Consider the following 229,922-nt stretch of genomic DNA (forward strand, 5'->3'; position numbering starts at 1 on the left):
AGCCGGTCGCCGCGCGTGCGCAGCTGGCGCGGCAGGTAGCCGTCCGTGGCCAGGTGGCTGGCCAGCGACGGGAAGGAGTTGAAGGCCTGGTTGCCTGCCAGCAGCAGCACCAGGATGGTCAGCACCGAGACGACCACGGTGCCCAGCATGAAGTTGCCGAACACCGCCTGCGCCAACTGGCCGAGCACCGGCACCTGGACGTAGTCTGCGGAAACCGGCTGCCCGTCCAGCAGCAGGGACTTCTGCGGGTCGGCGACAATCTTCAGGCCGCTGGCCCGTGCCAGCATCAGCGTGCCCAGGGTCAGCACGCCCGAAAGCAAGCCGACCACCAGCAGGATGCGTCCGGCGTTGCGGGCGCGCGGCTTGGTCAGGTACTGGACGTTGGAGATCGGCACCTCGATGCCGGTCAGCACCGCGGAGCCGGTGGAGAAGGCGCGCAGGATCAGCAGCGCGCCCACCACGCCGTGCAACCCGTTGGAGAACTGCTCCTCGGGCACGATGGTGAACTCGGCGCTGGGCGCCAGTCCCAGGTTGCCGGTGGCCGCAAGCAGCCCGCCGATCGCGATCAGCGCCAGCATGCCGAAGACGAACAGGTACACCGGCACGGCCAGCGTCCAGCGGCTCTGCCCGCGCCCTCGCAGGTTCGCCACCACTAGGAAGACCACGATGCCCGCCGCCACCAGGCCGCGGTGCTCCCCCAGCGCAGGGACGATGCCGCTGAGGTACTGGGCGGCCGAGGAACTGGAGACCGCGACGGTGAGCACGAAGTCCACCAGCAGGGCCGCGGCCACCGCGGTGCCCGGCCGGGCGCCGAGGTTCTTGCGGACGATCTCGTAGTCGCCGCCGCCGGAAGGGTAGGCCTTGATGGACTGCCGGTAGGACAGCACCAGCACCACGAGCACCACCAGCACTGCCACGCCCACCGCCGGGGAGAGCATGGTCGCCGCCACACCGGCCATGGCCAGGGTCAGCAGGATTTCGTCCGGGGCGTAGGCCAGCGAGGACAGGGCGCTGGAGGAGAAAATCGGCAGCGCAATTTTCGGTGGGAGCGGCTTCTTTTTCAGCTGTTCGGTGCTGAAGGGCCGGCCCACGAGGATCCGTTTCAGACCATCAAATAAAGCAGGCACGAGACAACGTTATCGCAGGCTCCGCGCGGCATGCCGCCTTCGTTGGACCCAACGCGGGCCCGATCAGCGCTATTGTTGCATTCGTGGCACCAGCAGCGGTGCCGCGGCGAAGTTCATCCGGACGCTGGACCCCGAGGAGTTTTTGGTGGCGCACTTTGTGATCATGGGCTGCGGTCGAGTGGGGGTGGCGCTGGCCCATACGCTGGATTCCGCCGGGCATTCGGTGGCGGTCATCGACCAGAACCCGGAGGCCTTCCGCCGGCTCAGCGCCGACTTCTCCGGCAGCACCGTCACCGGCCTGGGTTTCGACAAGGACACCTTGGAGCAGGCGGAGATCGATCAGGCCTACGCCTTCGCGGCCGTCTCCAGCGGTGATAATTCCAACATTCTGGCCACCCGCGTCGCCCGCGAAACCTACAACGTGCCGCATGTGGTCGCCCGCATCTACGACCCGGGCCGCGCCGAGATCTACCAGCGGCTGGGCATCCCCACGGTCGCTGCGGTGCGCTGGAGCACCGACCAGGTGCTGCGCCGCATCCTGCCGGACTACTCGATGCGCGGGGACTTCCGCGAGCCCTCGGGACGCCTGGTGCTGACCGAGGTGGCGCTGCACCGCGAATGGTACGGCCGCCTGGTCAAGGACCTGGAGGCCGCCGCCGGGGTGCGCGTGGCCTACCTGACCCGCTTTGGCGAGGGAACCATTCCGGAAAACCGCACCAGGCTGCAGGGCGGGGACCTGATCCACGTCATGATGCACCTGGACCGCAGCCAGGAAGTGGAAAAGATCCTGGCCAGCGCCCCCAAGCCAGCCCCCGCAGACTAAGCGAAAGGCCTGTTAATGAAGGTAATGATCGCCGGAGCCGGCTCGGTCGGGTCCTCCATCGCCCGCGAGCTGGTGGCCAACCACCACGAGGTGCTGCTCGTGGACCTCAAGGCCGAAATGGAGCAGCGCGCCGACCTTGAAGGCGTCAAGTGGCTGATCGGCGACGCCTGCGAGCTCGCCGTGCTGCAGCGCGTGCAGCTGGAGGACTACGACGTGGTCGTCTCCGCCACGGGTGACGACAAGGTCAACCTGGTGGTCTCGCTGCTGGCCAAGAGCGAGTTCGGGGTGCGCCGCACCGTAGGCCGAGTGAACAACCCGAAAAACGAGTGGATGTTCGACGACGCCTGGGGCGTGGACGTCGCGGTGAGCACCCCGCGCCTGATGACCGCGCTGGTCGAGGAGGCCGTGGAGGTCGGCGACCTGGTGCGCCTGCTGACGCTGAAGGCCGGCGAGGTCTACATGGTGGAGTTCACCGTGCCGCATGATTCGGGCATGATCGGGCGCACCATCGGGCGCGTGCCGTGGCCGGAGGAAACCACGCTCATGGCCGTGGTGCGCGACAAGACCCCGTTCCCGCCCAGCGACGACGACGTCATCGAGGGCGGCGACGAGATCTTCTTCATCACCACCCCGCGGGCCGAACCGCTGCTGCGCCGGGTGCTGCAGGCAGCCACCCGGTAGCCGGCAGCCCCGCCCCGGGCAACGAAAACCCTGGCATCGCGCAATTGGGATGCCAGGGTTTTTTCGCGTACGGGGCCGCTGCGCGCGGCTAGGAGGCCAGGTCCTCGGGCGTCGGGGCGTGCCCGGCGGTGGCGGGGCGGGAGACCAGCCAGGCGAACCACAGGCCGGCCGCGTATAGCGGCACACCCATCAGCGCGCGGGCGATGCCCAGCGAGACCACCTGGTCGGTGAAGTACATCGGCAGCTGCACCGCCAGGCGCAATGCGAACACCGCGCAGATGATCCAGGTCGCGATGCCGTAGCGGCGCAACCGGTCCGGCTGCTGGCGCCAGGCCACGCCCTCGTTGCGGATGAAGCCGAAGAGCAGGCCGATCAGCGGCCATTTCACGAAGATCGAAATCATCAATCCCAGCAGGTAGCCGCCGCTGATCAGGAAGCCGGGCACGTAGTAGTCGCGGGCGTTGCCCGAGGTGCGGGCCACCAGCGCGCAGATCAGGATGCCGACCAGGCCGCTGGCCGACTGCACCAGCGTTGACTTGTTCAGCAGCCGCAGCACCATGAAAACCACACCCAGCCCGATCGAGGACAGCAGCGCCCAGGACAGCTCGTTGGTCAGCGCGTAGACCAGCACGAACACGAAGCCCGGGACCACGGTTTCCAGGATGCCGCGCACCCCGCCCACGGTGGAGAGCACGTCGATGCCGCCGTCGGCGTTCTGCGCGACCTTGGCGCTGGCGCCGATCGCCTCGGCCAGGCTCGGCTTCTTCTCCGGCCTAGGCTGCTCGCCGGCTGGTGGATTCTCGTTCACGGTATTCTCGCTTCTGCCCAGTGCGGGCTCATCCGGCAGGCGCTGCGGCCGGCGGCGTTCGGCGTTCACCCGCGGGGAACGGGAACGATGACGTAACGCGGATTATAGATGGTGGGGATCTGGTCGACAGGCGCGACCATTCCCGCGTATTGGATCTTCACCCCGGGCTTGATGCCCGGGACGTTCTTCTGGCCCATGAACCGCAGCCGCACGTGCGGCACGGTGCCCCGGCGCGGAGCCCCGGTTCCCAGCCGGTCGACCACCACCGCGGTCAGCAGCGGCGCCTGGTGGGGCGCCGAATAGCTGACCGACTGGATGTAGCCGGTGTGCTCCACCCTGCCCTTGGCCGGCAGCTGCGCCAGCGACTTCAGCCGGGTGAAGCTGCGCGCCGCTTGCGTGCCCTCGATTTTCGGGGTGACCGGCTTGGATTCGAGGGGCATCCGGCTAGCCGATCTGGGTGATTTCCGGTCCGCGTTCCGGACGCTGCGGCGCCTGGCCGGCGGCCTCGGTCTCGCCCTGCGCCTCGGCGTCCGGGCGCGTCTGGGCGTTGCGCGGGACGTTCAGCGGCAGCAATTCCTGCGGAGGCAGCGGCTTGTCGCCGCGGTTCACCACGACGCCTCGCACCAGGTCGTCGATGGCCTTGGAGGCCTCCTCGTCGCCGATGGCGGCGCCCCCGATGACGGCGCGCAGGAACCAGCGCGGACCGTCGATGCCCACGAAGCGCAGCGCAACATGCCCGGCGCGGCCGTCGGGCAGCTGCTGCGGAACCTGGGCCAGCAGCTCCTGGCCGTATTCGCCGTCGCGCTGGTAGATCTCGCCGTTCTGGCTGGCGATGTCCTCGCGGATCTTGTCGCTGATGCCCGGCCACAGCGAGGTGGACTTGGAGGCGGAGAATGCCATCAGCTGGACGCGGGACTCGGCCAGTTCCAGGGAGACGGCGATGACGCGCTGGTTGGACTGTTCGACGTCCATGCGCACCTTCAGTCCGGCGACCGGCTTGACCAGGATGGAGCCGAAGTCGAGGTATTCGTCGGTGTTCTCGATGTCCGCGTAGTCGAACGGGCCGTTGAGCACCGGCTTCTTGGCTGGTTGCTGCTCGGCGGAAGTCCCGGTCGCCTGCTCGGTGGGGGTTTCGGCCACCGGTTCGGTGGCGCCGGCAGCCTGCTCGGCTGCTGGCTCGGCGTTCGCCTTCTTGCGCTTGAAAATCATGATGTCCTTAGAGAGTTTCGCTTGGCGCCAAGCGTGCTTAGTTGGCGCTGAATCCACCGGTCGAGCCGAAGCCGCCGGTTCCGCGGGCCGAGTCCTCCAGGGAGTCAACCTGAACGAATGCCGCCTGTTCGACCTTCTGGATCACCAGCTGCGCGATGCGGTCGCCTCGGGTGATTTCGAATGTCTGGTCCCTGTCGGTATTCAGCAGGGTGACCATGATCTCACCACGATATCCGGCATCGACGGTTCCCGGGGCATTAACGATGGTGATGCCGTGCTTGGTGGCCAAGCCGCTGCGCGGGTGCACCAGCCCGACATAGCCGTGCGGCAACGCCAGGGCGATGCCGGTCGGCACCAGGGCGCGCTGGCCCGGTTCGAGCACCAGCGAGGTGCGTGCATGCAGGTCAGCACCCGCATCCGAAGGATGGGCATAGCTTGGAACGGGCAGTTCGCTATCGAGCATCTTGATGGAGATTGAGATCGTAGGCTCGCTCATCGTGGTTTGGTCATCCCCCGGAACTCTAGGAAGTTGCAGCTGGTCTGCATTTACCTGCACAACTCTATCGCGCCCGGCCCGTCTGCGGACCCACAGCCGACCCACAGCCGGCCGTTCGGCGCCTACCGAAAGATTGCCTAGACTAGGACTCATGAGTAATACCAGCCCAGAGGCTTCCAACGTCCTGTTCCGCGAAAAGATCTGGCCATCGTTCGGATCATGGATGTGGCCGCTGCTGATTGCCATCACCGCTGGTATCGCCGTGGCTCCGATCAACATCGCTGCGGGCTACGCCACCGGCATCATCGTGCTGCTGGCTCTGGCAGTCATCATGCTCCTGCGTGTGCCGGTCATCGAAGTCACCGACAAGACCCTCACCGTCGGCCGCGCCACCATCGAGCGCCGCTACATCGGGCAGGTTGTCGGCTACCGCGGTGAGGAAGCGTTCAAGCAGCGCGGGCAGAAGCTGCACGGGATGGCCTTCATGCTGCTGCGCGGCTACCTCGACGCAGTGGTCCGCATGGAGGTCACCGACGAGCGCGACGCCACCCCGTACTGGTTGGCTTCGACCCGACGCCCCGAGGAACTGACCGCCGCGCTGGGCGGCATCATGTACGAGTTCACCGAGGAAGGCCGCCAGGCGACTGCCGAGGCGGACGAGGAGCACCCCCAGGAGCCCTAGTCTCCTCCGGAACGAATCAAACCCCGGAACCTGCCGCACGGCGGGTTCCGGGGTTCTTTCATGCGCTGCAGGTTGCGGCGCGCAGGGGGCAGAGCCCGGCCGGTCAGCCTTCGCACTCGGCGCAGAACTTCTGCCCGCCCGCTTCGCGCACTAGCTGGGTGCGGTGGCGCACCATGAAGCAGGAGGCGCAGGTGAATTCGTCGGCCTGCTCCGGCACGAAGTCTACGCTGGCCTCTTCGGCCTGGGCTTCTCCCCCGGGCAGGATGAACAGCTCGGCCAGCTCGGATTCCGACTCATCGATCAGGTTCGCCATTGCCGCGGTTTTCCCGGCTTTGAGCGCGGCGATTTCCCGGGCTCGGGCCTTCTCGGCTTCGCTCGGGTGGACGGCGGCAGACTGTGTGGCCATGGTGGTTGTCAGCTCTTTTCTGCAGGCGATGAAGTGGGTGGAAATCCGCGCAGGGGATTTTCATTCCGGCATAGAAGTATAACGTCCGGCGGACCCGGATTCTGCCCGAGCCCGGCGCGCTATGCCCACGGCGGAAGCCCGAAGGCAACTTTCTGGGTGAGCTTGACGACTAATCTTGCGCCACGCCCCGCCCGGTGGTAGGAAAATCGGGCGACAAGTGGCAAAGTTTTATTCAGTAAATGAACCGTGTGGAGGGTAGTAATGCGTCAGCTGAGACTGGTAGGAATTCATGAAAATGGTTCCAGTCTGCAGGTCAGCAGCGACGACGGGATGAGCTTCGAGCTGCCCGTTGACGATGCCCTGCGCAGTGCCATGGCCGAAATCGCGCGCTCCCGCGCGCCGCGCAACCGCGACGAGTCCTCGGTTCACACCCCCCGAGAGATCCAGGCCCGCGTGCGCGCCGGTGCTTCAGCCTACGATTTGGCGCTGGAGTGGGACGTCCCGGTCGAGTCGATCGTCAAGTACGAGGGGCCAGTGCTGGCCGAGCGCGAGCACATCGCCGAGCTCGCCCGCCGCGTAGAGGTCTCCGGACCGCAGACCGACGCCGAGTACCGCGAAGTCTTCGGCGAGGAACCCGCAGACCTGGGCTCGATGGTCGCCCACCGCCTGCACCAGCTGAACATCGATCCGCTCACGGCCCGCTGGAACTCGTGGAAGGATCCCGAGGGCCAGTGGATCGTCACCGTCGAATTCGATTCGCCACTGCCGGCCGAGAACGTGGAAAAGCTGGACAGCTCCCTGCCGCAGCCGGATAACGTGGCCCGTTGGTCCTTCTCCCCGGCCCGCAAGACCCTGAGCAACCTGAACCGCTGGGCGCAGACGCTCAGCGAGCAGGTCGCGCCCGAATACTTCCGACCCGTCTCGGCCATCTCGCAGGTTGAGGAACCTGCGGCCCCGGCCGCCCCGGAACCCGATGAGACCGAAGAACTGGTCTCCCTGCTGAACGCACGCCGCGGCCAGCGTCCCCAGGACCAGGATCCGGATCGCGAGGCCCGCTACAACGACATCATCGAGCGCGGCATGAGCAAGTACGACGCCGAAGAGGACGAGTCGCTGCCGCATCTGCCGCAGGGCATCTCGCCGCGCACCTCGCAGCTGGTGGTCGTCACCGATGCCGAGAAGTCCTCCGGCACCTCCGCGAAGCCTGCCGACGAGCCCGCCGAGGACGGCTCCGGCCGCAAGGCCAAGCGCTCCTCCGTGCCGAGCTGGGACGACATCATGTTCGGCAAGCGCAAAAAGGACACCGACTCCTAATCCAGCCTCCGAGCGGAACTGGATCAAAAAATCCGGGGGCAGCCAGCTGGCTGCCCCCGGATTTTCTGCTTGCGGCTGCGCGCTAGGCGGTGCGGTGCACGAACAGCGGCACGAAACGCTCCGCCGCGGTGAGCGAGCCGTGCTGCCCTACCATCTCGAAGGCCATGGGCTTGACCCGGCGGCCGTCGTAGAACGCGATGGCCTCGGCGGCCAGGATCATCAGATCGCCAAGCCGCGGCAGGAATTCGGGACGGACCGCACCGAAGTAGCCGAGCTCCACGGCTTCCTCGCGGCTCAGGATCCACGCCTTGGACCCGTAGGCGCGCTGCCAGGCTTCGCGGACCTTGGCCCGCTGGGCCGCATCGGTGCCCTCGGCGAAAGTCAGCTGCACACCGCGCGGCTCGCCGCTGGTCAGTTCAACCCCCTCGATGAGTTCGGGCTGCAGGCTGTAGTCGATGCGCTGCGAGGCGGGCACGTCCACCATGCCGTGATCACCGGTGATCAGGACCGTGGTCTGCTCCGGAAGGCGCGAGACCAGGGTCTTGATGACGTAGTCAAGCTCTTCGAGCGTGTCCCGCCACTGCGGGGAATCGACGCCGAACTTGTGCCCGGCCTTGTCCAGCTCGTTGAAGTAGGTGTAGACCAGCGCGTTGCGCTGCGCGGCGAACACCTCGGCGGTGGCGCGGGCGCGGGCCGCCGGCTGGCGCGCGGCGACGAACTTCGGTCCGCGCAGCGCCGCGCGGGTCAGCGAGGAGTCGGAGAACTGGGCGATGGACACCGTCGCGGTGTGGATGCCGTGCTCCGCGGCCTTCTCGAAGACCGTGGGCAGCGGCTGCCACGAGAGCGGGTCCAGGTCGCCGGGCCATCCGCCCAGCTGGTTGACCACGCGCCGGCGGGCGGGGTCGATGACGTCGTAGCCGAGCATCCCGTGCTCGCCAGGCGCCGCGCCAATGGCGAGGCTGGACAGCGAGGTCGCGGTGGTGGACGGGAAGCCGGTGCCCAGCTTCTGCGCGCGCTCGAACAGCGGGCGCAGGAACGGCGCGTGCCCGAGGTGGGATTTGAGCTGGTTCCAGCCCAGGCCGTCGACCATGATCACGGCGACGCGCTTGGTTGGCGCCAGGCCCAGCGGGTTCGCGTAGCCGGGGATCCCCAGCGCGTGGGCCGCCGAGGGCAGGATCTCGGACAGGGTGGCCGCTCCGTAGGCCGGCGCGGCGGGGATTTTCTGGCTGGGGACGGGCAGCGAAGAGTCAGTCACGTTGGCTTGGCGTCCCTAGGCGATCGTCGCCAGGCGCAGGCGCACCGCGAATTCGCGGGCCTTGTCCACCGCTCGCTGGCCGTCGGCCTCGGAGCTGACGCGCAGCACCAGGTCCTCGGGCTGCGAGGTGCCGTTCAGGCCGTGGTCGGCGTCGCACTGCGGGTCGGCACATTCGGCCGGGGCCAGGTCGATGCGCTTGGTGCCGTCCCAGGACATGCCGAAGGTCAGCTCGCGCACCAGATCGGTGCCGCTGTAGTGCTGCGGCTGGTGGTAGACGTAGCTGGTGGCCACCGACTCGATCCGCGCCAGGCTGACCATTTCCACCGAAACCTGGGCCATCACGTCGTGGCCGTGGTCGTCCAGCTGCTGGTCGTCGACGTGCACGATGAACAGCACCTTCTCGCTGCGGACCATGACGGTGATGTGGCGGTGGACCTCGGTGTGGTCGAAATGGGTCTCCAGATGCAGGAAGTGGTCAACTACCGGCAGATCCAGCATCGCTTCGGCCAGCACGTCCTGGACCATTTGCGGGTAGAATCCCGCGCGGACCAGGTCATGCTGGAGGTCGGCACCGGCAGTCGTCGAATACGTTGCAGAGCTCATGATCCAATTCTACCCAGTGCGCCGCCGTCTTTCAGGTTTCGTGTCCTTGGGCTCAGCCGCGCAGCGCCCGGCGGATGCTGTCGGTGCGCCGTTCGGCATTGCCGATGCTCAGCTTGACCCCGAGCACGCTGAGCGAATGGGTGGACACCGACACCGGGGCGAACTGCGCAATGGTGACTTCCGGGTGGTTGTCCTTGAACAGCGAGACCCGGGTGATGAAGTCCCGCAACGCGTCCAGGTCCACCGCCGGCAGTCCCTGGTAGCCGAAGAGCCGGGCGCTGCTGCGCGGCCGGTGCATCAGCCGGGCCAGGTCCGTGGCGGAGAACGGGGCGACCCCGTGCGCCCAGTCGTCGAGCAGGTTCACCGCGTCCCCGCTGAGCCCGAAGGAGACCACCGGGCCCAGCAGCGGGTCCTCCATGGCCTTCACCACGCAGGCCTGCCCGGCCGAAGCCATGGACTGCACCTCCAGCGAGTTGACGCCGTACTGCCGCATCAGCGCGCTCATGTGGGTGAAGTCGGCGCGCAGGGATTCGGCATCGGGGATGTTCAGGCGCACCCCGCCCAGGTCCAGGCGTTGGCGCAGGTCCGGGTCGTTGGCCTTGAGCACCACCGGCCAGCCCAGCTCGTCGGCGGCGTCGACCGCCTCCTGCGCGGTATGCACCACCTGGGAGGGGAAGATGTTGATGCCGTAGAAGCCCAGCAGCTTCGTGGTCTGCTCGGTGCTCAGCTGACGCAGCTCCGTGCCGGGGATCCCGGCGGAGAGCTCGTGCAGGTAGTCCGCGGCGGCCTCGACCTGCAGACCCTCGGGCTCGACCAGCGGCTCGAAGGGGATGTCGAGCCATTGGCGATAGCCGTGGGCCTTGCCCAGCGCCCCGGCGGCGGAGGTCGGCGAGGTGTAGACCGGCACCCCGTGGTGCACTCCCCCGGCGATCTTCCGGTCGATCTGCCCAGGCAGCACGGTGATGACCGGCTTGGGCTGGGTGGAGAATTCCCTGAGCACCTCAAGCACCGCGTCCGTGGAGATGCCCGAGTAGGACAGGTGGGCGAGGATCACCGAGTGCACGTCGGGATTCGCGACCAATTCGGCCACCCGTTCGCGCAGCTTCGGCAGCACCCGCGACTGGCCCAGCGTGTAGTCCAGTTCCCGGGGTTCGGCGGTGGCATTCAAATTGCAGGCCTCCGCGACGTCGCAGACCACCTCGGCCAAGGTCAGCGAGTTGGAGAGCACCGCGACATTCGGCCCGGCCGGTGCCTTGTAGACCGAGAGCAGGCCGGCCACGTCCATGAGCTCTTCCACGGACTGCACGCGAATCACCCCGGATTGGCGCAGCATCGCGTTCAGGGCGCCGGGCGGAGCCTGGCCCACGCGCACCGAGTGCCCCGGCGGCAGGCGGCGGCCCAGCAGGTCCGACTTGGCCACGATGACCGGCTTGCTGCGGGCCAGGCGACGGGCGATGCGGGCGAACTTGCGCGGGTTGCCGAAGGATTCAAGGTGCATGGCGACCAGGTCGGTGCGCGGGTCGTCCTCGAAGTACTGCATGGCGTCGTTGCCGGAGACGTCGGCGCGCAGCCCGGCTGAGATGGAGCTGCTCACGCCCACTCCGTGCTGCACGCTGACCCCCTGGAGGATCGCGCCCATGGAGGCGGACTGGCTGAACAGGCCCACGTTGCCGGCGGTGGGCTGCACCGTGGTGCCGGTGATGGCCATGCGGACCTCGGGGGCCGTATTGATCAGGCCCAGCGAGGCCGGGCCCACCACACGCATGCCGTTGGCGCGCGCCAGCGAGACCAGCTCGCGCTGGGCGGCCAGCCCGTCGGCGTTCTCGTAGCCTGCGGTCATCAGCACCAGGCCCTTGACCCCGTGGGCGCCGCAGTCCTCGATGACGCCGGTGACCTGGTCGCGCGGCACGCAGATGACGGCCAGGTCCACCGGGCCGGGGATCTCGCTGACCTTGCCGTAGGCCATGTGGCCGCCGACTTCCAGCGCGGCGTCGTTCACCGCGTAGGTGGCCCCGGTGTAGCCGCCCTCGACCAGGCGGTCCAGCACGCTGTGCCCCAGCTTGCCCCAGGTCCGGCTGGCGCCGACCACCGCGATGGACTTCGGAGCCAGCAGGCCTGCCACCGAGCTGGCCTCGGCGCGGTGCTCGCGGGCCTCGGTCACCTCGCGGGAGCGTTCGGTCGGGTTGATCGGGAATTCGAGCATGACCACGCCGTCTTCGAAGTGGCGGGCCACCGCGTAGCCGGCCTCGGAGAAGACCGTAAGCATCTTGCGGTTCTCCGGGAGCACCTCGGCGGTGAAGCGGGTGATGTCGTTCTCGCGGGCCGCCGCGGCCAGGTGCTCAAGCAGGATCGATCCGATGCCGGTGCCTTGGTAGGCGTCGGACACGTTGAACGCGACTTCGGCTTCGGTGGGGTCGTCGAGCCGGTCGTAGCGGCCCACGCCAATGATGTTGCTGCCGCGGAAAACCGTGAAGGCGACGCGGTTCACATGGTCGACATTCGTGAACCGCTCAAGCTCTTTCGCGGTGAGCGCTGACTTGTACGTAAAATAGCGTAGGTAAACCGAGGTTTCGGACTGCTTTTGATGCATGTCCTGCAAGGCCTGCGCATCAGCCGGGGTTATGGGCCGAAGATGTGCCGTAGTGCCATCCCGGAGCACCACGTCTGCTTCCCAATGGGCCGGATATGCCACCGAAAGTTTACGATCCACCATAGGCTTAGGATAGTCGCGACTTCGACGTTGTGCCCAGCAGGAACACGAACAGCCGGCGACTTAAGCAAAAAGTTATGCAGATGAAGGAATTACAGGTTCATGGCTCGAAAGAAGTCTGAAGATCTCCCCGCGGATTTCGTGGAGAACATTGTCGACATCGATGTCACCAGCGAAATGGAATCCTCGTTCCTGGAGTACGCCTACTCCGTCATCTATTCGCGCGCGCTGCCCGATGCCCGCGACGGCCTGAAGCCGGTGCAGCGGCGCATCCTGTTCCAGATGGCGCAGATGGGCCTGCGCCCGGAAAAGGGCCACGTGAAGTCGGCCCGCGTGGTCGGCGAGGTGATGGGCAAGCTGCACCCGCACGGCGACACCGCCATCTACGACGCGATGGTGCGCCTGTCCCAGGACTTCGCCCTGCGTCTGCCGCTGATCGACGGCCACGGCAACTTCGGTTCGCTGGATGACGGTCCGGCCGCGGCCCGCTACACCGAGGCCCGGCTGGCTGCCTCCGCCGTGGCCATGACGGCGAACCTCGACGAGGACGTGGTCAACTTCGTCCCGAACTACGACAACCAGTTCATGCAGCCCGAGGTGCTCCCCGCGGCCTTCCCGAACCTGCTGGTCAACGGCACCACCGGCATCGCCGTGGGCATGGCCACCAACATGGCCCCGCACAACCTGGGCGAGGTCGTCGCCGCGGCGCAGCACCTGCTGGTGCAGCCGGACGCCACCGTCGAGGACCTGATGAAGTTCGTGCCCGGCCCGGATTTGCCCTCCGGCGGCACCATCGTGGGCCTGGACGGCATCAAGGACGCCTACCGCACCGGCCGCGGCCTATTCCGCACCCGTGCCACCGTGGCCTTGGAGAAGGTCTCCGCGCGCAAGTCCGCGCTGGTGGTCACCGAGCTTCCCTACGGCGTGGGCCCGGAGAAGATCATCGAGAAGATCAAGGACGGGGTCAACAACAAGAAGATCTCCGGCATCTCCGACGTCGTGGACCTGACCGACCGCCACAACGGCCTGAAGCTGGTCATCGAGCTGAAGAACGGCTTCAACCCGAACGCGGTGCTCGCCAGCCTCTACAAGCACACCCCGCTGGAGGACTCCTTCGGCATCAACAACGTGGCGTTGGTCAACGGGCAGCCGCAGACCCTGGGCCTGCGCGAACTGCTGACGGTCTACGTGGACCACCGCGTGGACGTGGTCCGCCGCCGCACCGCCTTCCGCCTGGCCAAGCGCGAGGACCGCCTGCACCTGGTCGAAGGCCTGCTGATCGCGATCGTGGACATCGACGACGTCATTGCGATCATCCGCTCCTCCGAGCAGACCGCCGAGGCGCGCGAACGGCTGATGACGGTCTTCGACCTCTCCGAGCCCCAAGCCAACCACATCCTGGAGCTGCGCCTGCGCCAGCTGACCAAGTACTCCCGCTTGGAGCTGGAGACCGAGGCCGAGCAGTTGCGCAAGGAGATCGAGGAACTGCGCGCCATCCTGGAATCCGAGACGCTGCTGCGCGAACTGGTGTCCAGCGAGCTGGGCGAGATGGCCGAGACCTTCGGCACTCCGCGCCGCACCAAGCTGTCCAAGAGCGCTCAGCTGCAGCCGCTGAAGGGCACCGCCCTGCCGGAGGCCGTCGGGTCGGGCAAGAAGGCCACCTTGGCCATGGAAGTGGCCGACAGTCCCTGCTGGGTCCTGCTCTCGGCCACCGGGCAGATCGCCCGCACCCACGACCGCACCGCGCTGGACTTCTCCGCGGCCCGCATCAAGCACGACGTGCTGGTCTCACAGGTCGCCTCCAGCGCGCGCGGCGAGATCGGCGCGCTGACCTCCACCGGCCGGATGATCCGCATCTCGTTGATCGACGTGCCGGTGCTGCCCGAGATGCACGGCTTCCCGCAGCTGGCCCAGGGCGTGGCCGTGGCCGACTTCCTGAAGCTGCCCAAGGGCGAGGAGGCGGTGGCGCTGCTGCCGTTGAACAAGGTCATCGCCATCGGCACCGAGCGCGGTGTGGTCAAGCGCGTCACCCCTGACTACCCGCTGAACCGCGACGAATTCGAAGCCATCACCCTGAAGGACGGGGACAAGGTCATTGCCGCGGCCCCGGCCGAGGACGAGGACGAACTGGTGTTCCTCACCCGCCAGGCGCAGCTGCTGCACTTCGGCGCCTCCGCCGTGCGCGCGCAGGGCCGCACCGGCCGAGGCATGGCGGGCATCAAGCTCAGCGCCGAGGACAAGGTCATCTACTTCGGCGTGGTGCGCGCCGGCGCGCAGGACGCGGTGGTGGCAACCATCGCCGCCGGTTCGCAGACGCTGCCGGGCACTTCCGGCCAGTCGGTGAAGCTGACCGAGTTCAGCGAATTCCCGGCCAAGGGCCGTGCCACCGCCGGCGTGCGTGCCCACCGCTTCGTCAAGGGCGAGGACTACCTGGTGCTTGGCTACGCCGGGCATGGTCCGGCCCGCGCCAGCTCGGCGGCCGGCGTGGTGCGCGCCCTGCCGACCGAATTCGGCAAGCGCGACGGCTCCGGCGCCCCGCTGGCGCAGAGCATCAACATCCTCGGCGGCTCGCTGAGCGTCGCTACCGGCACCGGCGAAGCCCCGGCCCGCGCGGCCTCCGCGGCCTCCGCGGCCACGGCAGGCGCGGAGCTTCCCCCGGTGGTTCCGTCCTCCCGCCCGTCGGTGCAGCCAGGCGAGGACACCTTGCCGTTCGACGACGGCGGGGTCGTGCTCTAGCAGTTTCCGCCGGCCAACGGTAGTTGACCCCCGGCAGCAGTCAAGCCCGGGACCGGTTCGCACTGAACCGGTCCCGGGCTTGTCCGCGTTGTGGCTGGCCACTCGGAGCCGCGAGCCGTCAGCTGGCGGGAGCCAGCTTGGCCTGCAGCCGGATCTGTCCTTGGCATTCGCGGGCGAGCTGCTCGTCATGGGTGATCAGCACGACGGTGCGCCCTTCGAGCGCGCCGCGCAGGGTCTGCATCAATTCCACGGATTCGTCTTGGCCCAGGTGCGCGGTGGGCTCGTCCAGCAGGATCACCTGGTGCCCGCCCACCAGAGCGCGGGCCACGGCGAGCTTGCAGCGCTGGCCGCCGGAAAGCCGGTGGCCCCCGGAGCCGATACGCGTGTCCAGTCCCCCGGGCTGCTCGGCAAGCCAGCCGCCCAGGCCCACCTGCTGCAGCACGTCCTGGAGCTGGTCGTCGGAAACCTGCACCTCGTCCGCGGCGCCCAGCAGCAGGTTGCGGCGCAGCGTGGAGTCGAACAGGTGCGCTTCCTGCGGGCACCAGGCCACCGAATCCAGGTTCGCCGCGGCGAACTGGTGTTCCCGGCCGTCCGCATCCAGCGCGGCCAGGCGCCCGCTCTCCAGCGGCAGCGCCCCGAGTAGCGCGGTGAGCACCGTGGACTTGCCCGAGCCGGACGGCCCGGTCAGCGCGGTCCACTGGCCCGGTTCGATGCGGGCGGTCAGCTGCTCGATCACCGGGGCCTGCGGCCCGTAACCGAGCGACACGTCCTCCAGCACGAAGCCGCGGACAGCTGGCGCGCCGGCCGGGGAGGTCTCCCGCAGCCCGGCCTGGCCTTCGGCTGCGCTGCCCCCAACGCCGCGCGAGGCGAGGGTCGTGGTCAGTTCCTTCAGCGCCCTGCCCTGCTGCACGGCGCTCAGCGCGGCGGTGGCGGCTTCGCCCAGGGCCAGGGCCATGAGCACGGCGAGCGCGGTGAAGGAGGCCGAGCTGGTGGATAGCTCCGCGAAGGCGACGGCCAGCGCGCCGGTCAGCAGCGCACCCAGGGCCGGGGCGAGGCCCTGGCCGAGCGCGTGGCGCCGGGCAGCCGAGGTGTTCTCGGATTCGGCGATGGCAAGCTTGTCCAGCACCCGGGCCAGCGACCCGTAGGCGCGCAGCGCGCCCTGGTTGCGCAGGATGCCCAGCACGGCTTGGTTCACATTCAGCCGGTGGGCCAGCTGCCGGGCCAGGTGCAGGCCTTCGACTCGGCGCACGAGCCAGCGGCCCGGGAAGGCCAGCAGCAGTCCGGCGGCCAGCGCGGCCCAGCCGAAGGCGGGCTGGATGTAGAACAGCACAGCGATGCCGGCGGCCCAGACGGCGACGGCCTGGATCGGCGGGAAGAGCACGCGGGCCAGCAGGTCGCGCAGCTCGTCGACCTCAGCCAGCAGGAAGCGCAGCACCACCGAGGAGCGGCTGACCAGTCCCCAGCGGGCGGGGTTGGCGACCATGGAGGTCCAGATCTTCTCACGCAGCGCCCCGGCGTAGCCGAGCACTGCGTCGTGGATGGCCAGCTGTTCCAGGTAGCGGAAGACGGCGCGGCCGATGCCCAGGGTGCGGACCATGACGAAGGCGACGGTCAAGTGCAAGATGGCCGGCTGGTAGCTGGATTCGACGATCAGCCATCCACTCAGTGCGGACAGGGCCACGGCGCACAGGATGCCGAGGGTGCCGTAGACCGCCGCCTTGCGGGCCGGGACGTAGCCGGAGAACAGCTCGCGCAGCGGGTTGAAGCGCGGCGCGGGGCCGGCTGAAGCCGTTGGCACAGCGGACGCCTGGGCTGACGGGGCCGCAGCATGCCGGCTCGCGAAGTCCCGGGCAGGCTGCGAAGCCTGCGGCGCACCCTTCTCGCCGGCCTGCGACGGGTTGGCGGCCAGCAGCGGGTCGTGGCTGGCAACCAGCACGGCGGTGCCGGCCGGAAGCTCGGCCAGCAGCTGGCGTACGGCAGCGGCGTTGGCCATATCCAGATGGGCGGTGGGCTCGTCGGCCAGCAGCAGGCGGCAGTCTGGCACGCTATGCAGGCGCAGCACGGCGCGCAGCACCTCCAGCCGGCGCAGCTCGCCCGGCGAGTATTCGGCGATCTGCCGCGGCAGCATGGTCTCCAGTTCCAGCCGGGCCGCCAGCTCGGCGACCAGCCGCTCCTCGGCGTCCGGGACGTCCTGGGCCAGCTGGGCCTCGCCGGTGGCGGCGTTGAACTGCGGGTGCTGGCTGATGACTGCCAGCTGGCTCCCCACATAGACCTGGCCGCTGACGCGGGCCGCATCGAAGCTGTTGTCGCTAGTGGAGGCCTCAGCGACCAGGCGCAGCACGGTGGTCTTGCCGGTGCCGCTGGCGGTGGACAGCAGCTTGCGCTCCCCCGGCATCAGGGTGAGGTCCAGGTGCTCGTGCACCGGTTCTCCCGCGCGGTAGCCGATGGACACGTCGCGCAGTTCCAGCAGGCTGCCCGGGGTCGCGGGGACCAGCGAGAGGATCTGGTGGTTTTCCTGTTCGGCGGTGATGGCCTGGTAGCGCTGGTAGGAGGCCAGCCCGTCGTCGGCGGCGTGGTAGGCGGAGCCGACCTCGCGCAGCGCGGAAAACAGCTCCGGGGCGAGGATCAGGATGATCAGGCCCGGAGCCAGGTCCATGTTGCCGCCGACCAGGCGCACGCCGATCATCACTGCCAGCACCGCCACTGACAGGGTGGAGATCAGTTCCAGCCAGAAGCTGGAGAGGAACACGGTTTTGAGATTGGCCATGGTGGCCTGGCGGTACTTTTCGCTGACCGCGGCGATGGCGTTGCCGTGGCGGCGGGCGCGGCCCAGGCCCAGCAGGGCGGGCAGGCCCTGGGCCAGCTCGTACATCTGGTGGGCCAGCGCGTCGAGCTTGGACTGCGAGGCGGCCAGGGTGTCCTGGGTGTGCAGGCCGATCAGGGCCATGAACACCGGGACCAGCGGGATGGTCAGCAGCAGCACCACCGCGCTGATCCAGTCCAGGGACAGGATGTAGATGCCCAGCAGCGCCGGGAGCACCATGGCTCCGATGAGCGCCGGGATGAATTTGGTGAAGTAGTCGTCGAGCTTGTCGATGCCGTGGCTTGCCAGGGTTGCGGTGACCGGCACCGAGTGGTCGGCGGAGTCGGCCGGGACGATGCCCGGCCGGCTCGCCGCGGTGCGCACCAAGGTGGCGCGCATCCGCTCCTTGGCACCCAGCCCCATGCGCCGCGCCCCGGTGTTCAGGCCCCATACCCCGGCGGCGCGGCCCAGCACGCCGGCGGCGGCCAGGACCAGCAGCGCCGGGGTATTGCCGGTGCCGGAGGCCATGTTCGCGATCCACTGGCCCAGGCCGTACGCGGCGAGCACCAGTCCGGCGGTCTTGAGCACCGAGAACACGGTGAGGACCACGATCTGGCGTGGAGCGATCAGCTCTCGGGGCAGGAAGCGCGGTGTGCGCATGGGGTGCGTTCCTTTCGGTCGCCGCGGTGGGGTGTGCTACTTGACGATCGGTTCCGGGTGGTGCGCCTCGGGGATGTGCTCCTCCTTGACGCGCTTGCGGAAGACCCAGTAGCTCCAGGACTGGTAGGCCAGCACCAGCGGGACGCCGAAGGCCGCCACGATGCTCATCAGCTTCAGCGTGTAGGCCGAGCTGGAGGCCGTGTAGATCGTCAGGTCGAAGGCCGGGTCCAGGGTGGAGGGCAGCACGACGGGGAACGCCGCAGTGAAGATCGCCGCCACCCCGGCGGCGAGCATCACGCCCAAGGCGATGAACGAGACGCCTTCGCGTCCGGCGCGGGCGGTGACGATGCTGACGACCAGGGCTAGCGCCGCGGCGGCCAGCAGGGCCCAAGCCACTGCCGAGTCATTGTCCAGCAGCACCATCAATACCCAGGCCACCAGCGGCAGCACGGCCAGCGGCAGCCAGCGGGTGAACAGCCTGCCGGCGCGTTCGCGGACCGGGCCGTCGGTCTTCAGCCGGACGAAGGCCAGCGCGTGGATCCAGCAGAAGGCCACGACCGCCACGCCGCCGAGCACTGCGTACCAGGTCAACCACGCGAACGGTCCGCCCACGCGGTCGCCGTTCTCGTTCAGCGGCAGGCCCAGGGTGGTCAGCGCCAGCATGGCGCCCACGCCGAAGGCCGCGACCAGCGAGCCGTAGCCCAGGGCTGCGTCCCACAGCTTGCGCGAGCGTTCGGTCTTCGCCTTGCCGCGGTACTCGATGGACACGGCGCGGAAGATCAGCGCCACGAGCACGAGCGTCAGCGGGATGTACAGCGCCGAGAACAGCGAGGCGTACCAGTGAGGGAAGGCAGCGAAGGTGGCGCCGCCGGCGGTGAGCAGCCAGACTTCGTTGCCGTCCCAGACCGGGCCGATGGTGTTCAGCAGGACGCGCTTGCGCTTCTCGCTGTTCCTGCCCAGGCCGATGAGCATGCCCACGCCCAGGTCGAAGCCTTCCAGGAAGAGGTAGCCGCACCAGAGCACAGCGATGAGGATGAACCAGAGAGCTGGTAGCCAATCCATGGTGTTTCTCCTATGTTCTGCGCGGGTCTAGTAGGCGAAGGCGAGCACGTCGCCGTCGTCGTTCTTGTCGTGTCCCGGGCCGTCGGCGTCATCCTTGTCGGAGGCCGCGTTCAGCTCCGGCATGGCCGAGCCGATGCCGCCCCGGATGTACCGGGTGAGCAGGACCAGTTCAACTACCAGCAGCACGCCGTAGACGAGGGTCAGGGTGATCAGCGAGAAGAGCATCTCCCCGGCGCTGACCGTCGGCGAAACCGAGGCCGCGGTGTACATGAAGACCTGGTCGATGCCGCCCATCTGCGGGTTCGGCGCCACGGTGAAGGGCTGGCGTCCCATTTCGGTGAAGATCCAGCCTGCCGAGTTCGCACCGAACGGGGCCGCGATGCTCAGCAGCGCCAGGCGGGAGAGCCACTTGCTCTGCGGCACGGTGCCCTTGCGGGTCAGCCACAGGGCCAGAGCCGCGGTGAGCGCGGACAGACCGCCCAGGGTGATCATCAGACGGAAGCCCCAGTAGGTGACTTCCATGACCGGCAGGTAGTTGATCTCCTGGCCTGCGTACGGGCCGAAGTTCGGGTCCTCCGGATAGTACTTGCCGTATTTCTCCTGGTATTCGGGGATCAGGGTGTTCACGCCCTTGACCTCAGTGGTGAAGTCGCCGTTGGCCAGGAAGGACAGCAGGCCAGGCAGTTCAAAGGTGGCCACGATGTCTGCACAGTTGGTGGAGCCCGGAGAGGTGATATCTCCCAGGGTGAGCACCGAGAAGCCGGTGCCGTCATGGCAGGCTGCTTCGGCGGAAGCCATCTTCATTGGCTGCTGCTCGAACATGAGCTTGGCCTGTTCGTGGCCGGTCAGTGCCACGCCGAGGAACGAGACCATGGCGACGACGGCGCCGATGCGCAGCGACTTGATCCACACGTGGTAGTCGGTCTTGTCGCGGCTCTTGCCCTTGCTCAGGTCCTGCCCGACGACAACGCGCCCCTGGGAGTCGACGGAATCGATGCCTTCCTTGCGGCGGCGGTAGAGGTGGAACCAGGAGATGCCCAGCAGGAAACCGCCGGCGACGGCGAATGCGCCGAAGAGCGTGTGCGGGAAGGTGATCAGCGCGGTGTTGTTGGTGAAGACCGCCCAGGCGTCGGTCATGACGGCCTTGCCGTCGATGATCTCAGCGCCGACCGGGTGCTGCATCCACGAGTTGGCGACCAGGATGAAGTAGGCCGAGAGCAGCGAAGCCAGCGCCGCGGCCCAGATCGTGGCAAGGTGGGCCAGCTTGGGAAGCTTCTTCCAGCCGAAGATCCATAACCCGAGGAAGGTCGATTCGACGAAGAAAGCCAGCAGGGCTTCCATGGCCAGCGGAGCGCCGAACACGTCGCCGACATAGCGGCTGTATTCGCTCCAGGCCATGCCGAACTGGAATTCCTGGACGATGCCGGTGGCAACGCCCATGATGAAGTTGATCAGGAACAGCTTGCCCCAGAACTTGGTCATGCGCAGCCACTGCTCGTTGCCCGTGCGGTACCAGACGGTTTGAAGCACCGCCACGGTCAAGCCCAGGCCCAGCGTCAAGGGCACCATCAAGAAGTGGTACACGGTTGTAATGCCAAATTGCCACCGGGCAATCTCTAATGCATCCATCGGGTCCTCTGTATATATGTGTCGCGAGTTGGTTGATTGCCAACTTCTACGCCCCGTAGAAATTAGCTCCCGTGATCACCATAGTTCAATTTCGACAACATGTAGAAATCGCGTCGGCCATGTCACTCGCGCGGCCCGGAAATCTGGGAAGCAGCCCTTAAAAATCAGGTTCGGGCGATTCTAAACCCGTAAACCGTTTCACGTCCACGGAAATTAAATTCCCCAAGTCAGCAAAAAGTACCCTTCATAACTTCAGCCGGAACGCCGCAAATAGGAAACGGCGTGCTCACAGAGCTCTTTTACGGTACGTAGAAATATTGGTCAAATGCCGCTACAATGAGATTTCCAAGCACCAGATTTCACGTCGTTACGACGGGAGGCCTGGTGCGCAGCAACTAAAGCAAGTGAGGTACTACCTAGTGGCCAGCCTTGGCGATCTGGAACGCTCCGTCATGGACCTGCTGTGGGATTCCGCAGAACCACTCACCGCAAACGACCTCCGGGACGATCTTGCGGCACTTGGTACCGATGCAAAGGAACTCGCAGTCACCACGGTTCTCACCGTGTTGGCACGACTGGAGAAGAAGGGCCTCGTGATACGCGAACGTACCACCCGCCCTCACCGTTACACCGCGTCCTCCACCCGCGAGGATCACACTGTGGGATTGCTCAACGACGCCCTGGGGACCGCCCAGGACCGCGAAGCAGTTCTCGCCCGCTTTATCGGCGGCATTTCAGCAGATGAAGCAGCATCCCTTCGTGCTATCTTGGACACTGTAAAGTCCGCCTAATTTACACGAACTTCGGGGACTGAGTGCTTCTCACCTCATATTTCCTAGCGGCGTTGGCTATCGCATTGGCGTGGCCAACGCCGCTGGCGTTGTCCAAGGCAAAATGGACCTCCCGTGCTCCCGTGCAAGCTGTCCTGCTCTGGCAGGCCATCGCACTTGGCGGTGGCTTGTCCATGATCGGCTCCATGCTGGTCTGGGGCCTGGCGCCACTGGGGAACGACCTGATCTCAGCGCTGATTGCCGGCTGGGGCTTGATCACCGGCGAACCCGGTGTCGCCTATCCCGGCGTCGTGCACCTTTTCGCCTTGAGCACCGCCCTGCTGTTCGGCTTCCATCTGGTGCTCACCCTGGCCCGCGCCGCATGGCGCACCACCAGACAGCGCGCCAAGCATCGGCAGCTGCTCCGCCTGCTAAGCAACCCTTCCGAGACCCGGCCCAATACCCTGGTGCTGGATCACGACATGCCGGTCGCCTATTGCGTACCGGGGATCGCCCAATCCGTCACCGTGCTCTCCCGCGGGCTGCTCACCAAGCTCTCCCCCGAGGAACAGGCTGCGGTGATCGCCCATGAAAGCTCGCATCTGGACCAGCGGCACGATCTGCTGATCCTGGCGTTCACCGCATGGAACGAGGCGCTGCCCTGGCTTCCGACGTCCCGACTGTCGCTGGACGCGGTGCGCCAGCTGATCGAGATGCTGGCCGATGACAAGGCTCTGGAACAGGTCAGACGCCAAACCCTGCTCAAGGCCATCGTCACCGTCGCGGCGGCCGCCGCCCCCGAGGCTCCGGGCTCCGCCGCCGCAGGTTCATCCAACGCGCAGCAGGTAGGGATGCCCGGCGGCGAAGTCTCCTCCCGTCGCCTGCAACGGCTGCTCACCCCCGAGGAACCGCTGGCTAAACCGCAGCGCGGCCTGGTCCTTGCCTGCACCGTGCTGCTCATGGTGTGCCCGACCGTCCTGCTGATCGCTCCGCGCCTGCTGGCTTGGTAGCCGCCGGCCCCGCCAACAACGAAGTCCGCCACCGCCAGCCCACGATACGTGGGCTGGCGGCGGCGGACTCGGTTTTCGCTGGTTTTACACGTCGATGCGTTCGCGCTCCAGGTCTTCGGCTCCGGCGATGATGAAGCTTTTGCGCGGCGCGACGTCCGAACCCATCAGCAGGTCGAAGATCTCCTCTGCCTGCTGGGCGTGCTCGATGTTCACGCGGCGCAGCATGCGGTGGCGCGGATCCATGGTGGTTTCGGCCAACTGGTCCGCATCCATCTCACCCAGGCCCTTATAGCGCTGGATCGGTTCCTTGTAGCGCCGCCCCTCGGCTTCGATCTTGGCCAGCAGGCGCTGCATCTCGGCTTCGGAATAGGTGTACACCACTTCGTTCTGCTTGGATCCGGGGTTGATGATCTCGATGCGGTGCAGCGGGGGAACCGCCGCGTACACGCGCCCGTGCTCGATCATCGGCCGCATGTAGCGGTAGAACAAGGTCAGCAGCAGGGTTCGGATGTGCGCGCCGTCGACGTCGGCATCGGTCATCAGGATGATCTTGCCGTAGCGGGCCTGCTCGATGTCGAAGCTGCGGCCCGACCCTGCGCCGATCACCTGGATCATCGCCGCGCATTCGGCGTTCGAGAGCATGTCGGAGACCGAGGCCTTCTGCACGTTCAGGATCTTGCCGCGGATCGGCAGCAGCGCCTGGAATTCGCTGGAGCGAGCCAAGCGGGCGGTGCCCAGGGCGCTATCGCCCTCGACGATGAACATTTCGGAACGGCCGACTTCCTTGCTGCGGCAGTCCAGCAGCTTGGTTGGCAGCGACGAGGATTCCAGCGCGGTCTTGCGCCGTTGGGTTTCCTTGTGCATGCGGGCCGAGACGCGGGATTTCATCTCGTTGACGACCTTCTCCAGCAAGGAGGAGGCCTCGGCCTTCTCACTGCGCTTGCTGGAGCCGAGGCGTTCGTTCATGGCCTTTTCCAGAACCTTGGAAACCACCTGGCGCACCTGGGGCGTGCCCAGGATTTCCTTGGTCTGGCCCTCGAACTGCGGCTCGGCCAGGCGCACGGTGAGCACTGCGGTCATGCCGGCCAGGACGTCATCCTTCTCCAGCTTGTCCTTCTGGCCGAACTTCAGCTTGCGGGCGTTGGCCTCGACGTTCTTGCGGAACGACTTCAGCAGGGCCTGCTCGAAACCGGTCGTATGGGTTCCGCCCTTGGGGGTGGCGATGATGTTGACGAAGCTGCGCAGCGTGGTGTCGTAGCCAATCCCCCAGCGCAGCGCGACGTCGACTTCGCACACGCGCTGCACGTCCTCGATGTGGCTGCGGCCGTTCTCGTCGATCACCGGGACCTTCTCGTGGAAGGAGCCGCTGCCGTGGAAACGCCAGATATCAGTCACCGGCGAATCGCTGCTCAAGAAGTCGACGAACTCGCTGATGCCGCCGTCATGCTGGAAGACCTCTTCGTGAGGCCCTTCGGCCCCGGGGGTGCCGGGCAGGCCGCGCTCGTCGCGCAGGGTGATGCGCAGTCCTGGAACCAGGAACGACGTCTGGCGCGCCCGGTCCTGGAGGTCGGTATAGGAAAATTTCGCGTCCGGAGTGAAAATGTAGTTATCCGCCCAGTAGCGAATGCGCGTTCCGGTGACTCCGCGTTTAGCCTTGCCGATGACCTCCGGCGGGGTGGCCTTTTCGTGCGGGATGAATTCCGCATCGAACTTCTTGCGGCCCTTGTCCACGAAGGCTCCAGGCTCGCCACGGCGGAACTGCATGGCGTAGGTCTTGCCGCCGCGGTCCACTTCGACATCGAGCCGGGAGGATAGCGCGTTGACCACCGAGGCGCCCACGCCGTGCAGGCCGCCGGAGGCGCTGTAGGAACCGCCGCCGAACTTGCCACCGGCGTGCAGCTTGGTGAAAACGACCTCTAGGCCGCTCAATCCGGTTTTTGGTTCAACGTCTACCGGAATGCCTCGGCCGTCATCCTGGACCTCGACCGATCCGTCGCTATGCAGGATCACGTTGATCGATTGGCCGAAGCCGCCCAGGGCTTCGTCAACCGAGTTGTCGATGATTTCCCACAGGCAATGCATCAGGCCGCGGGAATCGGTGGAACCGATGTACATACCCGGCCGCTTGCGCACGGCCTCCAGGCCTTCAAGAACCGAGAGGTGGCGGGCGTTGTAATTTTCGGATGAGGCCACTGGGCTGCTGTCTCCTACTGACGCGAGAAAAGAACTACTTTGCATTCCATTCTAATCGTTACTTTGTTCGAATTGGCGGCATTTGGCGGTAATGCGGTTGCCGGTCCGGCCGTGAGAGCTTATCCACACTCGCTACGCGGTGAGCGAAAGCGCGGCCCTTTCGGGATAAAGTCAGGGGCAAAGCTGGTTGTATAGAGTAACCATCTATTTAGGGAGGCTGGCGATGACTACTACAACACCTAGTCGTGAACTCAACGCCCTCGACCGGTGCGACCGCTGCGGTGCACAGGCCTACGTACGGGCTGTGCTAGCTTCTACCGGCGGCGAGCTGCTCTTCTGCGCTCACCATGCACGGGACGTGGAACCAAAACTGCGCCCACAGACTTCCGTGTGGCATGACGAGTCCTCGCGGCTCCACGAAAAGCCGAAGGTCGACATCAACGACTGATCGTAACTTGTCCCGCGAGGGATGCACCGCAGGCGGTCCCATCACTGGATGGGACCGCCTGTGGTTTTTTTGTGCCGCCAAGCTGCCGGCCGAGCCAGTCGCGCTGGCCGCGCTTGGGTGGTTAAGCAGCTGTGGCCGGGACGATCCTTGCGGATCGGCCCGGCCACAGCTCACTAACGACTTAGTCGAGGTAGTCCCGAAGCACCTGTGAACGCGACGGGTGGCGCAGCTTCGACATGGTCTTCGACTCGATCTGGCGGATACGCTCACGGGTCACGCCGTAGACCTTGCCGATTTCGTCCAGGGTCTTGGGCTGTCCGTCGGTCAGGCCGAAGCGCATGGCGACAACGCCGGCCTCGCGCTCAGATAGGGTGTCGAGCACCGAGTGCAGCTGCTCCTGCAGCAGGGTGAAGGAAACCGCATCGGCTGGCACGACGGCCTCGGAGTCTTCGATCAGGTCGCCGAACTCGGAATCGCCGTCCTCGCCCAACGGGGTGTGCAGCGAAATCGGTTCGCGGCCGTACTTCTGGACCTCGACCACCTTTTCCGGGGTCATGTCCAGTTCCTTGGCCAGCTCTTCCGGGGTTGGTTCGCGGCCCAGGTCCTGCAGCATCTGGCGCTGGACGCGTGCCAGCTTGTTGATCACTTCAACCATGTGGACCGGGATGCGAATGGTACGCGCCTGGTCAGCCATGGCACGGGTAATCGCCTGGCGGATCCACCAGGTCGCGTAGGTGGAGAACTTGAAGCCCTTGGTGTAGTCGAACTTCTCCACGGCGCGGATCAGGCCCAAGTTGCCTTCCTGGATCAGGTCCAGGAAAAGCATGCCGCGGCCGGTGTAGCGCTTGGCCAGCGAGACCACAAGGCGGAGGTTGGCCTCCAAAAGGTGGTTCTTGGCGATCTTGCCGTCGTGGATGATCTGCTCGTAGTCCCAGCGCAGTCGCTGGTCGATGCCTTCGCTGTGGTGATCCAGCTTGTCCTGCGCGAACAGGCCGGCTTCGATACGCAGCGCGAGATCGACTTCCTGTTCCGCGTTCAGCAGGGCAACCTTGCCAATCTGCTTCAGGTAGTCCTTAACCGGGTCCGCGGTAGCGCCGGCAACCATGACCTGTTGCTGCGGGGCGTCGTCGTCGGTGGTCGAGAGGGTGAAGCCCTTGGACTCTTCCTCTGGCTTCTCGCCGGCCTTTGCTTCGGCGTTTGCCTCGGCATCGTCGTCGAGTTCCTCGGGCTCGGTGGCCTCTTCGGTCTGATCTACGGAGTCGGCTGCTGCCTTCTTGGTACGGGCCTTGGTAGCGCGCTTCTTCGCTACAGGCTTGGATACCGATTCCTCGGCGACGTCGACCTCAGCCTCGGTTGCCTTGCGATTAGCGTTCGTCTCAGAAGATGACACGAATAACCTTTCTAACGATGCGTTCCGGATGCACCTGCCGGTAACACCACTATGACCCTGTCAAGTCCGATAGCAATTCGTACACGACGAATCACCGTAAGTTGGCACATCCTGTACAACGCACCAGCTCCGCCAAATGTTCCCAAAATCAGTGACTTTGAGGCATAGGCGCTTTCGAACCTAACCGGGTCTGTGGAACCATTATCCATGAATTGATGCCCGGACACCACTTGGAGGGCGCAAAGGCGCATCGTGTCATGCGAAATGGGCCCTCCAAGCCCTCAGCTGGTCGGTGGCCCAATGCGGCATGATGCCCTGATTGAGCATTTCCTTCAGCAGCTTCGCCAGATTGTAGTCCGGGCATTCGCGCAACACCTGGTCCAACAGCGTCATGGCCAGGGATCCCCTTCCCTTGGCCCATTCAATCCAGCCGAGCACACACATCAGCGCGTAGCGCTGGTGGTTCTGCGCAATGCCCAGCAAATCGCGGGCCAGGTACCACAACCTCTCGGTGCGCTCCCAATCGGGACTGCGCCACCCTTGGCCCAGCAGGAACTGGCCCAGTTCCGGCACTTCCTCACCCGGTTCGCGTTCGGACAACTTGACCAGAACATCAACCGTTTCCCCATGGCTGGTACCGGCAAGATAGGGAAGGATGTCGCGCACGACTTTCCAACGCAACGAGTCGATCAGTTCGGCCGCGCAGGTTGGGTCCTCATGGATTTCCCGGGCAGCAAGTTCCGGCGGCAACTCCAGTAGCTTCGCCCAGTGGGCGATTCCTTCGACAGAATTCCCTCTGAGCGCGTCCGCCAGCTCCCTGACGTTCTCCGCGTTGGGCCATGGCTCCATGCCGCACCCGTCCCAAGGCTTGTCCAGCGGCGCCGATCCTGCCAGCACCATCGACAGGTGCGTCTCGTTTCCGTCGGTCTGCGGCCTTGGCAGCCAGGCCTCGACGCTTTCCGCATGGTAGTCCCAGATGCACCGGGGCCCCAGGCACCAGGCATGGCGCAGCTCGATGCCCCGCAGCTGCAGCCGGTCGCGGAGTTTCTCGTGCATCGCCCGGTAGGGAATTTCGCGGCAACTTCCGAGCCCTGACGGCGCGTAGACCACGGCGACAACACTGCGCACTTCGGGCATCCGGCGCAGGAGGTTTATCACCTGCAACACCCAGGCATTCAGCCCTTCCTCCGGTTGCATGGCGGGCAGGTCGACGCGCAGCGTTGCTTCCAGCCGTTGTTCCTGGACCAGCAGGAGCACCACCGAATCGACGGGGTGGAATCCCAAAGCGTGCGGGATGTAGGCGAGGATGTCTTCAACATCCGCGAGGGACAGCGGGTGGCGTTCAGGTGTAGTAGTCATGAACCCACGGTGAAGCACCGGGCCCGTGTCCTTTCCCGATGCCTGGCGAACTGTGGAGAACCAAAGGGGCAGGCCGGCGAAGGACGCGGAGCTAGCCGTTTTCGGCCAGGAATCGCCTGGCCTTACCCCGTTCAATCAGCATGAAGGACACCCCGATGACCATCATGACGAACTGGAAGGACAGCGCGACGCGGAATGCCGGGAGGTTGTAGAGCTCCCCGGTCGAGCCGCCGGCTTTGTAGGCCCAGTCCATGATGAATCCGATGACGTAGATCGTGATGAAGGCGCCGATGAAGCCGCCGGTGTTCACCACGCCGGTTGCGGTTCCCTGCAGGTGGGGCGGATTGAACGTGCGGGCGAAGTCGAAGCCGATCACCGACGCCGGGCCACCGGCGGCGACTGCAACCATGAGGATGATCAGCACCCACATCGGCGCCTGTCCCGGCCACAGCAGCACGATAGCCCACATCACGACCATCCCGGCGATGATTCCCAGCGCGAAGAAGGAGCGCTTGCCCGGATGCCGAGATGTCAAGGCGCCAAGCAGCGGACCGACCAGCACTGCGACCACGACGAACACCGACATCAGGCTCGAAGCCAGTGCGCTGTCGATCCCTTGGCCTTGGACCAGGAACGGGTAGCCCCAGGTCATCATGAACGTATTGATCATGAATGCGGTGGAGAAGTGGGTCCAGAATCCGAGCCTGGTGCCGGGCTGCCGCAAGGCCGCCAGTAGGCGCGATCCCTGGTGCGTTCCGGCGCCCTGCCTGGCGTGCGCCCAGCTGTCGCCGTTGCGGACAAAGGCGATGGTGGTAATCAGCGTCGCGAAGGCAAAGGCCGAGAGGACCGAGAAGGCGGGAGTCCATCCGCGGGCCACGAGGATCATGTGGAACGGGAAGATGCTGATCAGCTGCCCCAACTGGCCGAACGTTCCCGTCAGCTGGGTCAGGATGGGGATCCGCGATCCGGAGAACCACAGCGGCAGCAGCTTCAGCACCGAGACGAAAACCATGGCATCACCCATGCCGACCATGACACGGCCGACAAGTCCCATGGGGACGTTGGTTGAAATGGCGAGGAACGCTTGGCCGGCGGTCATCAGCATCGCGCCGGTGGTAATCAGGATGCGCGGGCCGAAACGGTCCAAGAGCAACCCGACCGGGACTTGCGCCCCGGCATAGACCACCAGCTGGACCACCGAGAAGGTGGCCATGATCTGCGCGTTGGCGTCGAAGCGCTCGGTGGCTTCAAGTCCGGCCACGCCGAAGCTGGTGCGCTGCGCAATGGCCGAAATGTAGGTAAGTATTGCGAAACCGTAGACGAGCCACGATTTTTTCGAGTTCAGGTGGGAAGTGCTCACTGTTCCGTTTCACCCGGGAACGGGTCATTCTCGGAATTGTTCAGCCAGTCCTGCGTGTCTTCGATCGTCGCCAGGAAGTCTTCAACGCGGGTGCCCAGTTCCTCGGCATCCGGCATGTCTTCCCCCTCGTCGAGCAGCAGCGAACGGCGCTCGTGCTCCTGGGCGTGCGCGTCGAATCGCTGTTCGAAGCCGTCGACCATCTGGCGCACGTCGGTGCTGCTTTCGAGCTGCTCGGCCAGTTGCGTGTCGACCAGCCGGCCCGCTTCGCGCAGGTTGTCCGTCGGCAGGGCGAGCTTCAGCGCGGCGCCGACATGCTCCAAGGCGGCCACCGCCACCGCCGGGTACTCAGATTCGGCGAGGTAGTGCGGGGTGTGCAGCGAATAGCCGACCACGTCGCGCCCTGCGTCGTTGAGGCGGATCTCCATCAGCGAGGTCAGTCCCGCCGGGGATTCCACGGTGGGGCTCCAGGTCGAGATGTTTTCGATCAGGTCCTTGCGGTTGCCGTGGGCGGTGACCCCGACCGGGCGGGTGTGCGGCACCGGCATCGGCAGGGACGCGGTGCTGACCACGAGGCAGATGTTGAACGCCTCGATGAAGCCGAGCAGCTCGGCAACCAGCCGCTCCCATTTCAGGTCCGGTTCCACGCCGGTCAGCAGCCAGAACTTGCGTTCAAGCTCGTCGGTCATGAGATACATCTCCAAGCGCGGGGCCTGGTAGCCGGCGAAATGGTCGCCCAGGAAGGTCACCCGCGGCCGCTGGGAGGTGTAGGCCACCAACTCGTCGGCGTCGAAGGTCGCGAACAACTCGGAGTCCAGGCGGCCGAACAGCTCGTTGGCCACCTGCGAGTGGGCATGGCCTGCATCTGACATTCCGCGCAGCGCCACGTACATGCCCAGGCCCTGAAGTCGGGCGTCGTCCACCTCGGACGCGACCAACGTCATCAACGGTTCCCTGGACATGTCCACCTCTCTACTGACCACACTGGAAAGAATTCCTGCCCCGCCACGATGCTCCTGGCACACGGCATCCGGACACAGCTCAATCATCAATCCTAGCGCGTGCGGGCTTTCGCTCGCTGTGAAGTATCGCACGCCGACGCCGGACCTCGGATAACATCGTCTATGGGAGATACGCAGCCCACCGGCATCACCGTTTCCGGCATTGAACTCTGGGCTGTCTCGTCCTTAGACCCTACAAAGGCATAGAAGGAATGATTTTGTGATCAACTCCAGTGATCTCACACTGACTGCCATCGGCACCGACATCAAGCGCAAGAGCGCCGATACCCTGGTGCTGGGCGTACTGAAGAACGGCGACAAGGTGTCAATTGCCGCGTCCCCGTTCTCCGCGGACGTCACCACCGAACTTGAGAAGTCGCTGACCCTGATCGGCGTCGGCGGCAAGGCCGACGAGGTGGCGCTGCTGCCAGCCGTCGAGGAGACCAAGGCCAAGGTCCTGATGTTCATCGGCCTAGGCGTCAAAGAACTGTCGGAGCTGGATGCAGAGACCCTGCGCCGCGCCGCCGGTTCGGCCGCCCGCCAGATGTCCAACGCCAAGAGCGCGATCTACGCGCTGCCTGCCGACACCACCGAACGCGTCGCGGCGATCGCCGAGGGCATCGCCCTGGGCTCCTACCGCTACGAGAACCTGCGCACCGCCGCCAACGACAAGCCGGTGCTCGCCGAAGCCATGGTCGCCACCGACGCAGCGACCTCCAAGGACTTGCCGGACGCCCTCAAGCGCGCCGCGATCCTCGGCCGCGCCGTGCGCGCTACCCGCGATTTGATCAACACCCCGGCGAACCTGCTTTACCCGGAGTCCTTCGCCCAGGCGGTCAAGGACTACACCAAGCCGCTGCCGCTGAAGGTCACCGTCATGGACGAGAAGCGCCTGGCCAAGGACGGCTTCGGCGGCCTGATCGGCGTGGGCGGCGGCTCAGCCCGCCAGCCGCGCATGGTCAAGGTGGAGTACTCGCCGGCCAAGGCCCAGAAGCACCTGGCGCTGATCGGCAAGGGCATCACCTTCGACACCGGCGGCATCTCGCTGAAGCCGCCTGCAGGCATGCACGCCATGAAGTCGGACATGTCCGGCGCCGCCGCGATGTTCCAGACCATCTGCGCCGTGGCCGAGCTGGGCCTGGACCTGAAGGTCACCGCATGGCTGTGCCTGGCCGAGAACATGCCAGGCGGGGCCTCGACCCGTCCGGGCGACGTCATCACCATGTTCGGCGGCAAGACCGTCGAGGTGCTGAACACCGACGCCGAGGGCCGCCTGGTGATGGCCGACGGCCTGGCCGCAGCCAGCGAGGAAAAGCCTGACGTGATGATCGACATGGCCACCCTGACCGGCGCGCAGATGCTGGCACTTGGCCTGCGCACCGCCGGCATCATGGGCAACGAGCAGGTCCGCGACGACCTGGTCGCCGCGTCCGACGAAGCCGGCGAGCTGGCCTGGGCCATGCCGCTGCCCGAGGAGCTGCGCCCGAGCATCGACTCGCAGGTGGCAGACCTGGCGAACATCGGCGAACGCATGGGCGGCATGATGACCGCCGCCGTCTTCCTGGAGGAGTTCGTCGGAGAGGTCGACGGCGCCAAGATCCCTTGGGCCCACATCGACTTCGCCGGTCCCGCCTTCAACGAGGGCCAGGCCTGGGGCTACACCCCGAAGAACGGCACCGGCTCGCAGGTCCGCACGCTGGTTGCCTACGCTGAAAAGCTGGCCGGCACCCGCTAGGACTATCCGTGGCGCATGGAATTTATCAATTTCATGCGCCACGGCCGGTTCAGGGCAACGAGACATACCCTACTTTTGGGCGCGCGAAGGTGACTGCACCGCGCCGACGGTACTAAGGTAAGTTTTGAAACATCACTGCGGATTGCTGGCGCGCGCCTACCAGCACAAACCATCGATCCGCGACCCGATCCCCTGGCCGACCAAAGTCGGCCTCACTAAGCTAATAACGAGGGAGCGTTCACGTGGCCGATTCGGCAGCAACGCAAGAATTTGATGTCCTCATCCTCGGCGGTGGATCCGCTGGATACTCGGCAGCATTGCGCGCCATCCAGCTGGGCTACACCGTCGGTCTGATCGAGAAGGAGAAGCTGGGCGGCACCTGCCTGCACACCGGCTGCATCCCGACCAAGGCTTACCTGCATGCCGCAGAACTTGCCGAGAACGCACGTGAGGGTGCCAAGTACGGTATCAACTCCTCGCTGCAGTCGATCGACCTGGCTGGCGTCCGCACCTACAAGGACGGCATCGTCGCCGGCAAGCATAAGGGCCTGCAGGGCCTGCTGAAGATGAAGAAGGTCAACGTTATCACCGGTAACGGCCGCCTCGTCTCGCAGGATTCCATCGATGTTGATGGCACCGTTTACAAGGGCAAGTACATCGTGCTCGCCACCGGTTCCGAGTCCAAGACCTTCGGCCTGGAAATCGGCGGCCGCGTCCTGACCAGCACCGAAGCCCTGAACATGGAAGACCTGCCGAAGAGCGCCATCGTCCTTGGCGGCGGCGTCATCGGCGTCGAGTTCGCCTCGGTCTGGAAGTCCTTCGGCGTGGACGTCACCATCGTCGAGGGCCTGCCGTCGCTGGTTCCGAACGAGGATCCTGCCATCATCAAGAACCTGGAGCGCGCATTCAAGAAGCGCGGCATCAAGTTCAACACCGGTGTCTTCTTCGAAAAGGTCGAGCAGGATGCCAACGGCGTTAAGGTCTCCCTGGCCGACGGCAAGACCCTGGAAGCAGAAATCGTCCTGGTTGCAGTAGGCCGCGGTCCGGTCACCGCGAACCTGGGCTACGAGGAGCAGGGCATCACCATCGATCGCGGCTTCGTGATCACCGATGAGCGCCTGCACACCGGCGTTGGAAACATCTACGCCATCGGCGATATCGTGCCAGGCCTCCAGCTGGCGCACCGCGGCTACCAGCATGGCCGCTTCGTCGCCGAGGAAATCGCCGGCAAGAAGCCGACCATCATCGAGGACATCAACATCCCGAAGGTGACCTACTGCGAGCCAGAGATCGCCTCCGTCGGCTACACGGAGCCCAAGGCCAAGGAGAAGTTCGGCGCCGATTCGATCGAGACCACCGAGTACAACCTGGCCGGCAACGGCAAGTCCTCGATCCTGGGCACCAGCGGCATCATCAAGATGGTACGTGTCAAGAACGGCCCTATCGTCGGCGTGCACGGCATCGGTGGCCGCATTGGCGAGCAGATCGGCGAAGCACAGCTCATCGTGAACTGGGAAGCCTACCCAGAGGACGTTGCACAGCTGATCCACGCGCACCCGACCCAGAACGAAGCCCTGGGCGAAGCCGCAATGGCTCTGGCCGGCGCTCCTCTGCACGGCTAACAGCGCATCAAGTCATGCGGGCGGCGCAGGTTTCGGCCGCGCCGCCCGCATGGTCTAGGCTCGGAGGCAACGCCTCCTACAAAATTCAAGTTTTATAAACGAGGAGATACGGGAAGATGTCTGAAACCGTAAACCTGCCCGCACTGGGTGAAAGTGTTACCGAAGGTACGGTAACCCGCTGGCTGAAGCAGGTCGGCGACCGCGTAGAGGTCGACGAGCCGTTGGTGGAAGTTTCCACCGACAAGGTTGATACCGAGGTTCCTTCGCCTGTTGCCGGAGTCATCGAGGAAATTTTTGTCGCCGAGGACGAGGAAGCCGAAGTCGGCGCTCCCCTGGTCCGCATTGGCGACGGTTCGGGTGCCGGCGAGTCCGCTGCCCCTGCTGCTCCTGCCGCCGAAGAGGCATCCGCAGAGGCGCCTGCCGCTGAAGAAGCACCAGCACCTGCCGAGTCTGCTCCTGCGGCTCCTGCCGCCGGCTCCGCTTCCGGCACCGAGGTCACCCTGCCTGCCCTGGGCGAGTCGGTCACCGAGGGTACCGTCACCCGCTGGCTGAAGGAAGTCGGCGAGGAAGTCGCCGTCGACGAGCCGCTGCTGGAAGTTTCCACCGACAAGGTCGACACCGAGGTTCCGTCCCCAGTGGCCGGCACCCTGCTGGAAATCCGCGTTCCGGAAGACGAGACCGCTGAGGTCGGCGCAGTCCTGGCCGTCATCGGTTCGGCAGATGCAGCCCCGGCAGCTCCTGCTGCTCCAGCCGAGCCAGCTCCGGAAGCCAAGGAAGAAGCTCCGGCCACCAAGGAGGAAGCACCGGCTGCCAAGGAAGAAGCTCCGGCCCCCGCTCCTGCAGCCCCGGCCGCTCCGGCACCTGCTGCCGCTCCGGCTCCGGCCGCACCAGCTGCTCCAGCCGCTGAGTCGAACGATTCGGGTTATGTCACCCCACTGGTTCGCCGCCTGGCCAACCAGCACGGCATCGACATCGCCTCGGTCAAGGGCACCGGTGTTGGCGGACGCATCCGCAAGCAGGACGTGCTTGACGCAGTTGCCGCCAAGGAAGCAGCTGCTCCAGCCGCTGCCGCCGCTCCTGCTGCCGCCAAGCCAGCCGCCCCGGCAGTCGAGGCTTCGAGCCTGCGCGGCACCACCGAGAAGGCTCCGCGCATCCGCCAGGTCATCGCCCGCCGCATGCGCGAATCGCTGGACGTTTCGACTCAGCTGACCCAGGTCCACGAGATCGACATGACCCGCATCGTGAAGCTGCGCGGCTCGGCCAAGAGCAACTTCAAGGCAGTCAACGGTGTGAACCTGACCTACCTGCCGTTCATCGCCAAGGCTGTTGCCGAGGCTCTGAAGGCCCACCCGAAGCTGAACGCCGAGTACAACGAAGAGACTCAGCAGATCACCTACCACAATGCCGAGCACCTGGCATTCGCGGTGGATACCGACAAGGGACTGCTGGTTCCTGTGGTTTCCAACGCTGGCGATCTGAACCTTGCTGGTCTGGCCAACAAGATCGCTGATGTCGCTGCCCGTACCCGCAGCAACAAGATCGGTCCGGACGAGCTGTCCGGTGGCACCTTCTCGATCACTAACATCGGTTCGGTTGGCGCCCTGTTCGACACCCCGATCATCAACCAGCCACAGGTTGCCATCCTCGGCACCGGTGCAATCGTCAAGCGCCCAATGGTCGTCACCGACGCCGAGGGTAATGACTCGATTGCCATCCGCCACATGATGTACCTGTGCCTGACCTACGATCACCGTCTGGTAGACGGTGCCGATGCCGGTCGCTTCCTGCAGACCGTCAAGGCACGTCTTGAAGGCGGCGCATTCGAGGGCGATCTGGGCCTGTAAGGCCGGGACGCTTCAGCGCTTCTAGCAAGGGGAAGCTTTCACGTTGGTTCGCCGGCGGTAGAAGCTTCCCCTTGTCGTTTCTACAATGCGTCGAACCTCGACTACTCTGGAGATATGACTTTTGCAATCTCTTTCCTCGTATTCCTGCACATCCTGGGTGCGGCAGCGATCTTCGGCGGCTGGCTGGCCAACTTCAAGACCCCTACTGTCAACGTGTGGCAGTGGTACGGCGCGCTGCTGCAGGTGATCACCGGCCTGGCTCTGGTAGGCATCTACGAAGCGCAGGACGCTGACGTCAACCACATCAAGATCGGCGTGAAGGTCGTCATCGCCCTGGGCATCGCCGTGGCCGCCTTCATCGGCCGCAAAAAGGTCAAGGCAGGCCAAGAAGTCTCCACCGGCATCGCCCACGCAGTCGGTGGGCTGGCACTGGTCAACATTGCCGTCGCAGTGCTCTGGAGCTAATCGCCCAACACGCTGTTGCGTCCGCTCACCGGCCGTTCTCCCTGATTCCTGGGAGAACGGCCGTTTGCAGTTTAACGGGCGCTGATTCTCAGTCGCTGCGACTGAGCACCGTCCCGAGGAACCACTGGCCGTCAACAAGCTCGACCTCGACCTGGATCCGTTCGGGGTCGCCCGCGCCCACCTGGTGCCGCAACGTGCCGGCTGCATCAACGTAGGTATAGGAACTGTGCGTCGAAAGGGCCTGAAGGATCACGGTGTCTGCGGAGCCGCGAGCCTGGATCGAGACATCCTCCAATTTCGTTTCGAGGCCATTGAACCGCAATTTCAGCTTGCGCATCGAGTCCAGGGTTTCACGGTCCCTCTGCAGTTGCTCCGAGTCCTCGACGTAGATTTTTCGCAGCGCCGAGGAATCGCCTGAGTTCATGGCCCGGTCACGCGCGGCGGACAGTGCCAGGAAGCTTGCAATGACTGTATCGGCTTCGAAGGAGCAGGCTGGGACCTCCCCGACGTCCAGGATCCGGCAGCCTGGCGTCTCGCCCGGTACTGCGCCCTGTGCCGCCGGGTCCGGCGGTTGGCCGGGCAACAGGTATTTCACCCCTAGGAAGCTGGCCGCAATCGCGATGCCTCCGATCGCGAGCGCGGCAACGACCTTCGCGCCTCCGGGGGTGCGGCGTAGACGGTGCCCGTGCCAGCTGCCGCTATCTCCCGGAATGACGGTGCTGGTCTTTCCTGCTTTCCGACGTGACCCGGCTCGACGGTGTTTCGTCCGTGCCGCCACGTCAGGGTGGATCGTATCCATCAGCTGGTTGCTGTCAGTGTCGATGAACCCTTCCCAGTGGATCGGCGCGGCCGGAATGCTGGAGAACAGCGTCCGGGCGAATTGGTCCGCGGTGGGGCGCTGCAGTGGATCTTCGTCCAACGAGTCGGCCAGGAGCTCCTGGATGATCTCGGGAACGCCGGGAAACTGGACCCTGACCGGCGGGCGGTAATGCGGCTCGTCCGGTGGTTCGCCGTCCAGAAGGTACCAGAGGCAGCTTCCCAGCGCGAAGACGTCCCGGGCGCCGAGCTCCTCCTCCCCTGCGCCTGTGAACGTCTCGAGTGCGATGAATCCGGGCGTCCCGGCGACTTCAGCCGCATCCTGGCTCAAAGAGGCTTCCTGGAAGTCGATGATCTTCGGCATGCCCTGTGCCGTGAGCATGATGTTGGACGGCGAAATGTCCCCGTGCCGCATCCCTGCTGCATGAAGTCCCGCAATGGCCTGGGCGATGGGGGCCAGAGCTGTCACGCATTCGGCGAGCGTGAAGTTCGAGCGCCGAGCCATGAGCGCAGCGAGGCTGCCACCCGGGCAGTACTCCATCAGCAGCCCGTCGCCTAGCTGGGTGCTGAGCATGCCGTAAGAATCGACGACATATTTCCTCGCGGCATTGACATTGTGAAGCCTCTGCGATGCCACATTTTCCATAGTCAGACTAAGTTTCAGCACCATATATTGCTGGTCCGACTCTCGTCGAATGAGCCAAACTTTACATGGTGACTTGGTACTTAAGGGTTTCACTGTCATGTAACCGGGGCACGTTGGCCAGGCCAGCACATTCGTTGATTCATCCATGGTTTCGTTCTACCGAATAATCCCGAATTGCAAATTCGTTATCCACATGTACAGCGGGTGGTGGCGAATTAGCGACCGCCGGTTCAACGGCGTAGGGTAACCCCCATGGCGATCGAATTCGAAAGAGTCGGACTCGGCACAGAATACATTCCGTACATGCAGGCTTGGGACTACCAGATCCAGCTGCATGATGCGGTGGCCGCGGACGAACAAACCCCAAAAGTCCTCTTCCTCGAACATGCAGCCGTTTACACGGCTGGCAAACGAACTGAACCCGAAGATCTTCCCCTCGACGGCACCCCCGTTGTTGACGTTGACCGCGGAGGCAAACTCACCTGGCACGGCCCAGGACAACTCATTGGCTATCCCATCGTCAAGCTGCGCAAGATCAGCGCAATCAGGCTATACGTGGAAACCCTCGAACAAGCGCTGATCAACGTGGTCGACGAGTACGGCATCCCCACCGCGCAGGTGAAAGGACGCTCCGGGGTGTGGGTTCCAGGTGCGGAGGGCGAGCAGGACCGCAAGATCGCCGCCATCGGAATTCGAATCAACCACGGCGTGACCATGCACGGTTTCGCCTTGAATTGCTCGAATGATCTCAACGCCTATGACCAGATCATCCCGTGCGGCATCACGGATGCCGGCGTCACCACGATTTCCAAGGAACTGGGCCGCGAAATCTCCCCCAGCGACGTGGTCGATCGCGTCCAGCAGGAGCTTGAGCGTCTCCTCACCCCTCAAGTCGTCTAGACAACCACTCCCTTCCTTTAGAAAGAGCAGTCAATGAGCATCGAGCCAGAAGGCCGTCGACTACTGCGCGTTGAAAAGCGCAACGCCGCCGTACCCGTGGAGCGCAAGCCCGAGTGGATCAAGGCGAAACTCAACATCGGTCCTGAATACGTGGGGCTGAAAAACCTGGTGCAGTCCGAGGGACTGCACACCGTCTGCGAAGAAGCCGGCTGCCCGAACATCTTCGAGTGCTGGGAAGACCGCGAGGCCTCATTCCTCATCGGCGGTTCCGAGTGCACCCGCCGCTGCGACTTCTGCCAGATCGACACAGGCAAGCCGGCGGCGCTGGACCGCTCCGAGCCGTTCAAGGTCGCCATGAGCGTGAAGAAGATGGACCTGCGCTACGCCACCGTGACTGGAGTCGCCCGCGACGATCTCGAAGACGAGGGTGTCTGGCTGTACGCGGAAACCGTGCGCCGCATCCACCAATTCAACGAGAACACCGGCGTGGAACTGCTGATCCCGGACTTCTCCGGCAAGCCGGAGAACCTGGACGCGATCTGCGACTCCGCTCCGGAGGTCTTCGCGCACAACGTGGAAACCGTGCCGCGCATCTTCAAGCGCATCCGCCCGGCGTTCCGCTACGAGCGCTCTCTGGGCGTCATCACCCATGGCCACCAGCGCGGCATGATCACCAAGTCGAACCTGATCCTGGGCATGGGCGAGACCCGCGAGGAAATCTCGGAGGCCATGCGCGACCTGCACGAGGCTGGCTGCGACCTGCTGACCATTACCCAGTATCTGCGCCCGACCGAACGTCACCTGCCTGTTGACCGCTGGGTGAAGCCGCAGGAATTCCTGGAGTTGCAGCAGGAAGCCGAAGAGCTCGGCTTCGCCGGGGTCATGTCCGGGCCGCTGGTGCGCTCGTCGTACCGGGCCGGGCGACTGTGGGCAGGAGCCATGCGCAAGAAGGGCCGCGAGATCCCCGAGGCGCTCGCGCACATCGAATCCTCCGGCGACACCCGTCAGGAAGCTGCCTCGCTGATCGGAAGCTAGGCAACGCCGCCGGAAATGTCCCGGCCCGAATGGTACACTCCGGACCATTTGGGCCGGGACATCGTGCGTTGGCCCTCCCCCGCAGCCGTACGGGACTGGCAATTTCCCGCACTGGATTAGATCTCATAGATTCATCGCGTAGAATTGAGGCACTATGGCCAAAAACTCCGACAACGACGCTGCCTCGCAATCAAAGCGTGGGCTTTTTTCGCGTAAACCAAAAGCTGAGAAGCAGAACAAAGAGCCCGGTCGCCTAAAGCAGATCGGCCAGGTCTTCCAGATGACCCGCCGCCACGACCCGATGGTCGTCTGGTGGATGGCTCTGGCTGCCTTGGGAATCATCGCCGTGGGCCTGGTCATCGGCTTGCTGATCCGCAACTGGGTCACCATGCTGATCATCTCGATCCCGCTGGCCCTGCTCGCTGCTATGTACATCATGTCCCGCCGCGCCGAGAAGGCCGCCTTCTCGCAGCTGGTCGGACGACCGGGTGCTGTCGGCGCAGCGATGAGCGTACTGCGTCGCGGTTGGATCCTGAAAGAGGAACCGGTTGCCTACAACCGGCACCAGGACCTCGTGTTCATGGCCATTGGCCGCGCCGGCGTGGTGCTGGTCTCCGAAGGCCCCAAGTCCCGCGTGCGCGATCTGGTGATCTCCGAGCGCAAACGAGTCGGCCGCGTACTGCCGAACGTTCCGATCCACGTGATCAACGCCGGCCAGGACGAAGACCAGGTGGCCTTGGAAGACGTCGCCAAGAAGATGAAGAAGCTTCCGAAGTCGATCACCAAGCTTGAGGTCAGCGCAGTCGAGAAGCGTCTGAGCACCCTGACCGCGAATCGCCTGCCGATCCCCAAGGGCATCGACCCGAACCGCGTTCGCCCGAACCGCCGCGCCATGCGAGGCTAGGACCGGATAAAAAGAAACCGCATCGTTCGATGCGGTTTCTTTTTTGTCTTGATTCTGTGCAGCGCCACGGGCCTCGTGCCCGGGCCAAGGGAGCCTGCTCTTGCTAGCGGATGTTGACTAGGATGCTCTTGGCCAGTCGGTCGTGCAGTCCGCGCTGGTCCTTGTCGGCAATCAGTACCGGGATGAAAAGGCAGAGCAGCACCGAGCGAATCAGTCCCTGCAACGGCGTGACCGCAGTGCCGTCCATCGACTGGACCTGCATCCTAAAGACCCGATGGCCGATGGTATGCCCGGTGATGCCTACTCCGATGATCTGGCCCAGGCCGAACAGCGCCAACGTTGCCCAGTCGTTCAGGTCGAAAAGCCACCAGCTGAGCAGCATCGACAGCCCCCAGTCGATGCTGATTGCCCCGAGCCGGCGCGGCAGGCGCCCAATCGAGCCGGGGCCCTTCTCCGGACGGCCCATGTGCTCCCCCGGCCAATGCTGGGAATTAAGCTGGGGCGGGCCTTCAAGCCACGAACTAAAGTCTTTGCGTTCCACCCCTCTAGTCTATCCGCGCACCCTGTGTAAACATTTTTCACTGATTTTCCGCACGGATTTGTTTGTTACACCCGTGCTTTCACACTGATCAGAGACGTACGACACGCCCGAACATGTTGTTTGTAACGCGGACGAAACAATAGAGACACCAATAAGAAACGGATCCTAGGTAAGCTTGATGGGTAAGCAAGAGAACAGCTCAGATCATTTCGTGTGATCGTTCCGTTTACCAAACCTAAATCTCACCAGGGAGTAACCTGCACATGTTTAAGAGTCCAGAAGAAGCTTTGGCCTACATTGCCGAAGAGGACGTCAAGTTCGTCGACATTCGATTCACTGACCTTCCAGGTGTCCAGCAGCACTTCAATGTTCCAGCCAAGTCGGTCGACGCGGACTTCTTCGTCAACGGCCAGCTCTTCGATGGTTCCTCCATTCGCGGATTCGCAGGTGTTTCTGATTCCGACATGCAGCTTATCCCGGATGTCAGCACCGCGTTCATCGATCCATTCCGTATCGAGAAGACCCTGGCCATGAACTTCTCGATCATCAACCCTCGCACCGGCGAGCCGTACCACCGCGATCCGCGTGGCGTGGCCGAGCGTGCCGAGGCCTACCTGGAATCGACCGGCATCGCCGACACCGCATTCTTCGCTCCGGAAGCAGAATTCTTCATCTTCGAAGACGTCCGCTACGAGTCCAAGCCGCAGGGTGCGTTCTACAAGATCGACTCTGACGAAGCGCCATGGAACACCGGTCGCAAGGAAGAGGGCGGCAACCAGGGTTACAAGACCCCGTTCAAGGGCGGCTATTTCCCTGTCTCCCCAACCGACAAGCAGGCTGACCTGCGCGATGCCATCTGCGTCGAGCTGGATGCAGCAGGCTTAGAAGTCGAGCGCAGCCACCACGAGGTTGGCGCTGCCGGCCAGGCTGAAATCAACTACAAGTTCAACACCATGGTGCATGCCGCCGATGAACTGATGCTGTTCAAGTACATCGTGAAGAACGTGGCCGACGCCTGGGGCAAGTCCGCAACCTTCATGCCGAAGCCGGTCTTCGGCGACAATGGCTCGGGCATGCACGTGCACCAGTCGCTGTGGAGCAACGGCGATCCGCTGTTCTACGACGAGAAGGGCTACGCCGGCCTGTCCGACACCGCCCGCTGGTACATCGGCGGCCTGCTGAAGCACGCAGATGCGGTGCTTGCCTTCACCAACCCGACCGTGAACTCCTACCGCCGCCTGGTCAAGGGCTTCGAGGCACCGGTCAACATGGTGTACTCGCAGGGCAACCGCTCGGCCGGTATCCGCATCCCGATCACCGGTTCGAACCCGAAGGCAAAGCGCATCGAGTTCCGCGCTCCAGATGCTTCCTCGAACCCGTACCTGGCCTTCGCAGCCCAGCTGATGGCTGGCCTGGATGGCATCAAGAACCGCATCGAGCCTGCAGACCCGATCGACAAGGACCTCTACGAGCTTCCTGCCGAAGAGGCCAAGGACATCCAGCGTGCTCCTGAAACCCTTGAGGAGGCGCTCAAGGCCTTGGAAGCCGACCATGAGTTCCTGCTCGAGGGCGGCGTGTTCACCGAGGACCTGATCCAGACCTGGATCGAGTACAAGCGCGAATACGAAATCAAGCCACTGAGCCTGCGCCCGAACCCATACGAGTTCGAGCTGTACTACGGCTGCTAATCCCCGCCCTGCGGGGTGACAGCACTACGCCGGGTTCCACCAACAGGTGGAACCCGGCGTTATTTCGTTCCGGGGTACGCTGGCGTCATGGACTTTTCCACCCGGGTCGGCGTGCAGCGCGAAGACGGCGAAACCGTGGGTCATCTCGACCCTGCGGATCCCGACTACAAACTGGTGACCCCGCGCAACGTCCTGAGCCACGCACTGGCGGATGCCTGCGGATACGTGGACGGCGAGCAGCTGCTGGTGGATCGCGGCATCAGCGAGGTGATGACCACCTGGGTGCTGGATGCCGGCTCCCGCGATGCCGCCGAGGTGCTGAACATACTGGAAATCTCACCCCACGGCATCGTCCTGGCCAATGCGCTGCGCACCAAGGCCCTGCAGCCCACCGAACGCTTCCGCGTGGCTTGGCCGGACGTGGAACACCGCTAATCGCCAAGCCAACCCTGAATCAGCGGCGGCTAGTATTCCTGCTTGTCTACCTTGGCGGTCCACGCTTCGAAGGCCCCCAGAGCCGAGGCCAGCTCGACCTTGGTGAACGGGATGCGCCGTTCGCTCATGGGAAGCTCCAGTTCGGTGTAGATGAAGTTGTCGTCGAAGCCGATGTTCGCCGCGTCCTGCCGGTCGTTCGCGTAGTAGACGTGCTTGAATCGCGCCCAGTAGATGGCGCCGAGGCACATGGGGCACGGCTCGCAGCTGGTGTAGAGCTCGCACTGTGACAGGTCGAAGGTTCCCAGAGCCTGTCCGGCCTTGCGGATCACGTTGACCTCCGCGTGGGCCGTCGGATCCGAATCATGCACCACGGTGTTGTATCCGGTGGCAATGACCTTGCCGTCCAGTACCACGACCGCCCCGAACGGGCCGCTGTCGTTGCTTTCCAGCGCCAGTACCGACTGGTCGACCGCTGCCTGCATTAACTGCGGATCCATGTCCTTTTCCCCCTCAAACCATCGGCGCTGCCGGGCAATCCGGGGGGCGCCGAACCGAAATTTGGAACTGCCTGCCCAGCCTATCCCCTGATGAGGCGCGGGTGCGAGGGTCGAAATGAAATTCATGGTCTTGCCGCCGTCCCGCCGATGCAGATGCAGGTCAGGACGTGCGCTGGCGCATCACCCGCAGATAGCGCCACCGGATGAACCGCTGCGCTCCCAGCAGCAGCCAGAAGACCGAACGCCAGGTCCAGCGGTCCGAAGCGGCGGTGAGCGAGCGGATCTTCAGGAACACCGCTGGCCCCATCCGGCGCAGGATGAAGGCTTCTTCGCCGCAGACCGGGTGTCCCGGCAGGGTTCGATAGGCGAATCCGGCCAGGTTGCCGCATTCAACGACATCCACCACCTCGACAGGTTCGTGGATCGACGCCGGTCCCACGGGGACGATGATCTGCGGCTTGGCTCCGCTGCGGACTTTGTCCTGCGTGCTGATGCGGAATCCGCTGCGGGTTTTCACTTCCCCGTGCAGCAGCGCTGCCGCCGACTGCTCCCAGAACGCGTGGCCCGAGCCGAGGTAGACTTGGCGCCTCCACACACGCCAGCCTCCGGGCTCCGGGCTCCAGCGCTCCTCGCGGATCTGCGTCCGGGACATCAAGGCTAGTCTTCGAAGCCGTAGAACAGCTGCTCGAACAACGCCCGGGAGTGCCGGGTGGCGCGCAGGTAGTCTTCTTCCAGTTCCATGCCGGTGTTCGCCTCGTAGCCGCACCAGCGGGCCACGGCTTCCATGTCCCTCGCGGAGCTGGGCAGCACGTCGCTGGAACGACCCGAGGTGATGATCTCGGCGGAACGGATGCGGGTGGCCAGGCGCCAGGCGATGTGCAGCACCTCGGCCTGCTCTTCCGTGATGATTTCCAAGGCCGCCAGCTGGTCCAGCGCGACGAGCGTGGACGGCGTGCGCAGCTCATGGTGTTTCCAGGCGTAGCGCAGCTGGTAGAACTGCACCAGCCATTCGACGTCGGACAGCGATCCCCGGCCGAGTTTCAGATGCCGGTTCGGATCCGCTCCGCGCGGCAGCCGTTCTGCCTCTACGCGCGCCTTGATCTTGCGGATCTCCTTGATCTCCGCCTCGTCCAGGCCGCGGCCGTAGCGGATCGGCTCGATCAGCTCCATGAAGTCCTGGCCCAGCTGCTCGTCGCCGGCGAACGGCCGGGCGCGCTGCAGCGCCTGCCGTTCCCAGACTTCCACCCAGCGCTCATAATAGGCGGCATAGGAATCGAAGGAGCGCACCAGAGCACCCTGGCGCCCCTCGGGGCGCAGGTCCGAGTCGATCTTCAACTTCACCTCGGCCGGGATGGCCGGCTTCAACGGCTTGGAGCTCCACGACATCAGCTCGGTGACCACACGCGAGGCCTGCTCCTGGGCCTGCTGGTCGGTCGCGCCTGCAACCGGGCGCTGGACATAGAGCACGTCCGCGTCGGAGCCGTAGCCGATCTCCTGCCCGCCCTGGCGGCCCATGGCGATCACCGCGATGCGCGCCTGCTCCCCGTGAACTGCCTGGTCGGCGGCCAGCAGCACGGTGAGGATCCCGTCGATCATGACCCCGTCGATGTCCGACAGGGCCCGGCCCACCTGGTCCACCCGCAGCAGGCCCGCGCCGTCGGCGAGCGCGACGCGCAGGATCTCGCGGCGGCGCACGAGCCTGATCTGCCGGATGGCGGCTTCGGGTGCCTTGGTGCGCTGGATGATGGAGGTGTTCTGCTGCGCCAGGCTTTCTCGGCTCAGCGGCATCAACGAGCTGTCGGTGCCCAGCCAGGCGGCGGCGGCCGGCTCATTGGCCAGCAGGTCGGTGAGGAAGCGCGTATTGGACAGCAGGTGGCTCAGGCGCTCGGCGGCGGCGTTGGTGTCGCGCAGCATGCCCAGGAACCAGTGGGTCTTGCCCAGGGACTCGCTGAGGCGGCGGAAGCCGAGCAGCCCGGCGTCCGGGTCGACGCCGCGGGCGAACCAGTCAAGCAGCACCGGCAGCAGCTGGCGTTGCAGGGCCGCGCGGCGGGAGACTCCCCCGGTGAGCGCCTCGATGTGGCGCATCGCGGCCTTGGGGTCCAGATAGCCCAGGGCTCGCAGCCGGGCCTGCGCGGATTCCGCGGTGAGCCGGACGTCGTCCGCCGAGAGATTGGAACTGCTGACGAGCAGCGGGCGGTAGAAGATGCGTTCGTGCAGCGAGCGGACCAGGCGCTTGGTTTCGTTCCAGCGGCGCAGCAGCTTTTCCGGGCTCGTGGCTTGCAGGTCCCCGGCGCCGCGGATGGCGCGGGCCAGCACGCGCTGGGCGTTTTCGTTGCGCGGCATCAGGTGCGTGCGGCGCAGCTGGCTGAGCTGGATGCGGTGCTCCAGCAGGCGCAGGAAACGGTAGGAGCCATCGAAGTTGGTGGCGTCCTCGCGGCCGATGTAGCCGGTCTCGCTCATCGCGTGGATGGCCAGGGTGGTGGTGGGCACCTGGATGGAAGGCTCCACCCGTCCGTGGACCAGCTGCAGCAGCTGCACGGTGAACTCCACGTCGCGCAGCCCGCCCGGGCCCAGCTTGATCTGCCAGGGCACGTCGTCCTTGGAGATGTTGTCGCTCACCCGCCGGCGCATGGCCTGCACGGATTCCACGAATCCGTCGCGTTCGGAGCTGGACCAGACCATGGGCGAGACCATGCGCTCGTAGGCTGCGCCCAGGTCCTTGTCGCCGGCGATGGCGCGCGCCTTGAGCAGCGCCTGGAACTCCCAGGAGTGCGCCCAGCGCCGGTAATAGGCCTCATGCGAGGACAGGGTGCGGGTCAGCGCGCCGTCCTTGCCTTCGGGGCGAAGGTTGGCGTCCACTTCCCAGAGCATCGGCTCGGGGCCGGGAACCATCAGCGCGCGGGCGGCGTTGCCGCACAGCACCGTGGCGACGGCGCCGGCCAGATCTTCCTCGATGCCCGGCAGCGAACCATGCACGTAGATCACGTCCACGTCGGAGATGTAGTTCAGCTCGCGGGCGCCGCACTTGCCCATACCGATCACGGCCAGCTTCACCTGGTCGACCTGTTCGGGGGTGTACTGTTCGCCGGCTTCGGCGCGGGCCACGGCCAGGGCGCCTTCCAGGGCTGCCGCGGCCATGTCAGCCAGTTCGGCGGCGACCTGCGGCATGACCCATTGCGGCTGGGCCGATCCCAGATCGCGGTAGGCCAGCGAGAGCAACGCCAGCCGGTAGCTGACGCGCAGCTTCTGACGCGCCTCGGCCCCCGTGCACGAGGCGACCCAGTGGCCGTTCGGAGTCTGCACCGCGCCGACCGCTGCAAGCATGTCGTTGCGCAGCTGGTCTGCGGGCACATTGGTGAAGCTGGTGGACGGTGCCTGCGCAACGACCTGCAGCGCGTCCTCGCATCGGATCAGGAATTCGCCCAGTGCCGCGGAACTGCCCAGCAGCCGGATCAGCGCCTGGCAGCTCTCGGCCTGCAGGAAGATCTCCGCCGCCTGCGGGTGGCGGTCCACCAAGCGCAGGGCAAGCAGCAGGGCTTGGTCGGGGTCCGGCGCGTGCGCCATCATCTTCACGATCAGTTCCGGGTCCAAGGTGGACAGTTCCGTGGAATCGAGGAACTTCTTGGCCCGTTCAACGTCGGAGAACCCGGCGTTGATCAGGGATCGCGAGGAAATTTCTGTCATGGCGTGAACGTCGGCTCCTGACTGTGTGACGCGCGTCGGCGCGCCGGGGTCCTCCTAGAGGATCCCCAGGTATTTATCCAGCTCGTACGGGGTGATGATCTGTCGGTACTCTTCCCATTCGGCACGCTTGTTGGCCAGGAACGAGTTGAACACCTGCTCACCGAGGATCTCGGCCATGAGCTCGGACTCCTCCATGGCGCGCAGGGCGTCGTGCAGGCTGCCCGGCAACGGCACGTGGCCCGAAGCCCGGCGCTCGGCGGTGGACAGGCTCCAGACGTCGTCCTCGGTCGGGTCTTCCAGCTCATAGCCTTCGCGAATGCCCTTCAGGCCGGCGCCCAGCAGGCAGGCGTAGGCGAGGTACGGGTTGGCGGCTGAATCGATGCCGCGGTACTCCACACGCGCGCTTTGGCCCTTGCCCGGCTTGTACAGCGGCACGCGCACCAGGGCGGAGCGGTTGTTGTGCCCCCATGACCGGTGGCTCGGGGCTTCTCCCCCGCCCCACAGGCGCTTGTAGGAGTTCACGAACTGGTTGGTGATCGCGGTCATTTCCTGCGCATGGTGCAGGATGCCGGCAATGAACGACCTGGCGACGTCGGAGAGCTGGTACTCGCGGCCGGCCTCGAAGAATGCGTTGACATCGCCTTCGAACAAGGAGAAGTGGGTGTGCATGCCGCTGCCCGGATGCTCGGCGAAGGGCTTGGGCATGAAGGTGGCGTGGATGCCCTTCTGCATGGCCATTTCCTTGATGACGGTGCGGAAGGTCATGATGTTGTCCGCAGTCTGCAGGGCATCGGCGTAGCGCAGGTCGATTTCGTTCTGGCCCGGTCCGGTCTCGTGGTGGGAGAACTCCACCGAGATGCCCAGGGCTTCGAGCGTGGTGACCGAGGCGCGGCGGAAGTCCTGGCCGACGCCGTCCGGCACATGGTCGAAGTACCCGCCGTTGTCAATCGGCTGCGGACGCCCTTCGGCATCCAGCTCGGAGTTCTTCAACAGGTAGAACTCGATCTCCGGGTGGGTGTAGCAGGTGAAGCCCATATTGGCCGCTTCGGTGAGCTGGCGCTTGAGCACCTGGCGCGGGTCGGCGTTCGAGGGCTGGCCTTCGGGGGTGAGGATGTCGCAGAACATGCGGGAGGTCGGCTCGACCTCACCGCGCCACGGAAGCAGCTGGAAGGTGGCCGGATCGGGTTGCAGGAGCATGTCTGATTCGGAGATCCGGGACAGGCCGTCGATCGAGGAACCGTCGAAGCCAAGACCTTCTTCAAAGGCGTCCTCGACTTCTGCGGGTGCCAGCGCCACAGATTTCAGTGAACCAACCACATCGGTAAACCACATGCGCACAAATCGAACGTCACGTTCTTCAATGGTGCGCAGCACGAATTCCTGCTGACGATCCATATTCCACCGCCTTATAAATGCTAGAGTCCGGCGCCCATCAGGCCCGTAGTTATGTTGACCTGTTGCAAGACTATAACGTTTCGACCTCTTTAGCCGTGCAAGCACCGCCTGCGCCAAGTGCGATAAAGTCGTTTCATGCCTCAACCATACGTAGCGAACCCTGAAAAAGGCCCGTCCCGCATCCGGGTTCACCATCTACAGCAAGCCAAAGAACAAGGCGAAAAATTCGCCATGTTAACCGCATATGACGTCATGATGGCCGAAATTTTCGATGAAGCGGGAATCGAGATCCTGCTCGTGGGCGATTCAGCCGCCAACACCGTCATCGGTTACGAATCCACGCTTCCCATCAGCATCGATGAAATGATCATCTTCACCAAGGCCGTTGCCAACGGAAGCAAGCGCGCCATGGTTGTCGCCGACCTCCCGTTCGGCAGCTACGAGCAGTCCCCTGCCCAGGCCGTGGACACCGCTGTCCGTCTGATGAAGGAGGGACATGCGCACGCCGTGAAGATGGAAGGCACCGCCGCCTACGCCGACCACGTGCGCGCCATGGTCCTGGCCGGGGTTCCGGTCATCGGGCACATCGGCTTCACCCCGCAGTCCGAGCACGCCCTGGGCGGCTACCGCATCCAGGGCCGCGGCGACGCCGTGGAGGGCATGAAAGCCGATGCGTTGGCCCTGCAGGACGCCGGCGCGTTCTGCATCCTGATGGAAATGGTTCCGAGCCCTGCCGCCAAGCTGATCGACGAGGCACTGGTGGTGCCGACCATCGGCATCGGCGCCGGGGCCTCGACCACCGGCCAGGTGCTGGTCTGGCAGGATATGCTGGGACTGGGGGGACGCCGCACCCCGAAGTTCGTCAAGAAGTACGCCGATTTGCGCACGATGGTCTCCGAGGCGGTCAGCGCCTACCACCAGGACGTCTTGGCCGGCACCTTCCCGTCGGCCGAGTACGAGTTCGACAAGTAGCGTTTCGTCGGCCCACGCCGCGGCAAAGAGGAAACCGGTGCAAGCGGCCCCGTGCAGGGGCTGCTCGCACCGGTTTTCTTGTGCGCGGACGCAGGAGAACTAGTCGTCTTCTTCGTCTTCCGCATCCCAGGCGTCGTTGCGCGCCTGCACTTTTTCCAGCGCGGTGCGGGCTTCAGCCTCGGTGTCGTACGGGCCCAGCAGCTGGGACCAGTCCGACTGCGCGCCCTTCTCGATGCTCTTCGTGTTCACGTTGTACCAGTACTTCCCCTCACCGGGGGTTCCTTCTGAGCTCATCGCCTGCTCCTTCAGATGGTTCTATGGCTGCCTAGCTCAACGCTAGCGCACCGGGATAGTTTTCGGTGTGAAATGCGTTCGGCTCTCAGCTCATCCACAAATCCGGGGGCCAGCCGGGCGATAGAATATCTTCATGGCTACTGTTGCAACTGCACCAATCGGAAATCTCACCGCGGGCGTGGTCTCCCCCCAGCTCCCGGTGCCCAAGAACATTGAACGTCCGGAGTACGTGGGCAAGCGCGAACCGGCCAAGAACACCGCATCCGAGGTCAAGAGCCCCGAGGTCATCGAACGCATCCGCATTGCCTCACGCATCGCGGCGCAGGCGCTGGCCGAAGTCGGCAAGGCCTGCCAGCCAGGGATCACCACCGACGAGCTGGACCGCATCGGCCACGAGTTCCTCCTGGACCACAACGCCTACCCGTCCACCCTGGGCTACCGAGGCTTCCCGAAGTCGTTGTGCACCTCGCTGAACGAAGTGATCTGCCACGGCATCCCCGACTCCACGGTCCTGCAGGACGGGGACATCATCAACATCGACATCACCGCCTTCATCGGAGGGGTGCACGGCGACAACAACGCCACCTTCCTGGTGGGCGACGTGGACGAGGAATCCCGCCTGCTGGTCGAGCGCACCGAGAACTCGCTCAAGCGCGCTATCAAGGCGGTCATGCCGGGCCGCGAGATCAACGTCATCGGCCGCACCATCGAAAGCTACGCCAAGCGCTTCGGCTACGGCGTGGTCCGCGACTTCACCGGCCACGGCGTGGGCGAGGCCTTCCACTCGGGCTTGATCATCCCCCACTACGATGCGGCGCCGGGCTACAACACGCTGATCGAGACGGGCATGGTCTTCACCATCGAGCCGATGCTCACCCTGGGCACCGTTGAATGGGACATGTGGGCCGACGACTGGACCGTCACCACGCGGGACAAGAAGCGCACCGCGCAGTTCGAGCACACCTTGCTGGTCACCGACTCGGGCGCCGAGATCCTCACCCTGCCATAGGGCGCGGCGCCGACGCCGCGCGCAAAAACCAGAGGCGTTGGCCTGGTCCCTGAAAAGGGCCGGGCCAACGCCTCTGGTGTATCCCGAAGGGTCAGTCTGCGGTCAGTGGTCGTTGGGTCCCCTGCGGAGCCTTGCCGCGCTGTTCGCGCAGCTTCTCCATCGCCGCCTCGAAATCCTGCAGCGACTGGAAATTGTGGTAGACACTGGCAAAACGCAAGTATGCCACCTCGTCCAGGCGCGAGAGCGGGTCGAGGATTGCCAGTCCCACCTGGTGCGCCGGGATCTCCGCGGCGCCCGAGGTGCGCACGGCTTCCTCGACTTCCTGCGCCAGAATCGCCAGGTCGTGGTCTGTGACCGGCCGTCCCTGGCAGGCCTTGCGCACGCCGTTGATCACCTTGTTGCGGGAGAACGGTTCAACCGCACCGGACTGCTTCAAGACGCTCAGGCTTGCGGTTTCGATCGTCGTGAAACGACGGGAGCACGCGGTGCACTGCCGGCGCCGGCGGATGGAGACGCCATCATCAGCAACTCGGCTATCGACCACACGCGAATCGGGGTTGCGGCAATAAGGGCAGTTCATGACACCTCCAACTCAGTGCTAAAACTGGATTCCACAAAGCGTACCTTCCGAAATCCACACATGTCATGTATTAGTTTAGCGCTTTGTGCGCCTTTCGCACGGCGACCGCGTCGCCGTGGGCCGGAAGGTCCTCGGCAGTCGCCAGATTAATCACGTGCGCCGCGACATCGCCCAACGCCGACTTGTCGTAGCTGATGACCTGCACGGCCTTCAGGAACGTGTTCACGTTCAGCCCCGAGGCGTGCAACGCGGTGCCGCTGGTCGGCAGCACGTGGTTGGACCCGGCGCAGTAGTCGCCAAGCGACACCGGGGCATAGTCGCCCACGAAAATCGCGCCGGCGGCGGTGATGCGGGCGGCGTCCTGCGCGGCGTTGCCGGTCATGATTTCCAGGTGCTCCGCCGCATAGGCGTTGCAGACATCCACGCCCTGGTCCAGGTCCTTGACCAGGATGATCGCGGACTGGCTGCCGCTCAGCGCCTCGCGGACGCGTTCGCTGTGCTTGGTGGCCGCGACCTGGACGTCCAGCTGCTCGCGCACCGCCTGAGCCAGTGCCGGCGAGTCGGTGACCAGCACCGCGGCGGCGTTGGCATCATGCTCGGCCTGCGAGATCATGTCGGCGGCCACGAAGTCCGCCTTTGCCGTGCTGTCGGCCAGGATCGCGATCTCGGTGGGCCCTGCCTCGGCGTCGATGCCCACGACGCCCTTGACCAGCCGCTTGGCGGTAGCGACGAAGACGTTGCCCGGACCGGAGATCACGTCCACCGGCTCGATGCCGCCGCGCGAGTCCCCCGGCACGTCCACGCCATAGGCGAAGGCCGCCACGGCCTGGGCGCCGCCCATGGCGTGCACCTCCTCGATGCCCAGCAGCTTCGCGGCAGCCAGGATGGTGGGGTGCGGCAGTCCGCCGAACTCCTTCTGCGGCGGGCTGGCCAAGGCCAGGGACTTCACGCCCGCGGCCTGGGCCGGGACGGTGTTCATGATGACCGAGGACGGGTAGACGGCCAGTCCACCAGGCACGTAGAGGCCCACGCGGCGCACCGGCACCCAGCGCTGGGTGACGGATCCGCCGTTGCTGTAGTCGACCACGGCGTCGGCCGGCACCTGGGCGGCGGCGAAGAGCCGAGCACGGGAGATCGATTCCTCCAGCGCCAAGCGGACCGCGGGATCAAGTTCGGCCAGCGCCTTGTCCAGTTCCGCCTGCGCAACCCTTGTATGATCCAGCTCCACCTGGTCGAATCGCCGGGCCAGGTCCTTGAGCGTGCCCATGCCGTGGGCACGCACATCATCGATAATCTGCTGCACGGTTTCAGCGGCGGTCTGCGAGTTCATGGCAGGGCGCGGCAGGTTGGCCTTGAGCTGGGCGTAGCTGAAGTCCTCGGCGCGCCAGTCGAGGGTTGCGAGTTCGGAAAAGACGGTTACTGGATTGGAAGTCACGTACCCATTTTAACGCCGAAGACCGGGTGCGGCACCCATTGGTTACCTCACCCGGTCATCTGCGGCTGCGCCGCAATGCTCCGGAGCGCTACACGTCCAGGCAATTGGGGCCGAGCAGGACCTTCAGGTCGCCGAACAAGGCGGGGTTAGGGTTCACCCGGAAGTTCATGCCCAGGCGTAGCAGCGAGGTGCCGCGGCTGCCGGTGAGCTTCACCCGGACCTCGGTGTTGCCGCTGTGGGTGCGCAGCACGTCGCCGAGTTTCTGCACCAGGGATTCGGTGGCCTTGTGAGTCGGGATGCCGATGACCACCGGGCCGCCGTTGGCGTCCTCGGACAATTCGGGGATCATCATTTCCTGGGCGTTCAGGGTGATGGACCCGTCGTCGCGGCGCTGTACGCGCCCCTTGATGACCACGATCAGGTCGTCGGCCAGCACCTCGGCGATCGGCTGGTAGGCCTGTCCGAAGAACATGACCTCCATGGAACCGGAGAGGTCCTCCACCTCGCAGCGCGCGTACGGGTTGCCGCTCTTCTTGGCGATGCGCCGCTGCAACCCGGAGATCATGCCTGCGATGGAGATGATATGCCCGTCCTGCGGCCCGTCGTCGGACAGCACATGGGTCACGGACATGTCGGCATACTGCTCCAGCGCGGAACCCAGGCCCTGCAGCGGGTGGTCGGAAACGTACAGCCCGAGCATGTCCCGCTCGTAGGCCAGCTTTTCCTTCTTGTCCCAGTCCGGGAGGTCCGGGATGGCCACGGTCATGGCATCCGAGGCCTCGGAGGGATCCAGGGCGCTGAACAGGTCGAACTGGTTGGCCGCCTCGTTGCGCTTGAGCTGGATGACCGAGTCCACGGCTTCTTCGTGGATCGCGACCAGCGCGCGGCGGGGGTGGCCCATGGAGTCGAAGGCTCCGGCCTTGATCAGCGATTCGATGGTGCGCTTGTTGCAGACCACCGCGGGGACCTTGTTCAGGAAGTCGCTGAAGTCGGTGTAGGCGCCCTTTTCCTGGCGCGCCTGCACCATGCCGTCCACGACGTTGGAGCCGACGTTGCGGATGGCGCCCATGCCGAAGCGGATATCGTTGCCCACAGGGGTGAAGGTCAGGGCCGATTCGTTGACGTCCGGAGGCAGCACGGTGATGCCCAGGTGGCGGCACTCGTTGAGGTACAGCGCGAGCTTGTCCTTGTCGTCGCCCACCGAGGTGAGCAGCGCGGCCATGTACTCGGCCGTGTAGTGCTCCTTGAGGTAGGCGGTCCAGTAGGACACCACGCCGTAGGCCGCCGAGTGGGCCTTGTTGAACGCGTAGTCGGAGAAGGGCAGCAGGATGTCCCAGAGGGCCTGCACGGCTTCCATCGTGAAGCCGTTGTCCATCATGCCCTTGGAGAAGCCGGCGAACTGCTTGTCCAGCTCGGACTTCTTCTTCTTGCCCATGGCGCGGCGCAGGATGTCCGCCTGGCCCAGCGAGAAGCCTGCAAGCTTCTGCGCGATGGACATGACCTGTTCCTGGTACACGATCAGGCCGAAGGTCCCCCCGAGGATCTCCCGCAGCGGCTCTTCCAGTGTCGGGTGGATCGGGGTTTCTTCCTGCAGCTTATTCTTACGCAACGCGTAGTTGGTGTGCGAGTTCGCGCCCATGGGGCCCGGGCGGTAGAGCGCGAGCACCGCGGAAATGTCTTCGAAGTTATCCGGGCGCATCATCTTCAGCAGCGAGCGCATCGGACCGCCATCGAGCTGGAATACGCCCAGCGTGTCGCCGCGGGCCAGCAGCTGGTAGGTTGCCGCGTCGTCCAGCGGCAGGGTCTCCAGGTCCAGCTCCACGCCCTTGTTGGCCTTCACATTGGCCAGGGCGTCGGAGATGATGGTGAGGTTTCGCAGACCGAGGAAGTCCATCTTGATCAGCCCCAGGCCTTCACAGGTCGGGTAGTCGAACTGGGTGATGACCTGCCCGTCCTGGATGCGCCGCATGATCGGCACGACATCGATGATCGGGTCCGAGCTCATGATCACGCCGGCGGCGTGCACGCCCCACTGGCGCTTCAAGCCTTCGAGCCCCTTGGCGGTTTCGAAGACACGCTTGGCCTCGGGGTCGTTAGCCACGAGGTTGCGGAAGTCCCCGGCCTCCGAGTAGCGCTTGGACTCCTGGTTCTCGATGTCGTTGAGCGGGATGTCCTTGGCCATGACTGCCGGCGGCAGCGCCTTGGTGAGGGACTCGCCCATGGAGAAGGGGTAGCCCAGCACGCGTGAGGAGTCCTTCAGCGCCTGCTTCGTCTTGATCGATCCATAGGTCACGATCATTGCCACACGCTCATCGCCGTACTTCTCGGTGACGTAGTGGATCACTTCGGAGCGGCGGCGATCATCGAAGTCGACGTCGAAGTCGGGCATGGAAACACGTTCCGGGTTCAGGAAGCGCTCGAAGATCAGGCCATGAACCAGCGGGTCCAGGTCGGTAATGCGCATGGCGTAGGCAACCATGGAGCCTGCGCCGGAACCGCGGCCCGGGCCGACGCGGATGCCGTGGTCCTTGGACCAGTTGATGAAGTCCGCCACGACTAGGAAGTAGCCGGGGAAACCCATCTTGATGATGACGTCCAGCTCGAAGTCCGCCTGCTTGCGCGAAGCCTCCGGGATGCCGTTCGGGTAGCGGTAGTGCAGACCCTTGTCGACTTCCTTGATCAGCCAGCTCGTCTCGTCCTCGCCGGGAGGGCAGGGGAACTTCGGCATGTAGTTGGCGCTGGTGTCGAAGGTGAGGTCCACGCGGTCCGCAATATGCAGCGTGTTGTCGCAGGCCTCGGGGAGTTCCTTGAACAACTCGCGCATTTCGCGCGAGCTCTTCAGGTAGTAGCCGGTGCCGCTGAAGGCGAAGCGGCTGCCGCCCTGGTCGTAGGTCGGCTCATCCAGCGTGGAGCCCGAGTTGATGGCCAGCAGCGCTTCGTGGGCCTTGGCATCGGCCTCGTGGGTGTAGTGCAGGTCATTGGTGGCGACCAGCGGAATGGCAAGTTCCTTGGCCAGCCGCAGCAGGTCCTTGGTGATTCGGCGTTCGATTTCCAGGCCGTGGTCCATGATTTCGCAGAAGTAGTTCTCCTTGCCGAACAGGTCCTGGAATTCGGCGGCTGCGGCCTTCGCGGCATCGTACTGCCCCAAGCGCAGCTTCGTCTGCACCTCGCCCGAGGGGCAGCCGGTGGTGGCGATCAGGCCCTCGTGGTGGTCGTTGAGCAGCTCGCGGTCCCAGCGCGGGTACTTGCCGAACACGGAGTCCAGTGAGGCGCGCGAGGAGCCCTTGAAGAGGTTGTCCATGCCCTTGTTGTTGTAGGACAACAGAGTCATGTGGTTGTAGAGGCCGCCGCCCGAGACGTCGTCGCCCTTTTGGCGTTCCTCGGTGCGCCACTTGACGCGGGTCTTGTCGGTGCGGTGGGTACCCGGGGTGACATAGGCTTCCACCCCGATGATCGGCTTGATGCCGGCACCGGTGGCTTGGCGCCAGAAGTCGAAGGCGCCGAAGAGGTAGCCATGGTCGGTGATCGCCATGGCTTCCATGCCCTGCCGGTTGGCCTCGGCGAACAGTTCGCCTAGCCGGGCCGCCCCGTCCAGCATGGAGTATTCGGTGTGTGTATGAAGATGGACAAATCCGTCACGTGTCGCGCTCACCAAACCAGTCTAGCGACAGCCGGCACGGAAGTCCTCGAGCCTGAACCAGGTGTGGGAAGAGATACAGCCGCCCGGAAAATTTCCGGGCCGCGCCGGCCCTTACAGGTGCACCCCGTTCCATGGAGTTCCTAGAAGGTTCCCTCGCGCAGCAGCTCCAGCGCGCCGGACAGGTCCGAGGGGTATTCGCTCTCGTATTCCATCCACTGCCCGGTGACCGGGTGTTCGAAGCCCAGGCGCTTGGCGTGCAGCCACTGCCTAGTCAGCCCGAGCGCGGCCCCCAGCTTCGGGTCGGCGCCGTAGGTCTGGTCGCCGGCGCAGGGATGGCCGAATGCGGAGAAGTGCACGCGGATCTGGTGGGTGCGCCCGGTTTCCAGGTGCACCTCCACCAAGCTGGCGCGGCCGAAGGCCTCGATGACCTTGTAGTGGGTGACCGAATTTCGTCCGCCGTCCAGCACGGCGAATTTCCAGTCGTGCCCTGGATGCCTGCCGATGGGTGCGTCGATGGTGCCTTCCAGCGGATCGGGCAGGCCTTGGACGACTGCGTGGTAGATCTTCTTCGGAGTGCGTTCCTTGAAGGCGCGCTTCAGGGCGGTGTAGGCGCGTTCGGACTTCGCCACCACCATCAGTCCGCTGGTGCCCACGTCGAGCCGGTGCACGATGCCCTGGCGCTCGGACGCTCCGGAGGTGGAGATCGTGTAGCCTTCGGCCATCAGCGCCCCGACCACGGTCGGACCGACCCAGCCCGGCGACGGGTGGGCGGCGACGCCCACGGGCTTGTCGATGACAACGTAGTCGTCATCGTCGGCGATGATCTTCAGGTCTTCCACGGCTTCCACCCTGATTTCCAGCGGGTCGGCTTGGGCCGGTATGGTCACCGACAGCCTGTCCCCCGCTTTGAGCTTTAGTGACTTGGCAATAGTTTTCCCGTTGACCTGCACCTGTGAGTCCTTGCACAGGCTGGAGGCCAGGGTGCGGGGAATCTGCAGTACGCGCGCCAGGTAAGCATCCAGCCGGGATCCGGCGTCGGCCTCGTCGACCGAGAGGGCATGGTGCGATGCGTCCATCAGGGGGCTCATGAAGCAGGCTTCTGCGGGTCGTCGCCCTGGGCTGCGGAGCCGCTGTCCTTCGGCTTGTCCCCGATGGTGCCGTCCAGATTGATGCCGCGGATGAGCATGTAGGCGACCACGATCATGGAGCACACGATGAACGAATCGGCGACGTTGAAGATCGCGAAGTTCGTCACCGAGAACATGTCGACCACGTGGCCGAAACCGAAGGCAGGTTCGCGGAACAATCGGTCGCCCAGGTTGCCGAGCACGCCGCCCAGCAGGCAGCCGAGGACAATGGACCAACTGCGGATCTTGACCCGGCGGAACAACAGGTAGGTGACGACCACGGCCACCGTGGCCTGCAGGATGGTGAACACAACGGTGAAGTTCTCGCCCATGGAGAACGCGGCTCCCGGGTTCAGGATGTAGTGGATGTCGAAGAACCCCGGGATCACCTCGAAGGACTCTCCCAGCTCCATGCTGTTTTCGACCCAGAGCTTCACGCCCTGGTCAAGGACCAGGGCAATCAGGGCGATGATCAGGCCGAGTCCGGTGTAGCGTTTGGCCTTCGCGGCGGCGCTGCCCGCTTGTGGTTCACTCACGGTGTTACCCATTAATTCCTTTTAAACGTCATCGGTGGTGCCGGAAAGAATCCGTGCACCACCGATGATCTTACTTTATGACCAGTTCAAGCGTTGAACCGCAGGCAGCTAGTTGGCCTTGCCTGCTGCGCCATCGATCGAACCCTGCGACTCGAGGTCGCGCAGCTGTCCTTCGATGTAGGTCTTCAGGCGAGCACGGTAGTCGCGCTCGAAGCCGCGCAGCTGCTCGAGCTTGCGTTCGAGGACGGACTTCTGCTGCTCCAGGGCAGACAGGGTCTTGCGGCTCTTCTCTTCTGCCGAGGTGACCAAGGAGTTTGCCTCGGTCTTGGCATCGGAGATGATCTTGTCGCGCTGCTCAACACCGGATGCGACGTATTCGTCGTGCAGGCGCTGTGCCATGGCAAGAACGTTGGCAGCCGATTCGGCGGAAGGAGCGACGGCCGGTGCTGCTGCAGGAGCTGCTTCGACCTTCTTCTCGGCAGGCTTGGCAGCCGGAGCTGGCTCGGCCTTCTTCTCTTCTGCCGGCTTGGCAGCTGGAGCCGGAGCAGCCTTGGCTTCTTCGGCAGGCTTGGTTTCAGCCTTCTTATCCTCGGCTGGCTTGGCAGCCGGAGCAGCGGATACTGGAGCCGGAACAGCCTGTTCCTTGGCTACAACGTTTGCGTCTTCGCCAAGTTCGCTCAGACGGCGGCGGAGAGTCTCGTTTTCACCGGTTAGGCGACGCAGCTCCACCACGATCTCGTCGAGGAAGTCATCTACCTCGTCCTGGTCGTAGCCTTCACGGAACTTGGTCGGCTGAAAGCGCTTATTGACTACGTCTTCTGGCGTCAAAGCCATTGGGTCACCTCAATGCTGGGATCATTTCCGCAAGGCCTTTGGTTGCCCTGCGAAACACTTACCGTTCTTCAGTGTCGCGACCGGTGAAGTCGGAGCACTATTTCCTAAAGGATATAACGATTTGGACACTAAATACGAAATCGGGTCTTCACCCGAGTCTCTTTTTCTTTGAATCTACCTTGTAGGCGCTATGCCTACAATCCCCTAGCTGGAGGAGAAACTCCTACTCAGATACCTGTGCTCGCCCCCAGATTGCCGACGATGACCTTCGCGATCATGACGACGATGAAGAAAATCAAAAAGGACAGGTCAAGGCGGATTCCGCCGAGATCCAGGGGTTTGATTTTCCCGCGGAGCCACCGCAGCGGCGGATCGGTGATCGACACGACAAACGACGCGACGACCAGCGCGATGCCCTTGGGACGCCAGTGGCGGGCAAAGTTTTCAGTTATATCCAGCACAATTCGCATCAGAAGCAGAATTTGCAGGATCGCTAAGGCGAGATAAATAATCCCGAACACCATTTTTGTGCGCTCGCTCCTGGCGTCTTAGCTCTGGTTGAAGAAGGTTGCCTGGGCTTCGGACTGCTTGCGGTCCTCGCCCAGCACCTCGACGGTGGACGGCGAGAGCAGGAACACCTTGTTGGTGACTCGCTCAATCGATCCGTGCAGCGCGAAGACGAGGCCAGCGGAGAAGTCCACCAAACGCTTGGCGTCGGTTTCACCCATGTCGGTGACGTTCATAATCACCGGAATGCCGTCACGGAAGTTCTCACCGATGATTTTGGCATCGTTGTAAGAACGAGGGTGCACGGTTGTAATCTGACGCAATTCGGAATCCTCATCCCTCACTGAAGGGGCACGCTTGATGGGGGTTACCGGTGCACGGTATTCGGCATCCGGTTCTGTGGCTGTTGGTTGCGGAGCGGCCGCGCGAACGACTGGCTGCGGGCGCGGGGATTCGGCGGGACGCTTCGGAGCAGGGTCTTCGATGACTCGAACCGGAGGCTTCGGTTCTGCCTTATCTACCACAGCCTCTTCGTGCTCGACGGCGTCCGCCAAGCCGAGATAGACCATTGCCTTGCGCAGTCCGTCAGCCACGATAATTCTCCTAGTTTGTCCCGTTCATGCACCCCATGCATGATTCCGCTACTTCGACGCTACCGCACAGAATTCAGGTAGCAATGTTCATTCGAGATTTTCTCACCGGTGTGTCGCACACGGGTGTTAATCGCGCCAAATAAGTCCTGCAAGTCGGCCCGAGTCAGTAGATCTGCGGTATGAAAAAAATCGTTCATCTTCCAAGGTGCAGACCCCGCTGAGCTGGACTTGGACGTCCAGTTCCGCCAGCTCCCGGGCCGCGGAGGCCGGAAGATCCAGCGCCTCGGTTCCCCAGGAAGTCCGGGTGCGGATTCCCGGACGAAGCTGCTCGGATTCCTCGGCCATCTGCTGCGGCACTTCGTAGCAGTTGCCGCAGATCGAAGGGCCGATGACGGCCTCGATCTGCACCGCGCCGTGGGAACGCAGCTGGTGTACGGTCTTGGACAGTATTCCGTCCAGCAGTCCGCGGCGTCCGGCGTGGGCAGCGGCCGTGAGGCTGCCGCCGGATTCCGGATTGCGCCCCACGAAAAGCACCGGCAGGCAGTCCGCGACCATGACCGCCAGCGGTTCAAGCCCTGAGGGGTCGACCAGCGCATCGCAGGTCGGAGCCTCCGGGTCGCTCCACGAGGTGCGTTGCGCACCGTCGACCGCATGGATCAGCGTGGAGTGGATCTGGTTCATGAAATTCAGGGAAAAACGTCGAACCCCGATCGAGTCCTCCAGCCTGGCACGATTCTCCGCCACAAGGCGGGGATCGTCATTCACATGCAGGGCGAGGTTTCCCTCGGCCTGCGTCGTGAAGGCCAGCTGGATGCTCGGATCGAGGTTCGACGCGAAATGTAGCACTGCTCAGCTTCCTGCTGTTCTTACTTCAGGAAGTCCGGGACGTCGAGGTCGTCGTTGGAGCCGTTCAGGTCCGAATCGACAACGTCTGGCAGGTCCTGGAAAGGGTTCTGCTCTGCGGCAGGCTTCTCTGCAGGTGCCGGGGCGGCCGGCGGTACAACGGCGGGAGCAGCAGGCGCGGCAGGTGCAGCTGGCTCTGCTGCACGGCTGACGGCTGGCTTGGACACGGCCGGCGCGGACATCGGCTTGCTGGTCACGTCCGGCTCGTCGAAGCCGGCGGCGATCACGGTCACGCGGGCTTCATCACCCAGTGCGTCGTCGATGACGGCGCCGAAGATGATATTTGCTTCCGGGTGGGCGACTTCCTGGACCAGGCGGGCGGCTTCGTTGATCTCGAACAGGCCGAGATCCGAACCACCCTGGATGGACAGCAGCACACCGTGCGCGCCGTCGATGGAGGCTTCCAGCAGCGGCGAGGCGATGGCCAGTTCGGCCGCCTTCACCGCGCGGTCCTCGCCGCGGGCCGAGCCGATGCCCATCAGTGCGGAGCCAGCGCCCTGCATGACGGACTTCACGTCGGCGAAGTCGAGGTTGATCAAGCCCGAGGTGGTGATCAGGTCGGTGATGCCCTGGACACCGGAGAGCAGGACCTGGTCGGCCTGGCGGAATGCGTCCAGAACGGACACGTTGCGGTCCGAAATGGACAGCAGACGATCGTTAGGGATGACGATCAGGGTGTCGACCTCGTCGCGCAGCGCCTCGATGCCGGACTCTGCCGAGTTGGCACGGCGGCGGCCTTCGAAGGTGAACGGGCGGGTGACCACACCAATGGTCAGCGCGCCCAGGGAGCGTGCGATGCGGGCAACGACAGGGGCGCCACCGGTACCGGTGCCGCCGCCTTCGCCTGCGGTGACGAAGACCATGTCGGCGCCGCGCAGGACGTCCTCGATCTCCTCGACGTGGTCCTCGGCTGCCTGGCGTCCAACTTCAGGGTTGGCGCCTGCACCCAGACCGCGAGTCAGCTCACGTCCAACATCCAACTTGACGTCGGCGTCGCTCATGAGCAGTGCCTGAGCGTCGGTGTTGATGGCGATAAATTCAACGCCCTTCAAACCGACTTCGATCATACGATTGACTGCGTTTACACCGCCACCGCCGATACCGACGACTTTAATGACCGCGAGGTAGTTCTGTGGAGCTGCCACGTCCCGCTTCCCTTGTTAGATGTGCTACATGAATCCGACCCATGCCGAAACCTTCACCCTTAGCCTGAAGGTCAGGTTTCTGTCAAGCGATCGTTATTAAGAACGCTATGAGTCGTATGGTCTTTGTGCAACGACCGCCTAGGCGTGTCGCTACTTCAAACCTATCTTTCCAGAATTTTGGCTCAGAATGTTCATCCCGCGCCCAAGTCTGACGTACTTAATAGGTCACCGGATTTTCCGGATTGGAGACGTCGATGGTCTTCTTCGCCTCCGCGCTGTCCTTTGAATTATTCAGGAAAATCTGTGTCACCTGATTTTTCAACGCCGCCTTCTCCCCGTTGCCCCAAATCAGTGTACGCTTCTGCGGCAAAGCAAGTTCCATGAATCCCGCTTCGGTCAACGAAGCGGTGGAAACCTGCTCCAGCACCTTGGCGTCGACCCCGCTGAGAATCGAGGTCAGCAACTTGAACTGCTCTGGATCCTTGGTGGCATCCGAGGCCTTGATCTTCGGCAACTTGGTTTTGTCCTTGGCGCCGAGCTTCTTCAGCTTGGCGCCGGTGTCGGACACCAGGAAGTTGGATTTGCCGTCCACCAGGATCGCCACCGGAACCTCCTCATGGATCTCCACCACCAGGGTGTTGGGCATCTGGGCCCGAACCACGACGCTGTCGATCGCCGGCTGCTCACCGAGCAGCTCTTCGACCTTGGCTTCGGAAATCCGCGGAAGCGGCGTGCCTTCCAAGGGCGCCAGCGACTCGAGCAGCTGCTTTTCGCTCAGCAGCTTGGTCCCGGTCACCTCGATCTTCTTGGCTGCCAGCACCGGGGAAAAACTCAGCACCAAGACCACGACCAGGCTGAGCACCACGATGGCGGCTGCGCCGATGAGCATGATCTTGCGCCGCCTCTTCTCCGGGCTGGGCGGAAGTTCAACGACCTTGGCTTTTTCGTCCATTGGTTCCTAGGGTTGCGTTCGTCGAGCGGGTCTCAGGACAAAGCGTCGAGCAGCCGGCCGCCGAGGTAGGTGACGTCTCCTGCTCCCACGGTCATGATCACGTCGCCGGGCTCGGCGTTTTCCACCACATGGGCCACCGCGGCCTCCGGCGCGAACACATGGGCCGGCACTTCGACGCGTTCGGCGATCAGCTCGCTGGCGACACCCTCGATGGGCTCCTCGCGGGCGGGATAGATCTCCAGCAGGGTCACCGTGTCCGCGAGCGAGAGCGCGCTGGCGAACTGGCGGTAGAACTCCTTGGTGCGGGAGAACAGGTGCGGCTGGAAGAGCACGTGCAGCTTGCCCTCCCCCGCCATCACGCGGCCGGCCTTCAGCGCGGCGGTGACTTCGGTGGGATGGTGGGCGTAGTCGTCGTACACCCGCACACCGTCGGCTTCGCCCTTGAACTCGAAGCGGCGGGCCGCGCCGGTGAAGCCGGCCAGGGCTTCGAGCGCGTCGTCCACGTCCACGCCGGCGTCGATGCCCACCGAGAGCGCCGCGGCGGCGTTGAGCAGGTTGTGCTGGCCGGGCACCGCGAGGTTCAGGATGTGCTCCTGTCCGCTGCCCCATTCGATGGTGGCGGCAAACCGGCCGTTGTCCAGAGCGCGGGCATCGCTCAGCCGGCGGTCTGCATGATCGGAGAAACCGTAGGTCTGCACCCGCAGGTCGCTGCGGCTCTGGCGCATCTTGTGCGCGAGCTCGTTGGCGCCGGGATCGTCGGCGCAGCAGATCAGCAGCCCGTCCTCGGGCAGCAGCTGGGCGAAGTCGACGAAGGCCTGGTGCACTGCTTCGGCGGTGCCGTAGTGATCAAGGTGGTCCGCCTCGACGTTGGTCACGATGATGACGTCCGGGCGGTAGTTCAGGAACGATGCGTCGGATTCGTCGGCCTCGGCCACGAAGTAGCCTCCGTTGCCCAGTTCCGCGTTGGTGCCCAGGCTCGGGATGTTGGCGCCCACCGCGAAGCTCGGCACGGCCCCGACGGACTTGAGCATGTGGGCGGTCAGCGAGGTGGTGGTGGTCTTGCCGTGGGTTCCGGCGATCGCCACGACGCGGTCATGGCCGCGCATGGTCGCTTCAAGCCCCTGGGAGCGGTGCAGGATGCGCAGTCCGCGGCGCACTGCCTCGTCGTATTCGGGATTGCCCGGCTTGATGATCGAGGAGATCACCACGGTGTCCGCGTCGCCCAGGTTCTCCGGCGCATAGCCGACATGAATGCGGGCCCCGCGTTCGCGCAACCCGTCCATCACCGGCAGGTCCTTGGCGTCGGATCCCGAAACGCTCAGCCCGTAGTCCAGCATGAGCCGGGCCACGGCCGAGACTCCGACACCGCCAACACCCATGAGGTGTACCTTGCCCAATTCGGCATTGAGCTCGTCGGCTCGCTTCGACATGTTCTAGCCTTCCTGTCCCGGCAGTGCCCGGGATGAAACTTCGGTGATGATCTTCCGTGCCATGATCTGCGCGGCGTCGCGCCGTCCCAGTGAGGAGGCGGCCTGCGACATCCCTTCCAGTTTATGCCGATCGCCCAGCAATGGGATGACATGCTCGGCGATGTAGCCGGCGGAGAAGTCCTTGTCCTCGACCAGCAGCGCGCCGCCGGCCTGGACCAGTTCGCGGGCGTTGAGCTTCTGCTCGCCGTTGCCGATCGGCAGCGGGACCAGCACCGAGGGGGTGCCTGCCACTTCGAGTTCGCAGACGGTTCCGGCGCCCGAGCGGCAGACCATCAGGTCCGCCGCGGCGTAGGCGTAGTCCATGCGGTCAACGTATTCGACCTGGGTATAGCCCTCGTGGGCCAGCAGCGCGCCGGAGTCGTCGGTGAGCTGCTTGCCGCGGCCGGTGATATGCACGGTGCGGATGCCGGCGGCGTTCAGCTGCTGGAGGGACTGGGCGACGGCGTTGTTCAGGCTCAGCGCGCCCGAGGAGCCGCCGGTGACCAGCAGCACCGGGCGGTCGTCGGTCAGCCCGAAGTGGGCCCGGGCCTCGTCGCGCAGCGCGGCGCGGTCCATGGTGGCCACGTTGGAGCGCATGGGCATGCCGACCTGTTCCTCGCCGGGCAGCCCGGTGCCGGCGAAGGTGGTGCCCACGGCGGCAGCGTGCTTGGCGCCGAGCTTGTTGGCCATGCCGGCCTTCGAGTTCGCTTCGTGCACGAAGATCGGGACACCGAGCTTCCTGGCGGCCAGGTAGGCCGGGGTGCAGACGTAGCCGCCAACTCCCAGCAGCGCCTGCGCGTTGCTCCGGCGCAGCACCGCCTTGGCCTGGTTCACTGCCTTGGCGAAGCGGAAGGGGAACTTCAGCACGTCGAGATTGATGCTGCGCGGCATCGGGGCCTTGGGAATCAGTTCCAGCGGGTAGCCGGCTTCGGGCACCAGCCGGGTTTCCAGTCCCCCGGGCGAGCCCAGCGCGGTGATCTGCGCGGCCGGGTTTTCGTCCTTGACCGCGTCGGCGATCGCCAGCATGGGCGAGATGTGCCCGGCCGTGCCGCCGCCGGCGACTACCAGTCGAATCGGTTCGCTCATGGTGCTGGTGTACTCCTTGGGTTGGTCGGCAGCGGGTGCCGTTGGTAATTCTGTGGTGCGCTCGGTGAGAACCGTCCGCGGGGGTGCCGGGCCCGGTCCGTGGGCTCAGCGCTTGGGCTTGGGTTTGGCCGCCGGCTTGGTGGAAGGAACGACGGAGACCACTTGGTCTTGCTTCTGCTGGCGGGCCGAGGAGAGCACGAAGCCCATGGCAAGCATGACCGCGAGCATCGCGGAACCGCCGGAGGAGATGAAAGGCAGCGGCACGCCGATGACCGGCAGCACGCCGGAAACGGTGCCCAGGTTCACGAAGGTCTGGCCGATGATCCAGGACATCAGGCAGCCCATGAGGACGCGGGTGTACAGGTCGGTGGCGCGCATGGCGATGCGGTACATGGCCAGGGCGAGGATGGCGAACAAGGCGAGCACGAAGATCACGCCGATGAAGCCGAACTCTTCACCGAGGATGGAGAAGATGAAGTCGTTCTGCGCTTCGGGTACGTAGGACCATTTCATGCGGGACTGGCCTGGGCCGACGCCGAACCAGCCGCCGGAGGCGAAGGCGTGCATACCCATGTTCGACTGGTAGCACTGGTCTCCGCTGCCGCAGTCGATGCCCAGCCATGCCTTGATGCGTCCGCGGCGGTTGGCCGAGGCCATGACCAGGACGGTCAGCAGCGCGAACCCTGCGGCGCCCAAGCCCAGCAGCCATTTCATGCGCAGGCCGCCCAGGAACATCGCGGTGGCCAGGATCATGATGAGCACCAGGGCGGTGCCCACGTCCTTGCCGAGCACCACAAGCAAAAGAATGATGGCGCCGACCGGTGCCAGGATCGGAATCATCAGGTGCTTCATGTCGCCCAGCAGGTGCTGCTTCTTCTCGAGCATGAAGGCGGAGAACACCGCCAAGGCGAGCTTGGCGAATTCGCTGGGCTGCAGGCCGAATCCACCGATCTTGATCCAGTTGCGGTTGCCGAGGACTTCATGTCCCAGCGGCGTGAACGCCACCAGGAACAGCAGCGCCATCGCGGCACCCACGGCGATCCACGCGAGGCGTTTGAGCTTGGAGGGGTGGATGAACTGCATGATCAGCATGCAGACGATGCCGACCCCTGCGAACATCGCCTGGGACAGGGCCACGGTGAAACCGTTGCGTCCGGCCGCGATTGCTTCGACGGAGGCGGAGGACTGCACCATGATGACGCCGAACACCGACAGGAAGATCGAGGTCACCAGCACCAGCCAGTAGTCGGTCGAGGCCAGGCGTGCGCTGGCCTTCTCGACTCCGCTGAAGATCCCGCCCTGCGGGCGCAGGCCGGGCTTCTTGCCGGAGGCGGCGGTCTTCCCGGTTTCGGCCTTGGCGCCCTGCGGCTGCTTGCGCTCCTTGGTCACCACCAATGCCCCCGTCTGTTGTTGCTTTCCGGCACTGGCCGGGTTCTCTTGCGTGCTGTTAGTCGTCAGAATTCTGATCCGTGGAACCACTATCCATCAGATCACTGACCGCGCTGATAAAGGCGTTGCCACGCTGGGCGTAGGAACTGAACTGGTCCATGGACGCGGCGGCCGGTGCCATCAGCACCGTGTCCCCCGCCTGGGCAAGTTTCCCTGCGGTGTGCACGGCGCGGGCCATGACCTGGGCGCCGCTGGGCAGGGTGCCGGTTTCATCGTGCACCGCGGCGGTGATGTCGATGACCTCGACCTTCGGCGCGTGCTCGGCCAGCGCTTCGCGCAGCCCCTGGATGTCGGTGCCGATCAGCAGCACGGTGCGCAGCCGGGCCGCGTGCTTGGCCACCAGCTCGTGGTAGTCCACGCCCTTGGACAGGCCGCCGGCAATCCAGACGACCTTGGTGAAGGCCGCCAGGGAGGCGTCGGCCGCGTGCGGGTTGGTGGCCTTGGAGTCGTTGATCCACAGGATGTCGTCGCGGCGGGCGACAGCCTGGATTCGGTGGGCGCCGGCGTCGAAGCCGCTCAGGCCGCGGTGCACGGCTTCCGGCTGAACGCCGAAGGCGCGGGTCAGCGCGGCGGCGGCCGCTGCGTTCGCAGCGGTGTGGCGCGGGACGATCTCGCCGATGTCCTTCAACGCGATCAGTTCCACCGCATTGGTGCGGCGGTCCTCGATGAATGCGCGGTCCACCAGCAGGTCCTCGACCACTCCGACCATGGACACCGACGGGGTGTTGGTGGTGAAGCCGATGGCGCGGCAGCCCTCGATGACCTCTGCGTTCTCCACCATGTCGAGGGTGACCTCGTCGGCGACGTTGAAGATCGCGGCAATCTGCGTGCGCTCGTAGATCTTGGCCTTGTCGGCCTTGTAGTTCTCGAACCCATCATGCCAGTCCACGTGGTCCTCGGCGATGTTCAGCACCACGGAAGCGACCGGGGAAATGCTGTGGGTGTAGTGCAGCTGGAAGCTGGACAGCTCCACGGCGAACACGTCGTAGTCCACCGGCTCGCGCACGGCGTCCAGGATCGGGGTGCCGACGTTGCCCACGGCGATGGCCTTCAGGCCAGCGGCCTGCAGGATCGCTTCGGTCATGCCCACGGTGGTGGTCTTGCCGTTGGTGCCGGTGATGGCCAGCCACTTCGGCGCCGTGCGCCCCGCGCGGTTCTGCACGCGCCAAGCCAGCTCGATGTCGCTCCAGACCGGGATGCCTGCCTCGGTGGCTTCGGCGATGACCGGGTGGCGCGGGTTCCAGCCTGGCGAGGCGAGCACCAGCTGCGGCTGCTGGTCCTGCACCTGCGGCAGGTGCGTGACGTGCTCGGCGCCCAGCAGCACCTGGTGCGCGCCGACGATCATCAGGGTTTCCCCGCGCTGCTGGTTCAGCTCGTCGTCGCGGCCGTCCAGGACGGTGACGACGGCTCCGAGCTCGATTAGCGTGTCGGCGGCGGAGAAGCCAGACAGGCCCAGGCCCGCCACGAGAACGCGCAGGCCTTTCCAGTTCGAATCCCAGCTTGTCAGTTCGGCCAGTGCGGCATTGGCGTTTGCGCTCACAGTGCGACAACCCATTCAGAGTAGAAGATGCCCAGACCTGCGGCCACGAACAGGCCTGCCAGGATCCAGAAGCGGATGACGACGTTTTCCTCGGACCAACCCGACAGCTCGAAGTGGTGCTGCAGCGGGGCCATCTTGAACACGCGCTTGCCGCCGGAGATCTTGAAGTAGCCCACCTGGATGATCACGGACAGCGAGATGATGACGAACAGGCCGGCGATGATGACCAGCAGCAACTGGGTGCGGGAGAGGATCGCGAAGGCCGCGACGGCGCCGCCGATGGCCAGCGAGCCGGTGTCGCCCATGAAGATCTTGGCCGGCTTGGCGTTGAACCACAGGAAGCCGATCAGCGCGCCGGAGAGGATGGCGCCGAGCATGGCCAGGTCCTGCGGGTCGCGCACCGAATAGCACACGTCCAGCGCGTTCGCGTTGCTGCAGGCCTGGTTCTGCTGCCAGATGCCCATCAGCGTGTAGGCGCCGAAGACCATGATGGAGGCGCCGGTGGCCAGGCCGTCCAGGCCGTCGGTGAGGTTCACGCCGTTGGTGGTGCCGGTGACGATGAAGTTGGCCCAGAGGACGAACAGGATCAGGCCGACCATCGGTCCGGCGAAGGCCAAGTCGATGTTGGTGTCGCGCAGGAAGGAGATCGCGGTGGAGCCAGGGGTCAGCCCCTGGTCATTGGGGAACTGCAGCGCCAGCACGGCGAAGCTGATGCCCACCACTGCCTGCAGCACGATCTTCTGCCAGGCGCGCAGGCCCAGCGAACGCTTCTTGAAGATCTTGATGAAGTCGTCCAGGAAGCCGACCAGGCCCATGCCGCCGAAGAGCAGCAGCACCAGCAGGCCGCTGGCCGTGATGCCCGCGCTGGCCCGGCCCATCATGCCCAGGATGGCGTGGGTCAGGAAGTAGGCGATGAAGACCGCCAGCACGAAGACCACGCCGCCCATGGTGGGCGTTCCGGACTTCACCGCGTGGGACATCGGCCCGTCGTCGCGGACCACCTGTCCGTACTGCTTCTTCGTGAGCAGCTTGATGTACAGCGGCATGAACACCACGGTCAGCAGCAGGGCGATGCCCGCTCCTACGATTAATGCGATCATGCGTTCTCGCCTTCCTTCACGAATGCTGCGATGTCATCACCCAGATGGCGCAGGCCGGCGCCGTTGGAGGACTTGAACAGGACGATGTCCCCCGGCTCCAGCTGCTCCTGCAGCAGGGTGCGGGCTTCGTCCACGTTCTCCACGAAAAACGCCTCGTCGCCCCAGCTGCCTTCCAGCACCGCGGAGTTGTAGGCCGCCTTCGCGCCGCGGCCGACGACCACGAGCTTCTTGATGTTCATCCGCACCGCCAGGCGGCCCAGCAGGTCGTGCTGGTGGATTGACTCGTCGCCCAGCTCCAGCATTTCACCGAGCACCGCCCAGGTGCGCCGCCCCGGAGTCTCGCCGCTGGGCAGGCCCAGCTCGGCCAGGGTCACCAGTGCGGCGCGCATGGATTCGGGATTCGCGTTGTAGGCGTCGTTGATGATGCTCACGCCGTCGGCGCGCTCGACGCGCTCCATGCGCCAGCGGCTTCCTGCCTTCCGACCGTTGAGCACGCGGGCAATCAGCGCGGGATCGATGTCCAGGGCGTAGGCGGCGTTGGCAGCTGCCAGGATGTTCGCCACGTGGTGGCGGCCGAGCAGGCCGGAGGTGATGCGCTGGGAGTAGCCGTCGGGGAACTGCAGGGTCATTTCGGGCTGGCCCTGGGAGTTGACCTCCACGTCGGCGCCCCAGACCCCGGCGCCCTCCACCGGCTTGCTCCCGGTGCCGAAGAAGCGGACCGCTCCCCCGGAGCGCGAGGCCATGCGCGCCACGCGCGGGTCCTCGGCGTTCAGGATGGCGATGCCGTCGGCGTCCAGCGCCTCGACCAGCTCGCCCTTGGCCTTCTCGATGTTCTCCACGCCGCCGAATTCGCCGGCGTGCGCGGTGCCCACGCAGAGCACCACGCCGATCTTCGGGTGGACCATGTCGGTCAGGTAGGTCAGGTGACCGATACCGGTGGCACCCATCTCGATCACGAAGTACTTGGTGTCCTCGGTGGCATTGAAGACGGTCAGCGGCACGCCGACCTCGCCGTTGTAGGAGCCGATTGGCGAGACGGTCGGCGCGACCTCGGAGAGGATTGCCGCCAGCAGGTCCTTGGTGGTGGTCTTGCCGGCCGAGCCGGTGATGCCCACAACCACCGCATCGTTCTTCTGCTTCAGGTAGGCGACGATGTGGGCCGCGATCTTGCCCATGGCTTCCACGGCATCCGGGACGATGACCGCCGGGTGCTCGCGGCGCTGCTCGTCGAGCGTGACACGCTCGGCCAGCGCCAGTACGGCCCCGGAGGACAGCGCGGCGTCGATGAAGGCGTGGCCGTCGGAGAACTCTCCGGGCTTGGCGACAAAAAGCGAGCCTGGTACGACGTCGCGGGAATCGGTGGTCGCCGAGGTCACCACGGTGCCGGGGGCGACGGTATTCGTCGCTTTCCCTCCGGTGATGCTCAGCAGGTCGGTCAAAGACAGTTCAATCATGGCAATAAGGACTTTACACTCGGGCGATGACGTTGGTGGACTTGGGCGTGCTAGGGAATGGTCACAAAACCATGAAGTTTCAGGGCATTGGCCAGTTCCACTCGATCGTCAAGTTCGACGTCCATTCCCGCGACGTCTTGGCTGACTTCGTGCCCGCGGCCTGCCACGAGGATCGCGTCGTTGGCTCCCGCCAAACTCACAGCAAACTCCACGGCTTTGGCGCGTGGCGCGATGTTGTGCAGCTGCACCTCGGGGCGTTCGGCCTCGATGGCGCGGGCGGCGCCGGCGGCCACCTGCTCGCGGATCGGGGCCGGGTCTTCCCCGTGCGGGTCGTCGTCGGTGACGATCACGATATCCGCGTGGCGTACCGCCACCGCGCCCATGTCCGGGCGCTTGGTGGTGTCGCGGTCGCCGGTAGCACCGAAGACGATGATGCGCCGTCCCCCGGGGCCCGGGCGCACCGAGTCCAGGGCCTTGGCCAGCGCGTCCGAATTGTGCGCGAAGTCAACCACTGCCACCGGCGACTCGCCGACCACCTGCATGCGTCCGGGCACCGCGACCGACAGCGGGTCGCTGGCGTCCAGCGCCTGCTGCAGCGCGTGAAGCGGCACCCCGCTGGCCAGCACCATCAGCGCCGCCAGCGCCGCGTTGGCCACGTTGAACATGCCAGGCAGCCCGGTGCGGGTGCTCAGGGTGCGTCCGTCGCGGTGGGTGATGTTGAAGCTGTGGCCCAGGCCCGAGTGCTGCAGGTTCTCCACACGCCAGTCGGCGCCCGGGTGACCGGCATCCAGGCTCAGCGATTCCGTGGGGACCAGCGCGCGGTCGGCCAGCTGCTGGCCGTACGCGTCGTCGACCATCACCACGGCGCGTTGGCTTCGCTCGGGGGTGAACAGCTGGGCCTTGGTCTCGAAGTACTCCTGCATGGTCCCGTGCAGGTCCAGGTGGTCCTGGGTGAGGTTGGTGTAGCCGGCGACCGCGAAGGACAGGGCGTCCACCCGACCGTAGCTCAGCGAGTGGCTGGAGACCTCCATGGCCACCGCGTCGACCTGCTGCTCGGCCATGCTGGCCAGCACCCCGTGCAGCTGGGTGGATTCCGGGGTGGTGAGCACGCTGGGAATGATCTGCCCACGCGCGGACATCTCGATGGTGCCGACCAGACCGGTCTCCGTGCCCAGGGCCTCCAGGATGGAGCGGATCATGAAGGTGGTGGTGGTCTTGCCGTTGGTGCCGGTTACGCCGAACAGCTGCGGGCAGCGGGTGGCGGTGCCGTAGATGCGCTGGGCCGCGGCGGCGGCGACGGCCCGCACGTTCTCCACGGTCGCCACCGGCAGCTGGAAGTCCGCCGGCAGATGGGCCAGGCCCTGGGCGTCGGTGATCAGTGCAAGTGCCCCGTTGGCCACCGCGGTGGCGGCGAACTCCGCCCCATGGCGGCGCGCGCCGGAGATCGCCAGGAAGACATCCCCGGGCTGCACCACCTGCGGGTTCAGGCTGACCCCGCGAACCAAGGGGTTCGCCGCCGGGTTCAGCGAACCGCGCACGGCGCCGAGCGCCGCGCACAGTTCCTCGAAGCTGGTTTCCGCAACTGACTGCGGACGCAAATGACGTTCCAGCGCGCGCGGCGTGCCGGGTTCCTGGACTACCAAGGTTTCTTTTGTTCCTCACCTACAAAGACGTCGTACGCCTCTGAATCGCTTGTGCTCGGTGGCACGTTGTACGTATTCAACGTATGGCTCATCACTTCGGTGAACGTGTCCGCCACCGTGAAGTTGCGCCAATTGCCCTGCGGCCGGTACATCGTGGCTACGACCACGTACTGCGGGTCGTCCAGCGGGGCGACGCCGGCGAAGGAGTACGTGTAACCGTCATAGCCCTTCGCGCTGGCGGCCTGGCCGGTTCCGGACTTACCGCCAACGCGGTAGCCCGGTATCTTCATTTTAGTACCGGTTCCCGACTCAACGACCGATTCCATGAGTTTGAGCATCTCGGATGATGTTGATTCCTTCACAACCCGGGTTTCCTTGCGCTCGGCCGGTTCGGAGATCGAGCCGTCCTCGTTGCGGTACCCGTCGATCAGGCTGGGCTGGATGCGCACGCCGCCGTTGGCCAACGTCTGGAAGATGGATGCGGTGTGCAGAGCGGTCTGCGAGTAGCCCTGCCCGAACATCGTGGTGTACTGCTGGCGGCGGTCCCAGGTTTCCGGGGCGGCCAGCTGTCCGGCGCTAGCGCCGTTCAGTCCGACGTCGATCGGGGTTCCCAGGCCGAAGGCACGCATGTAGTCGTAGCGGGTCTGCTTGCTGACCTGATTGCCCACCATCACCGTGCCGGTGTTGTAGGAGCGGGCGAAGATGCCAGCCGCCGTCATGTCGTAGGTGGCGTGCGGCAGCGAGTCGTTGATGGTCTCCTTGGTGAACGTCTTCTTGTTCGGGACCTTGAACTCGTCCAGGGGCTTGACCTTGCCCTGGTCGATGGCCGCGGCGAAGATCGCCGCCTTGCCCGTGGAGCCCGGCTCGAAGGCGCGGGTGATGGAGACCGAGCGGCGGAATTCAGGTTCGGTGGCGCCCGGGTTGTTGGGGTCCAGCTCTGCCGAGTCGCCGATGGCCAGCAGCTTGCCGGTCTTGACCTCCTGCACGATGACGGTGGCCCACTCGGCGTTGAACTGCTTCTGCTTGGCTTCCGCCGCGCGCTGGGCCACGTACTGGATGTCGTTGTCGATGCTCAGCAGCACGTCCTGGCCGTTCACTGCGGGGGTCTCTTCCAGTTCGGTGGTCGGGATGCGCACGCCGTCGGCGCTGACCTCGAACTTGCGTTTGCCGGCGGTGCCGGCGAGATGGTCTTCCTGGCTCAGTTCAAGGCCTTCGGCGCCGACGACGCCCTTCTGGTCCTCGGAGTTCCGTACGAAGCCCAGCAGCGGGCCAGCGATGACGCCCTGCGGGTACTGGCGTTCGCTGCGCAGCACCGAGTTCAGTCGCGGAATGCCGATTTCCATGACCTCGTTGCGAACCTCGGGGGTGACGCTCTTGGCGATCATGACGTAGCCCTTGGGCTTTGCGCCGTCCTGCGGGCGGATGGCCTTGGTCAGCTCGTCGACATCCTGGTCGAGCACCTCGGCCAGTTCCTTGATTGCTTGTTCCCAGGAAATCCGCTCGCGGGAGTTGGAGCCGTCGCGCGCCTTGCGCCGGATGGTGTCCTTCTGGTCCCGCTGGTCGACAACCAGGTCGTAGCGGTCCACCGACACGGCGAGGACGTTGCCGTTCTTGTCCAGGATGGATCCGCGGGTGGGGGCGATGGTCTCCACGCGGTTGCGCGTATCGGCCGCTTCCTTGGCCGCCGCCGCGGGGTTGATGCCCTGCACCCAGAAGAGTCGACCGGCGATGATGACCAGCAGCAGGATGGACAGCAGCAAGACGAAGCGCATGCGTTTCTTCGCGGTATCAGCGACAGTCGAACTCACGGTGAACCCAACTTTCCTTCATCGTGGATTGGTGACAGCCAAGTTGCCGCCCTGTGTTCAAGCTTAGGAAGCGAACCTTAGTCCGTCGGGGATTTCATGGTCGGCGCCGGAATCGTGCCGCCGTTGAGCTCGCCTTCGGTGAATACGGGGCGTCCGTCGTCCCCGACCTTGCGTTCGACCGTCTCCGGCTTGGTCTCTGCTGCCGCGGCCTTCTCAGGCTTTTCGGAAGTCTGCTTGCCAACCGTGGTTTCGGGCGTCGTGGACTTCGCTTTCTCTTCAGCGGCCTTGGCCTTCTTGCTGCCGTTGATGATTTCGCCCGGTAGCGGCAGAGTGTCGTAATTCGTCGCGTTCTTGTCGCCCTTGACCGCTTCTTCAGCTGGCTGGGTGATCTTTCCCTCAGAGAGGTCAATCAGTCCGGGCGCACCCGGGGCGACGAGTCCGAGGTCGGAAGCCTTGCGAGCCAGTGCCTGCGGTGCCGAGAGCGACTGGGCATCCTTGAGCAACGCCTGGTTCTCCTGGGAGAGGGCGCGTTCCTGATTGCGCAGGGAAACGATGTCGTACTGGCGCTGGGCCACCGAGGTGTTCATCAGGACCAGGGCCACGATGACCGCGACGAATAACATGACCATGACCACCGAGGTGACGACCATGGATCGCTTGTTCGTCTCGTTGATCCGTGGGACCAACGAAAGAGTCACGCGCTGAGGCGTGTCAGCAAACTTGAGATCGCTAGCGGAAACGGGCTCGGGGCGCACGGCGCGGGCAGCACTGCCGTCAACAACTGGTTGGGCAGTCATGGCTGCGTTCTTTTGCACTCGGCGCTGGGCTCGTTGGCTCATACTAGCTCCTCTTCAGAACTCGTTCCACGGCCCGCAGGCGGGCTGAGGCGGCACGTGAATTTTCTGCAATTTCAGCTTCGCTGGGCTTTTCGGTTCCCTTGGTGAGAACCTTGAACTCAGCTTTGTGTTCCTCAAGCTCAACCGGGAATCCCGGAGGGGCCGAGGAGGTCGATCCCTGGACGAAGTGTCGTTTGGTGATCTTGTCTTCCAGCGAGTGGTAGCTCATGACCACCACTCGGCCTCCGATGTTCAGTGCGCCCATGGCGGCCGGGATGGCTCGCTCCAGGACGTCCAGTTCTTCGTTCACGGCGATGCGCAGTGCCTGGAAGGTTCGCTTGGCCGGATGCCCGTGGTTGCGGGCCGCCGCGGCGGGAACAACGGATCGAATGACGTCCACCAGCTGGGCGGTGGTGGTGATCCGTGCCTTGGCCCGGGCTTCGACAATCGCAGTGGAGATCCTGCCGGCGAATTTCTCTTCGCCCCATTGGCGGATGATCCGCAGCAGTTCCTCGCGTTCAAGGTCGTTGACCAGATCTTCAGCGGTAGGTCCGGCCGAGGTATCCATACGCATGTCCAGCGGAGCATCATAGGAGTAGGCGAACCCCCGTTCACGCTCATCTAGCTGGAGGGAGGAGACGCCGAGGTCGAACAGCACGCCGTCGACGCCGGGGAAACCGAGATCGGCTACAACGTCGGCGATCTCGTCGTAGACCGCGTGGACGAGGTCGATGCGGTCCTCGAAGGGACGCAGACGGGCCCCGGCAAGCTCGTGGGCTTGCTCGTCGCGGTCCAGGCCGATCAGGTGGAGATTCTCGAACCGCTGGAGGATGGCCTCCGAATGGCCGCCCATGCCCAGGGTGCAGTCGACGACGATTGCCCGACGTCCCTCTGCGTTGGCTCGTTCAATACCCGGAGCCAGCAGATTGACGCAACGATCCAGAAGTACCGGAACATGTCGTTCTGATGCTGGTCGCTGGGAATCCTGATTCGTCACTGCGCCCCCTTTCGCGTTCAAATCGGTGCTGAGATCAGATCCCCCTCCAACCGTTGACGGCGAGACATTCTGGCTCCGGGGAAGTGAAGCCAGAAGATTTCGCCTTCAAGGTGGCTGGAGATCTCATCCCAGCTGCTTGGTTGACCTGAGTGGCCGCCCCTGATCGGACGACTAATCCTCGTCGGTCTCGGAAAACACTTCTTCCTGTTCCTGCAGGTACTGCTGCCACGCTGCGGAATCCCAGATCTCGATGCGGTTACCCGCACCAATCACCGTTACCTCGCGGTCGAGACCGCCATAGGTGCGAAGCACCTGCGGGATTGTGACTCGCCCCTGCTTGTCGGGAACTTCATCAGACGCACCGGAAAGGAACACGCGGGCATAGTCCCTGGCCTTGCGGGACGTCAGCGAAGCCTGAGCAAGTTGCTCATGTTGCTTCTCGAACTCTCGTTGGCTGAAGACGTAGATGCAGCGTTCCTGTCCCCGGGTCAAGACCAGCCCATAAGCTAACTCGTCACGGTATTTGGCAGGCAGAATCAGGCGCCCCTTTTCGTCGAGTCGCGGCGTGTAAGTTCCAAGGAACATGCACACCGCCTTTCTCCGCGAAGTGGTCAGAATCCCCGATTCCCTCTACTGCACTCCACTTTACTCCACAACCCTCCACTGTCAACGCACCTACCTGGGTTTGCCGAAGGTTTAGACATAAAAAATAGCGTATTTCCGCGTGTTTAAAGGAGAAAATGCAGTGGAGGCTCCAGGGGCAGCTGTGGACCGAAAGGTGCGGAAGAATCCCTATAAGGCGCGAAAATGCACGTGTTTTCGGGATTTGGGCCCTCAGTGGTGGAAGGTGGAGGGGCTTGGGGAGGGAAGTGGAGTCGGTGGTTCGACAACCGGAAATGTTTCCCTAGGAAATTGCCGAGAATCGCAATCCCGGCCATGTCGGCGGCGAGGCACCGCGCAGGACCTTCCGGCCGCCCAAAGCGCCATCATGCCGCACGGCCTGTGGAATGGCCCAAAAGACAATTTAAAAAACAAAGAGGTGCAACCCTCGGGTTACACCTCTAAATGCGATCAGCTCTAGCCGTCAGACTGGTCCCGCTTGCGCTGGTTCCACTTTTCTTCGAGTCCACTCATGAACTGAGAATTGTTCTTGGCATTGGATCCTGCGCGGGGCTTGGCGCCCTGGCCGATTTTTCCTGCTGCCGACTTCTTCAACGCCAACATGACTCCACCGAACATCACCGCGAATCCGATGACACCAACAACGATGATCTGCTGGGAGATACCGAAAATCAAACCGGCCAGCCCGAGAATGACCAAGAGGATACCCAGCGCGATGTTGCGGGTTGAAAGCCGCCCCGTGCTTGATGGGGCTTTCATGTTGGAGGCAAAGCGACGGTCTTCGTGCAGCTGCTTTTCCAACTGCTCCAACAGACGCTGCTCGTGTTCCGATAGCGGCATCGCCTTCTCCTTCCAATGACTTTCAGACGATCATGCACCGTCTACAGGTTCAACGCCTCATGCTCGGGAAAAGTTCCCAGTCATAATTCGAACCCACTTCTAGGATAGTCTCTTTTGACGTCGCCCTGCTAGTTGATCTTAACCACTGTTAACTTAGGCATTGGTAGGCAAAACATGCTCTTTACTCCTTGGGTCGCAGAAAACGCGCCGGACCGGTGGAGGACGTCGGGAATTTCTGGCTGATCAGGTCGGCGATCCGCTCGGCCTCCCGTGTTTTTTCGTCTCTGGGATCCAGGCTCAGCTGAATCCCCTGTGCCGAGTCTTCAAGCCGTTCGGCTCTGACCCCAAGCAGCCTGATGGGCTGGGCCAGCGGCCACAGGTTGCGGAACAGGCTAATCGCTTCGGAACTGATCATCGAAGATGAATCTGTTGCGGCGGCGAGGGTCTTGGACCTGTTGATCCCACTGAAATCCTGGTACTTCAACTTGATTCCCACGCCGCGAGCCACTTTGTCTTGGGCGCGCAACCGCTGGCCGACCCGGTGCCCGAGCCTCAGCAGTTCGCGCTCCAGTACGTCCTTGTCCCGGATATCCGTGGAAAATGTATGTTCGGCGGAAAGGCTCTTCTCCTCCCGCACGGGTTGCACCGGGCGGTTATCTATGCCCTGGGACAGCAAATACAGAGCCCGGCCATGCTCCCCGAATTTCTGTACGAGCCGAGATTCAGGTTCGGCCGCGAGCTGGGCCACGGTGTCGATGCCCAGCGAGTGGAGCTGGTCTGCCGTTCGTTTGCCCACTCCCCACATCTTGGTGACCGGAAGCTGATGCAGGAATTCCAGGGTGCGTTCCGGCGCGACGACCGTCATCCCGTTCGGCTTGGCATACGTCGAAGCCAACTTGGCCACGAACTTGTTGCGGGCGATGCCAACGCTGGAAGGCAGGCCGAATTCGCTCTGGATGTGCTCTCGAATCCGCCGGCCGATGGCAACCGGCCCTCCGAGCATCCTCATGCTCCCGGTAACGTCGAGGAATGCCTCATCGACGCTGACCTGTTCCACCACCGGGGTCACGGTGTGCAGGTAAGCCATGATCCGTTCGGAAATGGCGTTGTACTTGCCGTGGACCGGCTCGACAATGTTTGCTTCGGGCATCAGCGCAATCGCCTGGCTCATCGGCATGGCCGAATGAACTCCCCTGGCCCGGCAGTCGTAGGAGGCCGACAGGACCACACTGCGCCCACCCGGGAATCCGACGATCACTGGCTCGCCGAGAAGTTCGGGATGGTCGATAAGTTCCACCGAGACGAAAAAGGCATCCATGTCCACGTGCAGGATCGCGCGATGCTCTTTGTCATTCATGACAGCTATATTAGTGCGCGCTTCCGACAGTGCGCTGGCGGCCGAACACCCCGGAACTGCATTTGCACTTGCCCATGGCATCCGGGAAATATCCTCCCGGATTCCCGGTAGAGTTGATCCTAGCCATCTGCCCCTTCACGCGGAGAATTGATTTTGCATGTCGTTGCCTGAAACCGTCTCGGCCTTTGAGCCTGAAGTCCAGGAGCTGAGCCGGAGCTATACGGACGCCGTTGCCGCAAAGCTTGAGGACTTCCTTTCCGACAAGAATGATGAAGTCTCGTCAATTACCACCAGCGCAACTGAAATCGTCAACGCGATTCGGGATCTGACACGGGGCGGCAAGCGGCTCCGTCCGCTATTCGCCTACTGGGGATTCCTGGGCGCAGGCGGCGCCAGGGATTCTGCAGAGGTCATCCAGCTGGGCGCCGCGCTGGAGCTTTTCCAAGCCGCGGCGTTGATCCACGACGACATCATCGACAATTCGGATACCCGCCGCGGGCGTCCGAGTGTGCACAAGCACTTTGAAGCGCAGCACAAGTCGCTGGGCTTGTCCGGCAGCGCCGCGAACTACGGCATGGCCAGCGCCATCCTGACCGGCGATTTGTGCCTTTCGTTGAGTGAAGAGCTTTTCGCGGCGATTCCAAGCGTTGACGCCGCTACGCGCACCATCTTCAATCGCATGCGGACCCAGGTCATGGCCGGGCAGTATCTCGACGTACTCGAAGAGTCGGCCGGCCCCGCCTACGATCCGGCCGAAGCCGTGAAGCGCGCCCGGACCATCGTCCGCTACAAGTCGGCCAAGTACTCCACCGAGAATCCGATTCTGCTCGGCGGTGCGCTCGCCCGCGCGAACGTTGAGCTGCTCGATAGCTACAGCGCGTTCGCACTGCCCTTGGGCGAGGCGTTCCAGCTTCGAGACGACGTGCTGGGAGTCTTCGGCGATCCCGAGATCACCGGCAAGCCGGCCGGGGACGACCTGCGTGAAGGCAAGCGGACCGAACTCATCGCCCACGCACTGCTGCTGACGTCCCCTGAGGAACAGGACTTCATCCAGAACAGGCTCGGCGCCCTGGACTTGTCCGACGCTGAAGTGCAGAAGCTCAGCACTATCCTGCAGGGCAGCGGTGCGTTGCAGGAGACCGAACGCAGCATCAGCGAACTAACTGTCCAGTCCTTGCAGGCTCTGGGAGAAATCCAGACCCACGACCTCGCGCTGGCCGGCATGAAGTTCCTCAGCGATGCAGTCACCAAACGCAGTAGCTAGCCCTGCGGAACATCACCGATAGATAACAATAGGTCTCGACTTTCCTTCCAAATAAAGGAATGTCGAGACCTATTCTTTATACAAAGCTTCGTGTATCTACCAAGCCAATGCTTGCGCGCGACGGCGAATCTCGGTCTTGCGGCCCGAGCGCAGCGCGTTCATCGGGGTGCCCGGAAGCGACTCGTCCTCGGTGAAGAGCCACTTGACGCTCTCTTCATCGGAGTAGCCCGAGTCCTTCAACACCGACAAGGTACCCTTGAGGCTCTCGACAACCGCGCCATCCTGAACGAATTCCGCAGGAACCGAACGAACCTTGCGCTCGCCGATGCGTAGAGCCACGATCGTACGCTCATCAAGCATGCGATGCACGCGGCGAATATCAATGTCTAGTTCTTCGGCCAGATCGGGCAGGGTCAGCCACTGGCCAACAAGTTCTTGAATGTCATTCACCCCTTAAGGTTCCCATAAATTGCGATTCACCGCAGAAACTTTGTTCAAACCAGTCACAGCTGTTTCCATGCGTCACACAAGTAGTGTAAATTTTCATGTATCACTTTGATAACAATTGCAACACAAACAACTCCTGAAGCAGCCGGTTCAGGTGCACTTGTGACTGTTCGCGATTATCGCAACCGTACAAATGAGGAATGACTCTATGCCCCACAAAGCGACCCATGTCTCCACGCATGCGCTAGGTGTTGTCGCAGGTGCAGCGATCCCCGCTGCTGTCATCGGCAGCCTCGCCTTGGCCCCGGCTGCGTACGCAGCGCCAGCAGTATCGGTAAACACCCCAGGCTCGGCCGCGAAGTCGGTAACACCCGAAAACATCAAGATCGCTGAAGATCAGATCAAGGCACACCTGATTGCTTCCCGCGTGCCTTCCCTGGGCCTGCCTGCCAAGGCCAGCACCAAGGAAATCAAGATCCCGGCAGGCGCCAGCTTGTCCAGCTTGGCGGTGGAGTACAAGACCACCGTTTCCAAGCTGAAAGACCTGAACGACCTCAAGAGCGACTTCATCGTCGCTGGCAAGACCTTGAAGGTGCCAGGCCACGGTTCCTCGTCGTCGAAGTCCTCGAAGTCTTCGAACACATCCGCAACCAGCAGCTACACCGTAAAGTCCGGCGACACGCTCAGCGCGATCGCGGCCAAGCACAAGATGAGCCTGTCCGACCTGCTGAAGAAAAACGACATCTCCTCCAGCACGAGGATCTTCCCGGGCGACAAGGTCAAGGTCGATGGCGGATCAGCCGAAAGCTCCAGCAAGCGGTCATCGTCGAGCAAGTCCTCGTCGACCAGTTCCGGCTCGGCCAGCTACACTGTGAAGGCCGGAGACACCCTCGGCGGCATTGCCATCAAGCACAACATGAGCCTCTCGGCTCTGCTGAGCAAGAACGGCATCTCGGCCAGCAAGCCGATCTTCCCGGGCGACAAGCTCACCATCAACGGCTCGGCCAACTCCTCCAGCTCCTCGGGCAAGTCCTCGTCTTCCTCGAAGCCTTCCGGCGGAGCGAGCTACACCGTGAAGTCGGGCGACACCCTCAGCGGCATCGCGTCCAAGAACGGCATGAAGCTGGGCACCCTGTTGAGCCTGAACGGCATTTCGGCTTCCAAGCCGATCTTCCCGGGCGACAAGATCAAGGTCTCGGGCAGCGCTTCGTCGTCCTCTTCGTCCTCCTCGTCGTCCAAGCCTTCGGGCGGATCGTCCAAGGCTTCGAGCTACGCGGTGAAGTCCGGCGACACCCTCGGCGGCATTGCGGCCGAGCACGGAATGAAGCTGTCAGACCTGCTGGACAAGAACCCGCAGCTGAGCACCTCGACCCCGCTGCAGATCGGGACCAAGGTCAAGGTCAGCGGCTCCTCGGTGTCCTCGACCTCCACCGGTGGATCCAAGAAGAAGATTGGCAACACCTTCCTCGGCCGCACCTATGCCGACCACGTGGTCAGCAGCGCGAACGAGAACAAGGACTACCTGGACTCGATCTCGGTGCCGAGCCGCAGCGAGATGCAAAGCATTATCGTGTCCACCGCCAACCGCATGGGCGTTGACCCGGCGCTGGCGCTGGCGCACTCCATGCAGGAGTCGGGATTCAACATGCGTGCGGTCTCCCCCGCCAACGCCCTGGGCGCCATGCAGGTGATCCCGAGCACCGGCGAGTGGATGTCCTCCCGCCTGGGCAAGAAGCTGAACCTGCTCAACCCGCAGGACAACGTGACCGCAGGTGTTGCAGTCATCCGCTACAACCTCGACAACACCGACAACCTGGACGATGCCATCGCCGCGTACTACCAGGGCCTCGGCGGCGTGAAGAAGTACGGCATGTACGACGACACCAAGCGCTACGTGGCCAGCGTAAAGTCGTTGATGAAGCAGTACCGCTAAATACTGCGCAAGGGGCGGCCCGGAGAAGTTTCCACTTCTCCGGGCCGCCCCTTGCATTGCGCCCGGCGTGCGCGCACCAGCTGGCCGTTTCGCGGTCTTGCGACGCTAGGCCCGCCGATCCAGGGTCAGCGGCATTTCGATGACTACCCGCGTTCCCCCCTCGTCACCGGGCAGCCAGCGGATTTCCCCAGACAGCTCGCTGGTCACCAGGGTGCGCACGATCTGCAGGCCGAGACCTTCACGGCGCTCCCCTTCCGGCAGCCCGTGGCCGTCGTCCTCGATGGTCACCCTGAGCCAGTCCTTGGAGTCGGTGCCGAGATAGCGTTCGGCGATCAGTGCCACCTGTCCGTCGCGGTTGGCCAAGCCGTGCTCCACGGCATTGGTCACCAGTTCATTAATCACCAACGACAGCGGGGTGGCCAAGTCGGCGTCGAGCATGCCGAACTCCCCTTCGCGGCACGTGGAGATCTTCTGCCCCGGCGAAGCGATTTCAACGATCAGGCGGAACTGGCGGTCCATCAGGTCGTCAAACTTCACGGTTTCGTTCAGTCCCTTGGACAGGAAGTCGTGGACCGAAGCAATCGTGGATACCCGGCGCATGGCCTGTTCCAGACCCTGCTTGCCTTCGTCCGAGCTCATGCGCCGCGACTGCATGCGCAACAGCGCCGCCACGGTCTGCAGGTTGTTCTTCACCCGGTGGTGGATCTCGCGAATGGTCGCGTCCTTGGTCACCAGCTCCTTTTCACGCCGGCGCAGTTCCGAGACGTCCCGGCACAGGACCAGTGCGCCCCAGCGCTTGGATTCATCGCGCAGCGGGATAGCGCGCAGGGAGAGGGTGACGCCGCGGTACTCGACTTCAGTGCGCCACGGCATCTTGCCCTGGAGGACCAATGGGAGGGTTTCATCGACCACACGGCGGTCGCGAACCAGCGCCATGGTCAGGTCGGCCAGCGGCTGGCCCTGCAGCACGTCGGCGGCGCCGAGGCGGCGGAAAGCCGAGACCGCGTTGGGGCTGGCGAATTCCACCGTCCCTTCCACACTCAAGCGGATGAAGCCGTCGCCCACGCGGGGCGCACCGCGGCGCGAGCCGGTGGGGCTGGCGAAGTCGGGCCACAGCCCCTTGGTGCCCATGGCCAGCAAGTCGTCTGCGCTTTGCCGGTAGACGAGCTCCAAGTTCGAGGGGGTGCGCGACTGGTTGCGGTCGAAGTGCGAGGTGATCACCGCGACGGTCCGGTTCTGGCGAACCAGCGGGACAGCCTGAACGGTGGTCAGTCCAGGAATCAAATCGGCGCCGGGATGCTCGGCCGAACGCTGGATGGTTCGGCTGTCCCAGGCGCGGTCCACCATGATGCGCAGATCCTTGCGGATGCGCTCACCGACGAAGTCGGTGTGGAAGGTCGTGTGCGAGGTGGACGGGCGCACATGCGCCAAGGCGACATAGGATCCATCGCCGGTGGGGAACCAGAGCACCAGGTCTGCGAACGCGAGGTCCGCGACCAGCTGCCAATCCCCCACCAGCAGGTGGAGCCAGTCCTCATCACCGGGGCCGAGGTCGGCTTTTCGACGTAGATCTTCGGTGATGAGGGCCATTAGGGGTGATTACCTCCGGACGATGGAACGCAGCAGGCGAAGGGCCACGGACAGCGATGCCATGTCATCGCGTTCCAGGCTGTTCACTTCAGCGAACATTGCCTTCGCACGATCCAGATTAGCCGCGTTTGCCTCTTCCCACGCCGCAACACGCTCTGCCACGTCGGTGATCTGGCCCGAGGATTCCAGAACGTCGTTGGTCAGGTCGATGATCGTGCTGTACAGGTCGTCTCGCATGGCCGCGCGGGCCAGCGCCTGCCAGCGGTCGGAACGCGGCAGGTTGGTGATGCGGTTCAGCAGCGTGTCGACATTGAACAGGTTGTAGAGCATGAAGTAGGTCTGCGAGACCTTCTCCACGTCCTCCTGGGTGCGGTGCACCAGATCCGCCACGTCCAGCAGCGCGAAGGATTCGAACTGCGAGGCCCACATGCTGGCGCGGCGTTCGCCGATGCCGTTGGCCAACGCATCCGCATGCCACTGCTGGAAACGTTCCTGGTCGTCGCCGCGCAGCAGCTGCGGCAGCTCTTCGCGCAGCTGGGTCACGATCGACTCGTAGCGCTCCACCGCCTGGCCGACCAGCAGTTCCTGGTCGACGCGGTTGATGAACCAGCGGGTGGCCCGGTCCAGCAGGCGGCGCATGTCGTGGTGCTGGCGTCCCCAGTAGTCCACGTCGGTGCCGGCAGGCTGGGAGTTGATCGCGTCGAATTGAGCGTCGAAGCGGTAGACCTCGCGCAGGGCGCAGAAGACCTTGGCAATGTGCACTTCGCTGGCGCTGGTTTCCTCCATCGCGCGGAACACATAGGTGATGCCGCCGATGTTCACCATGTCGTTGGCGATCACCGTGGCGATGATCTCCTTGCGCAGCGGATGGGACTGCAGCTGGTCTCCGAATCGCTCCACCAGGTGCTCCGGGAAGTACCGGCGCATGGTCTGCGCGAAGTATGGGTCATCGGCCAGGTCGGATTCGGACAAGGCGTGGGCCAGCTGGATCTTCGCGTAGGCGGCCAGCACCGACAGCTCCGGTGCGGTCATGACGCCGCCGGCGGCACGGCGCGCTTCCAGCTCCTCGGAGCTGGGCAGGAACTCCAGTTCCCGGTTCAGGTCCGCGTGCACCTCGAGCCACTGCATCAGACGCTCGTAGGCCGGAGCCCAGGTCTGCGCGGCATGCTTTTCGTTCAGCAGCAGCACGTTCTGGTTGAAGTTGGTCTGCAACACCAGGTCGCCCACGTTGTCGGTCATCGACAGCAGGAATTCCTTGCGCTCGGCTGGATCGATGTTGCCGGCCTTGATCTGGCGGTCAACGAAGATCTTGATGTTCACCTCGCGGTCGGAGGTGTCCACGCCGGCCGAGTTGTCAATGGCGTCGGTGTTCAGGATGACCCCGTTCAGCGCCGCCTCGATGCGGCCCAGCTGGGTCATGCCCAAGTTGCCGCCTTCGCCGACGACCTTCACCCGCAGATCCGCACCGTCCACGCGGATCGAGTCGTTGGCGCGGTCGCCGACCTGGCCGTGGCTCTCCGCGGAGGACTTCACGTAGGTGCCGATGCCGCCGTTGTACAGCAGGTCGACCGGGGCCGAAAGGATGGCCTTAAGCAGCTCGTTCGGCGACATGGCCGTGACCGAGGCGTCCAGACCCAGGACCTCGCGGACCTCCGGGCTGACCGGCACCGACTTCAAGCTGCGCGAGTAGACGCCGCCGCCGGCGGAGATCAGCTCGCGGTTGTAGTCCGCCCAGCTGGAACGCGGCAGGTGGTAGAGGCGCTCGCGCTCCTCGAAGGCTGCTTCCGGGTTCGGGGTCGGGTCCAGAAAGATGTCTCGGTGGTCGAATGCGGCGACCAGCTTGATCGTCTTGGTGCGTCGCAGGCCGTTGCCGAACACGTCACCGGACATGTCGCCCACGCCCACCGCGGTGAACTCCTGGGTCTGGGTGTCGATGCCCAGCTCGAAGAAGTGGCGCTTGACCGATTCCCAGGCGCCGCGGGCGGTGATGCCCATGCCCTTGTGGTCGTAGCCTACCGAGCCGCCGGACGCGAAGGCGTCGCCCAGCCAGTGGCCCTTTTCCTCGGAGATCTCGTTCGCGGTGTCGGAGAAGCTCGCGGTTCCCTTGTCGGCGGCGACCACCAGGTAGGTATCGTCCCCGTCTCGGCGCACCACGTTCGGCGGGGCCACGACGTGCTCGCCGTTCTCGTCGGACACCAGGTTGTCGGTCAGCTCCAGCAGGGTGCGGATGAAAACGCGGTACGCGCCCTTGCCTTCCTCCATCCAGGCGCCGCGGTCAACGGCCGGGTTGGGCAGCTGCTTGGCGTAGAAGCCGCCCTTCGCGCCGGTCGGCACGATCACGGAGTTCTTCACCATCTGCGCCTTGACCAGCCCCAGCACCTCGGTGCGGAAATCCTCTCGGCGATCCGACCAGCGCAGGCCGCCGCGGGCGACGGCGCCGAAGCGGAAGTGGGTTCCTTCAACACGCGGCGAGTAGACCCACAGCTCGTGCTTCGGACGCGGGAACGGAGCGAAGTCGATTTCCTCCGGAGCCAGCTTGAAGGCCAGCGCCTGCTGGTTCTCGGCGTAGTAATTGGTGCGCTTGGTGGCCTCGATGACCTTGACGAAACGGCGCAGCAGGGTGTCGGCGTCCAGCGTCGGCACGGCCTCTAGGGCTTCGGTGATCTTCTCATGGGCGGAGGCGCGCAGCGCCTGCGACTGCTCGGCGCTCAGCTTCGGGTCGAAGGTGGCGTGGAACAGTTCCACGATGCCGTGGGTGACTGCGGCGTTGCTGACCAAGGCGTTGGCGATGAAGCCGGTCGAGTTCGGCACACCCAGCTGCAGCAGGTAGTGGGCGTAGCCGCGCAGCATCGCGACTTCCTGCCAGTCCAGGCCTTCGCGCAGCACCAGGGCGTTGAGGCTGTCGGATTCGGCGTCGTTGCGGACCACCGCGGCGTAGGCGGCGGCCAGCTTGTCCTGGATGGCGGAGAAGTCGACGGACTCGTCGACCTTCAGGCCCATGTCGTAGATGAAGCGCTGGCCGATGCCCTCCGGGTTCAGCTCGTACGGGCGCTCGTCAACGACGTCCAGGCCGAGGTCCTGCAGCACCGGCAGGATGCGCGAAAGCAGCAGCGGGCGGTCGACGTAGATCTTCATGCGCTTGGTGACCAGCGCGTCTTCGTCGTCGGTCTTCGGGTCGTAGAAGGAGACGACCGGGCCGGCGGCGGCCGCAGGCTCCTGCAGCTCGGCGAGCAGCTCGATGTCGTTCAGCGCGTCGCCGATTTCGAACTGGACCTTGTAGGAGGCGGGGAAGGCCTCGGCCCAGGTGTTGGACAGCTGGTTGGCCACGCCGGCTTCCAGGCTGTCGCGGGCGGCGTCGACGATGGCGTCGGACCAGGAGCGCACTGCCATGGCGATGCGGTTCTCCAGGGCCTTGCGGTCGACGACCGGGGCCAGGCCGTGGCGCTGCAGGCGCAGGCGGTAGAACAGGCGCACCAGCGCGCCGGAACCCAGCTGGGCCTCGTATTCCACGGAGTCGGCGTTGAAGGAGGTCTGCAGTTCATGCTCCACGCGGTGGCGGACCATGGTGGAAAAGCGGTCGCGCGGAATGTAGACCATGGCGGTGACGAAGCGGCCGTAGTCGTCGGTGCGGATGAATACCGAGGTGCGGCGGCGCTCCTGCAGGCGCAGGATGCCCAGGGCGGTGGAGGTCAGGTCTTCCACGGAGATTTGGAACATCTCATCGCGCGGGTAGGTCTCCAGGATGGTGGTGATGTCCTTGCCCGAATGCGAGTTGCGGGCGAATCCGGTATTCTTCAGCACGGCCTTGACCTTTTCGCGCACGACCGGGACGGACTTCACGCTGGAGGTGTACATGCTGGAGGAGAACAGGCCGATAAAGCGGCGTTCGCCGTTGACCTCGCCGTTGGCGTCGAAGCTCTTGACGCCCACGTAGTCCAGGTAGACGCCGCGGTGCACGGTCGAGCGGGCATTGGCCTTGGTGACGATCAGCGCGCGCTTGTCGCGGGCGGTGATGCGGCCTCGCTTGGTCAGGTGCTGCGGGCCCTGGTTTTCCAGTTCGCGCATCAGGCCCAGGCCGGTGCCGGGGCGGGCCACCAGGACGTCTTCGCCGTTCACGGTGTCCAGGTCGTATTCGCGGTAGCCCAGGAAGGTGAACTTGTCGTCAGCCATCCAGTTCAGCAGCTCCACGGCTTGCTCCAGCTCGGCGATCTGGCCGGCGTTGGTGGTCTGCGGCAGGCTCTCGGCGATGGCCTTGGCCTGGTCCAGCATGGCCGGCCAGTCCTTCACGGCGACGCGCACGTCACCCAGGACGTGGTAGAGGTCGGTGATGATGGCTTCGGCCTGCTCGTCGCTCAGCTCGCGGGCAAGCTCCACCGAGATCCACGATTCGATCTTGGTCAGCGAGTCGGAGGAGACCAATGTGCTCAAATCCGACAGCGCAGCGGTGTCGCCGCTGGCCATGTGCTGGGTGCCGGTGTGGCGTAGGTTCTGGATCTGGCCGTTGGCGCGGTCGCGGGAAACCACGAAGGTCGGGTGGACCACAAGCTGGATGGGTGCTTCTCGTTTGACGAGCGCCGCGGTGACCGAGTCCACCAGGAACGGCATGTCGTCGGTGACGATGTTGACCACCGAGATGCCCGCATTGCGGGTGATGGCGACGTTGGCGTGATCAGCTTCGCGCTGATAGCCGATTTCCAGATGGGCGGCAACACGCGATTCGAGTTCGTTGGGCCTGTAGGCCGCAACATCCTCTTTCGCGATCTGGCCGTAGTACTCGCTCACCAGGGTTGGGGTGAGAGTCTCCTCCATGAATGATTCAGTCATGCTGGAATCCGACGAGTTCAAGTGAACGCCTCCAAGAACGGTTCGATTGGTCCGCGCCTTTGCGGACCCGTAGTTTTACCCACATTACATGTTTCCAGCGCTTCGGGCTCACAGGTTCTTTGCCAATCGACGAGTCTTCCCCTTAGCCGGGGAATCCGAAGATTTAATGCCAGCCAACGACCGGATTTCTGAACGTAATGAACTTTTGGGAGCTATTTCCACTAATGGGCTTCCAGCCAAGATTGCAGCATGGCAAATTGGGTTGTCATTGGGCAGAAACCCAACGACGGGGTGCGTTGGTCCAAAACGCTCCCAGGCCTCCAGAATACGGCGCTTGGGTCCGTGTCCGGAATTACCCGAGGATACTTTGTTGAAGATGATTTTCACCTCGATTCCCGGGACTTTTTCCTCGAGTTCGTCAATGGCCCGCAATGCCCGGGGAATGCCCAGGCTGTCGGCGGCGACCACCATAAAAACTTCATCGGCGCACTGCAGCATTTCCACGGTGACCGCGTTGCGCTGGGGCGCCTGGGTGTCGAAGCTGAGTTGCTCGTCCAGCTCGATGTAGGGCGCCACGTCGAGCACCACCAGATCATGGTGGGCGCGAAGGGTCAGCGCGGCCCTGCGCAGGGCCGCGGCACGGACCTCGGGCCAGCGGCTGGCCCGAGGGATGCCGGTGGCGACCATCAGCGTGGATTCTGCGACCTCGACGGCCAGGCAGGCGGAGCGGAGGCGGGCCGGGTCGCGGGAGCCTGAGTCGACCACACGGCACATCTGGGCGATCGAGGCCGATTCGTCCATCAGGCCGAGCTGGATTGCCAGGGAGGCGGCATAGGTGTCGGCGTCCAGGAGCACCACAGAGAGCCCGGCCACCGCGGCTTCGACCGCGTAGTTCAGCGCGACGGTGCTGCGCCCCGGGGAGCCCGGGGAGCCCCAGAAGCAGACGATGCTGCCCTCGCGTCCCGCTCCGCTGCCCTGAGCTGTCGTGGATCCGGGTTCCCGCTCCGTTGCCTCCTGGCCAAGGCCGACCAGTGCCTGGGTGATGAGCGCTTCAAGCTCGACCATGCCGACGGTGTCCTGGATTTCCACAAGTCCCGGGACGGCGGCGGTGCGCTCGGGTTTCGGATCCAGCAGCGCAACCATGGTGCGCTGTACGGTCAGCTGGTCGACTTGCTCCATCGGCGGCATGAGAGCCCGCTCGGAAACCAGCAAGACATCGACCGCACCGGCGGTGCAGGCAGCGATGGCCTCCGCCGCGTCGTCGCAGACCCTGACCACGATCAGCTCTCCGCGATACCCCTCGATCTGGCGCACCAGATGCTCGTCGCGCCCGAGCACCACTACCGAAATGCTCATTGCTGCCCGCCTGCAGGGTTGTAGATCACGGTGATCCGCGCATCGTTGGCCAGAGCCTGCAGGAAAGCCTCCAGCTTGTCGGATTCAACCAGCAGCTCCAGGTTCGTTCCGTTGTTACCGACCAGCCCGCCGGCGTGGGCGACGCGGGCCGAGACCTCGACCATTACCGCCAGCTGTTCGGGCACGCCGTAGCTGGTGCCGCCTGCTTCGCGCCGGGCGACCCAGACATCCACGAAGCTTCCAGGCGTAATCGCATCGCTCAGGTCTGCCGGCAGCTCCAGGTTCACTGGGCGGCGCGAACCGAGCTCGCTGCTGGTGATCGATGACAGCGGGATGAGCTCGCCGGCGCCGATGAAGGTGTTGGCCCGCGCATTGCCCAGATCCAGGGTGTCTTCTTCCAGGTACTTGGCCAGCGAATCGCCGAGCTGGACTTCCTGCGGCTTGAGGTTGCGGCTGGTGAGCTGCTCGCCCAGGGTGATATTCGCACCGGCCACGTACACGGTGGTCGTTTCGTTCATGCCGCGCACCAGGTAGACCGTGCCGATGACCGATGCGGTCACCAGCACCGCGCCGAGAGCCAACCGGGGATCCTTCCAGCTGGGCCGCTTGATCCTCGCCGCGGCGGCAGGATGGGACTCGTTCGCACGTCGTTCTGCTGGCACGGCACGCACCTCCAACACATGGATATATGTGAGCCGAGCCTACGACAAGTTGGTGGAGCGCGAAAGGCCGAAGTTGAAAACTGTGGATTAGTAACCCCGGGGAATCGAGATCCACCCGATGGCGGCAAGAGGCACGATCGAATGTTCAGTAATGCTGGATTCCCGGGGGAACTCGTCTCGCGGATGGGCGGCGATCACCAAGAAGTCCTGGCCGATTTGGGTGGGTGTGCCTTCGGCCAGCAGCTCGCCATGCCCGTCGTGGATCCGCATCCGACTCCGGTCTCGCAGCAGCCCGCGCAATAGAGCCGGCAGCTTGACGGGCGAGGGCTCGGGTCTTGGCAGGGCTGTGGGCCTTGACGAGCGGGGCACGGTGATCCGCCGGATGGCTCGCAGGGTGACGAGCAGGTTGGAGGCCTCGGCGTCCACGCAGAGGTAGTCCTCCCCCATCGGCCCTACCGTACCCACTGCTTCGACAGAGCCTGGCAGCTGCAGCTGCACGGTGCGACCGGTCAACGCCCTGAGTTTTCCCGCCAGGTTTTCGGTAGCGCGTTCAATGCGGATGTTTTCGGCGACCTCGTCGCGGAATTGCGCCTCAAGCTGCGCTTGAAGCTGTGATTCGAGGTCCTCGAAAAGTGAATCCCAACGCATGTGCCCACTGTACGAGCGAAAACTTGTTGGCGAAACCCTCTTCACAAAATAGATCCAAGCTGTCATCATGTGAGTCAAACTTCATCAAATCGCGTCAAATGAGATGAAAAGAGTTCTAACTATGGATGGCTTGCGACGAATGATTCTCCTGACGCTGCTGGCGTTGGGGAGCGGCATCATCCTGGCAGGACTTGCGTTCTGGATCTGGCAAGAACGCCCGGTCTTCGATTCCGCGAACCCGGGTCCAGGCACCGTCGCCCTCCCCGCGCTCTACGCCGCGGCGCTTTTCCTAGGGCTCTACACCCTGCGCACCGTCACGGCCCGCGCCATCACCTGGGCCGCGGCCCGGCAGCATCAACGCACCCTGCGGCTGTTGCAACGGGTGGCCCCTCGGCTGGCGCGCAGCGTGCTGGGCACGGCCTTGGGCGCGTCGCTGACGTTGTCCTCCACGGCTGTTGCCGCCGCTTGGGCAGCTCCGGATCCCGCCCAACACGCCCTCGCGGCCTCGCAGTCCGCGGCGTCGTCAGGCGCGCGCACCAGCATGACCTCCGAGCCAGGCACCCCCGTTGACCGACTGCCCTCGCCGCGCTGGTCCGCCGAACCCGTCAATGTGCCCATGGCCCGGATCGTCGGCGGGCAGAAGCAATCCTCTGAGCCGCCCCGGGACGCGCGGCAGGAGGTGGTGGTCGCCGAGGGGCAGACGCTGTGGAGCATCGCCGCGCACATGCTCGGTCGGCAGGCGACCATCGCGGAAATCTCCGCCTTGTGGCCCCGCATCTACGAGCTGAACCGCACGGTCATCGGCGCGGACCCGGACCTGCTCCAGGTCGGAGCGGTTCTCGTGCTTCCACCCCTGCAGTGAACCGGGCGGCGCATCCTGCCGCCGCACGTCATCCAGCACACAACGAGGAGTCCCCCATGAGCATCGATACTGGCTTCCAGGACCTGGCGTACACGGTCAGGGAAAGCGAAGCACGCAGAGAAGTCCTGAACCAGCACAAGAGTTCCCGCGGCCGCTGCCAGCTGCCGTTGGCGTCAGCCGAAGGCAGAACCCCTTCAGCCATCGCGGTGCCGATGGACCACATTTTCCACCGCGGTCCCGGCTTTCCTCGCGAACGAATCGACGTGGTCAGGCTCTCGCATGCGGTGTCCCGAGCGGTCTTCGAGATCATTGCCGGCTATCGCACGGTCTCTCAACTGAACTTCGTGATGAACCCGGACTGCATCCGCAAGCTCCGGGACCAGGCGCTCATCGAGACCGACGGCTACAAGACCGCCCCTGAACCGGGCACCAGCCATGGGCAGGTGCAGTCCATGCGGCTGCGCAGCACCCTGGGCGGCGGATGGGAATGTACGGTGATCCTGGGCTTTAAATACCGCGTCCGCGCCGTGGCTCTTCGTGTAGAGCCATGGCACGGACGGTGGCAGGTCACAAGCGTGGAAATGCTTTAGCGCCTGTTCTTGGTCTTCTTCTTGTTGGCCTTCTTCTCCGACTTGCCTTCGGCTTTGGCGGCCTGGGCACGGGTCGTGCTCGCATGGCCTTCCTCATCTGGGCCGGTGAACTGCAGGTTCGTCGGCTGGTTCGCCGGCTCCCCCTGCGCTTGGCTGGATTCCTCGGAACCGCTCGGGATCTCCAGGTTGAACAGGGTGCCGATGCTTTCCTCGCGGATGGATTCCATCATGGTCAGGAACATGGTGTAGCCCTCGCGCTGGTATTCAACCAGCGGATCGCGCTGAGCCATCGCCCGCAGGCCGATGCCTTCCTTGAGGTAGTCCATCTCGTACAGGTGTTCCTGCCACTTGCGGCCGATGGTCGACAGCACCACGCGGCGCTCCAGATCGCGCATGACCCCGGAGCCCACGCGATTCTCGCGCAGCTCGTACTGGTACTGCGCGTCGGAGAGGATCTCGCGTTCAAGGAACTGGGCGGAGAGGCGGCCCAGGCCGCCGGCTTCTTCGATGACCTCGGTCATGGTGATGCCGATCGGGTACAGCTGCTTCAGGTTGGTCCACAGCTGCTTCAGATCCCAGTCGTCCGCGTCGCCGACCTGGGTGGCCTCGGTGACCATGGCCTTCACGACGTCTTCCAGGAAGTGGCCGACCTTCTCTTGGAGGTCGTCTCCTTCCAGGATGGCGCGGCGGTCGGTGTAGATGGCCTCGCGCTGGCGGTTCATGACGTCGTCGTACTTCAGCACGTTCTTGCGCTGCTCGGCGTTGACGCCTTCCACCTGGGCCTGCGCGGATTCGATGGCGCGGGATACGATCTTGGATTCCAGGGCCACATCATCGGGCATCGACGGGTTGTTCATGATGCGCTCGGCCATGCCGGAGTTGAAGCGGCGCATCAGGTCGTCGGTCATCGACAGGTAGAAACGGGATTCGCCCGGGTCGCCCTGGCGACCGGCACGGCCGCGCAGCTGGTTGTCGATGCGGCGCGATTCGTGGCGTTCGGTGCCCAGCACGTACAGGCCGCCGAGCTTGGTGACTTCCTCGGCTTCCGCGGCAACGGTCTTCTTGGCCGCTTCGAAGACGTCGTCCCACTGCTTGTTGTATTCGTCGGCGTGGTTTTCCGGATCCAGGCCGCGGCGTTCCATTTCCGCCACCGCGAGGAATTCGGCGTTGCCGCCGAGCATGATGTCGGTACCGCGGCCGGCCATGTTGGTCGAGACGGTCACGGCGTTCTTGCGGCCGGCCATGGCGACCACGGCGGCTTCACGAGCGTGCTGCTTGGCGTTGAGCACTTCGTGGCGGATGCCCTTCTTGGCCAGCAGCCGGGAGAGGTATTCGCTCTTCTCCACGCTGGTGGTGCCCACGAGGATCGGCTGGCCGGTCTTGTGGCGCTCTTCGATGTCTTCGACAACCGCGTTGAACTTGGAAATCTCGTTCTTGTAGATCAGATCCGGCTGGTCCTGGCGGATCGCCGGCTTGTTGGTCGGGATCTCCACGACGCCAAGCTTGTAGGTTCCGTAGAACTCCGCGGCTTCGGTCTGGGCGGTACCGGTCATGCCCGAGATCTTCTCGTACATGCGGAAGTAGTTCTGCAAGGTGACGGTGGCGAGGGTCTGGTTCTCGGCCTTGATTTCCACGCTTTCCTTGGCCTCGATGGCCTGGTGCATGCCTTCGGAGTAGCGGCGACCCTGCAGCGCACGGCCGGTGTGCTCGTCGACGATCATGACTTCGCCGTTGACCACAACGTAGTCCTTGTCCTTCTTGAACAGCTCCTTGGCCTTGATGGCGTTGTTCAGGAAGCCGATCAGCGGGGTGTTGTTGGACTCGTAGAGGTTGTCGATGCCCAGGTAGTCTTCGACCTTCTCGATGCCGCTCTCAAGCACGCCGATGGTGCGCTTCTTTTCGTCGACCTCGTAGTCGTCCTCGCGGGTCAGTCGGGCCACGATCTTGGAGAACTCGACATACCAGCGGTTCACGTCGCCCGAGGCCTGCCCGGAGATGATCAGCGGGGTACGGGCTTCGTCGATGAGAATCGAGTCGACCTCATCGACGATAACGAAGTGGTGGCCGCGCTGGACGAGCTCGTCCTTGCTCCAGGCCATGTTGTCGCGCAGGTAGTCGAAACCGAATTCGTTGTTGGTTCCGTACGTGATGTCGGCGGCGTACTGCTTGCGGCGGGTGGCCGGATCCATGTTCGCCAGGATGCAGCCGCAACTCAGACCAAGGAAGCGGAATACGCGGCCCATCAGGTCGGACTGGTACTGCGCGAGGAAGTCGTTGGTGGTCACCACGTGCACACCCTTGCCGGTCAGGGCATTGAGGTAGGCCGGTGCGGTCGCGACCAAGGTCTTGCCTTCACCGGTGCGCATTTCGGCGATATTGCCCATATGCAGCGCAGCGCCGCCCATGAGCTGGACGTCGAAGTGGCGCATGCCCAGCACGCGGTCCGCGGCTTCGCGCACGACGGCGAATGCTTCGGGAAGCAGGGCGTCCAGCGATTCACCATCTGCCAGTCGGGCCCGGAACTTTTCGGTCTCCCGCTGGAGTTCTTCATCCGAAAGTTCGCGAATCTCGTCTTCCAACGTATTGATCGTGTCGGCGTACTTACGAAGGACCTTGAGGGTCTTCTTGTCGCCGGTACGCAAAATACGTTCTAGCAATGATGCCACGTGGTAGCTCCCAATATCTCAAGCACAGTAAATCTGGCGTAATTAGTCTACGTGAGGAAAACGTCGTCAAACGCTATTTCGATAGTCTCTGCGGTGTTCTTATGGTGAACGGCAACGCACCAAACAGGCAGTTCACAGTCAACGTTCAACCGCGGCCAACCCGAGCCACCGCGCCATTCGCCCCAGTTCGCGATCCAGCTCGCCCGAAACTTCCGGGCAAACTCCGGGTTCGTAATGCACCGACTTGGCTTGCAGCACCCCGTTTTTCCGGTCGGCTTTCAGATCCACCCTGCCAACGAAGTCCTCGCCGTAGAGCATCGGAAAAACGTAGTACCCGTAGCGCCGCTTGGCCTGCGGAACATAGATTTCCACCCGGTATTCGAAGCCGAAGAAGCGCTCCAGCCTGCGCCTGTTGAAGACCATCGAATCGAAGGGCGAGAGCAGGCGCAGATCGGGTTGGACGCTGCGCGGAATGACGGTTCCGGGCAGCTGGTAACAGTTTTCGGCGAGGCCGGCGACCTCAACTTGCTCAATCAGCCGCTCTGCGGCCAGTTCGCGCAGCAGTCCGGCGACCTGGGTGGCGGGCAGCCGGAAGTATTCGGCGATGCAGTGGGCGGTGCCCACGCCCAGTGCGCGCGTCGCCCGCAGCACCAGCCGGCGAAGGGCGGACCGCTTGTCGCCCGGGACAGCAGCCCGTTGCAGGTCGATCACGTCCTCGGCCAGCGCGAAGCGGCGTTCGAACTGGCTGCTGCGGCCCAGCGCAAGGATCCGGCCCTGGGCAAACAGCGCTTCGGTGACGAACTTCGTATCGTTCCAGTTCCAGCCCCAGTGCTGCTTCTCCCCGACCGGCTGGATGTCCAGCGCGGCGCTGAGCTCGCGGGCGGTGGTGCCCGGATGCGTGGCGAGATAGGACAGCACGTTGTCGGTCAGTTCGCGGTGCTCACTGGTGAACAGGTCCGAACGGTCGATCCAGCCGCGCCGCTGCCAGGTGATCAGGTCCGCGACGAGCTCGCTGCGCACATAGCTGGCTTCGTGCGCCCAGTATTCGGTCATCGGGCCGCGTTTGCGCGCCACCAAACTGTCCAGCGCACCGATGTCGTAGGCACCAAGCCGCGCGAAAAGCGGCATGTAGTGGGCTCGTTGGACAACGTTGATCGAATCGATCTGCAGCTGGGCGATGGACTCCAGCGTCGAGTTCATCCGCCGGAGAGTCACGGGCTTGTCCGGGCGGGCCCGGGACAAGCCTTGGGCGGCCAGCGCAACCCGTCGAGCCTGTGACAGGCTCAGGGTGCGCCGACCGCCCTTGTTTGCTGGATCGCTAATGGCTAACCCTCGGTCGCCATTGCCTTGTCGCGGTAGCCGCGAGTCTCGGTGGTCGACTCGGTTTCGTCACTGAGCGAAGCATCCAGGGTGATGACACCGTACTGGTATTGGGTGCGGCCGTAGACCACGGAGTGCTCGCCGGTGGCTTCATCGACGAAGAGGTAGAACGGGTGCCCCACCAGCTCCATGCGGTCCACTGCGTCGTCAACGCTCATGACTTCGGCAGGGAAGGACTTCCGGCGGATCACGACCGGCGAGTACTCGGCGTTCGCTTCAGCTTCTTCCGCTTCGGCGGCGGCCTGGGCTGCGAGAGTTTCCTCAACGAGGGACTTGTCCGTCGGAACAACCGGCAGCGCGCTGGTGGCCTGATGGACTGCCACCGGGGCATGGTTTCCGCGATGCACCTTGCGCTTGTCGCGGGCCTTGCGCAGACGCTCAAGCAGCTTGGCGAATGCGACATCAAAGGCTGCAAACTTGTCAGCCCCACGGGCTTCTGCACGGATTGCCGGTCCTCGACCGACAACCGTCAGTTCCACGGACAGTGCGGTGCTCTGGTCACGGGCGTGAGTTTCCTTGACGACCTTGACGTCAATGCGCTGGATCTTGGTGGCCAGCTGGTCGACCTTGGTGATTTTCTCATCAACATACTCCCGGAAACGGTCCGAGATGGTGATGTTGCGTCCGCTGTAGTTCAGCTCCATGGTGTCCTCCAAAATTGAGTCGGGTGACACAACAGTTCGGAAGTTTGATCTCTTCGAACTGAAGATGGGCTTCGCTGCATCTGTGTGATGCAACCCATACTTCACCTTAGGCCACGGCGGCCCAGATTCAAGTACCGAACGCGGACATTTCCTATCGCGGTCAGCGTAATTGTCCACCCCGGTCATCGCCCGGCGGTCGAGTGAGTGCCAGCACTACCCCTCCGAGCACGTCGTATCCCGCGTTATTACAGGTAATTGCGGCATTTTGCAGGGTGGAACCGGTGGTCATCACGTCATCGACAAGCAGGATCGGCTGTTGGCGAACACGCGGGATCTCGGCAATCAGCTGCGCGTGCTGCCCGCGCCGGTCCGAGCCGGATTTGCTCTTCTGGGCCCCGCTGAACACCTGGCCCATCCGGTAGTGCAGCACCGGTGACAGTTCCAGCCCTGCGTCGAGCAGTCCGAGGCGCTCGGCCGACTGGAGCATGGCTTCCACCGGCCGGTATCCCCTGCGCGCAATCGCCTTCAGCGAGGTGGGCATGGGAACGACCAGTGTGCGCCGGGCGCGGGACTGCGGAACAAGCGAGGCATTCAGGGCGGCGGCGAGGTAGGGCGAAAACAGCTCTTTCAGGAAATACCGCTGGTGGTCCTTGTAGGACAGGATGGCTCGGGCCAGCTCGTTGCCGTAGACGCCGCAAGCCGCCACGGGGATCTGTCCGGCCAGCGCCGGCAGTTCAAGGTAGCGGCTCTGGCTGTCGGGAAGCGGCGGGAGGCAGAGCTGGCGGCGCACCGCGCCGCGGCAGGTGGGGCACAGCCTGTCATCGGCCCTGCCGCAGACCGCACAGCTGGCAGGCAGCAGGAAGTTGCAAGTTTCGCGCAGTGCAAAGCGCACCCATTGCGGAACCCGCTGGCCATACAGCTGGTCCAGGTCCCGCAGGATTTCCCGGTCGTTGGAGCCCATGCTCCAGGATGGGCGCGGCCGCGGCATGGCCGCCGGCGCTGGACGCCGATTGTGGATGCCGCGGTGCGCTCCGGTCAGCCCGGGTAGGAGATGTCCTTGGCGTAGTCGTCCAGCACATGCCAGGAGTTGCCCACCAGGCTGAACAGCTGGTCCTGGGATTCGGCGTAGACTTCCCGCTGCTTTCCGGTGCCGGCGGCGATGCCCACCATGCCCAGCAGCACCTGCAGGTGCTTGCTGCCACCTTGGAAGGTGATCTGCTCGGCCAGCACCGGCTCGGTAAGGCTCAGCTCGGCGACGATGATCGAACGATCGGATTCCCAGACCGCGGTGTTCACCGGGACGTCGGGGTAGATCTTCATCGGCGTCTTGCTCAGGCCTCGCGGCACCCCGTCGGAATCGCGGATCACTCCGGAGACGTACACGGTGGTTGCCGAGTCCTTGGTGGCGACGATCAGCGCCCGGGCCCCGTCGCGGGAAATGCGCAGCGAGCTGACGCTGGAGCCTTCCAGCCACGGCACGCTGATCGTGCGGGCTTCGCCCTTGCCCGCGATGCTGTCGGGCACCGCGCGCAGCGGGTTCTTGTCGTGGTTGTCCGCCGTCCAGGTCCAGCCGGCCAAGTCCATGGACGGCTGGATCAGTGATTCGCCTTCAAGGCCCAGGTCCAGCGAGCCGTCCTCGCCGATGGTCCACAGCTGCTTGAGCGATCCGTTCAGGAAGGCGTAGCGGTTGCCGATGGGCGACATGGCGGGTTCGCGCGGATTGTAGCGCGAGATATCCGGCAGCCCGCCGACGGGGATGACCGAGAGCCCCTTGACGTAGACCAGCGACTTGTCCGCGATGCCGATCAGCGTATCAGGGGTGCTGGGGTCCACCTGCGCCGGCTCGATGGTGATGCTCTGGTCGGCCAGCGTGATCTCGGTTTCCTCCTGCAGCATCTGCACTTTCGTCACGCTGCTCAAGGGGATCAAGGTGGCTTCCAGCTGCTGGTCCATGAGCAGCAGCATCTGGTCGGTGGCGTCCTGGAAGGTCGCCTTGCTCAGGTCGACGGTCGCGGTGCCGTCGCGCACCGGGACCGCGGAGCGCACCAGGGATCCGGCGGAGCTGAAAGCGGAGACCACGGCATTTTCCAGGTACGGCGCTGGGCCCTCCAGCAGCGCTTCGACCATCGAGGTTGCGGTGCCGCTGCCGGTGGCGAACCAGCGGATGTCAGGCACCAGATAGCGGTAGGTGGCGTTGTAGAAGTACAGGGTCTGGGCGGAGAAGATCTTGTTGAAGGTGGAGGCTTCCAGCATCACGCCGTTGGGCGCGTCGGAGATGCGCCACTGGTCGTCGACCTTGGACACGGCGACGTCCACCGCGCGGGTTGAATGGTCGGGGTACATGGTGCGCACGCCCTGGGCATCCACCGCCCCGATGATCTCCAGCTGGATCGTGTACTGGTTGGTCTCGGCGCCGTTGACCACGTTGACAGCCTCGTAGATCAGCGTGCTGGTGTCCCCGCGCCACTGCCGGCTCAGCTCCGGGGTGAGGAACTCGCGGGCGACTGCGTAGTCCTCCGCCACCGAACGGCCGGCGGCCACGAAACCGTCGACGATCGCTCTAGCATCCGCGCCGTCGGCGGGCCCGTCCGCGGCGTAGCTGTAGGACTCCGACTCGGAGTCCTCCGAATGGGCCTCGATCTGCTTGACCGGGGAGGAGCGCGGGATGGAGGCGCAGCCGGTGGCGGTGAGCGCCACTCCCAGCAGCATGGTCAGCAGCGAAATCAGCGTGCGTCGCATTATTTCTCCTCCGACGAGGCGGGCGGAATCGGCGCGCCCGGATCGGCGATGTCGTCGTCCAGATCGTCGTCCTCGGGCAGCACCAGCGGGGTGTAGCCGATCTTGGGGACTTCGCCGGTCAGCGGGAAGCTGTCACCCTGCGGCTCGTCCAGGGTCTGCACGGCGGCCGGTTCCAGCGGCAGCGGCGAGGAGTCGATGGTGTCCGCGGCGGTGCGCGGCAGGGTGACGCGGAAGACCGAGCCGATGCCCAGTTCGCCCCAGGCCTCCAGCCGGCCCTCGTGCAGCCTGATGTCCTCCATCGCGATGGACAGGCCCAGGCCCGAGCCTCCGGTGGTGCGGGCGCGAGCCGGGTCGGCGCGCCAGAAGCGGTCGAAGACGTGCTTGCAGGATTCCTCGGACATGCCGATGCCGTAGTCGCGCACGGTGACCGCCACGGCTGATTCGTTGGCGCCGATGGTCACGTCGATCGGCTGCGCCTCGCCGTGCTCCACCGCGTTGAGCACCAGGTTGCGGATGACGCGTTCCAGGCGGCGCGGGTCGACTTCCGCCACGCATCCCTCGGGCGGGGAGTTCAGCCGGATGACGGTGCCGTATTCGTCGGCCACCGGGGTGGCGGTGACGATGACCTTCCCGACAATCACGTTCAGGTCGGTGGATTCGCGGTCCAGCACTGCCACGCCGGCGTCGAAGCGGGAGACCTCCAGCAGGTCGTTGAGCAGGTTCTGGAAGCGCTCGATCTGGTTGTACATCAGCTCGGCGGAGCGCGCGGTCAGCGGGTCGAAGTTCTCGCGGGCGTCGTGGATCAGCTCGGCGGCCATGCGCACGGTGGTCAGCGGGGTGCGCAGCTCGTGGGAGACGTCGGAGACGAAACGCTGCTGCATGGCCGAGAGGTTGTTCAGGGCGGTGATCTGCTCCTGCAGGGAGGCGGCCATGTGGTTGAAGGCGGTGCCCAGGCGCGCCACCTCGTCGCGGCCGGAGACCTTCATGCGGCGGTCCAGATCGCCGGCGGCGATGCGCTCGGACACGTAGGCGGCGTCGGCCACCGGGCGCACCACGGTGCGGGCCACGGACCAGGCGACGAAGCCGACCACTGCCAGCAGCACCAGCCCGGTGAAGGTCATGGCGCGGTTGATGAAGGCCAGGGTGTCCTGCACGCTGGACAGGTCGTAGACCAGGTAGAGGCCGTATTCTCGGCCCGGCGGGATCAGCACCTTGGTTCCGATGATCAGCCCGGGATACTGGTCGCCCTCGACGCCCAGCTCGATGGAACGCCAGTAGATGCCCTGTTCCCCCGCCACGGATTCGGCGAGGTCCTCGGGCACCACGCGGGTAGTCAGCGAACCGGAGGCCATGGGGCCGACGTAGAGGTTCTCGTCCCCGGCGATGGGCATCAGCACGAAGTCTCGGATGACGGTGGCGCCGTCGCCCTCCAGGGTGGCCAAGGTGGAGTTCACCAGGGCCTGGGTGGAGGCGCGGTCGGTGGTGGCGGCGGATTCGAGGATGGAGCGCGCCTGCGTCAGGCCGCGCTCGGATTCCTTCTCGATCTGGTTGAAGCGTTCCTGGAACAGCGTGGAGGCGATCTGGTTGGAGAGGAACGCGCCGGCGGCCAGCAGCGCCAGCGAGGTGAACAGCAGCGTGGAGATCACTGTGCGGAACAGCAGATGGCGCTGCCAGCGGTTGCGCACCGCTTCCACGGGACGGCGGATCCAGTGCTTCAGCCGGTAGAACCGCGGGGCCTGGGGAATGCCATGGACACGCACATCGACCGGGACAAGTTCTTTTCCGGTCGGCGCGTGCGTGTTCAACTTGCCGATCCAGCCTTGTATCCGACACCGCGCACGGTCTGGATGATCTGCGGCTTCTCGGGGTCGACCTCGATCTTGGAGCGCAGGCGCTGCACGTGCACGTTCACCAGCCGGGTATCGGCCGCGTGTCGGTAGCCCCAGACCGCTTCGAGCAGCTGCTCGCGGCTGAAGACCTGCCACGGCTTGCGCGCCATGGTCACCAGCAGGTCGAATTCCAGCGGGGTCAGCGACACCACGGTGCCGCCGCGGGTCACCCGGTGGCCGGCCACGTCGATGGCGACCTCGCCGACCTGCAGGGTCTCGGCCGCATGGGTTTCGTTCGGGCGCAGGCGGGCGCGCACGCGGGCCACCAGCTCGGCTGGCTTGAAGGGCTTGGGGACGTAGTCGTCCGCGCCGGACTCCAGGCCGCGGACCACGTCGGCGGTGTCCGACTTGGCGGTGAGCATGACCACCGGGACGTCGGATTCGGCGCGGATCTGCTTGCAGACCTCGATTCCGTCGATGCCCGGAAGCATCAGGTCCAGCAGCACCAGGTCGGGGTTTGACTCGCGGAAGGCTTCCAGCGCCCCGGAACCGTCATAGCAGAAGGAGGCCTCGAAGCCGTCGTTCTGCAGGACGATGCCGATCATTTCCGACAATGCCTCGTCATCGTCGACAACAAGAATTCGTGCCTTCATCCAATTTCCCCCTGAAATGCTAGGACAGCCGCGGGCGGCCTGCCGGCAGGGGCAGGACTGCACGGCCCCGCCCAACCGGCTGGTCACCAGTGCGCAGCTAAGCTACCGCCATTGTTTCTAAGATACATGACCAGCCCCCGATTCAGCCGGTTGACTGGCGCAAAGCCCCGCCATTGGAGGCAGATCCCCCAGCTAGGCGTCGACCCGGGTCTGTTCCAGGGCTTGGGCGTAGCCGGTCAGGTGCCCCAGGCAGTCCACGACCTCGGCCGCGCTGCTGGAGGCGAAGGAACCGGCGGGCATCAGCGTCAGGGCCGAAAGGCTGGACAGCGGCAGGCCCAACTGCCGCCAGGGGCGCAGGATGGTTTTCACGCCCTGCACCACACCCGGGGCGCGGCCGCCGGGCTGCAGCAGCTGCAGGAACAGCTGGGCGCCGGTTTCGACCAGGCCCGCAGCGCGTTCCCAATGCCGGTGGCCCATCGCGGCCGGGTCCAGCAGCCATCCGTCGATGCCCGCCTGGTGCAGCAGGTCGACCCGCTCGATCCACGAGACGTCGGCCGCGGGAAGGTTCACCGTCACGCGCAGCGGCGAGGGGTCCTGCCCGCCGGACAGCACGGCCAGGAAGCCGGAATAGCTGGTGCGCACCTCGCTGCGCGGGATGGAGCGCAAGGTGCGGTAGCCGCTGGCGGTGGGCACGGTGCCGTCCAGTGCGGCGGGAAGCTGCGGCTCGTCGAGCTGCAGGGTGAACCCGGTAATGCCGGTGGCGCGGGTGATCCGATCCAGGTGCTCGCGCACCCCGTGGGCGTAGGCCTCGATGACGTCGCGCCGCGCCCCGTGGTCGGACAGCACCTTTTCGCCGCTGGCCAGGTGCAGGCCGGCGGCAAGGCTCCAGGGCCCGAGCACATCGACCAGCAGCCGGGTCGGGCGCTTCTTCTCGGCACCTGCCACGTCGGCCAGCAGGTTCTCATCGCTGCGCAGCAGGCTGCGGGCGCGCCGGGCATCCATGCCATCGGGCACCCCGATGCGCCAGCCGTGCGGCTGCAGATCGAAACCCAGCTCGGCGGCCATGGTGGCGCTGCGGCCCAGGGCGTCGGCTCCGACGCCGCGGTCAGGCAGCTGCGGCAGCACGGCGAGGTTCGGTTCGCCCAGCTCCCCGCGGATGACCCGGTGGATCTCCAGCGGATCGGTGCCCGGGAACTGGCAGAAGGAGGTGACGTGCACATCCTGGCGGCGTGCCGGAACGGCCGAGAGGTCCTGCGTTTCAGGCATCGGCGGCGGGGCCCCGGTGGTTGTCGGAGATGTGCTGGTGGTGGCGGATGACCTCGGAAATGATGAAATTCATGAATTTCTCGGCGAATTCCGGATCCAGGTGCGCCTCGTGGGCCAGCCGGCGCAAGCGCTCGATCTGGGCCTTTTCCCGGTTGGGGTCGCTGGCGGGCAGCTGATGCGTGGCCTTCAGGTGGCCCACGCGCTGGGTCGCCTTGAAGCGTTCGGCCAGCAGGTAAACCAGCTGGGCGTCGAAGTTGTCGATGCTCCCGCGGATCGCATACAGCTCGTCCAGCACCTCCTGCTGGACTTCGCCCTGCAGGGAACTCGCGTGCGGGTCGAAGGCGTTCTTCTCTTCGGTCAGGTTCGGCTCGCTCATGATTTTCAGTTTACGTGGTCACCGAGCGCTTCACCCAGAAGGTGACGTCGGACACCGGCGAACGCCGAACGCCCGCGCAGCGCACGCTCCCGGGACGGGGAGGCGCGCTGCGCGGGCGTTCAGGCGGGGCCGGAAGCCGGCTCAGCCCTTGGCGTTCAGCTCCTCGATGCGGGCGCGGCGCTGGGCCTGCTCGCGCGGGTCGGGAACCGGCAGCGAGGCGATCAGTCGCTGGGTGTAGTCGTTGCGCGGGTTGGCCAGCACCTGCGAGCCCAGACCTTCCTCCAGCAGCGTGCCGCGGAACAGCACGCCCACCCAGGTCGCCAACTGGTCCACCACCGCGAGGTCGTGGGAGACGAACAGGGCGGCGAAGCCCAGCTCGGCCTGCAGCTCGCGGAACAGCTGAAGCACCTTGGCCTGCACCGAGACGTCCAGCGCGCTGGTCGGTTCGTCGGCGATCAGCAGCTTGGGCTCCAGCGCCAGGGCGCGGGCCAGCGAGGCGCGCTGGCGCTGGCCGCCGGAGAGCTCATGCGGGTAGCGGTTGGCGAAGCCTGAGGGCAGCTGCACCGCTTCAAGCAGCTGGGCCACCTTGGCGCGGGTGGCCGAGGCGCCGAGTTCGCGGTGCACCATCAGCGGTTCGGCGACGCATTCGCCGATGGTCAGGTGCGGGTTGAAGCTGGCGGCCGGGTCCTGGAACACGAAGCCGATCTGCTCGCGCAGCGGCTTGAAGCTGCGTTCCTTGAACTGCGCCATTTCATAGCCCAGCACCTTCAGCGAGCCGGAGGTCATCCGGTTCAGGCCGGCGATGGTTCGCCCGATGGTGGTCTTGCCGGAGCCGGACTCGCCGACCAGGCCGTAGACTTCCCCGGCGTGGATCTTCAAATCGACCTTGTCCACGGCGGTGAAGCCGGGGGTGCCGAGGCGTCCCGGGAAGTGGACGACCAGGTCCTTGGCCTCGACCAGTACCTCGGCGCCGGCGACCGGGCGTTCGGCCATGCCTTCGGAGGCGCTTTCGCGGCCCAGGTGCGGCACGGCGGCAAGCAGCGAGCGGGTGTACTCCTCCTGCGGGGCCTCGAAGAGGGTCAGCGCTTCGGCTTCCTCCACGATTTTGCCCTGGTTCATCACGATGACCCGATCCGCAATGTCGGCGACCACCCCCATGTTGTGGGTGATGATCACGATGGCGGTGCCCAGCTCGCTGCGCAGCTCGCGCAGCAGCGACAGGATTTCCGCCTGCACGGTGACGTCCAGTGCCGTGGTCGGCTCGTCGGCCACGATCAGCCCGGGCTTCAGGGCCAGTGCCGCGGCGATCACCACACGCTGCTTCTGGCCTCCGGAGAACTGGTGCGGGTAGTAGTCCACCCGCTGCTCGGGATCCGGGATCCCGACCTGGCGCATGGCCTCGATGGCGCGCGCCTTGGCTTCCTTCTTGGAAATCTTGTTGTGGGCGCGGATGCCCTCCATGATCTGCCAGCCCACGGTGTAGACCGGATTCAACGCGGTCGAGGGCTCCTGGAAGACCATGGCCACGTCCCGGCCGCGGGCGGCGCGCAGGTCCGCCCCGTGCAGGGTCAGCATGTCCTTGCCGTTGAGGTATACAGCTCCGCTGGCGGCTCCGTTCTCCGCCATGATACCCAGCGCGGTGCGCGCGGTCACTGACTTGCCGGACCCGGATTCGCCCACGATGGCCAGGATCTCCCCGGCCTTGACCGTGAAGTCCACGCCGCGCACGGCGGGAACCGCACCTGCGTCGGTGACGAAGTCGATGTTCAAGCCCTCGACGCGCAGCACGGCGCCGCGGTCCTCGGTGATGGTTGGCGCTGCGTGGCTCATGCTCCGGCTCCTGCTTGGGTGATGCGCTTGGCCTTCTTGCGGCTGAAGCGGCGCAGGCGCGGGTCATTCAAATCGTTCATGGACTCGCCGACCAGGGTCATGCCCAGCACGGTGATCACGATGGCCAGGCCCGGGAACAGGCCGGTCCACCAGATGCCGCTGGTGGCGTCCGACATCGCGCGGTTCAGGTCGTAGCCCCATTCCGATGCGCTGGTCGGCTCGATGCCGAAGCCCAGGAAGCCCAGGCCCGCCAGGGTCAGCAGCGCCTCGGTGGCGTTCAGCGTAAAGATCAGCGGCAGGGTGCGGGTGGCGTTGCGCAGCAGGTGGGTGAACATGACCCGCCACGGGCTGGCGCCGATGACCTGTGCGGATTCCACGAACGGTTCGGCCTTCAGGCGCATCACCTCGGCGCGCACCACGCGGAAGTACTGCGGGATGAACACCACGGTGATGGAAATGGCCGCGGCCATGACGCCGCCGAACACTGTTGACTGGCCTTGGGAGATCACGATGGACATCACGATGGCCAGCAGCAGCGACGGGAAGGCGTAGATGGCGTCGGCGAGGACCACCATGATGCGGTCGAACCAGCCGCCCAGGTAGCCGGAGACCAGGCCCAGCAGCACGCCGAGGAACAGCGACATCACCACGGCGGCGATGATCACGAAGATCGCGGTCTGCGCGCCGAAGACGGTGCGGGAGAACACGTCGTAGCCGCCGGAGGTGGTGCCCCAGATGAATTCCCCGCCCGGCGCGGCCTGGCGCGGGAAGTCGCCGTTGGCGTCGCCCGACTGGGCGAAGCCAAACGGTGCGATCAGCGGCGCGAAGATCGCGGTGATCAGGAACAGGCTCGTGAGAATCAGGCCGCTGACCAGCATGCCGCGCTGGAGCCCGGAGGACATCTTCAGGTGGGAGATGATCGGGAGCTTCTGGACCCACGACTTGTTCGAGGCGGGAAGAGTAGCGGTGCTCATGATTAGTACCTGACTCTCGGGTCGATCAGTGCGGCCAGGACGTCGACGATGAAGTTGGTGAAGGCGACGATGATCGCCAGCAGCACCACGATGCCCTGCACTGCCACGAAGTCGCGCGCGGTGAGGTATTCGGCGAGCTTGAAGCCCAGGCCCTTCCATTCGAAGGTCGTTTCGGTTAGCACCGCGCCGCCGAGCAGCAGCGCAATCTGCATGCCCATTACGGTGATGATCGGGATCAGCGCGGGACGGTAGGCGTGCTTGGTGGTGAGGCGGAATTCGCTGACGCCGCGCGAGCGCCCGGCCTCCACGTATTCACGGCCCAGGGTGCCGATGGCATTGGTGCGCACCAGGCGCAGGAACACCCCGCCGGTGAGCAGGCCCAGCGCAATGGCAGGCAGGATGGCATGCTGGGTGACGTTCACGAACGCCTCCATGTTGCCGCTGCGCAGCGCGTCGAGCCAGTAGATGCCGGTGGGCGCCTGCAGCGTGGTCAGCTGCAGTTCGGTCTGCCAGCCTGCGCGGCCGGCGATCGGCAGCCAGTGCAGCCAGACGCCGAAGATCAGCTTGAGCAGCAGGCCGGCGAAGAAGACCGGGGTGGCGTAGGCCAGGATGGCCAGCACACGCAGGATGGCGTCCGGGTAGCGGTCGCGGAACTTCGCGGCGACCAGACCCAGCGGAATGCCCACGATCAGCGCCACGAGCACGGCATTGATGGCCAGTTCCAGGGTGGCGGCGCCGTAGGTGGTGAGGATGTCGGTAACCGCGGTGTTGTCGGTCAGGGTGCGGCCCAGGTTGCCGGTGAAGATCTGCCCCAGGTACTCGAAGTACTGGATGAACAGCGGCCGGTCGTACCCGGCCTCGTGGATACGGGCGGCGAGCTGGTCCGGGGTCAGTCGCCCGCCCAGCGCGGCGGTGATCGGGTCGCCGGTCACGCGCATCAGGAAGAAGACCACCGTGATGAGGATGAAGACGGTGGGGATGATCAGCAGGAAGCGCGTGATCACGTAACGGAGGAATCCCCCGCCCTTCTGCTTGGCTGGCTTGGGTGCCGCCAGCGGGCTGGGAACTTGTCCCGGTGGAGACGTGATGGTCATCGTCAATCCTTTTGAAATCGCAAAATACGTGCGTTGCGCCGGGAGATCCCCGGGCGCAGATTTAGGGGATCCGCCGCGCGGGATCCCATGGATTCCGCGCGGCGAACCCCCTGGGGTTCAAATCAAGCCGGTGCGCTGATGATTACTTGCTCAGAACGCCCATGCGGAACTTGAACGATGGGTCCAGGGTCTTCTCGACGCCCTGCACGTCCTTGCCCGCCACGGCGACCTGCGCGCCCTGCAGCAGCGGCAGGGTGGAGAGGTCCTCGGCGACCATGGTCTGCAGGTCCTCGATGGCCTTCGTGCGTGCGGCTGCGTCGGCCATGCCGCGCTGCTCGGAGATCAGCTTGTCGACCTCAGGGTTGTCGTAGTTGTTCGACAGGAAGTTGTCCTTGGCGAAGAACGGCGACAGGAAGTTGTCGGCATCCGAGTAATCGGGGAACCAGCCCAGCTGGTAGGCCGGGTAGTCGGTGACGCGCTGTTTCTGGTAGGTGACCCACTCTGTGGACTTCAGGTCCACCTTGAACAGGCCGTCGGCTTCCAGCTGCTTCTTCACCAGGGCGTACTCGTCGCCCGAGCTCGGGCCGTAGTGATCCGGGTTGTACTGCAGCGGCAGGCTGACCGGGATGTCCACTCCGGCGTCCTCCAGCACCTTCTTGGCCTTGGCCGCATCCGGCTTGCCGTCGGTGCCGTACAGGTCCTTCAGCGGCTCGATGGCGCCGGTGAAGCCCTGCGGAACGTAGGAGTAGGCAGGGGTGTAGGTGTCCTTGTAGACCTCGGTGGCGATGGCCTGGCGATCGATCAGGTTCGCGGCGGCCTGGCGCACGGCCAGCGACTTGGCGGCATCGGCGTTCGCGGTCTTGGCGCCGTACGGCATGGTGTCGAAGTTGAACACGATGTAGCGCAGCTCGCCGCCCGGTCCCTTGTGGACGGTCAGGCTTTCTTCCTTGCCCAGGTCCTCGACGTCGGTCGGGGTCAGCGAGCGCCAGGCGACATCGATGTTGCCCTGCTGGATATCCAGCTTCAGGTTGTTCGAATCCGCGTAGTACTTAATGGCCGCCGACTTGTTGGCCGGTGCGCCGAGCACGCCGGCGTAGGCGTCGTTGGCGGACATCGAGATCAGGGAGTTCTTGTTGTACGAGTCGATCACGTACTGGCCGCCGAAGGCCTTGCCTGCGATGATCTCCTCGTCGGCGAGGACCTTGTCGGCTGGGAAGACTTCGTCATCCACGATCGGGCCGACCGGCGAGGTGAGCACCTGCGGGAATGTCTGGTCGTTGGCGACCTTCAGCTTGAAGACCACGGTGGTGGCATCCGGTGCGGTGATGGACTCGACGTTGCCCAGCAGCGAAGACGGGCCGTTCGGATCGGCGATCTTCAGCTGGCGGTCGAAAGTGAACTTCACGTCCTTGGAGTCCAGATCGTTGCCGTTGGCCCACTTCAACCCCGGCTTCAGCTTGACGGTGAACTCGTTGTCCGAGGTGTACTCGGCGGACTCGGCCAGGTCGTTCGACGGCTCTGGGCTGCCGGGCTCGGAGTTGAGCAGGAAGGGGAAGATCTGGTTCATGACCATGAATGAACCGTTGTCGTAGGAACCGGCCGGGTCGAGCGAGGTGACCTTGTCCGTGGTTCCCAGGGTGATCGGCGCGCCTGATGCGTCGCCGCTTGGCGCACCCGATGCGTCGCCGTCATTGGAGGCGGAAGAGGTGCAGCCGGTCAGTGCGAGGGCGGAAATTCCCAAAGCGGCCGCGGCGAGTCGCAGCCCGTTCTTCTTGCGAGTCATGAAGTGATCCTTAATCTGTGAGCATGCTTGCGGTGATTGAAAACACATGCTTCACATAGACTAAGTGATACAGCCCACCTGTGACCAATAGCACGCTGGGTCAAGTCGCAAAAATTTCGCTTCCGGGCCTGATTTCGATGCTTTGGCTCACAGCTTCCGTGCCTGACGTCCCGTTTTCCACCCGGCTTGGATGCGCGGGCGCACCGGTAGATTAGGCTGGTAGGCGATGATGACACGTAGAGACGCCGCCATTGCGTTGGATATCCCCCTAGAAATGGCCAAGAAGCACGGCATCCCCTCGAAGATGAGCGAAGCCGAGTTCCGCGAGCTGAATTCAAATCCGCCGGCATGGCTGGCCCAGTCCCGCGCCAACCGGACCGGCAAGCGCCCGGTCTGGGTGCATCTGGTCTGCGAAGTATGCGGCACCGAGGACTACGAACGACCAAAGAAATGGTGGCCGACCTTTGACTTCGTGCACTGCTCTCATCACTCCCCCGCCCAGCTGCCGAAACTGGAAGCCGGCCGGACACGGGTCGAGTACCCGGATATCTCCGCGCGCATGTACGGCATCGTCGACGAGGACTAGCAACCGCTTGCAGGGCCCGTGACCCTTGCCGGTTAATCCAACGTCGAGAAAACCCTGCGGCGCCTGACGTCCCGAGGGACGGCAGCCACCGCAGGGTTTTTTTCGCTTCGCTCCTGGCTCCATCCGGTCAGCGCGTGCGATCAGGCCTGACGGCTTTCCATGTACTTGAGGATTTCCACCTGGACGTCCAACATGTCCTGGTTCGTGAAGTCCAGGACCACGGCGTCTCCGGCCATGGCCCCAATACCGGTTGCTCCGATGCTCAGGTTCCCCTTGACCAACTGCGGGCCGCTCAGGCTTGGCGGACCGTCAAGGTCCAGGGATTCCTTCTTGTTGAGCAGGAAAGCTCCGACCTCCTCGGTCTGAGGCGTGCTGAACGCCATTCCCATTGACTCGAGGGACTCATATTCGAACGCGTCATCTTTCCATTGGAAGGTAAACCCCACGGTCGCATGCTTCGCCAGGTCTGTCGACTGCTTCGCGGCAGCCTCCGTAATCCAGATGCAGCTCACGTCCGTTTCCCCAGGGTTATCCGAATAGGTGGTCACGGTTTCGTCGGCAAACACCAAACCGTCAAACAGGCCGCCGCTGAGCTCTGCAACTTCTGCACAACTGGGAGAAGGTAACTTGCCGCCGGAGGTGGCGATGGGCGGATCGGCCGGCGGGGCCGCTTCGGCGCCAGCCGCCGCTTCGCCCGACGACGGCGTAGGGTCGGCGCTCTTGCACGCGCTCAGGGATACTCCCAGCAACAGGGCGGCGGAGACGGACAGCAATTTTCGTGCTCGCATAAAACCTTCCAATACATAGTCGGTACATCATGTGGCATCTGCCTGCATCGCCCTGGAAAAATAGATCCCCACCTGAGGCGGCACGGGCAACAAGCTATCATCAAGCGCTTGACGCTGCGAGCATATGCGGCAGATTTCCTCGCCAAGGCATTGGATTTCCATTTCGGCGCCGCCGATGCTATACGCGGCGGAGAAGCAACGCCCGAATCACACAAGCGCCCCTCGACCTTCCTGCAGTCCATGCGCCGTACGTCATGGGGCCGGGGCGCTTCAAACCCCAGCGCGGCGGCTACTTCCAGCCGATGTCCTTGACGACCTTCGTAATGTTGGTCATCACATGCTCGTTGTAGTCGACGCCCAGCTGGTTCGGCAGGGCGAAAAGCAGGTAGTCGGCTTCGGACATGGCCGCATCGCGGGTGAACAGCTCGGCCAGCTCGTCCAGGGAGCCCGCATAGGTCGGGCCGGAGCGCGCCCGCATGCCTTCGATCTGCCCGACCGAGTCGCCGCGCTCGCGGCGCCCGAAGTACAGGTCGTCGGTATCGGTGAGCACCGGGAAGGCACTGCGCGTCACCGCGGTCTGCCCACCTGTCGTGTGCCCGTTTGCATGGTAGGACTCAAGGTAGCGGCGGATCTGGTCGCGCTGCGCGATGTGGAAGGGACGCCCGTCGTCCTCCAGCAGCAGGGTCGAGGACAGCAGGTTCATGCCTTGGCGACCGGCCCACTCAGCAGTCTCGAATCCCGCCGCGCCCCACCAGATGCGGTTTTCCAATCCCGGGGAGACCGGGGTGATCGGAAGCAGCCGACCGCCGTGCTGCTCGGGATGCACCGGGCGGGCGATGGGCGTGCCTGCAATGGCTTCGCGGAAGGTGGCTGCGCGTTCGCGGGTCACGCTGGACCAGCTCTCGCCCTCGTCCAGCGTGTAGCCGAACAGCTCCTGGCCGTTGGCTGCGGGCTCGGGTGAACCGCGGCTGATGCCCAGCTGCATGCGGCCACGGGCGATGGCATCAGTCACCGCGGCTTCTTCGGCCATGTACAGGGGGTTCTCGTAGCGCATGTCGATCACACCGGTGCCGACTTCAAGTGTGGTTGTCGAGGCGGCCATGGCCGCCAGCAGAGGGAACGGTGCGGACAGCGAACGGTCGAAGTGGTGCACCCGCAGCCAGGCTCCGTCGAAGCCGCTGCGTTCGGCGGCCTGCGCTAGATCCACCATCTGCCTCACCGCGGCGGCGCCCGTGGGAACCGCGGAGTTTGCAGTGCCCGACCAGTGGCCGAAGGTCAGGAAACCAATTTTCTTTGGCATGTCATCTCCGTTTGAACAAAGTCGGTGGTCTTTTCACCTACCAGACACAATAGTAATTGACGCGTCAATATTCCTGTTATGAGTACGCTCACAACATGCCCCTGTCCGCAGGCCGATCCCCCTAGGAGGCCCTTGCATTCGCCCGTTGCAGTGCCAATAATTGCGAGCAACTAGCCGAACCGAGGAAAAGCGGCGCAATGAATGCACTTGTCCATGAGACCATCACGCTGAGCAGGCGCATCCCCTTTCCCTGTGCCGAGGTCTGGGATGCCTATGCCGACCCCGCGCGCCGCTGCGTGTGGGGCGTACCGGCAGGGGAAGGCATCGAGTACGCCGCCGAGCACTTCCGCGAAGGCGGACGTGAGAGCTACCGCTGCGGCCCGCTGGGTTCCCTAGATTTCCTCGTCGAGGCGCAGTACCTCCGCGTGGTCGAGCAGCAGCTGATCGTCTATGCGGAAACCGTATGGACCAACGAGACACCGCTGTCCTCCGCACTGGTCTCCTGGATCTTGGAGCCGTTGGGCGGCGCGACGCAGGTGGCTGTCACCAGCCAGGTGACCTCTTTCGTCGGAGCGGGCATGATCGAGGGCAGCCGTTCCGGTCACCGCATCGTGCTGGCGCAGCTCGGCAGGTTCCTTGCCGACGCTGCCGCTGACGCTCCGGACCCGGGCGGCATGGAAGGACCCGGGGGCTACGGCGAGCGCTAGTTAGGATCAGAAACCCTGATCATGCCGTGCGCCCCCTTCTCGCCGTCCGACATGTAGTGCGTGACGAACGGGTAGTTCCCGGCCTCGGGCAGCGCCAGCTCCACGAATCCTCCCTGCGCGGGGGACAAGGCCAGGGATTGGGAACCCCCGCCGGTTCGATCGCGGGCGTCCAGCTGGTAGGCGCCTTCGAAGTACACGGTGTCGAACTGGCCGCCGATCACGTGGAAGCTGCTGGGCCTGTTGGGGCCCGCGGCGAGTACCCAGATGCGGATGCGTTCACCGGTGGCAACCTGCAGCGGGTCGAAGGAGTATTGATTTGCATAGCCGTTGAACACCACCAGGTCGGGGTTCCCTCCTGCAGTCTTGTCCACGTCCACCGGTTGCCCTTCCGCGCCGAGGTAGTACTCGGACTGCACCATCACATACGACTTGTCCACCGCGGGCAGGTCCTCGGGTTCGATGATGACCGCTCCGTACATGCCGTTGGCGATGTGTGAGCTCATGGGTGCGGTGGCGCAGTGGTACATCCAGATCCCCGACTTGGTGGCGGTGAACGTGTAGGTCAGTTCCTCGCCAGGGGCGATGGTTCGCATCGGTTTGTCCGGGGCCAGGGACCCGGCGTGGAAGTCGATGGAGTGGCCCATGGTGCCGTCGTTGTAGAGCGTGATTTCGAATTTGTCGCCGATCCGTCCGTGCAGGACCGGACCCGGGGCGGTGCCGTTGAAGGTCCACAGGTTCTGTGTGAACCCCGGCGACACTTCGGCCTGCAGCTCGCTGACCGTGAAGCGTTGCTTGTGCAGCGCCGGCTTGCCGGTGTCCGCAGGCAGTGGATCCAGTACCGGGTTGCGTGCGGTGAATCCGTCCGCGGGCTGGGCCTGCAGGTCGGGTCCCGCGGCCGCGGGCGGCTGGCCAGCATCCTGCAGGTGTCCGTGGGACGTCTCTGGTGCCGTGTCGCCGGGTGCGGCGGCGGCGCCGGTCACCACGATCCGCATCACCATGCCCATCTGCTTGTGCCCGACGATGGAGCACCAGCCCTCCATGTCTGCGGTGATGACCCCGGCGTCCACGGTGGCGCTCTGGCCCGGTGCCAGGCGCCCGGAGTCGCTCCCGTTGGCCAGCACCAGGTCGTGGACCTGCGTGGCATCGGTGTTGGCCAATTCGATGACCAGCCGTGTTCCTGCTTCCACCTCGATGGTGGAGGGTGTGAACCGCATGTCCTTGGCGGTCATCTGCACGGTCTTGACCGGTGCGTTGGCAGGGTCGACCGGCTGCTGCGCGGTGGAAGCGGCCGGCGGGCGGATCCCGGCGGCCGCGGGATCCAGTGCTACGCCGACGGCGATCACCAGCACAACCGACATAAGACCTGCGGCCGCCTGGCCCAGGCGTTGGCCGGGCGGGCGGGCGCCTTCGGGTTCCACCGGGCCGCGCTCGCGGGCCCTCGGCTGGCCTGCGGATTCCGCGGCTTCTTTCTTGGCCAAGCGATGGGCCTTCAAGGCGGTGAAGAGCAAGGGGATGAAGCTGCCCATGGCGCCGAGGTAAAGCACCGAGCACAGCACACGCACCAGCGAGGAGATCGGCAGGGCGCAGGCCAGCAACGCTGCGTTGGCCATGCTCACCCGCCAGGCGGCTCCACGGTCGAAGGCCGTGGCCGCCGCGCGGACCGGGCGCGGCCCGCCGCCCAGCGCCACGGGCACCAGATAGGACAGCGCGCCCAGCAGGATCTGCGCGGCGAAGCCTGCGGCCAGGTACGGCACGATGGTGTCGAAGTGCCGGCCCATCTGCGTCCAGTCGCCGCTGGCAGCCAGGGCGTAGAGCGTCCACACCAGGGTGCCCGTCCACCAGCAGACCGCGGACAGGACCGACAAGGTGGCGAAGCTGCGCGGCGGCTTGGCCCTGGCGGCATGGATGAAAGGCGAGGCCGTCATTCCCAGCCCTGCCAGATAGCCGAGCACACCCAGGGCTGCCACCAGCAGCAGCCCCGCGGCCGCCCCGCCCGCGGCCACCAGCACCGAGGCTGCGAGTACCGGCAGCGCCCGGCGCAGGCGCACCGCGGCATGGGGGGCGATGCGGGTGCGCAGCATCGTGGGCCACAGCGTGATCAGGGTTCCGGCGACGGTCAGCCCGACCCAGCCCAGCAGGTTCACCAGTGCATGGGCCAAGGTCAGCCGCTCATGCAGCGGAGAAGCGAGCCCGGCGGAAATCCAGGTTCCCAGCCCGGCGCCGATCGGCAGGAAGCAGGCGGCGGCGATGTAGTAGCGCACGCTCGCGGCATAGGGCGAGGGCAGCGCGCCGCGCAGGCTGCGGTACAGCCAGGCTCCGTGCCATGCCGCGGCCACGGCGACCAGCAGCGCACCGGCCAGCGTCAACGGCCACAGTTCGGCAAGCACCCCGGCAACCACCACGGCGGCGCCGCCGTTCATCAGCCCCAGGCGCAGCGACTGCCGGCGGCGTTCCTGGACGGTCACCACGCGTTTGAGCAGCGCGGTGGCGAAGTACTGCGACCAGACCAGAATGGCGTGGGACAGCGCGCCGAGCAGCAGCAGGTGGATCAGCAGCCAGCGGGGCGCCGGCAGCTGGCGGTGGACCAGCGCGACGACAACCACCAGGATCAGCCACAGCGCCGTGGGCAGGTCGCGCAGAGGCCAGAAACCCCGGCCGGGGACCTTCGCTGCGGCGGGCCCGGTGCTCAACGGCAGGTTCATCTAACGGATTCCTTCCCGGAGGTAGGTGCGGACGTGAGCGCCAGCAACGCGCTGGCGAGGGCCACGAACACGAAAAGCAGCAGCGCGACGACGTTGAGAACACCACCGACCTGCCATGCCAGCTGCCCACCCAACCCGTTGCCGAGCCACAGGCGGATCACCAAGCCGGCATGCATGAGGATCACCGGCGGCCACATGGCCTGGCGGTAGGGAAGGTCGATGGCCAGTACGGCCGGCAGGATCGTGGGCGCATGGGCCATGATCATGGACATCACGAAGCCCAGGAAAACCGCGTGCACCGCAGTATCATAGGCGCCGGAGCCGGCCGGGTACCCCAGCATCCAGACGACGCCGGCAACCAGCAGCCAGAAGTAGCCGGCCAGCAGGCAGGCCGCCATGTAGCGCGGCGCGCCCTTCAACTTGACGGTGCGCCGCGCGACGTCGTTGACCGCCAGCCAGAGCACCAGTGCGCACAACACCAGGCCGAAGAGCACGGTCCCGGCTTGGACGAACAGCGTGGACGCCGCGGCGGACATGAGCAGCGCAACGTTGAGGACCACCGCCAGGGCTTGCGAGCGCGAGGTCAACTGGATGCGGGCCAGCTCAACCCGTTCCCCGGCGATGGTCATCACCAGGAACGCAGCCAGCCACGGCAGCAGCAAGGAGATCTCCACTCCGCCGGCGTACAGCACGGTGGCGCCCAGCCCGGCGCAGGCGCCGAGCATCTGGATCAGCACCGCGTCGGCACGCTGCCTGCGCCACAACGGGTAGTAGGTGGCCAGCAGGGCGGCCATGCCCAGGATCAGCAGCGTTCCGGTCAGCGCCCGGGGCGCGGCGAACAGCTGGCTGCCACCGCCTAGCGCCAGCAGGACGGGCGCCGCGTAGCCCGCGGCCCGCCCCCAGGCCACCGCTCGCTCCAAGGCAATCATCGCTCCGACAAACCCGAAGACCATGGCCAGCGAATGCGCCGGCCCCCACGCGGCAATCTGCACCGGGGCGGGTACATCCAGCAGGATCAGCGCCGCATCCAGCCCGGCCAGCAGGCACAGGCCAGCCGGGAGCATCAGGGCCAGGCGCCACCGTCCCCGGCGTTTAGGCCTGGACGGCGCAGCATAGGAGGCCGGGCTCATCGTTGCCCCTCGCGCTGTGGCGATAGTTCAAGGCGGCAGCCGTGCTCCAGCGCGAACGGCAGGATCCGGCTTCCTGCAGGATCCCGTCCGTGGGACTGCAAGATCCCCCGCACGATCCCCAGATGCACGTTGCAGATGACCTGCGGGTTCTCCCGGGCCGCGCTGAGCAGCGGGCAGGAGAGCAGCGACACGCTGTGGTCGGCTTCGAGGCGGGGCGCAAAACCGAGCGCAGCCAGCGAGTCGATAACGGCGCCACGGGCATCGCCTTCCAGGGCGGCTTCTGGCAGCGTTGCGCCCCAGCGCTGGCCAGCCTCGATGCCGGCCCGGGCCGGGTTGTCGCTGAGCAGCGCCACCTGGTCGGCCAGTACGTTGGCCAGCGCGGCGAACGGCGAGGGGGTTGGCGCCGCGGCCCGCCAGATCCAAGCTGGCCGCCCGCGGCCGGTGGCGGGCGCGGACTCCCGCTGCACGTACCCGTCGGCGAGCAGCGCGTCCAGATGGCTCCGGACAGTGTTCTCATGCAGGCCCATGAACTCGGCCACCTGAGGCAGGCTCAGGCCCTCGCTCCGCATTTCGACCAGCGACAGTATCCGCTCGCGGGTCGACGAGTGAACGCGCCCGCCTCCGCTGCGCCGGGGCGCTCCGCCATCCGGTCCTTTGCCCATGATTCCGCGCCTCCTTGGAGCCAGCTCTTTCCCGCCCCGCTATTTTCCACTAAGTTAAGTGTAATAAAATAAATCGAACCGCACCACGCGGACCGGCATGCGCCCCACGCGACGACGCCGGACCAGGGCAAGGGAGCAGATCATGACAGAACGCATCGAGATTTCCGGCAACAGGGAAGAAGCCCTGAAGCAGCAGGCACCGGGCGGCTGCGCCTGCGGCGGGCATGACGAGGACCTCCCCCAGCTCGATGTCCAGGCGATCCCCCATGCGGTCCGCCACGCGGCCATCTTCGGCGCGCTGGATTCATTGCGGCCCGGCGCAGGCCTGGTGCTGTCGGCCACGCATAATCCGCTGCCGCTGCTGGCCCAGCTGCGGCAGCGCGATGCGACGGCCTTCGAGGTCAGCTACCTCGAAGAAGGCCCGCAGCGGTGGAAGCTCAAGTTCGTGCGCAGCTAGCCGGTCGAAACAGCGATGGCCCCGGCCTGCGCGAAACCCGTTGAGGTTTCGCGCAGGCCGGGGCCATCGCTCGTGAAGCGCAATCCTTGGGGCGCGTTATCCGACCTTCGCCGGATCCCAGGCGCTGGAGCGGGCGGAGTCGATGGTCGCCTGGCCCAGCACTCGGCTGCCCTGGTAGACGACCATGGTCTGGCCCGGGGCGACGCCGCGCATTCCTTCGGGCAGGTTGACCACCAGTTCGTCGCGGCCCTCGGCCGAGCGTTCCATGTGGGCCACCGCGGCGACCGGGTCGCCGTGGGCGCGCACCTGCACCATGCAGTCGAATTCGGCGCCGCTGGCCACTTCCCCGATGGGCAGTCCGGCCCAGGAGATGCGGATGCCGCGCAGCTGGTCCACGGCCAGCAGGGCCTCCGGGCCGACGATGACCTTGTTTTCCTTCGGGCGGATCTCCAGCACGAAGCGCGGCTTACCGTCCGCAGCCGGGCGGCCCAGGCGCAGCCCCTTGCGCTGCCCGACGGTGAAGGCCTGGGCTCCGGCGTGCTCGCCGAGCTCGTTGCCCTCGTGGTCGACGATCGCGCCGGGCTTCATCTCGATGCGTTCGGCCAGCCAGCCGCGGGTGTCGCCGTCGGGGATGAAGCAGATGTCGTAGCTGTCCGGCTTGTTCGCCACGGTCAGGCCGCGGGCGGCCGCCTCGGCGCGCACCTCGGCCTTGGACGGGGTTTCGGCCAGCGGGAACATGCAGTGCTCCAGCTGCTCGTGGGTCAGCACACCCAGCACATAGGACTGATCCTTGGCCCAGTCGGCGGCGCGGTGCAGTTCCGGATTGCCCTGCTCGTCGCGCAGCACCTTGGCGTAGTGGCCGGTGCAGACCGCGTCGAAGCCCAGGGCCAGCGCCTTTTCCAGCAGGGCGGCGAACTTGATCTTCTCATTGCAGCGCATGCACGGGTTCGGGGTGCGGCCTGCCTCGTACTCCGAAACGAAGTCGTCCACCACGTCCTCGGCGAAACGGTCGGAGAAATCCCACACGTAGAACGGGATGCCCAGCTTGTCGCAGGCGCGCCAGGCGTCGTTGGAGTCCTCCACCGTGCAGCAGCCGCGCGAGCCGGTGCGCAGGGTTCCGGGCATGCGCGAGAGGGCCAGGTGCACGCCGACCACGTCGTGGCCGGCCTCGACCGCACGGGCCGCGGCGACCGCCGAGTCCACGCCGCCGGACATTGCTGCTAGTACCTTCATCGCGTAAAACCCGTTCCTGCCGTGTGGATGCTGCTTTCATCGGCTGCCATTCCAGCCTTCCTTGCCCGCTCATAGGCCTGCGGCAAGGCTTCCAATAATGCGTCAACGTCTGCCCGGGTGGATCTATGCCCCAGTGTGAAACGTTGCACACTGCGCGCCGACCGGGCATCCCGGCCCATTGCCAGCAGCACATGGGAGGGCTGCGGGACCCCGGCTGTGCACGCCGATCCGGTGGAGGAGGCGATCCCCAGCATGTCCAGCACGAACAGCAGTGAATCCCCCTCGCATTCGGGGAAGGTGAAGTGCAGGTTCCCCGGTAGCCGGGCGCCCCGGTTCTCCGCGTCGCGCGGGCCGTTGAGCACCGCCTCGGGGACCAGCTGCGAAATCCGCTGCACCGCGTATTCGCGCAACCCGCTCAGCCGCGCGGCTTCCTCGGCGAGGTGCTCCGCGACTTCCGTGGCGGCCGCGGCGAAGCCTGCCGCCGCCGCCGCGTTCAGCGTTCCCGAACGCATTTTCCGTTCATGTCCTCCGCCATGCTGGACCGGCATCAGGGTCACGTCGCGGCGCACCAGCAGTCCGCCGATGCCCACCGGGCCGCCGATCTTGTGGGCGCTGATGGACATGGCCGCCAGCTTCGAGGCCGCGAAGTCGGTGGGCACCGCGCCGAAAGCCTGCACCGCGTCGCTGTGCGCGGGGATCCCGTACCCGGCGAGCAGGGCCGCGAATTCAGGGACCGGCTGCACGGTGCCGACCTCGTTGTTGGCCCACATGATGGTGCCCAGCGCGATGCGTTCGTGGTGCTCATCGAGCAGGGCGCGCACGCCGTCCAGGTCCAGCACGCCGTCGGCGTCCACCGGCATCCAGCACAGTTCGGCCTGCTCGTGCTCTGCCAGCCAGGTGACGGTGTCCAGCACCGCATGGTGCTCGATCCCGGATACCAGGATCATCCGCGCCGCGGGGTTGGAGTCCACGCGGTTCCAGAACAGGCCCTTGAGCGCCAGGTTGTCTGATTCGGTGCCGCCGGAGGTGAAGATCAGCTCGCTGGAATGCGCGCCGGCCGCGGCCGCGATCGCGATGCGCGCATCATCGACCACGCGGTTGGCGCGACGGCCAGCCGCATGCAGCGACGAGGGGTTGCCGGTGGCAGCGAACTGGGCGGTGATGGCGGCCAGCGCCGCCGGGGTCATGTCCGTGGTTGCCGCGTGGTCCAGGTATACGGCGGAAGTATTCATATCCCTTCCATGGTACGAGCTTCGCGCACCTAGTTTGAATGGCCGATCCGTGTGAATTGCCCGACCTCGATGGCTTCGAGGCCCGGATCCTTCAAGATCTCCTCGATCAGCGCGGTGGGCCCGCCGACCAACGTGCAGTCATCATAGGGCTCGGTGGACAGCATCCACGAACGGTCCTCGGGGAACACCAGCGCGGGGCGCTGGCGCTGCTCCCCCGCCGCGGTCTTCGCCCACAGCGGGTCGCTCAGGAACGCCGCGTCGGCCTGGAACAGGTGGTAGTTGCGGTAGCCGCCGCCCAGGTCCAGCGGACCGGGGGCCAGGTCCTGAACCGCGAAGGCCGGCTTCTGCGCCTCGGCGAGCGCCGCCGCATGGGCCGCCGCGTTCTGCTCGTCGCTCAGCGCAGGATCCGGTTCCATCTCGATCTGGATGCGTTCCCCGCCCTCGATGAAGGCGTAGCCCGCCCACAGGCCCAGCACGAAGTCCTGCTTCCCGCTGGCCTGGATCAGCTGCAGGGCCAGGTCCTTCCACTGGTTCGCCGGCAGTTCGTCCAGCGGCAGGTCGGTGTCGACCCAGGCGTCCTCGGCAACCGGGTTGCCCTGGGCGTCCAGTCCGGCCACGGTTTCAAACAGGTCCGCAGCGGTCAGCACGTGGTGGCGGCTGGCGGCCACGGTGGACCAGCGCACCTGCCGGTCCTCCTCGTCCAGCGCCGGATGCAGGATGCGGGCATAGCGTTCATAGCCGACCGGCACCTGGGCGGTGACCGTCAGCGGGTCGGCATCGGCGCAGGCGTCGATGATCCATTGGCCGTATTCAGCGGATACATGGGAAAACTGCATGTCCTAAGACTACCGAGCCGAACGCCTGCCACCACGGGTTTTGCCCGGTGCAGTGATATGAATGATGAAGTAGGTCCGAACCCGTCAGCCAGCCACTTCAAGGGAGCCGCCACCGATGTACTTGCCAGATCTGCTGGTCCCGGTTCACCAGTTCGCCCGCCGGAGCATCGATTTCTCGCGCCGGATCGCGGTGATGGCGGTGATTAACCGCACTCCGGATTCCTTCTACGACGCCGGGTCGACGTTCGGGCTGGACGAGGCGGTGGCGGCGGCGCTGCGCGCGGTGGAGGCCGGGGCGGACTGGGTGGACATCGGCGGGGTGCCGTTTTCCCCGGGACCGGAACTGCCCTGGCGGGAGGAGGCGGAGCGCGTGGTCCCGGTCATCCGCGAGGTGCGCCGCCACAGCGACGTGGTGATTTCCGCCGACACCTTCCACCCTCTGGTCGCGCAGGCGGCCATCGACGCCGGCGCCGACGTCATCAACGACACCACCGGCCTGGCCTACCCCGAGCTGGCCAAGGTGGTGGCCGAGAACGACGTGCACCTGGTGCTGACCCATTCGCTGGCCAAGCCCCGCACCACCTACCCCCGCCCGCACTACGACGACGTGCTAGCCGAGGTGCGCCGCTACCTGCAGGACAAGGTTCAGCTGGCCAAGAACGTCGGCATCAAGGATTCGAAGCTCATCGTCGACCCCGGGCACGACCTGAACAAGAACACCCGCCATACTCTCGATCTGACCGCCGGTTTCCAGGCCATCGCGGAACTGGGCTACCCGGCTCTGGCGGCGGTGTCCAACAAGGACTTCATCGGGGAGACCCTGGACCTGCCGAAGTCCGAGCGCATGCTCGGTTCCATGGTCGCGGCCACGATGTGCGCCATGGGCGGGGCGCGGATCCTGCGGATGCACAACATCCCGGAATCCGTGCAGACCGTGCGCCTGATCGAAGCCGCCCAGGGCTGGCGCCAGCCGGTGCGGCAGATCCACAATATGGGAGACGTCAATCCCCCGGCGCATCCCGAACGCAAAGCCAGCGCCTAGAGCATCCGAGGAGATCCATGCGAGCCCTGCTGCCCCAGCCCATTGACCACGTCGACGACGAGTATCTGCTCTCCCGCTACGCCAGCACCCGGCGGCCGTTCGTCCGCTTCAACTTCGTCTCCAGCGTCGACGGCAGCGCGCAGCTCGGCGGGCTGTCGGCAGCGCTCGGCTCCGACGGGGACCAAAGGATCTTCAAGCTCCTGCGCCGGCCGGCGCAGGTGGTGCTGGTCGGCTCCGGCACGGTCCACGCCGAGGGGTACGCCGGCCCGCTGGTCTCCGACGCGGACCAGGCCTGGCGCACCGCCCGCGGGCTGGACGCCCACCCGGTGCTCGCCATCGTGTCCTACCATCTGTCCATCGCCCCGGACGCCGAGGTGCTGACGTCATCGCCCGGGCCCGTGCTGCTCTACACCTGCGAGCAGGTCACCGGGCAGCAGCGCGACAGCTATCCGGAGCATGTCCAGCTGGTCCAGGTCGCGGACAACGGCCAGGGCCCGGACCCGGCGCAGATCGTCGCCGACCTCGATTCGCGGGGCCTGCAGGCCATCCATGCCGAAGGCGGACCACACATCTTCGGGCAATTCGTCGCCGCCGGCCAGGTCGATTCCCTGTGCGTGAGCTACTCCCCGGTCCTGGCCGCCGGCGCGGGGTCGCGCATCGCCCGCTCGCAGAGCGAGCAGCAGCGCAGCCTGACGCTGCATACCCTGCTGGAGGAAGACTCGATGCTGTTCGCGGAGTACCGCGCCGACCGCTAGCGCATCAGGTGCAGTGCGCCGGGAGCAACCCGCACGCTGAATGCTCTGCGGCCCAGCAGTTCACCGTCGGCGTAGCAATCTTCCGAGGTCTCCACGCGGAATGCCTTCGCCCTGACGGCGACCCGGAACGGATGGTTTCTCCCGGCAAGTATCCGCGGTACATGCCTGAGCACCGGGGCGATCCGCTCGCCGCGCACCAGCGACAGGTCCGCCAGCCCGTCGTCGAATTCGGCCGAAGCGAACAGCGTGATGCCGCCGCCCAGCGAACGGATATTGGCGATGCTCGCGGCCAACGCCGGTCCCCGGTACTCCAGCCCGCCGGTGTCGACCTCGGTGCAGAAGGCCTTGAGCTTCGGGATGCATAGCAGCAGCGCGGCGACATAGCGCAGCGACCCCAGCCGGCGCGGCAGCCGGTTGGCGCGGGCGTTGACCTTTGCCTCGAATCCCCAGGAGATCGCTCCGACAGCCAGCCGCACGATCTGCGGGGCCTCGTCGAATTCGACTTCCAACAGGTCGACCGGGTGCGCTGCAGCGCTCCCGGCGATGAATGCGGCGACCCGGTCCATCGACTGCGCCGGATTGGCGTCCCGGAGCATGCGCCAGGTGTCGTTGCCGCTGCCCGCCGGGATGATCCCGAGCGGAATCCCGGTTCGTGCCAGGACCTGCACCACGTGGTGGATCAGCCCGTCACCGCCCACGACCACCACTGCGTCCGCGGACTTCAGCTGCGCGGCGATCCGCGCCGTCGGCTGGAAGGAGACGTCGAGCAGGTGCGCCACGGTGCCCGCATCCGCCAGCCGTCCGGCCAACTGTCTGGCGCGGCGCCATCCCAGTCCCCTGCCCGAGGCGGGGTGGAAAACGATCTGAAGGCGCTCGAAGCGTTGCTGGGTGGCCATGCCTATAGACAATACTCAGCGAACGTACAGTTTCGAAAAGCATTGGCCACAGGTCTTTCGATACCATAGAGAGGGTCGGCGACAATGCGCCGCCTCGAAAGGAACTTGCCTGACTATGAGCTCGCCGAGCCCCCATGAAATCCTTGGCGTATCCCGCACGGCAAGCATGGAAGAAATCAAGGTTGCCTACCGCAGGGCTGCCCGTGCCACGCATCCGGACTTGGGCGGGAGCGAAGACGCCTTCAAGGAAGTCCAGCGCGCGTTCCAGCAACTCAGCGACCAGCAGTCCGATGACTCCTTCGAGCGCAGCTTCCAGGCGCCGGGCCAGGCGCCGCGGGCAGGCTTCAGCGCCCGCCAGTACGACGAGCGGCTGCGCACCACGCCGCAGCAGCCCAAGGCCCAGCTGCCCACCGAGTACGTTCCGCCGCTGGACGATGTCAACTTCACCACCCTGGACTCCAAGCGATCCGCGCAGCGGATGCACGGGGAACCGCGCAAGCGTGGACTGTTCAGTTCCCGTTCGAGGCTGCAACGCGAAGCCACGACCATCAGTCTGCTGAGCAGAAACGTGCTCAACGTGCTCCCGGCGGCACGCCTAGTCAACGGGCTGCGCTCCCCCAACGGCGGCCACTACGACCACGTGCTGACCGCCGGATACCGGATGGCAGTGATCAACACGATGACCCTGCCTGAGGGCTACTACGCCTTCGACGGCTCGGTGCTGCGGCACGGCAACAAGATGACCCAGCCCCCGGAAATCCAGATCTCAGGCATGCAGCGGGCCTTCATGCAGATGAACGTCGCCGCCTACACGCTGGTCCTGGCTTCCAACGGGAACCACCACGAACCGGTGATCGAGTACCACCGCAATGCCCAGCCTTCGCTCGCCAGCTCCGCCAACGTGCTCAATGCGGCGGGTCTGGTGCGCGAGCTCAAGCTGTTCCTCGGCTCCGGGCCCTCTCCGAATGTCGTGGACCGCGAAGTCCTCGCCCGGCTGATCGGCGGCATGTACTAGGCCGATGAATCGATCTGCGCTCGCACCCCTTAAACTGGAAGTGTGTTTCGTATCGTTTTCAATGCCCCAGAAATTCCCGGCAACTCGGGCAATGCCATCCGACTATCTGCCATCACCGGTGCAGAACTGCATCTGGTCAAACCCCTAGGATTCAACTTCGAGGACGCGAACCTGCGTCGCGCCGGCCTGGACTACCACGATCTGGCGTTCGTGACCGTGCACGAAAATCTCGAGGCCGCCTTCGAAGCTCTCGGGGAAGGCAGGGTCTTCGCCTACACCTCCGAAGGCCAGACCATCTACAGCGATATCAGCTACGAGCCGAGCGACATCCTGCTCTTCGGCAAGGAATCGGTGGGCCTGAGCGCCGAGGACAAGAAGCATCCCCGCGTCACCGACCTGGTCAAGCTTCCCATGCTCCCGGGCCGCCGCTCGCTGAATCTGGCTAATGCTGCGTCCATCGTGGCCTTCGAGGCGTGGCGCCAGCACGGCTTTGCCGGAGCATAAAGTACCAGCGAAGTACGGCCACGTATACAGGTTTACCCAATCTTTATAAAGTAGGCTCGATATGTGCCTGCGGATCAGCAGGTATTGAACTTTGACCACAACCCCGGGAGAAACCAAGACAATGAACGGTAGCCATTCCCAGCACCGCGACGAGCCCCAGGACGACGACCTGGGTCTAGACCTGGTTGACCAAGTGGCCAGCAGTTCACGCGCCGAGAGGAGCTCCAAGCCGAAGCGCTGGATCCTCGGTGTTGTCGGCGTCGTGATCGTTGCGGTTCTCGCTCTCGTGGTCTTCTCGCTGCTCAACGGCGGCCCCAAGGCGTCCAAGGCTGCGAAGGCCGACGACGCGGTGACGCAGACCATCCAGCTCAAGAACGGCGGCCAGGCCGTCCTCAGCTCCTCCGAATCGGAAGACGCCATCGGCGTGGAACTGACCAGCCTGCCGGGTCTTGCCGACGGCCAGCAGTATGTCGTGTGGGCCGTCCATGAGGAAACCGGTGTTTCCGTTGTCGCCTCGTCCACCGGAGACGACGTCGATGCGGGATTGACCCCGGCCAGCGATGTCCTGGCCATCCACATCACCGTCGAAGGATCCTCGATTCCTTCGGCTCCGTCGGAGGACACCGAGGCTTCGGTGGACCTGCCGCTGGATCCGGCCGCCTCCGAGGTTCCGGACGCCCAGGACAACGGCGCCGGCGGCGCCAACGCCCCGGGCGCGGACGACTAGACGCCGTCCAAGACCGCAAAACGCGAGGCGCGTTCCCTTTCGGGAACGCGCCTCGCGTTTTGTGCTGTGATATTCTCCGGCGCTAGAAGCCCGAAATCGTGTCGTCCGCGTTCACGGCGACCAGGTGGAAGGATTCGGCCAGCGCTTCGGCTGGCAGCCCCCCGCGTTCGGCATTCGTCCGGCACTGGTGCTCCACGAAGCGTTCCATGGAGGCGACGTCGGGGTGCTGGGTGAAATGAGCCCGCAGCGCATCCATCTTCTGCTCGAAGAACTTCGTGATGTCCACGAAACCGTTTTCCCTCTCGCGCGGAGCCCCGTAGAGCCACAGCCAAGGCACCTTGTACGCGTTCAGGCCCTCGTCGCTCACCAGTTCCGGGTAGGCGAAGGGGTTCTCCACAGCCGGGTAGATCGCCCGGGTGACCGCTTCGCCGCAGGCCAGGTGATCCGGATGCGAGCGCTGGATGCGGTCCCAGTTGCGTTCGGGGTGCATGGCCATCACGATGGTGGGGCGCAACTGGCGGATCAGGCGCACCACCTTGCGGATGACCTCATGGGTGGGCTCCAGAAAGCCGTCGCGCTCACCGAGGAAGTGCACGGTGCTCACGCCGACCTTCGAGGCTGCCACGGTCTGCTCCAGGTGGCGCAGGCGCGCGGTCTCCTGCGGGTCGCGTTCGTCGAATCCGCCGGCGTCCCCGTCGGTCATGATGCAGTACTGCACCTCGACACCGGCCGCAGTGAGCGCGGCGATGGTTCCGGCCGCACCGAAGTCCAGGTCGTCCGGGTGGGCGGCGAAGGCCAGAACCCGTTCGGTTTGGGCAGTGATGAATTGGGTTGTATCGATCATGCTCGGCGGCGCCTGATCTCCGCGGCGGCCTGCGGCAGCACCTTGGCCAGATCCCCGACGATCCCCAGATCCGCGATGTCGAAGACCGGCGCGTCGACGTCCTTGTTCACTGCGATGATGTACTTGCTGGTCTGCATTCCGGCCTTCTGCTGGATCGCCCCGGAGATTCCGGCAGAGATATACAGCTGCGGCGACACGGTGACGCCCGTCTGGCCCACCTGCGCGTCATGGGAAATCCACCCGGCGTCGGTCGCGGCGCGCGAAGCGCCGATGGCGGCGCCCAGCGCGTCGGCAAGGTCTTCCAGGGGACCGAAGTCGCCGTCGACGCCGCGCCCGCCGGCAACCACCACGCGGGCTTCGCTCAGCGACGGACGTTCCGAGGCGACCTTCTCCTCCACGGCCACGATGCTCACCTTCGGCGCTGCCGCGTCGCCGAGGACCAGATCCGTGACCTGCACGGTGCCTGCGGAGCCTGCCGGTGCGTCCTCAATGCTGTTGGGCTTGACGGCGGCGATCAGCACGCCGGTGGTGGACTTCGCGCTGGCGGTGTAGCTTCCGGCGAGCTCATCCTTGGTGGCGATCAGTTCGGCGGATACGTCGATCACGTCGGTGACGATGGCGGCATTGCGGCGTACCGCGATGCGTGCGCCGAGTTCGCGGCTGAAGCTGTCGTTGCCCAGCAGCACCAGGTCCGCATCGGTGTGCTGCAGTGCGGCATCCAGCACTGCCAGCTCATGCTCGCCGAATCCCCGCCCCGGATTGGCGGCCTGCAAGGCGGTGCCGATGCCGTAGCCCGCGATGGCCTCGCGGGCCTCGGCGGAAATCTCGGTGGCGGCGGCCACCACAGCGGTCCCGAAGCGCGAGGCCAAGGTCAGCAGCTCGCGCTGCGCCTTGCCGGGTGCGGCGCTGAGGTCGGTGAAAAATACAAGTGCAGAAGACATGTTCAATAGGTCCTTAGATCAGCTTCTGTGCGGCCAGGAAGTCGACCAGGGCAATGCCTGCGTCGCCGCTGTCATGGATGATGGTGCCGGCTGGCCGGGCAGGGCGCTGCTCGGCGGCCAGCACCGAGGTGGTGGAGCCCTCAGCCCCGACTTCCTGCGCAGCCAGGCCGATACCGGCCAAATCGACTTCCTCGATGCTTTTCTTCTTCGCGGCCATGATGCCCTTGAAGTTCGGGTAGCGCGGGTCGTTGGCCTGATCGGTGACCGACAGTACGGCAGGAAGGCCTGCCTTGAGGGTCACACGCTGATTCAGGTGCTCGCGGTCGACGGTCAGCTCGCGGGCCGAGGCATCGAAGGCCACCGAGGCGGCATGGGTCAGCTGGGCGAAGCCGAGCAGTTCGGCGAGCTGCGCCGGAACCACCGAGGTTTCGGCGTCGGTGGATGCCATGCCGGTGACCACGAGATCCACATTGGGCACGTGGCGCACCAATGCCGCCAGGGCTTTGGAGGTAGCCACGGCGTCCGAACCGGCGAGCGCTGCGTCATTCAGGTGGAGCCCCGAGGAGGCGCCCATCTGCAGCGCCTTCTTGACCGAATTCACCGAGCTGCCTGCTCCCATGGTCGCCGCGATGACCTGGTGACCCGCCGCGAACCCTCCGTTGTCCTCTACGAGGGCCAGCGCCGCCTCGACGGCGTACTCGTCCAGTTCCGAAAGAACCGACTCGGACCGGTCCAGCCGCAGGGATTCCTGGTCGATATGCCGGTCAAACTGGACATCTGGGACATGTTTGACCAAGACCACGATGGTCAGTGGCGTAGTGCTCGCGTCGCTCATTCGCGCCTTCCTCGAAGTATAAGGAATCCGGCCGCGCAGGGCATCTGGCGCCGGAAGTTTTCATCTGCCTCTATCGTATCCACCAACGGTCACCCCGTTGCCGTTTATCGCTCAGAGAACAACACGTGACGCGGTTGGTTAATCACCAGACCGCGTCACGTGTCTCACAATGACAATATGACGACTCTTGGAGTCATATTTAGTTGCTGCTCAACGAACCCACAGTGGCCGTTGCGGTATTCTCCTGCCCGTTGCGCAGGTACGTGATCTTCGCTTCGCCACCGGCCGGCACCTCGCGGACCGCTGCCGTGACGGTCTGCGAGTCGCGGACCGCTCGGCCGTTGACCGAGGTGATCACGTCCCCGGACTTCAGCCCGGCCTTGTCCGCAGCCGAACCCTTGGTGACATCGACGATGGTCGCGCCTACCGAAAAGGAGGTGGTCGCGGCGCCGGATGAATCCTTGGCTCCTGCCGTAGCCTGGACGGTGGCCCCCAGCAAACCGTGGGTGGCGGTGCCGTTAGCGATCAGGTCGTTCGCGATGCGCTTGGCGTAATCGATCGGGATGGCGAAGCCCACGCCGATGGAACCGGAGTCCTCGGTGCCGCCGGCCGAGGCGATGGCGACATTGACGCCGATGATTTCGCCCTTGGAGTTGACCAGCGCACCACCCGAGTTGCCGTGGTTGATGGCCGCGTCGGTCTGGATGACGTTGACGTAGATGGTGCCGGCCGAGCGCTGCTGCTGTTCTTCGCCGGGGAACTGGAAGTTGAATTGGCTTCCGTTGTCGCCGTTGCTTTCAGGCGCGGTGTTCTCAGGCACTGCCGAGGATGCGATGGAAATCGTGCGGTTCAGTGTCGAGATGATGCCGTCGGTCACCGTGCCGCTCAATCCCAGAGGTGCGCCGATGGCCACCGAGGTGTCGCCGACGTTCAGGTCCGCGGAACTACCGAGGGTTGCCGGTACCAGGTTGCTGGCATCGATCTTGATCACGGCCAGATCCGACATCGGGTCGGTGCCGACGACCTTCGCGCTGTAGACCTGTCCGTCATTGGTCTGCACCGAAATGTCGGGGTCAGCCACCTTGCCGCCCAGCGTCACCACGTGGGTGTTCGTGAGGATGTGGCCTTCATTGTCCAGGATGATGCCCGAACCCGATCCGCTGGAACCGCCACCGGAAACTTCGATGGTCACCACGCTGGGGCTGGCCTTGGCGGCTGCCGCAGTGACTTCGGTGACGGAGTTGGGATTGTTGATCACGACCCCCGCCTGCGGGGCTGGGGTGGTGGTGCCGTTGCCGCTTCCCGTGTCCGAGAGGAAGTAGGTCGTTCCCGCAGCGGCCAGGCCGCCGACCAGGGCCGCGGCGACCATGCCGGAAACCAGGGTGGTGCCGGCGAAGGTCTTCTTGCCCGATGGCTTGCGTTCAGGCGGCACCGGGTAGTTCACGTGCTGCGAGTCCGAGGCGGAGTACCCCGAACCATAGGCGGCGCTCGACGTGTTCTCCGAGGCATTCGAGTAGTTGTATGAGCTTCCTGCCCCGGCGTGCTGGTACTCCGAAGTTGCGTCCTCGCTGTGGTTGGAGCGCGGGTAGGCGGCGGTCGGCTGATCGGTGCCCTGGGGGTTCTGGCCGACCCGGGGAAGGTTGACTGTCGGCTCAGACGATGCCGGCACATTGACATCGGGATTGCTTCCCGAGTGTGCAGAGCCACCAGCAGTGTTGTCGCGTGGCTCGTTCGGGTTCTGGCTCATTGTTCCGTCTCTTTCGACTCTAGGATCTCTTGAATTCGATTATTCCGTTGCGTTCTGTGGCATGAAACTGCGCAAACTTAGCACGCCCTGTGAGTAACTATTCTGGAAGCGGAATGTCGTAGACGTGCTTCACTGGGGCAAATAGAATCAAATCGAAGTGTGAATACGGCTTCCTGTATTTACCAAATCGGGGTTTCACCCTTGGTTTTAGTTCGACATAGCAGTTCAGGTGGGGAAAGCATGAGTAGCAAAGCTCGGCGCATAGTGGCCGGAGCACTATTGGCCTCGGTGGCCGCGGTGGGTTTGACATCGCCGGCCATGGCGGAATCTCCGGTCACGATACCTCCCGGCGACTTCGTTGTTGACAATTCAAACGTACTTGGTTCAGATGTGTCGCAGCTGGAAGACCAGATTTCGCAGCTGCGCAAGGACACTGGTTACAGCCTATTCGCTATCTATGTCGATGAGTTCACTAATCCAGAGAATCCCCAAGACTGGGCTAAGGAAGTCTTCAACAAGAAGAACATGGGCACGAACGATGTCATCTTGGTGGTCGGCACCGAGTCACGCCAAGCATTCCTGGGTAGTTCCAACAACAGCCCGGTGAACGAGTACCGTCAAGAGATCTTCTCGAATGACGTTCTGCCTGCCTTGAGCGACGACGATTGGCTGGGTGCTGCAGAGGGCGCCATTGCGGGTATTGAGAATGTCGACAGCGGAGCCATCGCCGGAAGCGGTTCTTCCAATTCTTCCTCCGGCTTCAGCTTCTTCTGGGTCATGATCGTCATCGCCGGTGGCGCTGTCGTCGCCTTCATGGTGTTGAGCCGCCGCGGAAAGTCGAAGTCAGCGCAGCTACCAACAGGACAGCGCCCCGGATCCTCCGGCGTACCGCAACAGCAGCTGGTTCCACTGGATCAGCTGCGCCGGCAAGCTGACCAGCTGCTCGTCGCTGCAGATGACTCAATCCGCTCCTCCGAACAGGAGCTGGGATTCGCCGAAGCCCAATACGGCAAAGAGTCCATCGAGGTGTTCACCCAGGACCTGGCCCAAGCCAAGCAGCACCTGTCCGAATCGTTCCGTCTTCAGCAGCAGCTGGATGACGACATCCCGGACACCGAACAAGACCAGCGTTCATGGCTCGGCGAAATTATCAATCGCTGCGGGCAGGTCAATGAGACGCTGCAGAAGCATGCCGAGGATTTCAAGAAACTGCGCCAGTTGGAGCAGAACGCAGAAACCCGGATCACCGAAGTTGCCGCCGAGCAGGAACCGCTGAATCAGCAGCTCTCTGCCCGGGTTGCGATCCTCGAACAGCTCACCGACAAGTACGACCAGTCCGCGGTTTCGCAAATCCTGGACAATGCCAAGCAGGCCTCTGACCGTTTGAGCTTCGCCGCCTCGGCGCTGAAACAGGCTTCCGAGCAGCTGGGCAGCGACCGCGCGAACGCCGCGCTGCTGATCCAGAACGCCGAGGAAGCTCAGGACCAGGCAGAAGTCCTGCTCGAAGCCATCAACAAGTCGGCGACGGCTCTAAGCCAGGCAGAATCGGATTTGGAATCCGCGGTAGCGCTCGCCTCGCGGGATGTAGCCCAGGCGCAGGCGTTGGTGAACAACGGTTCCCAGCCTGCTTTGGCCGGTCCCGTTGCCGGCGTGCTCAGCGCCTTGAACAACATCAAGCAGTCGATAAATAGCAAGCACAACCCACTGGCCCTCATTGCCCAGCTTGATCAGGCAAGCAAGCCGCTGGCGACGTCGCTGGCCAATCTGCGCAACCAGGCAGAGCAGGAGCAAGCCGCACGCGAGCAGCTGCAGAGCCTGCTGCATACGGCCGAATCGCGGATCAACGGCACCGAGGACTACATTCGTGCCCGCCGCGGCGGCGTCCGCTCCTCGGCGCGCACCCGGCTTTCCGAAGCGCAGCGCGCCTACGACGACGCTCGTTCGCAGGCCAACCGTAATCCGTCCGCGGCAGTTGCGTCAGCACAGCGCGCGATCCAGCTGGCCGACCAGGCCGCAAGCATGGCTGAACAGGACGTCAACGGTTTCGGCGGCGGGGACGTCTTCGGCGGCGGCTACGGAGGCCGTGGCCGCGGACGCGGCGGAATGTTCGACGGCATCGGCGGTGCCGTGCTCGGTGGAATCCTCATTGATTCGATCCTCCACGGCGGCCACGGCGGCGGCAACAACGGCGACGGCGGCATGTTCGGTGGCGGTGGTTTCGGCGGCTTCGGTGGAGGCGGCGGAGGCTTCGGCGGAGGGGACGGCGGCGGCTTCGGCGGAAGCGGCGGCAGCTTCTAGCCCGTCGGCCAAGTGTTTTTCAAAGTGTGCACGACCCGATTTCATAATCATCAATCAGACAGGACGAGGCAACCATGACCAAACAGTCAATCTTCGGACGTATCTCCCAGCTGGCGAAGGCCAACATCAATGCACTGCTTGATTCCGCAGAAGATCCCCAGAAGATGATGGATCAGATGGTTCGGGACTATAACGACAACATCGCCGAAGCCGAACAGGCGATTGCCCAGACCATCGGCAACCTGCGGATGATCGAAGACGATTACAAGGAAGACCAGCAAGCCGCAGCAGACTGGGGCAACAAGGCCTTAGCTGCTTCCAACAAGGCTGATGAGTTCCGCAGCGCAGGAAACGCCGCCGATGCGGCCAAGTTCGACAACTTGGCCAAGGTGGCCATCCAGCGCCAGATGCAGTCTGAATCGGAGATGAAGACTGCTGAGCCGACGATCTCTTCCCAGCGTGAAATCGTCGAGAAGCTGAAGACCGGCCTGAACCAGATGAAGGAAAAGCGTACCGAGCTCTCCAGCAAGCGCGATGAGCTGGTCGCCCGTTCCAAGGCCGCTCACGCCCAGAACCAGGTCAATGAGGCGGTCAAGGCCGTCAACATCATGGATCCGTCCAGCGAGATCGGCCGCTTCGAAGAAAAAGTCCGTCGCGAAGAGGCTCGGGTCCGCGGTGCGGCAGAGCTAGCGTCCTCCAGCCTGGATGCACAGTTTGAGTCCTTGGAGGATCTCGGTGAGCAGACCGAGGTCGAGGCCCGCTTGGCAGCGTTGAAGGCCAAGCAGACGGGCCAGCTGGAAGGCTAGACGCCTGCCGGCGTGATCGCCGGAAAGGGGCTCGAGCCCTGGCAAGACATTTTCATTGTCTTGCCAGGCTCGAGCCCCTTTCCCGTTTTAGCCAACCGGCGCAGTGCGTCCCTGCCGGCACGTGTCCGGTGAACTTTGCCGGGAAAACAAAATGGAGACCCTTTCGGATCTCCATTCGCCTTGGTGGCGGGGAGAGGATTTGAACCTCTGACCTCCGGGTTATGAGCCCGGCGAGCTACCGAACTGCTCCACCCCGCGTCGGTAAATACAACATTACCAATGCGTAACCATTTACGCGAATCCGGGACCCGTGTCGTCCATCACCATGCAACTCGGAGGACACTCCCCTGTGGAATATTCCAGGACATCGACTTCGGCCGGGTTCGATACCGCTAGCCCGGAAATGAAAAAAGACGGAAGCTTTCGCTTCCGTCTTTTGCCTTGGTGGCGGGGAGAGGATTTGAACCTCTGACCTCCGGGTTATGAGCCCGGCGAGCTACCGAACTGCTCCACCCCGCGTCGGTAAATACAACATTACCAACAGGGAAACCGAATCGCGAATCGAGCGACGGTGGCTTTCGTCACCCGACAGCCTTCAGGTGTCCATCGGGCTCACGCCGGCAATATGATGTCGCAGATTCTGGCGGAAAAGTGTGCGGCGATACAACCAGTGACCCGGCCGCCGGCGGCCACTGTCCCTCCCGTCCATCATGGAAAACAACCGGAGCGAGGCCATGAGTCGAGTCAACCGAAACCGTATGGCAAGGGCCGCTGTTGACAGAAGTCCTCGAAAAGGCCTCAGGGCAACTGTGAGCAGGACGTCGGGGCGCATTCCTCTGGTGGGCCTGATCACCCCTACGCCTCCGACCCCCTGACGCTGCTCCTTCGCCCTGCAGAACGGCGCCGGGGAGCCTCACGGCCGCCTCCGCACCCCGTAGCGCGCAGTCGGCCAAAGGCTGCGCTTGTGCGCTGCCAGTAAGTGATACCGCTACTCCCCTGCATTCCGGATGGAATTCATTGCGGAGTTCTTCCAGCTAGCCTCGGCCGCTCAATGGCTCGGCGGATAACAGCGTCTTACGTGGGAAATGAGCAGGGCGCGATTCGCGGTATGGATTGATTTGCTGAACCTTGCGCAGACTACTGAAAGCCGAAGCCGCATTGAACCCGATCCTAACCCGCCCGCCCTGGAGATGCACCGGGCCGGAAGACTGCGCTCCATTGGTATTGAGCTGCGCGAAACGCCCCGAGCACGGCCACCGGCACCTCGGAAAAATCCGCCTCCTTGACGTGGGCATCGCGCGAACCCACCGCTCGGAAATGCAAAAAGACGGAAGCTTACGCTTCCGTCTTTTTGGCTTTCGTGGCGGGGAGAGGATTTGAACCTCTGACCTCCGGGTTATGAGCCCGGCGAGCTACCGAACTGCTCCACCCCGCGATGACTAGTCAATTATTGCATCATCGCGGAGTGAAACGCAAATCGGGCATTCGTGCCAACTGGATTAACCGTTGTTCCCGTCGGTAGGGGCAGGCGATTCAGTTCCCTGTTCGCTGCCCTGTTCCGGGGCCGGGGTCTCGGATTTCTCCGGCGTTCCGTTGATAGCTGCATCGGCCTCGATGGCCTTCTGCAGTGCGGCTTCCAGATCCTTCTGCGACTTGCCGTAGGCGGCGAAGTCGTTCTTGGCCAAGGCTTCTTGTCCGGCCTTGATCGCAGCGTTCGCGGCGTTCAGAGCATCAGAGAGCTTCTGGGCGTCGGTCTGCGTCGGCTTCGATCCATTGTCGCCGTCACTCGGCTTCTCACCAGGCTTGGCGCCGGTTTCACCGGTCACAGCGCCCGAGTCGCCACCGAACACCTGGTCAAGTGCTTCGGCAAGCGTATCGGCGAAGCCGACCTGGTCACCGAAGGCCACCAGCACCTTGCGCAGCGTCGGGTAACTCGTGGCACCCGAGGACTGAACGTAGACCGGCTGCACGTAGAGGATACCGCCGCCAACAGGCAGCGACAGCAGGTTGCCGTTCTTGACTTCCGAGGCACCCTGGCGAAGCAGGTTGAGCTCCTGGGTCACCTTGGTGTTCGTGTCGAAGTTCTGCTGGGCCTGGCCCGGACCCGGCACTGCCGTGTCCGTCGGAAGTTCCAGCAGCCTGAGCTTGCCATAGTCCTCGGCCTTGACGCCCGCCTTGGTTCCAGCATCCGCATTGGCTGCGAGGAAGCCGAACATCACGTTGCGCTGCTGGCCGCTGGCCGAGCTGGCCGGGATGAACGTCGAAGTCAGCGAGAACGATGCCTCGTCCTGCGTTGGCATCTTCAGCGACATGTAGAACGGAGGCTGCTTGACCTTTGTGTTCGCGGTCGTCGGGTCGTCCGGGACGGCCCAGGCATCGTTGGCCTCGTAGAAGGTTCCGGGATCGTCAACGTGGTAGGTCGAAAGGACCTCGCGCTGCACCTTGAACATGTCCTCCGGATAGCGAACATGCTCCATCAGTTCCGCAGACATGTCCGACATCGGGCTGATGGTGTTCGGGAAGACGCTCTGCCAGGACTTCAACAGCGGATCCTCGTCATCCCAGGCGTACAGCTTCACCGAGCCGTCGTAGGCGTCAACCGTGGCCTTGACCGAGTTGCGCAGGTAGTTCACGCGTCCGTTGAGCGCATCGATGTCCTGGGCGTTGGTCAGGGAATCCGTGACCGCGGAGGACAGCTGCTGCTGCTGGGAGTACGGGAAGTTGTTCGACGTGGTGTAGCCGTCGATGATCCACTGCACGCGACCGTCGACGATCGCCGGGTAGGCGTTCGAATCCAAGGTCAGGTACGGTGCGACCTTGCTGACGCGCTCACGCGGATCGCGGTCGTAGAGGATCTGCGAATCGGCGTTAACGTCCTGCGAAAGCAACAGGTCGGTAGAGGCGAACTTCAGCGAGTAGACGATGCGATTGAACATGTTGCCCACGTTCGGTCCGCCGTCGCCGGTGAAGGTGTAGCGGGTGTCTTGGGAGTCGCCGCTGGTGCTCGGGCGGTCCAGCTCGCGGTCGTCCCAGCCCTCGTCCGGGCCGCCGACGATCGAGTACTGCGGCGAGTTCTCGCCGAAGTAGATGCGGGGCTCGTAGTCCTTGTCGCTGGCCAGGGTGCCGCTGGTCGGGATGCCGCCGAGCATGAAGTCCGGGCGGCCGCCGGCCGCGACGCGGTTGCCGTAGGCGGCCACCAGGCCGTAGCCGTGGGTGTAGGAGATGTGCTGGTTGACCCAGGTGTCGGTCGGCGAAACGTTCACTTCGCGGGCCGCAATCACGGTGTCCTCCACTTTGCCGTCGACCTTGTAGCGGTCCACGTTCAGGGTGTCGGCGAAGGTGTAGTAGCCGCGGAACTGCTGCAGCTGCGCGAAGGCGGCGGACACCAGGTTCGGATCCAGCAGGCGGATATTCGCGGTGGTCGCGGTTTCCTCGGCCAGCGCGTTCTTCTCGGTGGTAACGGTCGCGTCGTACTGGGTGACCTCGATGTCGTCCAGGCCGTAGGCCTGTCGGGTCATCTCGATGTTGCGCTCGATGTACGGGCTTTCCAGCGCACGCTGGGAAGGCACGACCTGGAACTGCTGCACCATGTACGGGTAGACGCCGCTGGCGACGATCATGGTGATCACCAGCATGGCGGTGCCGATCAGCGGCAGGCGCCAGCGGCCGGTGATGGCGGCGATCACGAAGGTAATGGCAATCAGCACGGCGACGATCGCCAGGATCATCTGGGCCGGGATCACCGCATGCACGTCGCGGTACAGTGCACCGGCCACGCGGCCGGACTGGTCGGTCAGGGTTTCGTACTGCCCGATCCAGAAGTTCACGGCTTGCAGCAGCAGGAAGACCGCCACCACGATCGCGGTGTGCACACGCGCGGCCTTGCCGATGGTGATGCCGCCGCGTTCCTCAACGCGGATGCCGCCGTACAGGTAGTGGGTCAGCAGACCGGCCACACCGCTGAGCAGGACTACCGAGATCAGGAATCCGTTGAGCAGCGCGATGAACGGCAGCGAGAACATGAAGAAGGACAGATCCATGTTGAACTGTGGATCGGTGCTGCCCCACGGGGTGCGGTTGAGGAACAGCAGGATGGTCTTCCACTGGCCGGCGACAGCCACGGCGGCGAAGATGCCGACCACCAGCGGGATGCCGATCATCAGGAAACGGCGCACCGGCTCCAGCTGGCTCTGGTAGCGCGACATCGAGTCTGCGCGCCCGCCGTCCGGCGCGTACACCGGACGGTGCTTGTAGGCGCTGCGCATGGAGAACCACATCGGGACGGCCATGAGGAGCAGGGCGATCAGGAAGATCACCATCTTGGCGATGCGTTCGGTCCAATAGACCTCGGAGTAGCCCAGCTGATTGAACCACAGGATATCTGCGTAGAAATTGGACAGGAAAACGAACACCGCGACCAGGATGACCACCGCGAAGATGGTCAGAGTCAGCGGCGACACCTTCTTGCCCGAGGGCCTGGACGGTTGCTGCGGTTGGCGGGGCCGCGGTGGGCCCCCGGACGGTGTATCCGATCCGTATGACACTATTTATTCCTTACCTTGTGTCCCAGACGCTGCTTTCACGTCAGAACTCATGTACCTAATCCACGTGCGAGCGATACGCACCAGTCTTGCTGCCTACACCACATTCTTCCCGTGATGCGCAGCTAAATCTATTCGCAGGTCGCCATGCTGGCCGGATCTGCGCCGCCGGCGACCTTTTCAAGGACTTCGCGAGCTTCGTGCAACGTCGATACCTTGACAACATCTAAGCCGTCGGGAACTCGCCCGACGACTTCCGAGCAGTTCTCCGCCGGGGCCAGGAACACCGTCGCCCCTTCTTTCTTGGCGGAGACCATTTTCTGGGCGATGCCGCCGATGGGACCGACGTTGCCGGCCTGGTCGATGCTTCCCGTTCCGGAAATATGGTGGTCCCCGGCCAGGGATCCCTCGGTGAGCCGGTCGATGATCGCCAAGGCGAACATCATGCCGGCACTGGGGCCGCCGATGTTCTCGACTCCGAACTTCACGTCGATCGGGAAATCATGGGTGGTGTTCAGCAGCACGCCCAGCTGCCGGTTGCCCGTGTCCCCCAGCGTCGTGGAAACTTCAACGTCCATCTGCCTGGCATTGTCCTTGCCGCCGGGGCGCTGGATGGTCATCGTCGCCGGCGCCTCGCCGTGCTTGTCCAGGTCAGCCTTCAGCTGCTCAAGCGACGTGATGTCCTTGCCCTCGAACTTCAGCAGCCGGTCCCCTTCCTTGAGGACCGACTGGTTCGTCTCGGTGGCGAAGCCTGCAACATCCAGCCACGTCTTGAAGTCGTAGCCCAGCTCGGTCAGCGCAGCGGCCACCGACTGGTCCTGCGAGGAAACCATCTGCATGTCGTTCTGCTCAGACTGCTCATCGGTAGTCACGCCGCGCGGGATGACGGTTTCCTCGGGGGCGATGTCTTTCGTCGGGTTGAACAGCGCCTCAAGCACCACCGGGATGGTCACCCGGTTGGTGCCGCCGCCCTGGACGAACACCGTGAGCATGTCCAGTGTGCTTTCGGACTCATAGGACTTGGCGCCCTCGATGGTGATCAGTTCGGTGCCGTCGACTTCGCCAAGGGTGTTGAGCACCGGCCCCGGCGAGCGGATCACGAAGTTCGTGGGCAGGAACATCATCACGCCGATGAGCAGCAGGGCTACCATTCCGGCGCTGGTGCGTCGCACTCCCGGGGAACCCTTGCCAGGCGCGCCGGTGGGAGCCGGGTCGCTGGCTGAAATGACTGGTTCCTGTTCGTACACGTACCCTGCTCCTGACCGAAGTTTGATGCAGCAATGCCAAGAATGGCAAGGCTACTGTTAACCCTACTGAAGCGATGCTGTGAAATTCATGAGGAAGCGTGCATAATCTATGTGCCGAAAGCGAACTGGGGCCGTTCCGACTGCGAACTCCCAGCCGCAGGCGGTAGCTTTAAGTACATGGCACAGAACCCCCCGAACAACCGCCCCGACGGTAACGACGACGAAAACAACCCGCAGGATCCGTTCTCTGCGATGTTTGGTCAGCTCTTCGGCAGCGGATTCGACCCAAACAATCTTCCACCTCAGTTGAGGGACGCGCTGGGAGCCCAGGGCGACCCTGCGGCAATGCAGAAAATGATGCAGCAGGCGCAAGCCATGATGTCAGCCATGATGAGCAGCAATGCCTCATCCGGTCCGGTGAACTGGAAACTCGCCTCGGACACTGCCCTGCAGGCCTATGCCAGCGACGACCCCGAGGTGTCGGTCGCACGCCAGAGCGCGATCACCGATGCCTCCTACTTGGCAGACCTCTGGCTGAACAACGCCACCGCCTTCGAGACGGGTTCCGCCCCGATCGAGTCCTGGACCCGCAAGCGCTGGTACGACAAGACGCTGGGCACCTGGAAGAAGATCACCGAGCCGGTGGCGGAATCCGTGGCGCAGGCGATCACCAGCGCCATGAAGGACCAGATCCCCGAGGAGATGAAGGGCATGCTCGGCAACGCCGACGGCATGTTCCGCAACCTCGGCGCCAGCATGTTCGGCATGCAGCTCGGCTCCGCTCTGGGCGAGCTGGCCAAGGACGTGCTCGGCGGCACCGATATCGGCCTGCCGCTGGCCGGCACCACCCCGGGCATCGTGGCAACCAATGTCGCCGCGTTCGGCGACGGCTTGGAAATTCCAGAGCAGGAAGTGCTGCTCTACGCAGTGCTGCGCGAAAGCGCCCACGCCCGGTTGTTCAACCGCGTGCCCTGGCTGAGCTCCAAGCTCATCGGCGCAGTGGAGTCCTACGCCCGCGGCATCCACATCGACATGTCGCGTATCGAAGAAGCCGTTCGCGGCATCGACCCGTCGAACCCCGAGGCCCTGCAGTCCATGCTCGGCGAGGGTCTGTTCACCCCGCAGCGAACCCAGGCCCAGGACAAGGCCCTGGAAAACCTGGAGCTCACCTTGGCCCTGATCGAAGGCTGGGTCGACCATGTAGTCTCCGAAGCGGCCCAGAACCTGCCGTTCGCAGGCCACCTGCGCGAGACCATGCGCCGCCGCCGCGCTTCGGGCGGCCCGGCAGAGTCCACGTTCGCCGCACTGGTCGGCTTGGAGCTGCGCCCGCGCAAGCTGCGCGAGGCAGCCGCCTTGTGGGAGCACCTGTTCGAGGAACGCGGCATCGAAGGACGCGACGCGATCTGGGACCATCCTGACCTGATGCCTACCCAGACGGACCTGAGCGATCCCGCCGGATTCACCAAGCGCCGCGAAGAGGCAGCTGATGAATTCGACGAGTTCGACGTGGCCTTGGGCAAGCTGCTCGACGGCGAATTCGACGGCATCGACCCGCTCGCCGAGGCGCCGAAGGACGAGAAGGACAAGAACGACGAAGATCCGCAGGATCCCAAGGCATAACCGCCTGGCGGACACCAGCTGACAGGTGCGGGCACCGAACTTCCCGGTTCGGTGCCCGCACTCTTTTTAGTGAGCCCCGGATTCGACGGGCGATCGTGCGGGAACGACTATTCGTCCTCGTCGCCGTCGAATCCCCCGGCCTCGGCTGCGCCCTGCCCGTTTTCTGCTGCGTGTGCCCGGAACCCTGCGCTGAATCCTGCCAGGAACTGGTCCGCCTCGGCGCGGCGCTCGAACCTGTCCAGCAGCGCCTGGAACTTGGCCCCGTGCCCGTCCTTGGGCGCCATCAGGTGCGCGAGTTCGTGCACCAGCACGTAGTCCTGCACCCACTGCGGGGTGTGCAGCAGCTTCGAGGACAGCCGAATTGTCTTTTGATACACGCTGGCCGAACCCCAGCGCTTGTTCTGGTTGTTTACCCAGCGCACCGAGACGGGCTGGGCCAAGCCGCCGAAATAGCGCCGATCCAGCTGCTCAGCCCGGGCTTCGAGACTCGCATCGCTGGTGGCTTCGGCCCGCTGCACACGATTCCGGCGATATTTCTTGACCATCTCATCGACCAGCATCTGTTCGGAGCGTTCATCCAGCGCCGCAGGCACCTGGACGACAAGACGGTCCTCCCTCCACTGGGACGAGATCGTCCTCCGTCGTTTGGCCGAACGCACGATGCGCACCGGAATCTCGTCCGGGGCGAGGAAGTCCACGGTTTTTGGCAAGGCTGGCATGGGTGCGTTCCCTTCAGAGCTGGGGCAGGAAACCGGGGCCCGGAATCGGGCCCCGGACTGCGGTTCAGGACAGGCTGCGGGTATCACGGCTGCGCCGTCGCCGGCGCGGGCTGTGCAGAGCCTAGCCGAGGTGGTCGGAGAGCACTTCCAGCACTGCCTGGCCGTAGCGCTCCAGCTTGGTGCGGCCCACGCCGGAGATCTTGCCCAGCGCCTGCTCGGAGGTCGGCCGGTGCTCGGAGATCGCCATCAGCGTCGCATCGGTGAAGATCACGAAGGCGGGAACCGAGTTCGTGCTGGCGACCTGCGAGCGCCACGCCCGAAGCGCTTCGAAGAGGGCTTCGTCGTAGGTGGCCGGGCACGAGGAGCAGCGCTTGAGCTTGCGCTCCTTGGCGCTGGTGAGGAATGAACCGCAGGTGCTGCACACCGCCGGGGTCACTTTCTGCTCGCGGCGCTTGACCGGGGCCTGCTGCCGGCTGCTGGCCTGGCGGACCGACTTGATGCCGTCCAGGAACCTCGACGGGTAGCGGTGGGCCCGGCCGCCGGGGGTCCGGGCCAGCGACCAGGACAGGTACAAGCGGATCCGTGCACGGGTGATGCCGACATACAGCAACCGGCGCTCTTCGTCGTATCCGGCCTGGTCCTTGGCATAGGTGATCGGGACCAGTCCGTCGCTCAGACCGGCCAGGAACACCACGTCCCATTCCAGGCCCTTGGCGGCATGGAAGGACGCAAGCGTCACGCCGTCAAGGGTCGGTGCGTGCTGGATCGCCGCCCGTTCTTCGAGCTCCCGGACCACATCGTGCAAGGTCGCCTTCTCCCCCTGCGCCTTGCGGCCCTCGACGAGTTCATCGGCCAGGCGCACCAGGGCCGACAGGGATTCCCAGCGCTGCCGCACGGCGCCGGTGCCGCCGCTGGGCGCGTTGGCTGAATAACCGTGGGAGGAAAGCACGTCGCGGACCAGCTGTGCCACGTCGTCACCCTGCGAGACGTTCAGCGCGGCGCGCAGGGCGAGCATTCCCTCCTTGACCTCGCGGCGTGAGAAGAAGCGTTCGGCTCCGCGCATGACGTACGGAATCGAGTGGGCGGTCAGCGCCTGCTCGAAGGCCTGCGACTGCCCGTTGGTGCGGTAGAGCACCGCGATCTCTGAGATGTCCTGGCCCTGCTTGACCAGCATCTTGATCCGCTGGGCGACCTCGTCGGCTTCGTTCTCGTCGTCGGTGGCCTCGAAGAACTCGGGGGCTGGCCCGTGGTCGCGCTGGGCAATGAGTTCCAGCGGCTCCGGCCAGGTGACGGTGCGGTCGGGCACCGCGGTCTCGATGCGGCGGGTGGCAAGCACCTTGTTGGCCAGGGACACGATTTCAGGGGTGGAACGGTAGTCGCGCACGAGCTTGACGACCTTGGCTTCCGGGAAGCGGGTGCCGAAGTTCAGCAGGTAGTCCGGGCGCGCTCCGGTGAAGGAGTAGATGGTCTGCGAGGCATCGCCGACCACGCACAGCTCGTCGCGCGCGCCGAGCCACAGGTCAAGCAGCCGTTGCTGCAGCGGCGAGACGTCCTGGTACTCGTCGACCACAAAGTGGCGGTATTGCAGGCGCACGCTCGCCGCGACTTTTTCGTCTTCTTCAAGGATGGCGCTGGTCAGCAGCAGCACGTCTTCGAAGTCGATGACGCTGCGGTCGTCCTTGAGTTCCTCGTAGGTCTGGAAGATCCTGGCCATGCTTACCGGGGCCAGGCCGTTGGGCATTTCGCGGCTTTCAACGATTTTGGCGTAGCTTTCCGGGGAATGCATGGACACCTTGGCCCATTCAACCTCGGCGGCCAGGTCGCGCACCATGGCCCGGTCGCTGGAGATGCGCAACCTGCGCGCGGCCTCGGCGATCAGCGGAGCCTTGTGCTCCACCAGGTTCGGCAGCGTTCCGCCGATGGACTGGGGCCAGAAGTACTGCAGCTGGCGCAGCGCGGCGGCGTGGAAAGTGCGTGCCTGGACCCCGGCGGCCCCGAGCTGGCGCAGCCGGGTGCGCATCTCCGAGGCGGCGCGCGTGGTGAAGGTCAGGGCCAGCACGCTAGTCGGGTTGTAGATGCCCGAATGGACGCCGTGGGCGATGCGGTGCGTGATGGCCCGGGTTTTTCCGGTGCCGGCACCAGCCAGGATGCACAGCGGCCCGCGCAGGGTTTCGGCGGCTTGCCGCTGTTCGGCGTCGAGGCCTGCCAGCAGGTCGTGCAGTGGAGGGTTGTCGTACGAGCTCACTACTTGGATGCCTCCGGAAGGTCCTCGCCGTACCAGGACTTGATCAGTGCATGGGCGATGGACGCACCGCGGGGAATCTGCAAGCTGCCGGCACGTAGCTCGGCGGCAAGCTGTTCACGGGTGAACCAGCGCAGGTCCTGGATTTCAGCGCCGTCCGGGACCAGTTCGGTGCTCAGCGCTTCACCGGTGAAGCCGAGCATGAGCGAACGCGGCAGCGGCCAGGGCTGGGAGCCGCGGTAGGCCACGTCCCCCACCTGGACGCCGGATTCCTCGAAGATTTCACGCCGTACCGCGGATTCCAGCGACTCTCCGGCTTCCACGAAACCTGCCAGCACCGAGTACATGTGCGTTCGAAACGCCGCGTTGGCCCCGAGCAGGATGCGGTCCTCGGCGTCGATGATTGCGGCGATGACCGCCGGATCGGTGCGCGGGAACAGCTCATGGTCGTTCGCCATGCAGCGCTGCCCCCAGCCGAAGGTGGCCGACCGGGTTTCCGACCCGCAGCGGGGGCAGAACTTCTCGGTACGGATCCAGTTCGCGATGGCCTGGGATTCGACGAAAAGCTCGGCCTCGATGTCGTCAAGGACCGTGAATGCCTCGCGCAGGCTAATCCACTGCGCGCGTTCAATCTGCGGGTAGTGCTCCGCCTGGACGATGGCCAGCACGTAGGTGCTCGTTCCGTGGGTTCCGAGGTACACCTGGCGGTCCTGGGCCTGCGGGGTATAGTCGGGGCCGTCGAGGAACAGCAGCCCGTCGCCGGTGACGGCGGCACCGGTTTCGGAAAGCAGCATGACCCGGGTTGATGCTTCGGCAAGCGCGCGGGGCAGCTTCTCCGGATCGTCCTGTTCGGTCAAAGGTCGTTGAATCTGTGACCGGGAAAAGCTCAAACCACTAATCGGTGAACGGTAAATGTCTGCCAGCGCCATACTTCTAACCTAGTGCACTTCGAGCAGCGGGGACCGCGGCAGCAATACGCTGTGGAAATAATTGACAATGATCTTCATCGCAACACCCGAATTTCGCTGGGAAACGGCCTATCTTCCGTGCGTCATTCAACGATGCAGAAAGGAATCTCGCATACGGTGGACATTGTGAAACGCTCTGCCATGGAACTCGCCGCTATTGCCACCGCTGCTGTACCCGGGTTGTCCCCGGTGGGCTTTGCCGCGCTATCCGATGATGCAGAAGATTTCGATTCAGCTCTGCTCATCGACGCACAGAAGCACCGTTGGCGCGTGCGTTCGCCGCGCCATGACGAAGCGAGCATGAGGCTTGAAGCCGAACTGTCGGCATTGCGCGCCTTCTCCGCGAAGGTCCGCGCTACCCTGCCGTTCGCGCTGCCCAGCGTTGCCGGCACGGTGCGCCAGGGTTCGCTGCGCACCTTCGTCTACAAGGATCTCCCGGGCCGTGTCCCGAGCCTGGACGAACTGGTTGACGAGGGAAGCCGCTTGGCGACGGCCCTGGGCCAGTGCATGGCGGCGATCCACCAGATCCCGGACGAGTCTGTAGAGATCGCGGGGCTTCCGACCTACACCGCCGACGAGGTGCGCCAGCGCAAGCTCAACGAGCTGGATACAGCCGCCGCTACCGGCAAGGTCCCCAGCCGGCTGCTGCGCCGCTGGGAACACGCCATGGAAGACGTTGCACTGTGGCGCTTCAACGCGGCGGTAGTGCACGGCGATTTCGATGAAGAGCAGATACAGATTTCCCAGTCGCGCATTTCTGCGGTCAAGGGTTGGACCGACCTGCATGTGGGGGATCCCGCCGATGACTTCGCGTGGCTGTCAGCCATCGAGGACCAGAACTTCAGCGAGCGCGTATTCGCCGCCTATGTGGAGGCCCGTGGCAAGTCCACCGACCCGCACATCATGCGCCGCGCCGCGCTGGCCGCCGAGTTCGCCTTGGCCCAGTGGCTGGTCAAGTCGCTGGACAGCAAGGATGCCGAGCGCATCGCCGAAGCCGAGGAGATGCTCCAGGAGCTGGACCGGAATATCGCCGAATACGGCGGGCAGCCGCTGTCCGTCGTCGAGGCCCCGCGTCCGCTCAGCACCCCGGCACCAACCCCGGCCGCAAGCCCGGCGCAGCCGACCCCTGCAACCGAACGTCCGGTCATGGTGCCGAAGTCTTCGGCGCCGACCATCAATTCGTCGAAGGTCACCGCATTGGGTGGCAATTCTCCTGCAGCCGCTCCTGCCGTAGGGCAGGACAGCTCCGACTCGAACGGCCCGGAGTCGAGCACCCTGGACAATTCCAAGGAGCAGTCCACCGCAGCGCCTGGCCTGAAGGACGAGGGACAGAAGCCCGCCGGTGATTCCAAGACCGGCACCGCCGCGCAGGAAACAGGGAACCAGGCTGGTTCCGCGGCACCCGACGGCGCAGCTCCGGCGAAGGAATCGTCCCCCTCCGACACGGATGGAAACGACTCCGCCAAGTGACGCTTACGGGGTGCCGGCCGGCTCCCCTTCTTCCAGCTGCTCGAACGCAGTGGTGATCATTTCCTCGAGCTCCTGTTCGCCGGACAGGTGCTCCGCATGGATCGTCACGCCCGCGGCAACATAGTAGAACGCGGCCTTGATCTGGTCCAGCGGAATGCCGTGGAGCCTGGACCAGCCCAGCCGGTAAACGGCCAGCTGGACCAGCTTGCTCTTCAAGTCCTTGCCCGAGGGCACCCGTCCGGTCTTCCAGTCGAGCATCAGCCAGGTTCCGTCCTCCAGGCGGAACACCGCGTCGATTCGGCCGCGCACTGCCACCGGGCCCACGCGCGTTTCCAGCGGCACCTCCACATAGGCAGGCTGAAGCTGCGCCCATTCGCTGGCGAGGAAGGCCTCCTTCATGGATGCCAAGTCCAGCGCGTCGTCCAGATAGCTGTCGGCCGGCTCCATGATGTCGCCCAAGTCCAGCATCGAGGTCTTCTCGTAGTACTCCTCGATCCAGGCATGGAACGCGGTGCCGCGGCGGGCCGCCAAGCCCGGGCGGCGAGGCACCGGCCGGCGCAGGTTCTCCAGCACCTCGACAGGGTCTTCGGCCAGTTCGACGAAGAGCGAGGCGCGCACGTGTTCCGGCGCTTCGATGCCGCGTTCCCGGTTGGCCAGGAATTCACGCTGGGCGAGAAGGCGCCGCGCTTCCTCGGCCCAGGCTCGACCCACGTCGGTGCTGATCTCGCGGCCGGTGCCCGGCGACAGGACGTCATCTGCAAGTTCCTGGAGCACCTCACGCCGCGAATACGGGTGCGGGCTCTTGGCCACGCCGCCGCGGATCTCGGGCCCGGCCAGCGGGTCATAGGGCCAATCGGCCTCCAGCGGCGTCATGCGGCTGGGGTTTTGCTCCGGCGCATCCTCGTCCTTCACCCACACGCCGATCTCAGCCCGCGGGTGCTCCCCCTCGGCCAGCGGCATCAGCGCGCTGAAGAACAACGATGGGTCGGTCGGCTTGGTCCGGCTGTTGGTCCAGATGCTGCTGCTGCAGATCAGCAGGGTCTTGGCGCGGGTCACCGCCACGTAGGCCAAGCGCCGTTCCTCGGCGATGTGGTGGTCTTCCACATCGGAGGTGAACACGGATTCGGCTTCAAGCAGCTCCTTGAGCGAGGACTGGTCGGTGTCCCATTGCGGCAGATCCCTGGCATCGCCGCGCAGCGGCCACGGGACCGCCTTGTCGCCGCTGGTCCAGCGGTCTGACTTCGATCCCGGGAACACCCCGTCGTTCATCGACATGACCGCCACGGTGTCCCATTCAAGGCCCTTGGAGGCATGCACGGTGAGCAGCTGCACCGACTTCGGGTCTGCGTCCTCGCCCGGCAGCGGCAGGCCCTTTTCCTTTTCGGCTGCCTGTTCCAGCCACATCAGGAATCCGGCCAGTTCCACTCGTGGGGCGTTGCGGCAGTATTCGCGGACCACGTCAGCGAAGGCATCGAGGTTCGCCCGGGACTTGTCGCGGTCGACCCACGGACGGGCGGCGACCTCGATGTCCAGGTTCATGGATCGTTCGACCTCGCGGATCAGCGTGTCCAGGTCGTCGTTGGCCAGCAGCCGCAGCCCGGCCAGCTCCTCGCGCAGCCGGACCAGCCGGGCCCGGCCCTCGGCGCTGAGCTGGCGTCCGTCGCCGCTGGTCCAGTGCTCCGGCGGCAGGTAGTCCAGGGCTTCCACCAGGCTGGCGCCGTCGTTCAGCTCCGCGCGGACGGCTTCCAGCGCAGGCTCGGATTCCGTCCCCGTCTCGTTCTGGATCTCCTGCGGGTTCAGTCCGCGTGCCCGGCGGCGTTCAAGCTGCCGGGACCAGTCCGCGAAGGCAGTCAGGTCCGCGGGGCCCAGCCGCCAGCGCGCGCCGGCCAGCAGCCGCATGAGCTTGTCCGAGCGCAGCGGATCCACCAGCACGTGCAGGCAAGCGACCAAATCGGTCAGTTCCGGGGTGCTGAGCAGCCCGGAAAGGCCCACGAACTGGTAGGCGATGCCGCGCTCGTCGAGCACCTCGGCCATGGAGGCGAGCTGCCCGCGGTTGCGCGAAAGCACGGCGCTGGTGAGCACGGTGCCATCGGCGGCGACGAAGCCTTCGCCCTGGATCAGGTCGGCAATGGCTTCGGCTTCCTGGCGCACGGTGGCGCAGCGGTTGAGCACCACCCGCCCGGGCAGCGCGAAGGCCGAGGGCTCCAGCGGCTTCACTGCCACCGGCCCGGTGGACTGCTGCGCCCCGCCGCCGGTGATGGCGTTGGCGGCCTCCAGCACGTTGACGGTGTTGCGCCAGGCGATGGTCAGGTGGTTGACGTGGGCCAGTTCGCGGCCGTTGGGACGGTGGATCGGGAACTTCTCCGGGAAGCGGAACAGCTGCCCGGCGCTGGCTCCGCGGAAGCCGTAGATCGACTGGTTGGGGTCGCCCACCGCGGTCACCGGGTGGCCCTGGCCGTAGAGTTCGGAGAACAGCACCATTTGGGCGTGCGAGGTGTCCTGGAACTCGTCCAGCAGCACCACCTTGTGCGTCGTGCGTTCGGCGAGCGCCGCGGCGGGAACCTGCTGGGCGATGGTCGCTGCGTGGGCGACCAGGTCGCCGTAGTCCATGACGCCGAGCTTCTTCTTCTGCGCCGCGTAGTCCTCGGCCAGCTGCGCGATGGTGGCGCGGGAGGCCAGCTTGTCGATGAGCTTGAGGGCGGCCTGCGTGGGCGCCTTGTTCTTCTCCGGGTCCATCGGCAAGGTGCGCAGCCGGGCCACCAGGTCGTCGATCCATCCGTGCGCCTCGGGCGCGGTGAGCAGGTGCTCGGCCGCTTCGGAGCTGAAGGACACGATGGCGTCGATCAGCGTGCTGGTGGCGCTGTTCAGGTGGCGGTAGTCCCCCGTATAGCTTTCAAGCACCGTGTGGGCCAGCTGCCAGGACTGCGCGGCGCCCAGCAGCACGGTGTCCTCCTCCAGTCCGAGGCGCAGCCCGTGGTCCTGGACCAGGGTGTTGGCGTAGGAGTGGTAGGTGGATACCGCGGGGTCCAGGAAGTCCCGGGTGGTTTCCTCGCTGAGCAGTCCGGTGGCCACCAGCTGGGCGATCTTTGCGCGGATGCGCACCGACAGCTCGCCGGCGGCCTTGCGGGTGAAGGTCACTCCGAGGATTTCCTCCGGGCGCACCAGCTGGTTGGCGACCAGCCAGACCACCTTGTCAGCCATGGTCTTGGTCTTGCCGGATCCGGCGCCGGCGATAACCAGCATGGGCTCCAGCGGAGCGCTGATGATCTGCGCCTGCTGCTTGGTGGGCGGGAACTTCTCCCCCAGCGCCTCGGAGAGCTCCTGCGGGGTGTACTTGATCATGCTCATGGTTCGGTGACCTGTCGTCCTTCGTTGCACAGCGGACAGATTTCGGGAAGGGTGCAGCTGCCCAGCAGGCCTGCGGATCCAGCCACATGCCGGGTGGTGAATTCGGTGTGGCCCATCAGCTCGGCGGCTTCCAGGATGAGTTTGCGGGCCCAGTCTTCCTGGCCCAGCGCCGGCTGGTCGCGCAATGCGGGGCTTTTGGCGGAGGTGCCCACGTAGACCAGGGTCGCCCCGGCGGGGTCGTCCGAGAGCCCGGCAGTCTGCTCGTGCTCCTGCAGGGCACCGAGCTGGATGGCGGTCTGGTAGACGCCCAGCTGGGCGTGCTCCAGCACGTCGTTCTTGCTCGGCGCCGAGGCACCGGTCTTCAGGTCCACCACGGTGACCCTGCCGTTGGCATCGGCCTCGACGCGGTCGATGATGCCGCGGATCTGCACCGGATCCCCGCCGGTGGGGACCTCCACGTTGAAGGGCAGCTCGCGGGCCACGAGCCGGCGGCCTTCCTGGCGGGAGGCCACGCAATACTGGGCGAACTTCTTGAGCATCGAGTTGGCCCGGTCGAAGTCCCGCTGGCCTTCCCAGTTCTCCGGCTTCTCCAGCTCCGGCCAGCGCTCCTCTAGGATGCGCTCGTATTCCGAGCTGCTGGCCTCGGGGTGTTCCTCCGCGATGGAGTGGATCAGGGTTCCCAGGGAGGCTGCGAAGTCGTGGGCCGCGGTGCCTCCGGCGCTTTGCACAAACCAGTTCAGCGGCGACTTGACCAGGGTCTCGACCTTGGAGGGCGAGATCCTGCGCGGCTGGCCTTCCGGGATGACCGGCCCATGGCTGCTCAACGGCAGCATGCCCCACCAGGAGGAGGGGTGCGCCCCGCGGACGATGCGCGGCTGCGCCGCCAGCCCGGAGAGCACCTGGGCTGCATCCCGGTACAGGTCGTCGGCGCTGACCTGCGGCGGTGGGGCGATCGCCCCGAGCTGCGCGGCCTTGGCGCGTTCTGCGGTATTGCGCAGCTCCGCCACCAGGGCGGGTAGCGCGCGGATGCGCGGCACCGGGGTCGGGGCGCGGCCCTCATCCCCCGGCGGATCCACCAGGTCCATGAAGGAGGAAGGCTGGGAGTCCTCGTTGTCCACGGCGGTGCAGATCAGCTGGGAGCTGGCGCGGGAGACCGCGTTGCTGAAGCTGCGCAGCTCGTCGCTGCGGATCTGGCGGACCAGATGTGTGGGGGTCCGGGTGGCCAGGAACCCGATGCCGTGCTCCACCACGTCGGCCAGCGCGTTCGAGCCCAGCAGTTCGCCTCGCAGCCGCAGGTTGGGCCAGGATCCTTCCTGCAGCCCCGGGATGAAAACGATGGGCCACTGCTTGCCGGCGGCCGCCGCGGTGGTCAGCACCGTGACGTGCTGGCCTCCGGAGCCGCGACTGGCCAGCGAGTCCATAGGCAGCTCCTGGTGCAGGATGTGCTCGATGAACTGCTCCACGCTTGCTCCGGGCAGCTGGTCGACGAATCGCTCGGCGGCCTGGAACAGGGACAGCACCGCATCCAGGTCATGGTCGGCCCGGCGTGCGGTGGTTCCGGCCCCCAGGGCTTCCTCCCGCCAGGCCTTGGCGCGCCCGGAGGCTTCCCACATGACCCACAGGGCGGTTTCCGGGGTGGCGGTGCCGGAGGCAAGCTCCTCGCGCAGCGCGGTGTACATCTTCAGCAGACGCTGCAGCCCGAAGGCCGGCTTACCCAGGTCCGCGGCGAGCTCCGGCTCCGCGAGGCAGGCTTCGAGCAGCTCCTGGCTGGAGCGCCGACCGCCGCGGGACGACTCCTGCTGGCGCAGCAGCTGGCGCAGCCGGCGGATTTCCAGCGCGGTGCTCATGCCGTAGCGCGAGAGCAGCAGGTTCTGCATCAGCAGCGGATCCTCGCCCGCCCCGTCGGCGAACGCCAGGTCCAGCAGGTCCAGCAGCGGGCGGACCGCGGATTCGTCCTTGAGCGGGATTTCGGCCGGGGGCACCTGCACGGCGATCCCCTGGCCTTCCAGGAAGCGGCTGAGCGAACGCACTTGGGAACCGTTGCGCACCACGATGGCGATGTCCGAGAGGTCCTTGCCTTCGAAGAGGTTCAGCTGCACGATGCGCTGGGCGATGAAGCGCTCTTCCAGGGTGGAGTTCTCGAAGGTGAGCGCCTGCGCGGCCCCGGCGCCGGCGGCCGCCACCGGCTCCACGGCGCGGCCACGGGTTCCGGTGACCACCGGGATGCGGCGCACGATGCGGCGCCAGGCCTCGGTGATTTCAGGGCCCATCCGGTAGCCGGTGCCCAGTTCGAGGATCTGCGCGTCATCGGCGCTGGTGTAGCGGGCGGAGAAGCGGTGCAGCTGGTCGGCGCGGGCGCCGCGGAATCCCTGGACCACGCTGTCCGGCGCAGCGAAGGCCAGCAGCGGGCGGTCGCGGCCCAGCAGCGCCAGCAGCCGGTGCTGGGACAGGGTGGCTTCCTGCAGGTCGTCAACCAGGATCAGCGCCAGCCGGTCCTGCTCGGCGTGCAGGAAGTCGGGGTTCTCCTCCAGCAGCTGCGCGGCGCGGGTGATCAGCCCCGCCGGGTCGAAGGCTTCGGCGTTGCCCAAATCCAGCAGGTCGCGGTACTCCTGGTAGAACCGGGCGGCGGCAAGCCATTCCGGGCGGGCGGCGGCCTGCCCGTAGTCGGCGATGTCCGCCGGGTCCAGGCCCAGTTCCGAGACGCGGTCGAAGAATTCGCGCAGCTCCTTGCGGAAGCCCCGGGTTTCCACCGCCAGCTCCAGGTCGGCAGGCCAGCCTGGGCCCGGGGTCAGGCCCTGGGCGTGGCCTTCGAGCAGGTTGCCGATGAGGGTGTCCTGCTCGGGGCCCGAGAGCAGCCGCGGGGCGCGCTCGACGAAGGGCAGCAGCCCCTCGACCCGGGCACGGCGGATCAGGTCGAACGCGTAGGCGGACCAGGTGCGGACCACCGGTTCGGTGAAGGTGCGCTGGGCGCGGCGGCTGAGCTCGTCGCGGATGGCCGCGGCGCTCAGCCGGGTGGGCGCGATGACCAGCAGCGAGAGCGGGTCCAGACCGTCGTCCAGGCGGGCCACCGCGGTGTCGATGAGCGCGGTGGTCTTGCCGGTGCCGGGGGCACCGGCGACCAGCATGGGGGTTCGTGCGCCGGCCAGGGTTTCCAGCAGCGGGGCCGATTCCTCGGCGGGTACGTCGTGCATACTCATAGTTGATCATCCGCCTCGGACATTTTCGGGTTGCCCAGCGCCGCGCGCAGCGCGTCGATGCGCTCCCACTGGGCGGGGTCGGGTTTCCACCGTTTGCGGTTCATGTCGATCCGCCGGCCGGGAGACGCGAGCTCCTCTGCGGCCCAGTGCCCGGAGGCTTCGGCCATCAGCGCCCCGGTGATCGTTCCGTCGGAGCGCAGGATCCGCCACCACGGCGTGCCCTCCGGGGCGGCCCCCATGGCCTTGCCCGCCTGCCGGGCGGAGCCGCTGCCCAGCAGCTCGGCCACGTCCCCGTAGCTCAGGACCGCACCGCGCGGGACCAGCTGGGCCAGTTCGTGGACGGCATCGGGGTAGGCCAGTGATTCTTCGCGCTCGGCTGGGGTCATGACTCCATTGTGCCAAGCCGTCCGGCGTGCTCCACATCCGGTGCGTCCAAGACCCGACATGTCCGCGCCGGGCTGTAGCGTTGAACCATGACTGAATGGCAGAACGGCCTCGCCGTAGGCTTTGACTTGGAAACTACCGGCGTTGACACCGCCACCGCACGCATCGTCACCGCCTCGGTGGTGCTGCTCGATGCGCAGGAGAATATCGTCAACCAACGCGAGTGGCTGGTTGATCCGGGGATCGAGATCCCCGAGGCGGCCACCGCCGTGCACGGAATCTCTACCGAGAAGGCCCGCGCCGAGGGCATTCCGGCGGCGCAGGCGGTACGCGAGATCCTGGGCCTGCTCGCCTTCGCCTCCGAGCAGGCTCCGCTGATCGCCTTCAATGCCGCCTACGATTTCTCCGTCCTGCATGCCGAGGCGCTGCGCTACAACATGCCGCCGTTCATTCCCGGCAACGTGATCGATCCGTTCATCATCGACAAGCAGGTCGACAAATGGCGCAAAGGCAAGCGGACTCTGGGCGCCGCCTGCGAGCATTACGGCGTGGTGCTGGAAAACGCGCACACCTCATTCGCCGACGCCGTCGCCTGCGTGGCGGTGGCCAGGGCGATCGCGGAGAAATACCCGCAGCTCCAGGTCGACCCGCAGGTGCTCCACGGCTGGCAGATCGGCTGGGCGCGCGAACAGGCCGAAAGCTTCCAAACCTACCTGCGCAAGACCAAGCCCGAGGCGCTTGTCGACGGCGCATGGCCCATCAAGGATGATTAATACGCCCTGCCGCGGCCGAGTCGCGACGGCAAGGTAATGCACTTCACAGAGAGCTCGGGCTCTCTGGGCACGCTGTGAAACAGGGCATTCGTTCATTTATCGCGGCCATCGCGCGAAGTATATTCGACGCTGGGTCGCTGAATGCCGGATATTAAGTACGATGACCCAATGCAGGGGGTTATTCGGGCGATTTTGTTCGATAGTGGTTGAATGGAGGGTACTCTCTACACCCTTTGAGAATCTGAAGGAACACGCCTAGTGATCACAGTTAGTGACCTGCGCAAGGTCTACCGCCAGGGAAGCAACGACGTTGTCGCCCTGGGCGGGGTCAGCCTTGAAGTCCCTACCGGGAAAATTCATGGCATCGTCGGACATTCCGGAGCTGGTAAATCCACCCTCGTCCGCTGCCTGACCTTGCTCGACCAGCCCACTTCCGGAACCGTGTCGGTAAACGGCAAGGAGCTGACCAACGTCAGCGCGGACGAGCTGCGCGATGCGCGCCGCCGGATCGGGATGGTTTTCCAGCACGCTAACCTCTTCGATTCCCGCACCACCGAGCAGAACGTCGGCTACCCGCTGGAGCTGACCGGCACTCCCAAGAAGGAGATCGCCGCCAAGGTCGCCGAGCTGCTGGAACTTGTGGGCCTTGCCAAGTTCGCCAAGGCTTATCCGTCGCAGCTCTCCGGCGGCCAGCGCCAGCGTGTGGGCATCGCCCGCGCCCTGGCCACCGATCCGGATGTCCTGCTGTGCGACGAGCCCACCAGCGCCCTGGATCCGAAGACCACCGACGAGATCCTGGAACTGGTCAAGAAGCTGCGCGACCGCCTGAACATCACGGTGCTGATCATCACCCATGAGATGCACGTCGTGAAGCAGGCCTGCGATTCGGTGTCGCTGCTTGAGGGCGGCTTCATTGTCGAGCACGGCGATATCGCCTCGGTGATCACCAACGCCCAGGGCCGCCTGGCCCACACGCTGCTGCCGCTGCCAGGGGACGCGCCGCGTTCGGCCGGTGCCGGCACGATCCTCGACCTCCTGTACACCGGAGACCAGGCCACCGAGCCGGTCATTTCAGCGGTTTCCCGCACCTTCAACATCGACGTCAACGTCCTGGCCGGTTCGGTTGAACAGCTCAGCAACCAGCAGTACGCGCACCTGCGCATCCAGCTGCCGGTCGATGCGGACGTCGAGGCGATCACCAATTATCTGAAGTCGAACGGCATTGCCGTCACCGTGAAGGGAACCAAGTAAGCCCATGGATTTCCTCACCCCTACCGTCCAGAAAGCCATGCTGACCGCGACCTGGGAAACCATCGAGATGGTGCTCATTTCCGGCGTCGTCACCGTGGTCATCGGCCTGCTGCTCGGCATCCTGCTGCACGTCACCGGCAAGGGCGGGCTGATGCCCGTGCGCTGGCTGAACGTCGTGCTCTCCGGGATCATCGTGAATATCACCCGCTCGATCCCGTTCGCCATCCTGATGGTGGCGCTGATTCCGTTCGCGGTCATTGTCGTGGGAACCTCGCTGGGCCCCATCGCGGCCTCGGTCTCGTTGACCATCGGCACCATCCCGTTCTTCGCCCGCCTGGTCGAGACCGCCCTGCGCGACGTCTCCTCCGGCAAGGTCGACGCCGCCCTGGTCATGGGCTCCACCAAGATGCAGGTCATCCGCAAGGTCATGGTGCCCGAGGCGATGCCCGGCATCGTCGCGGCCGTCACCACGACAGTGGTCACGCTGATCGGCTACTCGGCCATGGCCGGCCTGGTCGGCGGCGGTGGCTTGGGCCGCATGGCCTACACCTACGGCTATACCCGCTACAACCCTGAGATCATGCTCATGACGATCATCATCATCGTGGTCATGGTGCAGGTTGTCCAGATCATCGGCGATGTGATCGCCCGCAAGGTCGACCACCGCTAGAAACGTCCATCGGTCCATCCGACGGACGCCCGGAAGCCAGCGGCTTCTCCGGGCAAAAATCACTCGCACACGCCGTTCCCGGCACGTCAAACTAAGGAAACACGCAATGCGCAAAAAGCTCGCTCTTGCACTGACCGGTGTCGCAGCAATCTTCGCCCTCTCCGCCTGCGGCGGCAGCGATGCACCTGCCGCCGACGCCTCGGCACAGCCGCTGGATCCGGCGAACCCGGTAGTCCTCAAGGTCGGTGCCAGCCCGGTTCCGCAGGCCCAGATCCTGACCTACATCGACGAGAACCTGGCCAAGGACGCAGGCATCGACCTGGATGTCGTGGAAATCGACGACTACGTCACCCCGAACACTTCCCTGGACGATAAGTCGCTGGACGCCAACTACTTCCAGACCGAGAAGTACCTGGCCACCGAGGTTGCCGAGAAGGGCTATAAGTTCGCCCACGGCGCCGGCATCCACGTTGAGCCGATGACCGTCTTCTCGAAGAAGTTCGACAAGCCGGAAGACGTTACCGAGGGCGCCAGCGTGGTGCTGAACAACGACCCGGTCAACCAGCTGCGCGGCATGCGCGTGCTGGAGTCCGCAGGCCTGCTGGCCGGTCTGGAAGACACCGACTCGGTGCTGACCGTGCAGGACGACAAGGCCAAGAATCCCAAGGGCCTGAAGCTCGACGAGGTAAGCGCCGAGCAGGTTCCGCAGTACTACACCAAGGACAACTCGGTCGACATCGCCGTGATCAACGGCAACTTCATCGTCCAGGCCAAGCTGAACAAGGACGAAATTCTGGCCCAGGAATCCGGCGAGAACAACCCGAACGCCAACTTCCTGACCTGGCGTGAAGGCGAAGAGACCCCGGCCATCGCAAAGCTCGAAGAGCTGCTGCACTCGGACGAGGTCCGCACCTACATCAAGGACACCTGGACCGACGGAAGCGTCATCCCGGCCTTCTAGTCTCCACGGCACCGTATGAATTGCACGGCCGCCCATCCTCAGCGACTCTCGTCATTGAACCGGATGGGCGGCCGTTCTTATTTTGCATCCGCTGATTCCCAGCCCGCCAGACCAGCCCCCTCGCAGTCGGTGACGGCACCGCGGCCGCGCTCCCCCGGGCATTTCCGTGACTGGGCCACGAAGCGGACACCAAAAGGCACAGGCGCCCAGAGGATCCTCACGGATGCCAGCGCACCAACACAAAACACCGATGCATTCTTCCTCGCCTGGATCACAGGGACGGCGGAATGCATCGGTGCTTTCACAAGCTCGAGGGGTCGGGCAATACCAGCGGCACGGCCAGCGGGTTACACGGCTACCGGGCTGATGCCGCCGAACTGCCTTCGAGTTCTGGCCCACCCTCGGCGGAGGCAGTGTTCTCGGCGACGTCCTCATCGTTCAGCCGCGAATGGCCTCGGCCGTAGGCGAAGTAGATGACCACGCCAATGACCAGCCACACGACAAAATACATCCAGGTTTCAATGGCCAAGTTGAGCATCAGATAGGTGCACAGCAAAGCCGAAACGATCGGGATCACCGGGCCAAAGGGAACACGGAACGCGGGCTTCAGGTCCGGGCGCTTGCGGCGCAGCACCAGGATACCCAGGCTGACCATCACGAAGGCGGACAGCGTACCGATGTTGATCATCTCTTCAAGCACATCCACGCGCGTGAAGCCAGCGGCCAGGGCCACCAGGGTGCCGCAGACGACCGTGATGCGCACCGGGCTGCCGCGCTTGGCGCTGACCTTGGACAGCGAATGCGGCAGCAGCCCGTCGCGGCTGATGGCGAGCACCACACGCGTCAGGCCCATCAGCAGCACCATCACCACGGTGGTCAACCCGATGAGCGAGCCGACGGCGATGATGGAGGCCGCGCCGTCGTTGCCTACCGCTGCGAAGGCCGTGGCCAAGGTCGGATTCTCGACGGCTGCAAGATCCTTGTAGGAGACCATTCCGGTCAGCGCGAAGGACACGCCGATGTAGAGCAGGGTGGTGAGCGCAAGGCCCGCGAAGATGCCGCGCGGCAGCGTCTTGTTCGGGTTCTTGACCTCTTCGGCGCTGGTGGCGACGACATCGAAGCCGACGAAGGCGAAGAAGACCAAGGCGGCGCCTGCCAGCACTCCCGCCACGCCGTACTGGGCCGGTGCGGCTCCCGTGGCAAAGGAGAAGAGCGACTGCTGGAGCACGTCGGCGGTGCCGTTCCCGGCGGACGGAACTGCTTCGGGGACAAACGGGGTGATGTTGTCCGCGTTGAAGTAGAACAGGCCGGCGGCGATCACGAAGAGCACCACGGCGATCTTGATGACGGTGAACACGTTCCCCACGGTCGCCGACAACTTGGTCCCCAAAACGAGCAGCACCGTGAACAGCGCAACAATCAGCAACGGCCCCCAGCTCATGGTCACGGGACCCAGGTCGATGGTCGCAGAGAGATGGATCCCGGCGAACTGGAACACTTCAGTGAGGTAGATACCCCAATATTTGGCGATGACCGCTGCCGCGGTGAACAGTTCGAGGATCAGGTTCCATCCGATGATCCAGGCAATGAACTCGCCCATGGTGGCGTAGGAAAAGACATACGCGGAACCTGCGACGGGAATCGCCGTCGCGAATTCCGCGTAACACATGATCGCCATGGCACAGGTTAGTGCGGCGATGACAAAAGATACCGTGACGGCGGGGCCGGCAAAGTTGGCTGCCGCCCGCGCGCCCACGGAAAAGATTCCCGCACCTACCGATACTGCGACACCCATGATCATCAGATCCCAGATGTTCAGGGTCCTTTTCAGCTGACGCCCGGGCCCTGCGGCGTCCGCCAGGAAACTCTCAACTGGCTTGGTACGAAATAGGCTCACTTTGATCCCTTGTGAGATGAAATGCGACAAACTTACCGCCCAAGCTTAGCTGTGCAACATGGGAGCCATTTTTCGCATTTTCCCAGATCAGAACGCAACAAGGCATCATCTTCAGCAGCCCGGGAGTTGTGAGGACGCCGAACATTGTTCAACAATAACCGGGCTGACGTGGGTCGATTTCGCGGTCCACGCCGCTCGGAGCACTCAACGCCGGCGGGCAGGTCTGCGTCAAGCTCCGGCGCCTTGGAGCAAAGCCCTGTGACTCAGGACTCGCGGATTGGGAAGACGAAACCCACATTTAACGCAGCAGGCTCCCCGCCCATTGGCACGACACATGGTGTCGGGCAGATGTCCGGGGAGCCTGCGATGCCCGTTGCCGGGACGAATAACCTAGGCCGTGGCGGCCGCCGCGGCCTTGGCAGCTGCCGGCAGGGCCGAGACGATCTTTTCCAGCGCCGCGTCGTCGTGCGCGGCGGAGACGAACCAGGCTTCGAACACGCTTGGCGGCAGGTAGACGCCCGAGTCCAGCATGGAGTGGAAGAACGGCGCGTAGCGGAACGCTTCCTGCTTCTGGGCGTCGGCGTAGTTGTGCACGCCGGTGGCGGAGGTGCCGAAGGCGACCGAGAACAGGGTGCCGGCGCGCTGGATCGAGTGGTCCAGGCCCTCGGCGTTGAAGGCCGAGGTGATGGCGTCCTGCAGGGCGGCGGACTGCTTGGCCAGGAACGCGTAGACCTCGTCGGTGGCGTTCTCCAGCTGGGCGATGCCGGCGGCCATGGCCACCGGGTTGCCTGACAGGGTTCCGGCCTGGTAGACCGGGCCCAGCGGGGCCAGGTAGTCCATGACCTCGGCGCGGCCGCCCAGGGCGGCGGTCGGCAGGCCGCCGCCGATGACCTTGCCGAAGGTGTACAGGTCGGCGTTCCAGCCTTCCACGCGTCCGGTCAGGCCCCAGTAGCCGGCATCCGAGGCGCGGAAGCCGGTGAGCACCTCGTCCAGGATCAGCAGGGCGCCGTGCTGGGCGGTGGTGTCCTTGAGGAACTTGTTGAAGCCCTCCTCCGGGGTCACCACACCCATGTTGCACGGTGCGGATTCGGTGATCACCGCGGCGATGTTGCTTCCGTGCTCGGCGAAGGCGGCTTGAACGGCGGCGCGGTCGTTGTACGGCAGCACCAGGGTTTCGGCGGCGGTGGCGGCGGTGACGCCGGCGGATCCCGGCAGGGCCAGGGTGGCGACGCCCGAACCGGCATCGGCCAGCAGGCCGTCCAGGTGGCCGTGGTAGCAGCCGGAGAACTTGATGATCAGCTCGCGGCCGGTGAAGCCGCGGGCCAGGCGCACCGCGGTCATGGTGGCCTCGGTGCCGGTGGACACCATGCGCAGGCGCTCCACGCCGCCCATGCGGCTCTTGATCAGCTGGCCGAGCTTCGCCTCGTCCGGGGTGGAGGCGCCGAAGGACAGGCCGCGGTCCACCGCTGCGTGTACTGCCGCCTGGATCTGCGGGTGGGCGTGGCCCAGCAGCGCCGGACCCCACGAGCAGACCAGGTCCACGTATTCCTTGCCGTCCGCGTCGGTCAAGTAGGCGCCCTTGGCGCCGACCATGAACGGCGGGACGCCGCCGACCGAGCCGAAGGCGCGCACCGGGGAGTTCACGCCGCCGGGCATGACCTCGCGGGCCTCGGCAAAAAGCTTTTCAGAGTTCGACATGCGTCTTACTTACCTTCCTTGAGCCAGCCGGCAACTTCGGCTGCGTAGTATGTGAGGATCTGTTCGGCGCCCGCACGCTTGATGGACAGCAGGGATTCGAGCACCGAGGCCCTGCGGTCGATCCAGCCGTTGGCGCTGGCGGCCTCGATCATCGAGTACTCGCCGGAAATCTGGTAGGCCGAAACCGGCACCGGGGAAATCTCCGCCACGTCGCGCACGATGTCCAGGTAGCTCATGGCCGGCTTGACCATGATCATGTCCGCGCCCTCGGCGATGTCCAGCTCCGCTTCCAGGATGGCTTCACGGCGGTTGGCGGCGTCCATCTGGTAGGTGCGGCGGTCGCCCTTCAGCTGGGAGTCCACGGCTTCGCGGAAGGGTCCGTAGAAGGCGCTGGCGTACTTGGCGCTGTAGGCAAGGATTGCGGTGTCCAGGTGGCCTTCGGCGTCCAGGGCCTCGCGGATCGCGCCGATCTGGCCGTCCATCATGCCCGACGGGCCGAGCATGTGGGCGCCGGCCTGGGCCTGCGCGACAGCCATCTGGCCGTAGATCTCCAAGGTGGCGTCGTTGTCCACGGCGCCGTCGGCGTCCAGCACGCCGCAGTGGCCGTGCGAGGTGAACTCGTCCAGGCACACGTCGGACATGACCACCAGGTGGTCGCCGACCTCGGCGCGCACTGCGGCGATGCCGCGGTTCAGGATGCCCTGCGGGTCGATGCCCGCCGAGCCGTTCTCATCGCGTTCGGCCGGAATGCCGAAGAGCATGATGCCGCCCAGGCCCAGCTTGACCGCATCCGCCGCGGCGGCCTTGAGGCTGTCGATGGTGTGCTGGTAGACGCCGGGCATCGAGGTGATCTCGTTGGGCTCGCTCAGTCCCTCGCGCACGAACGCCGGCAGGATCAGCTGGCGTGCGGACAGCTCGTTTTCGGCAACCAGCGCGCGGATGGCCGGGTTCTGCCGCAGGCGGCGTGGTCGATGCTGAGGGAAACCCATGGCTTCGTATCTCCAGTTCTACTCTTGCTTCTTGAAAAGTCTTGCGCGGTCGTGCGCCGGCGCGGCCTAGCCAATTCCCAGCACGCTGCGCGCTGCCCTGGCCAGTCCGGCCGGTCCGGGGTCCTGCGCGGTGCCGTGCACCGGCAGCCCTGCGGCTTCCAGCGCGCGGGCGGTGGGCTGGCCGATGGCCAGCGTGTGGACGCGCGCAGGCAACCGGCCTCCGGCCAGCTGCGCGAAGCGCCGCACGATGCTCGGGGCGCTGAACACCACTAAATCCAGTTCTTCCAGTTTCGCACCGATAAGCGCTGGATCAAGGCATGTGACGTGTTCCGGCGCGGGCGGGCCGGGCACCGGGCGGCCCTGGGTGCCGGCATCCACGGTGCGGTAGGCGATGACCTCGTCCACCTGCACCGGCAGTCCGGCCAGGAAATCGCCCAGCGTGCTGCTGGCCAGATCCCCGTGCGGGTAGCAGATGCGCGCCCCGGCCGGCGGGGCCCACTGCGCGGCCATGCCCGCGGCGGACTGCACCTCGGGCTGGAAATCGGTCTCCAGGCCCAGCAGTTCGCTGGCCGATTGGGCCGTTTTCGCTCCGACGACCGCGAGCTTCAGGGATCGCGGCAACGGCCGCCCGTCCAGCAGCTCGCGCAGCACCGCCACGGTGGTGGCGCTGGTGAGCACCAGCCAGTCGTAGGATCCGTCCCGCAGCGCCGCCGCCATGGACGACAGCGCTGCGGTGTCCTGCGGCCAGATGGCGTCGATCAGCCGGGAGCACCAGGAGGTGATGCCCAGCTTCTCGAATTCCCGCACGGTGGCCGCGGCGCGGGCCGCATCGCGCAGGATCAGAGCCTGGTAGACCATGGGCCGGTCAGGCCAGCCCTGCGACGACCGCCGCGCCGTCGGCCAGCATGCCGTTGGCCAGCCTGCGGCCCAGCGCCTGGGCGTCGACGACGTCGGCCAGCGGGGCCTTGGCGCTGCGGCGCATGACCTCGGAGCCGTCGGGGTTGCAGGCCACGGCGTCCAGCACCAGCTCGCCGTCCTGCACGCTGGCCAGCGCGCCGATCGGCGCGGCGCAGCCGGCCTCCAGCTGGTTGAGCAGTGCGCGTTCGGCTTCCACCTGCAAACGGGTGTGCAGGTCATCGAAGCGGGCCAGCGCCTGGTCCAGTTCCGCATGGCCGGTGCCCGCGGTGCGGGTCTCCAGCGCCAGCGCGCCCTGGCCGGGGGCCGGGAGCATGATGGACGGATCCAGGTACTCGGTGATGTGCTGCTCCAGGCCCAGGCGGCGCATGCCGGCAGCGGCAAGGATCACCGCATCCAGGTCGCCCTGGGTGGCCCGGCCCACGCTGCCGTCGTCGTGGGTGTCCCCCACGCCCTTGACCCGGCCGAGCCGGGTGGGCACGTTGCCGCGGATGTCCACGATCACCAGATCCTGGCGGTAGGCGCGCAGCTGCGCGGCGCGTCGCGGGGATCCGGTGCCGATCTTCGCGCCTTCGGGCAGCTGGTCGAGGGTCATTCCGTCGCGGCCGCACAGCGCGTCGCGCACGTCCTCGCGCGGCGGGATGGCGGCGAGCACCAGGCCCTCGGGCTGCACGGTGGGCAGGTCCTTGAGCGAGTGCACCGCCAGGTCGCAGCCGCCGTCCAGCAGGTGCTGGCGCAGCGCGGCGGCGAACACCCCGGTGCCGCCCAGGTTGGCCAGCGAACCGGTCACCACATCGCCCTCGGTCTTCACCAGCACGGTGTCGACTTCAAGGCCGGACAGCTGCGCCAGCTGGTCGGCAGCCCATCCGGTCTGCGTGGTGGCCAGCGCGCTGCCCCGGGTTCCTACGCGGAAGGACTGGGTCATGGCTGCGGCACTCCCACCTCTGAATCCACCGCGCCGATGGTCGGGCGCAGGGTGCCGTCCATGGCAAGCTTTTCGCAGCAGCCAGGGCGGCAGACGTCGAACCAGGGGCCCAGCGCGGTTTCAGACAGGCGTCCTTCGCGCAGCGGCTTGCCGTCGGGGCCGGCCAGCCGCTCCTCGACCAGGTCTACCAGGCCCGAGACGAAGGCGCGGTGCGTGCCCGGGGTGGGCACGCGGGCGAAAGCCAGCCCCAGTTCGGCGCAGGTGTCCTTGGCCTCGGTGTCCAGGTCCCAGAGCACCTCCATGTGGTCGGAGATGAAGCCGATCGGCACCACCACCACGCCCGCCACGCCGGCTGCGGCGTCCTCTTCCAGCGCGTCGTTGATATCCGGTTCAAGCCACGGGGTGTGCGGGGATCCGGAGCGGGACTGGTAGACCAGGGAATGCTCCAGGCCGGCGGCCTCGGGCACGTTGGCCAGGATGTGCTCGGCCACTGCGCGGTGCTGGGCGGTGTACAGGTTCTCGTCCAGCGTGCTCCGGATGGCTTCGGGACCTGCGGCGTTCGCATCGCTCAGGGGGATCGAGTGCGTGACGAACACGATCTTGATCTTCCCCTCCGGTTTCCCGGCGGCGGCCAGCTGCTCGCGCACCGAGGCCAGAGAGCCGGGAAGCTCCTGGATGAATGGCTGCACAAAGGCCGGGGTGTCGAAGAACTGGCGCAGCTTGTCGACTTCCACCACCCCTTCAAGCCCGGTGGCGCGCAGGCCCATGCCCAAATCCTCGCGGTACTGGCGGCAGGCCGAGTAGCCCGAGTAGGCGCCGGTGCCCATGAGCAGCACGGTGCGGTGCCCGTCGGCGGCGATCTGCTCCAACGTGTCGTTCACGAACGGGTGCCAGTTGCGGTTGCCCCAGTAGATCGGCACGGTGATGCCGCGGGCGGCGAACTCGGCTTCGAGCGCGGCCTTCAGCGCGCGGTTCTGCGCGTTGATCGGCGAGACGCCGCCGTTGGTGCGGTAGTGCACCGCGACCTCTTCCAGGCGCTCGTCCGGGATGCCGCGCCCGCCGGTGACGTTGCGCAGGAACGGGATGACGTCGTCCTGTCCCTCTGGCCCGCCGAAGGAGGCGAGCAGCACCGCGTCATAGGACTTCGGGATCATGCGCCCGTTCCGGTCGTAGCCGGTGCGCGGGTCGAAAGACTGGTTCACTGGAGCACCTCGAGGGCTTCGGCGGCCGAGATGCGGCGGCCGGTGTAGAACGGGGTTTCCTCGCGCACGTGGTGGCGGGCCTCGGTGTAGCGCAGGTGGCGCATCATGTCGACCAGGTCGATCATGTCGTCGGCTTCCAGGCAGATCTGCCACTCGTAGTCGCTGAATGCGAAGGCCGCCACGGTGTTGGCCAGCACGTCAGGGAATTCGCGGCCCAGGATGCCGTGGTCGCGCAGCATCTTGCCGCGGACCGCCGGGTCCATGGTGTACCAGTCGGTGGAGCGGACAAACGGGTAGACCGTCATCCATTCCTTGGCCGCCACGCCGCGGGCGAAGGCCGGCGAGTGGTCCTTGGCGAACTCCGCCTCGCGGTGCACCGCCATGGTGGAGTAGACGATCTCGGTGCCGGCCAGCAGCGCCGAGCGGCGGATCTTGCGCATCGAGGCCTGCAGCAGCGCCGCGGACGGGCCGTGGACCCAGATCATGATGTCCGCGTCTTCGCGCATGGCCGAGACGTCGTAGATGCCGCGCACGACGGCTCCCTCGGCGGCCAGCTGCTCGGTCAGCGCATCGAATTCGGCGGCAGCGGCGTCGGTGCGCTGGACTGCGTCCGAGCGCTTGAAGATGGTCCACAGGGTGTAGAAGAAGGTCGGGTTCTCCCCGGCGTTTTCGCGTTCGCGGATAACGGGCGAATTATGCTCCGGTGCGTTGCTCACTGGTGTTTCTCCTTGGATCTGCTGATCTGGGTTGGGTCTGCAAGTTTGTCGGCGCGCCGCCGGGCGGCGCGGGTCTTCGGCGCTGGTCGTCGGCTCCGGGGCTCAGCGGGCGCTGATGGCCACCGCGCGGCGGGCCTGGGCGATGACGCGGGCCAGGCCGGTGCCGGCCAGCCAGGCGCCCACCACGTCCACGCCGTCCAGGTCGTCAAGAGCCTGCTGGACCTGGGCGCGGCGCTGCGCCGCGGCGCCGCCCTGCAGCGGCACCATGTCGTTGAAGCGGGACACCGCGCTGCCGAGCACGTCTTCCTGCTGCAATTGAACACCGAGAATCTTTGAGGCGTCTTTGACCGCCTGCGCGATGAGCTGCGCGTCATCGCCGGATTCGACGATCGGCTCATGCTCGCCGATGCGGCCGAAGGACAGGCGCACCACATGCGTGCCCGGCCCTGCCTGCTCGGCCAGCCACGGCCATTTGGCGGTCGCGTGGGTCAGGGCCTTGGCCACCAGCGGGGCGCCGCGCGAGACCAGCACGCCGGATCCGCGCGGGGCCTCGTCCAGCTCCGGCTTGTCCACCACCAGGGTGGCCAGCGCGATGGCGTTGGCTTCGGACCGGCCCTCGATCTGCTGGTCGGCCGGAAGCAGCGGGTTCAGCAGGCCCAGGGCTGGTTCGGCAGGGGTCGCGATGACCACGCGGTCGGCCTTCAGCTCTTGGCCCAAGGTGTGCACGGTGTACGGCTGCTCGGCCTGCGGCTGGCGGCTGATCGCGGTGACCGGCGAGTTGCGCACCAGCGACACCCCGGCGGCCTGCAGCTGGCCGGCCAGCGCCTCGATCATGGTGTACATGCCGCCGTCCAGCCCTGCCACGCGGGATCCGGCCGGAGCCGAGGACTGCAGCTGGGCCACGGCGCGGGCCAGCGAACCGGTGGACTGCATGGCCGCGCGCAGGCCCGGTGCGGCCGCATCGATGTCGATCTGCGCCGGGTCGGTGGAGTAGACGCCGTTGACCACGGGAGCCACCAGCTCGTCGAGCACAGCTTGGCCCATGCGCGAGCGCACCACCTCGGCCAGCGACAGCGGCTCGGTGGCCCACTTCTTGCTCATCGGGGTGATCAGGTCCGCTGCGGCGCGCACGGTGGCGGCGCGGCCGATGAGGTGGCGCACCTCGTCGGTGCGCACGTGGCCGGGGATGCCCATCAGCGAGGTGGCAGGCAGCGGGTTGGCCAGGATCTTCTCCCCCTCGCCCTGGATCAGCCAGGCGCTGGCCCCGGAGGTGGCGGCGATGGAGCCGGACAGGTCCAGCTCGTCCAGGTAGGAGCCGACAGTCCCGCCGCGCACGGCGAAGGACTCGGCTCCGGCATCCAGCTGCAGCCCGGCGACCTCGGCGCGGCGCACGCACCCGCCGAAGCCGTCCGCGGCTTCCAGCACGGTGACACGGTGCCCGGTCTGGCGCAGGTCGCGCGCGGCCACCAGGCCGGCGACGCCGCCGCCGATGACCACCGCATGCGGGGCCGGGTCGGCCGCGTCCTTGGCGGCGCGCTTGTGGGCCTGCGCTTCGGTGGCGCTGCGCACCTTCTCCAGCAGCCGCAGCGCATGGGCGGCGGCGTCGGAGGCGATGACGCGGCGTGCCTTGGGCGTCTCAGCCCGGGTTGAAGCTTCTGCCACGTTCTCGCTGCGCTGATCCTTGCTCACGTACCGATGCACCTTCTGCCTTTGAATCGTTTGCTGCGGTGCGCGCGCCCGGGGTCGTCCCCCGAGGCGCCCGCCACCGCGATGACGCCTGTCATTCCCAGCTTAGTCCTGCCGGACTACAGGGAGTGGATGAGCTCCACCACACGGGTGAGCACACTCGGATCCGTGGTCGGCGGGACGCCGTGCCCCAGGTTCACCACGTGTCCGCGCGCCGCCTTGCCGCTGGCGACGACCTCGCGCACATGCGCTTCGAGGACTTCCCACGGGGCGGAGAGCAACGCCGGGTCGATGTTGCCCTGTACCGAGACATCCTGGCCCAGGCGCTCGATGGCGGTGGGCAGCGGGATGCGGTAGTCGACACCCACGGCGTCCACGCCGGCGTCGCGCATGGCGGTCAGCAGCTCGCCCGTGCCGGTGCCGAAGTGGATCAGCGGCACACCCAGATCGCGCACGAAGTCCAGCGACCGGGCGGAGTACGGGGCGGCGAACTTCTGGTAGTCCGGCAGCGACAGCGAACCGGCCCAGGAGTCGAACAGTTGGGCGGCGGAGGCTCCGGCCTCGACCTGCGCGCGCAGGAATTTGCCCGATGCGTCGGCGGCCCACTTCATCAGCGCGTCCCAGACCTCCGGCTCGGAGTGCATCATGGTGCGCGGGCCCAGATGGTCGCGGCTCGGCTTGCCCTCGACCATGTAGGCTGCCACGGTGAACGGGGCGCCGGCGAAGCCGATCAGCGGGGTGCTGCCCAGCTCGGCGACGGTCAGGGCCACGGCCTGGCGGATGGGCTCCAGGGCTTCGTCGGTCAGCTCAGGCAGGGCCGCGACCTGCTCGGCGGTGCGGATCGGGGTGTCGAGCACCGGGCCGACACCCGGGACGATGTCCACGCCGATGCCTGCCAGACGCAGCGGGATGACGATGTCGGAGAAGAAGATTCCCGCGTCGACCTTGTGGCGACGCACCGGCTGGAGAGTAATCTCACTTGCCATCGCCGGGTCGAGGCACGAGTCCAGCATGCTCACGCCTTCGCGCAGCTTCAGATACTCGGGCAGCGAACGCCCTGCCTGGCGCATGAACCACACCGGGTGGTGCGAGGGCTCGCGGCCGGTCAAGGCCTGAATCAAAGCGGAATCTTGGGTACGTCCATCGATCATCGGATGGTTCTGCGACAGAGTCATGCTTCAATTCTGCCAACTCTTGCCTTGAAATCCCATTTGGCCGGACACTTGCTCACTCTGCGCTGAAATTAAGCGCCTAACGGGGGATGGCCTTAGGTAGACCTGCGTTGTTTAACCGGCCCGTTGAGCTTAACCTAGGGACATTGTGGTTTTCTTATCTCTTGTCGCATCGCATTCGCAGCTCGACCTTGAGACCGTGGCACAAATCAGCGCCTCGGCCAGCGGGCTCGCTGCTGCCTCCGTCAACGGTTCGGCAGCTATCAACGGCGCCGTCGTGCTGGCCACCTGCAACCGCTTCGAGGTCTACGCGGACGTGGAGCACGTCGAGGATGCCACCGAGCACCTCGTTGCCCATCTCGCAGCCACCACCGAGCTCAGCGCCGACTTCCTGGCCCGCCAGCTGACCGCGCTGGAAGGCGACCCGGTCATCGAGCACCTCTTCTCCGTGGGCGCAGGCCTGGACTCCGCCGTCGTGGGCGAACGCGAAATCGCCGGACAGGTCCGCCGCGCGCTGGCCCAGGCGCAGCAGGAGAAAACCACCACCAGCAACCTCACCCGGCTGTTCCAGAACGCCACCCGCGCCGCCAAGGACGTCGGCAGCAACACCAACCTGGGCACCCAGGGCAAGTCAGTGGTCGCGGTCGCCCTGGACCTGGCCGAGGAACTCACCGACGAGGCAACCGCCTGGGCCGACCAGAACGTCGTGCTCTTCGGCACCGGCTCCTACGCCGGCGCCACCATGGCGCTGCTGAAGGAACGCGGCGTGGAACGCATCTCGGTGTACTCCAGCTCCGGACGCGCCGCCGAATTCACCGGCAAGCGCGGCGGCTTCCCGCTGACCGACGAGCTGCTCCCCCAGGCCCTGCGCGAAGCCGACATCATCGTCGGCTGCTCCGGCGGCGGACAGCGCCTGGACCGCGCGGCCCTGGAGGAAGTGCGCGTGAAGAACCACCCGCTGATCGCCATCGACATGGCGCTCACCCACGACTTCGATCCGGCGCTGGTCGAGATGGCCGACGTCGAGCTGATCACCCTGGAGTCGGTGCGCATGGCTGCCCCGACCGACCAGGCCCTGGCGGTGCACGCCGCCAGCCGCATCGTGAAGACCGCCGCCAGGGAATTCGCCGCCGCCCAGCGCGAGCGCGAAGCTGACTTCGCTATCGTGGCCCTGCGCCAGCACACCAAGGCGGTGCTCGACGCCGAGGTGGCCCGGGTCCGCGCCCAGCACGGCTGCACCGCCGCCGCGGATGAGGTCGAACTGGCCATGCGCCGCATGATGCGCCAGTTGCTGCACATTCCCACCGTCCGCGCCCGGGAGCTCGCCTCCGAGGGACGCACCGCGGACTACGTCACCGCGCTTCAGACGCTTTACGGCCTTGAACTGGGCGAACCCCAGGCGCAGGCCAGCGCCCCGGCGCCTGCCGTCTGCCCCGTGGAGACCTCCGCGCGCACCGCGTAGCCGCACCCTTAATTTTCTCGCGAAGTTACCTTTCCACCGCGATGCGTGGAATACTACTTGCAAGTAGGCTCCAGGGTCATCTGCAAAATCCACGATGACGTGGGCGGAGCCTTGCAGTAGCTGGAAAGGTCGAGGTCGACATGGCTGAAGTGGAATCGCTCAAGGGACATCGCACGCAGCGAATGCCAAGGGAAGCACGGCGACGCCAGCTCCTGCAGGCGGCCCACGAGGTCTTCGTCGGCAACGGGTACCACGGCGCCTCCATGGACGACATCGCCGACGTGGCCAAGGTTTCCAAACCCGTGTTGTACCAGCACTTCCCCGGCAAGCGCGAACTCTACCTGGCGCTGCTTGACTCGCATCTGGAGGACTTCAACCGCCGGCTGGACGAGGCCATCCAGTCCACGGACGACAACCGGCAGCGCGTGTTCGCCACCATCAACACCTACTACCAGTACATCAAGAGCGAGTCCCAGGCCTACCGCCTGATCTTCGAATCCGACGTGCTCTCCGACCCGCTGATCGCCGCGCGCATCGAGGAATTCAACAACAACCTGGCCACCTCCATCTCCAAGGTCGTGGTCAAGGACACCGACCTGAACGAGGCCGAAGGGCTGCTCGCCGGGCGCGCGCTGGCCGGCCTGTCCCAGGTTTCGGCGCGCTACTGGGCCACCAGCGACGACTCGGTGGATCAGCAGACCGCCGTCGACCTGATCTCGCGTTTAGCTTGGCGCGGAATTTCCCAGTTCCCCAAGGAAAAGTAGCTAGATTAGTGGCTGAGGGACCCTTCTTGTAGGGGCACACATTTTTCGAGAGGATCAACGACAATCATGGAAATCCGGATTGGCATTCAGAACGTAGCCCGCGAAGTCGTACTCGAGTCGGAACTGAGCAATGCAGAAGTCAACGAGAAGGTTGCTGCGGCCATTGCCGGCGGTTCGGTGCTGTCCCTGACCGACCCCAAGGGCCGCGAGGTTCTCGTGCCGGCCGCAGGCATCGCCTACGTCGAGGTAGGCCCGGAGGAAGTCCGCCGCGTCGGCTTCGCCCAGTAATTGGCTTTCGGCGGCGCACCACGCCGCCAGCGCCTCGGCCGGCCCCCGCATCCCGCGGGGCCGGCCTTTGCGTTTAAACCCCCGGTCCTAGGTTCACCCCGGCTCCGGCGTGTAGGTTGAGGTAGTACCATCCCGGCAAAGCGTTCAACTTGGAACAGGCAGGCGGCGTACCGTGACCGATCAACGAATCCACGCACCGCGGCAGGTGGCCGCCAGCGACCTGAGCGACCTGCTGCTCGCACTGGAAAGCGAGTTCGAGGTCCCCGGCGAATTCGACGAGCAAACGCTGCAGGCCGCCCAGCAGGCAGTCGCCGATCTGCCGGAGCCCGACGCGGACGATACCGACCTGCCGTTCTTCACCATCGATCCCCCGGGCGCCACCGACCTGGACCAGGCCATGTACCTGGAACGCAAGGGCACCGGCTACCTGGTGCACTATGCCATCGCCGACGTGCCGGCGTTCGTCCGGCTCGGCGGCCTGCTCGACATGGTCTCCCGCGAGCGCGGGCAGACCTTCTACCTGCCGCAGCGCAAGATCACGCTGTACCCGCCGCTGATTTCCGAGGACCGCGGCTCGCTGCTGCCCGACGTGCCCCGGCCCGCCTTCCACTGGCGCATCGCCCTGGACGCCGACGGGGCCCTGGGCGAGGTGCAGCTGACCCGCTCGCAGATCCGCTCCCGCGCGCAGCTGGACTACGAAACCGCCCAGCGGCGCCTCGACTCGGGCGAGGACAACGGACAGCTGCAGCTGCTCGCGGAGATCGGCCAGGCCCGGCTGGTGCAGGAACGGCTGCGCGGAGGCGCCTCCCTGAACCTGCCCGACCAGGAAATCGTTCCGGAGGGCGGCGGGTACAAGCTGGTCAGCCGCACCCCGTTGCCGCTGGAGGAATTCAACGCGCAGATCTCGCTGCTCACTGGCATCGCCGCGGCCCGCCTGATGCTCAAGGCCGGCACCGGGATCCTGCGCACCATGCCGCCGCCTGACCCGCGGGACCTGAAGGCCTTCAGGCAGCAGACCCGGCTGCTGGGCAGCCCCTGGCCCGAGGACATCAGCTACGGCGAATACCTGCACACCCTTGATGTCAGCGACCCGCGCCAGCTGGTCATCATGCACCGCGCCGCCTCGCTCTTCCGCGGCGCCGACTACCAGGTCATCGCCGGCCAGCCGGAATCCGACCTGGTCCAGGCCGCCCTGGCCGCGCCCTACGCGCACACCACCGCCCCGCTGCGCCGCCTGGTGGATCGCTTCGTGCTGCTGACCTGCCATCTGCTCAGCACCGGGCAGCCGCTGCCCGATGAACTCGACCAGGCGCTGCCCTTGCTGCCGGAGCTGATGCGGACCAGCTCCGCGGCCGCCAACAAGGTGGCCCGGGCCGCGGTGGACCTGCTGGAGGCCTACACCCTGCAGCACCGCATCGGCGAACAGTTCCAGGCCATTGTGCTCACCGCCGCGCAGGGCGCGGCCAACGGGGAGAACAACAACGGCAAGCCGCGGCCCGGGCAGCTGCAGCTGGTCACCGAACCGGTCACCGGCAGCTTCAGCGGCAGCGCGGAAGCCGGCACGCTGGTGAGCGTGAAGCTGGTGGAAGCCGACCCGCGCACCCGCCGGATCCACTTCGAAACGGTGCCCCGCGGCTGACGAACCGCTGAAATCCGGCCAAACAAGTTATGCTGGTCAGTATTACTACTGAGGATGCCCGATCGCACAGCGCTGAAAGTACGACCAGTTACCTGATGACTTCCCAGCGGTCATCATTCCGCAGGACCCCCACGCGGGGCTCCCGCGTGTATCGAGCGATCGGCTCCGCTGGACCCGCCTCCCTTCGGGCGCACCCCCTGGATTTGCAGGGCAGGTCGACCCCGCCGGGAGGCCAACATGAAATGAGACTGAAGACATCGTGAGCGACACGACGCTAACGGCACCAGCTGCCGACACCCCCCAAGAGGACAGCACCCCCGAAGCGGCGAAGCAGAGCTTTGCCGAGCTGGACGTGCGCGAGGACATCGTCGCCTCGCTGCTCGAAGCGGGCATCGAATACCCCTTCCCCATCCAGGCGCTGACCCTTCCGGTGGCCCTAGGCGGCAATGACATCATCGGCCAGGCCAAGACCGGCACCGGCAAGACCTTGGGCTTCGGCATCCCCGCCCTGCAGCGTGTCATCCGCGAGGGCGACGCCGGCTACGGGGACCTGCAGTTCCCCGGCGCCCCGCAGGCCCTGATCGTGGCCCCGACCCGCGAACTGGCCATCCAGGTCGGCGCCGATTTGGCCCAGGCCTCCAAGCACTCGAACATCTCCATCACCACCATCTACGGCGGCCGCCCCTACGAGGAGCAGATCGCAGCCCTGAAGGCCGGCACCGACGTCGTCGTGGGCACCCCCGGACGCCTGATCGACCTGAACCGCCAGCGCGTGCTGAACCTGAAGCAGATCAAGACCGTGGTGCTGGACGAGGCCGACGAGATGCTCGACCTCGGATTCCTGCCCGACGTGGAGCGCATCCTCGCCGCCCTGCCGCCGGTACGCCAGGCAATGCTCTTCTCCGCCACCATGCCGGGCGCCGTGATCACCATGGCCCGCCGCTACATGTCCCGCCCGACGCACATCCGCGCCCAGGACCCGGACGACGACGGCTCGCTGACCAAGCGCAACATCCGCCAGCTGGTCTACCGCGCGCACAACCTGGACAAGGACGAGATGGTCGCGCGCCTGCTGCAGGCCGAGGGCCGCGGCAAAACCATCATCTTCACCCAGACCAAGCGCTCGGCTGCCAAGCTGGCCGACGAGCTGATCGACCGCGGCTTCAACGCCGGTTCGCTGCACGGCGACCTGGGCCAGGGCGCCCGCGAGCAGGCGCTGAAGGCCTTCCGCTCCGGCAAGGTGGAGATCCTGGTCGCCACCGACGTCGCCGCCCGCGGCATCGACGTGGACGACGTCACCCACGTCGTCAACCTGCAGTGCCCGGATGACGAGAACACCTACCTGCACCGCGTGGGCCGCACCGGCCGCGCCGGCAACACCGGCACCGCGGTGACCTTCGTGGATTGGGATTCGGTGCCGCGCTGGTCGCTGATCAACAAGGCCCTGGGCCTGAGCGTGCCCGAGCCGGTGGAAACCTACTCCTCCTCGCCGCATTTCTTCACCGACCTGAACATCCCCAAGGGCACCAAGGGCCGGTTGCCGCGCGCCAAGAAGTCAGCCGCCGCCGAAGGCGACGGCTCTCCGCGCGAGTCCTCCCGCGAGCCCCGAGAGAACCGCGAACGCACCCCGCGCCGCCGCAGCGGTTCGCGCACCCGCACCCGCACCGTGAACGGGCAGACCCAGGAGCGCGGCGCGCGGCAGGATTCCGGCGCCGAGGACCAGGCCGGTCCACGCCACGGCCACTCCAAGGGCCGCCAGGACCGTCCGGGCCGCGAAGCCGAGCGCCATCGCGAATCCCGCGTCTCCGGCGAGGAAGGCGCAGCGCAGGGCACCTCGAAGCCCCGCCGCCGCCGTCCGCGCCGCCGCACCGGCGGAAGCAGCGAGGCAGGCTTGCAGGACTAGTCCTGCCAGCCCCCGCCCGCAGCACTCCGAAAGGATTCAGTACCCAGGTGCTCGCACAACCTGAAGATTCAACCCTGTCCGCGGCCGCGGCGCACTCCGGTTCCCCGGTGAGCGCCCCGGCCGCGGGCAACACCGTGTTCCACGGCGACAACATGTCGGTGCTGGCAACCCTGCCCGATGAAAGCTTCACGCTGATCTACGTGGATCCGCCTTTCAACACCGGGCGCAAGCAGACCCGCGCCGAACGCACCATGGTCCGCGCCGACGAAGGCGAAGGCACCCACGTGGGGTTCAAGGGCCGCAGCTACACGGCGGAAATCGGCCAGTCGCGCTCCTACCACGACAGCTTCGAGGACTACCTCAGCTTCATCGAGCCGCGCCTGCTGGAGGCCTACCGGCTGCTGGCCGAGGACGGCACCCTCTACGTCCACCTGGACTACCGGGAGGTGCACTACGTCAAGGTGCTGCTGGATACGATCTTCGGCCGCGAGTGCTTCCTGAACGAACTGATCTGGGCCTACGACTACGGGGCCCGGGCCAAGAGCCGCTGGCCTGCCAAGCACGACACCATCCTGGTGTACGTGAAGAACCCGAAGAAGTACCACTTCGATTCGGCGGAAGTCGACCGCGAGCCCTATATGGCGCCCGGCCTGGTGACGCCGGAAAAGCGGGAGAAGGGCAAGCTGCCCACCGACGTGTGGTGGCATACCATCGTCTCCCCCACCGGCAAGGAGAAGACCGGCTACCCCACCCAGAAGCCCGAGGGCATCCTGCGGCGCATCGTCGCGGCCTCTTCGCGGCCCGGCGACTGGGTGCTTGACTTCTTCGCAGGCTCCGGCACCACCGGTGCGGTGGCCGCGAAGATGGAACGCCGCTTCGTGCTGATCGACCAGAACACTCAGGCGATCGAGGTCATGCACGCCCGGCTGCCCGAAAACACGGTGTTCGCCACCCTGGACGGCTCCCCGGCCCCGGTGCCGCGCCCCGTCGACTAAGACTGCAGCTGCGCGCTGGTTCCGGTGCCCTGCGCCAGGATGCGCTCCAGCATGGCCGGCTCGGTGAGATTCTCGCCGAGCCGGTTCAGTTTTCCGGTGCCGTGGTAGTCCGAGGATCCGGTGACAATCAAGTCGTGCTCCGACGCCAGCGCCAGCAGCTGCTCCTTGCCCTCGGCGCTGTTGTCCCGGTGGTAGACCTCCACCCCGCCCAGCCCGGCCTCGATCATTTCGTGGACCGTCGATTCGGGCACCACCCGTCCGCGCAGCGCTGCCTTCGGGTGGGCGAACACCGGCACGCCGCCGGCCTCGCGCACCAGGCGCACCGCCGCGGCGGGGTTGATGGCAGGATGCGACACGTAGTAGCGCGAGCGCGAGGACAGGATGTTGGCGAACGCCTCGTTCCGATGGGCCACCACCCCTGCGGTCACCAGCGCGTCGGCGATATGCGGTCGGCCCACCGTGGCCCCGGGCTGGCAATGCTCGGTGACCAGCTCCCAGCTGATCGGGTAGTCCTCGGCCAACCGTTCCACGATGCGCTGGGCGCGCACGATCCGCGAATTCAGCGACACGGCCAGCTCGTCGAGCAGCGGCTGGTAGGACGGGTCGTGCAGGTAGGACAGCAGGTGCACGCTGATCCCGTGCGAATCCTGGCAGGTGATCTCCATGCCGGGAATGAACCCGATCCCCAGTTCCTGCGCGGTAACACGTGCCTGGTCCCACCCGCTGGTCTGGTCGTGGTCGGTCAGCGCCACCACGTCCAGCCCCGCCGCGGCCGCCGCGGTGATCAGCTCGGCCGGGGTTTCCGTGCCGTCGGAAACGTTGGAATGGGTGTGCAGGTCGATTCGCATACTCCCTAGAATATCGAAGTGCACACGTTCTTTGGTGGCGCATAGCTGATGGTGACACACTTGAAGTTATGACCAATCAAGTTTCATCGCCTTCGGGCAGCGACCAGCCATTGGAAGACCGCGTGAACAACCGTTCGCAGCGTCCGACCTCCGAATCCTTCAAGCAGTTCATGGCCTCGAACTGGGCCGCCGACACCTCGGCTCTGCCGGACGCCGATCCGTCCGCAGACTACACGGCCGCCCGCCGCGCCAAGCTCTCCGCCGCCTTCCCGGGCGAGCGCCTGGTCATCCCCGCCGGCCCGCTGAAGGTCCGCTCGAATGACACCGACTACCGCTTCCGCCCGCACTCGGCCTTCGCCCACCTCACCGGCCTGGGCGTCGACCACGAGCCGGACGCAGTGCTGATCCTGGAGCCGACCGACGACGGCGCCGGCGACAACGGCAGCAACCACTCAGCCACCTTGTACTTCGCCCCGATGGCGGGCCGCGATTCCTCGGACTTCTACCTGGATTCGCGTTCCGGCGAGTTCTGGGTGGGCCCGCGCCCGACCCTGAGCACCATGTCCGCCCGCACCGGCATGCCCACCGATTCGCTGGAGCAGCTGGAACTGGCGATCACCAAGAACTCCGGCCCGCAGGCCATGGGCGGCATCCGCATCCGCCTGGTGCGCCAGGTGGACCTGAACGTCGAGGCGCTGGTGGACACCAGCCGCATCAACACCTCGCAGGATCTGGAAGCCTCCGACGCGCTGGACAACGAGCTGGCCGAGTTCGTCTCCGAGCTGCGCCTGGTCAAGGACGACTACGAGATCGCCGAACTGCGCAAGTCGGTGGCGGCGACCATCAACGGCTTCGAGGACGTGGTGCGCAACCTGGATTCGGCCATCGCCCATGATCGCGGCGAACGCATCGTCGAAGGCTCGTTCTTCGCCCGCGCCCGCCTAGAAGGCAACGACCTGGGCTACGACACCATCGCCGCCTGCGGCAACAACGCCACCATCCTGCACTGGATCCGCAACAACGGCGCCGTGAACGAGGGCGAGGTGCTGCTGCTGGACGCCGGCGTGGAAGCCGACTCGCTGTACACCGCGGACATCACCCGCTCCCTGCCGGTCTCCGGCAAGTACACGGACGTCCAGCGCCGCGTCTACGAGGCGGTGCTTGACGCCGCCGACGCCGCCTTCGCCGCGGTCAAGCCGGGCCTGAAGTTCCGCGACCTGCACCAGATCGCCACCCGCGTGCTGGCCGAGCGCCTGGCCGACTGGGGCATCCTGCCGGTCTCCGTGGACGAGGCCATGAGCCCCGAGGGGCAACAGCACCGCCGCTGGATGCCGCACGGCACCAGCCACCACCTGGGACTGGACGTGCACGACTGCGCCCAAGCCCGCGCGGAACTGTACCTGGATGCCGAGCTGGAAGAGGGCATGGTCTTCACCATCGAGCCTGGCCTGTACTTCAAGAACGAGGACCTGGCGATCCCGCAGGAGTACCGCGGCATCGGCGTGCGCATCGAGGACGACATCCTGGTCACCGCCACCGGCGGCGAGTCGCTGAGCGCCGCGCTGCCGCGCACCGCCGACGACGTCGAGGCCTGGATGGCCAAGCTGCGCGGCTAAGCACCCCGGCTTAAAGACCACTGGCCTTCATCCGCCCCGAGGGGCTGGCTGAAGGCCAGCGGTCTTTCGTGTTGCCGCTTGCGGCTAGGAGTTCTTGTCCTGGCGGGTTTCCTCCGGCGCGTCCGCAGCAGAGTGCTGCTGCGCTGGCTCATCCGTGCCGTCCTGATCGGAGGCCTGGTCCTGGTCCTTGCGGCGGCCGATCTCAACCGTCGGCTCGACCTCGGACAGGTTCTGGGCCGGGGAGGCAGGCTGGGCCTGCTGGGTTGCTGCCGGCTGCCCGGTTGCCGGCGGGGTCGGCTGCACGCGTACGCCGTAGCGCGGGCGTCCATCCGGAAGGTCCGGGAACTGGCCGCTCGGGGCGTCGGCGGAAGCCGGGGCCGGCTGCTGGGCTGCGCCCGGAGCCTGCACGGTCGCCGGAGCCGCCGGCTGGACCGGGGCGGTCGGCTGCGCTTGCTGCCCTGGAAGATTCGAGCCCGGGATGTTCGGGGCCGGAGCGTGCGGACGCATCGGCAGCTTGGAGGCGAGCTGGCGGGCGGCCTGCGCGTTCTCGAAGTCGACGACCACGTCGAAGCTGGTGGCCACGAACTGGCTGGAGGAGGCGAAGTCGCGCTTGCCGCGGCGGGTCGAGTAGCTGATCACCCCGGCGATCATCCAGATGGCCATGCCCAGGCCGATGGCGGACAGGATCTGGTAGATGCCGTTGCCGCCGCCGAACAGCGAGAGCAGCAGGCCGACGAACAGACCCATCATGGCACCCTGCGCGGCGCCGGCCAACGCGACCTTCGGGTAGGACAGCTTGGCGGTCACGCGCTCAACGGTGCGCACGTCGTTGCCCACGATGGTCACGGAGGCCACCGGGAAGTCGTTGTCGGCCAGGTAGTCCACGAGCTTCTGGGCGTCGAGGTAGCTGGTGTAGCGCCCCAGCAGCTCGCCGCGCGGCAAGCCGTTGGTGCTGATCGAATTTACTCCTTGTGGCGAGGTCATATCTATATTGTGCACGGTGATGCTGTGTTTGCACCCAGTAGTGAAGCGGGGATCACTCAGGGCGAAAGAATCCGCGCCGCGGGTGTGTCACCGCGCACCGCGCGAAGGCACCGGGCACGATAACCTAGAAGGGTGAGCTCACAAGTGTCTAAAATCTTCGTCGCCCGGCTGCTCGGGCTGGACGTCTTCGACCCCCTGGGCGACCGCCTGGGACGCTTGCGAGACGTCGTCGTGGTCTCCCGCGGACCCAAGAAGCCGCCGGCCTGCGTCGGCGTCGTGGTCGAGGTCCCCGGCAAGCGCCGCGTCTTCGTGCCCATGACCCGCATCCAGTCCATGGAATCCACGCAGATCATCTGCTCGGGCCTGGTCAACATGCGCCGCTTCCAGCAGCGCGGCCAGGAGCTGCTGGTCGTGGCCGAGCTGTTCGACCGCACCATCACCTTCACCGACGGCTCAGGCCGCGGCGTCATCGAGGACATCGGCCTGGCCCAGACCCGCCGCGGCGACTGGGAAATCAACCAGTACTACGTGCAGCGCGGCGTGGCAGCGCCGGGACTGCTGGGGCTGCGCAGCCGCAAGCGCGACAAGGTGCTGGTCTCCTGGGAGGACATCAGCCACGGCAACCAGAGCGAGCCGCAGTCAGCCGACACCTTCGTGGCCACGCACGACGACATGAAGGCCGCCGACTTCGCCGACGCGCTGCATGAGATGAACGAGAAGCGCCGCCTGGAAATCGCCGCGCACCTGCAGGACGAGCGCCTGGCCGACGTGCTGCAGGAGCTGCCTGACCGCGAGCAGGTGGAGATCCTCTCCGCGCTGGGCCTGGAGCGCGCAGCCGACGTGCTGGAAGAAATGGACCCGGACGACGCCGCCGACCTGCTCTCCGAGGTCTCCGAGGAAACCAAGCACCAGCTGCTGGAGCTCATGAACGAGGAGGAGGCCAAGGACGTGCGCCGCCTGCTGGCCTACCCGGAAGGCACCGCCGGCTCGGTGATGACCCCGGTTCCGGTGATCCTCACCCCCGAATCCACCGTCGCCGAGGCGTTGGCCTCGGTGCGCATGGAGGAGCTCTCCCCCGCCCTGGCCTCCACCGTGTACGTGGTGCGCCCGCCGCTGGAGACCCCCACCGGCCGCTACCTGGGCCAGGTGCACATCCAGGCGCTGCTGCGCGCCGCCCCGCCCGAACCGCTGGGCGACATCCTGGACACCGAGCTGGAGCCGATGTCCGACCTGGCGAACATCTCCGAGGTCGTGCGCCACCTGGCCACCTACAACCTGACCAGCGTCGGGGTGACCAACAAGGAGGGCCGCCTGGTCGGGGCGATCACCGTGGACGACGTGCTCGACCACATCCTGCCCGACGACTGGCGTTCGCAGGACTAAGAACTTTGGAACCGGCTCGCCGGTTCACCCGGCCCCGGCGCAGCCCGGAGCCGAACGACACAGATCAGTAGCAAAGGAGTTCACCACCATGGCTGAACAGCGCAAGACCAGTGGCCTGGACACTCCCCTTGCAGCCCGCAAACGCTTCTGGCCGAAGTTCTCCCCGGACCCCGACGCGTTCGGCTCCACGACGGAGAAGTTCGCGCGCTTCATGGGCACCCCGCAGTTCCTGCTCTACATGACGATCTTCTGCGCCTTCTGGCTGATCTGGAACTCCGTGGCCCCGGCGGCCTGGCGCTTCGACGACGCCTCCATCGGCTTCACCGCGCTGACCCTGATGCTCTCGCTGCAGGCCTCCTATGCCGCGCCGCTGCTGCTGCTGGCGCAGAACCGCCAGGACGACCGCGACCGCGTGTCGCTGTCCGAAGACCGGGCGCGGGCCGAACGCAACCTCTACGACACCGAGTACCTCACCCGCGAGCTGGCCAGCCTGCGCCTGGCGCTGCGCGATGTCGCCACGCGCGACTACGTGCGCTCGGAGCTGCGCAACGTGCTGGAGGAGCTGCTGGAGACCGCCGACGGCGAAGAGCTTAACCTGCGCGCCAAGCGCAAGTCCAAGGGCGGCAACCCGCAGACCGGCCTCATCGACACGGTGCAGCCGGGCCAGAATTCCAACCGAAAGAACAACTAGTCGTGAGTTCGAACGAAGCACTGTTCACGGCGCTGGCCACGGTCATCGACCCGGAACTGCGCCGGCCCATCACCGAGCTGGGCATGGTGGGCGGCGCCCGGTTGGACGGCACCCGCGCCGAGGTTACCATCCTGCTGACCATCGCAGGCTGCCCACTGCGCTCCACCATCGAGGCAGACGTGCGCGCGGCCCTGCTGCCGCTGCCGGGCGTGGACCAGGTCGAGGTGGTCCTGGACGTGATGGATCCGCAGCAGCGCGCGGCCCTGCGCGATCAGCTGGCCAGCCGCCGCACCCCGTTCTCCGATCCCGCCTCGCTGACCCGCGTCATCGCGGTGGCCAGCGGCAAGGGCGGGGTGGGCAAGTCCTCCATCACCGCCAACCTGTCCACCGCGCTGGCCGCCCGAGGCTTCAAGGTCGGGCTGATCGACGCCGACGTGCACGGCTTCTCCATCCCGTCGCTGATGGGCATCAACCAGAACCCCACGCGGGTGGATGACATGATCCTGCCGCCGGTGGCGCACGGGGTGAAGGTCATTTCCATCGGCATGTTCCTGGATTCGAACCAGCCGGTGATCTGGCGCGGGCCCATGCTGCACCGCGCGCTGGAGCAGTTCCTGTCCGACGTCTACTTCGGGGATCTGGACTTCCTGTTCCTGGACCTGCCGCCGGGCACCGGGGATATCGCGATCTCCGTGTCCCAGCTGCTGCCCAACAGCGAACTGCTGGTCGTCACCACCCCGCAGTCAACCGCCACCGAGGTGGCCGAGCGCGCCGGCACCATTGCCTTGCAGACCAAGCAGAAGGTCATCGGCGTGGTGGAGAACATGAGCCACCTGCAAATGCCCGACGGCAGCAGGATGGAAATCTTCGGCTCCGGCGGCGGCGCTAAGCTCAGCGAATCGCTGAGCGACCAGCTGGGCTACCCGGTGCCGCTGCTGGCGCAGCTGCCCCTGGAGGAAGCCCTGCGCGAAGGCTCGGACCAGGGCACCCCGGTGGTGCTCTCCGCCCCGCAATCCCAGAGCGCCATCGAGCTGTCCGCGCTGGCCGAATCATTGGGCCAGCGTCCCCGCGGCTTGGCCGGGCGCAGCCTGCCGATGTCAATCCAGTAGCGGCCGGGCAACATTCCCGGGCGGTCCGCGCGAAACGCGCCGGGGCCTGGCGAACGAGGCATAAAAAAGATCCCCGGCCCCGCAGTTTTCCAGCTGCAGGGCCGGGGATGTTTTGTCGCCTGTGGCGGATTCGCGCCTAGGTGGCTTCGTCGTCGAATGGGGCGCTCTCGTTCACGCCCAGCGGAGCCTGGGTGGCGGTGTGGGTGGCCACGGGGGTGCGCACCGGGGCTGCCTCGACCGAGGAAGGCTTGCCCTTGGCCACGTTGACCGCGTCGTCGAATTCGTCGATGAGCGCTTCCTTGATGATGCGCCGAGGGTCGTATTGGCGCGGATCCAGCTTGCGCCAGTCCATGTCGGCAACTTCGTCGCCGACTTCCTCGCGCAACTGCTCCTTGGCTCCGTTGGCCATGCGGCGAATTTCCTTGACGAGGTTCGCCAGCTTTTTGGCGTATTCAGGAAGCTTCTCGGGGCCGAGCACGACGACCGCGATAATGGCGAGAATAACGAACTCGCCGCCATTGATACCTAGAAAATCCACAACACCAAGATTACCTTGTCCGAGACCAACTCACTAAGCCACCGGCGTTGCGGCCGAAAGGTGTCCTAGCCCTGCGCCGCAGTGCGGCGGCCCAACGGAATGCGCGGCAACGACATGGTCTTGGCCGGCTTGTTGGACGGGTTGCGGTGCGCCAGGGCATCGCGCAGCATCGCTCGTCCGCGGTGGATGCGTGAACGCACGGTGCCAAGCTTCACGTCCAGGATGCGGGAAACTTCTTCGTACGAAAACCCTTCCATGTCACATAGGACGATTGCTGCCCTGAATTCCGGGCTCAGCGCCTTCAGCGCCGCCTGAACATCCACGTCGAGATTGTGGAATTCAAAGTAGCGCTCCGGGGAGAGCACCTCTCCTGGAAGTCGGTCCTCGGATCCTTCGGCAAACCGGTCAAAGCGAATCTTGCTCTTCCGACGTGCCTGATCGAGGAACAGGTTGGTGGTAATGCGGTGCAGCCAGCCGCCCATGGTGCCCGGGGTGTACTTGTCCAGAGCCTTGAACGCACGGACGAATGCCTCCTGCGACAGGTCCTCGGCATCCTGGCGGTTTCCGGTGAGCCTGTAGGCCAGCCGGAAGACGCGCTCTCCATGCTCGTGAACCATCTGGTCCCAGGACGGAACCTCAGTCTCGAGGACTGCCACGGTGGCTGCTGAGTCATTTTGTGCATCATTCACACTTAAAGTATGTGCGCCGAAGCTGAGCTACAGCTAAGAATCGCCTGCGCGGAGGATATCAAGTTCTTCGGGGCAATGCCGGTCGTGTGGGTAACATTGGTGTTGTCCCGATACGCACGATCCCTAGGACTTGTCCCCGATGCCTTCCATGAATCCAGAACTTCTTGCGAGCTGGAGCTATGCCCAGACCCAGGTCCACGAGAAGGAGCACGTGGCGCTGGTTCGCGAGCGCTCTGCCGATCTGGGCGTGCGTTGCATCGATCCGGCCGGCCGCTCGATGCTCCAGGTGATCTGCTCGCTGCGCCAGCCGCGCAACCTCGTGGAGATCGGCCCCGGCGTCGGCGTGGCGTCGCTGGCGATGCTCGAAGTCCTAGGCCCGGAGAGCACGCTGACAGCCATCGAATCCAATCTTGAGCACGCCAATGCGATGCGCCAGTCGCTGCGCGAGGCCGGAGTTCCATCGGCCCACGCGCGCATCATCAACGAGCGGGCCGAGAACGTGCTCTCACGCCTGGCGGACCACGCCTACGACTTGGTGCTGATCGACGCAGGTGCCGAGCTGCTGCTGGAATACGTGGCCGAAGCCAAGCGGCTGGTCGGCCCGCGCGGGGTCATCATCATCAACAACGCGTTCGACGAGCACCGGATGTCCAAGCCGGCCGTGCGCCGCCCGTCCACCGTAGCCACTCGCGACGCGCTGCGTTTGCTGCGTGAGGACCCGAAGATCCAGACCCATTTGCTGCCCAGCGAGCAGGGGCTGTTCGTCGCTTCGGTGCTCCCGGCGGCCCGGGTGCGCTAGGAATCTTCCGCAACCACAAAAAGGACCGACAGATTGTCGGTCCTTACTTGTTTCGGCCGGCTTGCGAACCGGCGGCTCTAGCTATTCGGTGACATCAACCAGGCAGTTGCGCAGCTCAGTTGCTTCATCGTTGTTCAGCTCGACAACGAGGCGTCCACCGCCGTCAATAGGCAGCCGCAGGATCAGGCTTCGCCCCTCCTTGGTGACTTCCATCGGACCGTCACCGGTGCGTGGCTTCATCGCAGCCATGTAAGCAATTCCCTTCGTCCGTGGCTGGTACGGGGCGGCAAGTTCATTCGCCGTCCGCACAACCGCATGCCTGGCCCATCTTCAGGTGTAATTCATCTCTGATTAGGGGCCACTTGTCTCCTATTATTGCGAATTTTCCGCCGTGTCGCTAATCACACGCCGTGACTCGATGTCACGAATCACATTTTCCAGCCGGGTGATTTCCGCCGCGAGGACATCCAGGGTGTCGTCCACCTGGTCGCAGCGATAGCCGCGAAGACCCAGCGAGAAGCGCACCTTGTCGACATCGTTGGCCCGCGGATGCTCGGGCAGCAGCACCGGCGGCAGCGAGGCTTCCGGCTCCGCCAAACCCACGATGGGTTCGGGAACCGCTTCGAAATGACGCCCCGCATCGGCGGCCAGACGACGCCCGGAAAGCAACAGGGCGGTCCCGCCGACGACTAGCAGCGCAAGGAAAACCAGTACAAGCGGCATCCAGCTAGCTCCTGTCCATTGACGGGCGCTTGGATGCCGCACGCCCTGCGTTCAGCACGATCTGCACCGCCTCGTCCGGATCATCGGTCACCGTGAACAGGTCGAGGTCGGTTTCCGAAATGCAGCGCTCCCTGGCCACCGTGTCCTTGAGCCACTGCACCAGGCCGCCCCAGTACTCGGTGCCCAGCAGGACGATCGGGAAACTCGTGATCTTCTGCGTCTGGACCAGCGTGAGCGCCTCGAATAGTTCATCCAAGGTGCCGAAACCGCCGGGCAGGACGATGAAGCCCTGCGAGTACTTGACGAACATGGTCTTGCGCACGAAGAAGTAGCGGAAGTTGATGCCCTTGTTCACCCAAGCGTTCAGCCCGGTTTCAAAGGGCAGTTCGATTCCCAGACCGATGGAAATGCCTTCGGCGTCAGCAGAGCCCATATTCGCGGCTTCCATGGTTCCCGGACCGCCGCCGGTAATCGTGGTGACGCCGGCCTTCGCCAGCAGCTCCCCCACGCGGTAGGCCTGTTTGTAGTAAGGACTGTCGGGATCCGTGCGCGCCGAACCGAACACGGCAACGGCAGGGCCGGTGCTGGACAGGGTGCCGAAACCGCTAACGAACTCGGACTGGATGCGCAACACGCGCCACACATCGGTATGCGTTACATCCGGTTGCGGGCTCTCAAGCAGGTAGCGGTCAAGCTGCTCTTCGGACTTCTTGCCAGGCCAGCTCGCCTCGACGTGCCTCCGTCCGCCAGCACGAGCACTCTCTTCACTCTTACGCTTATGAACCATAGCTTCACTCTATCTGCTGCGTGTCGCGTTCCACGTCAACCTTGGGGACGGTATTTAAGAACAGTTTGATAACAACTTGGTGTGACCTGAACGAATAGTCGCGTAGGGTGCGTCACATCGAGTAACGTCGAGAACATGAAAAGCGATCATCAGGCTCAAGCTTCTTCTGATGGCCCCATTGTCCGTCTGGCTGGGGTCAATAAGCACTTCGGTGCGCTGCACGTCTTGAATGACATCAACCTGGATGTCGTGAAGGGCGAGGTTGTCGTGATCCTCGGCCCTTCGGGCTCCGGCAAGTCAACCCTGTGCCGCGCCATCAATCGTTTGGAGACGATCGACGACGGCACCATCACCATCGACGGGAAGAAGCTTCCCGAAGAAGGCAAGGCGCTGGCCCGGCTGCGGGCCGATGTCGGCATGGTGTTCCAGTCCTTCAACCTCTTCGCGCACAAGACCATCCTTGAGAACGTGACCCTCGGGCCGATCAAGGTCAAGGGCATGAAGAAATCCGCGGCGGACAAGCTGGCCATGCAGCTGCTCGAACGCGTCGGCGTCGCCAACCAGGCAGCCAAGCTGCCGGCTCAGCTCTCCGGCGGCCAGCAACAGCGTGTAGCCATCGCGCGCGCCTTGGCCATGCGGCCGAAGGTGATGCTGTTCGACGAACCGACCAGTGCGCTGGACCCGGAAATGATCAACGAGGTCCTGGACACCATGGTCTCGCTCGCCCGTGAAGGCATGACCATGCTGGTGGTGACCCACGAGATGGGTTTCGCCCGCAAGGCCGCGGACCGCGTGATTTTCATGGCAGACGGGCAGATCGTCGAACAGGCCACCCCGGAAGAATTCTTCACCAATCCCCAGAGTGCGCGAGCCAAGGACTTCCTCGGCAAGCTCATCACCAACCACTAGCTCTCATCACCCACTCACCAGGAGGAACAATGCGGAAAAATCGTTTTGGCGCAATTGCTGCAATGGCGGCCGTCGCGGCTCTGACCCTGACCGCCTGCGGCGGCTCTGACAACGCCGGCGACGAAGGCGGCGACAAGGTTCGCATCGGCATCAAGTTCGACCAGCCGGGCCTCGGCTTCCAAGACGGCAGCTCCTACACCGGCTTCGACGTCGATGTCGCCAAGTACGTGGCCAACGAGCTGGGCTACTCGGAAGACAAGATCGAATTCGTCTCGGCCCCGTCGGCCAACCGCGAAACCCTGCTGGAGACCAACCAGGTCGACATGATCTTCGCGACCTACACCATCAACGACAAGCGCAAGGAACGCGTCGCGTTCGCCGGCCCGTACTTCATCGCCGGCCAGGATCTGCTGGTCCGCGCCGATGACAGCTCGATCACCGGCAAGGACTCGCTGAACGGCAAGAAGCTGTGCTCGGTCACCGGCTCGACCTCGGCCGAGAACGTCAAGAAGGACGTACCCGGTGTGAGCTTGGTTGAGCAGCAGGGTTACGCAGACTGCTTGGGCCTGCTGGAGACCGGCAGCATCGACGCCATCACCACCGATGACATCATTCTCGCCGGCCTGGCAGCGACCTCCGCCAACAAGGGCAAGTTCAAGGTTGTCGGCAACCCATTCTCCGAGGAGCCGTACGGCGTGGGTCTGAACAAGACCAACGACAAGTGCGAGTCCATCAACACGGCGATCAAGAAGATGATCGATTCCGGCGAGTGGCAGAAGGCCTTGGACAAGAACACCGAGGGCACCGGCTACAAGGCCTCGGATCTGAACCCGCCAACCAAGTTCGAAGCCTGCAGCTAACTTCTTAGCTAGACCCCCGACCTGCGGTGCAGCACCGGACTGCGAAGCCCGGGTGCAGCACCGCAGGCAACCAGCTCATCCATCTACCAAGGAGAACAAGCCGTGCAAGGCTATTTGAGTCTTTGGGATGAATACGGTGCGCGCATCATGGAGTCCTTCTGGGCCAACCTGCAGCTCACCTTCTGGGCGTTTATTGCCTGCGCAATCCTGGGCACGATTCTCGCAATCATGCGAATTTCGCCAATCCCCAGCCTGCGAGCATTCGGCACCGCCTATGTAAACATCTTCCGAAACACCCCGCTGACCATCATCATGACCTTCGGCGTCCTGGTCTTGTTCGGCGTCTTCCAGCTCCAGCTGTCCGATGATTTCAATTTCAACTTCTTCCAGATCGCCATCATCGGCCTGACCATCTACCATGCGGCGTTCTTCTGCGAAGCCATCCGCTCGGGCGTGAACACCGTTCCGCTGGGCCAGGCCGAAGCCGCCCGCGCCATCGGCTTGGGCTTCCTGCCGGCCGCGCGGCTGGTCATTCTCCCGCAGGCATTCCGCGGGGCCATCGTTCCCATGGGCAACGTGCTCATCGCATTGATCAAGAACACCACGGTCGCCCTGGCAGGCTCCGTGGCCGAGATCTCGGGCCTCATGAAGACCATGATCGAGTACCGGGCCGATCAGGGCATCCTGATCTTCCTGACCATCGCCCTCATGTTCGTGGTCATCGTGGTGCCGATCGGCATACTGGTGACCTGGCTGTCCAAGAAGCTGGCGGTGGCACGATGAGCGCGGCAAAGCAGTCGGTCCTCTTCGACGCCCCGGGGCCCAAGGCCAAGCGGCGCATCCTGCTGATCAACATCCTCGGTGTGCTCGCCCTGCTGGGTTTGCTCGTCTATCTGGTCCTCGGCCTGAACTCCGCAGGACAACTGGCACCGGAGAAATGGAATGTCTTCCTCAAGGGCGGGGTCTGGAGCAACTTCATCCTGCCGGGTCTGCTCAAGACCCTGCAGGCGGCCGCGATCTCCATCGTGACCTCGTTGATCTTCGGCTTCATCTTCGGCATGGGGCGCCTGTCCCACAACAAGGTGATCGACTGGATCAGCACGATCGTCGTCGAGTTCTTCCGTGCGGTCCCGGTCCTGCTGATGATGCTGTTCCTGTGGATCATGCTCGCCCGCTCCGGCTGGGTGGAACCGCAGGATTCGCCGTTCTACGCGGTGGTCATCGGCCTGACACTGTACAACGGTTCCGTCATTGCCGAGCTGATCCGCTCGGGCGTGCATGGGCTGCCGCGGGGGCAGCGCGAGGCGGGCATCGCCATCGGCCTGACCCGCAGCCAGAGCTTGCGCCTGATCGAGATCCCGCAGGCGTTGACCGCCATGCTGCCGGCCTTGATCAGCCAGTTCATCGTGATCCTGAAGGACTCCGCGCTGGGCTACATCATCAATTTCAACGAGCTGCTGTTCAACGGCAAGCTGGTGGGTACCGGCAACTCGAACATGTTCCAGTCGCTGGTCATCGTTGCGGCGATCTTCATCATCCTGAACTTTGCCCTGTCCAAGCTGGCTTCCGTGGTGTCCTCGCGGCTCAGCTCGCGCGGCCAGCTCTGATTCCTCGCCGACAGCACAAAGACCTCGGGTCGCGTTCCCTTGCGGAACGTGACCCGAAGTCTTTAATCTTCACGCCTAGCCGAGCCAAGAGCGCAGCGAGGACAGGCAGTCCCGGATCGCCTGCTGCGGCACGTGTTCATTGTCCGAGTGCGCCAGCAGCGCATCCCCAGGGCCGAAGTTCACCGCGGGAACGCCGAGGGCGGAGAAACGGGCGACATCGGTCCAGCCGTACTTCGGCTTGGGCTCCTGGCCCAGGATGGAGATCAGCTCGGCGGCGATCTGTTGGTCCAGGCCTGGGCGGGCGCCGTTGGAGCCGTCGGTGCGTTCGATGTCGAAGCCGTCGAACAGCTCCTGCACCACGGCTTCGGCCTGCTCCAGGGTCTTGTCCGGGGCGAAGCGGTAGTTCACCTCCACCTCGCAGTGGTCCGGGATCACATTGCCGGCCACTCCCCCGGCGATGCGCACCGCGTTCATGCCCTCGCGGAATTCCAGGCCTTCGACGTTGATGGTCTGCGGCTGATACTCGGCCAGCCGGCGCAGCACCTGAGAGGCATCGTGGATCGCGTTGTGCCCCATCCAGGCGCGGGCCGAATGGGCGGCGGTGCCGTGGGTGCGGATCACGAAGCGGCTGGTGCCGTTGCATCCGCCTTCCACCGTGCCGTTGGTGGGCTCGAGCAGTATCGCAAAGTCGGCGGCCAGCAGCTGGGGGCTGTTGCGGGCCAGGCGTCCCAGGCCGGACTTGGATGCGGCGACTTCCTCGTGGTCGTAGAAGATGTAGGTGATGTCGTGCTTCGGCTCGGTGAGCTCGGCGGCCAGCGCCAGCTGCACTGCGACCCCGCCCTTCATGTCGGTGGCGCCCCGCCCGTAGAGCACCCCGTCGATCACCTGCGCCGGGACGGTGCCCCTGGCTCCGTCGGTGCGTGGCAAGGGCACGGTGTCCAGGTGGCCGGCCAACACGACGCGGCGGTCGCGGCCCAAAGTGGTGCGGGCGACGATCGAGTCCCCGTCGCGATGCACCTGGAGGTGGTCGAATTCCAGCAGCGCGGCGTGCACCTTGTCGGCCAGTTCCTGCTCGTTGCCGGAGACCGAATTGATGTTCATGAGCTGCTCAGTCAGCACTGCAACGTCCTGCCGCAGGTCTAGGTCGTTCACGGTATTCATGGTCCTACAATCATCGCTTCACTAGCTTGTCATCTAACAACGTTACCTTTCCCATCAGCGATACGATCAGTGTATGACTTCAGAACCTGTGACCTCATCCAGCGAATCCTCCGTACGATTGGCATCAGGCCACGGCCTTGCCACCATCGCCGCCGACGGCACCGTCCTGGACGTGTGGTACCCGGCACCTACGCTCGGTGAACTCGCAGCAGCAGAACAGCTCGCCGGCGAACTGGCCGCCGCCGCCGCCGACGATGCCGCCCGCGGCACCACGCAGAAGGTCGTGTCCCTGACCATCAACCTGGACGTCGCCCCGGCGGATACCGCCGATGTGTGGCTGCGCCTGCACCTGCTTTCGCACCGTTTGGTGCAGCCGAACACCATCAACCTGGACGGCATCTTCGGCCACCTGGCCAACGTGGCGTGGACCAACTTCGGCCCGTGCCAGGTCGAGAACTTCGAAATGACCCGGCTGAAGCTGCGCAGCCGCGGCAACGTCGACGTGTACGGCGTGGACAAGTTCCCACGCATGGTCGACTACGTCATGCCATCGGGTGTGCGCATCGCCGACGCTGACCGCGTCCGCCTCGGCGCGCACCTGGCCGCGGGCACCACCGTGATGCACGAGGGCTTCGTGAACTTCAATGCCGGAACCCTGGGCGCTTCCATGGTCGAGGGCCGCATTTCCGCCTCGGCCGTCGTGGGCGACGGCTCGGACGTGGGCGGCGGCGCGTCCATCATGGGCACACTCTCCGGCGGCGGCAAGGAGCGCATCGTCATCGGCGAACGTGTGCTGCTCGGAGCCAATGCAGGCGTGGGTATTTCCATCGGCGACGACTCGGTAGTGGAGGCCGGCCTGTATGTCACGGCCGGCACCCGTATCGCCCTCGGCGGGAAAACCGTCAAGGCCCTGGAGCTTTCCGGTGTGCCGAATCTGCTCTTCCGCCGCAACTCGATTTCCGGAGCTGTCGAGGCCCTGCCGCGCGCGGGCCAAACCGTGGAGCTGAACGACGCGCTGCACGCCAACTAGGCTGGCGCTGCACCGAATATCGAGGCCGGAAAACCCCACCATGCGGGTTCTCCGGCCTCTTTTCTCCTGCAGCGCATTCCGCTAAATCGGAAAGATGATGGTGACCATGGGCTGGAGAAAACCCTGGAATGCCGTTGAGTCGCGCAGGAGCGCCGAACTGGCCAGGATCGTGGATCCTCCGGTCAGCCAGGCCCTCGGCTCCTTCAGGGGCACCTCGATCACGTTGATCTGCTTTTCCTCCGCAACCGGCGCATGCTCGATGCCCCGTTCGATCAGCAGCTGTTCAATTTCGTCCATGCGGTCCGGAATGTAGTCCTGGCTACGCCGTTCGAAGTCTTCGGCATGCTGGTGGGCGAACAACGTTGCCTGGCCGTAGTGCGGCCGGGCCAGCCGGGCTAGCTCGGGATACCCGTTGACCTCAAGCCACTCCAAGAGATTGTCAGGAACCTGGACCGGAGTTTGCGGGGAGGTATCGCGAGTTGTCAGCGAATCCCACCATGAGCTCCATTCCTGCTTGATCTGCCCATGCTCTGAATGCGAACCGGTGCGTTCCTTGACGTCCGGTTCGAGTCTGCAGTTCGGACCTACCTCGGCGGGATTCACGCCTGCCAGCTCCCGCAGATACAGGGCCATCAGCAGATGAGGATCTGTATATATGCTCAGCGACCAGTTATTACCACGACGAAAATACATCCAAACCACCTGACATGCCGACGTGTCGAAAGCATCCCCATAACGACACAATACGCCTGATTACGGGGTTAAAACAGCGTTGGGCCGGGACTCCATTGCGGATGGAGTCCCGGCCCAACGGCTGGGTACAGGCTACCTGGCGGTCTTAGACACCCGGGTAGTTGCGGGCGGTTTCGCCCATGTACAGCTGGCGCGGACGGCCGATCTTGGTTTCCGGATCGCTGATCATTTCGCGCCACTGGGCAATCCAGCCCGGCAGGCGGCCGATGGCGAACAGCACGGTGAACATCTTCTCCGGGAAGCCCATCGCGGTGTAGATCAACCCGGTGTAGAAGTCCACGTTCGGGTAGAGCTTGCGCGAGATGAAGTAATCGTCGTTCAGTGCCTTCTCCTCAAGGCTCATCGCGATATCGAGCAACTCGTTGTTGCCCTGCTTGGCCAGCAGGTCGTGGGCGGTCTGCTTGATGATCTTCGCGCGCGGATCGTAGTTCTTGTACACGCGGTGGCCGAAGCCCATCAGGCGGACGCCGTCTTCCTTGTTCTTGACCTTCTCCATGAAGGTCTCAGGAGCGATGCCCTGGGCCTTGATGTCGCGCAGCATGCGCAGCACTGCCTCGTTGGCGCCGCCGTGGGCGGGGCCGGACAGGGCGTGGATGCCTGCGGACACCGAAGCGAACAGGTTGGCGTCCGAGGAGCCGACCAGGCGAACGGTGGAGGTCGAGCAGTTCTGCTCGTGGTCTGCGTGCAGGATCAGCAGCAGGTCAAGTGCCTTGACCATTTCCGGATCCAGCTCGTATGGCTCGGCGGCGGTGCCGAAGCACAGGCGCAGGAAGTTCTCGACCATGTTCATCGAGTTGTCCGGGTACAGCAGAGCCTGACCGATGGACTTCTTGTGGGCGTAGGCCGCCAGCACCGGCAGCTTGGCCAGCAGGCGCAGGGTCGAACGCTCAACCTGTTCGTTGTCCGATGGGTCCAGCGAATCCTGGTACCAGGTCGACAGGGCCGAAACGGCCGAGGACAGCACCGGCATCGGGTGTGCATCGCGCGGGAAGCCGCCGAAGAAGCCCTTGAGCTCTTCATGCAGCAGGGTGTGGCGGCGCAGGCTGCCATCGAAGTTTGCCAGCTGCTCAGGGGTCGGCAGTTCACCGTTGATCAGCAGGTAGGAGACCTCGGTGAAGCTGGAGTGCTCTGCCAGCTGCTCGATCGGGTATCCGCGGTAACGCAGGATGCCGGCATCGCCATCGATGTAAGTAATTGCGGACTTGGTAGCCGCGGTGTTCATGAAGCCAGGGTCGTAAGTAACGTTACCGGTGGTCTTCAAAAGTGGTGCTACGTTGAATCCATTGTTGCCCTCGGTAGCCGGGATAACCGGCAGTTCGAGATTGGACCCGTTGAATTGTAGCTGTGCAGACGTCGTGTCTGTCATTGCATCTCCTAACCGGAAAGCGTGTAGTTCCGAAAGGTCAGTCGTCATCCTAGAACATACCGTGATATGTCCCCATGGCGCTAATCAGGGTGTCATGTTCAGCGGTTGACGGAAGAATTCAAGCGCTCAACGGCAGCGGCGATCCTCTCATCGCTGGCCGTCAGTGCGATGCGTACGTGCTGCTCGCCGGCGGTACCGTAGAAAACACCGGGACCTGCGACAATTCCCAACTCAGCCAGGCGCTGGATGGTTTCGAAGCTTGGCCGTTGCTCGGTGCACCAGAGGTACAGGCCGGCGACCGAATCATCAATCTGCAGTCCGAAGTTCCGCAGCGCCGGCGCCAGCGCTTCGCGGCGCGCCCGATAGATATCGTATTGCACCCTGACATGCTCTTCATCGCCCAGGGCGACGACCATTGCGTGCTGGATCGGGCCCGGGACGATCATCCCGGTATGCTTGCGGCTGTTGACCAGCTCAGGCATGAGATTCGGCGCACCGGCGATGAAGGCCGCGCGGTAGCCGGCAAGATTCGACTGCTTGGACAGCGAGTACAGGGCGAACAGGTTATCGAGGTTTCCCCCATTGACGCGAGGGTCAAGGATGCTCGGCACCTGGCCGCGGACGTCGTCCCAGCCCAGTTCGGCGTAGCATTCGTCCGAGGCCACCACGGCGCCCAGCTCGCGGGCCTGCCGGACGATGTCGGCCAAATCCTGCACATCGCGGACCTTGCCGGTCGGGTTGCCCGGGGAGTTCACCCAGATGAGCTTGACCTTGGCCAGCTGCTCGTCGGTCAGTTCAGACAGGTCGTCGGTCGCGACGGGGGTGGCGCCCACCAGCTGCGCGCCGATGTCGTAGGTCGGGTACGCGATCTTCGGACGCACCACGATGTCGCCGGCCCCGAGGCCTAGGAACAACGGCAGCCAGGCCACCATTTCCTTGGAGCCCACGGTGGGCATCACGTCGTCCAGTCCCAGCCCGGTCACGTTGCGGCGGCGGGCGAACCAGTCGACAATCGCCTGGCGGACTTCGGTGGTTCCGTGGGTCGTCGGGTAGCCGTGGGAATTCGCGGCCGAGGCCAGCGCGTCCTGGATGATCTGCGGCGTGTCGTCGATCGGCGTGCCGATGGACAGGTCCACGACCCCGCCTGGGTGTTGCGCCGCCAGCTCGCGGTATGGCGCGAGCTGGTTCCAGGGGTAATCGGGGAGCTGAAGCATGAAGCGAAACCTAGCCTTGGTTCTGTGGTGGCAAGGCGCCGATCAGCGGGTGATCGGTGCCGGTGTTTCCAATCTTAGCGGCGCCGCCCGGCGAGCCAAGCTCGTCGAAAAATTCGACGTTTGCCTTGTAATAGTCGGCCCACTCGTCCGGCACGTCGTCTTCGTAGTAGATGGCCTCCACCGGGCACACCGGCTCGCAGGCGCCGCAGTCCACGCATTCGTCCGGGTGGATGTAAAGCGAACGGTCGCCTTCGTAAATGCAATCAACCGGGCATTCTTCGACGCACGCCTTGTCTTTAACGTCGACGCACGGCTGAGCGATGATGTAAGTCACGGGAGCTGCGACCTTTCCTTGCACAAAGTGGTTTCAACAAAAGCCTGTTGGATCACAAGATGCTCATTGAATCCGGGACAAGCTCAAACTACAGTCTAGTCCTGTTGCCAAGACAACCAAGACCCCCTCGTTCACCTGTGACGTAACCGACGATTCACATTTCGGCTAGCATCGCGGTAGATGAATTCTTTTTACGGATCGTGACTTCAAAATGCTGAATTTCAACGAGTTGACCACCGACGATCGCATTGTGCTGCGCTACCGGCTCGCAACGCAGACCGATGCGGGAGAGTCGCTGACCGACGCCTTGGGAACGGTCCTGCAGGTCTCCGACACCCAGATCGTCCTGCAGACCCGCAGCGGCCCGGTCGCGGTGCGGCGTTCAGCCATCACGCACGCCAAGCGCATCCCGCCGGCTCCCGTGCGGCGCAGCCGCTCGCCCAGGACTCCCGGAGCCTAGCAACCCTCCGAGCTCCGCGGTACCCTGTGATTCCAGCGGGAGCCCGGCGCAGCGCCTCCAGCTCCTTGCCGCCATCCAGGATCCGGAGGCCGAAAGCAGAGCATGGCGCATATCCTCGTGGCGTCCTCGCCGTTCGCCGGACATGTCCGCCCCACCCTCGCAGTAGCCGAGGCGCTGCTCCTGCGCGGGCACCGGGTCACCGCCTATACCGGACGGCGCTACGCCCGGGACTTCGAAGCGCTGGGCTGCCGCATCCTGCCCTGGCAGGCGGCCACCGACTACGACGAACGCAACCTCGCCGCGTCCTTTCCCCAGCTGCAATCCACCGGCCGCAGAGCGGTGTTCGCCAATCTGGAGCACGTGTTCATCGGCAATGCCCCTGGCCAGCTCGACGATCTGCGACGGGCCCACGCCGCGCGCCCCTTCGACATCCTGGTCGGCGAGCAGATGATGCTGGGCGCCGGAATGCTGGCGGAACTCCAGTCCCTGCCGTGGGCCAGCCTCTCGGTACTTCCCCTGTCGCTGCCCAGCCGGAACCTGCCGCCGTCGGGGTTGGGCTTGCAGCCGTTGCCCGGAGCCCTTGGCCATGCCAGGGATGCGCTCCTGCGCCGGATCACCCGCCGGGTGATGCGCCCGTTGGACGCCGCCTTGGCCGAAGTGCGCAAGCAAGCCGGGCTGCCGGAGCACCAGCTGTTCGGACAGGCAGGATTCTCCACGCAGCTGACGATCGCCCATGGAGCGCCCGGCATCGAGTTCCCCCGCCCGGATCTTCCCGGGTACGCGCACTACGCGGGGCTGCTGGCCCGGCCGATAGTTCACGCCGGCCCCGAGCCGGACTGGCTGCGGGAAGTCCGGTCCTTCAAGGGGCCCGTGGTGCTGGTGACCCAGGGGACGCTGAACACCGACCCGCAAGAGTTGCTGCAACCGGCCCTGGACGCGCTGCGGGACGAGGACCTGCTGGTGGTGGCCAGTTCGGCGGGCCGGAGCGTGCAGCGGATCCCGCCGAACGCCCGGGTCCACGAGTTCCTGCCGTTCGGTGACCTGCTGCCGCTGGCATCCTGCGCCGTCACCAACGGCGGGTGGGGCGGGGTGCTGCAGATGGCCGCCGCGGGCGTGCCGATGGTGGTGGCCGGCGGCACCCTGGACAAGCCCGAGGTCGCAGCCCGCGTCGCCTGTGCTGGCCTGGGTCTCGACTTGCGCACCGGAACTCCCACGCCGCGGAAGATCCTGAGGGCGGTGCGCTCGATTCTCGCCGAACCAGGCTTCCGGACCAGGACCGCCGCCGTGGGCGACCAGCTGCATCGGCTGGGCGGGGCGCTGAGGGCCGCAGGGCTGATCGAGTCGCTCGCGCCGGGCGCATCCCCGCGGGTACCGTAGGCCGCAGGCTTGGCCCGCTGCGCGACATGTGATTTGAAACTGCCAATCACTGAGCGGTTTTCGCGTATGCTGGCATCATGCCAACCGATGAGCTTGTCCAGGCCCGTGCACGCGCGCTCAGTTCCCCGCTGAGACTGCGGATCCTGCGCCTGTGCCTGCACGAGTCGCGGACCAACAAGGAAATCGCGGACCTCCTCGAACTGAATCCGGCGACCTCGCTGCACCATGTGCGCACGCTGGTGAGCAACGGCTTCCTGCAAGCCGAGGAGCCGCGCAAGGGCAACCGCGGCGCCAAGGAAGTCCCCTACCGCAGCACCAAGCTTTCCTGGGGCACCCGCATCCCGGACGCGGCCCCGCTGCTGGTGGATACGTTCCTGCAGGAAATCAACGGCCTGACCCCGCAGGAGATGCAGGTGGTCCGCGTGGGGCTGAAGCTCGGCGAGAAGTCCCAGAAGGAAATGATGGCCCGGCTGCGCGCGGTCATCGAGGACTACGCGATGCGCGAGCCAGAAGAAGACGGTGTGCCCACCTCGCTCTTCCTGGCCCATCACCTGGATCTGACGGGCAACAGCCGCACCGAGAATTAGACGCGGATTAGCCGCCAAAAAAAATGGTGTTCCTCCCGAGGGGAGGAACACCATTTTTCTATGCCTTGCGGTTGGCTTTGCGCAGCACCCGCAGCGCGCTCATCAGGGCGATGACCGCCGGGATGACCATGCCGTACATCCACAGCAGCGACGCGAGCGTCGGGCCCGGCAGGAACTTGAAGTATCCCGCGCTGAGCAGCATCTGGTCGTTGCCGACGTAGGAGATCACTCCCACCGTGACATAGCAGCCGATGAATGCCACCGCGCCGGCCCACATCTTGCCCGAGGCCACGACGGCCCAGTAGACCAGCAGCCCCAGCAGCAGCCAGGCCAGGCCGACACCCCAGATGATCGGGGTGTCGCCCGCGTAGAACAGCGAGGCGTGGATGCCGGTGCCGAACAAGCCGGCCGCGAGGGCGGCAACCACCGCGCGCCACAGCGCGCCGAGGCTGCCGCCAGTGGCAGGTCGCTTGCTAGGCGCGAGCGCGGGCACGGGATGCCTTGGCGCGATCGTTCGCGTTCAGCAGCACCTTGCGGATGCGGATGGCCTCCGGGGTGACCTCGACGCACTCGTCTTCGCGGGCGAATTCGAGCGACTCTTCAAGGGTCAGGGTCTGCGGCGGGGTCAGGTTCTCGAACGAGTCCGAGGAAGCCGCACGCATGTTGGTGAGCTTCTTTTCCTTGGTGATGTTCACGTCCATGTCATCGGCGCGCGAGTTCTCGCCCACGATCATGCCCTCGTAGACCTCTTCGGTCGGCTTCACGAAGAAGCTCATGCGCTCCTGCAGGTTGATCATGGCGAACGGAGTCACCACGCCGGCGCGGTCGGCGACGATCGAGCCGTTGATGCGGTACTCGATCGGGCCTGCCCATGGCTCATAGCCTTCGGCCAGGGAGGAGGCGATGCCTGCGCCGCGGGTTTCGGTCATGAAGCGGGTGCGGAAGCCGATCAGGCCGCGGGCTGGAACCATGAATTCCATGCGGACCCAGCCGGTGCCGTGGTTGGCCATGTTGGTCATGCGGCCCTTGCGCGAAGCCATCAGCTGGGTGATGGCGCCCAGGTACTCTTCCGGCACGTCGATGGTCATGTGCTCCATCGGCTCGTGGACCTTGCCGTCGATCATCTTGGTGACAACCTGCGGCTTGCCCACGGTCAGCTCGAAGCCTTCGCGGCGCATCTGCTCCACGAGGATGGCCAGGGCCAGTTCGCCACGGCCCTGGACTTCCCAGGCATCCGGACGCTCGGTCGGCAGGATGTTCAGCGATACGTTGCCGATCAGTTCCTTGTCGAGGCGGTCCTTGACCTGGCGAGCTGTGACCTTGGCGCCCTTGACCTTGCCGGCCAGCGGCGAGGTGTTGATACCGATGGTCATGGAGATTGCCGGCGGGTCGACGGTGATCAGCGGCAGCGGCTTCGGGTTCTCCAGATCGGTGAGGGTCTCGCCGATCATGATGTCCTCAATGCCGGCGACTGCGACGATCTCGCCCGGGCCGGCCGATTCGGCTGGAACGCGGGTCAGGCCCTTGGTGGCCAGCAGCTCGGTGATCTTGACCTGCTTCTGGGTGCCGTCCTGGCGGGCCCAGGCAACCTGCTGGCCCTTGCGCAGGGTGCCGTTGAAGATGCGCAGCAGTGCCAGGCGGCCGAGGAACGGCGAGGCGTCCAGGTTGGTCACGTGGGCCTGCAGCACTTCGCCCTCGGTGTAGGTCGGGGCAGGAACGTGCTTGATGATGGTCTCGAACAATGGCTCGAGGTCCTCGTTGTCCGGCAGCGAGCCGTCGGCTGGCTGGTTCATCGAGGCGTAGCCGGCCTTGCCCGAGGCGAAGACGACTGGGACGTTCAAGATGGCGTCCAGGTCCAGGTCAGGTGCTTCGTCGGCCAGATCGGAGGCCAGGCCCAGCAGCAGGTCCATGGAGTCGGAGATGACGCCGTCGATGCGGGCATCCGGGCGGTCGGTCTTGTTGACCACGATGATCACCGGAAGGTTCGCGGCCAGGGCCTTGCGCAGCACGAAGCGGGTCTGCGGCAGCGGGCCCTCGGAAGCGTCAACCAGCAGCACCACGCCGTCAACCATGGACAGGCCGCGCTCGACCTCGCCGCCGAAGTCGGCGTGGCCCGGGGTGTCGATGATGTTCATGGTCATCTGCTTGCCGTTGGCGGCCGGGCCGCTGTAGAACACGGTGGTGTTCTTGGCAAGGATGGTGATGCCCTTTTCGCGCTCCAGCTCGCCCGAGTCCATCACGCGGTCTTCGGTTTCACCGTGGCTGTCGAAAGCGCCGGTCTGCTGAAGCATTGCGTTGACCATGGTGGTCTTGCCGTGGTCGACGTGCGCAACGATTGCTACGTTGCGCAGTTCTTCGCGGCTCGTGATGTTATCTGACATGCGTGAAGGCTCACTTCTGCTCGAGTTAAGGGTCAATGGAGTCGGGGCCAAAGTCGACCCAGCTATTTATTCTACGCTCTCATGGCAAGCCAACCGGGGAGGTGTGTCAAAACATACAGAAAAAAGCACGCAACATCCGGGTGAACCCGCGGGTTCAGGCGATCGGCACCCAGAATCGCAGGTGGGCGGTTCCGTCCCCGTCAACGACTTGAGGGCGTTGCGCGTCGGGAACTCCCCCGCAGCGCAGGATGGTGGCGCGCGATCCGACGTTGCCGGCGGCGCAGGTGATCAGCGCCCTCTGGACCCCGGCAGCGCTCAGCTCGTCCAGACCGAAACGGCACAGCGCCCCGGCGACTCCCTGCCGGCGCGCCTCGGGCAGCACCCCGTAGCCGAGGTGCCCGCCCAGATGCTGCAGGGAGGAGTTCAATGCGTAGCGCACCGACACCCGTCCCAGGAACCAGCCGTCCTGGTCCACCGCGACGAACAGGGCCGAGCGGACCCAGCCCTCGGGAACGTGCTCCCCGCGCCGCCCGGCATTCATCCGGTACACGTAGTCCGCCCAGTTCCCCTTCTCCGTCCAGGAGGGCAGGAATTCAAAGTCGTCGGCCAGCAGCGCGTGGTGCGCGTCGATGGCCTGCTGCTCGTCGGCGTCGGTGAGTTCGCGAAACGCCAGTTCGCCCAATACGTCCATGGATCCAGTATCCCAGCCGGCCGCTGGCCCGCGTCGTCAATAGGCCAGCGCCTCGCCGCGCACCTGCTGGTACCACTCCAGGGTGCCGCCGGACAGGTTCAGCACCTGCGCCCCGGCCGGCTGCGGGCCCAGCGCCTGGGCGGCGCGCAGCGAACGGGCCCCGCTCTTGCAGGCGAGCACCACGTGGGTGGCGCCCTGGGCGGGGATCGCGTCCCAGCCGCGGGAGAGCACCTGATCCAGCGGCACGTGCACGCTGCCGGTGATGGCGGCGATCTGCCGTTCCCAGTCCTCGCGCACGTCGATGACCAGCACCCGGCCCGGCGCCGCTTGGCTGCCTCGCAGGGTTTCCAGCTCCGCCGCGCCCAACTGGCCAACGGCCGGGGCCAGGGCGCAGGATTCCTGCGCGTAGTTCCCCAGCTTGCGCACCCGGGCACGCTGCGGGTCGCGTTCGAAGGACAGGGTGCGCACCCCGGCGCTCAGCGCGTCGTAGAGCCAGAGCTTGCCGGAGAGGGTTTCACCGGTTCCGGTGATCAGCTTCAGCGCCTCGACGGCCATGATCGAGCCGACCACCCCGCACAGCGCGCCGAACACGCCGCCCTCGGCGCAGCTGGGTACCGAGTCCGCGTCCGGGATCTCCGGGAACAGGTCGCGCAGCATCGGCCCGGTGCGCGGGTCGAACACCGAGACCTGGCCGGAGAACTGGAACAGCGTGCCCCACACCAGCGGGGTTCCGGTCAGCTCGGCGGCGTCGTTTGACAGGTAGCGGGTGGCGAAGTTGTCGCTGCCGTCGATCACCAGGTCGTAGCCGGCGAACAGCTCCAGCGCGTTGTCCGGGGTCAGCCGCTGCCCCAGGGGAACCACCTGGACCTGGTCGTTCAGCTGCGCCGCCAGCCGGGGCACCGAGTCGACCTTGCGCGCCCCGACGTCCGACTGGCGGTGCATGATCTGGCGCTGCAGGTTGGACAGCTCCACGGTGTCGTCGTCCATGACCGCCAGCGTGCCCACCCCGGCGGCGATCAGGTAGCTGGAGATCGGGCTGCCCAGTCCCCCGGCGCCGATGACCAGCACGCGCGCGGCGGCGATGCGGCGCTGGCCTTCCTCCCCGACCCCGGGCAGGGTCAGGTGCCGGGAATAGCGGGCCAGCTGGGCAGGGTCCAGCGCGGTGCGCGGTGCGACCAGCGGTGCGCGGCCGCTCACGAGAAGTCCCCGATCAGCGCCTGCATCATTCCCTCGCCCGGGGAGGAGGCCAGCGCGGTGTCGCGCACCGGGATGCGCCCCGCCAGCCGGGCGGCGCGTCCGGCGCGCACGGCGTCGCGCATCGCGGCGGCCATCAGCGGGGCGTTGTGGGCGCGGGTCACGGCGCTGGCCAGCAGCACCGCGTCGCAGCCCAGCTCCATCGCCTTCGCGGCGTCGGAAGCGGTACCCACCCCGGCATCCAGGATCACCGGGACGGTGGCGCGGGAGACGATGGTGGCGATGTTGTGCGGGTTCAGGATGCCCAGCCCGGAGCCGATGGGCGCCCCGGCCGGCATGACCGCCGCGACCCCGGCGTCCTGCAGCCGGGCGGCCAGCGCAGGGTCGTCGTTGGTGTAGGCGAAGACCTCGAAGCCGTCGGCGACCAGCTGCTCGGCGGCGGCGAACAGCTCCAGCGGGTCGGGCAGCAGGGTGTGCTCGTCGGCGATCACCTCCAGCTTCACCCAGTTCGTTTCCAGCGCCTCGCGCGCCAGGTGGGCGGTGAGGATCGCGTCGCGGGCGGTGAAGCAGCCAGCGGTATTCGGCAGCGCGGCGATGCCGTGGCGCTGCAGCAGCTCGTACACGCTGGCCGAGCCGCCGGCCGAGTAGTGCCGGATGGACACCGTGGTCAATTCGGTGCCGGAGAGCGCGAGCGCCTGCTCCAGGGTGCTCAGCGAGGTGGCCCCGCCGGTGCCCAGGATCAGCCGGGAGCCGAAGCTGCGCCCTGCCACCTCGAAGGCGTCGTTGACGGCATCCAGCTCGGTGAGGTCCGCGGCGGCGGTGGTTTCAGTGGTGTTCTGCGTGCTGCGCTGCATTGGTTCAGCCTCCCTGGGCGGCGGTGACGAGTTCGACGGTGTGGCCGGCGGCCAATTCCCGCTGCGCCCAAGCGCTGCGCGGGACCACCGCGCCGTTCACGGCGACGGCCAGGCCCAGCTTGGTGCCGTCGGCGGCCTGGCCCTGTTCGTCAAGTTCGCGGCCCAAGTGCGAAGAGACCAGATCGCGCAGGGTGGAACCCTGCTGGATCGTGGTGGGGGTTGAGTTCAGCGTGATGTCGATGGTCATGGGTGCAGCTCCATTCGGGTCGGTGCAAGTCGTGAAGGATCGGTTCGGGACGGTTCAGCTCGGGAAAGTCCTGCCGGGTCCGGCGCACTCCCGCCGCTGAAGCGCGCGGGGTCCACGGCCCGGGCGTGCTCTGCGTGCGGCGGCTGGCTCAGGACCAGGTCCGCGGTCAGCGAGGAGCCGAAGGGGGTGAGCAGCACCCCGTGGCGGGAATAGCCGGTGGAGAGCACCATTCCGTCATCCAGCCGCCCTATCAGCGGCCGGTCGTCGGGGGTGCCGGGCCTGGCGCGGGCGATGACCTCGTTCAGCGAGCAGTCGACGATCCCGGGCACCAGGCGGCGGGCGTTGTCCAGCAGCTTGTGCATCTGCCCGATGTTGACCGCCTCGTTGCCGTCCTCGCGGCTGCTGGCGCCCAGCACCAGCGAGCCGTCCGCGCGCGGCACCAGGTAGACCGGGTCGCGGCGCACGATCCCGCGCACCGTGTGCGTGAGCAGCCGCGGGCCCGCAGGGCCCTGCAGCCGGAAGATGTCCCCGTAGACCGGGCGCAGCGGAAGTTCCGGTGTCCCGGCCACGGTGCCCAGGCCCGCGGCGAGCACCACCTGGTCCGCCTCGATGATCCGGCCGCTGCCGGTACGCACCGCGTGGGTGGTCCCGGCACGCTGCAGCAGCTCGACGGCCGGTTCGCGGACCAGCTGGGCGTCCAGGTGCCCGGCCAGGATCGCCACCACGGAGCGCGGGTCGATCTGGTGGTCCCCGGCGCAGCGCACCGCGCCGGCGATGTTGCTGGCCAGCGCCGGTTCCAGCCGGCGGGCGGCGCTGGGCAGCAGGGTCTGTGCGCTGAAGCCCAGGGAGGCCTGCAGCTGCACCAGTTCGTGCAGGGCATCGCGGTCGGCCGGTTCGGCGGCGACCACCAGGGTTGCGTTCTGCAGGTAGTCCGGGCGCCGGCCGGTGGCCTGCTCGATGCGCTGCACGAAGTCCGGGTAGGCCTGGTTGGAGGCGCCGAGCAGCTCGTGCAGGATTCCGTGGCCCCAGGTGGTTTCGGCGGCTGGGGCGAGCATGCCGGCCGCGGCGCGGCTGGCCCCCTGCCCGGGATCCGGGTCGATGACGGTGACCTCGCAGCCGCGCGAACGCAGTTCGAAGGCGGTGGACAGGCCGATGATCCCGGCCCCGATGATGGCAACGTGCAACGACGGCACTTCCTTCCTACGGCGGCATGACCCGCATCAGGTGTAGCGGTCGGCTCGGTGCCCTCTCAGCCTGGTCGGTTCAGGCTCCCGCGGAGTTGAAGCGATTATAGGCATGAGCTGCACCACAAATGCCAACTCTGCGCCGCGGGCGCGTCATCTTCGCGCGCGGCGCAGCCGGTCCGGGAGTCCCGGGCGCGCCTCGTTCCAAGGTGCCGGATGGGTAAATCCTCAAAGATCCATGAGTTCGTTTGCCCGCGCCCCGGCTCGTACGGAAGCGTTGCGTGAAGTTGCCCGGAACCGGGCGGCACCGCAACCGGAAGGAGAATACAGTGCTGACACTGACCGATCAGGCCGATGCGATCGTGACCTCGCTGGTCACCAACCAGACGGAGGACAACGAGGCGGGGCTCCGCATCCAGCCCGCCGACGAGACCGAAAGCCAGCAGACCGCGCGTTTCGCCGTGCGGGTCGTCGACGGCCCGCAGCCGGCGGACCAGGTGATCCAGGGCGAGGGCAGTCCCGTCTTCCTCGACGAGCTGGTCACCGACGCCCTGGATGACAAGGTGCTCGACGCGAACGTGGATGCCGAGGGAACCATCACCTTCCAGGTCCTGGCCCAGCGTTAGGCTTCCGCCGTCCGCGCTCGGGGCACGCTCCCCTGCGCGGCGGCGCACGCGCAACTGCCCGGGCAGCGCTCGTGCGGATTCGGTCTTCCCGAATCCGCCCCACGAGCCGCTGCACCGGGCAGTTGCATGTTGACTATGTTGTGATGCGGCGTTGTGATGCGCCGGCTCCCTGCCGGCTTCCCGCCGCGGCCGGAGGTTCGCTAGTCAGCGATCTCGCTGGTGACCTTGGCCCCCAGCTCGACGGTGCGCGAGACCGTGCAGTACTTGTCGTGGGAGAGCTTCACGATGCGCTCGACCATGCCGGCGGCCTTGCGGCCCTCGTCGGTGTCCGGGAACTTCAGGTCGAAGGACATCTTGATGTCCTCCATGCGTCCGGCGCCCTCCTCGCTCAGCTTGTAGCCGCTGGCGGCCACCTCGAACTTCTCCGGCTCGCTGCGGCGCGTGGTGGCCACGTCGACGTCGATGGCCGAGCAGCCGGCGATGGCCGCCAGCAGCAGCTCCACCGGGGTCAGCAGCCCTTCGCCCTGGCCGAATTCCAGGCTGGCACCGGTTTCGCCGCTGGTCGCCCGGTACCTTTTGGACTCTACTCGTTCGACTTTGACTTCACGCAGTTCACGGGTGTTTTCGCTCATGGATCTATCGTGACACGTCCGGGGCCGAAAGCCGGACATGGCGCAGCTGGATCCGGGCCAGCTGGTCGGTGTGCTCGGCTTCCTTTTCGATCTGGAACCCGTGGTCGAGAAAAAACGAGAGGGTGCTCGCGTTCTGCCCATTGATCAGGATGCAGGCCGCCGGGCACAGCGCGAGGATGTCATTCAGCAGCGCGCTGCCCACGCCGTGGTGGCGGTCGTGGTGGCGTACCCACAAGAGCTCGATCTGTGTTTCGCTCCAGGCGGCGAAGCCGATGATCTCCTTGCCCAGCTGGGCGATCCGCACCGAGACGCGCTGGGAGTAGACCGCTTCAAGAGCGTTGGCAACGGCGTCCACGTCGGCGGCCGAGAGGAAGTCGCGTCCTCCCTCCACCGAGTTGCGCCAGACATCCAGGAGTTCGGGTACTTCCTCCACGCTGGTCCAGTTGCGAAGAACGAGCCTCTCAGACATCTGAACTCCTTCCAGCCGTGGAATACTCCGCGTGTTGTCTCATGATTTTCTCCTAGTGGGATGCCACAGAGAAGCACGGATTGGTAACAAGTACCGACTCATCTGTGCCGTGAAAGCGGGCACGGGATCTCCGACTGTTACAACTCACGACCCGGCAAAGGCACGCACGGCCCGGCTCCAGGCGGTAATTTCTTCTGCCGCAATATCGGGTTGGTCAAGGTGCACGTTGTGCCCCGCCGCGGGAACGACAACGATTTCGGCCGATGGATACCTCGCAGCGAGCCTGCCCGGATCGGCGAAACCGGTGACGTGGTCCTGCATCCCGCACAGCATCAGCACCGGGCAGGCCAGCTGGGAGGTCCGCTCGACCGGCAGCTCGTCCAGGAAGTAGCGTTTGGACAGCTTGGCCAGCGAACGCAGGTTCACCGCGCGGATCCCGGGCAGCGCGTGGGTGCGGAAGCGTTGGAAGTTCTCCACCGTTTGGAGCACCGACATCTGTTGATAATGATCCGCGTCCTGCGTCGGCAGCCCGGCCAGCAGCTCGGGATCCTGCAGCAGGATTTCCCGCGGCGGCACGGTCCGCTGCGAATGCGCGGGATACACCAAGGGCGCCAGCATCGCCATGCCGACTACCTGGGGGCCGAAGCGGTCCGCCATCTCCTGGGCCAGCAGCGACCCGAGCGAGTTGCCGATCATCGCGAACGGCCGTTCCCCGCACTGCCGCCGGATCAGCTGCTCAAGCCAGTCGGCGATTTCCGGCAGGCCGCCGGCGCCGTCCAGTGCAGCGGTGCCTCCCATGCCGGGAAGGTCGACGTAGATCCGTTGGAAAACACCGGTCGCCGCCAGCACCTCGTCCAGGGCCAGGAGAATCCGGTGGTCGACCCCGTGCCCGTGAATCAGGACTAGTGGAATCCCTTGGCCCTTGGTATACGGCACGCCGGAAGCCTGGTTCTCGTTGATTTCCAAAAGTTTCTCCTCTCTCAAGGTGGTACTCACGCCCTCCTGCGGTTGCTCGCATTGCCACCCTGCTTCAGTCTTACCCTCGTGCCGATGACCGGGTCCGCCCCTCCGAAGACGACTTCCGCGACTAACCAACATTCCCATGCGCCATGCCAAGCTGGACCAAGGTGGGCCGGTCTAGGACTCCTGTTAAGTACCGGTGCTCGGTTGTAGAGATGCGACGGTGCAACCCAACAAAACGTGAAGTTTCTGATTCCCCTGCTTAAATAGGCCACGGCCGTTACAGTTCCTGTTTAATCAGGTTTTGCAACAGCCGTTGGACCTGTGGATTCCGATCTTGTCTAGGAATCCTCACGCATTAGCATGGAGTTTGGGACCCGATCCTCTATGCCTCGGTTCCGCCGTCAACCCGCAGTACCACTCCCGTGATGAAGGATGCTTGGTCGGACAGAAGGAATGCAACGGCATTTGCGATATCATCGGGTTTTCCCATCTGCTTCATGGGGATCCGGGCAATTTGTGCTGCCTTGACCTCAGACGGCAGGGATGCCAGCGCCGCAGTTTCAATTGCGCCCGGTGCTACCGCGTTGACCCTGATACCAAGACTGGCAGTCTCTTTGGCGACACTGCGTGTCAACGAAACCACGCCGTGTTTCGCGGCTCCGTAAGGTGTCATGTCGGGGGTCGCACTAATTCCGGCAAGGGAGGCGATGTTTACAATTCCTCCATGTCCTTGCTGGGTGAAGTGGGCAATCTGCGACTGCATGGACAGGAAAGTACCACGCAGGGTCACATTCACCGCGCGGTCCCATTCCGGGATGGAGATTTCCTGAACTGGTTTCGGACTCACCCCTAGTCCAGCGTTGTTCACAGCCATGTCCAGACGTCCGTAGGCGTCCAGGGCGAACGGCACCAGCTGCCCGACCTCGTCGACATCAGCGACATTCGCGTGCTTGTATGCGGCGCGTCCTCCTGCAACCTCAATGAGCGCGACGGTTTCCCTACCAGCTTCGTCGTTCACATCTGAGACGATGACTGCAGCTCCTTCAGCGGCCAGTCGCAAGGAAATTGCGCGGCCGATCCCCGCGCCCGCTGCTGTAACGAGTGCAACCTTATTCGTGAATATCATTTTTATCCTTCGTGAGTGTTTACCGGGGAAAATACTGTTAATGGAACGAACCGTCGACTCGGCAGTTCCAAGGACGTGGTCTCGTAGCGTGCGCATCTGCGACCGCCATGCCACCAATGCTGGAGTGTTCCTGTCCCGAGGCCGAGTGGATCTAGCGGTAGGTGGCTTACGTGGTGCTCAGGGTTTCAAGGAAAGTCCGATGAGAGCCGAAGCACAGAGGTGCGCATCGGCACTTGTCCGAAAGAGGCCGTTTACGAACCTCGAGCCGGGACGCAGTATCCATGCTGAAATTTGCTGGTCCAGAATCGTATGCCTGACCACAGCAAGAAACAGGCTCAACGCTTGATCCAAGTTCCGGGTCGGGCATCACGACATTGGCCATGAGGGTGCCGGGAATCACGACGTCCCCTTCGTTGCCACTCCGGGAGCGCCGCCATAGGGACCAAGATCGCTGAGGGACCGCCCGACGAAACGGCGACTTGGGCCCCGAACAAGCCGATCACGTCGTAAGGCCGCGGCATCGATCCAATGAATTCCAGGTTCATAGCGGCAAGAAACAACGGATGGATTAGACGCTGGCAGTGAAATCACCCACGGTGTCCGAGCTACAGGAGCCGTACCGCGCGAGAGCAGAGCTCCGCGCTGCATCCCAGTTAATGGCGAGCGGGGACGTTTAGCCGGCGACGGGGCCGCCTCAGTCCTGGCGGCCGAGCCCTGTCCTGAGAGGGCCATTGAATCGGCTTCATCCGTGCCTATAGTGGATGGCGCGCTGATCGTCGACAAGGAATCGATCGCAGGCTCCAGCGTTCCAAGTTGCGGTTGGCTGTTGGTAACCATGGGGTGACTGCCTTTGGATTGCTCCCGATTGACCATCCTCGCCGTAATCCAGCTCGGCGAAGGACAATACGCTTTCTTTACCACGATAGCTAACTGCTGACCGTTAGCCAGTATCCGATATGACGATTATCCTTTCGGCTTGAATTCCGCCGCGGATTCTTTGAATCTGCTACCACTCGATGAGTGCCGGCTTGCTGTGCATTTCCTCTACGCGTCCCGTCCGAACGTGTGGACGACTGCGTGATGCGGCAAGAATCCGTAGCGCAGATTCGGCTTTCCGTTTTCCACGATTCATAGGCAACCTGCTATCTGCCGCGTTCGCCTACCGGGAAGATCGACCGCAGCGCATGCTCGTGCTTGTCGACTTCGTTCACCGCTAACCGCTCGTCGCAGCACTCGGGACGAAAAACACCGTGGGTTTCCGCCGCAGCCGCGAACCTTCAGCCCTTCCGGCTAGCACCTGTGGGGACTGGCACGCAACGGGCCCATCAAGCAGAATGGCGATCATGAACATCAACGAGATCCTCACCGGCATGGTCCACCGCCCCATTGATGCCGCCCGCAATCTGCCGGCGCTGAGCGTCGAGCAGCTGAACGCGCATCCCGGCGGACACCCGAACTCGGTGGCCTGGCTGCTGTGGCACACCGGGCGCGAGGTGGACATCCAGCTGGCGGCGCTGTCCGGCAAGGAGCAGCTGTGGCACCGCTACCGCGACCGCTTCAACCTCGGCGACGCCGGCGACGGCATGGGCTACGGCCACACCCCCGCCCAGGCGCACGCCATCCGCGTGGACGACCAGGAACTGCTGCTGGAATACGTGGACGCGTCGCTGAGCGCGCTGGGCGACTACGCGGCGCACCTGGGCGCGGAGGAATTCGACGAGATCGTGGACCGCCGCTGGACCCCGGAGGTCACCCGCGGGGTGCGGCTGGTGTCCATCGTGGACGACGCCATCATCCACGTCGGGCAGGCGGCCTATGCGGCCGGGGCGCTCAGCGCGGACGAGTCCTAGCGGCGCCGGCGCCCGCGGATCCAGACCAGCAGCAGGTGGCGGAGCATCGCGATGAACACCAGCGCCCAGACGATCACCGCGACCGCCAGCGCGCCGTGCCCGATCGCCTCCACCATCGGCAAGCTGTCCACGCGCCCAAGGTTCAGCGAGGCCACCGCGAACATTCCCACCGGGAACACGATGGACCACAGCGCCGGGGTGTAGCCCAGCGGCACCCGGTGCACCAGGTGGCGCCAGACCCCGGCGCCGATCAGCATCGGGATCAGCCACAGGCAGAAGCTCCAGAACACCGCCACGGTGGAGGCGATCAGCACCCGGGTCGCGTCGATCATCGGGGTGGAGTCCATCTGCACGATCTTGGTGCCGGCCACCACCGCGATCGCCATCGCGCCCATGGCCACCCAGTAGGGCGGCTCGAACTGCTGCGGGGTGATGCCGAAGTGCACGATGCGCAGCAGCACCAGCACCGCGATCCCCGCGTACAGCGCCACGCCAACCGACCAGGACAGCACCGCCAGCAGCCCGACGACGTCCCCGGGCACCCCGGCGGCCGGTTCGACCACGCTCAGGCCGATCGCCAGCGACTGGCTGGCCACTGCCCAGATGAACCAGGTGCCGTTGGTGCGCGCCAGGATCGGCTCGCCGTCGCGGGTCATCAGCACCTGCCAGGGCAGCACGTAGCCGAACACGAACCACAGCGCCGCGGCGAAGAGCACCAGCGGAGCGGCGACCCGCAGCAGCCCCTCGGCGGCCAGCCGCACCGCCAGCACGTCGGTGCCCGCCACCACGGTGAAGTAGGCGAAGGCCGCTTCGGGGCTGCGCAGATCGTGCAGCATGGCCGTGCGGCAGGCCGCCGCCCGCCAGATGTACAGCACCCAGAGCACCGCGTAGGATGCCGCGGCGATCACCAGCAGCACCAGCGACGGCACCCGGGCCCCGACCTCGTGCAGGCCGATCGAGACGATGCCGGTGCCCATGACCAGCGCGAAGTATCCCGGGGCGAGGTGCTCCAGCGCGCCGTCCGCACCCGGGGTCCGGGGCCGGTGCCTGGTCGATTCTGCCGCTGCGTCGGGGCTCATGAGCCCAGCCTACGACGCGCACGCCCCGCGCAACAGAGCCTTTTCGCGGCCGCTAGCGCCGGTGCCACAGCGGCGCGGCGGAGAGCTCCTCCAGCCGCCCGGATGCGTGCTGCCGGGCGAGGTCGGCGGCGCGTTCCTCAACCGTCGGCAGGGTGCCGCCTTTCGACAACAACATTCCGGGCCAGCGTCTTGAAGCGCGTGCCGTCCTCCTGGCGCACCGTGAGGGTGAGCGCACCGGTCTTGCTGGTGTTCAGGTCCTCCACGGTTCCGCTTTTCCCTTGTGGGTTCCGGCCGCGACCCGGCACCGGTCGCCGTTGCCGGGCTGCGCGTCCCCCCGCAGGGTGTGCATTCTCGTTCATGGGTGCCAGTTTAAGCCGGGGGCGCCGTGGAGGCGAGCCCCCGGCGGGCATCCTGGATGCGCTCCTAGCCGATCCGGGTGATCGCCGGGAACACGTAGTCCTGCTTCAGGATCCGCGGATCCGGCTCGTACATGCGCAACACCGGTCGGAAGGCGCCGGCCGGCGTCGGCAGCCAGTTGGCGCGATCCCTCGCATCGGCCGGCTCCCGGTGGGAGAGGTGGATGACCAGCGACCCGTCCGGCTCGAATTGCAGCCCTTCGGTGCGGTCGCCCAGCGAGTAGCGGTCGATGGGGTTTTCCACCAGGAAGTAGTTGGGCACGTCGTACATGGTCAGCGACCAGAAGGCGCCCACCGGCGGGGTCGGGTCCAGGTGCAGCCGGTAGCTGTGCGCACCGGTGAGCGGCTGGTCGTCCTGGTCCACGTAGGTGGCCGTGTAGGCGGCCTCGAAGGCCTGGTTGCCCCACAGCCCGCCCAACGCGGCTCCCGCGCGCTGGGCGATGCGGCGCTGCGGATCGGCGATCTTGTAGCGGTCCTCGTCCAGCGAACCGACTTCGAAGTAGTCAAGGTTGTAGTCGAAGGAATGGTAGGCCAGGTTCCAGCCGTTGACCACCGCGTTTCCGCCCCCGGAGGCCAGCAGCTCATCCAGCGCGGCACGGCCGGCGGCGAAGGCCTGCTCCAGCTGCTCCTCCCCGGCCTCGGCCAGCTGCAGGGCGCCGCGCTGCAGCTGCCCATCGCGCGGCGCCGGGGCGAACTCCCGGCTCCAGGCGCGGAACTTCGCCCAGAAGTCCAGCGCCGGCGCACCGGTCTCGGGGACCGGGGGCAGCCCGGCCGGCACCGCGGCGGCATCCAGCGGCGTAAGCGTCGTGGCATCCTGCAGCGCATGCGCTGCGCGAAGATCCGCCTCGTTGTCCACCGCCCAGCGTCCGACGATGCTGGCGACGCGCGTGGGCACCCGCACCACCACCGCGTCGTCCGGGGCCTGGCCCTCCCAGCCCGGGGGCACCAGCAGGTAGCGCCCGGCGCCGGTTCCGGTGGCGCGGTGCCCGACATACGCGAAGTTGTCAGTCCAGGCGCTGACGAACTGCAGCACGTAGTAGCGGCCGGCGGCCTCCGGCACCTGAAGCAGGATCGGTCCGACGCCCAGGTCCAGCTGCGCCATGGAGTAGATCGTGTCGTTGTTGATGGTCACGAAGGTGTCCTCGGGACCGGCCAGCGACCGGGCGTGGCTGAAGGTGTTCCACGGCGCGGCGGGATTCTTGCCGACGCCGGTGGCCACATAGCGGGCCACCTGCTCCAGGTTGAAGACCAGCGGGAAGGCGTAAAGGTAGGAAGCGAGCAGTTCCTCACGGCGTGGGCTCATGGGAGCGGTCCTTTCAGGCGGCGCGCCGGACCCGCGGTCCGGCATCATTGCCCCCCCCAGTCTGCCCCGCCGGGCGCCCGGGCGCATCCTCAATCGTTGATGATTGGCGGTGCTGCGCCCGGCATTGCGGCCCGGCGGCGCATGCGCGCGACCAGGTCGTCCAGCCAGGCGCCCACGTTCCTCCGGGCCTGGCCGGTATCCGGGTAGCGGCAGCGCAGGTGCACCCCGGCCTCGTCCAGGATGAACCAGAGCATCACCGAGTCGGTGCGGATCGCGGCGCTGACATACTGCGGCTCCAGCACGGTGGCCGGCAGCTGCACCGGCAGCCTGCGCAGGTCCAGCCAGGACACCGCGAACATGCCCGGCGCCTGCGGCATCCCGCCGAAGGGTTCCATCAGCGGCGCCAGCGGCCAGGAGCCCAGCGCGATGGCCTCCTTCACCGCGGCGGCGCAGGCGCGCGGGTCCGGGTCCGCGGATTCAAGCACCGAGTTGGTGATGAACCAGCCCACCGCATCGAACCAGCGCGGCTCGGTGCGGCTGTGCACCGGGAACACCGCGCGCAGCGGTTCCCCGGCCAGCGCGGCGGTGGTCTCGGTCATCATCGCCACGCTGAGCGCCAGCGTTGACACCCCGGCCGCCTTGGCCTGCGCGGAGAAGTCGGCCAGGGCCGCGGTGCCGAGCACGTCGCGCACCTCCACGCGTTCGGGCTGCGGACTCGGATCCCCCAGCGGCAGCCCGAAGCGCGGCATGGCCCCGCCGCCGGCCTCGATCAGCTGCGCCCAGCGCCGGCGCACCCCGTCCGGGGCGGGGGCCTGCCGCGCCAGGGAACGGGTGTGGTCGGTGAAATCCGGCGCCGGTTCCACCCCGGGATCCGCCCCCGCGCCGATGGCTTCCAGCGCGGCGACCAGGTCCCGTGCGAGCACGAGCATGGACCACATGTCCACGTGGGAGTGGTCCGATCCGATTACCAGCGCCGGGCCGTCCGCGGTCTCGATCAGGCACAACCGGTGCGCGGGCCGCTCGAAGGGCGCGCAGCTGGCATCCAGCACCCGCTGCACCGCTGCATGCATGGTTTCGCCGGGCTCCACCCGGTGCTCGATCCACGCGCCGGGCCCGAACCGCACCTGGTGCAGCTGCGCGCCGGCGGGATCGGCGTCTCCGCCGGGCCCGGCGGTGAAGACCGTGCGCAGCGTCCCGTGCCGGGCCACGACATGCTCCCAGGCGGCCGAGAGCTCGCCGCGCGGCACGGGTCCGGGCAGCCGGAAGGACAGCGCCATCCACGAGCCGGGCCGGTCGCCTTCCCCCACGTGCCGGGCCTGGTCGAAAGACACCGGCAGCCGGTCCCCCACCGCGCCCACGTCCAGGTCGTAGCTGAGCAGCGGGCCGAACGGCAGGCGCAGATACTGGATGTGGGTCAGTCGCATACCACGTATCATATTCGCAAAGCCACCGGAACAGAGCGGAGCCGTGGATGCATGAATTCCACGTGCCGAATGCGCGGATCGCCTGGGCGTTCAGCGACGAGGCCGGCCACCCTGTGGTGCAGCTGCACGGCCTGACCTCCAGCCGCTCCCATGACCGGCTGCTGAACCTGGATTTGGGCCGGGCCCTGTCCGGCACGCGGCTGCTGCGCTACGACGCCCGCGGCCACGGCCATTCCATCGGGCGCCCGGTGCCGGAGGACTACCTGTGGCCGGCGCTGGCCGATGACCTGCTGCGCCTACTGGACTATTGGTTTCCCGGCGAACAGGTCCACGGGGTCGGCCCCTCCATGGGTGCCGGCACCCTGCTGCATGCGGCGGCGCGCCAACCGGAGCGCTTCAGCGGATTCACGCTGATGCTCCCGCCCACGGCCTGGCAGACCCGTCCCGCGCAGGCCGAATCCTACCGGCGCACGGCCGAGGGCATCGAGGTGCTGGGGCTGCAGGAGTATTTTGCGCGCGGCCCGGAATCCCCGCGGCCGCCGGCCGCGGCGGACAACCCGCAGGTGCTCCCCCACGTGGCCGAGGAGCTGTTGCCCTCGATCTACCGCGGCGCCGCCCTGAGCGACCTGCCGCCGGCCGCACAGCTGGCGCGGGTCGCGGTCCCGACCACGATCCTGGCCTGGACCGGCGACCCGGGGCATCCGCTGTCCACCGCGCAGGCGCTGGCGGGCATCCTGCCCCATGCCGAGCTGCAGGTGGCCGCGACACCGCAACAGGTGGCGGACTGGCCGCAGCTGCTGGCGCGGGACGTCGCCCGGCGGGCCGGCTGAACGCCGGCGGGCCTGCCGCGTCGCACGGGTCCCGGATCAGCCTGCGCCGCGCCGTGTCCGGGCAAGCCAGTCAACCAGCAGCGCCCGCAGCAGCAGCGGCTGTTCATGGGGCAGGGCGTGCCCGGCCCCATCGAGAACCGCCAGCGTGGAGTTCGGAAAATCCGCGGCGGCGCGCATCGTGCCGGCGAACCCGACGGTCGAATCCTGCCGCCCGGCCACCAGCAACGTCGGCGGCTCGTAGGTGGAAGGCGCCGCAGCGGGCAGCTCCCAATGCTGGCCGATCCGTTCCATGGCCTGTGCATCGGCCAGTTGCGTTCCGGGCGCCACGAAGCGCTCATAGCGTTCCAGCATGCCGCGGGTGTGGAGGACGAAATACTGCGTGAAACCCCGGTCTTCGCTCTGGACCCCGGGCACCAGGACCCGGTGCTCGGGAACCTCGGCATCGCCCGGCAGCAACGGGCAGACCAGGGCCAATCCAGCGACCCGCTGCGGCGCGGCCAACGCCATCGCCCGCGCGTAGTAGGCCCCGGCGGAATGGCCGGCCAGCAAGTAGGGCGCCCCGCCGCTGGCCCGGTCCGCGAAGTCGAGCAGGACCTCCAGCACATCCTCGGCGCCCCCGATTTCCGGCCCGGCTGCGGTTCGCCCCATCCCTGGCAGGTCAGGATAGATGCGCCGATACCCCGGCACGCCGTCGAAGGCCGGCTCGAAGCAGGCCTGCGGCTCGCGGTGGTCGACGCCGCCGCCGTGGAGAACGAGCACCGGCACCCCGGATCCGTGTTCGGCGTAGTGCACCACGGTGGTTCGCGTGGGAATATCCATTGGCCCATGGTGCGCCCGCCGGCCGCCGTGGACAACGGCCGTCCGCCGTTCTTCGGCCGCCGTCCAGCCTCCGGCCTTGGGCCAGCCGTAGGGGGCTGCCGGAGGGAGCTGCCGCGGCCGCTTGCCGAAGGGCCCGACCCGCGTGCAAAATGTGACCATCAGCCACTTCGTTCAAAGGATCAGCATGTCGTTCCAGGCCTATTTGGACACCATCGAGAAAAAGACCGGGCTCACTCCCCGGCAGCTCGTCGAGCTCGCCGCGGCCAAGGGCCTGGACCAGCCGGGGGTGAAGGCCGGCGAGATCCTGGCGTGGCTCAAGGACGAGTACCAGCTGGGACGGGGCCACGGGATGGCGCTGGTCTACGTCATCCAGAACGGCCCGACGATCAGCTCCAAACACGTCGGCTCGGATTCGGTGCACCGCGACGACTCCGAGACGCTCTGGCTGGACGGCATCGCCACCAAACCGGAAGGCTGACGGCCGCGCCGCCACCGGTCCCGGCTAGGAACCCGACAATTGCCGATACGCGTCGGCGGCGGCTTCCTTCAGGAATTCCTCCGGCCAGTAGCCGCGCAGGGCTTGGCCGAACTCGATCTCCTGCAGCGTCGCACCCGCGGCGTGCGCCTGCGACAACACCGCCGCCAATGCGCTGAATCTGCCGGCCTGGTCGACCAGGAATGCGCGGTCCACAGGCGCCCCGTGCCCGGGCACCAGCACCTCGGTGTCCTGGATGCGTTCGGCCAGAGATTCCAGCACCAGCGGCCAGCCCAAGGGATAGGATCCCGAGCCGAACATGGGCGGCCCGGATTCCTCGATGACGTCCCCCAGGAACCACACCCCGGCATCCGGAATGCGGATGGCAAGGTCGGTATCGGTATGCCCCGGGCCCAGCGGCAGCAGCTCCAGTTCGCGTCCCCCGGGACGCACGACCTGCGCGGAGTCCACCAGCGCGGTGGGCGGGGTCAGTTCCACCTGGCTCCAGGACATCTCCGGCTCGAGGTCGGGCCGCTCGCGCACGAGGTCCAGCCGGGGCCCTTCAAACTGCTCGAAGTGCCGCGGGATCAGGTAGTGGCCGTAGATCGGGATGCCGGCCCGGGCGAAGACCTGGTTGCCGAAGGTGTGGTCGTAGTGCGCATGGGTGTTCACCACCGCCACGACCGGCTGCCCGAAGCGCCGCGCGACGTCGTGCATGATTTCCCGCGCCTCGGCGGGATCGTTGCGGGTATCGATGATCGTCGCCCCGTGCGGCCCGAGGACCGCTCCCACCGAGACATCCAGCGGGTCGTAGCGCCGCTGGAAGACCCCGGGGCCGACCTCCCTCCAGCCACCGCCGCTCATGCTTCCTCGCTGAAGGCCAGTCCGGCAAGGCCCGGCCAGGGGTCGGTGGCCAATCGGCCGTAGGTGGCCACGTCGATGCGCCGCCCGTCGATGGGGAACTTGGCCCGTTCGGTTCCCTCGCGGATGAATCCGGCGGCCCGGGCCACGCCGCCGGAAGCCGGGTTGTCCACCCTATGGCCCAGCTCCAGCCGTTCAAGCTCCAGGGCGGTCAACGCCCAGTTCGCGACGGCCGCCGCGGCCCGGCTGGTCCACCCGCGGCCGCGTGTTTCGGAAGCCATCCAGTACCAGAACCAGCCGCTGCGATTGGCCGCATCGGCGTTCACGCACACCAGGCCCACCAGCCGGTCCTGGAGAACGACGGCCCACGGATGCCGGTTCGAGTCCGGTTCCAGCAACGCCGCCACATAGCGCTCAGCTTCCCGGGGCGAGCCCACGGACCCCTGCCGTTCCATGCCCGTGCCCGGTGCGAAGGCACGCAGCACGTCCCCCGCGTCGGAGGCCCGCAGCCTCCGCAGGCTCGCCTGCGCCTCCCCCGCGGGATCCTGCCCGGCCCCGCCGCGTCCGCCGCCGGGCGCTTCTGCCTGCGGCGCCGCGGCCACCAGCACCGGCTCCCCGCCGGTCAGGTCCAGGATCGGCAGGTCCTCCCGCAGCACGTCGGCGTACATCAGCCGCAGGTCGTGGCGCAGTTCCTGCAAGGTTTCCCCGAACGGTCCCATGGCGTTGGCGGTGTACGCCGGAGGCTTGCCGGGGTCGGACTCGTACAGCTCGCGGACGTTCCAGCTGATGTTCCCCTCGCCGTCGGCATTCCGCGACGCCGCGTATCTCCACGAGTGCATGCTCATGGCCCCAGCCTACCGATGCCCCCGGCCCTTGTCTGCCGCCGCCCGGCGTGCCCTTCGGTGGCGCCACGGGAGTCGGCCGGCGAGGATGGGACCATGACGATCACCTACGAATCCGGCCGGCTGCCGGCGCGCGATGAACTGCTGGCCCTGTACGACGCGGTCGGATGGACCTGCTACACGCAGGACCCGCAACGGCTCGAAGCGGCGATCGCCGCATCGCTGTCGGTGGTCGCCGCGCGCGCGGCGGGCCGCCTGGTCGGCCTGGCGCGCATCGTCGGCGACGGACTGACCATCGCCTACCTGCAGGACCTGCTGGTGGCTCCGGAGCACCAGCGCGCCGGGGTTGGCAGCGAGCTGTTCCGCCTGGCGTTCCTTCCCTACGACGAGGTCCGGCAGAAGGTCCTGATCACCGACGACGAACCGCGCCAGCTGGCCTTCTACCGGTCCATGGGCTTCAGCGAAATCCGCGACCTGGAACATCCACCAGGGCGTTCGCCAGGTTCGGCTGACCGCCGGCGGCATGGCCGCGACAGCATTGCGTCGACAGCTGCGATGCGGCTGTGCTGTACTGGGCCATGGGCCTGCTTCGCCGGTACCGCTCCACGGGAGCCGATCCGCTGTTCGGACATCCCCTCCGTGCGCACCACGGTGTCGCGATGGAGGGCTATTTCTGGCGCATCACCGACCCGGACACCGGGCGCGTGGTCATCGCGCTGTGCGGAGCCAACCAGGGGCCCGACGGGCCGTGGGCCACCCTGGGCCTGGCGGCCTGGCCCACCGGATTCCTGCGGACCGCCGCCGTCGACGGGGCCTGGACCGATCCGGACCGGCTGGGCGTCCGGGCCGGCGCTGGCCTGCGGGCCTTCGATGCCACCTGTCAGCGCCTGCACCTCGATCTGGGCCCCGGCGCCGGACTCGACATGGAGATCCGCGATCCGCTGCCCTGGCCGCACCGTGCGCTGGGCGGTTCCAGCGTATTCCAGATGGTGCCGGGCCTGAACCAGTACTGGCACCCGTGGCTGCTGGGCGGCAGGGCCTGCGGCACCGCGGCTCTGGGCGATTCCGTGTGGGAGTTCGAGAATGCGCAGGTGTACGCGGAGAAGAACTGGGGGCGCGAAGGCTTCCCGGACTCCTGGTGGTGGGGCCAGGCCCAGGGCTTCGCGGATCCGCTGGCCTGCGTCGCGTTCGCCGGAGGCCTGGTCACCGCCGGGCCGCTGCGCACCGAGGTCACCGGACTGGTTGTCCGCTTGCCCGATGCCCGGGTCATCCGTCTGGGCAACCCGCTGATCAGCCCGGTGGCCACGCGCACCGGCGACGAGCAGTGGCGGTTGTCCGGCCGCGGCTACGGTTGGCGCATCGATATCGAAGCCTCCGCCCCGCTCGATGCGGCGTTCGTGCTGCCCGTGCCGCTGCCCAGCGAGCACCGCAATGTCCCCGGAGACCTGGAGCATCTGGCCGGTGAGCTGAAAGTGACCGTGCGCCGCCATGGGCTGCTGGTCTGGGAAGGCAGCACCGCGCTGGCCGCGCTGGAACATGGCGGGCTGGCACGGGCCCGGCAGGAACTTCGCCGGCGCGGGCTGGACGATACGCTCCCCTCAGCTCCGCCTGTGCAGCGCGAGCGGTGACTCCCCGCGGGCCGAGGCGCCTGTGCTCGTGACGGTGCACGGAACCCCAGCCGGGGATAGTGCGACCGGGCACCAGGTGCCGTCGTTGGAGAGCCGGCGGCGGACGGCCGGCAGCAGCCGGCCGGTGGCGGATCTGGCAACGCTGATCGGCGCCGACGCGCCAACTCTTCGGCAGCGCCCGCAGCCAACCCAGAATCATCCTGAGCTGAACAACGCCTGCAGCGCACAGGATCGCGACAAAGATCCAATGTGTGCCTCCGTCGGGAAAACGATCGCTGCCGACGAATCCGGCCACGCGTGCGGCTGTTGCGGCAAAGACAAGAAACCCGCTGCTGAGCATGCTGCCCCGCTTGAAGCGATGGCGGGTCAGCGGCCGTGGAAACGAGACGAGAGACCACAGCGCATACAGCCCCACCGGAATCCAGGCCATCCACAGTGCGGATCGATGCTCGGGAAGGTTCCGTCGTCGGCCATCCCGCCTCCGGCGGGGTATTCACCGGTGACAATGCCGATCGTCAAGGCTGAAACCCCCAGAATGAGAAGTGGAAGCAGATCGAAGACGACGGCGAGAAGCACTCCTGTGGAGAGGAACCCGGCCAAAGGTATCCAAGATAGCGCGCGCTGGCCGCGGTTCCTGGCCGGTCTGCATCATGTCCTGCCTTCCAATCTCGATGCTGAAAACCTATCGGACCGGCAAATCCTCGATCTGTTCTGCGGCAACACGCAAAAGATCCTGAGACGGTAATGTGCAAAGTACTAATCATCTGGAGAGGAACCAGCAATGACACTGCACCCTGGTCTGTCGGCAGTCGCCGGTCTCATCGGCACGTGGCGAGGCGAAGGGGCTGGCGAATACCCGACCATCGACCCCTTTGCGTACACCGAAGAAGTGACGTTCTCGGACGTGGGAAAGCCGTTCCTCCACTACATGCAACGCACCTGGTCCCCCGCCGGTGCGCCCATGCACACCGAAACCGGGTACCTGCGCCTTGTCGACGGATCCTCCGTGGAGTTCGTGCTGGCACAGCCCACCGGGCAGGCAGAGCTGGCCGAAGGCCCCCTCGCGGCGACGGCCGACGGATTCACCTGTGAGCTGGCATCACGAGTCTCCAACTCGGCGAGCGCCAAGCAGGTAGATGGCACCGAACGGCGGATCGAACTCGCCGGCGACGTCCTGACCACCCATTTCGCGATGGCGGCGGTTGGCGTGCCCATGACGCACCACTTGAAATCCGTGATGCACCGGGTCTGACAGGGTCCGCCCGGCTTCAGGAGCTGTTGCCGGCTCATGCTTGCGTGGCCAGGTGTCCGCTGTCCCCGGGGAATTCCGCGGGGAGGGCGGGCACTTGGTTTGCGGTGCCCCAGTGATGGCGGGATGCCGCTGCATCGGCGTCATCGCGTGGAAGCTGCCGTGGAAACCGCTGCTTCGGGCCTTCGTGAAGGCCTAAGCCTGCAGCACGTAGCGCAGGGTCTCCACGACCTGGCCGGTGGTCTTGCACCATCCCTGGGCGCCGGCGTCGACCTCCTTGAGCGGGTGCACGATGTCTTCATCGTGCAAGGCCACATAGGGCTTGCCCAGCGCGGCGCAATACCCGGCGTCGAAGGCCGCGTTCCACTGCTTGTACTTGTCTCCGAAGCGCACCACCACGAAGTCGCTCTTCTCGATCAGGGTGCGGGTACGGATGGCGTTGATCTTGGATGACTGATGGTCGCGCCAGAACTAGCTGGAGGTCTCCCCCCAGGTGGTCGCCGGCGGCGTCGCTGGCCGGGTGGTCCGTGACCGGAGCGGTGAAAACGATGTCCAGGCCTGCGGCCTCGGCGCCGCGCTGGATCTCATCACGCCAATCGGTGTGGATCTCTCCCGACAGATAAACAGTGAAACTCATGGCCGACGGCTCCTTCGCTGGGACAGACGGACCCGGTTGGTCCTCGAATCCCTCATCCTATGGGCCGCATCCGCTATTTCCGCTTCGGGGCCACAGCGCTCCTTAACAATCTCAGCGGCCCGGGCGGCGGCTGCCTCGGCCGTGCGCCGGCTACAGTCCCGAGGCCAGCAACTGCCGCCATCGCTGCGGCATGGGCGCGTCGATGGACAGCGTGGACCCGTCGGGCTTGGGAATGGTCATTGTGGCCGCATGCAGGTAGAGCCCGTTGCCGCCCGCTGCTGCGACCTTGCGGTTGAAGGCCTTGCTCCCGTAACGGTCATCCCCCGCGATCGGGTGTCCCGAATGCTGCAGGTGCACCCTGATCTGGTGCTTCCGACCCGTCAGCAACTGGACCTGGAGCAAGCTGGCGTTCCTGCCGATACGGCGCTGCACCTTCACCCGGGTCTCGGCCCGCTGGCCGGACGGCGCCACAACCACCTTGTCCTCTCGGCGTTGCAGCGGCGCATGTATCACGGTGGCCTTGCTGTCCCAGCTGCCGGCGACGACGGCCAGGTAGTGCCGCTCAATCTCCGCTTCCCTGTCGCGCAACAAATCATGCAGGTAACGCAGCATGCTCGGGGTCTTGGCCAGGACCAGCACCCCCGAGGTATCCCGATCCAGCCGGTGGCTCAGTTCAAGCTGCGGCAGCTCGGGGCGCAGCTGGCGGAAGGCCTCGATCACTCCGGCCGCGACGTCGGTGCCCTTGTGCACCGCTACGCCGGCTGGCTTGTCGACAACCAACAGGTCCCTGTCCTCGAACAGCACCGCATTGCCCAGGCTCTTGAGCAATGCGGTAGGAACCTGCGGCGCCCGGGCTTCTGCCGGCGCCGCGTCCAGGACCGGCATCTGGATGGTGTCTCCTTGGGCCAAGCGGTACGTCTGGTCGATCTTGCGTCCGTTGATACGCAACTTGCCGGTACGCAGCAGCTTGAACAGCTGGCCCGCGGGCACGTGCTTGAACTGGGAGCGGAGGTACTTGTCCAATCGTCGGCCAGCGTGCTCGCTGTCCACGACGATCCTCTGGTTCCCTGATCCGCGCGGTGTCATGAGTTGGGGCTGCAAAGCTGTCCCAGGCAAACAATCACTCCATATGCTGGTCCCGTTGGTTCTCGGGGCTCGGCGGTGCCGTTATCGGCGGGTCATTCGCTGGCGGCATCCGAGCGGTTGCGGCCATGCAGCAAGGCTCGAAAAGGCCAACTTTCATGGTACCGCGTTCAACTACGGACATCAGAATCCTCTGGTTCTCGAAGGCCGTGCTGGGTCCGCTGAAGCTGGTGCGCCACCCCGAGGCCCCGGCGACAGTTCCCCGTGTGCGGCCAGGCCCATCCACACCGATGACCGCAGGACCACTGCGTCCCGCCCATGACGCACCATTGGGGCTCGCCGTTGCGGTGAAGTTCACCGCTTCCGCCGTACCGCGCCGCCTGCCGTGGCCATCGCGCTCGGAGGGATAACGGCCACGGGATTCATGCTCTGGTGGCCTCGGGATGCAGCAGCGGGCAGCAAGCCAGCAGTGCTCCCCCGACCACGGAGCCCAAGCCGCCTACGGCCATGTCCGAGAGAGTGTCTTCATACGCGATATAGATCTCGTTGCTGGCGAGTTCGCGGCCTATCCATTCGATCATTTCCCAGAGGGCGCCGGCTGAAAGCCCCAGAGCGGTCACCAGCGTGACACCCATGCGCGGGGAAAATGCCGGCGAACGAGGATCGGGCAACACCTTGGCATGGGTCAACGCCAGATAGAGCATGACGGCAATTGATCCGTTGCCCAGAAAGTGCACGGCCAGATCCCACCACGCTATCCGCACATACAGGTCGAGCACGTTGCTCCACGCGGCGGCCTGCAGGATCACCACGATCGCGGCGTCGGCGATCGGCCGCATTCCAAGGAACCTCGGTGCCACGCATCCGGGCAGCGCGAAGGCCAGGATTGCCGCGTCGGTGGGTCCGTACACCACCGCCGCCACCACGACGCCCAGTGCAGCAAGGCACCTGAGGACATCCGCGCCAACGGCCGCCGGGCCATGGAGCCGGCGCAGGAAGTTCTCAATCATTCCACCGCTCCTGTTCCGGCAGCCGGAGCACCGCCTGCACGGGCAGGTGGTCCGACCCCCATCCCCCGTGGTAGCGCAGACCGTTGACGCCTGCCGCGGTGACCAGGATCCCGGGCGAGACAAGAATCCAATCCAGCTTGCGGCCCTCGGTCCGCGGAACACGATACGACCCCAGCGTCCCCCACGCCGCGCCCAGGGAGCTCCGTGCCCTGCCTGATGCGTCGAGCAGAGCGTAGGTGCGCGACAGCTCTTGCATTTCCGCGGCATCCAGCCCCGCATTAAAATCACCGGTCACCAAAACCGGAACCGGACTCTGCGCGACCAGCTGGCCGATGCAGTGCACGGAGCGTCGTCGCGAGCCCGACGACAAGTGGTCCAGGTGGGTGTTGACCATCTGGACGCAATGTCCAGTGCGCCGATCCCGGAAGCTCGCTTGAACGAGTATCCGCGGCAGGAGGTTTCCCCACGAGATCGAGCCGGGACGGTCGGGCCGCGCCGACAGGGCACGTTGTTCCCAGCAAAGCAGTTCCAGGCGCTGCGCATCGAAGATGATCGGGCAGCGTTCTCCGCGCCCCCGGCGGCTCCGTCCGTAGCCCACCGACCGGTAGGCGGAGCCGAGCGCCGACAGGACGAAGTCCACCTGGGAAGGAAGGGCTTCCTGCAGGCCGAGCAGGCTCGGGCGCTCGGACTGCAGCAGGGACTTGATCCTAGGAGCCCTCACATCCCATCGATCCGCTGTCCGGCCCAGTGCATAACGGGTACGGCGCCTGATGTTCCAACTCATGACATGGATATCCGCCACACCGATCTCCCCGGCGAATGGCCTGCTGGCAGGGCGGGGCCCGGAGCCGCGTCCGCGCTCAGGCGACGCGGGAACCACTGGCGTTCCTCGTGTCCCGAGGGTGATTTCCACGGTCGACGCCGAGCAGCCTTTTCCAGCGTCGGGGCGGGAATTCATCGGGCCAATGCACTAGAACGGTTCGGAAGCCGCGGCGCAGGCGTTTTGCGAAGGCGCGGGCGTCGAAGAATGGGCGCATCGACACCCCCATCATCGACGACTTCACATAGCCGACTTTGTGGTTCGCTCCAAGATGGAAGGCAAGATCCAGATCGTCATGAAGCTCGGGATCCCGGCGATGGGCCGCAGTGCGAATCTGCGCCCAGGCTTCCCGACGCAGCCCCATATTGGATCCGAACAGCGGACGATGGCCCAAGGCAGGTGCCGTGGCCAGCACGTACACCCCCAGGTAGACCGCGGCCAAGGGAGCGCGAAGCGCCCGGGGGCCGTCGGTGAAACGCGCGGGTCCGGTCAAGGCCGCGGTGCCCGGGTTCCGGGCAAATGCGTCCACCATGTCCTCCACCCAGGTCGCCGGAGGCACGCAGTCGGCATCCAGGCGCAGGATAATCTCGCAGCGGGCATGGTCATACCCCGCTGCGCTGGCCGCGGGGATACCGGGCTCTGGACACGCCACCACTGCTGCACCGGCGTCGCGCGCCACCTGCGCGGAATCATCGGTCGACGCGTTGTCCACGACGACGATCTCGTCGGCGGCGCGGGTCTGGGCCTTGAGTGCAGCAAGGCACCGGGCCAGCAGGGGGCCGTCGTTTTTCACGGGAATGACTATCGAGACCGTGGACCGCCCCGCCGGTCTGGCCTGGCGACCCGTGATCTCATAGTCCATATCCTGTGGCACTGTGTTCATGGAGCCTAGGCTATCGTCTCCGCGATCCGGCGCCGCCCAAACTGGATGCCAGCAGAAAAGGCAGACTGCGGCAATCCGGCCGGAAGCCTCGCGCCGACGCGCTGCACGGAAATTCTGTCGAAACCTGGCGTAGCGACGCCGGGATACTAGGCTGAAAGCATGGCAACCGTTATTCTCGTGCGGCACGGCCGCTCCACCGCAAATACCGCCGGCGTGCTGGCGGGCCGCGCCGACGGCGTCAGCCTGGACGAGGTGGGCCGGGAGCAGGCGTCACGGGCCGGAGAGCGGCTGGCCGCCGTCCCCCTGGTCGGGGTGGTCTCCAGCCCGCTGGAGCGCTGCCTGCAGACCGCCCAATTCATCATCGACCGCCAGCCCCAAGCGCCCTTCGCGCCCATGGACTCCGACCTGGTCGAATGCGACTACGGCCAGTGGCAGGGCAGGACGCTCAAGGAGCTGGCCACCGAAGAGCTGTGGAAGGTGGTCCAGTCACAGCCTTCCGCGGCAGCGTTCCCGGGCGGCGAATCCCTGGCGGCCATGCAGGCGCGCGCGGTGGCCGCCATCCGCCGCCGCGATGCTGCCTTCGAATCCGAGCACGGCCCCGGCGCAGTATGGGCGGCCGTCAGCCACGGCGACGTCATCAAATCGATTCTCGCCGACGCGCTGGGCACCCACCTGGACATGTTCCAGCGCCTGAACGTCGGCCCCGCGTCGGTGTCGATCGTGCATTACGGGCCGCACCGTCCCAGCGTTTATGCGATCAACACCGAGGCCGGCGATTTGTCCTGGCTGGCCAAGGCCGCCCCTGCGGGCGACGCCCCGGTCGGCGGAGGCCCTGGACACCAGGCGCCGTGAACGTCTTCGGCCTAGAATATTGACATGTCTACACGTGTTCACGAGTTTTCCTGGCCAGATCGTGTCGTCGTCGGCGTCATCGGCGATCCGGGATCGCGGGCGTTCTACCTGCAGGTGCGCGCCGCCAAGCAGCTGGTGACGCTCGCCCTGGAGAAACAGCAATCGGCGGCGCTCGCCGAGAAAATCGACGAGGTGCTCGACCAGCTCGGCGCGGTCGAGGGCAACCCCTTCAGCGTCCCTGCCGGCACGCCCCTTGAACTGGTCGACAACGACCCGCTCGAACCGGTCGAGGTGCAGTTCCGCATCGGCGCGATCAGCCTGGGCTGGGATGCCACCACTTCGCAGATCGTCATCGAGCTCTATCCGCTGGGCGAAGACGACGACGAAGATGTCCCGGCCGATGCCGACGAGATGCTGCTCGTGCGGGTGCCAGTGGGCACCGCGCGGGCCTTCGCCAAGCGCACCCGCGAAATCGTGGCCGCCGGACGGCCGATGTGCCCGCTGTGCGGGTATCCGATGGACCCCGAGGGGCATGTCTGCACCCCTCCGGAGGACTGATGCCGGCCCCGGATCTCATGGCCGCCGAGCTGACCCTCACCGGCCGCATCACCACGGCGTCCAATGCCACCTTTCTGGGCAGCATCGGAGCCACGGAGGTCGTCTACAAGCCGATCGCCGGCGAAAGCCCGCTCTGGGATTTTCCCGACGGGCTTCTGGCCCACCGGGAGGTCGCAGCATACCTGGTCTCCCGGGCTTTCGGCTGGGATATCGTGCCGCAGACCTGGCTGCGCGAGGGACCGCTCGGCGAGGGCATGGTGCAGCTGTGGAAGGAACCGGATGCCGGGCAGAGTCCCGTGGACCTGGTCCCAGCGGACCAGGCGCCGTACACCGGCTGGAAACACGTCCTCAAGGGCCAGGATGAGAACGGACGCGTCGTCGAGCTCATCCACGAGGACACGCAGGCGCTGCGGCGCATGGCCGTGTTCGACGTGATCGTCAACAATGCCGACCGCAAGGGCAACCACATCCTCGCCATGCCCGATGGCCACCGCTACGGCGTGGACCACGGACTGACCTTCCACCGCGAGCACAAGCTGCGCACGGTGCTGTGGGGATGGCTGGGCCAAGCGCTGAACGACGACGAGCTCGAAGGCCTAGGCAAGGTCGCCGCGGGGCTGTCCGGCGAACTGGGGCGCAGCCTGGCGCAGCTGCTGACCGGCGAAGAAGTCGACGCCTTGGCCGCACGCTGCCAGCGGTTGCAGGCCACCGGGACATTCCCCGGACCCAGCGGCCAGATGCCGGCTGTCCCCTGGCCGCTGTTCTAGGGACTCCGGCCCCGCGTGGTTTCCCGCTTCCGCGGGGCAAAGCCAGCAATCGCGGTGGCTTGCGCTCCCGGCGCCGGCGCGGATCAGCGCGCAGCGTGTCCGTCCGCCTCTCCGGACGCCTGCGCCGTCTCAGAGCTTCCCGTCGAGGTAGAGCTCCAGAAGCACTTCCTGCATTCGCGGAGCGTACTCCAGGGACTCGAAGGTGCTGCCGGTGCGGGTGTCCTGCCGCTGGACGATTTCTGCGCCCAGCAGCTGAGCCAGCACCGTCGGCTGCCATTCGCCGGGCCGACCGGCCAGCACCCCGGCATCACGCAGGCGCTCGTTCATCCGCTGGGCCTTGAGCTGCGTGTCCTCCTCCCTGAGCTGGCCGGCACTGCGCCACCGGTTCAGCAGTGCGGTGGCGGTCAGCGTCCGGGACGGCGGCGGCTCTTGATCGATCTCCGGTGTCGGCGGCGCAGGCGCAGGCTCCGCCATCACCGGTTCTCGCACTTCAAGCGCGGGACCGGCTGTCTGCTCGGGAAGATCCAGCGGGATCCTGTCCGCGTGTCGGCCCATGGCTTCGAAGGCCTGACCGTTGTTCCATCGGTTGGGCGCCGCGAACACCACAAACAGGTCCTTGGCCCGGGAGACCGCCACGTTGAGCAGTTCGTGGTTGGCGTCGATGAATCCTGCCTGGCCGCTGTTCTGGCCGTAGGTTGCGGAGAACAAGACGAGGGGCCGTTCCGCGCCCTGCAGCCGATGCGCGGTGCCGACGGTGATCTTCGAGGCAAGATCCGGCGGGATGCCCAGAAAGTCACCGGCCTGGCGGGCCACCCTGGCGATCTCCCGTTCGATGAGCCGCGCCTGGGCGCTGAAGGGAGTCACCACTCCGATGAGCTCGTCCCCGGCCGGCTTCTTGTTCGGCAAGGGATGCCGGGGGTTGTAGATCTTGGCATAGCGGGCGTAGTTCTCCACGATCCACCGCGCAGTGGCCTTCGCCTCGGCCTCGTTCTGGCGGCTGGACCCTGCCGGCGAGTCGAAGGACCCGGGCACATCATGCCATTGGAACGCCGGCTCCGCGCCCTCAAGCGGGGAATTGTCCGCGCGCCGCCGAGGTACCAGCAGGCCGTCGTAGAGCAGCTCGTTGCAGAACCCGATGATCTGCGGGTGGCAGCGGAAGTGCTCGCTGAGGAACAGGCCCGGGTGCCCGTCGCCGTATTCCCACTTGGACGCATGGCTGGCGGCTTTCATCAAGCTGGACGGGGCGGAGCAGGTCAGCCCGCGCTCTCGCAGATCACCCCACCATCCGGCGGTATCGATGCCAGCCGATGCGGCGGCCTCCTCGTCGCTGAGTTCGTCGATGTTCCACACCGGCGAGATCTGCTTGCTGTCTCCCACGACGACCGCCCGCTGGGCCAAGGCCAGGGCCGCCAGCCCCAGCGGCGTATCCACCTGTCCGGCTTCGTCGATGATCAGCAGATCGGCGCGCTCCAGGTCGAAGCGATACGGTTCGCCGGGCTTGATGTAGAGCTTGAAGTACTTCGGCATCTGGTAGAGCGTCATCACGAAACACGGGGTCAACGCCGCGGCCTGGCGCCAATAGCTGTCCATGACGCGCCGCGTGTTCTTCTTGCGGTCCTCCGCATCCAGCAGGTCCTCGGCCAGCAGCCACTGCGCCTCGAAGTAGTGGACCGCCAGCCAGAACTGGGCGTAGCGCAGCGTGAGGTCAAGCTTCTCGTCCAGTTCCTGCAAGTTCTGCGATGCCTTCACCTCGTCGATTCCCTCGATGAGTCGGCCGAATCGG

General features: G+C 65.5%; 201 protein-coding genes, 3 tRNA genes, 2 pseudogenes and 1 riboswitch (2 of these 207 running past the window's edge). Of the genes and pseudogenes, 69 read left to right on the top strand and 137 right to left on the bottom strand.

What is annotated here, in order from left to right:
* A protein-coding gene (locus ACTX90_RS10840) for an APC family permease (RefSeq protein ID WP_181728012.1) crosses the window boundary here: on the bottom strand, positions 1–1,127 show its 5' portion. 892 nt of this gene lie to the left of the window's left edge; 1,127 of the gene's 2,019 nt are visible here — the first part of the coding sequence; the start codon lies at positions 1,125–1,127; its stop codon lies off the left edge, out of view.
* Between the two features lie 145 nt (positions 1,128–1,272).
* Here ACTX90_RS10840 and ACTX90_RS10845 point away from each other — a divergent pair, with 145 nt between their 5' ends.
* Both ACTX90_RS10845 and ACTX90_RS10850 read left to right on the top strand, forming a co-directional pair.
* Positions 1,273–1,950 carry a potassium channel family protein gene (locus ACTX90_RS10845; RefSeq protein ID WP_047120783.1) on the top strand — a complete coding sequence of 226 codons (678 nt, stop codon included), beginning with the start codon at positions 1,273–1,275 and terminating at the stop codon, positions 1,948–1,950.
* 15 nt (positions 1,951–1,965) lie between these two features.
* Positions 1,966–2,631, top strand: coding sequence for a potassium channel family protein (locus ACTX90_RS10850; protein WP_047119441.1), 666 nt, complete (start codon positions 1,966–1,968; stop codon positions 2,629–2,631).
* 88 nt (positions 2,632–2,719) lie between these two features.
* On the opposite strand, the gene ACTX90_RS10855 is transcribed toward ACTX90_RS10850, so the two are convergent.
* The 4 genes from ACTX90_RS10855 to dut all read right to left on the bottom strand — a co-directional run bounded on the left by ACTX90_RS10855 (position 2,720) and on the right by dut (position 5,144).
* Entirely contained in the window at positions 2,720–3,439 is a 720-nt protein-coding gene (locus ACTX90_RS10855; RefSeq protein ID WP_052772579.1) for a DUF3159 domain-containing protein, read from the bottom strand.
* Between the two features lie 65 nt (positions 3,440–3,504).
* Positions 3,505–3,879: a hypothetical protein gene (locus ACTX90_RS10860; RefSeq protein ID WP_047119442.1), complete on the bottom strand. Its 375-nt coding sequence runs from the start codon at positions 3,877–3,879 to the stop codon at positions 3,505–3,507.
* 4 nt (positions 3,880–3,883) lie between these two features.
* Positions 3,884–4,648, bottom strand: coding sequence for a DUF3710 domain-containing protein (locus ACTX90_RS10865; protein WP_047119443.1), 765 nt, complete (start codon positions 4,646–4,648; stop codon positions 3,884–3,886).
* Positions 4,649–4,685: 37 nt separating this feature from the next.
* Positions 4,686–5,144: a dUTP diphosphatase gene (gene dut / locus ACTX90_RS10870; protein ID WP_424573713.1), complete on the bottom strand. Its 459-nt coding sequence runs from the start codon at positions 5,142–5,144 to the stop codon at positions 4,686–4,688.
* Between the two features lie 151 nt (positions 5,145–5,295).
* Here dut and ACTX90_RS10875 point away from each other — a divergent pair, with 151 nt between their 5' ends.
* A complete protein-coding gene (locus ACTX90_RS10875; RefSeq protein ID WP_161446985.1) occupies positions 5,296–5,826 on the top strand; it encodes a DUF3093 domain-containing protein in 531 nt (176 codons plus the stop codon).
* 103 nt (positions 5,827–5,929) lie between these two features.
* Here the strand turns inward: ACTX90_RS10875 and ACTX90_RS10880 are convergent, their stop codons facing one another.
* Positions 5,930–6,232: a DUF4193 family protein gene (locus ACTX90_RS10880; RefSeq protein WP_047119446.1), complete on the bottom strand. Its 303-nt coding sequence runs from the start codon at positions 6,230–6,232 to the stop codon at positions 5,930–5,932.
* Between the two features lie 261 nt (positions 6,233–6,493).
* Here ACTX90_RS10880 and sepH point away from each other — a divergent pair, with 261 nt between their 5' ends.
* A complete protein-coding gene (sepH, locus tag ACTX90_RS10885; RefSeq protein ID WP_052772401.1) occupies positions 6,494–7,546 on the top strand; it encodes a septation protein SepH in 1,053 nt (350 codons plus the stop codon).
* Positions 7,547–7,628: 82 nt separating this feature from the next.
* Here the strand turns inward: sepH and ACTX90_RS10890 are convergent, their stop codons facing one another.
* From ACTX90_RS10890 to ACTX90_RS10900, 3 genes are read right to left on the bottom strand one after another with little or no spacing between them, the layout of a single operon-like run.
* On the bottom strand, positions 7,629–8,801 hold the full coding sequence (locus ACTX90_RS10890; protein WP_231735937.1) for an alkaline phosphatase family protein: 1,173 nt from the start codon (positions 8,799–8,801) through the stop codon (positions 7,629–7,631).
* A gap of 15 nt (positions 8,802–8,816) precedes the next feature.
* Complete coding sequence (locus ACTX90_RS10895) at positions 8,817–9,404, bottom strand: DUF5998 family protein (RefSeq protein ID WP_047119447.1); 588 nt, start codon at positions 9,402–9,404, stop codon at positions 8,817–8,819.
* 52 nt (positions 9,405–9,456) lie between these two features.
* Positions 9,457–12,117 (bottom strand): bifunctional acetate--CoA ligase family protein/GNAT family N-acetyltransferase, encoded by a 2,661-nt coding sequence (locus tag ACTX90_RS10900; protein WP_443442071.1) that lies wholly within the window; start codon positions 12,115–12,117, stop codon positions 9,457–9,459.
* Positions 12,118–12,216: 99 nt separating this feature from the next.
* On the opposite strand from ACTX90_RS10900, the gene ACTX90_RS10905 reads away from it, so the two are divergent.
* Complete coding sequence (locus tag ACTX90_RS10905; protein WP_443442072.1) at positions 12,217–14,850, top strand: DNA gyrase/topoisomerase IV subunit A; 2,634 nt, start codon at positions 12,217–12,219, stop codon at positions 14,848–14,850.
* A 118-nt stretch (positions 14,851–14,968) separates the two neighbouring features.
* Here ACTX90_RS10905 and cydC read toward each other — a convergent pair whose 3' ends face one another.
* The 3 genes from cydC to ACTX90_RS10920 are packed head-to-tail and all read right to left on the bottom strand — an operon-like array spanning position 14,969 to position 21,004.
* Positions 14,969–18,313 (bottom strand): thiol reductant ABC exporter subunit CydC, encoded by a 3,345-nt coding sequence (gene cydC, locus ACTX90_RS10910; protein WP_443442073.1) that lies wholly within the window; start codon positions 18,311–18,313, stop codon positions 14,969–14,971.
* Between the two features lie 36 nt (positions 18,314–18,349).
* Entirely contained in the window at positions 18,350–19,375 is a 1,026-nt protein-coding gene (cydB, locus tag ACTX90_RS10915; protein WP_047119451.1) for a cytochrome d ubiquinol oxidase subunit II, read from the bottom strand.
* Positions 19,376–19,402: 27 nt separating this feature from the next.
* The gene (locus ACTX90_RS10920; RefSeq protein WP_047119452.1) at positions 19,403–21,004 is read right to left on the bottom strand and encodes a cytochrome ubiquinol oxidase subunit I; all 1,602 of its coding nucleotides are present in this window, start codon (positions 21,002–21,004) and stop codon (positions 19,403–19,405) included.
* A 419-nt stretch (positions 21,005–21,423) separates the two neighbouring features.
* On the opposite strand from ACTX90_RS10920, the gene ACTX90_RS10925 reads away from it, so the two are divergent.
* Together ACTX90_RS10925 and ACTX90_RS10930 are read left to right on the top strand one after the other, a co-directional pair.
* Positions 21,424–21,795, top strand: coding sequence for a BlaI/MecI/CopY family transcriptional regulator (locus ACTX90_RS10925; RefSeq protein ID WP_047120787.1), 372 nt, complete (start codon positions 21,424–21,426; stop codon positions 21,793–21,795).
* A gap of 23 nt (positions 21,796–21,818) precedes the next feature.
* Positions 21,819–22,784 carry a M56 family metallopeptidase gene (locus tag ACTX90_RS10930; RefSeq protein ID WP_113606446.1) on the top strand — a complete coding sequence of 322 codons (966 nt, stop codon included), beginning with the start codon at positions 21,819–21,821 and terminating at the stop codon, positions 22,782–22,784.
* An 84-nt stretch (positions 22,785–22,868) separates the two neighbouring features.
* Here the strand turns inward: ACTX90_RS10930 and ACTX90_RS10935 are convergent, their stop codons facing one another.
* Positions 22,869–24,977 (bottom strand): DNA gyrase/topoisomerase IV subunit B, encoded by a 2,109-nt coding sequence (locus tag ACTX90_RS10935; RefSeq protein ID WP_047119454.1) that lies wholly within the window; start codon positions 24,975–24,977, stop codon positions 22,869–22,871.
* 223 nt (positions 24,978–25,200) lie between these two features.
* On the opposite strand from ACTX90_RS10935, the gene ACTX90_RS10940 reads away from it, so the two are divergent.
* Complete coding sequence (locus ACTX90_RS10940; RefSeq protein WP_047119455.1) at positions 25,201–25,425, top strand: DUF7455 domain-containing protein; 225 nt, start codon at positions 25,201–25,203, stop codon at positions 25,423–25,425.
* A 181-nt stretch (positions 25,426–25,606) separates the two neighbouring features.
* Here the strand turns inward: ACTX90_RS10940 and ACTX90_RS10945 are convergent, their stop codons facing one another.
* The 4 genes from ACTX90_RS10945 to ACTX90_RS10960 all read right to left on the bottom strand — a co-directional run bounded on the left by ACTX90_RS10945 (position 25,607) and on the right by ACTX90_RS10960 (position 30,475).
* Entirely contained in the window at positions 25,607–26,815 is a 1,209-nt protein-coding gene (locus tag ACTX90_RS10945; RefSeq protein ID WP_120989248.1) for an RNA polymerase sigma factor, read from the bottom strand.
* A 255-nt stretch (positions 26,816–27,070) separates the two neighbouring features.
* Positions 27,071–28,174, bottom strand: a complete 1,104-nt coding sequence (locus ACTX90_RS10950) for a DUF4192 domain-containing protein (protein WP_443442074.1) — start codon at positions 28,172–28,174, stop codon at positions 27,071–27,073.
* Positions 28,175–28,265: 91 nt separating this feature from the next.
* Positions 28,266–29,534 (bottom strand): MFS transporter, encoded by a 1,269-nt coding sequence (locus ACTX90_RS10955; RefSeq protein ID WP_443442075.1) that lies wholly within the window; start codon positions 29,532–29,534, stop codon positions 28,266–28,268.
* On the bottom strand, positions 29,531–30,475 hold the full coding sequence (locus ACTX90_RS10960; RefSeq protein ID WP_231735936.1) for a proteasome assembly chaperone family protein: 945 nt from the start codon (positions 30,473–30,475) through the stop codon (positions 29,531–29,533). The genes ACTX90_RS10955 and ACTX90_RS10960 overlap by 4 nt, the downstream gene beginning before the upstream one ends.
* Positions 30,476–30,752: 277 nt before the next feature.
* Between ACTX90_RS10960 and ACTX90_RS10965 the strand changes: the two genes are divergently transcribed.
* The 4 genes from ACTX90_RS10965 to ACTX90_RS10980 all read left to right on the top strand — a co-directional run bounded on the left by ACTX90_RS10965 (position 30,753) and on the right by ACTX90_RS10980 (position 36,198).
* Positions 30,753–32,267, top strand: coding sequence for a leucyl aminopeptidase (locus ACTX90_RS10965; RefSeq protein ID WP_443442076.1), 1,515 nt, complete (start codon positions 30,753–30,755; stop codon positions 32,265–32,267).
* A 242-nt stretch (positions 32,268–32,509) separates the two neighbouring features.
* The gene (gene lpdA, locus ACTX90_RS10970) at positions 32,510–33,889 is read left to right on the top strand and encodes a dihydrolipoyl dehydrogenase (RefSeq protein ID WP_047119460.1); all 1,380 of its coding nucleotides are present in this window, start codon (positions 32,510–32,512) and stop codon (positions 33,887–33,889) included.
* A gap of 116 nt (positions 33,890–34,005) precedes the next feature.
* The gene (gene sucB / locus ACTX90_RS10975; RefSeq protein WP_113606450.1) at positions 34,006–35,733 is read left to right on the top strand and encodes a 2-oxoglutarate dehydrogenase, E2 component, dihydrolipoamide succinyltransferase; all 1,728 of its coding nucleotides are present in this window, start codon (positions 34,006–34,008) and stop codon (positions 35,731–35,733) included.
* A 114-nt stretch (positions 35,734–35,847) separates the two neighbouring features.
* Positions 35,848–36,198, top strand: a complete 351-nt coding sequence (locus ACTX90_RS10980) for a hypothetical protein (protein WP_047119462.1) — start codon at positions 35,848–35,850, stop codon at positions 36,196–36,198.
* Between the two features lie 88 nt (positions 36,199–36,286).
* On the opposite strand, the gene ACTX90_RS10985 is transcribed toward ACTX90_RS10980, so the two are convergent.
* Positions 36,287–37,660, bottom strand: coding sequence for a protein kinase domain-containing protein (locus ACTX90_RS10985; protein WP_443442077.1), 1,374 nt, complete (start codon positions 37,658–37,660; stop codon positions 36,287–36,289).
* A 252-nt stretch (positions 37,661–37,912) separates the two neighbouring features.
* Here ACTX90_RS10985 and lipB point away from each other — a divergent pair, with 252 nt between their 5' ends.
* The 3 genes from lipB (at position 37,913) to ACTX90_RS11000 (ending at position 40,499) form a co-directional block, all read left to right on the top strand.
* Positions 37,913–38,560: a lipoyl(octanoyl) transferase LipB gene (gene lipB, locus ACTX90_RS10990; RefSeq protein WP_047119464.1), complete on the top strand. Its 648-nt coding sequence runs from the start codon at positions 37,913–37,915 to the stop codon at positions 38,558–38,560.
* Positions 38,561–38,593: 33 nt separating this feature from the next.
* A complete protein-coding gene (lipA, locus tag ACTX90_RS10995) occupies positions 38,594–39,595 on the top strand; it encodes a lipoyl synthase (protein WP_053798379.1) in 1,002 nt (333 codons plus the stop codon).
* A 154-nt stretch (positions 39,596–39,749) separates the two neighbouring features.
* Positions 39,750–40,499: a DUF4191 domain-containing protein gene (locus ACTX90_RS11000; RefSeq protein WP_047119467.1), complete on the top strand. Its 750-nt coding sequence runs from the start codon at positions 39,750–39,752 to the stop codon at positions 40,497–40,499.
* A 103-nt stretch (positions 40,500–40,602) separates the two neighbouring features.
* Here the strand turns inward: ACTX90_RS11000 and ACTX90_RS11005 are convergent, their stop codons facing one another.
* The gene (locus tag ACTX90_RS11005; protein ID WP_047119468.1) at positions 40,603–41,040 is read right to left on the bottom strand and encodes an RDD family protein; all 438 of its coding nucleotides are present in this window, start codon (positions 41,038–41,040) and stop codon (positions 40,603–40,605) included.
* A gap of 263 nt (positions 41,041–41,303) precedes the next feature.
* On the opposite strand from ACTX90_RS11005, the gene glnA (ACTX90_RS11010) reads away from it, so the two are divergent.
* Complete coding sequence (gene glnA, locus ACTX90_RS11010) at positions 41,304–42,728, top strand: type I glutamate--ammonia ligase (RefSeq protein ID WP_047119469.1); 1,425 nt, start codon at positions 41,304–41,306, stop codon at positions 42,726–42,728.
* An 87-nt stretch (positions 42,729–42,815) separates the two neighbouring features.
* Complete coding sequence (locus ACTX90_RS11015) at positions 42,816–43,163, top strand: hypothetical protein (RefSeq protein ID WP_113606453.1); 348 nt, start codon at positions 42,816–42,818, stop codon at positions 43,161–43,163.
* A 29-nt stretch (positions 43,164–43,192) separates the two neighbouring features.
* On the opposite strand, the gene ACTX90_RS11020 is transcribed toward ACTX90_RS11015, so the two are convergent.
* The 4 genes from ACTX90_RS11020 to glnA (ACTX90_RS11035) all read right to left on the bottom strand — a co-directional run bounded on the left by ACTX90_RS11020 (position 43,193) and on the right by glnA (ACTX90_RS11035) (position 48,739).
* Complete coding sequence (locus ACTX90_RS11020; protein WP_047119471.1) at positions 43,193–43,660, bottom strand: nucleoside deaminase; 468 nt, start codon at positions 43,658–43,660, stop codon at positions 43,193–43,195.
* A gap of 160 nt (positions 43,661–43,820) precedes the next feature.
* Positions 43,821–44,312, bottom strand: a complete 492-nt coding sequence (locus ACTX90_RS11025) for a DUF1990 family protein (RefSeq protein ID WP_113606559.1) — start codon at positions 44,310–44,312, stop codon at positions 43,821–43,823.
* Positions 44,313–44,317: 5 nt separating this feature from the next.
* Positions 44,318–47,344, bottom strand: a complete 3,027-nt coding sequence (locus tag ACTX90_RS11030) for a bifunctional [glutamine synthetase] adenylyltransferase/[glutamine synthetase]-adenylyl-L-tyrosine phosphorylase (protein ID WP_443442078.1) — start codon at positions 47,342–47,344, stop codon at positions 44,318–44,320.
* Positions 47,345–47,398: 54 nt separating this feature from the next.
* Entirely contained in the window at positions 47,399–48,739 is a 1,341-nt protein-coding gene (gene glnA, locus ACTX90_RS11035; protein ID WP_053798385.1) for a type I glutamate--ammonia ligase, read from the bottom strand.
* Between the two features lie 135 nt (positions 48,740–48,874).
* On the opposite strand from glnA (ACTX90_RS11035), the gene panB reads away from it, so the two are divergent.
* Positions 48,875–49,711, top strand: coding sequence for a 3-methyl-2-oxobutanoate hydroxymethyltransferase (panB, locus tag ACTX90_RS11040; RefSeq protein WP_443442079.1), 837 nt, complete (start codon positions 48,875–48,877; stop codon positions 49,709–49,711).
* Positions 49,712–49,810: 99 nt separating this feature from the next.
* On the opposite strand, the gene ACTX90_RS11045 is transcribed toward panB, so the two are convergent.
* Complete coding sequence (locus ACTX90_RS11045; RefSeq protein ID WP_047119475.1) at positions 49,811–50,005, bottom strand: hypothetical protein; 195 nt, start codon at positions 50,003–50,005, stop codon at positions 49,811–49,813.
* Positions 50,006–50,138: 133 nt separating this feature from the next.
* Here ACTX90_RS11045 and map point away from each other — a divergent pair, with 133 nt between their 5' ends.
* Complete coding sequence (gene map, locus ACTX90_RS11050) at positions 50,139–51,014, top strand: type I methionyl aminopeptidase (RefSeq protein ID WP_047119476.1); 876 nt, start codon at positions 50,139–50,141, stop codon at positions 51,012–51,014.
* 91 nt (positions 51,015–51,105) lie between these two features.
* Here map and nrdR read toward each other — a convergent pair whose 3' ends face one another.
* The 24 genes from nrdR to dinB form a co-directional block, all read right to left on the bottom strand.
* Positions 51,106–51,594 (bottom strand): transcriptional regulator NrdR, encoded by a 489-nt coding sequence (gene nrdR / locus ACTX90_RS11055; protein WP_047119477.1) that lies wholly within the window; start codon positions 51,592–51,594, stop codon positions 51,106–51,108.
* 70 nt (positions 51,595–51,664) lie between these two features.
* Positions 51,665–53,029, bottom strand: coding sequence for a histidinol dehydrogenase (hisD, locus tag ACTX90_RS11060; protein WP_053798388.1), 1,365 nt, complete (start codon positions 53,027–53,029; stop codon positions 51,665–51,667).
* An 88-nt stretch (positions 53,030–53,117) separates the two neighbouring features.
* The gene (gene dnaE / locus ACTX90_RS11065; RefSeq protein ID WP_443444015.1) at positions 53,118–56,627 is read right to left on the bottom strand and encodes a DNA polymerase III subunit alpha; all 3,510 of its coding nucleotides are present in this window, start codon (positions 56,625–56,627) and stop codon (positions 53,118–53,120) included.
* Between the two features lie 182 nt (positions 56,628–56,809).
* Complete coding sequence (locus tag ACTX90_RS11070; RefSeq protein ID WP_443442080.1) at positions 56,810–57,757, bottom strand: RluA family pseudouridine synthase; 948 nt, start codon at positions 57,755–57,757, stop codon at positions 56,810–56,812.
* Complete coding sequence (lspA, locus tag ACTX90_RS11075) at positions 57,754–58,332, bottom strand: signal peptidase II (RefSeq protein ID WP_244910786.1); 579 nt, start codon at positions 58,330–58,332, stop codon at positions 57,754–57,756. The genes ACTX90_RS11070 and lspA overlap by 4 nt, the downstream gene beginning before the upstream one ends.
* Before the next feature lie 108 nt (positions 58,333–58,440).
* On the bottom strand, positions 58,441–59,166 hold the full coding sequence (locus ACTX90_RS11080) for a DivIVA domain-containing protein (protein WP_113606456.1): 726 nt from the start codon (positions 59,164–59,166) through the stop codon (positions 58,441–58,443).
* 227 nt (positions 59,167–59,393) lie between these two features.
* Positions 59,394–59,690: a YggT family protein gene (locus ACTX90_RS11085; RefSeq protein ID WP_047119481.1), complete on the bottom strand. Its 297-nt coding sequence runs from the start codon at positions 59,688–59,690 to the stop codon at positions 59,394–59,396.
* Positions 59,691–59,714: 24 nt separating this feature from the next.
* Positions 59,715–60,266: a cell division protein SepF gene (locus ACTX90_RS11090; RefSeq protein ID WP_443442081.1), complete on the bottom strand. Its 552-nt coding sequence runs from the start codon at positions 60,264–60,266 to the stop codon at positions 59,715–59,717.
* A gap of 126 nt (positions 60,267–60,392) precedes the next feature.
* On the bottom strand, positions 60,393–61,112 hold the full coding sequence (locus ACTX90_RS11095; RefSeq protein ID WP_443442082.1) for a purine nucleoside phosphorylase YfiH/LACC1 family protein: 720 nt from the start codon (positions 61,110–61,112) through the stop codon (positions 60,393–60,395).
* Between the two features lie 20 nt (positions 61,113–61,132).
* Positions 61,133–62,314, bottom strand: a complete 1,182-nt coding sequence (ftsZ, locus tag ACTX90_RS11100; RefSeq protein ID WP_113606458.1) for a cell division protein FtsZ — start codon at positions 62,312–62,314, stop codon at positions 61,133–61,135.
* Positions 62,315–62,531: 217 nt separating this feature from the next.
* Positions 62,532–63,266, bottom strand: coding sequence for a cell division protein FtsQ/DivIB (locus ACTX90_RS11105; RefSeq protein ID WP_047119485.1), 735 nt, complete (start codon positions 63,264–63,266; stop codon positions 62,532–62,534).
* A gap of 32 nt (positions 63,267–63,298) precedes the next feature.
* A complete protein-coding gene (gene murC, locus ACTX90_RS11110) occupies positions 63,299–64,696 on the bottom strand; it encodes a UDP-N-acetylmuramate--L-alanine ligase (protein WP_047119486.1) in 1,398 nt (465 codons plus the stop codon).
* 3 nt (positions 64,697–64,699) lie between these two features.
* Positions 64,700–65,821 carry an undecaprenyldiphospho-muramoylpentapeptide beta-N-acetylglucosaminyltransferase gene (gene murG / locus ACTX90_RS11115; protein ID WP_047119487.1) on the bottom strand — a complete coding sequence of 374 codons (1,122 nt, stop codon included), beginning with the start codon at positions 65,819–65,821 and terminating at the stop codon, positions 64,700–64,702.
* A gap of 105 nt (positions 65,822–65,926) precedes the next feature.
* Positions 65,927–67,213, bottom strand: coding sequence for a putative lipid II flippase FtsW (gene ftsW, locus ACTX90_RS11120; RefSeq protein ID WP_244910801.1), 1,287 nt, complete (start codon positions 67,211–67,213; stop codon positions 65,927–65,929).
* A 55-nt stretch (positions 67,214–67,268) separates the two neighbouring features.
* Positions 67,269–68,825, bottom strand: a complete 1,557-nt coding sequence (murD, locus tag ACTX90_RS11125) for a UDP-N-acetylmuramoyl-L-alanine--D-glutamate ligase (protein WP_047119489.1) — start codon at positions 68,823–68,825, stop codon at positions 67,269–67,271.
* Positions 68,807–69,910: a phospho-N-acetylmuramoyl-pentapeptide-transferase gene (gene mraY / locus ACTX90_RS11130; RefSeq protein WP_047119490.1), complete on the bottom strand. Its 1,104-nt coding sequence runs from the start codon at positions 69,908–69,910 to the stop codon at positions 68,807–68,809. The genes murD and mraY overlap by 19 nt, the downstream gene beginning before the upstream one ends.
* Entirely contained in the window at positions 69,907–71,364 is a 1,458-nt protein-coding gene (locus ACTX90_RS11135; protein ID WP_047119491.1) for a UDP-N-acetylmuramoyl-tripeptide--D-alanyl-D-alanine ligase, read from the bottom strand. The genes mraY and ACTX90_RS11135 overlap by 4 nt, the downstream gene beginning before the upstream one ends.
* Before the next feature lie 50 nt (positions 71,365–71,414).
* On the bottom strand, positions 71,415–73,007 hold the full coding sequence (locus ACTX90_RS11140; protein WP_443442083.1) for a UDP-N-acetylmuramoyl-L-alanyl-D-glutamate--2,6-diaminopimelate ligase: 1,593 nt from the start codon (positions 73,005–73,007) through the stop codon (positions 71,415–71,417).
* Complete coding sequence (locus ACTX90_RS11145; protein ID WP_047119493.1) at positions 73,001–74,815, bottom strand: peptidoglycan D,D-transpeptidase FtsI family protein; 1,815 nt, start codon at positions 74,813–74,815, stop codon at positions 73,001–73,003. Before ACTX90_RS11145 ends, ACTX90_RS11140 begins: the two co-directional genes overlap by 7 nt.
* Positions 74,816–74,892: 77 nt before the next feature.
* Positions 74,893–75,513 (bottom strand): cell division protein FtsL, encoded by a 621-nt coding sequence (gene ftsL / locus ACTX90_RS11150; RefSeq protein WP_146955833.1) that lies wholly within the window; start codon positions 75,511–75,513, stop codon positions 74,893–74,895.
* Positions 75,514–75,655: 142 nt separating this feature from the next.
* Positions 75,656–76,648 carry a 16S rRNA (cytosine(1402)-N(4))-methyltransferase RsmH gene (rsmH, locus tag ACTX90_RS11155; protein ID WP_047119494.1) on the bottom strand — a complete coding sequence of 331 codons (993 nt, stop codon included), beginning with the start codon at positions 76,646–76,648 and terminating at the stop codon, positions 75,656–75,658.
* A 171-nt stretch (positions 76,649–76,819) separates the two neighbouring features.
* Positions 76,820–77,233: a division/cell wall cluster transcriptional repressor MraZ gene (gene mraZ / locus ACTX90_RS11160; protein WP_047119495.1), complete on the bottom strand. Its 414-nt coding sequence runs from the start codon at positions 77,231–77,233 to the stop codon at positions 76,820–76,822.
* A gap of 492 nt (positions 77,234–77,725) precedes the next feature.
* Positions 77,726–78,109, bottom strand: a complete 384-nt coding sequence (locus tag ACTX90_RS11165; protein ID WP_047119496.1) for an SCO2097 family morphological protein — start codon at positions 78,107–78,109, stop codon at positions 77,726–77,728.
* Positions 78,110–78,290: 181 nt separating this feature from the next.
* Positions 78,291–79,466 carry a DNA polymerase IV gene (dinB, locus tag ACTX90_RS11170; protein WP_113606463.1) on the bottom strand — a complete coding sequence of 392 codons (1,176 nt, stop codon included), beginning with the start codon at positions 79,464–79,466 and terminating at the stop codon, positions 78,291–78,293.
* A 157-nt stretch (positions 79,467–79,623) separates the two neighbouring features.
* On the opposite strand from dinB, the gene ACTX90_RS11175 reads away from it, so the two are divergent.
* Positions 79,624–80,730 (top strand): polyprenyl synthetase family protein, encoded by a 1,107-nt coding sequence (locus tag ACTX90_RS11175; protein WP_113606464.1) that lies wholly within the window; start codon positions 79,624–79,626, stop codon positions 80,728–80,730.
* 96 nt (positions 80,731–80,826) lie between these two features.
* Here ACTX90_RS11175 and ACTX90_RS11180 read toward each other — a convergent pair whose 3' ends face one another.
* Positions 80,827–81,180: an Rv2175c family DNA-binding protein gene (locus ACTX90_RS11180; protein WP_047119498.1), complete on the bottom strand. Its 354-nt coding sequence runs from the start codon at positions 81,178–81,180 to the stop codon at positions 80,827–80,829.
* 205 nt (positions 81,181–81,385) lie between these two features.
* Between ACTX90_RS11180 and ACTX90_RS11185 the strand changes: the two genes are divergently transcribed.
* On the top strand, positions 81,386–83,110 hold the full coding sequence (locus tag ACTX90_RS11185; protein ID WP_443442084.1) for a LysM peptidoglycan-binding domain-containing protein: 1,725 nt from the start codon (positions 81,386–81,388) through the stop codon (positions 83,108–83,110).
* A gap of 105 nt (positions 83,111–83,215) precedes the next feature.
* On the opposite strand, the gene ACTX90_RS11190 is transcribed toward ACTX90_RS11185, so the two are convergent.
* The 5 genes from ACTX90_RS11190 to ACTX90_RS11210 all read right to left on the bottom strand — a co-directional run bounded on the left by ACTX90_RS11190 (position 83,216) and on the right by ACTX90_RS11210 (position 92,190).
* Positions 83,216–84,700 (bottom strand): sensor histidine kinase, encoded by a 1,485-nt coding sequence (locus tag ACTX90_RS11190; protein ID WP_047119499.1) that lies wholly within the window; start codon positions 84,698–84,700, stop codon positions 83,216–83,218.
* Positions 84,701–84,709: 9 nt separating this feature from the next.
* On the bottom strand, positions 84,710–89,524 hold the full coding sequence (locus ACTX90_RS11195; RefSeq protein ID WP_443442085.1) for an NAD-glutamate dehydrogenase: 4,815 nt from the start codon (positions 89,522–89,524) through the stop codon (positions 84,710–84,712).
* Between the two features lie 108 nt (positions 89,525–89,632).
* Positions 89,633–90,880, bottom strand: a complete 1,248-nt coding sequence (locus tag ACTX90_RS11200) for a CpaE/TadZ family protein (RefSeq protein ID WP_047119500.1) — start codon at positions 90,878–90,880, stop codon at positions 89,633–89,635.
* Complete coding sequence (locus ACTX90_RS11205) at positions 90,877–91,542, bottom strand: CpaB family protein (RefSeq protein ID WP_146955835.1); 666 nt, start codon at positions 91,540–91,542, stop codon at positions 90,877–90,879. The genes ACTX90_RS11200 and ACTX90_RS11205 overlap by 4 nt, the downstream gene beginning before the upstream one ends.
* An 87-nt stretch (positions 91,543–91,629) precedes the next feature.
* Positions 91,630–92,190 (bottom strand): hypothetical protein, encoded by a 561-nt coding sequence (locus ACTX90_RS11210; RefSeq protein WP_152666857.1) that lies wholly within the window; start codon positions 92,188–92,190, stop codon positions 91,630–91,632.
* Positions 92,191–92,329: 139 nt separating this feature from the next.
* On the opposite strand from ACTX90_RS11210, the gene ACTX90_RS11215 reads away from it, so the two are divergent.
* Positions 92,330–93,052, top strand: coding sequence for a LysM peptidoglycan-binding domain-containing protein (locus ACTX90_RS11215; RefSeq protein ID WP_052772407.1), 723 nt, complete (start codon positions 92,330–92,332; stop codon positions 93,050–93,052).
* Between the two features lie 56 nt (positions 93,053–93,108).
* Positions 93,109–93,642: an Rv3235 family protein gene (locus ACTX90_RS11220; protein ID WP_047119503.1), complete on the top strand. Its 534-nt coding sequence runs from the start codon at positions 93,109–93,111 to the stop codon at positions 93,640–93,642.
* Here the strand turns inward: ACTX90_RS11220 and secA are convergent.
* The 13 genes from secA to ACTX90_RS11285 form a co-directional block, all read right to left on the bottom strand.
* The gene (secA, locus tag ACTX90_RS11225) at positions 93,639–96,308 is read right to left on the bottom strand and encodes a preprotein translocase subunit SecA (RefSeq protein WP_053798409.1); all 2,670 of its coding nucleotides are present in this window, start codon (positions 96,306–96,308) and stop codon (positions 93,639–93,641) included. The two genes, ACTX90_RS11220 and secA, sit on opposite strands and share 4 nt — an antisense overlap.
* 138 nt (positions 96,309–96,446) lie before the next feature.
* Positions 96,447–97,508: a winged helix-turn-helix domain-containing protein gene (locus ACTX90_RS11230; RefSeq protein ID WP_443442086.1), complete on the bottom strand. Its 1,062-nt coding sequence runs from the start codon at positions 97,506–97,508 to the stop codon at positions 96,447–96,449.
* A gap of 125 nt (positions 97,509–97,633) precedes the next feature.
* Positions 97,634–98,332 (bottom strand): ribosome hibernation-promoting factor, HPF/YfiA family, encoded by a 699-nt coding sequence (gene hpf, locus ACTX90_RS11235; protein WP_047119506.1) that lies wholly within the window; start codon positions 98,330–98,332, stop codon positions 97,634–97,636.
* A 160-nt stretch (positions 98,333–98,492) separates the two neighbouring features.
* Positions 98,493–99,293 (bottom strand): ComF family protein, encoded by an 801-nt coding sequence (locus tag ACTX90_RS11240; protein ID WP_047119507.1) that lies wholly within the window; start codon positions 99,291–99,293, stop codon positions 98,493–98,495.
* Between the two features lie 74 nt (positions 99,294–99,367).
* Entirely contained in the window at positions 99,368–101,071 is a 1,704-nt protein-coding gene (locus ACTX90_RS11245) for an LpqB family beta-propeller domain-containing protein (RefSeq protein ID WP_443442087.1), read from the bottom strand.
* A complete protein-coding gene (gene mtrB / locus ACTX90_RS11250; protein WP_053798411.1) occupies positions 101,071–102,876 on the bottom strand; it encodes an MtrAB system histidine kinase MtrB in 1,806 nt (601 codons plus the stop codon). Before mtrB ends, ACTX90_RS11245 begins: the two co-directional genes overlap by 1 nt.
* Complete coding sequence (gene mtrA, locus ACTX90_RS11255; RefSeq protein ID WP_047119509.1) at positions 102,873–103,553, bottom strand: MtrAB system response regulator MtrA; 681 nt, start codon at positions 103,551–103,553, stop codon at positions 102,873–102,875. The genes mtrB and mtrA overlap by 4 nt, the downstream gene beginning before the upstream one ends.
* A 192-nt stretch (positions 103,554–103,745) precedes the next feature.
* The gene (locus tag ACTX90_RS11260; RefSeq protein WP_047119510.1) at positions 103,746–104,819 is read right to left on the bottom strand and encodes a uroporphyrinogen decarboxylase/cobalamine-independent methonine synthase family protein; all 1,074 of its coding nucleotides are present in this window, start codon (positions 104,817–104,819) and stop codon (positions 103,746–103,748) included.
* On the bottom strand, positions 104,812–105,195 hold the full coding sequence (locus ACTX90_RS11265; RefSeq protein WP_047119511.1) for a chorismate mutase: 384 nt from the start codon (positions 105,193–105,195) through the stop codon (positions 104,812–104,814). Before ACTX90_RS11265 ends, ACTX90_RS11260 begins: the two co-directional genes overlap by 8 nt.
* A gap of 141 nt (positions 105,196–105,336) precedes the next feature.
* Positions 105,337–107,025, bottom strand: a complete 1,689-nt coding sequence (locus tag ACTX90_RS11270; protein ID WP_047119512.1) for a dipeptide ABC transporter ATP-binding protein — start codon at positions 107,023–107,025, stop codon at positions 105,337–105,339.
* The gene (locus ACTX90_RS11275) at positions 107,022–107,999 is read right to left on the bottom strand and encodes an ABC transporter permease (protein ID WP_047119513.1); all 978 of its coding nucleotides are present in this window, start codon (positions 107,997–107,999) and stop codon (positions 107,022–107,024) included. The genes ACTX90_RS11270 and ACTX90_RS11275 overlap by 4 nt, the downstream gene beginning before the upstream one ends.
* Before the next feature lie 2 nt (positions 108,000–108,001).
* The gene (locus ACTX90_RS11280; protein ID WP_047119514.1) at positions 108,002–109,099 is read right to left on the bottom strand and encodes an ABC transporter permease; all 1,098 of its coding nucleotides are present in this window, start codon (positions 109,097–109,099) and stop codon (positions 108,002–108,004) included.
* 136 nt (positions 109,100–109,235) lie between these two features.
* Entirely contained in the window at positions 109,236–110,876 is a 1,641-nt protein-coding gene (locus ACTX90_RS11285; RefSeq protein ID WP_443442088.1) for an ABC transporter substrate-binding protein, read from the bottom strand.
* 226 nt (positions 110,877–111,102) lie between these two features.
* On the opposite strand from ACTX90_RS11285, the gene ACTX90_RS11290 reads away from it, so the two are divergent.
* Positions 111,103–111,462: a hypothetical protein gene (locus ACTX90_RS11290; RefSeq protein WP_047119516.1), complete on the top strand. Its 360-nt coding sequence runs from the start codon at positions 111,103–111,105 to the stop codon at positions 111,460–111,462.
* Positions 111,463–111,602: 140 nt separating this feature from the next.
* On the opposite strand, the gene ACTX90_RS11295 is transcribed toward ACTX90_RS11290, so the two are convergent.
* On the bottom strand, positions 111,603–112,250 hold the full coding sequence (locus ACTX90_RS11295) for a hypothetical protein (RefSeq protein ID WP_443442089.1): 648 nt from the start codon (positions 112,248–112,250) through the stop codon (positions 111,603–111,605).
* Between the two features lie 289 nt (positions 112,251–112,539).
* Positions 112,540–113,550, bottom strand: coding sequence for an LLM class flavin-dependent oxidoreductase (locus tag ACTX90_RS11300; protein WP_443442090.1), 1,011 nt, complete (start codon positions 113,548–113,550; stop codon positions 112,540–112,542).
* A 197-nt stretch (positions 113,551–113,747) separates the two neighbouring features.
* Here ACTX90_RS11300 and ACTX90_RS11305 point away from each other — a divergent pair, with 197 nt between their 5' ends.
* Positions 113,748–114,257, top strand: coding sequence for an SRPBCC domain-containing protein (locus ACTX90_RS11305; protein ID WP_052772410.1), 510 nt, complete (start codon positions 113,748–113,750; stop codon positions 114,255–114,257).
* Here the strand turns inward: ACTX90_RS11305 and ACTX90_RS11310 are convergent.
* From ACTX90_RS11310 to ACTX90_RS11320, 3 genes are read right to left on the bottom strand one after another with little or no spacing between them, the layout of a single operon-like run.
* Positions 114,254–116,959: a multicopper oxidase domain-containing protein gene (locus ACTX90_RS11310; RefSeq protein WP_443442091.1), complete on the bottom strand. Its 2,706-nt coding sequence runs from the start codon at positions 116,957–116,959 to the stop codon at positions 114,254–114,256. The two genes, ACTX90_RS11305 and ACTX90_RS11310, sit on opposite strands and share 4 nt — an antisense overlap.
* Entirely contained in the window at positions 116,956–118,089 is a 1,134-nt protein-coding gene (locus tag ACTX90_RS11315) for a DUF8744 domain-containing protein (RefSeq protein ID WP_443442092.1), read from the bottom strand. Before ACTX90_RS11315 ends, ACTX90_RS11310 begins: the two co-directional genes overlap by 4 nt.
* Positions 118,086–118,751 carry a helix-turn-helix transcriptional regulator gene (locus ACTX90_RS11320; protein WP_424573550.1) on the bottom strand — a complete coding sequence of 222 codons (666 nt, stop codon included), beginning with the start codon at positions 118,749–118,751 and terminating at the stop codon, positions 118,086–118,088. Before ACTX90_RS11320 ends, ACTX90_RS11315 begins: the two co-directional genes overlap by 4 nt.
* A gap of 142 nt (positions 118,752–118,893) precedes the next feature.
* Here ACTX90_RS11320 and ACTX90_RS11325 point away from each other — a divergent pair, with 142 nt between their 5' ends.
* Positions 118,894–119,208: a DUF2249 domain-containing protein gene (locus ACTX90_RS11325; RefSeq protein WP_120989216.1), complete on the top strand. Its 315-nt coding sequence runs from the start codon at positions 118,894–118,896 to the stop codon at positions 119,206–119,208.
* 96 nt (positions 119,209–119,304) lie between these two features.
* Here the strand turns inward: ACTX90_RS11325 and mnmA are convergent, their stop codons facing one another.
* The 3 genes from mnmA to ACTX90_RS11340 are packed head-to-tail and all read right to left on the bottom strand — an operon-like array spanning position 119,305 to position 122,509.
* The gene (gene mnmA / locus ACTX90_RS11330) at positions 119,305–120,441 is read right to left on the bottom strand and encodes a tRNA 2-thiouridine(34) synthase MnmA (protein ID WP_113606479.1); all 1,137 of its coding nucleotides are present in this window, start codon (positions 120,439–120,441) and stop codon (positions 119,305–119,307) included.
* Positions 120,438–121,673 carry a cysteine desulfurase family protein gene (locus ACTX90_RS11335; protein ID WP_047119522.1) on the bottom strand — a complete coding sequence of 412 codons (1,236 nt, stop codon included), beginning with the start codon at positions 121,671–121,673 and terminating at the stop codon, positions 120,438–120,440. The genes mnmA and ACTX90_RS11335 overlap by 4 nt, the downstream gene beginning before the upstream one ends.
* 29 nt (positions 121,674–121,702) lie before the next feature.
* On the bottom strand, positions 121,703–122,509 hold the full coding sequence (locus tag ACTX90_RS11340) for a hypothetical protein (RefSeq protein ID WP_443442093.1): 807 nt from the start codon (positions 122,507–122,509) through the stop codon (positions 121,703–121,705).
* 115 nt (positions 122,510–122,624) lie between these two features.
* On the opposite strand from ACTX90_RS11340, the gene folP reads away from it, so the two are divergent.
* Positions 122,625–123,551 carry a dihydropteroate synthase gene (gene folP, locus ACTX90_RS11345; protein WP_443442094.1) on the top strand — a complete coding sequence of 309 codons (927 nt, stop codon included), beginning with the start codon at positions 122,625–122,627 and terminating at the stop codon, positions 123,549–123,551.
* A gap of 17 nt (positions 123,552–123,568) precedes the next feature.
* Positions 123,569–124,306 (top strand): dihydrofolate reductase family protein, encoded by a 738-nt coding sequence (locus tag ACTX90_RS11350; protein WP_443442095.1) that lies wholly within the window; start codon positions 123,569–123,571, stop codon positions 124,304–124,306.
* On the opposite strand, the gene ACTX90_RS11355 is transcribed toward ACTX90_RS11350, so the two are convergent.
* On the bottom strand, positions 124,303–125,202 hold the full coding sequence (locus ACTX90_RS11355; protein WP_443442096.1) for a diacylglycerol/lipid kinase family protein: 900 nt from the start codon (positions 125,200–125,202) through the stop codon (positions 124,303–124,305). The genes ACTX90_RS11350 and ACTX90_RS11355 overlap by 4 nt on opposite strands.
* 115 nt (positions 125,203–125,317) lie before the next feature.
* Between ACTX90_RS11355 and ACTX90_RS11360 the strand changes: the two genes are divergently transcribed.
* The 3 genes from ACTX90_RS11360 (at position 125,318) to ACTX90_RS11370 (ending at position 127,448) form a co-directional block, all read left to right on the top strand.
* Entirely contained in the window at positions 125,318–126,217 is a 900-nt protein-coding gene (locus ACTX90_RS11360) for a J domain-containing protein (protein ID WP_160309085.1), read from the top strand.
* A gap of 42 nt (positions 126,218–126,259) precedes the next feature.
* The gene (locus tag ACTX90_RS11365) at positions 126,260–126,721 is read left to right on the top strand and encodes a tRNA (cytidine(34)-2'-O)-methyltransferase (RefSeq protein WP_047119526.1); all 462 of its coding nucleotides are present in this window, start codon (positions 126,260–126,262) and stop codon (positions 126,719–126,721) included.
* Between the two features lie 121 nt (positions 126,722–126,842).
* Entirely contained in the window at positions 126,843–127,448 is a 606-nt protein-coding gene (locus ACTX90_RS11370; protein WP_113606482.1) for an anti-sigma factor domain-containing protein, read from the top strand.
* Between the two features lie 82 nt (positions 127,449–127,530).
* On the opposite strand, the gene ACTX90_RS11375 is transcribed toward ACTX90_RS11370, so the two are convergent.
* The 4 genes from ACTX90_RS11375 to ACTX90_RS11390 all read right to left on the bottom strand — a co-directional run bounded on the left by ACTX90_RS11375 (position 127,531) and on the right by ACTX90_RS11390 (position 131,815).
* Positions 127,531–128,292: a PIG-L deacetylase family protein gene (locus ACTX90_RS11375; protein ID WP_443442097.1), complete on the bottom strand. Its 762-nt coding sequence runs from the start codon at positions 128,290–128,292 to the stop codon at positions 127,531–127,533.
* Positions 128,289–129,233 (bottom strand): electron transfer flavoprotein subunit alpha/FixB family protein, encoded by a 945-nt coding sequence (locus tag ACTX90_RS11380; RefSeq protein ID WP_047119529.1) that lies wholly within the window; start codon positions 129,231–129,233, stop codon positions 128,289–128,291. The genes ACTX90_RS11375 and ACTX90_RS11380 overlap by 4 nt, the downstream gene beginning before the upstream one ends.
* A 13-nt stretch (positions 129,234–129,246) precedes the next feature.
* Positions 129,247–130,068 (bottom strand): electron transfer flavoprotein subunit beta/FixA family protein, encoded by an 822-nt coding sequence (locus ACTX90_RS11385; protein WP_113606484.1) that lies wholly within the window; start codon positions 130,066–130,068, stop codon positions 129,247–129,249.
* A 199-nt stretch (positions 130,069–130,267) separates the two neighbouring features.
* Positions 130,268–131,815, bottom strand: coding sequence for a S1C family serine protease (locus tag ACTX90_RS11390; RefSeq protein WP_047119530.1), 1,548 nt, complete (start codon positions 131,813–131,815; stop codon positions 130,268–130,270).
* A gap of 240 nt (positions 131,816–132,055) precedes the next feature.
* Here ACTX90_RS11390 and ACTX90_RS11395 point away from each other — a divergent pair, with 240 nt between their 5' ends.
* Together ACTX90_RS11395 and ACTX90_RS11400 are read left to right on the top strand one after the other, a co-directional pair.
* Complete coding sequence (locus ACTX90_RS11395; protein ID WP_443442098.1) at positions 132,056–134,113, top strand: TPM domain-containing protein; 2,058 nt, start codon at positions 132,056–132,058, stop codon at positions 134,111–134,113.
* Positions 134,114–134,187: 74 nt separating this feature from the next.
* Complete coding sequence (locus tag ACTX90_RS11400) at positions 134,188–134,919, top strand: PspA/IM30 family protein (RefSeq protein WP_047119532.1); 732 nt, start codon at positions 134,188–134,190, stop codon at positions 134,917–134,919.
* Positions 134,920–135,100: 181 nt separating this feature from the next.
* On the opposite strand, the gene ACTX90_RS11405 is transcribed toward ACTX90_RS11400, so the two are convergent.
* The 5 genes from ACTX90_RS11405 to ACTX90_RS11425 all read right to left on the bottom strand — a co-directional run bounded on the left by ACTX90_RS11405 (position 135,101) and on the right by ACTX90_RS11425 (position 140,707).
* Positions 135,101–135,177, bottom strand: a tRNA-Met gene (locus ACTX90_RS11405).
* 184 nt (positions 135,178–135,361) lie between these two features.
* Positions 135,362–135,438, bottom strand: a tRNA-Met gene (locus ACTX90_RS11410).
* A gap of 842 nt (positions 135,439–136,280) precedes the next feature.
* Positions 136,281–136,354 (bottom strand) — tRNA-Met (locus tag ACTX90_RS11415).
* Between the two features lie 64 nt (positions 136,355–136,418).
* On the bottom strand, positions 136,419–139,463 hold the full coding sequence (locus ACTX90_RS11420; RefSeq protein ID WP_120989208.1) for a UPF0182 family membrane protein: 3,045 nt from the start codon (positions 139,461–139,463) through the stop codon (positions 136,419–136,421).
* 128 nt (positions 139,464–139,591) lie between these two features.
* Complete coding sequence (locus ACTX90_RS11425; RefSeq protein WP_120989207.1) at positions 139,592–140,707, bottom strand: YlbL family protein; 1,116 nt, start codon at positions 140,705–140,707, stop codon at positions 139,592–139,594.
* Positions 140,708–140,884: 177 nt separating this feature from the next.
* Between ACTX90_RS11425 and ACTX90_RS11430 the strand changes: the two genes are divergently transcribed.
* Positions 140,885–142,327, top strand: coding sequence for a zinc-dependent metalloprotease (locus ACTX90_RS11430; protein ID WP_047119534.1), 1,443 nt, complete (start codon positions 140,885–140,887; stop codon positions 142,325–142,327).
* Between the two features lie 107 nt (positions 142,328–142,434).
* Here ACTX90_RS11430 and ACTX90_RS11435 read toward each other — a convergent pair whose 3' ends face one another.
* The 3 genes from ACTX90_RS11435 to nudC form a co-directional block, all read right to left on the bottom strand.
* Positions 142,435–143,046, bottom strand: a complete 612-nt coding sequence (locus tag ACTX90_RS11435) for a M48 metallopeptidase family protein (protein WP_443442099.1) — start codon at positions 143,044–143,046, stop codon at positions 142,435–142,437.
* A 121-nt stretch (positions 143,047–143,167) separates the two neighbouring features.
* Positions 143,168–145,291, bottom strand: a complete 2,124-nt coding sequence (locus tag ACTX90_RS11440) for an ATP-dependent DNA helicase UvrD2 (RefSeq protein ID WP_047119536.1) — start codon at positions 145,289–145,291, stop codon at positions 143,168–143,170.
* Entirely contained in the window at positions 145,291–146,145 is an 855-nt protein-coding gene (gene nudC, locus ACTX90_RS11445) for an NAD(+) diphosphatase (RefSeq protein ID WP_052772419.1), read from the bottom strand. Before nudC ends, ACTX90_RS11440 begins: the two co-directional genes overlap by 1 nt.
* A gap of 228 nt (positions 146,146–146,373) precedes the next feature.
* Between nudC and ACTX90_RS11450 the strand changes: the two genes are divergently transcribed.
* The gene (locus tag ACTX90_RS11450) at positions 146,374–147,726 is read left to right on the top strand and encodes a phosphotransferase (protein ID WP_443442100.1); all 1,353 of its coding nucleotides are present in this window, start codon (positions 146,374–146,376) and stop codon (positions 147,724–147,726) included.
* Between the two features lie 3 nt (positions 147,727–147,729).
* Here ACTX90_RS11450 and ACTX90_RS11455 read toward each other — a convergent pair whose 3' ends face one another.
* The 3 genes from ACTX90_RS11455 to ACTX90_RS11465 are packed head-to-tail and all read right to left on the bottom strand — an operon-like array spanning position 147,730 to position 154,657.
* Positions 147,730–151,074 carry an ATP-dependent helicase gene (locus tag ACTX90_RS11455; RefSeq protein ID WP_443442101.1) on the bottom strand — a complete coding sequence of 1,115 codons (3,345 nt, stop codon included), beginning with the start codon at positions 151,072–151,074 and terminating at the stop codon, positions 147,730–147,732.
* Entirely contained in the window at positions 151,071–154,265 is a 3,195-nt protein-coding gene (locus ACTX90_RS11460; RefSeq protein WP_443442102.1) for an ATP-dependent helicase, read from the bottom strand. The genes ACTX90_RS11455 and ACTX90_RS11460 overlap by 4 nt, the downstream gene beginning before the upstream one ends.
* 2 nt (positions 154,266–154,267) lie before the next feature.
* The gene (locus ACTX90_RS11465; RefSeq protein ID WP_047119539.1) at positions 154,268–154,657 is read right to left on the bottom strand and encodes an MGMT family protein; all 390 of its coding nucleotides are present in this window, start codon (positions 154,655–154,657) and stop codon (positions 154,268–154,270) included.
* Positions 154,658–154,744: 87 nt separating this feature from the next.
* Here ACTX90_RS11465 and ACTX90_RS11470 point away from each other — a divergent pair, with 87 nt between their 5' ends.
* The 4 genes from ACTX90_RS11470 (at position 154,745) to ACTX90_RS11485 (ending at position 158,310) form a co-directional block, all read left to right on the top strand.
* Complete coding sequence (locus ACTX90_RS11470) at positions 154,745–155,428, top strand: 3'-5' exonuclease (RefSeq protein WP_047119540.1); 684 nt, start codon at positions 154,745–154,747, stop codon at positions 155,426–155,428.
* A gap of 258 nt (positions 155,429–155,686) precedes the next feature.
* Entirely contained in the window at positions 155,687–156,679 is a 993-nt protein-coding gene (locus ACTX90_RS11475; RefSeq protein WP_443442103.1) for a methionine ABC transporter ATP-binding protein, read from the top strand.
* 4 nt (positions 156,680–156,683) lie between these two features.
* Positions 156,684–157,349, top strand: coding sequence for a methionine ABC transporter permease (locus ACTX90_RS11480; RefSeq protein ID WP_047119542.1), 666 nt, complete (start codon positions 156,684–156,686; stop codon positions 157,347–157,349).
* A 106-nt stretch (positions 157,350–157,455) separates the two neighbouring features.
* Positions 157,456–158,310 (top strand): MetQ/NlpA family ABC transporter substrate-binding protein, encoded by an 855-nt coding sequence (locus ACTX90_RS11485; RefSeq protein WP_047119543.1) that lies wholly within the window; start codon positions 157,456–157,458, stop codon positions 158,308–158,310.
* A 355-nt stretch (positions 158,311–158,665) separates the two neighbouring features.
* Here ACTX90_RS11485 and ACTX90_RS11490 read toward each other — a convergent pair whose 3' ends face one another.
* From ACTX90_RS11490 to hemE, 9 genes are all read right to left on the bottom strand, one after another.
* Complete coding sequence (locus ACTX90_RS11490) at positions 158,666–160,207, bottom strand: amino acid permease (RefSeq protein ID WP_443442104.1); 1,542 nt, start codon at positions 160,205–160,207, stop codon at positions 158,666–158,668.
* Positions 160,208–160,597: 390 nt separating this feature from the next.
* Positions 160,598–161,905 (bottom strand): glutamate-1-semialdehyde 2,1-aminomutase, encoded by a 1,308-nt coding sequence (gene hemL / locus ACTX90_RS11495; RefSeq protein ID WP_443442105.1) that lies wholly within the window; start codon positions 161,903–161,905, stop codon positions 160,598–160,600.
* Between the two features lie 5 nt (positions 161,906–161,910).
* Positions 161,911–162,894 carry a porphobilinogen synthase gene (hemB, locus tag ACTX90_RS11500; RefSeq protein ID WP_443442106.1) on the bottom strand — a complete coding sequence of 328 codons (984 nt, stop codon included), beginning with the start codon at positions 162,892–162,894 and terminating at the stop codon, positions 161,911–161,913.
* A 66-nt stretch (positions 162,895–162,960) separates the two neighbouring features.
* Positions 162,961–163,752 (bottom strand): uroporphyrinogen-III synthase, encoded by a 792-nt coding sequence (locus tag ACTX90_RS11505; RefSeq protein WP_443442107.1) that lies wholly within the window; start codon positions 163,750–163,752, stop codon positions 162,961–162,963.
* A gap of 7 nt (positions 163,753–163,759) precedes the next feature.
* The gene (gene hemC / locus ACTX90_RS11510) at positions 163,760–164,734 is read right to left on the bottom strand and encodes a hydroxymethylbilane synthase (RefSeq protein ID WP_443442108.1); all 975 of its coding nucleotides are present in this window, start codon (positions 164,732–164,734) and stop codon (positions 163,760–163,762) included.
* Positions 164,731–165,936, bottom strand: coding sequence for a ferrochelatase (locus ACTX90_RS11515; RefSeq protein ID WP_443442109.1), 1,206 nt, complete (start codon positions 165,934–165,936; stop codon positions 164,731–164,733). Before ACTX90_RS11515 ends, hemC begins: the two co-directional genes overlap by 4 nt.
* On the bottom strand, positions 165,933–166,619 hold the full coding sequence (gene hemQ / locus ACTX90_RS11520) for a hydrogen peroxide-dependent heme synthase (protein ID WP_047120809.1): 687 nt from the start codon (positions 166,617–166,619) through the stop codon (positions 165,933–165,935). The genes ACTX90_RS11515 and hemQ overlap by 4 nt, the downstream gene beginning before the upstream one ends.
* A gap of 135 nt (positions 166,620–166,754) precedes the next feature.
* Positions 166,755–168,341, bottom strand: a complete 1,587-nt coding sequence (hemG, locus tag ACTX90_RS11525; protein WP_181728015.1) for a protoporphyrinogen oxidase — start codon at positions 168,339–168,341, stop codon at positions 166,755–166,757.
* A 116-nt stretch (positions 168,342–168,457) separates the two neighbouring features.
* A complete protein-coding gene (gene hemE / locus ACTX90_RS11530) occupies positions 168,458–169,513 on the bottom strand; it encodes a uroporphyrinogen decarboxylase (RefSeq protein WP_047119549.1) in 1,056 nt (351 codons plus the stop codon).
* Between the two features lie 145 nt (positions 169,514–169,658).
* On the opposite strand from hemE, the gene ACTX90_RS11535 reads away from it, so the two are divergent.
* The 6 genes from ACTX90_RS11535 (at position 169,659) to ACTX90_RS11560 (ending at position 176,561) form a co-directional block, all read left to right on the top strand.
* Positions 169,659–170,972, top strand: coding sequence for a glutamyl-tRNA reductase (locus tag ACTX90_RS11535; protein WP_047119550.1), 1,314 nt, complete (start codon positions 169,659–169,661; stop codon positions 170,970–170,972).
* A 182-nt stretch (positions 170,973–171,154) separates the two neighbouring features.
* On the top strand, positions 171,155–171,736 hold the full coding sequence (locus ACTX90_RS11540; protein WP_443442110.1) for a TetR/AcrR family transcriptional regulator: 582 nt from the start codon (positions 171,155–171,157) through the stop codon (positions 171,734–171,736).
* Between the two features lie 66 nt (positions 171,737–171,802).
* A complete protein-coding gene (locus ACTX90_RS11545; protein ID WP_053798445.1) occupies positions 171,803–172,024 on the top strand; it encodes a DUF3107 domain-containing protein in 222 nt (73 codons plus the stop codon).
* Between the two features lie 172 nt (positions 172,025–172,196).
* Positions 172,197–173,663, top strand: coding sequence for an RNB domain-containing ribonuclease (locus ACTX90_RS11550; protein ID WP_443442111.1), 1,467 nt, complete (start codon positions 172,197–172,199; stop codon positions 173,661–173,663).
* Between the two features lie 259 nt (positions 173,664–173,922).
* Positions 173,923–175,566, top strand: a complete 1,644-nt coding sequence (locus ACTX90_RS11555; protein ID WP_443442112.1) for a DEAD/DEAH box helicase — start codon at positions 173,923–173,925, stop codon at positions 175,564–175,566.
* Positions 175,567–175,718: 152 nt separating this feature from the next.
* Positions 175,719–176,561, top strand: a complete 843-nt coding sequence (locus ACTX90_RS11560) for a DNA-methyltransferase (RefSeq protein WP_161447154.1) — start codon at positions 175,719–175,721, stop codon at positions 176,559–176,561.
* Here ACTX90_RS11560 and ACTX90_RS11565 read toward each other — a convergent pair.
* Entirely contained in the window at positions 176,558–177,409 is an 852-nt protein-coding gene (locus ACTX90_RS11565; protein ID WP_424573042.1) for a PHP domain-containing protein, read from the bottom strand. The two genes, ACTX90_RS11560 and ACTX90_RS11565, sit on opposite strands and share 4 nt — an antisense overlap.
* A 68-nt stretch (positions 177,410–177,477) precedes the next feature.
* Between ACTX90_RS11565 and ACTX90_RS11570 the strand changes: the two genes are divergently transcribed.
* Positions 177,478–179,025, top strand: coding sequence for an aminopeptidase P family protein (locus ACTX90_RS11570; protein WP_443442113.1), 1,548 nt, complete (start codon positions 177,478–177,480; stop codon positions 179,023–179,025).
* A gap of 84 nt (positions 179,026–179,109) precedes the next feature.
* Here the strand turns inward: ACTX90_RS11570 and ACTX90_RS11575 are convergent, their stop codons facing one another.
* Complete coding sequence (locus ACTX90_RS11575) at positions 179,110–180,009, bottom strand: general stress protein (protein ID WP_181728016.1); 900 nt, start codon at positions 180,007–180,009, stop codon at positions 179,110–179,112.
* A gap of 132 nt (positions 180,010–180,141) precedes the next feature.
* Here ACTX90_RS11575 and ACTX90_RS11580 point away from each other — a divergent pair, with 132 nt between their 5' ends.
* The 3 genes from ACTX90_RS11580 (at position 180,142) to ACTX90_RS11590 (ending at position 183,192) form a co-directional block, all read left to right on the top strand.
* Complete coding sequence (locus tag ACTX90_RS11580) at positions 180,142–181,392, top strand: magnesium transporter MgtE N-terminal domain-containing protein (RefSeq protein ID WP_047119557.1); 1,251 nt, start codon at positions 180,142–180,144, stop codon at positions 181,390–181,392.
* 88 nt (positions 181,393–181,480) lie between these two features.
* Complete coding sequence (locus ACTX90_RS11585; RefSeq protein WP_113606494.1) at positions 181,481–182,083, top strand: DUF1003 domain-containing protein; 603 nt, start codon at positions 181,481–181,483, stop codon at positions 182,081–182,083.
* Positions 182,084–182,085: 2 nt separating this feature from the next.
* Entirely contained in the window at positions 182,086–183,192 is a 1,107-nt protein-coding gene (locus tag ACTX90_RS11590; RefSeq protein WP_120989195.1) for an Mrp/NBP35 family ATP-binding protein, read from the top strand.
* A 136-nt stretch (positions 183,193–183,328) separates the two neighbouring features.
* Here ACTX90_RS11590 and ACTX90_RS11595 read toward each other — a convergent pair whose 3' ends face one another.
* A complete protein-coding gene (locus ACTX90_RS11595) occupies positions 183,329–183,730 on the bottom strand; it encodes a sec-independent translocase (RefSeq protein ID WP_047119560.1) in 402 nt (133 codons plus the stop codon).
* Positions 183,731–183,795: 65 nt separating this feature from the next.
* Positions 183,796–184,347, bottom strand: a complete 552-nt coding sequence (gene sigE, locus ACTX90_RS11600) for an RNA polymerase sigma factor SigE (RefSeq protein ID WP_237562150.1) — start codon at positions 184,345–184,347, stop codon at positions 183,796–183,798.
* Positions 184,348–184,567: 220 nt separating this feature from the next.
* Here sigE and ACTX90_RS11605 point away from each other — a divergent pair, with 220 nt between their 5' ends.
* Positions 184,568–185,218, top strand: coding sequence for an O-methyltransferase (locus ACTX90_RS11605; protein WP_443442114.1), 651 nt, complete (start codon positions 184,568–184,570; stop codon positions 185,216–185,218).
* An 81-nt stretch (positions 185,219–185,299) separates the two neighbouring features.
* On the opposite strand, the gene ACTX90_RS11610 is transcribed toward ACTX90_RS11605, so the two are convergent.
* The 3 genes from ACTX90_RS11610 to ACTX90_RS11620 form a co-directional block, all read right to left on the bottom strand.
* Complete coding sequence (locus tag ACTX90_RS11610; protein WP_082123932.1) at positions 185,300–185,467, bottom strand: DUF3117 domain-containing protein; 168 nt, start codon at positions 185,465–185,467, stop codon at positions 185,300–185,302.
* 123 nt (positions 185,468–185,590) lie between these two features.
* Entirely contained in the window at positions 185,591–185,941 is a 351-nt protein-coding gene (locus ACTX90_RS11615; protein WP_443442115.1) for a DivIVA domain-containing protein, read from the bottom strand.
* Between the two features lie 4 nt (positions 185,942–185,945).
* Complete coding sequence (locus ACTX90_RS11620; protein ID WP_053798455.1) at positions 185,946–186,728, bottom strand: LOG family protein; 783 nt, start codon at positions 186,726–186,728, stop codon at positions 185,946–185,948.
* 135 nt (positions 186,729–186,863) lie between these two features.
* Between ACTX90_RS11620 and ACTX90_RS11625 the strand changes: the two genes are divergently transcribed.
* From ACTX90_RS11625 to ACTX90_RS11640, 4 genes are all read left to right on the top strand, one after another.
* On the top strand, positions 186,864–187,637 hold the full coding sequence (locus ACTX90_RS11625; protein WP_047119564.1) for an amino acid ABC transporter ATP-binding protein: 774 nt from the start codon (positions 186,864–186,866) through the stop codon (positions 187,635–187,637).
* A 29-nt stretch (positions 187,638–187,666) separates the two neighbouring features.
* Positions 187,667–188,497, top strand: a complete 831-nt coding sequence (locus ACTX90_RS11630) for a glutamate ABC transporter substrate-binding protein (protein WP_047119565.1) — start codon at positions 187,667–187,669, stop codon at positions 188,495–188,497.
* 102 nt (positions 188,498–188,599) lie between these two features.
* On the top strand, positions 188,600–189,280 hold the full coding sequence (locus ACTX90_RS11635) for an amino acid ABC transporter permease (protein WP_047119566.1): 681 nt from the start codon (positions 188,600–188,602) through the stop codon (positions 189,278–189,280).
* Complete coding sequence (locus ACTX90_RS11640) at positions 189,277–190,104, top strand: amino acid ABC transporter permease (protein ID WP_053798457.1); 828 nt, start codon at positions 189,277–189,279, stop codon at positions 190,102–190,104. The genes ACTX90_RS11635 and ACTX90_RS11640 overlap by 4 nt, the downstream gene beginning before the upstream one ends.
* A gap of 75 nt (positions 190,105–190,179) precedes the next feature.
* Here the strand turns inward: ACTX90_RS11640 and dapE are convergent, their stop codons facing one another.
* Positions 190,180–191,265: a succinyl-diaminopimelate desuccinylase gene (dapE, locus tag ACTX90_RS11645; protein ID WP_443442116.1), complete on the bottom strand. Its 1,086-nt coding sequence runs from the start codon at positions 191,263–191,265 to the stop codon at positions 190,180–190,182.
* Between the two features lie 73 nt (positions 191,266–191,338).
* Here dapE and dapD point away from each other — a divergent pair, with 73 nt between their 5' ends.
* Entirely contained in the window at positions 191,339–192,295 is a 957-nt protein-coding gene (gene dapD / locus ACTX90_RS11650) for a 2,3,4,5-tetrahydropyridine-2,6-dicarboxylate N-succinyltransferase (protein WP_443442117.1), read from the top strand.
* An 81-nt stretch (positions 192,296–192,376) separates the two neighbouring features.
* Here the strand turns inward: dapD and ACTX90_RS11655 are convergent, their stop codons facing one another.
* From ACTX90_RS11655 to fdxA, 4 genes are all read right to left on the bottom strand, one after another.
* On the bottom strand, positions 192,377–192,928 hold the full coding sequence (locus ACTX90_RS11655) for a hypothetical protein (RefSeq protein WP_047119570.1): 552 nt from the start codon (positions 192,926–192,928) through the stop codon (positions 192,377–192,379).
* A 205-nt stretch (positions 192,929–193,133) separates the two neighbouring features.
* A complete protein-coding gene (locus ACTX90_RS11660) occupies positions 193,134–194,414 on the bottom strand; it encodes a citrate synthase (protein ID WP_047119571.1) in 1,281 nt (426 codons plus the stop codon).
* A gap of 98 nt (positions 194,415–194,512) precedes the next feature.
* Positions 194,513–195,628, bottom strand: coding sequence for a succinyldiaminopimelate transaminase (gene dapC / locus ACTX90_RS11665; protein WP_053798459.1), 1,116 nt, complete (start codon positions 195,626–195,628; stop codon positions 194,513–194,515).
* A 10-nt stretch (positions 195,629–195,638) separates the two neighbouring features.
* Complete coding sequence (fdxA, locus tag ACTX90_RS11670; protein WP_047119573.1) at positions 195,639–195,962, bottom strand: ferredoxin; 324 nt, start codon at positions 195,960–195,962, stop codon at positions 195,639–195,641.
* Between the two features lie 211 nt (positions 195,963–196,173).
* On the opposite strand from fdxA, the gene ACTX90_RS11675 reads away from it, so the two are divergent.
* From ACTX90_RS11675 to ACTX90_RS11685, 3 genes are all read left to right on the top strand, one after another.
* Positions 196,174–196,422 carry a putative acetyltransferase gene (locus ACTX90_RS11675; RefSeq protein ID WP_047119574.1) on the top strand — a complete coding sequence of 83 codons (249 nt, stop codon included), beginning with the start codon at positions 196,174–196,176 and terminating at the stop codon, positions 196,420–196,422.
* Between the two features lie 102 nt (positions 196,423–196,524).
* Positions 196,525–197,799 carry a glycosyltransferase gene (locus ACTX90_RS11680; protein WP_443442118.1) on the top strand — a complete coding sequence of 425 codons (1,275 nt, stop codon included), beginning with the start codon at positions 196,525–196,527 and terminating at the stop codon, positions 197,797–197,799.
* Between the two features lie 77 nt (positions 197,800–197,876).
* Entirely contained in the window at positions 197,877–198,386 is a 510-nt protein-coding gene (locus ACTX90_RS11685) for a helix-turn-helix domain-containing protein (protein ID WP_443442119.1), read from the top strand.
* Between the two features lie 58 nt (positions 198,387–198,444).
* Here the strand turns inward: ACTX90_RS11685 and ACTX90_RS11690 are convergent, their stop codons facing one another.
* The 7 genes from ACTX90_RS11690 to thiO all read right to left on the bottom strand — a co-directional run bounded on the left by ACTX90_RS11690 (position 198,445) and on the right by thiO (position 204,946).
* A complete protein-coding gene (locus ACTX90_RS11690) occupies positions 198,445–198,879 on the bottom strand; it encodes a hypothetical protein (protein ID WP_113606502.1) in 435 nt (144 codons plus the stop codon).
* The gene (gene typA / locus ACTX90_RS11695) at positions 198,860–200,767 is read right to left on the bottom strand and encodes a translational GTPase TypA (protein WP_047119578.1); all 1,908 of its coding nucleotides are present in this window, start codon (positions 200,765–200,767) and stop codon (positions 198,860–198,862) included. Before typA ends, ACTX90_RS11690 begins: the two co-directional genes overlap by 20 nt.
* A 154-nt stretch (positions 200,768–200,921) precedes the next feature.
* On the bottom strand, positions 200,922–201,458 hold the full coding sequence (locus tag ACTX90_RS11700; RefSeq protein ID WP_443442120.1) for a GNAT family N-acetyltransferase: 537 nt from the start codon (positions 201,456–201,458) through the stop codon (positions 200,922–200,924).
* 36 nt (positions 201,459–201,494) lie between these two features.
* Positions 201,495–202,655: a ThiF family adenylyltransferase gene (locus tag ACTX90_RS11705; RefSeq protein WP_113606504.1), complete on the bottom strand. Its 1,161-nt coding sequence runs from the start codon at positions 202,653–202,655 to the stop codon at positions 201,495–201,497.
* The gene (locus ACTX90_RS11710; protein WP_082123933.1) at positions 202,652–203,506 is read right to left on the bottom strand and encodes a thiazole synthase; all 855 of its coding nucleotides are present in this window, start codon (positions 203,504–203,506) and stop codon (positions 202,652–202,654) included. Before ACTX90_RS11710 ends, ACTX90_RS11705 begins: the two co-directional genes overlap by 4 nt.
* A 4-nt stretch (positions 203,507–203,510) precedes the next feature.
* Entirely contained in the window at positions 203,511–203,753 is a 243-nt protein-coding gene (gene thiS, locus ACTX90_RS11715) for a sulfur carrier protein ThiS (RefSeq protein WP_231735927.1), read from the bottom strand.
* Positions 203,750–204,946, bottom strand: a complete 1,197-nt coding sequence (thiO, locus tag ACTX90_RS11720) for a glycine oxidase ThiO (RefSeq protein WP_443442121.1) — start codon at positions 204,944–204,946, stop codon at positions 203,750–203,752. Before thiO ends, thiS begins: the two co-directional genes overlap by 4 nt.
* Positions 204,934–205,038, bottom strand: a riboswitch (TPP riboswitch). It overlaps the preceding gene by 13 nt.
* 228 nt (positions 205,039–205,266) lie before the next feature.
* Here thiO and ACTX90_RS11725 point away from each other — a divergent pair.
* Positions 205,267–205,563: a hypothetical protein gene (locus tag ACTX90_RS11725; protein WP_047119581.1), complete on the top strand. Its 297-nt coding sequence runs from the start codon at positions 205,267–205,269 to the stop codon at positions 205,561–205,563.
* A gap of 200 nt (positions 205,564–205,763) precedes the next feature.
* Here the strand turns inward: ACTX90_RS11725 and ACTX90_RS11730 are convergent, their stop codons facing one another.
* From ACTX90_RS11730 to ACTX90_RS11745, 4 genes are all read right to left on the bottom strand, one after another.
* On the bottom strand, positions 205,764–206,195 hold the full coding sequence (locus ACTX90_RS11730; RefSeq protein WP_047119582.1) for an OsmC family protein: 432 nt from the start codon (positions 206,193–206,195) through the stop codon (positions 205,764–205,766).
* A gap of 4 nt (positions 206,196–206,199) precedes the next feature.
* A complete protein-coding gene (locus ACTX90_RS11735; RefSeq protein ID WP_443442122.1) occupies positions 206,200–206,664 on the bottom strand; it encodes a GNAT family protein in 465 nt (154 codons plus the stop codon).
* A 144-nt stretch (positions 206,665–206,808) separates the two neighbouring features.
* Positions 206,809–207,660 (bottom strand): alpha/beta fold hydrolase, encoded by an 852-nt coding sequence (locus ACTX90_RS11740; RefSeq protein WP_443442123.1) that lies wholly within the window; start codon positions 207,658–207,660, stop codon positions 206,809–206,811.
* Positions 207,661–208,009: 349 nt separating this feature from the next.
* Entirely contained in the window at positions 208,010–208,849 is an 840-nt protein-coding gene (locus ACTX90_RS11745) for an SDR family NAD(P)-dependent oxidoreductase (protein WP_197413520.1), read from the bottom strand.
* 1,247 nt (positions 208,850–210,096) lie between these two features.
* Here ACTX90_RS11745 and ACTX90_RS11750 point away from each other — a divergent pair.
* On the top strand, positions 210,097–210,603 hold the full coding sequence (locus tag ACTX90_RS11750; RefSeq protein ID WP_443442124.1) for a DinB family protein: 507 nt from the start codon (positions 210,097–210,099) through the stop codon (positions 210,601–210,603).
* On the opposite strand, the gene ACTX90_RS11755 is transcribed toward ACTX90_RS11750, so the two are convergent.
* The 4 genes from ACTX90_RS11755 to ACTX90_RS11770 form a co-directional block, all read right to left on the bottom strand.
* Positions 210,600–211,682 carry a tellurite resistance/C4-dicarboxylate transporter family protein gene (locus ACTX90_RS11755; protein WP_443442125.1) on the bottom strand — a complete coding sequence of 361 codons (1,083 nt, stop codon included), beginning with the start codon at positions 211,680–211,682 and terminating at the stop codon, positions 210,600–210,602. The genes ACTX90_RS11750 and ACTX90_RS11755 overlap by 4 nt on opposite strands.
* A 52-nt stretch (positions 211,683–211,734) precedes the next feature.
* Complete coding sequence (locus ACTX90_RS11760) at positions 211,735–211,857, bottom strand: hypothetical protein (protein ID WP_424678057.1); 123 nt, start codon at positions 211,855–211,857, stop codon at positions 211,735–211,737.
* Between the two features lie 248 nt (positions 211,858–212,105).
* Complete coding sequence (locus tag ACTX90_RS11765) at positions 212,106–213,401, bottom strand: DUF1254 domain-containing protein (protein ID WP_424678058.1); 1,296 nt, start codon at positions 213,399–213,401, stop codon at positions 212,106–212,108.
* An 89-nt stretch (positions 213,402–213,490) separates the two neighbouring features.
* A complete protein-coding gene (locus tag ACTX90_RS11770) occupies positions 213,491–214,825 on the bottom strand; it encodes a condensation domain-containing protein (protein WP_424678059.1) in 1,335 nt (444 codons plus the stop codon).
* A gap of 47 nt (positions 214,826–214,872) precedes the next feature.
* Here ACTX90_RS11770 and ACTX90_RS11775 point away from each other — a divergent pair, with 47 nt between their 5' ends.
* Entirely contained in the window at positions 214,873–215,655 is a 783-nt protein-coding gene (locus ACTX90_RS11775; protein ID WP_443442126.1) for an alpha/beta fold hydrolase, read from the top strand.
* A gap of 36 nt (positions 215,656–215,691) precedes the next feature.
* On the opposite strand, the gene ACTX90_RS11780 is transcribed toward ACTX90_RS11775, so the two are convergent.
* Positions 215,692–216,474 carry an alpha/beta fold hydrolase gene (locus ACTX90_RS11780; protein WP_424678061.1) on the bottom strand — a complete coding sequence of 261 codons (783 nt, stop codon included), beginning with the start codon at positions 216,472–216,474 and terminating at the stop codon, positions 215,692–215,694.
* Positions 216,475–216,658: 184 nt separating this feature from the next.
* Between ACTX90_RS11780 and ACTX90_RS11785 the strand changes: the two genes are divergently transcribed.
* Entirely contained in the window at positions 216,659–216,952 is a 294-nt protein-coding gene (locus ACTX90_RS11785; RefSeq protein ID WP_161449800.1) for a DUF4287 domain-containing protein, read from the top strand.
* A gap of 24 nt (positions 216,953–216,976) precedes the next feature.
* Here the strand turns inward: ACTX90_RS11785 and ACTX90_RS11790 are convergent, their stop codons facing one another.
* Positions 216,977–217,813: an MBL fold metallo-hydrolase gene (locus ACTX90_RS11790; RefSeq protein WP_113606513.1), complete on the bottom strand. Its 837-nt coding sequence runs from the start codon at positions 217,811–217,813 to the stop codon at positions 216,977–216,979.
* Positions 217,810–218,655, bottom strand: a complete 846-nt coding sequence (locus tag ACTX90_RS11795; protein ID WP_244910792.1) for a GNAT family N-acetyltransferase — start codon at positions 218,653–218,655, stop codon at positions 217,810–217,812. The genes ACTX90_RS11790 and ACTX90_RS11795 overlap by 4 nt, the downstream gene beginning before the upstream one ends.
* 93 nt (positions 218,656–218,748) lie before the next feature.
* Here ACTX90_RS11795 and ACTX90_RS11800 point away from each other — a divergent pair.
* From ACTX90_RS11800 to ACTX90_RS11815, 4 genes and pseudogenes are all read left to right on the top strand, one after another.
* Positions 218,749–219,060 (top strand): annotated as a pseudogene (locus ACTX90_RS11800) (GNAT family N-acetyltransferase); the annotation flags it as partial.
* Between the two features lie 251 nt (positions 219,061–219,311).
* Positions 219,312–220,280 (top strand): tocopherol cyclase family protein, encoded by a 969-nt coding sequence (locus ACTX90_RS11805; protein WP_443442127.1) that lies wholly within the window; start codon positions 219,312–219,314, stop codon positions 220,278–220,280.
* Between the two features lie 124 nt (positions 220,281–220,404).
* Positions 220,405–221,025 (top strand): hypothetical protein, encoded by a 621-nt coding sequence (locus ACTX90_RS11810; protein ID WP_146955841.1) that lies wholly within the window; start codon positions 220,405–220,407, stop codon positions 221,023–221,025.
* A 36-nt stretch (positions 221,026–221,061) separates the two neighbouring features.
* Positions 221,062–221,532, top strand: coding sequence for a heme-binding beta-barrel domain-containing protein (locus ACTX90_RS11815; RefSeq protein ID WP_113606515.1), 471 nt, complete (start codon positions 221,062–221,064; stop codon positions 221,530–221,532).
* Between the two features lie 192 nt (positions 221,533–221,724).
* Here the strand turns inward: ACTX90_RS11815 and ACTX90_RS11820 are convergent, their stop codons facing one another.
* From ACTX90_RS11820 to ACTX90_RS11845, 6 genes and pseudogenes are all read right to left on the bottom strand, one after another.
* Entirely contained in the window at positions 221,725–221,973 is a 249-nt protein-coding gene (locus ACTX90_RS11820) for a YtoQ family protein (protein ID WP_342352840.1), read from the bottom strand.
* 103 nt (positions 221,974–222,076) lie between these two features.
* Positions 222,077–222,166: pseudogene (locus tag ACTX90_RS11825) on the bottom strand (YtoQ family protein); the annotation flags it as partial.
* 150 nt (positions 222,167–222,316) lie between these two features.
* Entirely contained in the window at positions 222,317–223,252 is a 936-nt protein-coding gene (locus ACTX90_RS11830; RefSeq protein ID WP_443442128.1) for an RluA family pseudouridine synthase, read from the bottom strand.
* A gap of 419 nt (positions 223,253–223,671) precedes the next feature.
* Entirely contained in the window at positions 223,672–224,259 is a 588-nt protein-coding gene (locus ACTX90_RS11835; RefSeq protein WP_113606517.1) for a DUF2238 domain-containing protein, read from the bottom strand.
* Positions 224,252–225,217, bottom strand: a complete 966-nt coding sequence (locus tag ACTX90_RS11840) for an endonuclease/exonuclease/phosphatase family protein (protein WP_424573071.1) — start codon at positions 225,215–225,217, stop codon at positions 224,252–224,254. Before ACTX90_RS11840 ends, ACTX90_RS11835 begins: the two co-directional genes overlap by 8 nt.
* Entirely contained in the window at positions 225,120–225,962 is an 843-nt protein-coding gene (locus ACTX90_RS11845) for a glycosyltransferase family 2 protein (RefSeq protein WP_443442129.1), read from the bottom strand. Before ACTX90_RS11845 ends, ACTX90_RS11840 begins: the two co-directional genes overlap by 98 nt.
* Positions 225,963–226,121: 159 nt before the next feature.
* Here ACTX90_RS11845 and ACTX90_RS11850 point away from each other — a divergent pair, with 159 nt between their 5' ends.
* The 3 genes from ACTX90_RS11850 to ACTX90_RS11860 are packed head-to-tail and all read left to right on the top strand — an operon-like array spanning position 226,122 to position 228,139.
* Entirely contained in the window at positions 226,122–226,814 is a 693-nt protein-coding gene (locus ACTX90_RS11850) for an MSMEG_4193 family putative phosphomutase (protein WP_443442130.1), read from the top strand.
* A gap of 24 nt (positions 226,815–226,838) precedes the next feature.
* On the top strand, positions 226,839–227,372 hold the full coding sequence (locus ACTX90_RS11855) for a DUF3090 domain-containing protein (protein WP_443442131.1): 534 nt from the start codon (positions 226,839–226,841) through the stop codon (positions 227,370–227,372).
* Positions 227,372–228,139 (top strand): SCO1664 family protein, encoded by a 768-nt coding sequence (locus ACTX90_RS11860; RefSeq protein ID WP_120989169.1) that lies wholly within the window; start codon positions 227,372–227,374, stop codon positions 228,137–228,139. The genes ACTX90_RS11855 and ACTX90_RS11860 overlap by 1 nt, the downstream gene beginning before the upstream one ends.
* A 129-nt stretch (positions 228,140–228,268) precedes the next feature.
* Here the strand turns inward: ACTX90_RS11860 and ACTX90_RS11865 are convergent, their stop codons facing one another.
* Positions 228,269–229,922, bottom strand: partial view of a DEAD/DEAH box helicase gene (locus ACTX90_RS11865; protein ID WP_443442132.1) — the 3' portion only. 1,418 nt of this gene lie beyond the right edge of the window; the window shows 1,654 of its 3,072 coding nt (coding positions 1,419–3,072); its start codon lies off the right edge, out of view — the gene reads right to left on this strand; the stop codon is at positions 228,269–228,271.

The organism is Glutamicibacter soli (genome assembly GCF_052322135.1).
In the GTDB taxonomy this organism is placed as follows: Bacteria; Actinomycetota; Actinomycetes; order Actinomycetales; family Micrococcaceae; genus Glutamicibacter; species Glutamicibacter soli.

Excerpts from the sequence above, each read along its gene's own strand:
- ACTX90_RS11320 (WP_424573550.1), bottom strand. The coding sequence starts at position 118,751 with ATGGGCAAAGGACCGGATGGCGGAGCGCCCCGGCGCAGCGGAGGCGGG.
- dapD (WP_443442117.1), top strand. The coding sequence starts at position 191,339 with ATGACTTCAGAACCTGTGACCTCATCCAGCGAATCCTCCGTACGATTG.
- dut (WP_424573713.1), bottom strand. The coding sequence starts at position 5,144 with ATGAGCGAGCCTACGATCTCAATCTCCATCAAGATGCTCGATAGCGAA.
- glnA (WP_047119469.1), top strand. The coding sequence starts at position 41,304 with ATGTTTAAGAGTCCAGAAGAAGCTTTGGCCTACATTGCCGAAGAGGAC.
- ACTX90_RS11680 (WP_443442118.1), top strand. The coding sequence starts at position 196,525 with ATGGCGCATATCCTCGTGGCGTCCTCGCCGTTCGCCGGACATGTCCGC.
- ACTX90_RS11210 (WP_152666857.1), bottom strand. The coding sequence starts at position 92,190 with ATGCGTTGGGATTCACTTTTCGAGGACCTCGAATCACAGCTTCAAGCG.
- ACTX90_RS11455 (WP_443442101.1), bottom strand. The coding sequence starts at position 151,074 with ATGAGCATGATCAAGTACACCCCGCAGGAGCTCTCCGAGGCGCTGGGG.
- ACTX90_RS11485 (WP_047119543.1), top strand. The coding sequence starts at position 157,456 with ATGCGCAAAAAGCTCGCTCTTGCACTGACCGGTGTCGCAGCAATCTTC.
- panB (WP_443442079.1), top strand. The coding sequence starts at position 48,875 with ATGCCTCAACCATACGTAGCGAACCCTGAAAAAGGCCCGTCCCGCATC.
- ACTX90_RS11790 (WP_113606513.1), bottom strand. The coding sequence starts at position 217,813 with ATGAGCGGCGGTGGCTGGAGGGAGGTCGGCCCCGGGGTCTTCCAGCGG.
- ACTX90_RS11730 (WP_047119582.1), bottom strand. The coding sequence starts at position 206,195 with ATGAGCGAAAACACCCGTGAACTGCGTGAAGTCAAAGTCGAACGAGTA.
- thiS (WP_231735927.1), bottom strand. The coding sequence starts at position 203,753 with ATGACCATCGACATCACGCTGAACTCAACCCCCACCACGATCCAGCAG.
- ACTX90_RS11565 (WP_424573042.1), bottom strand. The coding sequence starts at position 177,409 with ATGCGAATCGACCTGCACACCCATTCCAACGTTTCCGACGGCACGGAA.
- ACTX90_RS11735 (WP_443442122.1), bottom strand. The coding sequence starts at position 206,664 with ATGTCTGAGAGGCTCGTTCTTCGCAACTGGACCAGCGTGGAGGAAGTA.
- ACTX90_RS10850 (WP_047119441.1), top strand. The coding sequence starts at position 1,966 with ATGAAGGTAATGATCGCCGGAGCCGGCTCGGTCGGGTCCTCCATCGCC.
- lipA (WP_053798379.1), top strand. The coding sequence starts at position 38,594 with ATGAGCATCGAGCCAGAAGGCCGTCGACTACTGCGCGTTGAAAAGCGC.
- ACTX90_RS11355 (WP_443442096.1), bottom strand. The coding sequence starts at position 125,202 with ATGGCCACCCAGCAACGCTTCGAGCGCCTTCAGATCGTTTTCCACCCC.
- ACTX90_RS11570 (WP_443442113.1), top strand. The coding sequence starts at position 177,478 with ATGACCAATCAAGTTTCATCGCCTTCGGGCAGCGACCAGCCATTGGAA.
- ACTX90_RS11300 (WP_443442090.1), bottom strand. The coding sequence starts at position 113,550 with ATGCCAAAGAAAATTGGTTTCCTGACCTTCGGCCACTGGTCGGGCACT.
- ACTX90_RS11305 (WP_052772410.1), top strand. The coding sequence starts at position 113,748 with ATGAATGCACTTGTCCATGAGACCATCACGCTGAGCAGGCGCATCCCC.
- ACTX90_RS10865 (WP_047119443.1), bottom strand. The coding sequence starts at position 4,648 with ATGATTTTCAAGCGCAAGAAGGCGAACGCCGAGCCAGCAGCCGAGCAG.
- dapC (WP_053798459.1), bottom strand. The coding sequence starts at position 195,628 with ATGCTTCAGCTCCCCGATTACCCCTGGAACCAGCTCGCGCCATACCGC.
- ACTX90_RS11765 (WP_424678058.1), bottom strand. The coding sequence starts at position 213,401 with ATGAGCCCACGCCGTGAGGAACTGCTCGCTTCCTACCTTTACGCCTTC.
- ACTX90_RS11560 (WP_161447154.1), top strand. The coding sequence starts at position 175,719 with ATGTCGGTGCTGGCAACCCTGCCCGATGAAAGCTTCACGCTGATCTAC.
- ACTX90_RS11655 (WP_047119570.1), bottom strand. The coding sequence starts at position 192,928 with ATGGCCCTGTATCTGCGGGAGCTGGCAGGCGTGAATCCCGCCGAGGTA.
- ACTX90_RS11780 (WP_424678061.1), bottom strand. The coding sequence starts at position 216,474 with ATGGATATTCCCACGCGAACCACCGTGGTGCACTACGCCGAACACGGA.
- ACTX90_RS11605 (WP_443442114.1), top strand. The coding sequence starts at position 184,568 with ATGAATCCAGAACTTCTTGCGAGCTGGAGCTATGCCCAGACCCAGGTC.
- ACTX90_RS11435 (WP_443442099.1), bottom strand. The coding sequence starts at position 143,046 with ATGCCAGCCTTGCCAAAAACCGTGGACTTCCTCGCCCCGGACGAGATT.
- ACTX90_RS11315 (WP_443442092.1), bottom strand. The coding sequence starts at position 118,089 with ATGAGCCCGGCCTCCTATGCTGCGCCGTCCAGGCCTAAACGCCGGGGA.
- dapE (WP_443442116.1), bottom strand. The coding sequence starts at position 191,265 with ATGAATACCGTGAACGACCTAGACCTGCGGCAGGACGTTGCAGTGCTG.
- sucB (WP_113606450.1), top strand. The coding sequence starts at position 34,006 with ATGTCTGAAACCGTAAACCTGCCCGCACTGGGTGAAAGTGTTACCGAA.
- map (WP_047119476.1), top strand. The coding sequence starts at position 50,139 with ATGGCTACTGTTGCAACTGCACCAATCGGAAATCTCACCGCGGGCGTG.
- ACTX90_RS11245 (WP_443442087.1), bottom strand. The coding sequence starts at position 101,071 with ATGCGACGCACGCTGATTTCGCTGCTGACCATGCTGCTGGGAGTGGCG.
- mraY (WP_047119490.1), bottom strand. The coding sequence starts at position 69,910 with ATGATCGCATTAATCGTAGGAGCGGGCATCGCCCTGCTGCTGACCGTG.
- ACTX90_RS11310 (WP_443442091.1), bottom strand. The coding sequence starts at position 116,959 with ATGAACCTGCCGTTGAGCACCGGGCCCGCCGCAGCGAAGGTCCCCGGC.
- ACTX90_RS11215 (WP_052772407.1), top strand. The coding sequence starts at position 92,330 with ATGATTCTCCTGACGCTGCTGGCGTTGGGGAGCGGCATCATCCTGGCA.
- nrdR (WP_047119477.1), bottom strand. The coding sequence starts at position 51,594 with ATGAACTGCCCTTATTGCCGCAACCCCGATTCGCGTGTGGTCGATAGC.
- ACTX90_RS11000 (WP_047119467.1), top strand. The coding sequence starts at position 39,750 with ATGGCCAAAAACTCCGACAACGACGCTGCCTCGCAATCAAAGCGTGGG.
- ACTX90_RS10985 (WP_443442077.1), bottom strand. The coding sequence starts at position 37,660 with ATGGAAAATGTGGCATCGCAGAGGCTTCACAATGTCAATGCCGCGAGG.
- ACTX90_RS11465 (WP_047119539.1), bottom strand. The coding sequence starts at position 154,657 with ATGACCCCAGCCGAGCGCGAAGAATCACTGGCCTACCCCGATGCCGTC.
- mnmA (WP_113606479.1), bottom strand. The coding sequence starts at position 120,441 with ATGAAGGTACTAGCAGCAATGTCCGGCGGCGTGGACTCGGCGGTCGCC.
- ACTX90_RS11085 (WP_047119481.1), bottom strand. The coding sequence starts at position 59,690 with ATGGTGTTCGGGATTATTTATCTCGCCTTAGCGATCCTGCAAATTCTG.
- hemB (WP_443442106.1), bottom strand. The coding sequence starts at position 162,894 with ATGGGTTTCCCTCAGCATCGACCACGCCGCCTGCGGCAGAACCCGGCC.
- ACTX90_RS10950 (WP_443442074.1), bottom strand. The coding sequence starts at position 28,174 with ATGACTACTACACCTGAACGCCACCCGCTGTCCCTCGCGGATGTTGAA.
- ACTX90_RS11615 (WP_443442115.1), bottom strand. The coding sequence starts at position 185,941 with ATGCCGCTTGTACTGGTTTTCCTTGCGCTGCTAGTCGTCGGCGGGACC.
- ACTX90_RS11230 (WP_443442086.1), bottom strand. The coding sequence starts at position 97,508 with ATGAACTCGACGCTGGAGTCCATCGCCCAGCTGCAGATCGATTCGATC.
- ACTX90_RS11045 (WP_047119475.1), bottom strand. The coding sequence starts at position 50,005 with ATGAGCTCAGAAGGAACCCCCGGTGAGGGGAAGTACTGGTACAACGTG.
- ACTX90_RS11750 (WP_443442124.1), top strand. The coding sequence starts at position 210,097 with ATGAACATCAACGAGATCCTCACCGGCATGGTCCACCGCCCCATTGAT.
- ACTX90_RS11350 (WP_443442095.1), top strand. The coding sequence starts at position 123,569 with ATGCGAGCCCTGCTGCCCCAGCCCATTGACCACGTCGACGACGAGTAT.
- ACTX90_RS11775 (WP_443442126.1), top strand. The coding sequence starts at position 214,873 with ATGCATGAATTCCACGTGCCGAATGCGCGGATCGCCTGGGCGTTCAGC.
- ACTX90_RS11295 (WP_443442089.1), bottom strand. The coding sequence starts at position 112,250 with ATGCGAGCACGAAAATTGCTGTCCGTCTCCGCCGCCCTGTTGCTGGGA.
- ACTX90_RS10895 (WP_047119447.1), bottom strand. The coding sequence starts at position 9,404 with ATGAGCTCTGCAACGTATTCGACGACTGCCGGTGCCGACCTCCAGCAT.
- ACTX90_RS11025 (WP_113606559.1), bottom strand. The coding sequence starts at position 44,312 with ATGTCCCGGACGCAGATCCGCGAGGAGCGCTGGAGCCCGGAGCCCGGA.
- ACTX90_RS11270 (WP_047119512.1), bottom strand. The coding sequence starts at position 107,025 with ATGAGCCACGCAGCGCCAACCATCACCGAGGACCGCGGCGCCGTGCTG.
- hemL (WP_443442105.1), bottom strand. The coding sequence starts at position 161,905 with ATGTCGAACTCTGAAAAGCTTTTTGCCGAGGCCCGCGAGGTCATGCCC.
- ACTX90_RS11380 (WP_047119529.1), bottom strand. The coding sequence starts at position 129,233 with ATGTCTTCTGCACTTGTATTTTTCACCGACCTCAGCGCCGCACCCGGC.
- ACTX90_RS11190 (WP_047119499.1), bottom strand. The coding sequence starts at position 84,700 with ATGGCCCTCATCACCGAAGATCTACGTCGAAAAGCCGACCTCGGCCCC.
- ACTX90_RS11675 (WP_047119574.1), top strand. The coding sequence starts at position 196,174 with ATGCTGAATTTCAACGAGTTGACCACCGACGATCGCATTGTGCTGCGC.
- ACTX90_RS11020 (WP_047119471.1), bottom strand. The coding sequence starts at position 43,660 with ATGGATCCGCAGTTAATGCAGGCAGCGGTCGACCAGTCGGTACTGGCG.
- folP (WP_443442094.1), top strand. The coding sequence starts at position 122,625 with ATGTACTTGCCAGATCTGCTGGTCCCGGTTCACCAGTTCGCCCGCCGG.
- ACTX90_RS11340 (WP_443442093.1), bottom strand. The coding sequence starts at position 122,509 with ATGCAGTTTTCCCATGTATCCGCTGAATACGGCCAATGGATCATCGAC.
- ACTX90_RS11385 (WP_113606484.1), bottom strand. The coding sequence starts at position 130,068 with ATGAGCGACGCGAGCACTACGCCACTGACCATCGTGGTCTTGGTCAAA.
- ACTX90_RS10960 (WP_231735936.1), bottom strand. The coding sequence starts at position 30,475 with ATGACGTTGGTCGCGTCCGAGGTGGACGACGCCCGACTTCAGGGCCTG.
- ACTX90_RS11855 (WP_443442131.1), top strand. The coding sequence starts at position 226,839 with ATGTCTACACGTGTTCACGAGTTTTCCTGGCCAGATCGTGTCGTCGTC.
- ACTX90_RS11030 (WP_443442078.1), bottom strand. The coding sequence starts at position 47,344 with ATGACAGAAATTTCCTCGCGATCCCTGATCAACGCCGGGTTCTCCGAC.
- ACTX90_RS11840 (WP_424573071.1), bottom strand. The coding sequence starts at position 225,217 with ATGAATTCCCGCCCCGACGCTGGAAAAGGCTGCTCGGCGTCGACCGTG.
- ACTX90_RS11700 (WP_443442120.1), bottom strand. The coding sequence starts at position 201,458 with ATGGACGTATTGGGCGAACTGGCGTTTCGCGAACTCACCGACGCCGAC.
- ACTX90_RS10920 (WP_047119452.1), bottom strand. The coding sequence starts at position 21,004 with ATGGATGCATTAGAGATTGCCCGGTGGCAATTTGGCATTACAACCGTG.
- ACTX90_RS11545 (WP_053798445.1), top strand. The coding sequence starts at position 171,803 with ATGGAAATCCGGATTGGCATTCAGAACGTAGCCCGCGAAGTCGTACTC.
- ACTX90_RS11200 (WP_047119500.1), bottom strand. The coding sequence starts at position 90,880 with ATGAGCATTTCGGTAGTGGTGCTCGGGCGCGACGAGCATCTGGTGCGC.
- ACTX90_RS10860 (WP_047119442.1), bottom strand. The coding sequence starts at position 3,879 with ATGCCCCTCGAATCCAAGCCGGTCACCCCGAAAATCGAGGGCACGCAA.
- ACTX90_RS11430 (WP_047119534.1), top strand. The coding sequence starts at position 140,885 with ATGGCACAGAACCCCCCGAACAACCGCCCCGACGGTAACGACGACGAA.
- ACTX90_RS10875 (WP_161446985.1), top strand. The coding sequence starts at position 5,296 with ATGAGTAATACCAGCCCAGAGGCTTCCAACGTCCTGTTCCGCGAAAAG.
- ACTX90_RS11785 (WP_161449800.1), top strand. The coding sequence starts at position 216,659 with ATGTCGTTCCAGGCCTATTTGGACACCATCGAGAAAAAGACCGGGCTC.
- ACTX90_RS11805 (WP_443442127.1), top strand. The coding sequence starts at position 219,312 with ATGGAGGGCTATTTCTGGCGCATCACCGACCCGGACACCGGGCGCGTG.
- ACTX90_RS11625 (WP_047119564.1), top strand. The coding sequence starts at position 186,864 with ATGAAAAGCGATCATCAGGCTCAAGCTTCTTCTGATGGCCCCATTGTC.
- ACTX90_RS11360 (WP_160309085.1), top strand. The coding sequence starts at position 125,318 with ATGAGCTCGCCGAGCCCCCATGAAATCCTTGGCGTATCCCGCACGGCA.
- ACTX90_RS11860 (WP_120989169.1), top strand. The coding sequence starts at position 227,372 with ATGCCGGCCCCGGATCTCATGGCCGCCGAGCTGACCCTCACCGGCCGC.
- hemC (WP_443442108.1), bottom strand. The coding sequence starts at position 164,734 with ATGACCCAGTCCTTCCGCGTAGGAACCCGGGGCAGCGCGCTGGCCACC.
- ACTX90_RS10900 (WP_443442071.1), bottom strand. The coding sequence starts at position 12,117 with ATGGTGGATCGTAAACTTTCGGTGGCATATCCGGCCCATTGGGAAGCA.
- ACTX90_RS11335 (WP_047119522.1), bottom strand. The coding sequence starts at position 121,673 with ATGAATACTTCCGCCGTATACCTGGACCACGCGGCAACCACGGACATG.
- ACTX90_RS10980 (WP_047119462.1), top strand. The coding sequence starts at position 35,848 with ATGACTTTTGCAATCTCTTTCCTCGTATTCCTGCACATCCTGGGTGCG.
- dnaE (WP_443444015.1), bottom strand. The coding sequence starts at position 56,627 with ATGCTGGACGGGGCGGCCCGGCTAGGCGAACTGTTCGCCGAGGCCAAC.
- ACTX90_RS11845 (WP_443442129.1), bottom strand. The coding sequence starts at position 225,962 with ATGAACACAGTGCCACAGGATATGGACTATGAGATCACGGGTCGCCAG.
- ACTX90_RS11585 (WP_113606494.1), top strand. The coding sequence starts at position 181,481 with ATGGCTGAACAGCGCAAGACCAGTGGCCTGGACACTCCCCTTGCAGCC.
- ACTX90_RS11390 (WP_047119530.1), bottom strand. The coding sequence starts at position 131,815 with ATGAGCCAGAACCCGAACGAGCCACGCGACAACACTGCTGGTGGCTCT.
- ACTX90_RS11175 (WP_113606464.1), top strand. The coding sequence starts at position 79,624 with ATGTCGTTGCCTGAAACCGTCTCGGCCTTTGAGCCTGAAGTCCAGGAG.
- ACTX90_RS11575 (WP_181728016.1), bottom strand. The coding sequence starts at position 180,009 with ATGACCTCGCCACAAGGAGTAAATTCGATCAGCACCAACGGCTTGCCG.
- ACTX90_RS11400 (WP_047119532.1), top strand. The coding sequence starts at position 134,188 with ATGACCAAACAGTCAATCTTCGGACGTATCTCCCAGCTGGCGAAGGCC.
- ACTX90_RS11610 (WP_082123932.1), bottom strand. The coding sequence starts at position 185,467 with ATGGCTGCGATGAAGCCACGCACCGGTGACGGTCCGATGGAAGTCACC.
- hpf (WP_047119506.1), bottom strand. The coding sequence starts at position 98,332 with ATGGAGCTGAACTACAGCGGACGCAACATCACCATCTCGGACCGTTTC.
- mtrA (WP_047119509.1), bottom strand. The coding sequence starts at position 103,553 with ATGAAGGCACGAATTCTTGTTGTCGACGATGACGAGGCATTGTCGGAA.
- murG (WP_047119487.1), bottom strand. The coding sequence starts at position 65,821 with ATGAGCGAACCGATTCGACTGGTAGTCGCCGGCGGCGGCACGGCCGGG.
- ACTX90_RS11240 (WP_047119507.1), bottom strand. The coding sequence starts at position 99,293 with ATGGGCTCCAACGACCGGGAAATCCTGCGGGACCTGGACCAGCTGTAT.
- glnA (WP_053798385.1), bottom strand. The coding sequence starts at position 48,739 with ATGGATCGTCAGCAGGAATTCGTGCTGCGCACCATTGAAGAACGTGAC.
- typA (WP_047119578.1), bottom strand. The coding sequence starts at position 200,767 with ATGTCAGATAACATCACGAGCCGCGAAGAACTGCGCAACGTAGCAATC.
- ACTX90_RS11755 (WP_443442125.1), bottom strand. The coding sequence starts at position 211,682 with ATGAGCCCCGACGCAGCGGCAGAATCGACCAGGCACCGGCCCCGGACC.
- ACTX90_RS11375 (WP_443442097.1), bottom strand. The coding sequence starts at position 128,292 with ATGATCGATACAACCCAATTCATCACTGCCCAAACCGAACGGGTTCTG.
- ACTX90_RS11505 (WP_443442107.1), bottom strand. The coding sequence starts at position 163,752 with ATGGTCTACCAGGCTCTGATCCTGCGCGATGCGGCCCGCGCCGCGGCC.
- ACTX90_RS11640 (WP_053798457.1), top strand. The coding sequence starts at position 189,277 with ATGAGCGCGGCAAAGCAGTCGGTCCTCTTCGACGCCCCGGGGCCCAAG.
- ACTX90_RS10905 (WP_443442072.1), top strand. The coding sequence starts at position 12,217 with ATGGCTCGAAAGAAGTCTGAAGATCTCCCCGCGGATTTCGTGGAGAAC.
- ACTX90_RS11325 (WP_120989216.1), top strand. The coding sequence starts at position 118,894 with ATGACAGAACGCATCGAGATTTCCGGCAACAGGGAAGAAGCCCTGAAG.
- dinB (WP_113606463.1), bottom strand. The coding sequence starts at position 79,466 with ATGAATGACAAAGAGCATCGCGCGATCCTGCACGTGGACATGGATGCC.
- ACTX90_RS11815 (WP_113606515.1), top strand. The coding sequence starts at position 221,062 with ATGACACTGCACCCTGGTCTGTCGGCAGTCGCCGGTCTCATCGGCACG.
- ACTX90_RS11220 (WP_047119503.1), top strand. The coding sequence starts at position 93,109 with ATGAGCATCGATACTGGCTTCCAGGACCTGGCGTACACGGTCAGGGAA.
- ACTX90_RS11620 (WP_053798455.1), bottom strand. The coding sequence starts at position 186,728 with ATGGTTCATAAGCGTAAGAGTGAAGAGAGTGCTCGTGCTGGCGGACGG.
- ACTX90_RS11105 (WP_047119485.1), bottom strand. The coding sequence starts at position 63,266 with ATGGACGAAAAAGCCAAGGTCGTTGAACTTCCGCCCAGCCCGGAGAAG.
- cydB (WP_047119451.1), bottom strand. The coding sequence starts at position 19,375 with ATGGATTGGCTACCAGCTCTCTGGTTCATCCTCATCGCTGTGCTCTGG.
- ACTX90_RS11070 (WP_443442080.1), bottom strand. The coding sequence starts at position 57,757 with ATGAGCCCCCTGATGGACGCATCGCACCATGCCCTCTCGGTCGACGAG.
- ACTX90_RS11275 (WP_047119513.1), bottom strand. The coding sequence starts at position 107,999 with ATGAGCACCGCTACTCTTCCCGCCTCGAACAAGTCGTGGGTCCAGAAG.
- ACTX90_RS11760 (WP_424678057.1), bottom strand. The coding sequence starts at position 211,857 with ATGTTGTTGTCGAAAGGCGGCACCCTGCCGACGGTTGAGGAACGCGCC.
- ACTX90_RS11185 (WP_443442084.1), top strand. The coding sequence starts at position 81,386 with ATGCCCCACAAAGCGACCCATGTCTCCACGCATGCGCTAGGTGTTGTC.
- ACTX90_RS11630 (WP_047119565.1), top strand. The coding sequence starts at position 187,667 with ATGCGGAAAAATCGTTTTGGCGCAATTGCTGCAATGGCGGCCGTCGCG.
- mraZ (WP_047119495.1), bottom strand. The coding sequence starts at position 77,233 with ATGTTCCTTGGAACTTACACGCCGCGACTCGACGAAAAGGGGCGCCTG.
- ACTX90_RS11195 (WP_443442085.1), bottom strand. The coding sequence starts at position 89,524 with ATGACTGAATCATTCATGGAGGAGACTCTCACCCCAACCCTGGTGAGC.
- ACTX90_RS11165 (WP_047119496.1), bottom strand. The coding sequence starts at position 78,109 with ATGCCGCTATCGGAACACGAGCAGCGTCTGTTGGAGCAGTTGGAAAAG.
- murC (WP_047119486.1), bottom strand. The coding sequence starts at position 64,696 with ATGTCGAAGCGAGCCGACGAGCTCAATGCCGAATTGGGCAAGGTACAC.
- ACTX90_RS11290 (WP_047119516.1), top strand. The coding sequence starts at position 111,103 with ATGATGACACGTAGAGACGCCGCCATTGCGTTGGATATCCCCCTAGAA.
- ACTX90_RS11370 (WP_113606482.1), top strand. The coding sequence starts at position 126,843 with ATGAACGGTAGCCATTCCCAGCACCGCGACGAGCCCCAGGACGACGAC.
- lipB (WP_047119464.1), top strand. The coding sequence starts at position 37,913 with ATGGCGATCGAATTCGAAAGAGTCGGACTCGGCACAGAATACATTCCG.
- ACTX90_RS11830 (WP_443442128.1), bottom strand. The coding sequence starts at position 223,252 with ATGACACCGCGCGGATCAGGGAACCAGAGGATCGTCGTGGACAGCGAG.
- sigE (WP_237562150.1), bottom strand. The coding sequence starts at position 184,347 with ATGGTTCACGAGCATGGAGAGCGCGTCTTCCGGCTGGCCTACAGGCTC.
- murD (WP_047119489.1), bottom strand. The coding sequence starts at position 68,825 with ATGGGTTGTCGCACTGTGAGCGCAAACGCCAATGCCGCACTGGCCGAA.
- ACTX90_RS11770 (WP_424678059.1), bottom strand. The coding sequence starts at position 214,825 with ATGCGACTGACCCACATCCAGTATCTGCGCCTGCCGTTCGGCCCGCTG.
- ACTX90_RS11260 (WP_047119510.1), bottom strand. The coding sequence starts at position 104,819 with ATGCCTGAAACGCAGGACCTCTCGGCCGTTCCGGCACGCCGCCAGGAT.
- ACTX90_RS11685 (WP_443442119.1), top strand. The coding sequence starts at position 197,877 with ATGCCAACCGATGAGCTTGTCCAGGCCCGTGCACGCGCGCTCAGTTCC.
- ACTX90_RS11745 (WP_197413520.1), bottom strand. The coding sequence starts at position 208,849 with ATGCGCACGCTACGAGACCACGTCCTTGGAACTGCCGAGTCGACGGTT.
- ACTX90_RS11710 (WP_082123933.1), bottom strand. The coding sequence starts at position 203,506 with ATGCAGCGCAGCACGCAGAACACCACTGAAACCACCGCCGCCGCGGAC.
- ACTX90_RS10940 (WP_047119455.1), top strand. The coding sequence starts at position 25,201 with ATGACTACTACAACACCTAGTCGTGAACTCAACGCCCTCGACCGGTGC.
- ACTX90_RS11470 (WP_047119540.1), top strand. The coding sequence starts at position 154,745 with ATGACTGAATGGCAGAACGGCCTCGCCGTAGGCTTTGACTTGGAAACT.
- ACTX90_RS11540 (WP_443442110.1), top strand. The coding sequence starts at position 171,155 with ATGCCAAGGGAAGCACGGCGACGCCAGCTCCTGCAGGCGGCCCACGAG.
- hemE (WP_047119549.1), bottom strand. The coding sequence starts at position 169,513 with ATGACTCTGTCGCAGAACCATCCGATGATCGATGGACGTACCCAAGAT.
- ACTX90_RS11080 (WP_113606456.1), bottom strand. The coding sequence starts at position 59,166 with ATGGCTTTGACGCCAGAAGACGTAGTCAATAAGCGCTTTCAGCCGACC.
- ACTX90_RS11285 (WP_443442088.1), bottom strand. The coding sequence starts at position 110,876 with ATGACTCGCAAGAAGAACGGGCTGCGACTCGCCGCGGCCGCTTTGGGA.
- ACTX90_RS10880 (WP_047119446.1), bottom strand. The coding sequence starts at position 6,232 with ATGGCCACACAGTCTGCCGCCGTCCACCCGAGCGAAGCCGAGAAGGCC.
- ACTX90_RS11265 (WP_047119511.1), bottom strand. The coding sequence starts at position 105,195 with ATGAGCGAGCCGAACCTGACCGAAGAGAAGAACGCCTTCGACCCGCAC.
- ACTX90_RS11015 (WP_113606453.1), top strand. The coding sequence starts at position 42,816 with ATGGACTTTTCCACCCGGGTCGGCGTGCAGCGCGAAGACGGCGAAACC.
- sepH (WP_052772401.1), top strand. The coding sequence starts at position 6,494 with ATGCGTCAGCTGAGACTGGTAGGAATTCATGAAAATGGTTCCAGTCTG.
- ACTX90_RS11835 (WP_113606517.1), bottom strand. The coding sequence starts at position 224,259 with ATGATTGAGAACTTCCTGCGCCGGCTCCATGGCCCGGCGGCCGTTGGC.
- ACTX90_RS11395 (WP_443442098.1), top strand. The coding sequence starts at position 132,056 with ATGAGTAGCAAAGCTCGGCGCATAGTGGCCGGAGCACTATTGGCCTCG.
- ACTX90_RS11795 (WP_244910792.1), bottom strand. The coding sequence starts at position 218,655 with ATGAGCATGCACTCGTGGAGATACGCGGCGTCGCGGAATGCCGACGGC.
- ACTX90_RS11135 (WP_047119491.1), bottom strand. The coding sequence starts at position 71,364 with ATGATTGAACTGTCTTTGACCGACCTGCTGAGCATCACCGGAGGGAAA.
- cydC (WP_443442073.1), bottom strand. The coding sequence starts at position 18,313 with ATGCGCACACCGCGCTTCCTGCCCCGAGAGCTGATCGCTCCACGCCAG.
- ACTX90_RS11460 (WP_443442102.1), bottom strand. The coding sequence starts at position 154,265 with ATGCACGACGTACCCGCCGAGGAATCGGCCCCGCTGCTGGAAACCCTG.
- ACTX90_RS11660 (WP_047119571.1), bottom strand. The coding sequence starts at position 194,414 with ATGACAGACACGACGTCTGCACAGCTACAATTCAACGGGTCCAATCTC.
- ACTX90_RS11480 (WP_047119542.1), top strand. The coding sequence starts at position 156,684 with ATGGATTTCCTCACCCCTACCGTCCAGAAAGCCATGCTGACCGCGACC.
- ACTX90_RS11850 (WP_443442130.1), top strand. The coding sequence starts at position 226,122 with ATGGCAACCGTTATTCTCGTGCGGCACGGCCGCTCCACCGCAAATACC.